This is a genomic window from Pseudovibrio sp. Tun.PSC04-5.I4 (genome assembly GCF_900104145.1).
Taxonomy (GTDB): domain Bacteria; phylum Pseudomonadota; class Alphaproteobacteria; order Rhizobiales; family Stappiaceae; genus Pseudovibrio.
Genome location: NZ_FNLB01000006.1, coordinates 2,294,910 through 2,487,500 on the forward strand (window position 1 = coordinate 2,294,910; position 192,591 = coordinate 2,487,500).

Sequence of the window (192,591 nt, forward strand, 5' to 3'; positions counted from 1 at the left end):
CAGCCCATCCTTCAATCTTTCGATTAGGGAGGAGTGATTGTAACCGTTCAATCCACTCAGCTTCATTGAAGTTTTTGAGAGACAAAACCAGATTCATATTTCACTCCACCGCTAATATATCAATACTTGAAAGTGCTTTTATTATGTGTCGATGAAATCAGCAAGCTGCTGACGTTTCCGGTCGACCACAAGGCGCGTTACATCCGGTCTGCTGTAATGTCCCGCTGGGTCGAAGTTTTGACGTTCACCGCGAACGATTGCATGATCCAACTCTGCTGTGATCAAAACTTCCCTACCTACCTGAGGCTCAACCACCCAGCTTCCGTCAGGCCCGGAAATACAAGAACCGCCGTCAGACAGGAACTCATCGCTATTTTCCAAGATCTCATCCAGTGCAAGAGTATCTGCTGGGAAATCCGTTTTCCGCATCAAACCCGAGACCGAGATCACATAGCTGCGGCTTTCTTTGGCAACAAACCGTGTTATATCTTCTGTGTTGTTAAGCCCGCCCGGCCAAACGGCGACGTGAAGGTCCTCACCCTGCGCATAAAGGGCTGCACGGGATAATGGCATCCAGTTTTCGTAGCAATTCAAGCCACCAACGGTGAAACGTTCGAGTGGATGCACCCGCAATCCGTTTCCATCACCTGGAGCCCAAGCCAGACGCTCTTCATAGGTTGGCTGAAGTTTGCGGTGAGCTGATCCGATTTCGCCATTCTGATCAATATATACCAGCGTACAATAGAGGCTATGGCCACTTCTGTTCGCAGCGCGTTCCATTACGCCGAGATAAACTGCAATTCCGTGTTTTTTTGCAGTGGCGCAGATGGAATCCAGATGCCCATCTTCAATCACAACACCCTGCTCAAGGTATTCGGCATAAATTGCTTTTTGCTTAGGATCGTTGAACCGCGCGCCATTTGTGCGTTCAATCCAGAATGGATATCCCGGAACAAGCGCCTCCCCAAATGTGACCAATTGGCATCCATTTTTGCCTGCCAGCTCGACCGCGTCATTCACTTTTTGCAGGGTTTCATCTCGCTTGAGCCAGACAGGAGCAATCTGAGCCAGAGCAACTTTGATTTTGTCGGATGCAGCAGTGGTTTGCGATGTATCTGATACTTCTAAAATTTCCATGGGGTCTTACTCACTTTGCAAAAATGTCAGAGTCACTGGCGAAGGCTTTGAATTCCAGAGCATTGCCCGAAGGGTCTTTAATAAAGAACGTTCCCTGCTCTCCAGGCTTGCCTTCAAATCTAATTTTGGGTTCTAGCAACCAGTCAATGCCTTCTGCGGCTTTCAGGCGATCAGCAAGTGCCTTCCATTCACCCATTTCCAGCACAACGCCGAAATGGGGAACCGGCACAGCATCCCCGTCCACATTGCCCGTGATCCCTAGGTTTATTTGTGATTTGGCGCGGAGGTGGGCGGACATCTGATGTCCATAAAGATCGAAATCTACCCACTTATCAGCAAGCTCTCGCCCTTGCTGACAGCCCAGAATATCCATGTAGAACACTTTGGTTTTTGCCAAATCATCAACTGGAAATGCCAGATGGAATGGACGTGTCATGTTTAGCCTCCCCTCGCATTATTCACATAACTCATGTTGGTATTGTTATAATTCCGCTAAAACCTCATAGATAGAACTATTCCAATCACATAGACATGAGTTAAACTCATCGTATGAGCCGAAACTCCCAGTCGACCACATCACAAATCCTTTCTGTACTTCCCGTTTTTGAGGCTGCTGCTCGCCACGGTAGTTTTACAAGGGCCGCTCGGGAGTTGGGTATTACCCAAGGCGCTGTTTCCCGCCGCATTCAAAAACTGGAGGAACGGCTGGGGCTGGTACTGTTTTCCAGACAAGGCAAGACAATCGTGCTTACTCAAGATGGGTTGATGTTGAGCCTACGTGCGAACAGTGCTTTGAAGCTTTTTGGAAGACCTAGACCACGATATGAACGGGACAGTTTCCGGACAATTGCGCATTGGAACACTTCCCTCTCTCGCCAACTTATGGCTGATGGAGCGCATCAAAAGCTTTGTGGTGGAGTATCCTGCCATCAACATAGATCTGGTGACTATACCCGCTGACTTTTCCGCCGGCCACAAAGACCCGGTCAACTGGGACCCCTCAAGTGTGGATGTTGCCCTCACCGTTGGTCGCGGCAGTTGGCCTGCGTTGGGATCCTATCCAGTATGTGCTGAGGAGATGGTGTTGGTATGCCACCCTAGTCTTGTTGAAGCTAAGACACCGGACACTCTTCAAGGCTTGCTTGAGTTACCTCGCCTGCTGCATTCCACCCGTTTGGACAGTTGGGAGCAGTGGACGGATGCGCATCACCTGCCGAGCTACCTAACAGGCAGTGCTTCCATGAGGTTTGAGCATTTTTTATGGTGCTGGAAGCAGCGCGGCAAGGTTTGGGCTTGGCACTCTTACCGTCCTTGCTGATCGAGAAGGATCTCGCGAGTGGGTCATTGATTGAACCCATCTCTGCGCGTCATCTGACTGGCAATACGTATTTTCTGGTTGGCAGCAGCGCTGCCTGGAAGCGTCCTGCGGTGGCCGCTTTTCGTGATCACTTGCTTGCGAAGGTGTAGATCAATCTATCTACGGTCATACTGGAACGGAGATGGCAATTCATCGTCAGCAAGCGCGTTTGGAGAGACCTGAGTGGCCTGGCGCATCGAGGCTCCTGATTGCTCCGTGCCTTGGCTACCCAACTGCATCTCGTCAATCTTGCGTGCCCTCCCGGAGATCTTGTCTCCCGATATCATGATTTGGTCGAGATCTTTATTGGTTTGCGAAAAATGACTTTGGAGTTTGCCTACCCGCTCGGTCAATCGACCGACATCCAGCAGCAGTTTACCGACTTCCGCTTGAATGACGTGTGCTTGTTCTCTCATACGTGCATCGCGCAGAACGGATTGGATGACCTGCACAGCCAGCACCAGCAGGGATGGAGACACCACCACAACACGCAGACGGTGGGCTTTCTGTGTCAGGTCTGGAAACCCTTCATGGATTTCGGCGAAAAGGCTTTCAGAGGGCACAAACATCAACGCTGTGTCCTGCGTTTCTCCCGGCAGCAGATACTTGCTCGATATATCCTCCAGATGTTTGGAGATATCTTTTCGGAACCGAACAGCAGCCAACTTCAGCTCTTCCTTGGTCCCAGCGTCTTTGATAGCGGCAAAGGCTTCCAGAGGAAATTTAGCATCCACCACCAACGGGGGAGCCCCGGATGGCATGTGGATCAAACAATCCGGGCGTGTCCGGTTGGACAATGTTGCCTGAAGAGAAAAACCCGTTGGAGGGAGTGCGTCCTCAATGATCATTTCCATCCGGCCCTGCCCAAAGGCTCCGCGCGTTTGTTTGTCGTTAAGGACCATTTGCAGGTCCGTTACCTGCCCTGCCAGCTCGCCCATGGTTTTGTTGGCTTTGTCCAGCAACACCATTCGCTCCTGCAATCCGGAAAGGCTGGCGTGTGTTTGGCGGTGCGTTTCCAGAACAGAGGCGCCAAGTGTTTTGCCAAGTCCGTCCAAACGGTCATTCACCACACGCATCAGGTCCGACTGCCGGGACCCGAAGATTTCTGCCATGGTTTGCATCCGCCCGGTCATCTCTCCCTGAGAGCGGACCAATTCTGCCAAGGCGGTTTCAGTGTGGTCTGCCCGCTTTTCATCCAGCAGAGATGCTCCCCGACTTTTGTTCAATCTGGCGCGCAAACTCATCACCCAGATCAGCAGAAGCAAGAAGAAAAAACCGGCCCCAGCGCTGACGGCTTGCAAAAAAGTGACGGTCCATGCGCCATAGGTGAATACTGTCTGTTCCATGAGACAAACATAGAACACTTTAAATTGTCGCGATACCTCTTAGCTTTCTTGGATGCACCGCAACCCACACCTTGAATTGATGGGGAGTACCCTTCAAATAGGCCCCAGCTAAAAGCCTAGGGTCAACGACTTGGCAAATTTCCCATAAGAGGATATGAAGCCTACTGAACGTTATCGGCCCACTTGTTTTGTGCAAGTGGCTTTGCAACAAAAACAAGCTCAGAAGTAATATGACGACTCGCGAGATCAAATTTATACCGGAACAGTGCCTTCGTGAGGTCTGCGCTCCGATTGAAGACATCAATGACGAAACCCTCAAGCTTGCTGACGACATGCTTCAAACCATGTACGATGCGCCGGGTATCGGACTTGCTGCAAGCCAGATTGGTGTTTTGAAGCGCATGTTCGTTCTCGACGTTGCCGAACGTGAAAGCGAAGAGGACGAATCCGTCGAGAGGGAACCAATGGTTTTCATCAATCCGAAAATCACATGGTCCTCTGAGGAAACAAGCGTTTATCAGGAAGGTTGCCTATCCATTCCCGGTGTTTACGAGGATGTTGAGCGCCCGAGTCAGGTTCGCGTCTCCTTCCTCGGCCGCGATGGAAAGCAGCAGGAAATTAAAGCTTCCGGTTTGCTCGCCACTTGTGTTCAGCATGAACTGGACCATCTGGATGGCATCCTGTTCATTGACTATCTTTCTCGCCTCAAGCGAGAGCGCATTGTCAAAAAGATGACAAAGCAGGCCAAGCAAGCCTGATTGTTCTATGCTTTGCGACGAGATTAAGCGGCCTTCTTTGGAGTGCCGCTTTTTTTGTTGTTTTTTCCTTGTCCCTTTCCGCAAGCTGACGCATTAAAGCAGGAACACAAGAATTACAGCAGGCAGGTCAGCTATGTCATTGCGCGTCATCTTTATGGGCACTCCAGATTTTTCCGTTCCAACTCTTATCGAGATTATCGGTCAAGGATGGGATGTAGTTGCCTGTTATTCCCAACCTCCACGGAAAGCAGGACGCGGGATGGAGTTGAAAAAAACTCCTGTTCACGAAGCTGCTGAAAGCCTCGGCATTCCAGTTTTCACCCCAACTTCTTTGAAGAGCGAGGAAGAACAAACGCGTTTTCGTTCCTTTGAGGCGGATGTGGCTGTTGTTGTTGCCTATGGTTTGTTGCTGCCAAAAGCAATTTTGGACGCTACAGAGAATGGGTGCCTCAATGGCCATGCCTCTCTGCTGCCTCGCTGGCGCGGTGCCGCCCCGATCAACCGGGCGATCATGGCTGGCGACAAAGCCTCTGGCATTCAGGTGATGCGGATGGAAGAAGGGCTGGATACGGGTCCTGTGTGCATGTCTGAGAGCGTTGCAATCACCAATGATATGACTGCCGGTGAACTTCATGACCGCCTTTCCAGTCTTGGTGGTGATCTGATGGTGCGTGCGCTTTCCGCTCTGTCTCGTGGCGGTCTTGGTTCTTTGCAACAGCCTGAAGAGGGTGTGACTTACGCGAAGAAGATCCAGAAAAGCGAAACCCGCATTGACTGGTCTCTCCCAGCTGAAGACGTTCACAACCACATTCGCGGTCTTTCTCCGTTTCCCGGTGCGTGGTGTGAGATGGAACTGGGGGGCAAGAAGCCTGAACGGGTGAAAGTTTTGCGCAGTGGCCTATGCGAAGCCTCTGGCAATGCAGGTGAAGTGCTTATCGCCGATGGAGACACTCTGATTATTGCGTGTGGTTCGGGCTCTATCAAGCTGGTACAGGTTCAACGGGCAGGCAAAAAAGCAATGTCTGCCGATGAGTTTTTGCGCGGTTCTAAGCTTAATCCGGGTGCAGCTATTTCCTGAGCTGGTCCGATGCGATAGGCTTTTCCTGATAAGAAAAAGCAGTAGACAGTCAGTATGGCGGAGGCAGTATGATCAAGTTCCACAAGATTGGAGTGCATCAAGTCGGCCTTCGCGATTCTTCTAAGGAAGACGAACCCGTCATTCTCTCGCTCCTGTCCAAGGTCTTTAAGCAAGGCAACGAAGCCCGCCTTGTTGAGAGGTTACGTGCTTGCGGATCACTCGTTCTTGAAAGAGTAGCGACTGACGATCAGGGCAAAGTACTTGGCCACCTTGCCCTTTCTCGTGTGACAGGCACTGGAATAGGTCATCGCCTCAAAATAAGTTGCCTTGCCCCGGTGTGTGTTGAGCCTGCCTTACAGAATACCGGTGTTGGGACAAGGCTTATTCAAGACGCATTGGATGACCTACAAGGATTGGGCGAAGATCTCGTTCTCGTCCTTGGCTCACCTGACTACTACGCGCGGTTCGGCTTTGATGGTGAGCTCGCGAAGAAGATTCAGGGGCCATATGCGGGACCGATCTTCATGGCTCTCCCGTTTACTCAGGCCGGGCGAGAAGACCTGCCGGTTGAAGTCACCTATGCAACTCCCTTTAAGGAATTTGAATAGGGCAGCTGTTTCGCCACTCCACAAAGCCTAGTCTTGCCCCTTTAAATCTGGTAGGACACCCTCGATTCCCTGCGCACCTTGCTGGCGAATTTCCTCATTTGACTCAAGCATTCTGCCCAGACCAGTCTGCTTCCTGAACCTTTGCAAAGAACCAGAATGCCGCGCTATAAGATTACAGTTGATTATGACGGACGCCCTTTTGTTGGTTGGCAGCGACAAGACAATGGTCCGACAGCTCAAGGTGTTATTGAGCGCGCTATCAAATCGTTTTGCGGAGAAACTGTCTCGATTGGCGGCGCGGGCCGAACAGATTCAGGCGTTCATGCCACGGGTCAGGTTGCTCATCTGGACCTTTCTAAAGATTGGCCTGTTGAGACGGTCAAGAACGCACTGAACTTTCATGCGCAGCCAGATCCAGTTGCTATCCTATCCTGCGAGAAAACCGGTTTGGGATTTGATGCGAGGTTTTCTGCTATTCGTCGGCATTACCGCTTTAAGATTGCAAACCGTCCGGAGCCGCTGACACATGATCGCGGCCTAGCTTGGTATGTGAAGCCGGAGCTGGATGCGGACGCCATGAATGAGGCCGCACAAGTTCTGCTAGGCCATCACGACTTTACCACCTTCCGCCATACAAAATGCCAAGCAAAGAGCCCTTGGAAAACGATGGAACGCATCTGCGTATATCGCCAAGGTTATCATGTGTTTTTGGAATGCAGCTCACGCTCGTTCCTGCACAATCAGGTTCGATCTATGGTTGGCAGCCTGCGGTTGGTTGGCGAAGGACGTTGGAGCAAAGAAGACCTGAAAGCTGCGCTTGAGGCGTGCGACAGACAAGCCTGTGGGCCTGTTGCGGTTCCCCAAGGGCTTTATCTCACACAAGTGGATTATCGCTCTCCTGAAGAGGATGAAGCCTCTTTCCTCGCTTATCAGGAAAGTGTGAGAGACACTCTGTCCGATGAAGCCCCGGCAGACGAAGAAGATTAAGAGATTCAAGCCGTTTACGATGTGTTTAAGAAAAAACCGGAGGCCGTCCACCTCCGGTTTTATTTGTGTTACGCGTCTTGATAGGTCACGACACGCTTATATAAGTGCCATGTGGTGTGCCCCAAAATGGGCAGCGTGACCAGTAACCCGACAAAAGCCGGGATCATCGAAACCATAAGAGTTGCCGTGATGAGCAGCCCCCATCCAATCATAATAACCGGGCTTCCTGTTACCACTTTCACACTGGTGATCATTGCTGTCACGAAGTCCAATTCGGTATCCAACAGCATTGGAAACGAGACGACACTGACCGCAAACAAGAGCATCGCAAAGATGGCACCAACTAAGTGCCCAGTTGCCAGAAACAACAATCCATCGGATGTCTCGAAAATGGTTTGCGCAAACTGAATGAAGGTTCCATAGCCTTTCATTCCCAGAAAGAGCGCGAGTAACAGGTGAACCTTAAACATCCAGAGAAACTGGATGAAGATCACCACAAATGCCATCCAGGCAATTTCGCCGCGCCGGAGCTCCCACATCAATCCGAACAAATCTCGCAGATATAGCGTTTGGCCGGCTTGTAAGCGTCTGGAGACTTCATAGAGCCCAAGAGCGGTAAACGGACCAAGCAGCAGAAAGCCGCAAGCCAACGGATAGCTGATGTAGCTCATGTCCACCCAGAACGAGAGGATTGTCACCAGAACTCCGCCAATCATAAAGAATGCCCCAAAACCCAAACCAATGAGTGGCGCATTCAAGAAATCCAAAGTTCCGAGTTTCAATGAACTTGTTATGTCGCCAATTGTTACTTGATGAACAATCGGTTTTACCAGTTTGTGCCCTGTGCTCTGCGCACTAACAGGCACAGTCAGATTGTCCTCTGACATTCCGTCCCTCCTCATTTTCCTCGGCGTTAAGTTTGCGTGTAAATGCAAGCCAGCGCTACTGAAATAGTGAGGAGGTCTACGAAAGGTGGAGTTAAAAGCGGGGTGCCTTTAGCCCGTAAACAGACGGCCAATCGACAAACTGATGAATATGGAGAGGATCAGATCCAAAACCACGAGGCCGATCGAGATTGAGAAGCTGCACTGACCTGCTATCCGCGCAATCCGAAAGCGATACCAGAGGACCCAACCCACAATAGGGAACGAGAGCATAATAAGTAGCGCAGATGGCATGATGCCAATCAGATACCCGAGATTCAGCACGGTTTGCGGAACAAGGATAACCAGCGTGCTCCAGTTTCTCGCAATGATATAAGGTGCATAGTTCTGCTTGAGGCCCAAGGAGCCGGCAAGAAGCCCGATAATGATTGGAAAGGCAATCCAATCAACGAGTAAAGTCACCACTTTCCCGACGTAGAGCAGGAAACCACCCTGCGCATATTCCGAGAGCTCTGTGCCTTGAGCAAGGTGATCTTCCAAAAATAAGTTCTGCTCAGTGAATATGCTGAGAAAATAAAACGGCAGCAGAAGGAAGATCACGCCAAAAGATCGCCAGAAGCCGTCAGCAGATAGATCATACTGACGCATCGCTTCTGTGCGACCCATCATAATTGACCAGGATGCCTCGCAGGACTGGCGAATTTCTTGAATGCCGGGAACCATTAAAACACCCTGTTCTTTAATCACTTAGGACTGAAAATAGTCCTGCAAGAAACACAGATAGATATCTGCCAGCTTCTCAATGTCTGCTACTGCAACATGCTCATCGACTTTGTGCATTGTTTGCCCAACGAGGCCGAATTCGACAACAGCGCAATAGTTCTTGATAAAGCGCGCGTCTGAGGTTCCGCCACCTGTTGAAAGCTCCGGCGTGCGACCTGTTACTGTCTTGATTGAATCAGAAAGCGTCTGAATGAGCGCTGCATCATGGGTGAGGAAGCTATCTGTGCTTTCACGGGCAAATTCAATGCTCCAGTCAAGACCTTCTGGTGCAGCAGCGGACAGAAGCCCTTCCATGTGCTGGCTCAGAGAGCTGACAGACCATTGATCATTAAAGCGAATATTGAACTTCGCTATAACATGCGCCGGGATAACGTTGGTTGCAGTGTTGCCGATGTCTACGGTTGTGATTTCCAGGTTTGATGGCTGAAAGCGTTCGTTGCCTTTGTCCAGCTCGACTTCAGCAACAGCGCTGAGGAGCTGGAGCATGCCGGGAACAGGGTTGTTCGCCAGATGCTGATAGGCAACGTGACCCTGTGTGCCATTAACGGTTACCGTGCCGGTGAGAGAGCCGCGACGACCCACTTTAATTGCATCACCCAGAGCGTCCGGATTGGTTGGTTCGCCAACAATACATGCATCGAAAATATGGCCTTGCTGTTTGGCCCATGCCAGCAATTTGACAGTCCCGTTGACGGCTGGGCCTTCTTCATCACCTGTGATCAGGAATGAGATTTTGCCTTTGATTCCATCGGGATGTGCTTTGACATACTCCAGAGCAGCAGCTGCAAACGCAGCGACGCCGCCCTTCATATCTGCGGTGCCACGGCCATGTAGCATACCATCAGAGATGGTTCCGGCGAACGGCCCGTGCGTCCAGGCGGCTGCATCGCCCACTGGTACAACATCGGTATGGCCTGCAAACACGAAATGCGGCTTACCGGAGCCGATTGTCGCGAAGAGGTTCTCAACGTCAGGAGTGTCTGCATCTGTGAAAGTCACACGTGAGACATCGAAGCCACCGTTTGCAAGCAGCATTTCAAGCGTTGACAAAGCACCGCCTTCAGCTGGAGTAACACTAGGGCAGCGGATGAGGTCGCGGCAAATCTGTACCGCAGGAGAAAGCGTTTCGGTCATGCTCTGAGATTTAGCTGTGCTTCGGCCTGCGGTCAATCGTGAGTTGACTGCATTTTATGGATTTCACAGCCCCATAACAACGCAAAAACTCAACATAGCGACTTATTTTTTGCGTGGTAATGGGCGGGTATTCGAATATGGACCGTATTTGTTAGGACCGGGCTGGCTCTTCAGGAAACCGGCTGCAAACACGATCAGAAAATTAACAAACGGTAAGAAGATCAGCAATGCAATAAAGCTGGTCAGACCACGATCCTGCAAGCGCTTCATCACCAGCATCAGTTCTGTGAATTTGGAGGCAAACACCATCGGTGCCAGAAGCGGATTTGCCGCGAACATGTCATTCACGAACATCTCAAGCGGAATATCCAGAGATCCGTTCGCGGTGTACACGTCAATCACCATATGGGAGGTGACATTGAACGCAATAAACAGGATGCACCACGTAAACCCGAAGGCCAGCCAGTACGGCGCACGTGAAATTCGGCCGAAGGGGCTGAAAAACAACCAGAGTAGACTTGGTTTCGGAACTTCTTGTTTTGGCATTACCTGATCACTTGCGAAATTGGAGTTCGCAAGGATGTACGCACATTACCAGCAGCTTTCAAGAGGGCTCTCTCAGGAAGACACAGGTGGCGGGAGTTTTCTTCGCCCGCAGCACCTGCTTGCAGCTTTTATATGACTTAGGAGCTTATAGTTTCTGTATCCAGATACCCGCTGAGCGCCTTGGTGCAATTGATACCCAGATCGCTGACCGCATAACCGCCCTCCATCACAAACAGAGTTGGACGTCCTAGTTTTGCGATACGAGCACCAATTTTGGTGAAGTCGTCAGTTTTGAGTTTAAACTGAGAGATCGGATCATTTTCATAAGGATCCATCCCCAGTGAGATCACAATGACGTCTGGAGCAAATTTCTCGATGGATTTGCAGGCGTCTTCCATTGCTTCCTCCCACTTGTCCCAAGGAGTGCCAAGTGGAAGCGGATAGTTGTGATTATAACCAGCGCCCTCTTTCAAGCCACGTTCATTGGCGTGCCCGAGATAGTACGGGAACTCTACCTTTGGATCGGCATGAATAGACAGGAACTGGACATCTGAGCGATCATAAAAGATCGCTTGCGTGCCGTTGCCGTGGTGATAGTCCACGTCAAAGATCGTTACCTTGCCAACGCCTTGGTCGCGCAGGTGTTGTGCTGCAATCGCTGCGTTGTTGAGGAAACAGTAGCCACCGTACAAACGGCGGTGTGAGTGATGCCCCGGAGGGCGGCACAATGCAAAGGCAGAGTTATCTCCCTCCAGAAGAAGATCAGCACCTGTCAGAGCCGTTTCTGCGCTTTTACGGGCAGCTTTCCAGGTGAACGGCCCCATTGGAGAGCCGGCGTCAAAGGAGTAGAACCCAAGCTTGCCATCAATGTGATCAGGAATGATGTCATGACGCAGACCATGCACTGGCCAGATAAATGGAAAGACTTCCTCTCCCGACCGCCCTTCTGCCAACCACAGTTGCCAAAACTCCTGAAGGAAGCTGACATACTCCGCATCGTGAACCTTGAGGATCGGATCCAGCGAATACGCTTTTGGTTCTAAAATCGCACCGTACTGAGCTCTTTTAACATGGTCGAGGACTATTTCTGCACGAGAGGGAATCTCGTTTGCCGGAACCAGTTTGCCATCCGAAATTTCTTTTGTCGGGGCATGCAAAAGTTGATCAGGTGAAAAAATGGTCTTCACTATTGTCGTCCTTTACAAAAGCAAGTGTACTTCACAGTGCATGGATCAAGCATTCCCAAAAAATGGATTCACTTTTCAGGAATGCGCCTTAGATGAAACGGTATTCTGTAATTTGTTCATAGTGCTCGCTCGGTTGAAGTGTGGAGCAAGCAAATTCTTCGTGGTTTGGGCTGTCTGGCCAGCATTGCGGCTCAAGACACAGGCCGCTTCTGGGGCCATAAGGCGTCCCATGCAGACCAGCTACTGCTGTATTCAGTGAACTAGCATCGTAAAACTGAATTCCCGGCTCTGTAGACCAGACTTCCATCTTCAGCTCCGTTTCCGGTTCAAATACAACCGCAGAAAGTTCAGGCTTGCGAAGGCGGAACTGGCGTAGACAGAAATTATTGTCAAACCGCGTGTCATGCTCATCAACAATGGGCCGCATTTCGCGGAAATCATAAGCCGTTCCGGCAACATCCACGATATCACCTGTCGGGATCAATTCTTCTGACACCGGTAAATATGACCGCGCTGGGATCATAATTTGATGATTGGTGATGTCTTTACTGTCGCCTAGATTGAAGTAGCTGTGATGACATGGATTGAAGAGGGTTGGCTTGTCTGTCTGTCCCGAGATTTCAATACGAAGCACGTCATCCTTGGTCAACGTGTAACGGAGCGAGACTTCAACAGTACCGGGATACCCTTCCTCGCCTTCTCTGGATACAAGGGAGAGCAAAACGCTGCTATCACTGGCTTCCTCAATGGTCCAGACTTTGCTGGCAAAGCCATTGAACCCGCCATGCAGGTGATGCTTGCCACCCTCGTTAACTGAGAGCTGAAACTCATCAGAGCCTATCGAGAAGCGCCCCTGTGCGATGCGGTTGGCACAACGACCTGCCGTCGCTCCCATGTGGGGCGAGTGGTGTTCATAATCGTATAAGTTGTCAAAGCCGAGAGTAAGATCACGATCGCCAAGTTTGAGCGTCCGAACTGCGGCTCCATAAGTGATAATACTAGCGCTTAAACTTCCGCCACGCAGTGTCACTTCCTTAACAACATCACGGTTACCCAACTCACCGAAATCACGAATAGCCACTGCATTTCCTTTCAAACACTGGCCCACCTCCCCTTAGGCTATTTCTTTGATACCAGCCTCCTATGAAACGGGGATTAGTACAAGCAAGACAAAAGGATACCGCCTTTTGAAGGGCAGTCAAAAATGGAATTTAAATCTGAGTTACCTTGGTGTAATCACGAGTTCTCTGTTTCCCAGAGTGATTTTACCAAGGCGATTCAACGCAGACATGCCCAACAACACCTGCGAGAGAGATTCATCCTTAAGAACAAGGCTCTTAACATTGCGTATATGAATTGGACCTAAGTACAAGTTGGGGATGAAAACAGACGCGCCGGATGTGATCCCGTTTGCTGTCCGCACCTCAACCGTAAAATCTTCGTTTTTTACACGCAGGCCAGCCTTGCGAGCAATGCTGTAAGGAACGGCGAGCAAACTGGCGCCAGTATCGACCAATGCCTGCGTTTTGTGACCGTTGATTTTTATCGTTGCCACAAAATGTCCATTGGGAGATTTCCGAATGCGTGTGATCCGTTTGGTGGCTTTTTTGGGAGAGGATGCTTGAGGTTGCGTCTCGTAGACTTCAACCACACCCAACAAACGCTCTTCGAGGATTTTGGGCACAATGAGAGCAGCAAAAATAACGACAACCAATACCCAAAGATAACGTTGCATTGGCACCCCCACTCACATTGGGCAGCCCAATATCTTAATTCGCGGCCCCGCAAGATATCGTTCAGCTTTTTGCCCGTCACATTTCATAGGTATACAATCGAGAATATGAAAAAGGCAAGGTTTCTAAGAGGAAATCGCTGATCACGTCAAACAGGCAGACATCAGGTGCAAGCCATGGCAGCAGCAAACTCTGCAAGTTTGGCTCGATTCAACCGGCCATCCACGCGAACACCACTACACACGTCCACACCGTACGGTCTAACGGTTTCAATCGCTTCAATGATATTCTTTGGGGTCAGGCCACCTGCAAGAAACACTGGGACATCCAGTTTTTCGACAATATGCCTGCTCAGATCCCAATTGTGGGTTCGCCCTGTTCCGCCCAGTTCATCGTGTGAGGGACGTCCGGAATCCAATAGGACTGCATCTGCTACGCGCCCATATTCCTGCGCAATTTCGAAGGAATACTCATCTTCTACATGAACGACCTGCACGATACGGGTGCTGGCTGGTAGATCGAGGCGGAGTTTTTGATATTCGGCGGGGTCAATGGGTTTGACGATCTGTACGGTGTTCGCCCCACACGTCAGCACATGCTCTACAATATCATTGGCAGTGGTGCGGGATGTTAAAAGCCATGTGGCGACGGCAGGAGGCACTTGCCGTGCGATATTGAGAATAAGGTCATCCTCTATCACCCCTGGTCCTGATGGCATGTGGGCAACAAGCCCAACAGCGTCGGCGCCGCAAGCAACGGCAGTTGCGGCCTCCCCCAATGTAGAAATACAACAAACTTTCAAACGAGTGCGTGCTTTGGTCGACATTCCATTATCCCCCTTGCGCAAACATCATCTGTCAAAAGCTGAGCACCTCATTTGGTTCGAGCTCCCAGCTTTCAGTCTTTAGTTGGTGCGTATTCTTCTTTGAGAAATTGTTCCCATCAGGCGGGAATACACATCAAAAAAAAGCGCAAGACATTTTGTCCGACGCTTTTAAACCAAGAAAGTTTATTTTGTACCGTACATCCGGTCACCGGCATCGCCGAGACCTGGGACGATGTAGCCTTTCTCGTTGAGCTTCTCATCGATGGAAGCTGTAAAGATCGGCACATCCGGGTGTTCTTCGTTGAAACGCTTTACGCCTTCAGGCGCAGCAAGCAAGCAAACAAACACCATGTTTTTCGCGCCGCGTTTTTTAAGACGGTCAACGGCGGAGATTGCAGAGTTTGCAGTTGCAAGCATTGGATCGACAACAATAACCAGACGTTCTTCCAAGTCCTGTGGAGCCTTGAAGTAGTATTCTACTGCTTCAAGCGTCTTAGGATCGCGGTAGAGACCGATATGGGCGACACGAGCGGACGGGACCAGCTCCAACATACCTTCCAGCAGACCGTTACCGGCGCGCAGGATGGATGCGAAGCAAAGCTTTTTACCCGCAAGAACTGGTGCTTCCATTTCAGAAACAGGTGTTTCGATGGTCTGGGTGGTCATGTTCAGGTCACGAGTGACTTCGTAGCAAAGCAACAAAGAGATCTCGCGAAGCAAGCGACGGAAGTCCTGCGTCGGAGTTGTTTTTCTCCGCATATGTGTCAGTTTGTGCTGCACGAGCGGGTGATTGATTACTGTTGCTCCGGACATCATGTTCCTCTTATTGAACCCAATCGGGTATTCATGTGTTGTCTGCCACCTGCCAGCATGTGCAGGGCAGAGCATATTTCAAGACAGGCACCTTTGAGTATCGCCGGTGCAATTCGCTAGATCTTATAGATCAAAAAACAGTTCCATCACTGATAATCATCAGAGGCGGAGATCCATCAGGGCGTTTTTCAAGGGCAATTTGTCGTCCTGCGGCCCAAGACCCGCCTTCCAGCACACAAGCCAGTGGCAATTGGTCGCTGGTGACCTCCAAGTCGGTTCGGATCCATTCTGCAAGCTTGTCGAGAAGAGCGATGGTCAACGCTCTCCATTCAACAATCAACTCGCTACTGACTTCGTGTCGGGTGTGGGCTTGTAGCGGATCCTTCAGGCGCAGGACGCCGGTATCTATAAACAAGCCCCCGTTGCGATTTCCAGCAAGTCCCGTCAGGCCATCAATATTTTCCAGTTCAATACCGGCCCATGAAAGCGGCTCAACCAGAGAATAGGCAATCCATTGGGGGAGCTTGTGGAACGGTACGAGATTATCGGTTTTGTCCTTTGTGATGACTTTGGAATGCCGCCACGTATCGCCCATTATGACACCGTCAATTTCCTCACGGTTTGGCCATATGGGACCAAGGCCATCCAGCACCACTTCCAGAATACGCTCTGCGGGGAGTGGAGCGTTCTGTCCTTCTTCATAAAGCACATCAAACAAGCCGCCCGGACGAGGCTCTTCTTTTTGGGAGAAGAGATCTGGCCTTAAGGTGGTCGCCTGACCCAAACTGTTCAAAAGGCCCAAGCGGCCTTTCAAACCAATGAGCTGGTTCTCGTCTGTGACTTGCAAACCTTCAATCAGCTCGTCTTCATCCAGACGGAACAATGTGATGGCATCTGCTCTGAGTGGATCGAGCGGGTCATCCGAGAAAAAACCTGCCGAAAACATCGAGAGCGTGCCAATGGCAAGGCCCTCGGAATACTTGTAGGTCTCGCCTGTGATTGCTTCACGATAACTCCACTGCTCCCCGGCAGCTGCATCCATCAGAGCAGATACAATTGCCAGATCACAAGCAGCCCGACCCATTCCCTGCACATCAGAGAAGCGGCGCGCGCCTGCCAGCATCGCCCAACGGTCTATGCCGCCGGTCTCGAAATGACGCCAGCGCGCGTGAAAGGGGATTTGTCTGTCAGGATAGGAATCATCGATCGCTGCCAAAGTTCTGCGAGCAGCTTCAGCAAGGTGAGACAGATCGATCGCAAAATGCTCCAACTCGCCTTGCAACCCCAGTTCCAAAAGCATGTGCGCCCGTTCCCGGACTGCTTTTGCATTGAGCAAGGACAAAGCTTGCGATGCCTGCATGTCGATCTCCGTTTTGTTTCAAAGCAGCCTACATCTGCATTGAGTAAACTGCTTCATCACTTTTTTAGTCGCGTATCCTTGTCAGAAAACCAAAACAGTATCCCAAGATTACGCTGTAAAGCCCGCACCCTTTTATTCGGGTACGGGCTATTTGCAATCTACACTCTCACGTTTTGAGCATAAGAAACCCGGCTATGCCAGTTTTCCCGCTTATGCACATGTTGCACAAGCAAAAACTCAAGCTTCTGCTGTTAACGTATCCAAACGCTTTAAAAGAATTGCACGTGTTTCCTCGTCAACAAACGCAGCTTCGAGAGCCGTTCTGGTGATCATCTTTTGTGTATCACGGGTCCAACCGAAGACGCGAGACGTTTCCACATACTCTTGACCCAGAGTCGTGTGGAAGAATGGCGGGTCATCTGAGTTCAACGTTATGCGTACGCCGGCTTGACGCAGCAAGTTCACCGGATGGAAGCGCAGGTTGGAATAAACGCCGAGCGCTATGTTGGAATGCGGGCAGACTTCCAGAGTGATCTCTTCATCCACCAGACGCTGAACCAGTGCATTATCTTCAACTGCTCGTACACCATGACCGATGCGTGTGATCTTGAGGTAATCCAACGCTTCAATCACGCTCTCAGGACCGCCGAACTCGCCAGCATGTGCTGTGAGGCCAAGACCTGCTTCACCTGCCATGGCGAATGCTTTTTCGAAGTCCTTCGCACTGCCGACGCGCTCATCCCCTGCCAGACCAAAACCGGTCACCAGTGGATGCGGATTGTCGAGGACAGCTTTGATCGCACCTTCAACAGAGGCCGCGCCTTCATGTCGGACACCAAGCGGAACCAACCGGCCTTCAATGCCAGTGTCAGCTTTTGCACGTTCCAGACCTGCGACCAGACCTTCGAGATAGCCTTTGTAGGTCAGGCCCGCTTTGACAGCATGATCTGGCGAGATGAAAATCTCAGCGTAGATCACACCTTCAGCGGCGAGCATTTTGTAATAGGTCTCTGCAAGCTCCGCATAGTCACCCGGACGACGGAACAAAGACGCTGCTACATCATACTGGCTGATGAACGTTGTGAAGTCGTGCCAACTGTAATTGCCGTTGGTATCAAATAGATCACCGAGATCCACATCATACCGCCGTGCAAGTTTTCGGACCAGATCCGGAGGAGCGGCACCTTCAATGTGACAGTGCAGCTCGGCGCGTGGCACCACATTCTGCTTTGGTTTCATGTTCAAAATCCGTGCATTGGCTTGTCTTTAGCCCGAACAATCCAGTTGTCATCTGACCATTTTGCTGTTCCATCCACCATGTGAACAGCATAGGCGTGGCGGGATTTGTCTGAGCGGTTTGGAGCTGATTTATGCGGCACCAGTCCATGAAGCACGACGAGCGTCCCTTTTGGAGCTTTGAGTGGAGCCGCATCATCGGCTGTTTTTTCGAGTGGGGATTCGTCCAAAGTGTCCATCACAAGACCTTCGCCATTGTAATGGAAGCGTTTGCGCAGGGCACCCTTGTGGCCACCGGGAACGCCATAAAGGCCACCGTTGGTTTCATCAGCGTCTTCCAATGCGAACCAGAAGCCTGTGCAGGACAGCGGCGCAGTGTGGAGGAACGTGGAATCCTGATGGTTATTCACTTCGCCGCCGATGTGAGGCGGTTTAAAAATGTACATGGACTGCGCAAGAAGTGGGTCTGTCAGTCCGATATCTTTTGCTACCCGTTCCATTTTGGCGGACCGAGAGAATTTCTTAAACACAGGATCAAGATCGTGCAGTGCATGACCGACTTTGTTCAGTGCCTGATGTTTTTCTTTTTTGAGAGCGCCGTCGCTGCCAAATGCCTCGGCTTCGAAGAAGAAGCGAATTTTGTCACCGCTTTCACGGAAGTACGCATCTTTGGCATGGGTTTGCGCGTTGGTTTCAAACACTGACGCAACAGAGGACGGGTCAAACTCATCAATCAGATCATGCATCTGAGCTCGCAGCTCGTCACATTCTTCCGGAGTTGCAAATCCTTCGAGGATAAGGAAACCGTCTTCTTCAAACGCCTGTTTCATCTCTGACGTCAAGCTGCCGTCTGGCTGCGCTGTAAACTTACGTGCCTGCATTTTGGTTTCCCCTTTTTTTGTATCACGATGGATGCCACTCCCAGCATCCTCCAAATTTGCAAGTCATTCGCAAACTACAGATATATCGCGCTACACTAAACCGGGCAAACAAAGCTTGCCCGGCTTATTTTCACAATATCCAATCAGATCTACAGAAAACTTGTTCCGTGCTCACCAACAGGAATTGAAAGATACTTTGCAATGGTTTCGCCCATATCAGCGAAGGTAGATCTTCTACCAAGGTCCGACCCTGGCTGACCTTTCACAAGAGCAATGACAGGAACATGCTCACGCGTGTGATCGGTGCCTTTCCAGGTAGGATCGCACCCATGGTCAGCTGTCAGAATGAGCAGATCGCCGTCATCCATCTTTTCGATCATTTCCGGCAGACGCTTGTCAAAATGCTCAAGCGCTGCGGCATAACCTGGAACGTCACGGCGGTGACCGAAGAGCATATCGAAATCAACGAAGTTGGAGAACACGAGGTCTCCGTCCTTCGCCATGTCCATTGCTTCCAGTGTCCGATCAAACAACTGATCGTTGCCAGCCCCTTTGAGAACCTTAGTCACACCTTGAGCAGCGTAGATATCGGAGATTTTGCCAACGCCGATAACCTGACGACCAGCTGCTTCCATGCGATCCAGAACAGTTGGAGCCGGAGGAAGAACAGAGTAATCGCGGCGGTTTGAAGTCCGTTCAAAACCTGCTTCCGTGGACCCAAGAAACGGGCGCGCAATCACACGACCGATGTTGTACTCATCAACCAGCGTGCGGCACTTCACACAGAGGTCGAGAAGACGCTCAAGGCCAAAGGTTTCTTCGTGGGCTGCAATCTGCAAAACACTGTCAGCGGAGGTGTAGACGATTGGCTTGCCAGTTTTGACATGCTCATCGCCGAACTCTTCAATAACAACAGTACCGGAGCCGTGTGTCAGGCACAAAACGCCCGGCAGTTCGCCAACTTCGATGATTTTTTCGATCAGTTCAGCGGGGAAGCTTGGGTTGGTGTTTGGGAAGTAGCCCCAATCAAAAATGACTGGAACGCCTGCAATTTCCCAATGGCCGGATGGGGTATCTTTGCCGTTGGAGACTTCCTGTGCATAGCCCCAGTTTGCTTCTGGAGTGCCGCTGAAATCCAAGCCTTTAACAAGCTTGCCAGTGGATGCACGAGCGGCAGCACCCAGCCCAAGACGATCCATGTTTGGCAAAGACAAAAGACCCTTACGCAGTCCTTCTTTGTCGCCTTTACCTTCAGCACATGCATCGGCAATATGACCGAGGGTGTCGGACCCGACATCGCCAAACTTTTCAGCATCACCGGCCTCGCCGATTCCAAAGCTGTCGAGTACACACAAAATTGCGCGTGGCATTCGCGTTTCCTTAGTTTCAATGGACAGCTCTCATTCTTATTATTCTCTGATTTTCAGAGGAAGAGATGCTGTCCTAGCTGTTATAATTGATGCACAAAATTATGGCGCAACACGGTCACGGACAGTGGCAAACTCTTTAACATCGCCAGCAGAACCGAAGGAGTAGGCATCCCGCAGAACTTTTTCTGCACGCTCTACCTGATCTTCTGTGTGAGCATGGATGACTGCGATTGGAGTTTCGCCATCTACAGCTGTACCAACACCGGCAATGTCAGTCAGGCCAACAGCTGGATCGATTTCATCCGTTGCTGCACGACGACCACCGCCAAGTTCAACCACAGCCAAACCAACGGCACGCGCATCAACACCAATGATCAGTGAGGATTCCGGCGCATAAACCGCGCGCTGGATTGGTGCTTTTGCGAGGTATGCTTCTGAGCGTTCCATAAAGTCGTTCGGGCCGCCAAGTTCGCCAACCATTTTGCCGAAGAGTTCAGCTGCTTTACCGGAGGTGAAAGCTTCTTCCATCTTCCGCTTACCGTCATCAACAGATGCAGCCAGACCAGATGTTGCAAGACCTTCAGCGCCGATTGCCACAGTCACATCCCAAAGGCGGCTGTCTATGTGCGTTCCTTTCAGGAAGTCTACAGCGTTTTGAACTTCGATAGCGTTACCAGCTGCAGAGGCCAGAGACTCGTTCATGTCTGTGATTAAAGCGGTGGTTTTGAGACCAGCGCCGTTTGCAACAAGAACGAGGCTTTCCGCCAGAGCTTTCGCGTCTTCATAGTTTGCCATGAATGCGCCGGTGCCCCACTTAACGTCGAGAACCAAAGTTTCAAGACCAGCCGCCAGCTTCTTGGACAGGATGGAAGCGGTGATGAGATCAATACTCTCAACAGTCGCGGTCACATCACGGATACCGTAAAAGCGTTTGTCCGCGGGAGCGAGATCACCGGTCTGACCGATAATTGCGCAGCCGATTTCTTTCACGACTTTGCGGAACAGTTCGTTGGATGGCTTTGCAGAATAACCCGGGATGGTTTCCAGCTTATCCAGCGTCCCACCGGTGTGACCAAGGCCACGCCCGGAGATCATTGGAACGGCTGCGCCATTGGCTGCAAGAGCTGGAGCCAGCATCAGGGAAACGTTGTCACCAACGCCGCCTGTCGAGTGCTTATCCACGATTGGTGCTTCAATATCAGACCAATCGAGAACGTCGCCGCTGTCACGCATACCAAGGGTCAATGCAACGCGCTCGTCAACACTGAGACCTTTGAAGAACACAGCCATTGCCAAGGCAGCAACCTGCCCTTCAGTTACGCTGTTGTCTGTGATGCCTCTCACAAAAAACTGAATTTCTTCAGCTGTCAGGACTTCACCTTCACGTTTCTTACGAACGATTTCTTGAGGAAGCATATCAGTAGGTCTCTTTTGTAGTGTTATCGCGATCTTCGATGCCAGCAAGCACTGCGTCCAGCAGGCCACTTGCACCAAAACGGAATGTGGAAGCAGATACCCAGTTGTGACCCATCAGCTCATCAGCCAGCTTCAGGTAGGCAGCAGCTTCATCCAGGGTACGTACGCCACCAGCTGGTTTAAAGCCCACAACGCGGTGATCTTCCTTAGCGGTTTCACGCAGCACGTTGAGCATGATTTCCGCAGCTTCGAGCGTTGCGTTGACTTTTACCTTGCCGGTAGAGGTCTTGATGAAATCTGCACCCTGTGCAATCGCGATTTCTGACGCCAGATGGATCAGACGTGGATCCTGAAGTTCACCCGTTTCAAGGATAACCTTGAGCTGTGCAGGCGCTTCAACGGCCCGACGAACTTGCTTGATCTGGTCTTCTGCAAAGCCACGACGGCCTTCTGCAAATGCACGGTATGGCATGACGAGATCGATTTCGTCCGCACCGTCTGCAATCGCCTGTTTGGTTTCTTCAAGAACGGCTGCAGTGTCTTCACCGCCAGCTGGGAAGTTCACAACAGTCGCAATCCGAACAGGTGAATTCTTCAGCAGCTCTGCAGCCTGCTTCACAAAGCGAGGCCAGATGCATACAGCAGCGGTGTGACCGTATGGAGTTGTAGAGCGCTCAATGAGCCCTGCTACATCTTCCCAAGTGCAGTCGTCGTTAAGGTTGGTTAGATCGATGAGACCTAGTGCACGTTTTGCTGTTTCTTTCAAAGACGCTTCGGTCATTTTGCCAGTTTCCTTCAAGCCATATTTTTGAGGAAGGCACGCAAAATCTTTTTGATCTTGGCCGCTCCGAGCGGGGCCATTTCCTTAGTTTCATCATGAGAGAGGCCGTGGGCTTGGAGGCCTGCTCCCATATTGGTGATGGTGGAGATTGCTGCAACGCGCATACCCAGGAAGCGGGCGAGAATAACTTCCGGCACCGTGGACATGCCAACTGCATCTGCGCCGAGTGTCTGAGCAAGGCGGATTTCTGCCGGAGTCTCGAAAGACGGACCGGAGAACCACATGTAGACACCCTCATCGAGATCTTCACCGACCTCGGTCGCTGCTTTATTGAGCTGCGCACGAAGATCTGCGTCGTATGCAGAGGAGAGATCAAGGAAGCGACTTTCGTCTTCTTCACCGATGAGCGGGTTCATGCCGGACCAGTTGATATGGTCGTTGATCAGCATTGGAGAACCGGGCTGAGTGCTTTCGCGTAGAGAACCCGCAGCGTTGGTTGCGATAATAATTTCACAGCCAAGCTCTTTAAGAGTTTCAAGCGGCGTGCGCATGATGGACGGGTTGCCGCTCTCGTAATAGTGCGCGCGGCCGGACAGAATGACGACCGGAACACCTTCCAAAGTGCCAACAACCAACTCACTTGCGTGTGCCGTTACAGAAGACACAGGAAAGCCTGTGAGGCGGCAATATGGAACGCGGACAGCACCCTCAACTTCGGTTGCCAGAGAACCAAGACCGGAGCCCAGGATCATGCCAACTTTGTATTCACCAGAGCGGGCAGCGCGTACAATTTCCGCTGATTCCTTACCAAATCCGGTCATAATCAATCCTCAATCTGTTCGTTCAATAAAAAGCCAGCAGGCAGCAGTTCTTCCATGGTGAAGGTTCTACGCAGACCTTCAAGGTTAGCCACATGGATTTTGATCTGCTTGTTGCTTGCAAATTCAGAAAGTTTTTGGCGGCAACCACCGCAAGGTGTGCACAGTGCAGCGTTGGCCACGACTACAACTTCATCGATTTTGGTGGAGCCACCGCGGATCATTGCCGCGATTGCTCCGCCTTCAGCGCAGGTGCCTTCCGGGTAAGCGCCGTTTTCGACGTTACACCCGGAGACAACCTTGCCATCGGAGGTGAGCAGAGCCGCACCCACCTGGAAGTTGGAGTATGGCGCATAGGCGGTTTTTTGTGCTGCCTTTGCTTCTTCGAAAAGCTTATCGAATGCGCTCATTATTATTGTCCTTATGACCGCTCTTTAACGTATGGAACACCAGATGCTCTTGGTGGAATTGCACGGCCGATAAAGCCTGCAAGAAGAACCACTGTCAGCACGTATGGCAGTGCCTGGAAGACCTGAACCGGCACTTCGCCAATACCAGGAATTTCCTGACCCTGAAGACGAATTGCCAATGCATCAAGGAAACCGAAGAGGAGGCAGGTGAACATGGCATTCACTGGTTTCCACTTGGCGAAGATAAGAGCTGCCAGCGCAATAAAGCCCTTGCCTGCACTCATGTCCTTAATAAAGCCAGCGCCCTGTGCAATAGACAGGTAAGACCCAGCGAAGCCGCAAAGAATGCCACAAATGATTGTCGCTCGGTAACGTAGCAATGTTACTGACAGACCTGCAGTATCTGCTGCTGACGGATTTTCACCAACGGCCCGAAGACGCAGACCAAAGCGCGTGCGGAACACAATCCACCATACCAACGGTACGGCAGCAAAGGATGCGTACACGAGAATATTGTGGCCAGAGATCAGGTCGTAATAGATCGGGCCAAATACAGGCACGTCCTTCAGAGCTTCTGCGAACGGAAGTTCGATATTGCCGAAGCGCATCGTTTTACTCAACGCAGGTGTACGACCACCCTGTGAGAACCATGCCTGACCAAGCAAGACGGTCAAACCAGCTGCAAGGAAGTTGATGGCAACACCGGAAACCACCTGGTTACCGCGCTGGGTGATGGATGCATACCCATGTACCAATGCCAGTAGAACGGAGACACCAATACCAGCCAGCAGGCCAATCCATGGGCTTTGGAAGACGTAAGCTGCAGCCGCTGCCGCGAAGGCCGCACCGAGGATTTTACCTTCCAGACCGATATCTACGATACCGGACCGTTCTGAAAACAAACCTGCAAGGCAAGCAAACAGGAGCGGAGTTGACAGGCGGAATGTACTGTCGAGAAGTAGAATAATTGTGTCTAACATGTCCGTCTCCTTATGCTTCGGCAGTGTCAGAAGAGAAGCGCTCAAAGAACGCAATTACTGCTGGGCGGAACATATGCTCAAGAGCACCTGCGAACAGAATAACAAGGGCCTGAATGACCACGATCATGTCGCGGGAGATGGTTGGGACTTCAAAGGCAAGCTCAGCGCCGCCCTGATACAACAAACCAAAGAGCAGGGACGCAAGGATAATTCCGATTGGGTGTCCACGGCCCATAAGCGCAACCGCGATACCTACGAAGCCAGCACCACCTGCAAAATCGAGAAGCAGACGGGTCTGTTCACCCATGACAACATTCATGCCCATCAAACCAGCAAGAGCGCCTGAAATCAGCATAGTGACAACGGTGATACGCACCGGGGAGATACCAGCGTAAGCCGCTGCATCCGGATTTGCGCCAAAGCTGCGGATTTCGTAGCCGAGTTTGGTGTGCCAGATCAGCAGCCAAACAACCACACACACAGCAAGTGCCAGGAAGAATGCCAGGTTCACAGGAGACTGACCAAAGTCGAAACTCGTGAAGACGTTTCTGAGCAATGGAAGTTGACCACCAACCTCGAAGTTACGAGTGGATGGAGACATAGTGCCCTGAGGGATCAGGATGTTTGAGAGCAAGTACACCATCAAAGCGGATGCGATGAAGTTGAACATGATCGTCGTAATAACGATGTGAGAGCCGCGTTTAGCTTGCAGATATGCCGGAATGAATGCCCAAGCTGCACCGAAGAGCGCGCCGCCAGCAATCGCGACAGGGAATGTCACCCACCATGGCACGTAGCGATCCAGCGCCAGACATGCAATTGCGATACCCAGACCGCCCACATAGGCCTGACCTTCACCACCAATGTTGAAGAGGCCTGCGTGAAATGCAACGGCCACAGCAAGACCGGTAAAGATAAAGTTAGTTGCGTAATAGAGAGTGTAACCGATGCCCTCTCCGTAACCCAGCGCGCCCCAAACAAGCCACTTAACAGCTACAACTGGGTCCTCGCCAATAATGATAACAACCAGACCAGAAACGATAAACGCCGCAATCAGGTTGAGGATCGGTAACAGACCATAGTCAGCCCAACGCGGAAGTTGCCCCTTGCTCATCCCTGTGTCCCCCTAAATTTTAGTGCAAAGCAAATATTATTATTAAACAGAGAGGTCATGCCCATTCTGTTGCCTCTTGATTGACACCAGCCATGAGCAGGCCAAGATCCTGTTCAGTTGCTTCTGGCCCGCGCTCACCAACCACGCTGCCATCAAACATGACAATGATGCGGTCAGCGAGTGAGCGAATTTCATCAAGTTCTACGGATACAAGGAGGACAGCTTTGCCCTGGGACCGCATATCCATAATCCGGTTGTGAATGTACTCAATCGCACCGATATCCACGCCACGCGTTGGTTGACCGATCAGGAGAACATCCGGATCACATTCAATTTCGCGGGCCAGAACGATTTTCTGCTGGTTGCCACCAGAGAATTTCGCTGCTGTCATTTCGGTGAGTGGTGGGCGAATGTCATACTTCTCGATGCGCTCGCTTGCTTCCTTACGGATTGCGTCTTTATCGAGGAACATGCCCTTTGAGTATTTTGGTTCGCGGTGGTACCCGAGAATAGAGTTTTCGGCCTCTGAAAACTTATTGACCAGCCCCATGCGGTGGCGATCTTCCGGTACATGGCTCATGCCATAAGTCCGCATCTGCGCAGCATCGTGAACCTCAGAGAGGTCTAGTTTGTGGCCAGCAAGCTCCATCTTCCCGCTTTCAGCGCGGGTGATACCGGAGAGTGCTGCCATAAGCTCTGACTGACCATTGCCGGATACACCCGCAATGCCGAGAACTTCCCCTGCCCGCACTTCAAAGGAAACGTCTTTCACGCGAAGAACATGGCGTTCATCCCGGACGTTCAAACCTACAACTTTGAGCAGAGGTTTGCCCATTTCCACATCTGGCTTGTTCACATCAAGCAGAACGCTGCGACCAACCATAAGCTCTGCGAGCTCTTCCATGGACGTTTCAGCGGTTTTGCGAGACGCAACCATCGCGCCACGGCGCATGACAGACACGGTGTCTGTTACGTCCATGATTTCGCGTAGTTTGTGGGTGATCAGCAGCACGGTTTTGCCTTGATCACGTAGTACACGAAGGATGCGGAAGAGGTGATCAGCTTCAGAAGGCGTCAAAACCCCTGTTGGCTCATCAAGGATGAGAATATCTGCGCCACGGTACAGAGCCTTCAGGATCTCTACGCGCTGCTGCAGGCCAACTGGCAATTCACCCACGACTGCGTCCGGGTCAATTGTCATGTCGTATTCGTCTGCCAAACGCTTAAGTTCGCGACGTGCGTTCGCAACACCGTCTTTCAACAGTGCGCCGCCTTCAGCACCTAGAATGACGTTTTCGAGAACTGTGAATGGATCGACGAGCATAAAATGCTGGTGCACCATGCCGATGCCCTGCGAAATCGCACTCTTGGAATCAGGAATAGTGGTTGCCTTACCATCGATCTTAATTGTTCCGCTATCGGCATGGTAAAAGCCGTAGAGGATCGACATCAAGGTGGACTTACCCGCCCCATTCTCACCAATGATCCCGTGAATGGATCCTTTTCCTACAACAAGGTCAATATCCTTGTTTGCATGAACAGGACCGAAACTTTTGTTTACACCAATTAACTCGATGGCAGGTACATTGCTATCAGCCACTGTCGCCCGGCCTTTCTGGTCTATAAAATCAACAACTTGCGCATCGATCATGCTCCTGCTTTCGAAGTACACCGTTTTCAAAAGCGTCGCTCCACCCCCAGGAGAAGCAGTGAGCAGACCCCGATGTAATACTTGAGCCTTCTTGCAGCCATTGCTCCCAAAGGCTGTTCGAACCAACTCAGATCACAGGGGCGCAAGTCCCTCACAAAATTCCTCAAAGTCCAAGACTTCAAAGAGATGACAATTCAGATGAATTGCCCTAACGAAAGTGCCCACACAAATCAGTGCGGGCACTCCCCATTAGATTAGAACGGGCAAGTAGAATCCACCATATAATCGTGAACTTCAATTTTGCCTGAAATGATGTCCATTTTAGCCTGCTCAACTGCCGCTTTCATTTCCTCAGAGATCAGCGGTTTGTTGTATTCGTCATATGCCCAGGAAACGCCATTCTGAGCCAAACCCAGCACTTCAACGCCAGAAGTCCATTTGCCTTCTTTTGCATCTGTCAGGGTTCTATCAACCGCGACGTCGACAGCCTTAATCATGGAGGTCAAAACGGAGCCTGGGTGCAGGTTGTTCTGGTTGGAATCGACACCAATGCTCAATTTGCCTTCATCTGCAGCTGCTTGCAGAACACCGGTGCCGGTCAGACCGGCAGCATGGAACACCACATCAACACCGCGAGCGAACTGGGAACGTGCAAGTTCACCGCCCTTAAGTGGGTCAGTCCATGCGGCGCCGGTTGTGCCGGTCATGTTTTCAATGATTGTAACATCTGGGTTCGCGTATTTTGCGCCCTGCTTGTAGCCACAAGAGAACTTGCGGATCAGCGGGATGTCCATACCACCAACGAAGCCAACAGTATCGGTCTCAGAAGACATTGCAGCGAGAATACCAACGAGGAAAGAACCTTCACCTTCTTTGAAGATGATTGAACGTACGTTTGGCAGATCTACAACGGAGTCTACGATAGCGAAGTGAGTGTCAGGGAATTCCTTAGCAACTTTTTCAAGAGCAGCAGCCTGTGCGAAACCGATCGTGATGATTGGGTCCAGACCACGGCGTGCAAAGTTACGCAGAGCCTGCTCGCGCTGAGATGGGTTTTGAATTTCGAAATCGCGAAATTTGATGCCGGTACGCTCTTCGAACTGCAAGGCGCCTTTATATGCCGCTTCGTTGAAAGAACGGTCGTTCCGGCCACCGAAGTCGTAAACTACAGCAGGTTTGAAAGTTTCAGCCAAAGCGCCAGTAGACATCACTGCTGCCAAAGCAACTGCACCGAGTATTGTTTTAGTTTTCACGGTTTCTTCCTTATTGTAGCCTTCCCGTAGAGTGGGAAGGGCTCTCCCTTCGAAAATGAGCGACACTCTTAAGAGTTTTTTTCGAGCTCATTTTCTTGTAGCAGGTCGGCCAATTCTCTGGCCAAAACCTCATCGATAATCAGATCCTTGATAACGCCGGTCGCAAGCGCCGCTAATGTGGCTGTGGCTTTTCTGTAGCCGCCAACAATCGCGATAACATGCGCGCCTCGAACATCATCAAAGTGCAATCCAACTGCTTTTTCGTTTAGAGAACAGTCAACTTCTTTCCCATCCATATCGACAAACCGGCCCATCACGTCAGAGCAAGCGCCGCTTTCCAGCAGTTCTTGGCGCTCTTTTGGTGTGACCAATTTGCGTTGAACCAAGTGGCCTTCTTTTTCTACAGACCCAATACCGATTATAAACAGCTCAGCCGCTTTCGCGCGGGCCAGTAATTCCTGCACAGCGCCCTGAGACACGAATGTATCGCGTTCTTCTTTGGTTTCAGCGATGTAAGGTACAGGAAGGTAGAAACCTTCGCCCCCTGTTTTAGCGCAGAGTTGCTGCACAACATCGTAGGGGTTTGCAGAGAGCCGGCGCGTTAAAGACCCGGATACAGACAGGAGTTCCAACTCTGGCAGGTTAACACGTGGCATTGATTCAATAGTGGACTGAAGAGTGCGCCCCATGCCAACGCCAATGCGCTTAGGAGGTTTTGTCGTAAAAATACTATGAAGATACTGGCCGGCAAAAGAAGAGACTGCGGTGAATGAATCGGTTTCATCTCCGCTGCCAAGATCTGGCGCGATGAAGCAATTATCGAGCTTCATACGCTCGCACAACATCTGCTCAAGCTCCATACATTCGGATGGGCGAGCTTCGATGTGAAATTTGATCAAGCCTTCTTTCTGAGCATGTGCTATGAGGCGATGAACTTTTGCAGGAGAAACCCCAAGGCGACCAGCAATCTCTCCTTGAGTGCTTCGGCCAATGAAAGACATCCAAGCGGCTCTAATGGCCAAAGATGTGGTCCATTCGTCTGCCTTCATGGTCTCGCCTCTTATATTCCGCTATGGTTTTCTGGAGGTTTTTTCCAGAGCCCATACCCCAAATTTCTTTCTGAAATGCCCAATCTCAAAGCGACTAAACACTCCCCCAATCTCAAATGGAATATTTCTTCAGCGACTGAGAAATATTTCATAAGCACATTTGCATTAGGAGAAACGGAAGGTCAAGGGAATAAATTTGATGATTTGCAGAATTTTTTAGTTGCCTACATAAGCCTCTGTTTTTGGCGAGCAAATAAACCCAACTAGTTCCAGTTCGGTTACTTGCGGAAACTACTTAGTCTACGACTCAGCTCCGAGATGCAAATTGCGAAGCTAAAATAAACAAATCGATCAAATCTATGTAATATTTGATCAACTCTCAATATTCTAAAATAAACAATATATTTTCAATGCATTAAATGATCAGGCAAGTGTCACGGTAAATTCTTCAAGTTGCATTTACTGATAAATCAAACAATTGATTTCACATAGATCAGCTTAATACGGCTCTATATATATCAATGCTATCAGATAGTCTTCCACATGCATAGATGGCTTGAGGAATACTATGGCTGTAACATAATTCCGTTAGCTGAGTGCCGTTTACAGCAAAAATAAAAAACTATGGTGGGGAGGTCGTGACCGGGACACCCTGAACCTTGCTATAAAGGAGGCTGAAAATGCAGCCCATGTGCACTAAAAACCTTCCCATGATTGCGGCGGCGGTTTTGCTAGGCGGTTCCTTGCTTTCCTCCCCTGCTCTGGCGAGATCCGACAATCGCGCATCTTTGAACTTCGACATGACGAATGAAGTAGACTTGGAACTTGTTCTTGCAGTCGATATTTCTCAAAGCATGGATCCCGAAGAACAAAGAGTTCAAAGGGAAGGGTATGTTGCGGCGCTCACATCTCAAGACGTTCTGGATGCTATCAGGTATGGGCCTATTGGTCGCATAGCTGTGGCTTATATGGAATGGGGCGGAAAAGACGAACACTTTGTTGTTGCAGACTGGACGATCATCTCAGACGAAAAATCTGCCGGTAAATTTGCAGGGAAAATTGCGGAGGCGCCCCTTCGCCGCGTACAACGCACGTCAATCTCCTCTGCTTTGACACAGGCTGTCAACCTTGTGATGGCCAATGAATTTAACGGTATGCGCCGTGTTATCGACATATCCGGCGATGGGCCGAACAATCAGGGCGACGCCGTGACCGAGGCAAGAGATGCGGCCATTGCACAGGGCGTCACTGTCAACGGCCTGCCCTTGATGTTGAAGGAAGAGACCATCTCGTGGCAATCTATGCTCCACCTCGATCACTACTACGAGGATTGTGTGATCGGCGGGCCGGGTGCTTTCTCAATTCCTGTGCGTTCAAAAAAAGGGTTCAGCGACGCCATTCGCATGAAGCTGGTTCTGGAAATCGCCGGATTGGTTGATGATCAACCGAAAATCATCCGTGCCAGCAGCCAGCGCGATACCGTCAAGTGTTCCCTTTTTGACTGATGGGACAGAAGGGCATCCAAAATCTGTGCATGACGTGCTGCCGTTTGTCGCCACTTAAATAATAGGCACAAACGGCGCAAGTTGATGCTTTCAAAGCCTGTCAAGACGCGCTAAAGGATAAGTAATCTCAAGATCCTAAGCGATGTATTGACGGAGCTACAATGATTGAGCGCAGAACTCTCGCCCTTATTGCCCACGACGCTAAAAAAGACGAAATGGTCGCGTTTGCCAAACAGCATGAAAGCAAATTTGGCGACTATAAGCTTTATGCGACGGGCACAACCGGTGCTCTCATTCAGGACGCCTGCCCCTCGCTTGATGTGCAGCGCATGAAAAGCGGTCCTCTGGGCGGGGATCAGCAGATCGGTGCGTTGATTGCTGAACGTGCGTTGAACGGTTTGTTCTTCTTTGTCGATCCGCTTTCCCCAATGCCGCATGATGTTGATGTGAAGGCCCTTATGCGCCTCGCGTTGGTCTATGACATTCCAATGGCTTTGAACCGCACAACCGCAGATATCGTTTTGCGTTCAGCACGCCTTGCAGGTTTGTCGACCTCTTCGCAAACTCCAGAAATTTCCACTCAATAATATAGTTCGTAAAGATCAATGCTGCACACCGCTCCGCTCACACGCACCCTGCCCTACCCTGTTCTTGTCGCTGACATCGGCGGTACAAATGCTCGCTTTGCGCTGATTGAAGGCCCAAACAGCGCGACGATCCTTTGCGGACAGGAAAGCACCAATGCCCACGCCACTATTCAGGATGCCATTCGCGCGGCAGTTCTGGATGCTGGCCATGCAGCTCCTCGTTCAGCCGTTTTGGCTGTTGCAGCTCCTGTTTCCGGCGACAAAATTGCATTGACCAATGCAAGTTGGGTGATTGAGCCGCCCGCATTGATTGCAGAGCTCGGCTTAGAGCAGGTCGTTATTCTGAATGACTTTGAAGCACAGGGTCTGGCGCTTCCATCTCTGACATCAATGGATCTTGATCAAATTGGTGGCGGAGAGGCAAAGTCCAATACCACCAAGTTTGTGGTTGGTCCGGGCACAGGACTTGGCGCTGGCGCTTTGATCCGGTCTTGCGGCAAGTGGATCCCTGTACCGGGTGAAGGTGGGCATGTTGAACTCGGTCCATTGAGCCCTGAGGAATACCGCATCTGGCCGTTTATAGAACGGATTGGTGGACGGATTGGTGCAGAGCAAATTTTATGTGGCGCTGGTCTGGTGAGGATGGCAAAAGCCGTTTTGCAGGCAGACCGCGTAGACCGAACCTTTGAGAAACCTTCGGATGTGCCTATGGCTGCTGAGGACGGAGATGAAGTCGCACAGAAAGTGATGCGCTTGTTCTGTTCCGCGCTGGGTCGTGTCGCGGGTGATTTTGCACTTACAAACCTTGCTGTTGGCGGTGTCTATCTTGCTGGCGGCATTGCTCCGAAGATCTCCCGTTGGTTGCACGAAGGCGAGTTTCGCGCTGCATTTGAGGCTAAAGCCCCGCATGAGACGATTATGCGCTCGATCCCGACATACATCATCACACACAGCAGCCCTGCCCTTGAGGGCCTTGCCGCTTACACGCGCGCACCTGAGGATTACCTTGTTGAGTTGACAGGCCGCAGCTGGCATCGAGAAAGTGTTAAAAGCTCTGCCTGATCGCGAGAGCCAAACAGATGCATTGCACTTGATCTGGGGACTGGGTACAAAGTTAGTCTTTTAAAGCAGCCTGTTTTGGCAACTTGTTATGCGGAGCCTATGACCTCTTCCCCGCTTCCTATTGATGCAATCCTGCCCGAGCTTCTTGAGGCTTTGGAACACTCCGTCAATGCAGTTCTGATCGCTGAACCGGGAGCTGGTAAGACAACGCGGGTTCCGCTTGCTTTGCTGGATGCACCATGGCGCGGCGATGGGAAGATCATCGTGCTGGAACCTCGCAGATTGGCGGCTCGTGCGGCAGCACGGAGGATGGCACAAACTCTGGGCGAATCCGTTGGCGAGACGGTTGGTTACCGCGTGCGTATGGACAGCAAAATTTCCAAAAAAACACGCATTGAAGTGATCACCGAGGGTGTATTCACCCGGATGATACTGGATGACCCAGAACTTTCTGGCATCAGTGCGGTTCTGTTTGACGAGTACCACGAGCGCTCCATGGATGGCGATCTTGGGTTGGCGCTGGCGCTGGATGTGCAAGAAGCTTTGCGTGATGATTTGCGCATTGTCCCAATGTCCGCAACGCTGGATGCAGCCGAGGTTTCTCAGTTACTCGGGGACGCCCCAATCCTGAAGAGCGAAGGTCGGCAATATCCAGTTGAGACACGTTATTTGGGACGTGATCCTCGTGGCCGACTGGAAGATCAGGTAGCACGGGCTATTCGCTCTGCGCTTGCTGAGGACACAGGTTCTGTTCTGGTGTTTTTGCCGGGGCAAGGCGAGATTAAACGCACTCAGTCCCTACTGGAAGGACGTGTGCCCGCAGATACGGATATTGCACCGCTGTATGGCGCGTTGGATAGCAGAGCGCAGGACCTTGCGGTTCGCCCTGCTATTCCCGGTCGTCGCAAAGTGGTGTTAACGACGGCAATTGCACAGACGTCGTTGACCATTGAAGGCGTGCGCATTGTTATCGACTCCGGCCTGTCCCGTGTCCCACGTTATGACCCGCAAACCGGACTGACACGACTTGAGACGGTGAAGGTTTCCCGAGCAACTGCCGAACAGCGTAGAGGCCGTGCTGGCCGTGTGGAACCGGGCACTTGCTACCGGCTTTGGGAAGAGGCGCAGACAAAGGCTCTGCCCGTTGCTGAAAAGCCTGAGATTTTGGAAAGTGACCTTTCCAGTTTGGTTCTGAATGTGGCCAACTGGGGTGTTACCGACCCCACTCACCTGAAGTTCATGACACCGCCGCCAACAGCTGCATGGTCCGAAGCACGAGACCTGCTGCAAGAGCTGGATGCTTTGGATGTTGACGGGGCGCTGACCAAAGCAGGACGTGACCTTGCCGAGTTGCCGTTGCATCCGCGTCTTGGGCATATGCTTGTGCAAGCTGCGCAAGAAGGCCAAGCAGAATTGGCGTCACTCATCGCTGTGATTATCGGAGAGCATGGGCTTGGAGGCCGTTCAACTGATTTACGCGATCGCTTGCGCCGGCTGATGCAGGACCAGACCCCGCGTGGGAAAGAAGCCCGGGTTCAGGCGAAACGATGGGTTAAACTGGCAGGCGGGCGCTCTTCCCAACGTGCTAACTTTGAAGATGCGGGCGATATCCTGAGCCTTGCTTATCCAGACAGAGTTGCACAACAGCGCGGCGCACGAGGCAGCTTCCGTCTTGCAAATGGTCGTGGGGCACAGATGGAAGAGACCGAAAGCCTATACGCTGAAAAATTCCTCAGCATCGCGGAAGTGACTGGCACAGCAGCCCGCGCTCGTATTTTGTTGGCAGCCCCGCTTTCTTTGCACGAACTTGAGACGCGGCATGGCACGCATATCGGCTCGAAAGAGCATGTGCAACTCACACCAGAAGGTGCGATTAAAGCGGTTCGCCAACGCGTATTTGGCAAGCTGGTTCTGGATGAGAAGAAGATCTCTAACCCAGATCCTGAAGCAATCACTGACGCGCTCATGGATTTGGTTTCTCGTAAAGGGTCTGCGCGTTTGCCGTGGAGTAAAGACCAGCTCCGGTATCGTGGCCGCGTCACTTATCTGTGCGAGACTATCGGCGAGAACTGGCCGGATCTCAGTGACAAAGCGCTTGATACCGACTTTTCGTGGCTGCGCCCATTCCTAGCTGGCAAAACAGCCGTCTCACAGATAGATGCGGGTACACTTGGTGATGCGCTCTCAACTCTTGTGCCATGGGAATTGAGCAGTGAGCTCGATAAGCTCACACCATCCCACTTTGTGGTTCCCACAGGGTCACGTATTGCGATTGAGTATGGTGGAGACCAAGGGCCTATGCTCTCGGTTCGTGTGCAGGAACTGTTCGGTTTGGCTGAGCACCCTAGTATCTGCGGCGGAAGGATTCAGTTGGTTTTGCAACTGCTTTCTCCTGCACAACGACCCATTCAGATCACAAAGGATTTACCGGGGTTCTGGAAAGGATCATGGGCAGACGTCAAGGCCGATATGAAAGGCCAGTATCCCAGACATCCATGGCCGGATAATCCGTTGGAGGCGCAAGCTACGCGGCGTGTGAAGCCACGGAAATAGGTTGCACGCATTTTCTCAGCGTCACGCATAAAAAAAGCCGAGGAGCTTAATTGCTCCCCGGCCTCTCAAAATTCAATTCCGAAAAGCTTATTCGCTTTCGTTCGCTGGGGTTGCCTGAAGCAAACCATAGCGCTCGACGCCAATTTTTTCCAAAAGTTCCAGTTGGGTTTCGAGGAAGTCAATGTGACCTTCTTCGTCTGCCATCAGATCTTCGAAAAGCTTCATGGTGACGTAATCACCTTCGTCGCGGCATACTTCACGCGCTTCTTTGTAGAGAGCACGCGCGGAGTATTCGCCAGCCAGATCACACTCAAGGCATTCCTTGAGGTCCTGCCCGATGCGAAGTGGATCCAGTGTCTGAAGGTTTGGGTGACCTTCCAGGAAAATGATACGCTCGATGAGTTTATCGGCGTGCTGCATTTCCTCAATGGATTCTTCACGTTCTTTTTTTGCAAGCTTGGTAAAGCCCCAATCTTCAAGAAGACGGAAGTGCAACCAATATTGGCTGACTGCAGTCAACTCGTGGCGTAGCGCCTTATTGAGATATTCCAGTACCTTTGGTTCGCCCTTCATGTCACCTACTCCTTGGCAATCAGTGGTCTAGAAGTTTTTAGAATAATTCCAAGTTACTGTCCAGAGTCATCTTTAACTTGTCCAGCCTCAGCATATACAACTTCGATGATGCTTTTAAAGCAACCACCACATTTTGGCCTATAGCCCAGATGACGAAAGACAGCCCCCGGAGTGGGAACCCCCCCTTCAGGATTGTCGCAAAGCTCACGGGCAGCTTGTTTTATTTGTTTGTCAGTGATGACGTTGCAATGGCAAATGATCATTGATGGCTGCTTTCAGGCTCCCAATTTGGCTTGCAAAGCTCTATATAATCTGTAGTTCTTTAAAACTAGAGCATAAAAGTAGAGTTTCATAAGTTCCTATCACGAGCAAAACCCCAATGAACACCAACCAAACGACGACGGATTATCGCAAAACAATCGTTTTGACAGGCGCGAGCCGTGGAATCGGACACGCGACTGTAAAAAAATTCTCGTCAGCAGGATATCGGGTCATTACCTGCTCCAGACAACCCTTCTCAGACAAATGTCCATGGCCGTCCGGCCCTGAAGACCACATTGAAGTGGATCTTGGAGATGAAGTGAATCTCGAAAAAGCCGTTCTTCAAATCAAAGAACGGCTCAAAGAAAACGGCTCCCAGTTACACGCGCTTGTCAACAACGCAGGCATCAGCCCCAAGAATGAGAATGGCCAACGCCCGGATTCTCTAAGCACGCCTATGCAAACATGGCGGGATGTGTTTCAGGTAAATTTCTTTGCACCAATTATGCTCGCTCGTGGATTGTTTGAAGAACTAAAAAGAGCGAGAGGCTCGGTGGTCAACGTGACTTCCATTGCCGGTGGCCGCGTTCACCCCTTTGCAGGCACAGCTTACGCAACCTCTAAAGCAGCTCTTGCCTCTCTGACACGAGAAATGGCGGCTGATTTTGGCCCGCATGGTGTGCGCGTGAACGCGATAGCACCGGGCGAGATTGATACGTCAATCCTGTCTCCGGGTACGGATAAGATCGTTGAGACCATTCCGATGCGCCGCCTTGGTACAACAACTGAGGTTGCCGACACCATCTACTTCCTGTGCTCTGCACCGTCCTCTTATGTGACTGGCGCAGAAATCCACATCAACGGTGGTCAACACGTTTAAGCAAACTGCTCAGGATAGATATGAAGGCGCGCAGGGTTCTGTGCGCTTTTTTATTGCACTTACAGTCCTTGAACAGATGAGAAACGGCAATATTGCCTAATATTTTTTGATTAGTAATATTTTAGAGAAACCCTGATTTAATAGTGTTGGTTTTATTTATTTAAGCATTGCACATGATCGGGGGATCCTATGCCAGCTATCAATCTTAAAAGAGCGCCTTTTGTTCTTTATGGCATGGTTTTTGTCATCGTTCTGCTGGGTATTTTCCAGCAAGTGTTTGTTGACACTGTTGGCATCGAAACGCCGTTGAAAGACCTACGCCACATCTCGTTGGATGACGAACTCAACCTCGGTGCATGGTTCTCTTCCATGGTGATGCTGTGCATTGCCGGCTTGGCAGCCCTCATCGGTATACTTGAGAGGCATTCCTCCAAGCCTCAGAACTGGCCTTACTGGATGGGGTTGGCCTTCGGGTTTTTGTACATGTCGGTTGATGAGAACATCGGCATCCACGAAGTGACAATTGACCCGCTGCGCACTGCGTTTGATCTGAGTGGGGCGCTTTACTTTGCCTGGGTTATTCCCGGCGCCGTGTTGGTTGCTACGCTAGGTCTTGTGTATCTGCGGTTTCTGGCGCGTGTTCCGCGGAAGTTTGCGATTCTGTTTGTTATCTCCGGCAGCATTTATCTGGGCGGGGCCATCGGGTTTGAAATGCTGGGGGCTGGGTTTGCAGGGAGCGAGGGCTATGACGCGCTCGGCTATAAAATCTTCTACATTCTGGAAGAAACGTTTGAGCTGGTTGGCCTAACAACCTTCCTCTCTGCTCTGCTCACCTACTTTGGTGAGATCCACAGCTATGCAGCGCTCACCTTCAAAAAAGAGATGCGGGCTGGCTATGTCAACTCTGAGAAGTGAGGAGAAGGGACACAGCCCCTTCCCTCTGATTTTTCATCTTACACAGATGCTGCAACTGCACGCTTTGCCATGACAGTCACCAGATTGGCGCGGTACGCCGCTGAGCCGTGAAGATCTGACAGCATGTTGTCTGCTGAGGGTGCAATGCCTGCCACCGCATCAGCTGCCCAATTGCCATCCAGCGCCTTTTCCATATCTGGCATACGGAAGACACCTTCCTGACCAGCACCGGAAACAGCGACACGAGCACCTGCGCTTGTTTTGGCAACAAACACACCAGCCATCGCATAGCGAGATGCCGGGTTCGGGAACTTGGCGTAGGCCGTGTTGGATGCCAGCGGAAACACAACCGCAGTCACGATTTCATCGTCATCCAGCGCTGTCTCAAACATGCCGGTGAAGAAATCTTCCGCAGAGAATTCGCGCTTGTTGGTTTCAACAGTTGCGCCGAGTGCCAGCAGAGCAGCCGGGTAGTCCGCTGCCGGGTCATTGTTGGCGATTGAACCACCAAGCGTACCCATATGGCGAACGTGCGGATCACCAATGGTGCTGGCAAGATCAGCCAGCCCCGGAAGAGCCGCTTTGATATCGCTATTACCAGCAACATCTGCATGACAGGTGGCAGCACCAATGCGGATGGACCCATCAGCCTGTTTAACGATGCCGCTCATTTCATCAATATGACGCAGGTCGATCAGGTCACTTGGCGAGGCAAGACGTTGCTTCATGGTTGGGATCAAAGTCTGACCACCAGAAAGCAGCTTGCCGTCCTCTGCGTTTTTGAGCATTGCCGCGGCATCTGACACTGTTGATGCGCGATGGTATTTTGTTTCGTACATTTATAGCCTCCCATCCCTCTTAAGGGCCTTTGGCAGAGTTACTATGAGCTTATTCAAAAATTTGAGCTTTCGGAAATGGAATAGCTTCCAGATCAGAAAAGAAAATTTTGCGGTTCTGCTCCCCGTCGATCAGCTGGCCAAGCCGAGCAGCCCTTTCATATAGGGCTGCCGCTTTGCTCTGGTCTCCGGCAAGTAACGTGGCGCGTGCCAACAATTCATGAGCATAGGCGTGGTCATATTCCGCCATGTCCTCCTTGTTGGTCTCGGTCAGCTCCATTGTCTTTTCGGCATATCGCATGGCTGCTTCGCCATTGCCTTGAAGAACATGGATGCGGCCGACGAGCCACAACCCGCGTTGATGATTTTTCTTGGTTCCGGCCTGAAGCCAGTGCCAAAGGCTGGCATGGGCAACATGGAGCAGTTCGTCATTGTCCTCGTGCGTGCGGTCCTGCTTTTCGAGCAGAGACCAGGCACGCTGATTGAGTTCAATGGCGATAGATCTGTGATCCAGTGCCTGTGTGTTGCCAGCCTCGTTCACTGTTCTACTCCGCTGCTTCTTTCATGCTTTTGTCCTGAATGAGCTGCCAGACGCGGTTTGGCGAGGCAGGCATGGACATATCGCGAATGCCAAGAGCATCCGTGACAGCATTGATGACAGCAGGTGGAGATCCGATTGCACCAGCCTCGCCACAACCTTTCATGCCCAGCGGATTACCGGGACATTCAGTGACTGAGGTTTCCAGCTTGAAGGATGGAACATCATCCGCACGCGGCATGGTGTAATCCATGTAGGACGCTGTGAGGAGCTGACCGTCCTCATCATACTGCGTGTTTTCCAACATGGCCTGACCGATGCCCTGCACAAGGCCGCCGTGAACCTGACCTTCCACGATCATCGGATTGATGATGGTGCCAAAGTCATCCGCTGCGACGAAGTTCACAATGGAAACAACGCCTGTGTCTGGATCCACTTCCACTTCGCAGATGTAACAGCCAGCTGGGAAGGTGAAGTTGGTTGGATCGTAGAACGCGCCTTCTTTCAAGCCAGGCTCCATACCTTCAGGTAGGTTGTGGCCAGTGTAGGCGGAGAGAGCAACTTCGGCGAAGGCGAGTTTTTTATCGGTCCCAGCGACTTTTAGCTCGCCATTCTCGATCTCGATATCACCTTCAGAGGCTTCCATAAGGTGGGCGGCGATCTTCTTCGCTTTGGCTTCAACTTTGTCGAGTGCCTTTGCGATTGCGGACATGCCAACAGCGCCAGAGCGGGAGCCATATGTGCCCATGCCCATCTGCACCTTGTCAGTATCACCATGCACGATGGAGATACTGTCGATTGGCAATCCAAGACGGTCGGACACCAGCTGCGCAAATGTCGTCTCATGGCCCTGACCATGGCTGTGAGATCCGGTTAGCACTTCAATGGTGCCAACTGCATTCACACGAACCTCAGCGGATTCCCAAAGACCAACGCCAGCTCCAAGAGAACCAACGGCTTTAGACGGTGCGATACCACATGCCTCAATATAGCAGGACATACCAATGCCGCGCAGCATACCTTTTGCCTCTGACTGAGCCCGACGCTTTGCAAAGCCATCGTAGTCAATGGCTTTCATCGCCAAGTCCAGCGATGCATCGAAATCGCCCGTATCATACGCCATGATCACAGGCGTCTGGTGTGGGAACTGACGGATGAAGTTTTTGCGGCGGAAATCTGCTGGTGACATACCAACTTCTTTCGCTGCCGTCTCCATCATGCGTTCCACAAGATAGCAGGCTTCCGGGCGTCCTGCACCACGGTACGCATCAACTGGTGTGGTGTTGGTGTAGACAGCCTTCACGTTCGCATGGATGCAAGGAATGTCGTACTGACCAGAGAGCAGCGTCGCGGACAGGTAAGTTGGCACCGAAGAGGAGAATAGGGACATATACGCCCCGAGGTTTGCCACTGTTTTCACGCGGAACCCGAGGATTTTGTTGTTCTCATCCAGTGCCAACTCGGCTTGTGAGTGGTGATCACGGCCATGCGCATCTGTCAGGAAGGCTTCAGTCCGATCAGACGTCCATTTGACCGGACGGCCGACACGTTTGGATGCCCACAGACAAGCAATCTCTTCAGGGTAGATGAAGATTTTGGAGCCAAAGCCGCCACCGACATCCGGTGCAATCACGCGCAGCTTGTTCTCAGGTGCTACATTGTAGAAGGCTGAGAGAACCAAGCGTGCAACATGCGGGTTCTGGGATGTGGTGTAGAGCGTATAATGCTCTTCCGATGGTTCAAAGTGCGCAAGCGCGGCACGGGGTTCCATTGGGTTTGGTACAAGTCGGTTGTTGTCGATATCCATCTTGGTGATGTGGGCAGCTTTTGCAAAGGCTGCATCAACAGCAGCTTCCTCGCCGATTTCCCAATCATAGATCAGGTTGCCAGCCGCTTCTGGATGGAGCTGCGGCGCTCCGTCTTTCAGTGCATCAAGGCTATCAACAACCGTTGGCAGCTCTTCATAGTCAACCACAACAGCTTCTGCTGCATCGCGTGCTTGCTGCTGGGTGTCAGCAACGACAACCGCGATGGCCTGACCAACGTACCGAACGATCTCTGATTCCAACGCACGGTACGCGCCCATGTTCATTGGGGAGCCGTCTTTGGAGTGGACCATCCAACCACAGATGATGTTGCCAATGCCGTCGGCGACTAACTGATGTCCGTTCAGAACGGCATCAACGCCCGGCATTTTCATCGCGTCATCCGTCTTGATGGACTTGATGCGTGCGTGGGCGTGCGTAGAGCGCACAAAGGCCGCGTATCCCATGCGAGGCATGGTTATATCGTCAGTGTAGCGGCCATTCCCTGTAATAAAGCGTTTGTCTTCTTTGCGCAGCACTCGTGCGCCGATTCCTTCTGCTGTCATTGCCATTCCCTCCCGGAAGGTTCACTTCAGCAACTGCTCTCCCTTTCCGGCTCTTTCTCTTAAATCTGCATTGCAGACCCGGGGCCGGTTTGAGTTTGATAATCAGTCGGTTCTTCGATTATTCAGCGGCTTCCAGAACTTCCGCCATTTCATCGGCAGCAGCTTTGATGGCTTTGACGATGTTATGGTAACCGGTGCAGCGACAGATGTTGCCTTCCAGCTCGTGGCGAATAGTTTTTTCATCCAGATCTGTGCCAAGGCGATCAATCATATCAATGGCTGACATGATCATGCCCGGAGTACAGAACCCGCATTGAAGACCGTGGTTTTCCTTGAATGCTTTCTGCATGATGTGCAGCTGACCATCTTGGGCAACACCTTCGATGGTCATGACAGCGGAGCCGGAAGCCTGCACAGCCAATGTGCTGCAAGACTTAATGGCTTTACCATCCATATGCACAAGACAGGCACCACACTGGGATGTGTCACATCCTATATGGGTTCCTGTCAGGCCTCTATTTTCGCGCAGAAATGTAGATAGCAGGGTGCGGTCTTCAACCTCACCAGAGATCTGCTTGCCATTCACCGTCATTGAGACAGTCGTCATGGTTTTCCTCCCTCAAAAAAGCCCGCCTTTTTGCGTCCGCGGACTATTAAGCCGATTGTTCTGTTCAGATCTCCCATCCAAGCAGAACAATCAGTTATAAATTTGGCACAAGGCCATACTATTCGGCGGGGCCTTTTGATCTAATGTGATCAACTCCCAAATGCAGGTGCTATTGGAAGTGGCCGCCAAATTCCGTTAAATCTTAAAACAACCAATAGAGCGCGATAAGCACGATCAGAGATAAACCACCCCAACCCATAGGGCCGCCTAAGAACCCTTTACCTGCCGCAACTTCAACCTTCTCTTCGGCGTCTTTTACCGCGTCGCCCAAGGCATGTTCAGCATCTACAATCGCTTCTGCTGAGCCTTCAATGGCGTGTTCATTGGCGATAGACTTCGCTTTCTCGATTAAGCCCGGATCAAGCTCAATGCTTTCCAGAGCTTCATCTGCGCCCGTTAATACGGGAGAACCGCCAAGCTCGGTGTTCAGGTTGGAGAAGAATTCACCAGCCAATTTTTTGGCCGTTGAATCAATCAATCGGTTTCCAAGTTGAGCGAGTTTGCCGCCGACCTTTGCATTAACCTGATAGTTCAGAAGAGTGCCATCCCCACTCTCTGACAGGGTCACATCTGCCGAGCCCTTCGCAAATCCTGCAACACCACCTTTGCCTTCTCCAGAAATCTTGTAGGAGTTTGGCGGGTTCAGGTCAGAGAGTGTTACCTCGCCTTTGAACTTGGCTTTCACCGGCCCGACCTTAGCAGTGACCGTCGCGGTCATTTCTGTGTCGGATATTTTTTCAAGACTATCGCAACCGGGAATACATTTTTTCAGCAGCTCCGGATCGTTGAGCGCTTCCCAAACTTTTTCCCGACTCGCCGATATCAGTTGTTCACCAGACATTTCCATGGATAGGCCCCCTCATCTTTTTCAGTGCTTCCTTTAGGTAGGCTCCACGCCTTTAGGTCACTTTTGCATTCCTCTGCATGTAGAGTGGACTTAAACTGATGGAAAAGACAAGTACCTCTCGCGTTAAAATTGTCCTGCATGCTCAAAACTTCTTTCCAAGAGGCAAACACGTTTTAAATGACTTTAACAAAGCCGCTTCTGCACCTCTTTAGAAACTCGCTTTGCGGTAAAGTGCTTGTTTTGTGCGGAAAGCGTTGACCCGGGCCGCCGCTCGCCTTAATGCCTTTCAGTTAAATAATTGAATTCAGCGTGAGGCATTGCCTCGTGTTTGCGCGCAGAAAATCAAAGGCAACACCCTTGAGCAAATCACCAAAAAGCGGAGCTCCACGAGCTCGCAATGCGCAGTCCAAAAATGGCGGAGCACGACAGGACGGTGGTCCAAAGCGTGGCTTTGCGCCTAAACGCGATAATCGTGACACTCGCGATAACCGCGGCGGCAAAAAAGACAGCGCTCCTACGTCCCGGTCTCAATCTCAAAGACGTGAGCAGCCCCGCTCCGCTCCGGCACCCGTTGTTGTAGAGCAGATCGTGCGGGAACATAAGCAAACGTCTGCCCGCTTTAAAACACCGGCCAGTGTTCTGCCTGTTATGGTGGAGATGGACGGCTGGGATGATTACGCCCTGCTGGACATGGGGCACGGCCAGAAGCTTGAGCGTTATGGCCGTTATAAACTGATCCGCCCTGAGGCGCAGGCCATGGGCGCTCCTCGCCTGCCGGAAAGCGAATGGAAGAGCGCAGACGCGATCTTCACTGGCGATATGGAAGAGGAAGGCCCGGGTCGCTGGAAGTTCGCCAAGCAGGTGGATGAAATCTGGCAGATGCAATACGGGCCTGCCACCTTCAACGGTCAGTTCATGTCCTTCCGCCATGTTGGCGTGTTCCCGGAACAGGCCGCCCACTGGGATTGGGTTGGTGAGCAGATTAAGAAAGCAAATCGCCCTCTCAAAGTGCTCAACCTGTTTGGTTACACTGGCATGGCCTCGCTGCTTCCTGCTGCCTTGGGCGCGCAGGTAACGCATGTGGATGCCTCCAAGAAGGCAATCGTTTGGGCACGAGAGAACCAAGAGCTTTCCAACCTGACCGACAAGCCAATTCGCTGGATCTGTGATGATGCGATGAAGTTTGTGGAACGGGAAGTGCGCCGTGGCTCCACGTATGACGGGATTATCCTGGATCCGCCGAAGTTTGGCCGCGGACCGAATGGTGAAGTTTGGGACTTTTTTGAAAGCGTGCCGCATATGCTGGCTTGCGTTCGTAAGTTGTTGTCTCCGAACGCGCAATTTGTGCTGATGTCCAGCTACGCTATCCGCGCCAGCTTCCTCTCCTCTCATGAATTGATGCGTGAATGCCTTGATGGCCTGCCGGGAACAATTGAATCTGGCGAGCTTGCTATTCGCGAACAAAACGGACCACGTTTGCTCTCAACCTCCCTCTTCAGCCGGTGGAGCGCACCTGATAACAACAAGGTAAAGGGAGCATAACTCCATGGAATTTAAACAAAACCAACGTCAGGGTGCGGTTAAGCAGATTACATCGCACACCAACCCGATTGTAAAAGAAATCAAAGGTCTGGTTGCACAGCGCAGACATCGCCGTGACAGCGGGTTGTTTGTTGCCGAAGGGCTCAAGCTGGCCACGGATGCGCTGGATGCAGGTTGGGGCGTGCGTTACCTTGCCCTTGGACCTGAGGCCCGCGAAAACGACATAGCGCTTACCGCTGCTGCAAAGGCTAAGGCTCGCGGCGCGATGATCCTTGAAGTCAGCACGCCTGTGCTTGGCGCTATTACCCGCCGTGATAACCCGCAGATGGTTGTTGGTGTCTACGAGCAGCAAACGCTTGCTCTTGCTGACATTAACCCGAAAGATTCCACGACATGGATCGTTCTGGACCGTGTGCGTGATCCGGGTAACTTGGGCACAATTATCCGTACCGGAGATGCTGTGGGGGCCTCTGGTGTCATCTTGATTGACGACACCACTGATCCGTTTGCGGTCGAGTGTGTACGGGCCACGATGGGCTCGTTGTTCCACATGCCGCTTGTCCGCTGTACGAGCGATGAATTTGTCGCCTTCCGCAAAAAATGGCCCGGCCCGGTGGTTGGAACACATTTGAGCGGGACAAAAGACTATCGTGACGTAAAATACAAAGAACCAGTGCTTTTGATGATGGGTAATGAGCAAGCGGGTTTGAGTGACAAACTTGCTGATATTTGTTCTGAACTGGTCAAAATTCCGCAGGCTGGGCAAGCAGATTCGATGAATCTGGCTGTTGCGACTGCCGTGATGCTTTTTGAAGTGCGCCGGAATTATTTGAAGCTGTAAACCGAAGCAAATTGCCTCTACTCTAGGGAACGCAAATTGCTTTATCATGTTGGGATCGCGCGTATTCCAATCCGAAAATCGCGGGCCACTTTTCGGGAATACGCATGTGTCGAGCGTATTCTGATCCGAAAACCGAAGGCCACTTTTCGGGAATACGCAATAGGGGGCTTGGAATGCGCTTGTTGATTTTGGGAGCTGGTTATTCAGCTCGCCATTTTGTGAAAATGTATGGAACTGAGTTTTCCTGGATTGGCGGGACGACCCGCACTGAAGAGAAAACGACCGAGCTGAAATCCTGTGGAATCCATCCCATTGTCTTTGATGGCACAACAGCAAGTGACGAGTTGCTGGAGGCGCTCTCTACCGCAACCCACATTCTTGTGTCAGCAGCCCCAACGGCTGACGGTGACCCTTTGCTAAATGCTGCGCGTGATGCTGTTGCAAAAGCAAAGCCGAAGGTGATTTGTTACTTGTCGACCATTGGGGTTTATGGCGACCACAAAGGGCGCTGGATCACAGAAAACGCTGATTGTAATCCAACATCCACCCGCTCCAAGCAACGTCTTGTAGCCGAAAAGGAGTGGCTGGCGTTTTCTAAAGAAACCGACATTCCGGTGAATATTTTGAGACTAGCTGGCATTTATGGCCATGGCCAGAATGCACTTTGTAATCTGGACAAGGGCACGGCCCGCCGGATCATCAAGGAAGGTCAGGTTTTCAACCGCATACATGTTACGGATATTGCTGGAGCTATTCAGCAGGTGTTTGAGGATAACGCATCCGGCATCTTTAACGTTTGCGATGATGCACCGTGCCCGCCTGAGGATGTTGTGGAACACGCTGCCCGGCTCATGGGTGTGGAACCGCCGCCCGCAATTGCCTTTGAGGACGCTGATTTATCGCCTATGGCAATCACGTTTTATGGTGAAGTTAAACGGACAAGTAATGCCAAGCTGAAGGGCTCGCTCGGCTATAAGTTCAAATTTCCAACCTACCGGGAAGCTCTGGATCATATGTGGAAGAACGGCTGGAGTTGATTCCAACCGCTCTCCGTCACCGTGCACCGGTTATAAAATAAATGTCTCGTGCTGAGGCAGGTCTCCTTCTATCTCATAGTAATCGCCCTTGCTGGCGCAGAAGATGTTGAAGGCCTGTTTCAGTCCTGTTGGTTCGCTCAAAAGGCCCGCGCTCAGATAGACCTCATGCGCAATATCCGGAATTTTATCGCCGTGGTAAAACAGGCTGCTGCCACAGTTCTTGCAAAACGCTCTGCGCGCATATTCAGAGGACCGGTAGTAGGAGATACTCTCCTCCCCCTTCTCGAACTGCAGAGCATCTAGTGGAACAGTAACGGCGTGGAACGGGCCACTGTTCCAACGGCGGCACATCGTGCAATGGCACAGGCCCACATCTTTGTGAGGGGCCTCCGCTTTAAAAGAAACCTCACCACACAGGCATTTCCCTGCGTACATTCGCATTTCAGACATTCCCATCTCCCCTAACTAGTCCGTTTGAGCAAACTGAGGGCGATCGCCCTCGATCTCGTAATAGTCGCCTTTATCTGCACAGAAGATATGCGGATCTGCCGTCAAACCAGTCGGTACTTCCAGTGTTCCGACTGCGATCGCAATACGGTGTTTAAACTCAGGAAGCCGATCAGCGTGCCAGAACAGATTGGACCCGCAATCCGGGCAAAAACCACGCCGCGCAAACTCCGAGGACTCAAAATATTTGACCTTATCTTCACCTGAAGTGAAATTCAGGTTTGCTAATGGCACGCTATACGCATCAAACGGACTGCTGCCCCACTGACGGCATTGCTTACAATGGCAGCTGCTCACAGGTTCGTTTGGTGCTTCACCTTCAAATGCAATATTGCCGCACAAACATCGGCCTTTAAACTGAATGTTTTTTGTCATTCTCTTCTCAATTCACGCTGGAAATTGGATTGCTGCAAACGAGACTCACTCATCGAATATAAAAAGAACATATAGAGAACATTTGTATTCAGCAAGCGTTCAGGTTAAATCTCTTATCTCAAATTTTATAGATTCTATTTTTGCTCAATTGAATCTGCAGCATACTGCGCAGATCAGGTGGGCACGTTATGGGGCACTGTTGGGAATGCGTGTATTTTTTATTCTGATAGCACTGAGCTTGGCACTAAGCGGATGTGCATCTCTCTCCGAAGATGATTGTAAGATTGGCGACTGGCAAGGCATTGGCGTTGTGGACGGCAAAGCGGGCAGAACCTCCGATAAACTGAACCAGCATACAAAGGCCTGCAGCAAATACAGCGTTTCTCCAGATGTGAATGCCTATCTAGCCGGGCGCAATATTGGCCTGCAAAGCTACTGCACTCCAATCTCAGGCTTTGAACAGGGCCGGGAAGGCAAGACCTATCAAGGAGTTTGCCCAATCGCTTCTGAAGAGAGCTTCAAAGTGGGCTACTCCCTTGGTAGTCAGCTCTACACCGCCAATGAAGCCGTGGAAGAAGCACAGAGTGAAATTCGCGAGATCCATTATCGGATCAGCAATCTTGAAGACATTGCAGGGAAAGATTGTAAATCTGGCAAGGACGGCAAGAGCTGCCGAAGAGCAGCAAAAGAAGCACGCGGTGACGTGTACCTTGCTCATGCTGGATTGCTTTTGGCGCAAACACGCCTCTTTACCGTGGAGCAACAGCACAATCGTGTTCGCAAAGATGTCACCGATCGTCTGCTTGACCTTGAACCGGGTTACAACCCCTCCTAGAATTTACGGGTAATTACAGATTCTTTTTGAAAAGGCGAGCTGATGAAAACGTGGCGCGTTTACCTCTCAGGCGAGATCCACAGCGACTGGAGAGAGAAAATTGAACATGGGGCAGCTGAGGCAGGCCTCCCGATTCATTTTGACAGCGCGGTAACTAATCACGAAGCCAGTGATGATTGCGGCGTGAAAATTCTGGGCGCTGAAGACAACGGTTTCTGGAAAGATCACAAAGGCGCAAAGGTCAATGCCATTCGCACGCGTACGCTGATTTCCGAGGCGGATGTTGTTGTGGTTCGCTTTGGCGATAAATACCGCCAATGGAACGCAGCTTTTGATGCCGGCTTCGCCTCAGCGCTTGGCAAGAGTATCATCGTGTTGCACGACCCAGCGCTCACTCATCCGCTGAAAGAAGTGGATGCTGCTGCACTTGCTGTAGCCGAAGAGCCTGATCAGGTTGTTGATCTGCTGCGCTACGTCATTCGCGGCGAGTTGTAAGCCCCTTCCAATTCAAGGGAAGACGCCAACTAAACACAGCCCTACACTTTTCCCAATTGCGGGTTCAAGTGTGGGGCTTTTTTGTCACCTGATTTGACCTGCCGATTTTGAAAAACAGGATCGATGCGTTGACTAGTGTTTCTGAACTTTTTGATTTTGACGAGTTTCCCGAAATTAACTTGCCGGATGACGGCCTTATTGTAATCACTCGCGTCCGAAATGAGATGTTGCGGCTACCTTATTTTCTTGAGCATCATCGCAGTATTGGCGCAAAACACTTTTTCATCATTGATAATGATTCAACAGACCAGAGTTCAGATTTTCTCATTGGCCAACCTGATGTGACTCACTTACCGACCAGCAAGCCTTATAAGAATTTTAAAAGCGAGTGGCTTTGGTCTGTTCTAAATCATTATTGCATGAATAGATGGGTTTTGCTTTTAGATGCAGACGAGCAATTTGTATATCCAGGCTGGCCGGATACTTCAATTGAGAGCCTTCTTAAATACTGGCAAGCGAAGGACGTCGAGGGCGTCTTAGCCCCGATGATAGATATGTATTCTTCGAAACCACTTAAGCATGTCAATTATCTTGAGAGCACCCCATTTTTGGACACCTGTCCGTACTTCGACACAACCAGTACTTGGGTATTATTCTATGATCCTAATGAATTTTCACCTAATTACGATCTGCGTGGCGGACCCCGTGGCCGACTGTTCGGAGTGCAGCCTAAAAAAAGTGTTGGGCCAGCTTTTCAAAGACCCTTAGAGGCTGTTCGGCATTATTGCTTAAAGCCATCCCGTGCCTGGGGGCCTCTGTCTTTTCAGAACAAAGCACAACGTAAACTGCATGGTTACCTGCCAAAAGAAGCACCATGTCTAAATAAGGTTCCATTGTTACGTTGGACGGGAAAACACACAGAAAAGCACGGTACTCATCGCGTAGACGCCAAAATAAAATTGGCTGACGATTGGTGTGCGCTACTTCATTTTAAGTTTTTCCAAGATTTCATAGGTCACGTGAAAGAAGAAATTATCCGAGGAGCTCGCCACAACAAAGGAATTGAGTACAAGAATTACTATAAAAATATTAGGCGAATACTCGATTGTTCAATGATATATAGTGGGTCTAGAAAATTTCAAGGCATATCCGATATTTATAATTCAGGACTAGTTCATTGTTCTGATGACTTACAATATTACATTGGCACTTCTTTTCAAACATCACAAAGGAAAGAGGAGCTAGCCTAACTCCTTGCAGAACTGAAACTTCAGAGGGGCAAAATGCAATTTTTCAGAGAAACCGAGCATAAATTGAAGATGCGGCACAATTTCAAGAAATTGCGCCGTATTAAGTTGGATGTCTCTCAACCGGCAATCGATCATCATGTAAAGGAATTGGTGGTGCGGGGATTGTACGAGGCTGAGGGATACCAACTACTCGCAGGTTTTTGAGCCCACACGACAAAGTTCTGGAACTAGGAGCCTGTATCGGCTTCATATCTTCATTTGCTGCAAAGACATGCAGTTCCAACAACGTTGTGTGCGTCGAAGCAAATCCCGAACTCATTCCGGTTATCAAAACCAATCATGCTTTAAACAATGTATCTCCCACAGTCGTAACCGGCGTTGCTTCTTTAGAAGATTATGACAAGTGTGATTTTTATATTGGAAAACGTGCTTATGGATATTCAACTTTACAGAGGAAGGGCAGCCGAAAAATCCAACAGCACTCTGCGGGTATTGAAGGCAGGGAGATCGACCTTCTTCCTCAGCTTAAACTGAGGGATATCAATCTCATTATCGAGGAATTTCATCCTTTTCTGAGTAGCTTTGATACAGTTACAGACTGCATCAAAACCATAATCGAAGAGGGGGTTTAGTCTTCGCGTTGATCAATGTCAGAATAGTTGTGTCGTCTTGCAACGGCAGGTCAGCCCCAAACCCGAAGAGCAAAATCAATTCAGTCACGCATTGAAGGCGATGAGTGTGTTGCCCCAGTGACGGCCTTTTACCCAGATTGGGGCTGAAACCAGTTTGACCATCACGATCTTGCCGCCGCCCATGTCGCGCCGATAGGTCTGCAAGCTGAAGGCCTTTGTGTTTTTGCTCGCCACTACGCCAACACGGTCATCAAACATTCTGCGGTTTCTGCAATTGGCTGCATTCCACACCGGGTCGTTGCCCTGCGGTTTGGAGTATTCTTTGCTGTGTGTAGGCAGGTACGCATTGATATCCAGAGCTGCGCAGAAGAGAATATGAGAGTCTTGTGATGTAACCGAGTGCTGAATGGATGGGAGGACCCGATCCGCCATGGATGTAAATGGAGCCACAAACTGCGGTGGGTTAGATCCCTCTACAGGCGTGTAGGTGAAGTCAAACAACTCATTGACGGAAATAAGCCTTGCATCCACTTCCGCTTCAAATGCATCCGATGTTCTTGAAGCAGTCTCTTTGACGACATCAATCATTTTCTGATTGATGTCGTCGCCATGATCTACAGCGACTTCTGCCAGCAGCGCATCAGTAGTTTGGGAGGTCCCCAACATCTGATCAGAGACCCGTCCAATGCTGTCGGCGTTCGCGGTGACAACACCCATCATCTCATCACCGTTGCGCAACAGTTTTGCGGTATCATCGTCATTACTCATGCAGGCTGATCGGATTGAATCAGTGTTGGTGGAAATATTGTCCACCATGGCCTCCAACTGATGGAAAAGGTCGTTTATAGATTGTGTGCCAGTTTCTGCTGTCGCCACGATATTCAACGCGCCCTTACCCAGATCCACCAGCGTGTCGGCCTCTTTGCCAAGCTGAAAAATGGTTTGGTCAATCTGCTCTGTCGCAACAGATGTTTGCGTTGCCAAAGCTTTTACTTCATTCGCAACAACCGCAAAGCCTTTGCCTGCATCCCCTGCTCGCGCCGCTTCAATTGTGGCGTTGAGTGCGAGCAAGTTTGTCTGGCGAGCGATCGCATCAATCGAGCTGGAGAACTGACGGACGTTGGCAAACGACGCCTGAAGCCCCTCCAACTGATTGTTTATGTTGCTGATGGTTGCTGACAGGCTGTTAATGCATGAAAGCGCACCGGTAACGGCTTCCTGAGACTTGGACATGGTATCGCGTGCGCCCGTGGTCTGTAGCGCCGTTTCTTCAACAGCTTCGCTCACCTCACGGTTACTTTCCACAACGCGCCCAGAGGCGTCCTGTAGGTTCTCCATGGCTGTTTTTAATACGCCCGCAGTGTTGTTTACGGATTCCAGCTCTCCCGCAGCTGTTGCCATACCCAACGCCAAGGCATCCAGTTCGCCAAACAAATGCGCACTGTCGACACCGCTGTTCGTCTTTGCTGCATCTACTTCCGAAACCTGGCTAACGACCTCTCCAGGGTCATTTGCCGCTTCTTTAGCAAGAACTTGTGCGTTACGTCGAAAAAAAACCATATCAAAAACCTCTCAATTGGGCAGAGATTTTCACATTTTTACTTACAGATTATTAACCTTGTCATTTATCTTTATTAGGTTTGCAACACACTGTATTATCAGGGATAAATGGGAAACACCCTGTGTTTAATTTTGTATTTTGAACCAATTATGTGTGATGCATATGATCTATCGTAAAATGAACCTCTCGGATCGGGAGGCTGTTATAGCCCTTTGGAAGGCAACTGGCGTTTACCGGAAATGGAATGATCCGGTGCGCGACATCCTTAAAGCCCTTGACGGAGAGCACTCTACAATTCTCCTCGGAGAACTTAATGGAGCAGTTGTTGCCAGCATTATGTGCGGGGAAGATGGGCACCGAGGCTGGCGAAAATTGGTTGCGAGACCGAGGAATATGGAAGATCAACTTGCTGGTTCGGGCGGATAACACCCAAGCATCTGCGTTCTATGAAAACATGGGATACGGCAATACCAAGTCCCTGTGCTTACAGAAGATTACTGAGCCGAGCTAGCTGCACTTAGCACCAGAACAGATTGCAATTAATCCGGCTCGACCATATTTTTTTCAAAGTCCGCTCAAATAAAAAAGCAGGCACCTCGCGGAACCTGCCTTTTCAAAAAGCATCTGCTTTCTACTCTAGCCCTTAAGCTACAGCAGCCTGCGCCTTTTCAACCAATGCTTTGAAAGCATCCGGCTGATTGATCGCGAGGTCAGAAAGAACCTTACGGTCGACTTCGATGCCAGCTTTAGTCAAGCCATCGATGAAGCGGCCATAAGTCATGCCCTGTTCACGGGTCGCAGCATTGATACGCTGGATCCAAAGTGAGCGGAAATTCCGTTTGCGAGCTTTACGGTCGCGATAAGCGTACTGTGCCGCTTTTTCGACTGCCTGCTTAGCAATGCGGATGGTGTTCTTACGACGGCCATAGTAACCTTTGGCTGCCTTAATAACTTTTTTGTGACGAGCGTGGGCGGTGACGCCTCTTTTTACACGTGACATGGTAGTCTCCTAGTGTCAGGTTTTAAGGCTTAGCCGTAAGGCAGATATTTTTTCACAATACGCGCATCAGCAGCACACAGTGTGGTTGTACCACGTGCGTTACGAATGAACTTGGTCGTGCGTTTAATCATGCCGTGGCGTTTGCCAGCCTGGCCACATTTAACTTTGCCAGTCGCGGTCAGTGAGAAGCGTTTTTTTGCTCCGGACTTCGTCTTCAACTTGGGCATTTTGCGTCCTTTCTAGTGATGATCAGAAAACTGACCAAAAATGTGCAATGGATGCATCAGAAGTCGCCACGGCATGCCCTATAATTCCTGTCTGATTCTTATGCGAGCACAAGACACAGGAAACCGCCGGGCGACTTTGAACGCGGCCTTATAAAACTGTCAGCGAATGATTGCAAGAGGATTCCCAGCTCTCACGGCAGCAATTTTACAAAGCCCGCTATGTAATCTGTCAGTTGATCACTTTTTGACTACTGCATGGCAGAGTTATACAGCCGCTGGCTTAAGAGTCTAGGGTCCAATACCCAGTTTTTCCGCGGTTTTTTGCCAATCCTCAAAGAGATGACAGCAAGCTTCCCGCTCCACCCCCTCTATGATTTTGCAGGGTGGTTTTAACTGGGTATGCACTGCTATATCACGCGCCCTCAGATCCATAGTCTGTGGCCAATAGGCATTTGCGTCTTCATTGGTGAATGCTCCAAAGACCAGAGTATCAAACCCAGCCCAAATCGTAGCGGCCATACACATGGCACAAGGTTCGCAGGTGCTGTAGAGGATGCCGCCGTCGAAGCTGCGGCATTTGTAGGCTTTACTGGCAAGCCTGATTGCGTTGACTTCCCCATGGCAAGTGGGATCGCACTCTTTGATGACGGTATCATAAGCCTGCGCCAACAGCTCCCCTTCTGCGGAATAGATCGAACAGCCGAAGGGTGATGGAAAAGGCGTGTTGAACGATGTCGCGGTGAACGCGATCAGGTTTTGCATACGCTGGTGATGGAGTTCGAGATCGATCGGCACCATCATTGGCTTTCCTACCCCACGGCGACGCTCATCTTGTTTGGTTGAGTTCAACCAATGCTGTGCCTAGAAACGAAAATACCCGACACTGTGTGCCGGGTAATCTCTAAATTCTATGGGTTGTTACCAGTTCGCTACACAGACAATCTCCGGAGCTAGTTGGCCACATCCTCTTAACGAGAAATAGGTGAGAGCACCATCATCATCTGCCGGCCTTCAAGCTTCGGATGGGATTCGACCTTAGCGAATTCGGCGGTCTCTGCCCTTACCTTATGAAGCAATTTCATGCCGAGATCCTGGTGGGCCATTTCACGACCACGGAAGCGAAGAGTAACCTTCACTTTATCACCATCATCAAAGAAGCGCTTCATGTTCCGCATCTTCACATCATAGTCATGAGTGTCGATGTTCGGGCGCATCTTGATTTCTTTAATCTCGACGACCTTCTGCTTCTTGCGTGCTTCAGCAGCTTTCTTCTGGGCCTGGTATTTGTAGCGACCATAGTCCAGAATCTTACAGACGGGTGGTTGACTGTTCGGAGCAATTTCGACCAGATCCAAACCTTGTTCCACCGCCATTGCGAGGGCATCTTCGATTGGGGTCGGACCGAGGTTTTCACCTTCGGTATCGATCAACTGCACTTCGCGAACGCGAATTTCTTTATTTGTGCGCGGCCCATCCTTAGTGGGGGGCGGTGCGCGAAACGGACGGCGAATGTGAGTATCTCCTCTTTAGACTGCCGAACTTGCGAAACTTAATTACAGTTCAATGACGGGTTCCAGCTGTTTCGTCAAGTCGAGAAACGTATCCTAGGAACATCATTTTGATTGCATCACTAGAATCTGGAAAAATGTCGCGTAAGTCAACATAAGTTTTTCGTGTTCTTTTACAACATATACACCCAATTAGCGGTTCTTGGGTAAGAATTCGCGGTAGACGCACAGTGTTGCATCACACATGGCCTGTTTGGTGAATGCCTGTTTAACATGGTGCTGTGCTATTTCTGCAAGTTTTGCCCGCTCTTCTGCACTCATATCCAATGCTTTGGACATTATTTCGCAAAGTTGCTCTGCATTTCCGCTTTCAAAATGCCAACCGGTCCGCTGTTCCTCGTTCACATGTGGCGGTACAAGAACAGTTTCCGGTACAGCACCAATGTTGGACACGATGATTGGAACGCCAGCAGCCTGCGCTTCAACAGCGGCACGACCAAAGGCTTCGGCTTCAATTGAAGCAACCACGGACAAGTTGGAAATAGCGAGGGCAGCGGGCACATCTGAGCAATGACCGACGATGCGAACCTGCTCTGCAAGGTCTGCCTCTGCGATTTGCAGTTCTAAAGATTGGCGGTAAGTTTCCCTGCCCTGATCATCACCCGCCAGCACAACAAGAACATCATCATACCCACCTTTGGCAATCAATTGACGGGTTGCTTCAATGAGCAGGCGCTGACCTTTCCAGGTTGTTAAACGAGCAAGATTCATCACAACACGGCGATTGTCTGAAACGCCCCATTTAGCTCTCAACTCTGAAGTGCGCTCTTCGCTGATGTTTTCACGTTTCAAAGCTTCCATGTCAGACCCGCGATAAATCACCGAGGTGCGCCCCTTTGTTTTTGGGTCGCGACGCTCAACAAGATCTGCAGTAAAGCGAGAGTTTGCGATAACACGGTCGCCGCGTGTCATGGAGGAATTGTAGAACGCTTTGAGTGCGTTCGTTTCCTTGTAAATGCCGTGATACGTGGTGATGTATGGAATTTTTAACCGATTTGCAGCCCATAGAGCAGACCAAGCAGGGGCTCTTGAGCGCGCATGTATGACCTCAACCTTATTTTCCCGGCAGATCTTTTCGATTGCATAGGAGTTACGCCACATCACCCATGGGTTTTTGGATTTCGCCTGTAGTAGAAAATGTTTTGTGCCAGTTGCCTCCAGCTCCTCCACCATACGTCCACCTTGAGAAACGACAAGGCTGGTCCACCCAGCATTTACAATTGCTTCAGCCACATCAATGGTTGTGCGTTCGGCTCCTCCAGTTTGAAGGTCGGGGACAATTTGTAAAATGACTGGCACTTTGGACATTTCTCTATGTTTTTTGGGGGGGCATGGAACTATGCTCTGCCCAAATTATGGGTGGGCGCAGCTTGTGGCGCAAGGTTTTGGGTTCAAACATTTGCTCGACCACCATAAGTCGAAAAGCGTTTGGAGGTTATGAATGAGTGCTGACTTACCCCAATTCATCAGCGTTGGCAAAGGTGAGAATGAGCGACAGATTGCAGTGCGTCACGATGAACGTAGCGCACCCGGCATTCTTTGGCTCTCAGGCTTTAAATCTGACATGTTGGGCATCAAAGCAGACGTGCTTGCCAAGTGGGCGGAAAAGCAGGGCCTGACCTGTACACGCATGGACTATTCCGGCCACGGTGAATCCGGCGGCGAGTTTGTCGATGGCACTATTTCTCAATGGCTGGAAGAAGCCGTTGCGGTTTTCAAGCAGTTTTGTAAAGGCCCGACGATAATTGTTGGCTCTTCCATGGGCGGTTGGATGGCACTGCTGCTGGCAAAAGCTTTGCACGGACTTTCTGAGAGGGGTGACGGAACACTCTCAGGCATAGTGCTGATTGCACCAGCCCCTGATTTCACTGAGGAACTGATGTGGAAGCATGAGTTCACCGATGAGATGAAAGCCGAGATCATGGAGAAAGGCCGCTTTGAGCGCCCTTCCGAGTATGATGACAGTCCTTACATCATCACGCGTGAGCTGATTGAGGATGGCCGGAACAACCTAATTCTTGACGAACCGATTATCACCAACTGCAAAACAATCATTCTGCAAGGCCAGAAGGATGATTCAGTGCCGTGGCAACATGCTCTGCGCATCGTTGAAGGCATTGCCTATGATGATGTGGTTTTGACGCTGGTTAAAGATGGCGACCATCGCCTGTCACGACCAGAAGATCTGGACAGAATGCTAAAGGCGGTCGCAGAACTCGCCCAGCGCTAGCAGCATCGAAATGCGATTAGGCTTCTGCTAGTCGGGAGCCTAAAGCGCAGCTCCACCGGCTTGCCCGCACAAGCTCTTGATTTCCTCCACAAACCATTGGTAGCGCGCAGGTAGAGATTTATATCTCTTCGTGGTGAGGTAAAGCTTGTCGCTGACGGGCTCTTTCAGCTCCACAAGTCTGATTTTTTCTTGGGCCTCAAAGCTCCGCACAGCCATATCTGGCAGAACTGTAAAGCCTAGGCCGTTCGCAACCGGTACTAAGATCTGGCTGAGTTGATTGATGTAGCCTGCTGTCCTTTTAGGTACCAAGGCTCCCGATAATTCAGGATAATTTGCCGTTAGCAATCGCTCTGCATAATGGTGCCCGTCTGGGTGATCGATAAAGCCCAGCGCATTAAGTTGGTCCAGCGTAGGCGTTGCATCCTCCAAGCTTGCAGGAACAACCAGACATAACAGCTCTGTCCCAATCCCCTCTTGTTCCAATGTACTCAGGCTCGTCTGCTGGGTGACAATGCCTAGATCCACCTCATTTTCCTGCAAGAGCTGAAGGATGCGATGGTTGGGAGCGACTTCAACATTGATGGTTATATGAGGGTGCTGATGCTGGCGAGCCAAGAGCTTGGGGTAAAGGTAAAGCGCCATTGAGCCTGAACAGGCTATGCGGATCGCGCCGGTGAACGGATCATCCTGCTGGATGGCATTGCGCAGTTCTACCTCCTGCTCCACAGCCGTATTCGCATAGGCGAGCAGCAAGTCCCCTTCCCGCGTCAGCTCAAAACCCTTGCCGATTTTGGTGATAAGCGGTGCCCCAACTTGTTGCTCCAGCTTTTTCAAGTGTTGGCTTACACCGGGCTGGGTCATGTTCAGCTGGTTGGCTGTTTGGGTAAAGTGGCCAGTTTCAGCAAGCTTGATGAAGGTTTGGAGCCAGAGAGAATTAAACATGCCGCATGATACATAATTTCAGATTATCATAAAACTAATATATGATAATTTTTCATTCTCTCACACTCTTGCTACATCCAATGCAACCGAGGCTCCTCCCAAGCCTCTTTTATCAAGCGCAGTGAGGTTCACTATGTCTGCTCCCTACCCAAGACGATTTTCTCATATCGGCCTTTCCATTCCTGACATCGACGCAGCGGTCAAATTCTATCGTGATGTTATGGGCTGGTACATCATTATGGAGCCCAGCGAGGTTGTTGAGGATGACAGCGCGATTGGTGAGATGTGCACGGACGTCTTCGGTGCAGGCTGGAAAAGCTTCAAAATTGCTCATCTTTCCACCAGTGATGGCATTGGTATTGAACTCTTTGAGTTTTCAAACAACGAAAACCCGGAGAACAACTTCGAATATTGGAAGACCGGCATTTTCCACTTCTGTGTTCAGGATCCTGACGTGGAAGGCCTTGCCGCAAAAATTGAAGAAGCTGGTGGCAGACGCCGCATGAAAGAACCGCGCTACTACTACCCTGGTGAGAAGCCATACCGCATGATCTACATGGAAGATCCATTCGGGAATATTCTGGAGATTTACAGCCATTCCTACGAACTTCAGTATTCCAGTGGTGCCTACAAGGATTCTTAGAGACCGGCCAAGATATGCATGAATAATTTTAATCGAGCACATCTCAATCTGTCGCCACTGTTTTATCGCAGATGTAAGGCGTTTACCGCCAAATGGACCTAATTTCTGACAGACAGTGAAGGCTAGCAGTCCATGTCAAAAGAGGTTCAGGTGGCAATCGCCTTTTTTTCCGCCGATGGGCATACAGAGGCGATGGCTAAAGCAGTTGCCAGAGGTGCACGTGAAAATGGTGCCACCGTTGTTTATGTCCCAGTCAGTGAATTTGAAGATATCGATTGGAGTACACTAGAAGCAGCCGATGCAATTGTATTTGGCAGCCCGACCTATATGGGTGGGGTTGCCGCTCCTTTTAAGGCCTTCATGGATGCCTCCTCCACCGTTTGGTACAAGCAAGGCTGGCTTAACAAAATTGCGGGTGGCTTTAGCGTTTCAGCGTCCATGAGCGGTGACCGGCACAACGTATTCCTGCAAATGTCAACTTTTGCAGCTCAGCACGGTATGATCTGGGTAAGCCTCGGCATGCCTCCCGGTAACAATTACAGTTATGGCAGTGACGAAGACCTCAATCGGCTGGGCACTTATTATGGAGCCGCAGGCCAAGCCAATATGGATGAAGGTCCAGAGGCAGCCCCGCCCCAATCTGACAGGGACACGGCTTTTGCTTATGGAGGACGGATTGCGAAGGCTGCACGTCGTTGGGTAGAAGGCGCAGAATAACAGCCTGACTAATGCCTGACTGGTCACAATTAGCCCAATTCCACCGACAATATGGTAGAATAAACATTGGGTGTTTGCCTTGGAGAAGTAAGTTGGCGTGGATTTGGCTTATAATAGCAGGGCTTTTTGAGATGGCTTTTGCGATCTGCCTGAAGCTGTCTGACAATTTTACCAAACCAGTCTATACAGTTCTGTTTGTCATCACCGCCTCGTTATCTTTCTACTGCCTTACCCGAGCTATGGTCTCCATACCCATTGGGACTGCCTATGCTGTTTGGACTGGTATTGGCGCGTCCGGTATCGCTCTTTTTGGAATCTTCTTTTTTGGTGAGCCAGTCACGTTTCTTCGGCTGTTTTTCATCGCGATGCTGGTTGGTGCCATAATTGGATTGAAGTTCGTTTCACCCAGCTAAATCTTAGGTTTAGCCATTTGTTCTGAAGTGTTTCGTCGTCTCTTTGATGGTGTTCCGCACCCATTTGACCATAGGGTCTCTATGGTAACGTTCATGCCAGTACAGGAAGAACTCCTGCCGGTGATCCTCCAGAAACTCCGGGACAGGACACGCGACAACATTGTGCCCTGTTAAAGTTCTCTCATCAAAAATGGAGGGAACCAAAAACATAAGGTCTGTTTGTCCGCAAAAGTTCATAGCTCCAAAAAAGCTACCGACTTTTACTGCAACATTTCGCTGATGCCCCAGCTTGGCCAGCTTTTCATCTATGATACTGTGGCCCGAGCCGGTGATCATGATTGTGATGTGGTCCTGCTCCACATAATCTTCCAGCGTGATCGCTTTGCCTGCTAGTGGATGAGCTTTATTGACGAGGCAACAGTACTTGAAGCGTCCCAGCGAAAAGCGGTGCAATTGACTGGTTGCCGATGTTGGACTGAGACCGGAGAAAGCAAAGTGCGCGTCCCCATTTTCCAGAGGACCGAAGGGAACCCGGATATCGCTTTTCAGCTCCAGTTTCATCTTAGGTGCTTGGTTTTTCAGTCTTCGCAGCAGCGGTGGACCGTAAAGGTTCACCTCCAGTTCCGGACCGAAAAAGCGGATGGTCTCCTGTGAATTGGCCGGATCAAACTGAGGCTTTGCAATAACTTCTTTCAGCGTAGCGAGCGCGGTTGGGAGCAGTGATTGTATCTCCAAAGCACGTTCGCTGAGCCCATATTCTCCTGCACTTCGCACCAACAATGGATCTTCCATCAAATCGCGCAGGCGTTGCAATGCACGGCTGACAGCTGAGCTGAAGCTGATGCGCTCATTTTCGGTTCTCCGACTTACTTGGGCAGCACCCTTGGCGTGATGGCACAAGCGAATGCGGATGAAGGTTCTGACGTCGCTCCGCCACAGGCTGACAGAGATACAGCGAAATTACTTGGTGGCAGAATTGCGGAAATTGCCAAGCTCATGACCCGAAAACTAGAGATGGCTTAACGCATAATTCACGGCGATTCCAAGTACTTGTGCTGCATAGAAAACACTTGCCATCTGTTCACCTCATTTTTGGGCAAACTCGATCAATATAAAGAAAAATAAATCACAAGATTACTGTATCGGGTTTGCCTATGAAAAAAAGAAAACGCATCATCCTCTCCATTGATGGTGGTGGAGCACGAGGACTTATTCCTGTTCGTTTGCTACGCGGCCTTGAAACCAAGCTTTTTGAGCGTGGAAAGTCTGCTCCACTTTGCCGTTACATTGACCTGATTTGCGGGACTTCGAGCGGTGGGTTTATTGCTGCGGGTCTTTCGGCTCCAAACCCTGACCGAGAAAAATACGGACAGCCGGCCATGACCTTGTTGGACCTGCAAGAGTTTTTTGAGGTGGATGCACGCGAACTTTACATGACGAACCGGCGCCATTGGATTCATCGCAAATTGTACCACGCGTTTGGCCAGTTCAACAAAGGCATTCAGGAACGCCCGCTTGAGCAAGTTTTTAAACAGCGCATTGGGTGGAGCGCGCTTTCCAGCAGCTTAACCAGCGTGGTTTTAACAGCCTATGATTTAAAAAACCGCCGTCTTGCAACAATGAGCAATAACTCTGCCGAGAGTGATGATTACTATTTCTGGCAGGCTGTTCGCGCCACGACCTCCTCACCCTCCTGGTTTGAGCCTGCCCGTGTTGAGAACCTAAGTACGGGTGAAGAAGAGATCATGATTGAAGCGGCTGGTTTTTTGAATGATCCAGTGCTCACCGCTTATGCCGAAGCACGGCGGCATGGTTGGAAACCACAGGACATCATTATCCTTTCTCTGGGCAGTGGTAACCCAGTGGAAGAGAAGCACAGCTTTAATGAGGCAGTTGGCTGGGGCACGCATGGGTGGCTTTCTCCAGAAACCGGTACGCCTTTGCTTTCCAGCTATATGCATGGACAAACGGCCTCCACCAGCAAGCAAGCTGATGTGTTGTTTGCAGATATGCCGGGTGTTGAATACATTCGCCTAGACGCAGACTTACCTCATTTTGGGAGCGACCTTTACAGTGTTCGCCCCGGAGAGGTTCTTCAGTTGAACCGGATTGCCGATGAGCTTTTAAAAACACATGGCGCACAGTTGGACAAGCTGGCTGACCTCATGGAAGAAAGACAGGACGGACCGGGCTTTTAGGCTTCACAATCTCCGCGCCTTTGCTACAACCGGAAGGTTATTTTGCAAAGGTGATTCACGTTAAAAAGTAAGCGTGAATGGGGGGGACTATGTTGGGATTGAAACGTCAGCTGATTGCGGCGGCCTATGCGGCCAGCCTTATGATGGTTTCGCTCCCGGCAGTTGCCCAAACGATCCCTATTCCGGGCACTAAGCCTTCTTTTTCAGAGGCAGACTACAGCAAAGCTCAATTGCGACAGCTTCAGTTTCCCGGTGCTGCCAAACAGCATTTTGGACACAAAAGGACGCCGGCCCGCTACCAACCGGCTGCCTTTGGCAGTTACGCAAAGGGCTGTGTTGCAGGCGCAGTCTCCATCCCCAAAGACGGTGAAAACTGGCAGGTGATGCGCCTGTCGCGCAACCGCAATTGGGGGCACCCTGTTCTGGTTGATTTCCTTCAGAGATTGGCCACAGATGCGCCCGCATTAGGTTGGAACGGATTGCTGGTTGGCGATATGTCTCAACCGCGTGGTGGCCCAATGCTGACGGGACATGCTTCTCACCAGATCGGGTTGGATGCAGATATCTGGTTGCGCCAAATGCCAGATTTTCGCTTTAGCGCTAAGCAACGCGAAAATGAAAGCGCTATCTCTATGCTCAACAGCAGTTTGAGCAAGCCGGGCGCAGACCGCCGCGTGAACCCCAAGCGTTGGACGGAAGCACATGCAAAACTTATTCGCCGTGCTGCACAAGATGATGGTGTGGCTCGCATATTCGTCAACCCAACCATTAAACGCGAACTGTGTAAATTTGAAAAAGGCGACCGTGCGTGGTTGCGCAAAATCCGGCCTTGGTGGGGACATCACTATCACTTCCACGTACGCATGGCCTGCCCCGCTGGTAGCTCGGAGTGTAAAAACCAAGCTACACCGGCAGCTGGGGATGGCTGCGGCAAAGAACTGACTTATTGGCTATCTGATGCGCCATGGGTCCCGAAAAAACCCAAGCCGGGCGAAAAGCCTAAACCACGCAAGCCGAAGCCTCAATTGACTGTGGCTGACCTGCCCAATGCCTGCACGACCGTATTGAAGGCAGAGTGATGAAAGTTAATAGCGGCGCTGTTGACCTGATCGTTCAGGGTGAGATCAGCGGAGACACCTTTCCGGCACTGGTTTTCTACCCCTCCTTGCATGAGGAAAACGAGGTTCGTAAAGGCCCTTATTCCATGCAGCTAGCATGGGAGGCACCCATCGCACCGGGGCATTTTCCGCTGGTGGTGATCTCGCATGGGACCGGAGGGACACATCTGGGTTATCGTGATTTGGCAAGGACCTTGGCTCGCGATGGGTATGTTGTTGTTATGCCAGAACACACCGGCAACAACAGAATCGACAATAGCCGTGAAGGAACTGACGAGAACCTACTGAAACGGCCACACCATATAACCGACGCGATTGATGCCGCTCTTTCTTCTGGTGCGCTGGGACACAGCATTGATGCAAGCCGGATAGCTGTTATTGGTCATAGCATGGGTGGCTACACGGCCTTGGCTGCCGCTGGTGGTAAACCGCGGAATGAGATGCGCGAGCCGATTTTGGTGAGAGCCGATGACCGTATACGCGCGCTCGTTTTGATGGCTCCAGCAACGCCATGGCTCCAAGGCAGCGGCACTTTGGATGAGATTACAGCAGCCTGCCTGATCTTTTCCGCCGAACATGACGTCTTCACCAACAGCTGGCACACGGACGTGGTCCTGAATGGCTACCCCGAACAATCGCCAATTCGGCATATCCCGATTGCGAATGCGGGGCACTTCTCGTTTATGAGTCCTTTTCCAGCCCCGATGAAGCAAATTCCAGGATTTTTGCCTGCTCAAGATCCTGAGGGCTTCGATAGAGAAGCTTTTCAACTCTTACTTGCAAAAGATATGATGGTGTTTTTTGAGCTGAATTTGTGAATTACTTACTTCACCAAATTCACGCATGCATGCAAGCTGTCTATTTGAAATAGATAAGTATCCACAACGTGTTGCAATTTTGGTACCGTATTGTATCGACTTCGCATACTTTACGCATATTTTGCATACCACATACAACGTTACGTTGAATTTCGACATCCAAGATAGTAGGTAATTTTCTCCGACAAACATTTTTGGTATAGACCTATGAAATATTATTCACTTATTGCTGCCAGCATCATTGCACTCAGTGCTTCCAATGCCTCGTCTGCTGATCTTTGGGAAAGCGCTTATATCGGCATTTCCGGCGGCGCATCTTTTGCAGCGGATTCAGACGTTACCAGCGGCACCTCATTGGGAAACGGAAACTCGGAATTTGACGCTGGCTTTAACGTTGAACTAAACGCAGGTTTACGCATCAACGAATATGTCAGGATTGAAGGTGAGCTAGGGTACCTTCAAAACAACTATAGCGAAATTGTAAATACGTCCATCGGAAAAGGCAAACAATCTGCTTTGTATGCCGTCACTTCAGTATACTTTGACTATCAGCTTACAGAAAACATTACACCATTCATAGGTATTGGTGGCGGTTTAGCTTCGTTCGAAATAGGAACCTTAACAGAAAAGGGCACTACAAGTTCAGGCAAACTTAAAGTTAAAGATTCTGTGACCCCCATCTTTAAGTTAAGTGTAGGTTCAGCTTATAAACTTTCTGACCGTGTAGATCTGACAGCAAGTTATGATTTTATGAAATCAGCCGACTATAAATTCAGCGGGCTTGGCGGTGAAGGGAAAACGGACTTTACGTCTCACCTTGCCCAGGTTGGTTTGCGTTATAATTTCTAAGTAGAAATGTCGCTGAGAGATTAGATAGTGAAGGGAGCTCAATGCTCCCTTTTTTATTTGTGGTCGTAGGCCGCAGGTGCCTCATCAGCATTCAAGAGAAGGCTCATCAACGTCAGATCTAACCAACGTCCGAACTTAAAGCCGACTTGTGGCAGTTCTCCGGTGACTTTGAAGCCGTATCGTTCATGAAGGCGGATTGAGCCTGTGTTCTCGCTGTCGATTGCACCGACAAGGACGTGATGCCGGTCCGCTTTGGCTAATTCAATCAGCTTTACCAGAAGAGCCGACCCTGCACCTTTGCCCTGCGCTTGCGGTGTGATGTAGACCGAATGCTCCATGGTTTTGTCATAGCCTGATTTGTCGCGGAATGGGCCGTAACTGCCATAGCCCAGCACTTCACCATTGACGTCTTCAGCTACAATGATCGGGAAACCACCCGCAATCCGTGCATCGAACCAGTTAGTCCGGTCTTCTAGCGTTTCCAGCGTATCCGTCCAGATTGCTGCCAGCGTTTTGACGGCATCGTTATGAATGTCCAGAAGAGCTGGAAGGTCGGTTTTGGTGGCGTCACGGATGATCATATAAGGCCCTGAAGTCGTTTGTGGTTATCACTCCTTTTAGGCCTCTCATATTTGGTAGAGCACAGCAACAAAAACAAACACTGCGAGGATTGAAGATATCGCAGTTAATCTCAGAGGAGCTTCAACAATCTCTCCTTGTGACCCGATGAAATAACAAAGGGCAAGCACAGGTGCTGAGAAAAATTTCACGTAAATTTAACTATGCTCAGTGAATATATAAACGAATACATACTAGGTAATTTTGAGGTTAACGATGCGTAATCATCAGCCATGACCCAAGTAATATGGGTATTGATCGTTTCTGCAACTTCTTCATTTTCACAGATCTAACTTCGCTCTTTGTGTCCGTCCATACCCCCCTTCAGGTGACGAGAAGAGCATGAGTTTATTGCAATTGGAACGACGCCATGTCCCGCATTTCCGGCCTGATCCTTTTCACCGCAGTTTCTCTTGTCGCTGGTAATTCATACGCGCAACAAATTGAAACAGATATGTATGTGACCCTCAAAGGGGCGACCGCTTTTACAATGCGAAGCACATACGATCCGATAGACAACAACCCACTCGACAAATACTCAACAGACTTTTCTGATGAATGGGCTGTTAGTGGGAGTATCGGAAGGCGATTGAACCAGTATGTGCGTGTTGAAGCTGAGCTGGGATATCTAACCAACACCATCGAAGATATTGACAGCAATGCATTTATTCTAACCGAAGGGGGCGGGACAAACCTTTCCTCGACCTACCTCATGGGCTCCGTATTTTTCGATCTACCACTGACGGAGCAACTCTCCGCGTTTGCCGGCGGCGGCATTGGCATTGCAAAACCGTCCATGGAAAAAACGGTCGTCAACGTTGCCACATCACCAGATACCCAAACCCGTAGTATGGAGACTGAGGATGAGTATGTGTTTGCCTTTAAGTTGTCCGGCGGCGTCTCCTACGAGATGTTGGAGAATGTGCATCTCATCGCAGATTACAGCTATTTCAGAACAAGCGGATTCGATGTGAAGCACATAACAAGGGTGAACTCTACTCCAGCTGCAGCTTCAAAAAACACGCTTAGCACTGAAATTGAGACACACATGATCGGCTTAGGCCTGCGCTACGATTTTTAATCAGATTCTCGATAAAACTACCGAGAGGTGGAAATGCATAAACATCTTCACCTCTCTTGCGCAATATCACTCGATTTATTAGTTACTTACATTTCATATAATACATTATATAGCAGTGATATTTACTTCAATATTTCACTTGTTCTGTGAATTACACCATTAATTATTTGGTAACACATAGATATTTGCGCGAATCTCCTTTCACGACTTCAGGAGATAGTGCGCAATGGGAAATTTTTCCTCAACTGTGATCATGTTAGTTTCTGCGTTATTGACGACAGGAGCACTCTCTACCCATCTACAGGCTGCTGACTTGGCTGAGGCGGCACAAGCGGCAGCAGCGGCGGCGGCTGAAAAGGCTGCGATGGGTATGTTTCCCCTCAAACCATATGCGGGCGCAAAGGGCTTTGTGTCTTATGCCCCGGACGGGGATTTTTATGCACCGAACGGTGGCAGGGCCAAATTCATCGAATACGACCTTGGCTGGAATGCTGCTGTGTTTGGAGGCGTGACTGCCGGTGATTTTGTGAAACTTCAGCTTGATACGGGGTACATCAGCAACGGCGTTGCCAACCTGTCTGGTGTTGAAGGTGGCAGTGGTACTGTTGCAGCAGCCTACGTGATGGCGGGTGTCGTGCTTTCGGCGCCCTTAACTCCGTTGACAAAAAAAGTTATTCCCTTTGCCGGGATTAGTGTCGGGGCTGCCTTTCCGGTTATCGGGACGATTACTGGAACAATTCCCAACGGGGATGCATTTTCCATTAAGGGGAGCCAATCGACCGTTGGTGCGCTTCTGGCCCGTGCAGGTGTTACCATCGTCATCACCCCAAAACTTGGTGCCTCACTTGAGTATGGGTTTTTCCAGACCGCAGATTTTTCACTGAATACAACAGACAATATCTCAAGCTCAGGAAATGCCTCGACTGATATATCGGCACATTTGTTTGGTCTCGGCTTCGAGTATCATTTTTGAGGGGTACTTCGGAAAATTGACGCTTTAACCAATGACTATTCACTTTATTGGCTGGAAAACACCTAAAAAGCGCGTGGGCGCCTATTATGTGCTTTGTCATAGAGCAAAGCAGTGGTAATTGAGCGCCCATGACGACCAAAACCTTGTCCAACATTCGCAATTTCTCGATTGTCGCGCACATCGACCACGGTAAATCAACCTTGGCCGATCGCCTCATCCAGGCTACCGGTACTCTCACTGATCGTGAGATGACGGAGCAGGTTCTCGATTCTATGGATATCGAGAAGGAGCGCGGCATCACCATTAAGGCTCAAACCGTCCGGCTGATTTATGATGGCGCAGACGGGGTGAAGTACACGCTGAACCTGATCGACACTCCAGGCCACGTAGATTTTGCCTATGAGGTCTCGCGCTCTCTTGCCGCTGTGGAAGGCTCCCTGCTGGTGGTTGATGCCTCCCAGGGCGTGGAAGCGCAGACGCTTGCGAACGTGTATCAGGCTATCGATAACAACCATGATATCGTGACCGTGTTGAACAAGGTTGATCTGCCTGCTGCTGAACCAGAGCGCATTAAAGAGCAGATCGAAGACGTCATTGGTCTTGATACGTCCAGCTCTGTGATGATCTCCGCCAAAACCGGCCTCGGTATTCCTGATGTTCTGGAGGCTATTGTTAAACAGCTTCCAGCACCAAAGGGTGACCCTGATGGCCCACTGAAGGCGATGTTGGTAGACAGTTGGTACGATACATACCTTGGTGTGATGGTTCTGGTTCGTATCATCGACGGTGAACTGAAGAGAGGCGACTCCATCAAAATGATGGGCACAGGCGCCGTGTATTCAATTGACCGCGTTGGTGTTATGACCCCTGCGTTTGTGATAACAGACCGTCTTGGACCGGGTGAGATTGGCGTTTTGACCGCTTCCATCAAAGAAGTGGCTGATACCCGCGTTGGTGACACTATCACCACGGACAAAAAAGGCTGCACCGAAGCGCTGCCGGGCTTTAAGCCTGCGCAACCTGTTGTGTTCTGCGGTCTTTTCCCGGTTGATGCCAACGACTTTGAAGACCTACGCGGCGCTATGGGCAAGCTGCGCCTCAATGATGCGTCTTTTTCGTATGAGATGGAAACATCGGCTGCGCTTGGCTTTGGTTTCCGCTGTGGCTTCCTTGGTCTGCTGCACCTTGAAATCGTTCAGGAGCGTTTGTCCCGCGAGTTCAACCTCGACCTCATCGCAACGGCACCCTCCGTTGTTTATGAGATGGAGATGAATGACGGCTCTCACTTTGAAATGCACAACCCAGCAGATATGCCTGATGTTGTGAAGATCAAAGAGATCCGCGAGCCATGGATCCGCGCCAACATCATGACACCAGATGAGTATCTGGGAGCTATTTTGAAGCTCTGTCAGGATCGTCGCGGCGTTCAGGTGGACCTTTCCTACGTTGGGTCCCGCGCTATGGTCACTTATGACTTGCCGCTCAACGAAGTGGTGTTTGATTTCTACGATCGCCTGAAGTCAATTTCCAAGGGTTATGCCTCCTTCGATTACGCCATCAGTGACTACCGTGCCGGTGATTTGGCGCGCATGTCCATTCTGGTGAATGACGAGCCAGTGGATGCGCTTTCTGTTCTGGTGCACCGGTCTCAGGCTGATCGCCGTGGCCGTGCCATGTGTGCGGTGCTCAAGGAGCTTATCCCTCGTCACATGTTCAAGATCCCAATTCAGGCTGCGCTTGGTGGCCGCGTGATTGCGCGTGAAACTCTTTCCGCTCTGCGTAAGGATGTGACCGCGAAATGTTACGGTGGTGATGCCTCTCGTAAACGCAAGCTGCTGGATAAGCAGAAGGCGGGTAAGAAGAAGATGCGCCAATTCGGGAAGGTTGAGATCCCTCAGGAAGCATTTATTCAAGCGCTTAAGATGGATGATTGAGCTACGGTCGGGCTTTAAAGTCCGGCTAGCAAACCTTACGCTAAGAAATTGAAGGCGGCCTTGGGTCGCCTTTTTCGTTGGAATACAAAAATAGAATCCAAGAAGGTAAGTGAACCATGTCACTTGAGAATGACCTGCGCAGCCGCGCTGAAGACAAATGTGAACTCTGTGGTGCAACCGAAAACCTAGGTGTTATTGCAGTTGGCCCAGATGGCGGCGAAAACGTCGACAAGTCCATCCTCGCCTGTTCTACCTGTTCCTCTCAGATTGAAGATGGCGCTGAGTTAAACCAGAACCATTGGCGTTGCCTGAATGACAGTGCATGGAGCACTGAGCCTGCTGTACAGGTAAGCGCATGGCGCTTGTTGAACCGCCTTAGCGGCGAAGCATGGGCACGCGACTTGCTGGATACTCTTTATCTTGATGAGGAAACACTGGCTTGGGCGCAGGCTGGTCTTGCAGCGGCAGATGACACCGACGTCATCATTCACAAAGACACTAACGGTACTGTGTTGAGTGGCGGCGATACAGTCACTCTCATCAAAGACCTCAAGGTCAAAGGCGCTGGCTTCACTGCCAAGCGCGGCACAGCAGTTCGCAACATCTCCTTGGTGGATGATAATGCTGAACATATTGAAGGCCGCGTGAACGATCAGCGGATTGTTATTCTGACTGAGTTCGTGAAAAAGTCTTAGAAACGACTAGCATAAGTAAAAATAATAGAGCGGCTCACAATGCCGCTTTATTTACACGGTGGAAACTGATTCTGCGCTGCCTTAAGCACTTCAACGCACCGACACCCCTTCCTTTTAGGTAGTAAAAAACACGTGTTACTACCGATTCCCTATGCTAGACACACTGATAATTTCAATTTTTAGTTGTAGGGAACAATAAGCGGTGCGAAATATTTTATTCTTTTTCACTCTACTAATTTTACTGTCAGGCTGTCAAAGCACTTGCGACGGCTCAAATGAGTGTTTTGACAAGCGTATTGCAACTTCCAAAAACACTATGGAAGTACGTTCCTATCAGGACGTGTTAGGCGGTACAACCGTCAAAGACTGGAGCCAGGGACATGGCACCCAGTTTGAATATTTGGGAAAAAATGGACGGGCTTACCTCGTCTATCCCGGAAATACTCATGTGCTTCCGGGCCACTGGGCAATTGTTCAAACTGGACGAGATGCGGAAGTCTGTTTCCGCTATCCAACCAACAGCTATAATCCAGTCACAAGTGAAAGTGGTGGACGTTGGAAATGCCGTAAAGCGCTTTCCTTTGTAAAACATCTTGAGGAAATAAGAAGTGGTGACCTTCTACGTCTAAAACGCACAAGTAAGCTTCCTAAAATTCTGCCGAAGAAAATTAATATTTCTATCAAAGCTGCCATGAAAGAAGTTGGCTACAAGGCAAAGCTCACACGAAATAAAGCATGCACGTGGAACCGCGAAAACTGCCGTCCATGAAGATTCTGATGGTGCTGTTTTGAGCATATACGATGCAGTTAACTCTGGTCTAAGACCTTAAAGTCGAAAACCAGAGTTAACTGCCAAGTGCGGCACTGCAATTTATCCTTACCTGTCCCAGCATAGCCACCGTATCCACAGCCGCTAAATTAGATCTCTTCATCCATTTGGTCTGGTAGCATATGCATGTGCAGATGGATTTGGTGTGGGGATACGCGCAGTAGGATCTGATTGTTTGACCATTGCCGCAAAGCTGCGCCTGCTTTTGATGTTTCTATCCTGTAGTGACGGCCGCCTCTTCTTGCGTACCAGTCGATGCGATCTGTGCCCAGCCATCTCCGCGTTTTGATGGGGTGTAGCATTGTCAAGGTTCCGGGATAATCTGCGAGCAAGAGACTGACCGCGCCGGCAACTCTCGTTTCCTTCATGATTTCATGGGTCTCGCAAATCTGTTGCTTTTTGACAGTGGCAACCCGCCGGCCCACATGGGCATATTCATTGAAGTACGCGAGCCTTTCATCCTGCGGAAGATAATCGTAAACAACGATGCCGTTTTCATCCAGGAATGAAAAATAGAAGGAGCTGTTTGTGTATTGGAGCGTAACTCGCTGTAGTTGCTTTCCTATCCACCGCTGGACTGTGTTCCCGCTGGCAGTCAAATATTCAGTGCTGCCTTTTTTTTGCAGAACAAGTCCCAAACCAATCAGATAATCATTGTCTAGAAACCGAGAGGCAATGCCGCCGCCCAACAACATGCCTGACGAGACGTGTTGACCTGAAAATCCATCCGCACCAGTTGTGATATCCATGCCTGCCCCTCGTAAACACAAGAATTTCATGTTTCAAACGTGGAACAATTCCTAGGCAAAAGCAGTCCTTCAAATGCCTCAGATGGATAGTCTCAGGTTACTTATTAGGGAGTGAATCTCAGGGGGAGAGCGACTTGCATCACTCCAGTTTATTTTAGTTCCTCGTCTTTCAGACTCACAAAGATCAGAGCAAGGAAAGCGATGATACTGATGTTGTAGGAGGTTTCTACCGCGCTGTTTCCCAGTGGAGATTGCCAGGCCAGAAACCATTCCCCTCCGAATACAACAAACCCTAGGAACCACAGCAGAATGGCCGTGCAATAGCCCAGAGACACCATGATCTTGGATCGGCTAAAGACTTTCGCTGACTTCCCAATATTTGCAAGCATCCGAAGACTGCCAATGATGAGCAGGAAGGCGATGAAGCCTTCTATAGCCAGTATAATGGACAGAAAGACCTGAGCACTCTCTAGCGGAAAGATTGCACGCGCTTGGGGGCTGGTTGGAAAGACATCCACCATTGAGATGACCGATTCCACATAGGCCAGGTTCGCCGGGGCGTCTTGAAAATTGTTGAGACTGGCCATTGCAGCAAAAGCGCCAAAAGCCAGAGAGATCAGAATTTTAATCAGTCGTAGAACCATGGATCTGTCCGTTGTTTTCCAACAGTAGATCAGATCCACTCTAACGGCTGGTTATGCTGTCTATTTGGCTCTTGCACTTTGCATTGGCTGTTTGTTAAGCAAGCTACAGAGCTAAGAGATATCCAAAATTTCAGGCCAGAGGGCAGCATTTTGCTTGCTGAAAGCTTTGAGGTGACCAACTTCTTTAAGCTCAAAATCTTTTGGATCGAGCACCTGCCGTGTGGACCGGGCCTCTTTGTAAAGCACCTCAAGGCGATCAACAGAAGCCTTTGGGGCGGTATCATCATCGGTAAACCCAATAATTTTCATAGGGCCTGTGAATGGCTTGGGATTCATCTGAGGGAGCACACTGCCGATATCGCTGGTGTAGAAGGTTGGTGAGGTGCACCATTTGCGCCATTGCCAATAGACGCCCGCTGGCATGTCCGCACCGAGACCTAAGGCTTTACCCGGTAGGTATCCTTTTATGCGGGTGAAAATTGGACCCAGTAAATACCAGAAGAGAATGACCGTGAGAAAGTATGGCATGTGATGATCGCGCCAGTAGACCTGTCCGCACGCGACTGTCGTGATTTGATCAACCTTATGCAGGTTTTTATGAAACGGGAACATGAACCCACCAAGGGAATGGCCTATGACATGAGTTTTAGGCGTATCTGCCAGCTCCAGAAGCGCCTCTAGTGCAGCTTGCTGGTCATGCACGCCCCAATCAACCATGGTTGCCGCAGACTGGCTTGGGTGGATTTTTTTGGAGGCTCCAAAGTCACGGTAATCGTAAGTCAAGCACAGGTGTCCCTGCTCCGCCACCCAGCGGGCGAACTTGCCGTAAAACGCCTGAGGCACGCCGGTTGCACCATGAATAATGACAGAGGATTTCGGTGGGTCTTTCGGCCAAAAAGCCTTCCCGACCAAAGTTGCGCCCTTGCTCGGAATTGTGAGCAATTCCACTCGCTGCTCGTTCATACCCATCGTTTCTTCCACTGCTGTCATTACCATTCGGATGCCATCCTCCAGATGACCGTATAGGATCAGATATTGACGTATAGGTAAAGGCGTCTGACAAAATAAAACCCTCTCTTTCGAGAAGGTCTCATCAAATCCTTATGGATTTTGTCGCGCTCCCAGCAAGTTGCCTCGCCAAGACCTACAGCAAGCTGCTGAATAAGGCCGTCCTACTTTCCTTATCCTGCTCCTACTTCTGCATTGCTGCTATTCGTCTTCCTCCGTCCCGAAGAAGCGCTGCAGGCAACACAATTGGCAAGCTCTTATCCTACCTCGTCCCCACGAGCAGAATACTCTGCATCTGTACCAGCAAGGATCGAATCGACCGAACTTGTCTTTGAAGCAAATTCAGAAACAACAACCGTTCCAAGGATAACCAAGAATACGCAAATGAATAAAGCCAAACCGAAAGTCATAGTCCCTCCACTCCAATGACACCTGAAGCGTAGAATCCGGCTTGATTTATGTCAATACAACTTTCGAATTTGACTAATGTAAAAAATACTAAGGGTCCGTTCTCGGTTTCTTGACTATTTCATTTTGCGGCGCACAAATCATCCAATCTCATACATAAATGACCGTGTATTTTTGCTGCAACGCAAGAAATCGCTCTCCAACCTAAAGACCGAAGGTCGAGATTCCTCTTCTGATGGATTCATCCCCATTTTATTATGTAAGACAGACGCAATCAAAATGTATGGACAGATATTGCACTCAGGTAGGCAATGCAAAATGCGCGTGAATACCACGCTGGAGATCAGTTTTTTTCTGCCCGACCTAGGTGTGAATGATGCAAACAGCGCTTTCTTGCGAACGCTGGTGCGTTGCAGATACTGGCATTAAGCGGGTGGAGCATTCTGGGGGATGGCGGGAACAGAGCTCCTGCTTCAAGCAGCTGAGGCATAAACAGTCGCTTACACTGCTCAAACGTTCTGCTGCAGATCTAGCCCCTTGCCGTTATCAAGGCGGATAGTTCATACGCGAAAGGGTGCCTTCCCCTCCCCGGAAAAGGCACCCTTTTCTAATGGCTCTTTGTTGGACGGTCTAACAAAGAGCCACTTATAAAAAATTTGCCGCAACGGGGGTTTGTTGCGGCAAATTTTCTGATCACTAATTGCTTTAACTCAGGCTATTACAAATATCGTCAAGCTTTACCTGCAATAGAGAGCTGGCATTTTATTGACCAAAGATAGGCAAGTTACCAGTCAGTTCAAACGCTGTGATAATGAAGACAATAATACCAAAGCCGAAGACCATTGCCTGGCGGGCGTTACCACCAGCAACCTGGAAGATGTTAGGATTCCGTTCACGACAGATACGAACCATGATGATTGGAGTCAGCAGGCTGAAGATCACCAGCACAACACCAGCATAACCGATTGCTGCGATGAACCCATGTGGGTACAGGATAGCAAGGATGATGGTTGGTACGAATGCGATAGCTACAGTTTGTACTTTACCAACAATGGTAGAAGTGTCGAACTTGAACAGATCAGAGATGTAATCATACAGGCTCAGAGACACACCCAGGAAGGATGTTGCAACAGCCATGTTGCCAAAGATCTGTAGGATTACAGAAATATTGGAACTGATACCGGACTCGCTAAGAGCACCGATGATGCTACCGATGTTACCGCCTTCTGCGATAAGCGCCGGGAATTGATCACGGGAGATATTTCCGAATACCGCGAACATCCACAGGAAGTAGAAGCCACCAGCAAGGAAGATTGCGATCAACAGCGCTTTGCTTGCGCGCTTTGCGTCCAGACCCAAGTAGTTGGTAACGGTTGGAACTGTAATCTGAAGACCAAAACTCGCCACCAAGAAGGAGATGGTGTAGAACGCATAAGGTGTGCGCTCGCCGAGTGAGATATCAGGGAACAAATTCCCGGTAGAAGAGTTACCAATCAGCGAACTCAGGCTAATCATGAATGTAATGATCATGCCGCCGATAAGAACGGTGTTCACACGGTCAACAGCTCTGGTACCCATCATTACGATAGATAAAAGCACGACCGCGAAGATCAAACTCGCCACTCCAGATGACATTTGAACGTCACCGAAGATTGAAAGCGAGTAGGTAATAATAGAACTACCGCCAGAGATGTATGCATAGGTGAGCACGTAGCAAAGGAACGCAACGGACAAACCATTGATCAGTCGACCAAAGTTGCCAATTGTACCTTTAGCAAGGCTGTCGTAGTTAGATCCTTCAGGGAAGTGAAGTGTCACCTCCATAATGTACATAGACGCACTGTGCATTATGTAGCCGACAACGACCATAAGGAGCAGACAAACGGTGAACCACACGCCACTGTTTGCCACTGGCAGTGAGAACATGCCCGCGCCAACTGCAGTGCCCGCTGCAATCACACTTGCCCCAAGGATCGTACCTTGGCTTTTTTTGGAATCCTTATTCTCGGATTTTCCAGGAGATTGTGCTTGTTCTGTTGCGATGGTCATCATGAGCCTCCCAACTCTGGTTATTTTAAATACCGTGACCAAAAGGGAATATATTTATCGTTGGATTTATATGTAATTGGCAACGAAAATATTACTTAGTACTTGCGGATACCCACCATTTTTTGATGAAATCAAGTACTTCAGAGTAAAAGAGGGCGCTGTGGCCCTCCTTCGCCATTAGATATTCTACTTATCTAACTTAGTTGGTAGCTTAAACTTCTGCAAAACGACCAGTGAAGAAGCGAAGTACCTTAGGTTCGAATACGAATTCAAGACCCTTGATGTTTTCGCGGTTCTTGAACAGTTCGATGATTGCGTCTGCTACGTAGTCCATGTGAGCGTATGTGTACACACGACGTGGGATAGTCAGGCGAACTGTTTCAAGCTTAGGTACGTGGTTTTTACCAGTCTTCACGTCACGGCCAGCGGAAACAATGCCACGTTCCATGGTGCGAACACCGGAGGTACGGTAGATTGCTGCTGCAAGTGCCTGTGCAGGAAGGTTCTGCTGATCAATGTGCGGCAAGAATGCACGAGCATCCAAGAAGATTGCATGACCACCGTATGGTTTAACCATTGGTACGCCAGCTGCTTCCAAACGTTCACCGAGGTAACGGATCTGGTTTACACGGTGTGAGATGTAATCGTATTCAACGGATTCAGTGATGCCGATAGCCATCGCTTCCATGTCACGACCAGCAAGACCACCGTAAGAAGGCATACCTTCGAACTGAACAACCATGCCTTTAGCTTCTGCGAACAACTCGTCGTCGTTCATGCAGAGGAAACCGCCGTTGTTTGTCAGGCAATCTTTTTTGCCGGACATAGTACAACCGTCGCCGTAGGAGAACATTTCAAGGAGGATTTCCTTGATTGACTTGTCTTCGAAGCCAGCTTCACGATCTTTGATGAAGAATGCATTTTCAACACAACGTGTTGCATCGTACATCACGTCAATGCCGTGCTTGTGGCAAAGTTCGCTTACAGCTTTGATGTTAGCCATGGAAACAGGCTGGCCACCAGCAAGGTTCACGGTTACAGCAAGACAGATGTAAGGGATCTTGTCGCCACCAACTTCGTCGATGAGCTTCTGCAATTTAGCCATGTCAACGTTACCTTTGAAAGGTACGTCAGCAAGGTCAGGCATGTGAGCTTCATCACAGATAACGTCAACGAATGTTGCGCCATTACGTTCCTGGTGGAAACGTGTTGTGGTGAAGTACATGTTACCAGGTACGAAATCGCCTGGTTTGATTGTCAGTGTGGACAGGATGTTTTCTGCGCCACGGCCCTGGTGAGTAGGGATCAGGTGTTTGAAGCCAAAGTGCTCACGAACAACTTCTTCAAGGTGGTAGAAGTTTTCGGAACCAGCATAAGCTTCGTCACCGATCATCATGCCAGCCCACTGCTTATCGGACATTGCTGATGTACCGGAATCGGTCAGCAAGTCGATGTAGCAGTCTTTAGACTTCAGCAGGAATGTGTTGTAGCCAGCTTCTTTAACAGCAGCTTCACGTGTAGCTTCTGGAATGAAGTACATTGGTTCAACAGATTTGATCTTGAACGGTTCAGGCATAAACTTAGTCATAAGAACGTCCTCTTGCTTGCATATTCGTTGTTGTGGTGGATGCATTTGGTGCATCCCAAATTCAGTAATGATGAGCGCGCATTTCGAAAGAAAAGTATTCATATTTCTTTCTGGTGGATATTTGGTCTCATCAACTTCACATATTATTGATACTCAAATATTTCATCGGTGCAATAAGTAACAATAACCATATGTGAATAAATCATCGTTTTTATATACAAATCACAAGCACATATACCTTTATGAAATACACATAGTACTGCTATCTACATGTGCATTACTCGAGCAAGCAAAGATATAATCTTTACTTACCCTTGGTGGTGCTGTGATCTGTATATGCCCCACAGCCAAGTAACAGACACAGCTCCGCCATCTATTTGCCCATGACAACTGTCGTGCCATGCAAACAAAAAAGAAGACAAACGCCTTACGACTGAAGCAATTCCGGCATAACTGCAGCGCAAACCGGAGATGTCGAGTGTATTGCCAATATCAATGCGCAGTTCTGCTGCAGCACATGACGTACTTTACCAGAATTCACGCTGAATATTTACTAGGTTGGGGGACTTTGCATGTGCTGGCCAGCTTCGGCGCTCCGCATCTGTGGCGGACTGTAAGAGGCTGAAAGCAGGATCACATGCGTCCACACGACAGGAGCGACTCCATCGCATGACGAGGAGTGGCTATACCAGGTGCAGATTGTTAGCCATGGAAACATCTTCGATGTGCCAAGGTAATTTATAGCTCTTCAATTTATTCAAATACACCTGAAAATAGCGCATTTTCAAACTCCCTGTGCAATTTCAGAGACCGAATTAATTGCACACAACGGAGTTTGTGGTTTTTGGCCGAAAAGTCAAAATGAAAAACTACTTAGGTGCACAGTCACAATGCCCTGTTGCATGCCGCCGCGCGATGTGCCGTACGGTCTTCTTCCGCAGAGGCACCAAGGGCTTCCACTGTTACCGGTGGTGTTTGCCCCGCTTTATCTGATTTTATTCCCCTGGGTATTGAGCGAAATATTCCACAATATTCTTATATATTAGTTGGTCCTGCCATTATTATAATATGAATTGGCATGAAACACTCTCGCGTGCAGGCAGTTTGGCGGGGTGAGACTTAGGCTCCGAATCGTCAAATATCACTGGCCTTCGATATGCTTTGCGGACCAATGGAGCTTGTATATAGGCCTGCCAGAACATACTGCATGCCGATGCCATGGTGCGTGGCGTGTAACTATTCCCCAATAACTGGGTCCAGTTTCCCGGGAGCTATATTGCGGGCTTAAGGCAACGGGTTCGTGAGGGGGAGCGCTTTGAACACCCCTCCTTTTGTCGTCATCCCGGTCACCGAGCCGGCGGACTCATGATCGAAAGGCCGTTCAGGGCTCTGATCTGGAACCCGACACCCTCCGCCTCACACCCATTCAGGCACAAGAATGACACACAGGGACCCAGCGAGGGGATGTTGATTGCGGTGAGTGTTTGTTGGGTAAGTTTTTCAGCTCGGGGGGATAAAGTGGCTAGGGTTTGAGCCTGGGGCTCTGGGTCCCGGGTCTTCGCCCGGGATGACACCGAGGGGGAGGCAACATCTGAGCTCCTCCGTGCTCATCGTGGGCTTAAGTGTGCAACGATCTGCGCTTTGTTAACGGCTCAGCTTCGTCGCAAAGCCGTATGGTGGGTTGGTATTGATTTCTCGGCAGCTAGTTTTATTAGGTATCGGACTTTTGGGCTGCTCAAATTGATTTTCTCGATGGTTCGGCATTGTGGGATTTGGGGCAGCTGCAGGTCTTCATAGGAACGCAGGAAAATGCAAAACCGTGCAAAGCAACGCAAACGCTCTTGAGCGGAGTTGTGCCCGTGTCCTTCTCGATATTCTGACGCTGTCTTCCACATGACGGTTGCAGGTGCGACTTGGTGCCCTGCCCTTTGCCAGAGGTGTGGCTCTGTTCTACCCTTTTGAAACTTCTAGTTAGTTTTAAAAGTTCGAGTCCCCAATAGTACTGATAAGCGCGCAATCTTTGGTTTACATGGCCGGCTTATACACCCCGTGCGGATAGGAGGACGAGGTTCTATTCCCATGGGTTCTTGGAGTTTGCTTCGTTGGTTTACATAGCAACGCAAAAGGGCCGCGACGGGGCATAAGATGGAGGCGTGTGCACGTTATACTCCGTCTGTTGCTCGGTATGCTGGTTCCCGGCTGCACTTCTGGTGGCAATGAGAACTTGCATCCTTTGATCCGTTAGGGCTGGGAACGGCTGGACGACAAAGGAAGGTCTGCGCGTTGTGTCGGCTGACCTACGCTTCACGGACTTCGCCGCCAGCGGCAATAAGATGTTGAAATACAATGCGTATGCGTTTGATCACGCGTGGGGGACCGCAATCCCGTTGTGGACATGTGGATCCATGGGCAGGATGTGACCACCAAGGAAGTGCCCTTGTTATTTGACGGTGGAGGGCAGCTGACAACCTCTTCCATGAATGAGGTTGAGGACGAGATCTGCACCAGACTTATCACCACCAACACCTAGGATAAGGGGCATTTTCTTGGCCACCTGTTTGCGTTGCTATGTAACGGGCGGTTTTGCCATTGGTTTGGCGGTTTATCCCCGCGTTGGCGTTGGGTTCTGCCCAGTTTCCTGAGGTTGCGATTACCGGGTTGGCCGTTGGGCGCAGCGGTTGTGTTCTTGGTTGGTGGCAGGTGAGGTTATGAACGTATGTTCATTTCCTAACTTGTCAGATTATTTTGACGGGTGCATTGTTATGAACATAAGCTCATATAAAGAGGTATTTGTTATGCCACGTCCTAGAAAACTTCGCATGATACAAGGCTCGACCAGCGGAGTTCGATTTTTCAAACCGCAAGGGGTTCCTTTGCGCAAGCTGAAAGCCGCTGTACTGACCGAAGATGGCATGGAAGCGTTGCGACTGGCCGATGCAGAAGGCCTGGAACATGCTGCTGCAGCTGACTTAATGGGAATATCCCGGCCTACGTTCTCTCGGCTCGTCGCGCATGCTCGTACGACTGTAGCGACTGCGCTTTGCGAGGGGATGGCGCTCAAAATTGAGGGCGGTGCTGTTGAGATGGCGGCTGCCTGTGCGCCTGAGGCCGAGCTAAGCGGCGAGGATTGCCAACGGATGCGGCGACGGCGCGGGTTTTGCGGGCGAGCCGGTGTCATCTCAGAGGATGTTGTAGTGCCGCCAGCGGAGTCTCGCGTGGATGAGGCGGGTTGAGGTCATTTAATTTAACTTATCTGATGCGGTGTGCGAGTTTATACCCTACCCGCACCGAAGTTCTCCGCCTTTCCGGCTTACTTCACACAGCGGAGACTTTAAGCATCGATAAAGAAAAACGCGGTTCCCAAGTCATTTTGGAAACCGCGTTTTTTGATGTTCAGGATGAAAGTGTTATCCCCGCAGGGTACCACCTGTAGCCTTTTGAACGGACGCAACAATCTTGTTTGAGACCGCCTCGATATCCTCATCGGTGAGGGTCTTTTTGGTTGGCTGCAGCGTCACATCAATCGCGAGGGAGCGCTGACCTTCCGGAACGCCCTGCCCTTCGTAGATATCGAAGAGATTCACGTTTGTGATCAAAGTCTTATCGGCGCCCTTCGCAGCGCGAAGCAGCTTATCAGCCGGGATAGAAGCATCAACAAGGAACGCAAAATCGCGTTTCACCGACATAAGATCCGCAGCATTCAAAGCACCTTTGGATTTAGTGGCCTTCTTTTTCGGAGTCGGCACCGCATCGATGAACACTTCGAACGCGACAAGCGGCCCTTCAATATCCAATGATTCCAAGGTCTTAGGATGGATTTCACCGAAGTAAGCCAGAGTGTTTTTCGGCCCCATCTTCAGCGCACCAGAGCGGCCTGGATGGTAGTAGGATGGCGCATCAGCGAAGACCATCAGCTTATCAACCGCAGCACCTATTGAGGACAGCACTGCACCAGCATCGGCTTTCGCGTCGAAAACGTCAACGTTTTCAGCGGACCCAGACCAATGACGGCCTGAGCCGGTTGGTTTTGCTGTGCCGCGACGAATGCCTGCGACGACCATCTTCTGGCCGTTTTCGCTATCGTTTTCAAATACTTGGCCGACTTCGAACAGTGCGACATCTGCGTAACCACGGTCTGCGTTGCGCTGGGATGCGGAGAGCAAGCCGGGCAGCAGGGATGGGCGCATGTCAGACATGTCTGATGAGATCGGATTTGCCAATGACAGCAATGGGTTACCACCGCCGAACAGTTCAGCCTGTGCTTTGGGGATGAAGGACCAGAGCACAGCTTCATCCATGCCGCGTGTTGCTAGTGCGCGGCGGGAATAAGAGCGGCGGGTTTGGCTAACAGTTAGCACCTTTTGGGAGATTGGCTCCATGCGAGGCAGGGTAGCAGTTGGCACTTTGTCGATGCCAACAATACGCATAACCTCTTCCACCAAATCAGCTTTTCCGTGTACGTCCGGACGCCAGCTAGGAGGAGAAACCTTCACCACACCGCTGTTTCCAGCAACCCAGAAACCAAGGAGGGTGAGGATAGCTTTGATCTCACCGCGGGAGACTTCCAAACCGGAAAGGCGCTTCACTTCACTGAATGGGAACTCAATTATGCGCTCTTCCTGCGGGACTTCTCCTAGTACATTGAGGTCAGACGCTTCACCGCCACCACACAGGTCCATAACCAATTTTGTAGCAACTTCAAGGCCTTCCACCATGTAGGCAGGGTCTACACCGCGCTCAAACCGGTAGCGAGCATCGGTAGATATTCCCAGTTTGCGGCCTGTGCGGGCAATGCGGTTTGGACACCACAGCGCGCTTTCGATCACAACATTGGTTGTGTTTTCGTCACAACCTGTTGATTCTCCACCCATAATTCCGCCGAGGGATTCCAGACCGTTGTCGTCTGCAATCACAACTACGTTTTCATCCACGGCATAAGTTTTGCCGTCGAGGCCAACAAGTTCTTCACCAGCTTTACCGTGACGAATGGTGAGATTGCCCGAAACCTTATCTGCATCAAAGACATGCAGTGGACGGCTCTGGTCCATCGTCATGTAATTGGTGATGTCCACGAGGGCATTAATCGGGCGCAGACCGATAGCAATCAGGCGCTTTTGCATCCATTTAGGCGACGGGCCGTTTTTGATGCCGCGGACCACACGGTAGCCAAATGCAGGGCAATGTTCCGGGCTATCCCCTAGATCCATAAGGACTTTTGGGTCATTTGCGTCGCTATGTGCGTTGATTTGCGTTTTTTGCGGGGTTTTTAGCGTTCCTAAGCCAGACGCTGCCAAATCACGCGCAATACCATAAACACCAGCGCAATCCGGGCGATTTGGTGTCAGGCCAATCTCGATAACCGGGTCATTCATACCCGCGTAATCCACATAGCGCATGCCAACCGGAGCATCTTCCGGCAGGTCGATAACGCCGTCGTGCTCGTCAGACAGTTCCAGCTCGCGCTCGGAGGCCATCATGCCGAAGCTTTCCACATCGCGGATTTTGCCAACAGCGAGTGTCACGTCCAGACCGGGGACATAATCGCCCGGCTTGGCGAATACGCCGACCAGACCGGTGCGGGCATTTGGTGCACCGCACACAACCTGCATCGGTTCGCCTTCGCCGGTGTCAACTTTCAACACGCGGAGGCGATCGGCATTGGGATGCTGAACAGCTTCCAGCACGCGGGCGATTTTGAATGTGCCAAGACGGTCAGCCGGATTGGTGACCTCTTCCACTTCCAGCCCGATCAGCGTCAGGCGCTCAACAATTGCATCAAGGCTTGCATCGGTCTCAAGATGGTCCTTGAGCCAGGAAAGAGTGAATTTCATGTGTCTGCTCTTTTGTTAGGACCAAGATTACTTGGAAAGGCCTGCCATTAAGGATGGAACGTCCAGTGGGCGGAAGCCGTAATGCTTCAGCCAGCGCACATCTGCATCAAAGAAGGCGCGCAGGTCGTTCATGCCGTACTTAAGCATTGCGAGGCGGTCGATGCCGATGCCCCACGCAAAGCCCTGATACACATCCGGGTCCAGACCACAGTTGCGCAGAACATTTGAATGAACCATGCCGCAACCGAGAATTTCCATCCAGTCGTCGCCGGTGCCGATTTTCACCTCGGAACCGGAGCGATCACACTTCACGTCCACTTCCATGGAAGGTTCGGTGAACGGGAAGAAGCTTGGGCGGAAGCGCAGCTCCACATTGTCCACTTCAAAGAAAGCTTTGAGGAACTCTTCCAGTGTGCCCTTCAGGTGGCCGATATGCGTGGTCTTGTCGATCACGAGGCCTTCCATCTGGTGGAACATTGGTGTGTGGGTCTGATCGCTATCACAGCGGTATGTGCGGCCCGGAATGATAATGCGCAGCGGTGGTTCCTGATTGCGCATGGTGCGGATCTGAACCGGAGAGGTGTGCGTGCGCAGCAACATACGTTCGCCGTCTTCTCTTTCATTAAAGAAGAAGGTGTCATGCATTTCGCGGGCCGGGTGGCCTTCCGGAAAGTTGAGAGCGGTGAAGTTCAGCTCATCAGTCTCGATATCCGGGCCTTCAGCAACGGAGAAGCCCATGTCCGCAAAGATCGCGGTCAGCTCTTCAGTTACCTGAGTGATTGGGTGGATACGGCCTTCTTCTGCCGGGGTGTTGCGCAGCGGCTGGCTCACATCAACGGTTTCAGAGGCGAGACGGGCGTTAAGAGCATCGATCTTGAGCAGCTCTTTGCGGGCAGCTATTGCTTCGCCAAGGCGGTTTTTCAAGCCGTTGAGTGCAGGACCCATTTCCTTGCGCTCTTCCGAGCTCATTTTACCAAGCGTTTTCATTTTTTCAGAAACGCTACCCTTTTTGCCAAGGGCGGCAACACGCACGTCTTCCAGTGCGGCTTCAGAGTCAGCACCGGCAATCGCGGTGTTAATCTCGGCTTCGAGTGTTTCGAGGTCGGACATAATCCCTCAAGGGTTTGCATGTGCCAACAGCCGAACGCAACGTGAGTCACGGCTGGGCAGATAAAATTCGTGGAGGTCTTTTAACGAATGCAGCCAGCGCAATAAAGGGCTAGACGTGATTTCTGAGCGATTGTTTTCCAACTATTGCGATGAAAACACTCAGAATGCCCTATTTTAGCTATTCGCTGGTGATCACTGAGGAAAATTTGCAGCTCATGCTACGCAGTTCCCCGTTGCTTAAACGCGTTAAGCCAAGCCCATAAATCGCCCACACGCCGGACCATCATGGGTGCGAGCGGTGAATGGTGCTGCAATGTATGTGCCGAGCGGCATGGGGAATCCTTTGAGGATTGGTTGTGGTGTGGGGATGGTATCAGAGAGGGAGTGGCGGGGGAAGGAGATATCAATTACGCTGGCGCGGCTTCAAGTTTTTGTTCAGCAGCCTTTGGTGCAATTTCTTCTATCAATAAACGACTAATGTACATATTGCATAAAGCGGTTCTTATTGGATTCAGAACTTCTGTTGCATTGTCATCTTCCATTCGGCTCCAATCAAACAACTCAGAAGTCTCGAAATGGGCTTGTGCGATATATTTAATTTCGTTGATGTATGAGAGGCCTCGAAGCCCTCGACCTGATTGTTCAGAGCCCCCGTAAGTCGTGCGTGAGTTATTTGGAGCTTTACAAATATAGCAGAAATCTCTTTCAACTTATCACTATTTGACGAGAGTGCGGCATGTAACATTTGAATTTCGCGAATGGGAAGATCTGCCTTAAAATCAATTTCCAAAACTATCTCATGAATTGAGATCGAGGTTGGGATTGATGGATCATTGTAATTTTTCCGCATCTTCATCAATAAATGCTCATAAAATTGCGCTGCTTTGGTTAGGTAAGAACATAATCCAGATAAAGCAAAAGACATCATTGCTCTGTCCGCTTGAGCTATAGATTTCTGCTTATCAAGCTCAATTTCCTCTTGTTTTTCAGCAATATCCTGTACTGATTGTCGTTGTAATCTCATCTCACTAAGTGTGGCGGCACCCAATTCAGCAGAACGCTTAGCTGCATCAGCAGACCTGTAAGCTGCGTAGGCGGCTGCAACAGTTCCAAAGGCAGCAACGAATTCAATCCAAGAGAAGTCTTTAAATGTCGCCTCAATCTGAATGATATCGTTTAACAAAAGGCCGTTGAGCTGAAGAAAGCTAATTCCGAAAATAAATGCTAGCCAGAATAAAAACCCAGCTGCGACAAGGAACAGAAACCAGCCGACGTATCTCATCAATAAACACCTAGAAAAAACTGAAACACCTAATGTAATCTGCCAGTTAGCATAACCGCATTAGTACCGCTGTGAAAGAACCAAAGATAGAACTGCGAGATGGCCCCCGGATCACATTTCGTTTATCCGGGATGATAGCGAAGCATAAAAGTCAGACGCGCGGAACCCTCAAGTGTCTTCCCGGCCTCCGAGCCGGGATCCAGTGCCCCGTCATTCTAATGAATGTTGATGTGCCCGTGAAAGTTGACGGTCTTGCCTTGCCGGTTCTCGTGCGCTTGTCAGTGCTAAACCGAGAGGTCTGTGTTTGGTGTTCCGCTGGTTCTGGGTCCCGGGCCTTCGCGTTGCTCCGCCCGGGATGACACCGGGGCGTGTTGCGTGGCCAAACCTCACCCACAGGTGTGTCGTCCTCCAGATAGCATCTCATCAACCAACACGCAGCTCGGTGAAACTCAAAGGTGCATCACACCCACCGGGTGTCATCCCGGCCCCTGAGCCGAGACCCAGAGAGAGCCTCCTCCTACTCCAATGATCGGTGTTGTGCATCGTGAAGCAGTGCGCCCTGCCATGCCGGGTGGCTGACACTTGTCAGCGCTAAACCGAGAGGTTTGTGTTTGGTATTCCGCTGGTTCTGGGTCCCGGGTCTTCGCGTTGCTCCGCCCGGGATGACACTGGGCGTGTTGCGAGGCCAAACCTCACCCACGGGTGTCTCATCCCCCAGATACCATCTCATCGGCCAAGCCTCTGTTCCGCAAAAATCAGAGATGCGCCTCTCTCCCCCTCGGCTGTCATCCCGACCTCCTAGCCGGGACCCAGAGAGCGCCTCCACCGACTCCAGTGTTCGCTTTTGTGCGCCGTGAAACACTCCGCCCTGCCATGTCGAGTGGCTGGCACTTGTCAGCGCTAAACTGAGAGGTTTGTGTTTGGTATTCCGCTGGTTCTGGGTCCCGGGTCTTCGCGTTGCTCCGCCCGGGATGACACCAGGGCGTGTTGCGAGGCCAAACCTCACCCTCGGGTGTTCACCCCCTAGATACCATCTCATCCGCCAAGACCCCGCTCGGCGAAACTCAGAGGTGCGCCTCTTTCCCCTCTGGTGTCATCCCGGCCCCCGAGCCGGGACCCAGAAAGAGCCTCCTCCTACTCCAATGATCGGTGTGTCAATGCTGAGTCAAATTTCCCCACATGTGCTGGACGGAAAGTCCTCAGTTTGAGTATTTGGTGACCAGCCTTTTCTGTGGGTCTAACTCTCCTTTTTGGGTGGCCTGCCGCGTCGTTTTGGTGGTGGAGGTGGAGCTATTGAAGCGTTAGCCCGTACGTGCTCTGGCATGAGGTCCGCATGGCTGCGCAACCGATAACTAGCACCTTCGATCTGGATGACGACGGCATGATGCAAAAGCCGATCGAGAAGGGCTGTGGCAATAACGCGATCACCAAAGATCTCCCCCCATTCCGCAAAGCCACGGTTTGAGGTGAGGATCATGGATCCCTTTTCATATTTGGCATTGACGAGCTGGAAGAACAAGTTTGCTCCCCCATTGGTAATTGGCAGATAACCGATTTCATCGACGATTAGCAGTGAAGTTCGTGCAAAGAAGCGTAGTTTCTCAGTCAACCGCCCTTCTTTTTCAGCTTTTGCCAAGGCTTCGATGAGGTGAGCTAAAGCAATGCGATACACCCGTTTACCCGCTTTAACGGCTGCAACCCCAAGAGCAGTTGCCAGATGGCTCTTTCCTGTACCAGGTGGACCGAGAAAGTGTACCACTTCATTGCGAGTGATGAACTCCAGTTCGGCTAGAGCCATGATGCGATCCCTGTCCAGCGAGGGCTGGAAGGTAAAGTCGAAGCTTTCCAGTGTTTTTATCGGAGTAAGCCGCGCTGTCGTCAGGGCGACGCCGATACGGCGGCCCTCGCGTGTTGAATATTCTTCATTGAGCAGAGAATCCAGGGCCTCCAGTGCCGTGAGTTCCCCTTGTTCCAATTGGCTCAGCGTGTGGTCGAGCACCTCTAAAGCCCGCGGCATTTTTAAGCCTACCAGTGAAGACTGAATGCGTTTACTGAGCGAACTCATGGCTTACCTCCAGTACTGGCAAGTCGTTGACCTACCGCTTCATAGAACTCCAGTGGGCGTTGGTTTACACCGCTGTGTTTGGTTGGCTCCGCAGCCAGACGACGGCGCTGTGTTGCCCGTGGAGGAGCCTTGCGATGGCATGGATCAACCCGGCGCTGGTTCTTTCCCTCCATGACCGGATGGGTGGCGATGAGCTGACCGTTTTCATAGATGCGCACCTCTTGCGGGTGATGCTGGACTTCGACCATCCGTTTCTTAACGGTGTCCGGCACTGAATAAAGATTACCTCCAACGGAGACCATGCCATCACGCGTGACCCGCCGCTCCACCAGTAAAACAGCATCATAAGGGTGCGCTGGCAAAGGGATCAGAGCGGGCTGTTCCTCTCCAAAGACCTCGCCCACCACACGGTTGGTGGTGGCATGAACACGGGCATTGGCAATTTCCTTGCACCAGCGTGTGAACTGGGCATTAAGATCGTCCAGATCGCGGACCGTACGACCAAGGAAGAAATCCTGCCGGATGTAACGAAATGGCCGCTCCACCTTGCCCTTGGTTTTGGCCCGGTAGGGCTGGCAGGCATCCGGCTGAGCGCCATAATGGTCCAGAAGAGCGACAAGAGCAGGATTAAAAAGAACAGTGCCATCTGGCTCCTCTCCCAGAACGGCTGTCTTCATGCGATCATACAGGACTTCCAGTGTCGCTCCGCCGAAGACCTCAAAGGCCGCGATATGACAACGCAGGACTGTCTCTAGTTTTTGATTGGCACAATAGCGCCCCCACAAAAACCGTGAATTACTCAGCACCATTGAAAACAAAAAGACTTTTCGCACCACATCTGGTTCACTGGTGAACGCCACCTGAAACTCAGCAAAATCTACCTGTGCCTGCTGGCCTGGTGCTGTCTCAAAGCGCCGTTCAAATGCATGCGGAGGAGCTGGACGGATCAGGCGAAGATATTCCGTTACAGTGGAGTAACCGCCCTTAAACCCCAGTGTCTTCAGCTCACGAAGCAAGCGCCGGGCAGATAGACCGGGAAACCGCTCCAGTCGCTCAAGTAAATAGCCTTTGTATTCCTCCAGTACACGCCCGTCACGCTGGCGGGGGCCGTAGACAGGAGCTTCAAGGCCTTGGTGTAAGTATTTGCTGACCGTCTTTCTATCCAGCCCGGCTTTGCGCGCTATGGCACTTACAGACAGTCCCTGCTGCTTCAAATTATGGATCATTACGATCTTCCCTAGATTGACCACTCCTCCACACCCCTTCTTTCCAACAGGAACGTAGAGGAGAGTTTGGCCAACTTTTGTTTGAAGGGGCATGCCCCTTCAAACAAAAGTCAAAGCTGAAAAAGTGGGGAATTTTCAACCAGCGCTTTTGGAGAGAATACATCCAGCACTGACACGGTGTTGTACGCCGTGAAGCAGTCCGCCCTGCCATACCGGGTGGCTGGCACTTGTCAGCGCTAAACCGAGAGGTCTGTGTTCGGTGATGCCTTAAGCGTTGCGCTTCGATCTCGGGTCTCCAGTATAGCATCAAGTGCGGGATGACGTTCGTGGCCAGCTTCCCTTCCCCTACACAAACAACATCAGTAGCATCAACCCGACTATGGCTATTGCCGCCGCATAATATGGGCGTGGGGAGGCGTTGGCGTAGTTGGTGTAGTAGTCTTCCAGTTGGTTTGGGGTTGGGTCGGCAGGTGGACTTGGTTTGTGGTTTGGTAAAATCAGCATGGCGACTTCTTTTCATATGGGAGAACTACACGGATCGGTTTGCGTGCTCTTCTCCAAAAACCGGGTTCCACTTTTCGGGAGCACGCTCTATCTTTGATTGCAAAGTGCTCGGGTAATAGCGCCCAAAATTCAAAAGCGGTTTTCAAAAATGAAGGTCAAACTACACGATAATCTCAACGCCTTTTTGGTGTTAGCCGCGTGTGGCACGTTGAGTGAGGCGGCGCAGCGGTTGGCGTGCAGCCCTGCCACTCTCAGCCGACGTATGCAGCAGCTGGAAGAGGATGTTGGGCTCAAACTGTTTGACCGTGTGCAGGCGGGATACACTTTAACCGATGACGGGCAGCAGGTTCTGGAGCAGTTGGAGCCGTTTCAATGTGCTTATGCGGGGTTTGAGCAGTGGCTGAGTGCGAAATCGCGCCGGCCTCAGGTTCGGGTTTCTGCTGGCAGTTGGACCATGAAGTTTTTAAGCCGCCATATGAATGAGTTACGCCAACCTGGGGATGGGTTTGATGTTGTTTTCATCACCAGTGAAGACCGATTAAACATCAAGAAACGCGAGATTGATATTGGCCTGCGTAGCTCTGCCCCCGCCGAGATTGGACTTGCCAGCAAGCGCCTGCCTTCAGTAACATTTGCGCCTTACACCGCCGTAAATTTGCCCGAGGGTACTGATGCCCGCTGGATCGGGATTGCGCCTGAGTTTGCTACCACCAGCTCCTCTCGCTGGATATTGGAGAACCACGGCGCAGAGATTTCAACCTTTGTAAGCTCACAGGCCGCCCTGTTTGATTTGATGTGCGCCGGGGCTAGCGTTTCCGTGCTGCCTTGTTTTCTGGGAGATTTTTCCGGAGAGTTGCGGCGGCATGGACCGGTTATCGAAGAACTTACCAAGCATCAATGGGTAACCATGCACGATGACCGCCGGCATTTACCTGAGGTGCGGATGATGACGGACCGGATTGTGAACGTGATGGAGACGTATCGCCAACCTTCTCGTCGTGACCAGCCTGCAGGTGTCGTGGCAAAGGGGTAACAATCTCTGCAAAAAGCCAGGATTGTGGCCCTGCCATTATTGCGGGCATTAATCATTTGAGCGACCCGTCCTGCATTCATATGTGAGGCGTCGAAACCTCTTACAAACAGTGGTACCGCTCCCGTCCTCGATCGGTTCTTTGCGCCCTTATTCTAAGTGCGTGAACGTTTTGCTATGAGCGGGAGGGCGGTGAATACAACACCTCGTTCGGGAGGGTATGCACCCGCCTGTCTATTTGCAGGTTTAGAACCTCCCGCGCAGTTTGCGCCACAAACACTCTTCAGAATGAAATAGACGAGGCAACTGTTGCTGTCTCTGGTTTGGAAACCCTCCTTCACTCCATACGTTTGCTGCTTGGAGAAAGACTGGACCAGTGCTGCGAACAAGATGTTTTGTTCAATTTGCACAACGCTTTGGCAAACGGCCTAGAGGCGCTGAAACGGACCTGCGGGATCTTATAGCGGGTCGTTCGCCCGCAGTTGATACTGATGACCGGCATAAATATTGGCTCAAACTTCCCGTTATTTGGAGGTGGTCAGATAACTTTTCCTCAACAGAGAGTGGCTAGGTTCTGCCTTCGTGTCACCATTATCAACGGAGGCGCATGCCGTGGCTACCCTGATCAAGTTCGTAGGAACCAAAGAATTATTCTCCAGCGAAAAAAAGATTATGACCGCGCTTGGGAAGCAAAAAATGGACGACAAAGTAATTGACGATTTTGTCAAGGAAGTTAAGAAGAAGAAAAGAAAAATCAGCGACGCCTTTATTAAGGTATTACTGGAGGATCCTAAGCTGCAAGCTGTTGATGAAAAATATGGTATTAACAGCAAGGAATACAAAGAGGCATCCGGTAAGATTGGCAAGACCATCCCCGTGGAGTTGATAGTAAGCAGCGGCAAGCCATTTTTGATGGTTGGTAAAACGGTTTGCGTTCCGTAATGTAGCGCTGGTGTTCGCCTAACATAATTGCGATTTAGAAAAGACGCCCAACACAGCGTTGCCCAGTGGCAAAGCGTTGATCATCTGGGCGTTTTTTGGGAATAAATGGCGGAGAGACAGAGATTCCTTCAAAAATCACACTCCTATCTTCAATGTCGATATAGCAATTTAATAACAATATCTTAGCTGATTATGCCTCTGTCTCAGAACTCATACTACTCACAAATGTTATGTAGTTTGTTATGTAATTTCTGCACCAGTAATTGCAGATGTACTAAGATACACGACAATATTCAAAACCCATAATACTGAGTATGCGATAATTCGCAAATTGCCCAATCATACCTCGCTTGCTCTCCCAACATGGAGACATTACCTAACAGTCGTCTATCGTCTGTATTCAGTTGTATGACTACAGACATTAAACAATAGTCTTTCATTGTCAGACACTAGGAGTTTCACTGGAATAGCTCATATCCTAGGAATTTTACAACGAAAAAGCGGGGCAGGAAAATCTACGCTTGCCGTGTCTGTCGCCAGCTCTCTGGCCCTGGAGGATGCAAGTGTCATCCTTGTGGACACAGACAAACAAGAGACTGCAACAAAATGGGCAAAGCAAGAAATTGAAGGGCGTGGCCACATCGATCACGTCTCAGAGTTATCTGATGTTGAGATCATAGAGCTACTGCGCTAGCTTCGAAACCAATATGATTACGTGATCGTGGGCACAGCAGGCTTTGATAGCCGCATATCGGACTTCATCACAATTGAGAGTGATCTTGCCCTGATACCTTGCAAGGCCACTGTTGCAGACGCACAAGGCGCTATCTCAACAAACAAGTACGTATCCGCAACCGCAAACAGTATCCGAAGAGATATTCCGTCTCTTGGAGTGCTAGTTGATTTTGACAAAGGGACCACTGCAACAGCCTCAGTCAACGAGTTGCTTGCTGAGTATGGAAAGCTGGAGTTCGTTGACTCTATCCTGTGGCATGCCACCAGCTTTAAGGATGCCTTGAACACTGGAGCATCCCCTCAAGGGCGTGCAAAGAAACTGCTCCCAGCACAATTCAAGATCAAGAGCGCCGCATAGGTTTATAAGATGGCTGAATACAAAAAACCTCAATGATTCCGTTGGAGGATGAAAAACGCGCGGCAATCTCTCACTGGGTGGTAGGGAAGGCAAGCGAGCACCAAGCCCAGGTGGAAGCAATGCGGAAAGCGGATCGAAGCCGCATAGGGCTTTCTCTGGTACCGCAACTTATTGTCGACATGTTCAAAACCCATGCTGCTGAATTGAACATGGATCAGAAGGAATACTTCTACCACCTGTTACGTGAAGACGACTTGAAGATTTCCACCTACAAAGAACTTGACGCTCGCAATCGATGATTGCGAGCGTCATTTATTTTCAAAACGGGTGGCCGTATTAGTTTGAAATGATCAGCTCAGAAACACGCCTGCCCGTTCCTTTTGCTATGGAATAGTTCAGGCTGACCATATCCTGCCAGAAACCCTCAAAAGTTTTTCGTGTCTCATCTGTGTCATTGAGCGAGAGGATAAACCGACCTGCGATCTTGGAAAGCCGTTCTGCCATCTCTGCAAAATCTGAGCGTTCAAATACTCCCTTACCATAATCCTTTTCCCCGCCCCAGTAAGGCGGGTCCAGATAGAACAGGGTTGTGCTTGCATCATAGCGCTCAAGACAAGCTCGCCAGTCGAGGTTTTCAATCGTCACAGCAGACAGTCTGTCAGATACCAGCTCGATATTGCTGGGCACACGCTTAATATTGAAGCGGGACGGACGCTCTACCGCAGTCCCGAAAGACTGTCCTGTAGCCTTCCCCCCCGAAGGCGAGGCGTAGCAGATAGTAAAACTGAACCGCCCTTTGAATATCCGTCAGGTGGTCGAGATCTGCATTGTGTAATGCTTCAAACTCCTCACGAGAGGCAAACATATATTCCAGGCTGCGCAAAACTCAGGCTCGTGGGATCGTAAAACACGAAAGAAAGTGACCAGTTCACTGTTGATGTCATTTATGACTTCGCATTTAGCCACAAAACTCAGGTGAGAAACTTGATTGATCTGGCTAACTATACGTCCAGCAAGTTGACTTTTGCCACCAAGATACGGCGCCACCGGTTCAGCTTTAACCGGAGCGACTTTTCCAAACAGGTTCATGTTGAAATTTACTCTCAGACTATGGCAAGATTTCCCAACCATACAATTTAAAATGCATGGTCATGGTGGGAATGAGCCTTCGAGCCTGTTTTGCGCTCTCACGGACTGATTTGATAAAGGCCTTGGAATGACGTACCGACACACGTCCTTCTTCCCACCACGGGTCTGGCAAGTATCGAGATTAGAGTGATGTATTGAAATTGTATTTTGTGAGGTGGATTCAACTGATCGCAGCAAAACACTCGGCAAACTTCTCAGCTGGGGTTTGATATTGCAAGATCTTGCGTGGTCGCTCGTTGAGTTGTCTTGCGATTGCATCAAGTTCTGCCTGAGAATGCACGGACAAATATAAACAGAGCTGCTTTCTGCACCATGATCATCAACCCAGCGGCACCAACTACAATCATACCTGCTTCATTAATGTTGACCAACTGCCCAAAGAGACCAACATCACCCGTCTGGAGCTTCAGTTTGATCTCAGGTACTTCGCCCTGACCATCTGGCTGACGTACAACATTTGAACCACCTGCATAAAGATTGCCTTCACTGTCCTGAGGCGCACCAACAACAACCATGCCAGACCTGTTCAAAGCAACACTGGAACTATACCCATCCGCGGCCGAATCGAGGTGTCCTTCATCAACCACCTGTTTGGATTTCATCTCTGAACTGCGCCCTAAGGAAGGCTTTTTGCGTCGTCATTCAAAGGTTTCAGTACAACCCTCTGAAGATCTCAGAAAGATAAAAATAGAAGATTTACAACGCTTTGGAGCCCAAAGTGACGGTTTCTGCTACCTGTTGGAATCTAGGTCAGCCGATTGAAAAGCAAAAGTTCGAAAGGTCTTTGACACTACACACCGCAATCTATATACATTTTTATATGATCGCGTTTTATTTGTTTGCGAAAAACTGTTTTACTATCGATATTCACATGATCCGTTTTATTCGACTGTTCTTCTTTGCCAGCTTCTTCGCAATGCCTCATTGGAGTTTTGCGCAGCAGTCTTCAGAGACACCGTTAAAAATTGGGGAGAGCGGCAGGGAGTATCTGCAGGCAATCAGGTTCAGCGGCATAGACTCGGATGTTGCTTATTTTGATCCATCCGGCCCACCGCCTCCGATGGAGACCGGACAGGAACCAAAGGCACCGCCCGAACAGTCTTATCGGAAAGCGGAATGGTCACTGGGCAGTGTTAATATTATAACCTTTTTGATTTTTACCTCAGTACTGCTGGCAATTGCCTATGTGTTTGCTCGTTACGGCGGCAGCATTTCGGTCTCGCTGAGCCGGGGTGCGGGCAACGCTGCGCGAGGTTGCGACAGATCTGCCCGCGGCAGCGGAACTTTGCCCCATTCAATACCGAGCAGCTTGGTCAGTATTCTGCGCCTTCAAGACCGGCGCGAAGCCCTGATTCAGCTGGCTCAGGCGGCTTTGGCGACGGCGATTTCAGCAGATGGCGTGCTGCTGCAACGCAGCTGGACATCGCGCGAAGCCCTGCGGCACCTGCCAAGGGATCAAAACCACATGAGCTCCCTGCGCAGCCTTGTTCACGCCAGCGAACGGGTGCATTTCGGCGGCCGGGACGTGAGTGAAGAGGAATTCCAGTCGCATGTCGATAACATACGGCCGCTGTTTCACTCTGAGGCCTGCGCATGAGATTTTTTGAACCTGGCACGCACCAGAACAAGCTGCGGTCCGAAACGCTGGCAATTGTTGTCTTTGGGGCGCTACTCCTTTTTGTTGTGTTTTATGCCCTCTCGCTACGTCAGCAGGCTCTGAGAGCCTCTCCTTCCGGGTTCGACGGGTTGCAGGCCTGGCTCACATCCGAAGGTGTCAGCACGCAGAGCTTCCTCGGCGGCTGGCAGGTTGATCAGAACTCTGTCGGACTGCTGGTGATGCCGCTATACGACACTGTGCTGGACAACGACCGTAGCCACCCACGGACCAAGGCCGAACTGTTGTTTCAGCAGGATGAGTACGATCTGAATTTGGCTGTGGTCCAGGAAAAAATTCTCCGGGTTCCAACGCTTGTCATCCTGCCGAAATGGCGTAGCGGGATGCGCCTGGCCAGGGTAGCCCATCCAGTCCTGCTGAACGAGCGTTCTGCGGTGGAAGAGCTCCTCCGGAACGTGACCGGACAGAGTGCCGCGAAAATCGTTGCTACCGGCGCGGCCTTTAGCGAATTCAGCTATACCGCAGGTAACGGTCAAGGACTTTCCGCACAGCTTTATGCTGCGCAGATGTTCACAAGCCCCGACTGCTCGCCGATTATAGGATCATCCGAAGCAATGGTGCTGGCTGATTGTTCTGTGTCCCGCGGCAAGAGTAAGGCGAAGGGCAAACGGCTACTGGTTCTGTCGGATCCTGATCTGCTGAACAATCACGGACTGCGCATGGCAGATAACTCCGTGATTATACGCAATTTCCTGCGGGAGCATACCAGGGAGCGCAATGTGATGATCGACTACAGCCGCGATATGTGGTTGACCGATCCGAAACGTGGCATACACCGCGAGCGAAGTTGGGCCGATCTCAAACGTTTTTTCGATCCGCCGTTTCTGACGCTCTGGCTGGGCGGATTTCTAACACTAATTCTGTTCGTTTGGCGTTCCTGGTTGCGCTATGGCCCGGTGCATGACGTGTCTGTGACCGGTACCAACGGCAAGGCACTGGCCCTGCAGGCACGGGCTAGGCTGATGCGGCTTTGCGATCAGGACGGGGCCTTGATCGGCGACTATGCCCATGCCCGGCTAGTGGCCACGGCGGCGGCGCTCTTCGGTCCTGCCTTTTCTCGGCACTACGCCGAGCCTACCGCCTTTTTGGGATATGTCGCGCGCCGCCATCCCGAGCGCGCCGCCGCTCTGGAGAGCGTCCTGACAGCAATTCAAAGTCTTCCGCCGCGGATATCCCCGGCGGAGGCGATCTGCCATGTTGATAAACTTGAAGCGCTATTGGAACAGATAATCCATGACACTTGAAATTCTGCAACGCCGATCCGATGCTCTGCGGTCCGAGATCGGCAAGACCGTTCTGGGGCAAGAAGAGGTAGTCGATATGCTCCTGATCGCGCTGTTCGCGCGCGGCCATGTGCTGCTGGAGGGCCCGCCGGGTACTGCCAAGACTTTGCTTGCCCGCAGTTTTGCTGCCGCTATGGATCTGGAATTCGGGCGTATTCAGTTCACGCCCGACCTGATGCCGAGCGACGTTCTGGGCACCTCTATTTTTAATTTCCAGTCCAATGAGTTTGTTCTGACACCGGGCCCGGTCTTTACTCAGGTTCTGCTAGCGGATGAAATCAATCGAGCCCCTCCCAAGACCCAGGCAGCCCTGCTACAGGCGATGAACGAACGCACCGTCAGCATTGATGGGACCGACCATTCGCTGGGGCGCGAATTCATCGTTGTTGGTACTCAGAATCCAATTGAGCAGCAAGGCACCTATCCTCTGCCCGAGGCGCAGTTGGACCGCTTCCTGTTCAAGTTGGTGATCGATTTCCCGCCCGAAATCGTTGAAATGGCCATTCTGCGCCAGCACGCCGGAGCCCCGATCGAATCCGGGATGGAGATCAGGGGCCTAGCCAAAACCCTCGATGCTAAGGCCCTAGCCGACAGCCGGGCGTTGATTGACGGGATCATTCTGGACCACGACATCCTAGCCTATATCTTGCGCCTGGTCCGTGCCACGCGGGAAAGTTCCGAGATTGCCTTTGGTGCGTCGACCCGGGCCGCCGATGCGCTTGCGGCGGCGACCCGGTCGCTGGCGGGGCTGAGCGGGCGTGATTTTGCCATTCCCGACGACGTTAAGCGGCTGCTTGTCCCGGCGCTGCGCCACCGCGTCGTGCTAGGCCCGGCGGCTGAGATCGAAGGCCGCAGTTCAGCTATGGTGCTCGAAAATATTCTCAACCAGATCGAGGCCCCCCGCTGATCCGTCCCTCGCCCCGGCTTCTGTTTGCCACCTGTATTGCACTTGTAGTGTCGATGCTGAGTATTGTCTTTGCCGATGGCCAGCGCGGAATCGCGCTCGCGCCCTGGGGGCTGCTTTCAATTCTTGCGGCAGCTGATTTACTGCTGTCTTTCAGGCGTAGGAAACAACTCAGCTATAGTATGGCCACGGAGATTTTCATTGGTGAAAGCCAGACCCTAAAGCTGCAGATCCCCCGGATGCCTGCCGGCCTGCGAGCAAAGTTGAACTGGCCCAAGGGCCTGAGCGGTGCTGCTGAGATCAGCTTTACGATGCAAGCGGACGACGCTGGTGTCGCAGAGACTGCGTGCCGCGGCGTGCGGCGCGGTGTCTGGGCCTTTGAGCACATCTGGCTGTGTTGGACATCGCAGTTGAAACTGTTTGAATTTGTGCCGCGGCTTGAATTTGATCTGGAGATTCGGGTAGTCCCCAACATCCGCCTGGTGCAATCGGGCGAGATCGCTACAACGGTGCAATCGGCCCTTTACGGAGTCAAGGAAAACCGGGCAATCGGTGAGGGGGCGGAATTCCATCAGCTGCGGGATTTCGTTCAGGGCATGGATGTCAAATCCATCGACTGGAAACGGTCGGCCAAACGCCGGTCACTGGTAGCCCGTGAACTGCGCGCTGAGCGCAACCATCACGTGATCCTAGCGCTGGATACCGGCTACCTGATGCGCCAGGAAATTGACGGTTTACCCAAGATCGACCATGCGATGACCTCGGCGCTGGCAGTGGCCTGGGCGGCGGCTATCGGAGGCGACCAAGTGGGTTACTATGCCTATGACCTCCGCCCGCGTTCCTTTGTGGCACCAACACAGGGGCGTCAGGCATTTTCCCGGCTGCGTAGCTGGAGCGGCGAACAGACCTATTCCGGGCATGAAACCAATCATACACTTGCCCTGACTGAACTAAATGCCCGCACCCCAAAGCGCAGCCTGATCATCGTATTCACAGACTTCATCGACACCACTTCAGCTGAACTGCTGGTGGAAAACCTGGCCATTCTTGCCAAGCGACATCTGCTGTTATTTGTCGCCATCCGCGATCCTGAGGCCGGAACCCTGGTAGAGACTGCCCCCCCGGACCTTGATGGAGTTGCGCTGCTGGTAGCGGCGAACCAGGTGATCAACGAGCGCCGACTGGTGCTAGAACGGCTGGCTCGCCTAGGTATCACGGTACTGGATGCCACGCCGGAAACCGTCACCGGTCGGTTGATCTCGACCTATCTTGAAATCAAAGCACGGGAGATGATCTGATGTCCAAAGCCGATCTCATCCGTTCGACCCGGTTCAGGAAAGAACGCGAAGCCGACTGGCAGCGACTCGAAACGCTGGTAGCCCGGGCAGAGCGCGACGGGCTGCAGCGGATGGATTTTACCGAGGTACGCGATCTTGCCGCGCTCTACCGGCAGGCCACAACCTCACTGGCAATCGCACGGGAAATCTCACTAGATCAGGCGCTGCTGAACTACCTCGAAGCCCTGACCGCCCGGGCCTACCTGTCGGTCTACGCACCGCAGGAACGACTGGGAGGGCTGTTCCGCAAGTTTTTCGTCCAAAGTGCGCCGCAGGCGATGCGCCGGTCGTGGCTGTTCATCACCATCGGATTTTTGTGTATGGGGCTGGGGGTGCTTGTCGGCTATCAGCTCTATCTGGAAAATCCGGCCTGGTACCATGTGTTCATGCCGCCGGAGCTTGCTGGCGGCCGCGGCCCGTCCTCGACCACCGAGGAACTGCGCCGGGTGATCTATGACGAGAACCCGTCAGCCTCCGGTCTGGGTGCCTTTGCAACAAACCTGTTCTCGCACAATACCCGTATCGCCATTTTTGTCTTCGGGCTTGGGGTGTTCCTCTGCGCCCCGGCAATCCTTCTGACGTTCTACAACGGTCTGATGCTGGGCGCCTTCTATGCCCTGCATGCCGAGCGCGGTTTGGGCACTGATCTGGGCGGCTGGCTTTCCATCCACGGGGTTACCGAAATTTCCGCGATCTGCATTGCTTGCGGTGGCGGACTACAATTGGGCGCGGCTGTGCTGTTTCCCGGCAATAGGACCCGTAGCCAAGCGCTGTACCTCGCAGGGCGGGACGCGGCGAAACTGGCTCTAGTGGCTGCGGTCATGCTGATCGCAGCCGCTCTTTTGGAAGGGATCGGCCGGCAACTCGTTCAGGAAGCTGCCACACGCTATGCGTTAGGCTGGGGAATAGGCCTGTGCTGGCTCACCTGGTTCGGCCTGGGCGGAAAGGTGCGTCCATGAAGCTACTATGGCGGAAGAACGCCAAGCCCAAACCGCCGACAGGAGAGTTGGTGCCGCCTGAGGGCGTTCCCCTGAAGCTGGAAGTGGCAGGGCTGGGAGTGCGGCTGGCCGCACAGATCACGGATGTTATCCTAACCCTGATTGCCGCAATTTGCCTATTGATCCTTGTTGCATCCCTGGGGTTCAGTGCCCCAGAAACGCTCATAGCCATCGGGAGCCTGATGTTCTTCATCATCCGAGTTCCCTATTACGTTATGTCCGAGCTTGCTTGGAACGGCCAGACCCTAGGCAAGCGCCTCATGAAAATCAAGGTTGTGTCGCACGATGGAACATCGCTTAGCACCCATTCACTGGTGCTGCGCAACCTTATGAAGGAAGCTGAGATTTTCCTGCCCGCAACCTTGCTGTTGTCACTTGATGCGGCCTCCCCGTTGGCTTCGGGGTTGGCCCTTGGCTGGATCGCTGCCGGGCTGATGGTGCCGCTCTGCAACCGGTACCGACAAAGGTTGGGTGACCTGATAGCAGGCACACACGTCATCCACCTACCAGTGCCCGTGTTGCTGATGGACCTAGCCGAACAACCCGCAGTGCAGACCGCTAAGAAAGAAGGGGTTGTCTTTCTTACGCATCAGCTTGAACACTACGGCGCTTTTGAGCTGCAGACCTTGGAAACCCTCCTACGCGCGCAGGAGGTAGTGGCGGGACCGGGGGGCAACAGCAGACAGGGCGCCACCATTGAAGCCGTGGTCGAGAAGATCCGGCAAAAAATCGGCTATGCCAATAAGGTGCCCGCAGCAAAGAGGCTGGAGTTTCTGAGGGCATTCTACAATGCGCAACGCGCGCACTTGGAACAGCGCCAGCTGTTTGGAGAGCGGCGCAACGACAAACATTACGCAGCAGCAGACATTTCACCCTGAGGCTACAACACTGCAAATGCCTTTATTTTCCGCATAACGGGCTTGCCGATTGGTTCTTCCGGTTTCAATAATTGCATTACTAAACCTAGGCGCGTACTTGTCGGAGAGGAGAGCTCGTAACGGCAGGTAATGAAGCAAAACTGAAGGATATAACCATGACCAGTTCAGCAGATATCAGCGAGCGTATGGCACTTGGGGTCGGCGCCATCATCGGCGAGAGTTTCTCAATTTTCATTAAACACCTTATTCCGATCGCCTTATTGGCCCTGGTGCCCAGCCTACTGAACCTGCTCGTCAGCGGTGCGCTGATCGGAGTAGATGTGGTGTTGGGTACTGCCGTGCCTGATTTAAGTACGTCATTCGGTATTGGGGCTTTTGGAATGACGTTCGTACTACAAATTTCTTTTTACAGCTTGACGACCGCTTTGCTTGTCCAGCTAGCTTATGACGCAAAGCTCGGACGGAGGATCCAGCTTGGCCGCTATGTCGCGCCGGCTATCCGGGCCGCAGTTCCGATTACCATTCTTTCCCTGATTGCTGGTGTGTTGGCGGGCGTTGCGAGCATCGCGTTATTTATTCCCGGCCTTTGGGTGTATGCCGTGTTTTCTATGATCGCCCCGGCAGTTGTGATCGAACGCGTCGGTTTCGGCGGCCTTGGGAGAAGCGCAGATCTGACCAAAGAGTACCGCTGGCCGATCCTCGGCCTGCTGATTCTGATCGGTATTTTTATCGGTATTTTCCAATTTGTTGCGGGCTTTGCTGCCGACCTTACTGTTGGCTCGGGACAGTTCGTGGCAACGCTTGCTTATCTCATCCCTTCGACTTTGGGCGCCGGCCTGACTGGCGTTTCCGTTGCATTGATCTATGCAAGGCTTCGTGAGATCAAAGAAGGCGTGACTGTAGATCAGATCGCGCTGGTTTTCGATTAACGCACAGACCAGACGGGCTGTGCAGTGAAACTGCGGGCGCATACCAACAGCACCTAAAAAGCGAAGGCGGGTAAAACCGCCCTCGCTTTCCCTTGCAAAAGGGTCTGAGGAAAATAGAGTGTAGCTCACAGAGCTCTGAGCACGATTTTACGCAACTCCGGACCCCGCGACCGTTGTAGTCAATTACCGCGGGCAGATCCGTTCGACTTGTCTATGCGATCTAGCGAAGGTGGAGCATCACGAGGCAGGAATCAAAGCCGCTCAAGATGCAGAGATTGTCCAAGCAACACAGTGTGCCAGTGAACTGGAAGTCGTTATTTCGCGTGCGCTATGGAATACTTTTCGTACTATTATGAGGAACAGTACGGTCAGATACCTCGGTATCGAAATAAAAGATGCATTCTCATTCTTAGAGAAGTTCGAGAATTAGTATTCATGAAGTTAGAAGGGGGCAGCTCCATCCCTTTCAAAATTGTGACCAAAACAGACATTCGGCCTAACTTAGGGCAGCTCTTAGCCAGAGCGAGGTTTCTACTTCAGGCTGTGCTCACTCAACTCGCTGTTGAGGGTGACATTACCCCTTCGCAGGTACTGTGACCCATTGACAGCTGTGCGCAGAAAGTGTGCTTTGCAAGGTCGCGCGAACGGCCTGGTGCAGTCATTGGATAGGATGGGTCGTCAGTCATTGCAGATTGTTGTACGCACTTGAGAGCGTAACCAGCGATGACGCGGGGAAGCGTCTGCTCTTATGTGCCATATCTGTGATATCGTATCACTTGGGATTGCAAAAGGTGGTGGACAGAATGCCAAGTCTGAAAATGTCGTAGTTTTGAGGCCAAGCGGCATCATCGCAACCAACTTACTTCCACGCAGAATCGTCGCCACAGACGCAAAACTTGGAACACTGACAGCTATACGGCGCTGGCGCCCCAATTCGGCGAGAACGCTATCAACACGTGTTTTACCAAATCTACCAGGCATCATCACAACGTGTTGCGCCACGCAATACAGATCCAATGTGTTTGGGCTGCGACCGTGGTTTGGGTCATAATAACAAACGTCTATATCATCGCTTATTATGAGTTGTTGTTTTATGTCCATTTGGTCAGAGGTCAGTTCCGGAGCCAGTACCAAATCGACACTGCCCGACCGTAACAAATCAGCCCATTCATCCTGAGCAAGTGCGCGTATGATCTGAATTTGGGCATTTGGGGCGCTTTCACGCAGACGCGCAATGAGTGGCTTCACAATAACTTCGATTTCATAGTCGTTCGCGGCAATTACAAAAGCGCGTGTTTCTATGCTGGGATCATATACATCGGATTGCGAAAATTTTGCCAAGTCCAGTAAGATCCGGCGCGCATCCTCGACCAAAAGATCAGCCTTTTCCGTCGGGGTTATACCACGTCCCATCGGCACGAACAGGGCGTCTCCGGTGATGTCTCGCAACCGGTTTAAACCGTGACTGACAGTGGATTGTGTCACGTTTAATGATCGTGCTGATGCGGTCACCGAACCTGTTTCGTAGACAGCGACAAACATGGCCAACAAACGACCATCCACGGTATATTGATTAATTCTGTTCATAGATCACATGAATACCATTGCTGTATTCATAATCAATACCCTGATTTAGATATGTCCCCAAGCAACAACTGGAGACATCAAAATGTCAATTAAGACCAAATTCCTCGCGACGACAACAAGCTTGGCGCTTTTGTTTTCGGTCCCTGCATTTGCAGATCAGCGCAACATTGATGTAGACACACAAGCGTCAATCAAGCTGGCTGAAAGCTTTTATCAAGACGTTCTGGTTTATCGGAATCTTGATAATTTCAGCAAATATGTTGGTGACGTTTACACTCAACATGCTACGGCCTATGGCGACGGCCCTGAACAAATGCTGGCGGCTGTTACCCATGAATTGAACGCCGACCCAGGGGTGCAAGTTGACCTTTATCGTACGATTGCCGAGGGCCCTTATGTGGCGATCCAGTCTGTTTGGACAGCAAGCAGCGGTGAAGAACATGTATATGTAGATATCTGGCGTCGCGAAAATGGCGTTTTGATGGAACACTGGGATCACTTCCAACAGGTTCCAGAAGAATCGGCCAATAAAAACACAATGTATCAAGGCCCAGGTACTGACATCTATACCGCAAACCAAGATGTAGAACGTAACCGCGAACGTGCCATTGCTGTCCTGAATTCATTTGAAAATCCAGCAGATACATCCGCGGTAACGGATTATGTTTCTGCCGAAGAATACATCCAGCACAATCCCAATGTGCCTGATGGCCGTGACGCACTTATTGGTTATTTGGATAGCATCGCTCAAAGCAACACACGTCTTGAAGTTGAGATCGCGAAAACCATCGCAATGGGCGATATGGTGTTGGTTCATTCCAAGCAAACGAACCTCGATACAGAAGATGATCTGGGCTTTGGTTACATGGATATCTTCCGTTTCAATGACGAAGGTCAAATCGTGGAACATTGGGATATCGAAGAAGCGCAAACTGGCGAATCTGCGAATGACAATGATGTGTTCGGCTATTCTGACAACTAATCTGATACGTTAAAAAAAGAAAACTATGACCGGTAAAATGACACGTCGCGACTTTGTAACCAATGCAGCCGCAGTTACAATCAGCAGCACAGCGCTGTTTGCAGATTTGGCACAGGCTGATAACGTCACCGGTCATGGCGCATTCATTTGGGAGGGAGAGACGCGCATGACCTGCGCCGTTGCACCAATATCGTCTCTGGGCCGTTCAAGTGATCACAGAGCCTCATAGGGGCGACTGCAAAAACCTCCGTCATAACTGCCTCAATCTTTGATAGAAACACTCGAAGGACTGCTGTTCGCCCAGTTTACAGACATCGTGCTTAGAGCCCAAAGTTACAGTCAATATTTATGCCTTTGACCTTGCTCAGAGATAGACAGTCATATACCAAAAACTGCAGCGGGAGTGGGAGGAGAACGAAATGAAATTCATGAGCGCCAGCTACCGCAAAGAGATGCAGAGGCAACTCCGTTTAGTAGTCAAAAGTACAGACTGGCGTCAATCGAAAGGTGTTGTCTTTAGGCAGAGCGACGATTGGTTCATTGCCGGCCATTGGCGGAATGTGAGCGCAAATGCTTCTGATGGCCTCCGAATTGAAATTCTGGCTAAGCCTATGGCCATTGACCCAATGTTATGGGAAGTGATGGGGCTGGAAGAAAACAACACAAAGCCATTAAGTTTCCGGTACTGGGGGCTTTCATCTGCGGAATTCCAGTCTTGAGTTCTGAAGTAATTGAGGAAATCGAACCGGAACTAGCAATGCCAGAAATGCTCGTATCTCTGGAGAATATGCTACCAAGAGTATTTTTGCAGGTAGCCAATACGAAGTTCTCCGATATAGCAAAAAATACGGCCGGCATACACGACAACTGGCGGATGGGTGAGACCATTATACACGCGCTCAGGCTCGAAGAAGAGCCCGATCTTGCATTACAATATGCGAGTTCTCGCCGTGGAGGATTTTCGATTTCCCGCACCTCACAGGATGTGGAAAAAGCTGGAAAAACTCATAACGAAATGGCGGCGCCATTAATCGAAAAAGAAGAAAACTTCTCGCCCAAGCGAAACTTCTTGCAACGTTTGCTTAGCAGATGAACCATTTAAAACCAGACGGACGCAAAATCCGCACCAACCGATAAACCCTTGCAAGGTGTGTCTGACGTCGTCTTAGGACGCCAGCTTGATCTACTCTTTTCGGAAATCCATTCCTCTGCTGCTAAAGACAACAGCGGGGCTTTCGTAACTCTTGAGGTGCTTTCAATCACGGGGTTTCTACAATGTCCCCCTCGTTTCGTTTAGCAATGGCCTGATTTGCTCTTATGGTTGCCTTCTGCAGCACCTTAGCGGCGATTGTGATAGACGGGGAGCTTGGCTTAACTCGTAGCTCAACACCTTCCCAAGTCAGGACCTCCAAAGCCTCATTCATGAAAAATGGCAGCACCTTACCGCGAGCATGGTTATGTCGGATAAGTTCGTCCTGCGAGCCAGTGCTCTCTGCATTTTCTTCAAAGGAAAGCACAGGTGCTTCAGGCAACACGTCATCTGGATCATAAAAACCAGTTGCTCTGGTCTCGTCGTCTTCATCAAGGAGATGGGCGTAGTAAACTTTTTCAATCAGATTGAGTTGTTCATTGTTCAACTCGCCCAACATTGGACCATTGGCCTTCAGAATGGACTGCCGATGGGCTTCGAATTTCTGATCAACTTCGACGGCTGCAACACGAACACGCCGCTTAGCTTCCTGAAAATCAGAAGTCCTCAATGAGAAAGTTTCTTCGGTCTTGGGATAGGTATCTTGGATATCAACAGGCACTGCGGCACGGTGATAATAAGTTGCACCACGTCGATACAAACGGGGGTGCCTAGCCATCTTTTCCATAGCTCCACTGTAACACTGAACTGGAGCACTTGGATATAAAAGCTATTACATAGCAATAACTTACTGATTTCAAAGGGAAAGAAAAAGTAATGGCGGAGAGACAGAGATTCATCGAGCTGATTCTCTACAGGCGTTCTTATTACAATATCAGCATTATTATCAAAGTGTTACATAAGAAATTGTCTTCACTGTTTGATAGCGAAATTATCAATTGTTATGTAGTTTGTTATGTAGAAACTATATTGCATTGAGATCGACCCACGAGCCGATTTACAGTGTCACGCGAGAACTAAGTTGAATACTAAAAAATATGACATCATGACCTAATCAGGTCATTTGCGGTGGGGTCACGATCTGACGTTTGCGATCACGCTTCTATTTTTAAGTGTGTTTGATGGTGCTCATTGAAACGTATCCAGACAAAATTGCTATGGGCCGTCAAGAAATCACAGACCGTTCATGAGAGCGACTGTAAAAGCATCTGCACAAACTGGTTCAACTTTCGGTGGAACTGGCTCAACGTACGTTATGGTATACTCAGCTCCCTCAGAAACCCGAATGTTTTTCTAAGAAATGCTGCGCAGAATTCCTGCAATTTTGGTCATGGAAACTGTTCAGCATATTTCGGGTTTTGGAGAGAGGTGAGTATAGCCAAAGTGATGGAAAAAATTTCTAACTTTTAAGGCCTGATCCAAAGTTTGCGACAGAACCCCACCTCAGCAGTAAATGTATTTATTACTACTTTCTAATATTCTAATATGAGGCGCAATCAAAACATAAATTGTACATATTTGTATCAGCGGTGGATTTTCCCAAAACTTGTGACAAGCAAGTGAGTTTGTGCGGGCAATCCGCAACGCGGATTACCAAAGAACAGCAGCTTCAGCTTGAAGGCGATCACCACGGGAATGGTGATTTGTAGTCTTCATAGCTGTTATTATTTCGTTCCCATTGATACAAAGCCGAATTGTACTGCGACGTAGAGTCCAGCTCAGCCTTGGGGTTGTTTTTTTGCTCTTCAAACAGCTCTTCATAGGCTTGGGTAAGGAGTGTGACGACTGGGTCATCAGAGCTGAACCCAGACACTTTTCCGCCGCTAAGCCGCTTATAGTTGGCCTGCGCTTCTGCTTTATGTTGCGCCCACTCAAAAGATTTTTTCTCTTCTGAAGAGGTTTTCTCATCCAGAAACCGCAAAAGAGTCATGTAGTTTTCTGCCGTTGGCACAGTGTCTGGATCGTCGCCTTTCAAAACAAAAACAAGTTGCTCGTCCATAACGAGTTTGGCGGCTTTGATTTCTTCTTTAGAGAAGTAGCCGGTTTTATTGCTGGAAATAGCGGAGAGGGTCTCGCGGTCGAAATCTAAATCATCAAAAATATCGCGCCGGAAGCCTTCAATGTCATCATGATATTTGCTGGAGTTGCTATCAAGGTTACCATACTGGCCTGTCAGTTTGGCACGGGCATCAATTGCGATATCTGAAATCGGCTTTAAACGGGAGGTTTCAGAGTTTTGTGAGGAAGTGCTACCCGGATTTGTGAGAGTATGTGTTGATCGCACCCCAGAGGAAAACCCTGCGTTACCAACATATTTTGCGATGCTATAATTGGATAAACTGTATCCAGTTCCATTTCCCGTATGAATGCTCATGAAACATTTTCCTCTTAAATAAAGTATTGCTCCAACACTTACTCTTCCTAACCTTCGCAAAGCTGGATTACCTATAAGAGCCCGATTTAAAAGTAGTTGAATAATATCAATAAGTTGTGATTCAACCATCTTACCGAACGAGATGGAGGATCGCATGCCTTGGACTGACACCGCCCGCAAGCAGTATATTCGAGATCATATACGTTACTCAAGCGATCTGACCGATCCGGAATGGTCAATCATAAAGGCTTTCATCCTTCCGGCGCGATCGGGTGGCAGGCCACGAACAACTTGCATACGGGCGGTGAAGAATGCGATCATGTACATCGCTGGCAGTGGGTGCCAGTGGCGTATGTTACCTAAGGACTTCCCACCCGTTTCGACGGTGCGCGGGTTCTTCAATAAGTGGCGCAATTGTGGACTTTGGCAGACAATTAACGGCCTTGATGGGTTGGATGCCCCACCCCGACGGCATCACAATGTGCCATTATAGTTAGACTTGGTCTTACTATAATCAGCTCCCTCAGAAACCCGAATGTTTTTCTAAGTAATGCTGCGCAGGATTCCTGCAATTTTGGTCATCGAACCTGTTCAGCATTTTTTGGGTTTTGGAGGGACAGGAGTATACAAACCTTCTATATTAAGGCGGATGCTTTAGATGCTGGCAAAATCAAGACACTCACATGCCCCTCAACTGCTCAAAGTGTACCGCAATCTCCCTTTGGGCTTGCGATAGTTCTTGCTGCGTAAGGCGCTTTGCAGCCCTATCTCTATTCTGTTTTGCGCCCACAATTCCATTTACTTCTGCGATAAAAAACCAAATGTATGCGCTTTTGTGGTCCTGCGACTCGCCTCGTCCTTCTGCGTACATGACCCCGAGATTATATTGCGCCTTGGAATGGCCCTGCTCAGCTGCAAGACGGTACCATTTTACTGCCTGAGCATCGTTCTGCGGCTCGCCTATTCCGGTTTCGCACAGAACCCCGAGATTATATTGGGCGTAGGCATAGCCCTGTTCAGCGGCAAGACGGTACCATTCTACAGCTTTAACATCGTCCTGCGTAACGCCATTTCCGAAGTAGTACATATTCCCGAGTTTATTTTGGGCGGTGGCCTTAGCCTCCTCAGCGGCAAGACGGAACCATTTTTCAGCTTGAACATCATCCTGCGGCACGCCTTTACCGGTGCCGTACATGAATCCGAGAATAATTTGCGCGTCGGTATAGCCCTGCTCAGCGGCAAGACGGAACCATTTTTCAGCTTTAACATCATCCTGCGGCACGCCTTTACCGGTGCCGTACATGATCCCGAGATTATATTGCGCCTTGGAATGGCCTTGCTCAGCTGCAAGACGGTACCATTTTACAGCTTGATCATAGTCCTTCGGCACGCCTTCTCCGATTTCGTACAGGACCCCGAGATTATGTTGCGCGTAGGCCTTGCCCTGCTCAGCACCCTTGGTGATGGCATGGAGATCGTACCCGTACGCGAGAGAGAGAAGTATGAATGGCACTAAAGTGACCAAAGCCCCTAGAACTACTTTAAGAAAGCGTAACTGCATGTTTTCTACTCCGAAACAGCAACACCCAAACAATACCACCCGAAACAATAACAATGACAAAAATCTATAATTCAAAAATTAGACACTCTCGGACTGGCGTTGAGCCGGGGCTCTGGATCGCCAACAAAAAGACGGCTATCGCCAGCGGATATGCCGAAACCGAAGAGGCTGCGAAACAAATGGCAGAGCGTAACGAAATGCGGGGCACAAGCCCCGCGTATATCATTTTGAAATGATGAGTTCTAACACATGCTTACCTGCCTCCTTGGCGATGGAATAGTTCAAGCTAACGTCGTCTTGCCGGAAGCCATCAAACGTCTTTCGAACCTCCTCCCTGTCATTCATCGAGAGGATAAAGCGACCTTTGATCTTTGATAAAAGATCAGCCATCTCCTCAAAGTGTGAGCGTTCAAAGATGCCTTTGCCATAATCTTTTTCCCCGCCCCAGTACGGCGGATCTAAATAGAACAAGGTCTGGGTAGCGTCATAGCGTTCAAGGCAGGCACGCCAGTCAAGGTTTTCAATCGTCACAGCGGACAGTCTGCCAGATACCAGCTCAATATTACTCAGCGCCCGGTTTGCATTGAATCTTGAGGGACGCTCCAAAGCGACCCCAAATGCCTGACATACGGACTTACCTCCAAACGCCAACCTTTGCAGATAATAGAACCGCACAGCTCTTTGAATGTCGGTCAGGTGATCAAGGCTGGCATCGCGAAGCGCCTCAAACTCTTGACGTGATGAAAACATGTACTCCAGGCTACGTAAGAACTCTGGCTTGTGCGAACGCAGTACCCGAAAGAAGGTGACAAGTTCACTGTTGATGTCGTTAATCACCTCACATTTGGGGATTGATGTGCGGCGGAAGAACACCCCACCCATGCCGCAGAACACATCAACAAAGCTCAGGTGCGGGACTTGATTGATCTGACCGATGATACGGGACGCAAGCTGACTTTTGCCGCCAAGATAGGGTGCCACCGGTTCAGATTTGACCGGAGCGACTTCTCCAAATAAATTCATCTTGAAGTTTACTCTCAAGCTATGGCAGTATTTCCCAGCCGTACAATTTACAATGTATGGCAATGGTGGGAACGAGCCTATCAGCCTCTTAACGAGCTCTCACGGACTGGTTTTCCAATGACCGTGGATGGACGTGATAGCACACGTCGATCTTCCCACCACCTATTAAGCAGGAAGCAAGATCGCTTTGTCTGTTGTGGGGCAGTTTAATCTGTGCCGGGATGACTGCGCTCGTAAAGGCGCAGTTGCTTCTGGGGCATTCGGGTGTCCAGCACGCATTCCAAGTTACGGAATACGCAGTTCACCAGAACCCTTTCTTCGACAGATAAACGATCAGCACGGGCCATCCGACCATAGCCATTCCTGCAAATGCGAATGACACGGTTATAGATTTCCCGTCGATGCGACAATTATCAAATATATAATCCGCAATCGTCAGTCCGATTAGAACATAGAGTGCGGCAAATAATCCAAGTATACCCCATAGGATGATAGCCATTATTCATCTCCTGTTAGTTTGGGGTTTTATGACTGCTCAAAAAATGAGCGCAACTATTACTACTATAACTGCGGCAGCGACAAATCCAAGACCACGGTTGGCCCAAACCTCAACATCAAATTTGGTCATCTGTTTTCATCTCCTCCTTGCTTCATAGATGCCTATTGTTTGTAAGCCTCAGTGAGGCGATCCAGCTTTCTGTCGATCTTCTCCAGCTGGAGATAGATCCCATCAATGCGTGTTTCCGCACGGGTCACACGCTCGGTCATGGCTCGGTTTGAGATCACTGTGCGCTCAAGGCTGATAACGCGCTCGTTGATGCTTGCAGCCCACCAGACAAAGCCGACAACCTGCACCAGTAGGGTCAGGACCAGAACGACTGGAACACGCTTGTCCAGTTGCCAGCGGGACGCCAACTGCTCCTGTAAGCTCATCGCCAGCAGCCTCGCCGTTTTCCATTGCGATCATTGCCGGCCACCCGTTCCGCCCCAGCGCGGTCAACTCTGGTCAGCACCACAAACCCAGGCGGGCTTAGATTGTTTTCAGTGAAGCCCGCGCAGTTGCTCGCACTCACCGTCTGGCACGCTGCGATCCCCAAGGTACTCACGACACAGATTGTAATCGTCAAGATCCTGTAGATGGCCATCATCCCGCTTCCTTTCCTGTTCCACTTTCACTGTCTGTTTGAGAGTTGCCTGCTCGGCGTCATCAAATGCGCCTTGGCGTATCTGATGGTAGACAATTACAGCAAGCGCTATGAGGAGCAGAGCGGCCGCAATCGCCCGCCCTGCTCTGGTTCCTATCAGGAATGACAGAGCAGCTGTCACGCTATGCCACTCGCGCTTTCTGGATCATCAGATACCCACCGATGCAAACGGCAGCTATCAGCGCAAAAGCAAAGCCCCATTGCAAAGGTCCAGAGCCGGCCAGGATGCCGGAAAAACCAGAAGCCGCGATGCTGGCTTTTGTAATCCCCTCAGGGGTAAGGAACGCACTCAACGCACTGGTGTCTTCCCCACGCGCTTTGGCTCCAACATCTTCTATGACTGCATCCTTTGCAGTCATAGTTGGCGGCTTTAGTTCAGGGGATTTATGTAGCGCAAGTTCAAGGGATCGCTGTTTTACGGTCTTCACACGCTTGGACCAACCGTTTTTATTGTACGACCAGTTCCGCAATTTCTTCATGAACTTCAAACGCTCTTCGCTCAGTGCCCCAATCAACAAGATATCCGACCGAGTGTGAATAGCAGCAAGCGTCTCAAACCCTAAGACCCCATCAACTCCAACACCTAGAATGGTTTGCAGCGTCTTCACCGCACGGCTAGGACCAGAGTTCACGGTAAAATCAAACATCGCGTAATCAAGACCAAGAGGGAGCTTATCGCCCTTTACAGCATCCCAGTATTGAGCACGATAGATCTCAATGGCCTCGGATTCATTCATCTGCTTGACTTCTTGAACACTCACAGGCTGACCGCGCCACGCGCTCAAAGTCCCCTGCGTGATACCGTAGTTGGTTGGCCCTCCCGGATCAGCTTTACGGCTGCGATTAGAAAAACCGCCTTCAATGCTGAGCAGTTCAGACAGGACAAGTTCGAAGGTATGTTTCATCAAGGATACTCCCATTAAAAAACCCACCTGAAGAGGCGGGAGGTGTGACAACGATCTGATGCATCAAGTTTTCTGTAGGAGAGAGTTAAGCTTTGAGAAGCCCGAGCAAGCAGCATCGCTCCCCTTCTACCAGACACCAATCACAACAACATCGTGTGCTGTATTTGCCTTTTCAAAATAAGGATGGGAGGGCCGCAACCATTTGGAGAACCCGGTTTTGAAGCCATCTTTTGTTTTTGAATATGTCACTGGAATGCGCCCACCTGCTCCCGCAGTTGTCAGCACCACAAATTTACCCGCTTTGCTGGAAGGAAGAGGCTGGATGAAGGTATATTGATAAGTGCCAGTTCCCGCCCCTTTACAGGTCAAGTTGCTCCCCCAAAGTACTGTGCCGCTTGCATCAACGTTAGCAGCCGCAATGATCCTTGGGTTCACAGCCAGCGTATTCAACTTTGCTGAATTCAGCTTTGCATCTGTGACGGACCGTGCTGCCAGCTTTGGCTCTGTGACGGCATTGGAGTAGATTTCATCAGGACCAACTGAACGCCTTTGGGCGAGTCTTTCAAGCCCCAGATTAGCGCGCGCCGCAGACTTGCTCGGCAGATCACTGAGGTTGTTCGCCTTAGAAAGGAAGTCATTTGTGTCAGGCGTGGCAAGCTTCCAGCCATCAGATGTGAACATCTTCAGCTTCTTGTCCGGTACATTGAAATACAGCGCGCCATCAATCAGATCATCGCCCTTGTTGTCGCTCACCGGATCTTCATCAAACGGCCCCAGATAGAGCTTGTTGAAGCGTTCAAAAGCCAGCTCGGAAGCCTCAAGCACAGCCTCTTCCAGATTGTCCAGCGCAGCCTCCGCCGCCGCCTTAGCTGCTTGCGCCTCGTTCTTTGCATCAATCGCCGCAGCCTTTGCCGTCAGCACAACCGCCGCTACATTTGCTTCATTGAGAAGAACATATCCTTCCTGCCCTTCAATCACTGCAAGCATTGCCGGGAAGCCAGTTTGTAAATCATCAGGATCCAGTTCCGCGCCAAGTCCATTGCGAACTGGCAAAGTCACACCGCCAACCGTTATAGTTACTGCACCAGTGTTATTTGCAACTGGAACAAAGACAACAAACTCCAACGCAGACACGCTCACACCCAAGCGCAACCCAGCGGTGATCGCATTGGCTGTTCCTCCAACATCAATCAGCCGCGTGATGCTATCGGCAAGGTCCCGCACATAGTGCCAGGCACCATCCTTCCACTGGTAGTATCCGCTCAACGCTTGATCGGGATCTGCCCCAACAATGGCGGGAGTGTAATTCTCCCGATTAGTGATCGTATAAAGCTCAGCCCTGGTCTTCACCAGAACAGCACCAAGCGCCTTGCCAATTTCCAATTGTCCAAGATAGGCGATGATCTCAGCTTTAACGGGATTGTGCGCAGGTGTGCTGTTCAGGCCGTATGTTTCATTGTCACGCCAGACCATTTCCTTGGTAAGGAAGTTCATGGATCTACTCCTGATTTGGGGAAGGTTAAACAGTCGCTGTTGCGACCTCAGGATCAGACCAGTCACTGTTCTGTCCCAAGATCGAGCGGGCTCTCATGCGGAAGCGGTATTCAATATTCTGCGTCAAAGCTTCTGTTTTAATGTTGGAGGCGTCAGAATTGGCCTGCGCATATTTAGCTGTTCCACCGCTGGTCTTGATGTATTCAAGCTCATAAAAGAGTGCATCTGAAAGCCGTGTGAAGGAGGCAATTGCAACAATGCTGCCGCCCTGCTGCTGCATTTCAATAGCGAACTCATCCACACCGGGAATTGCTTGCGAGCCAATTTTCACAGGAGGCGCACCCTTTTCGCCTTCCTCCTCAGGTTCAAAATCGTAAAGACTTCTGGGAACCACGATGCCCTCAAAGTGGTGAGTAAAGGTCTCCAGATTAAAGGTCGGCGTTCCGATCAGTTCCAGATATGCCTCCACCAAATGCGGCGGATCGGTGATTTTAACAAAGCGGCGAAACGGTAATTGCTCGCTGGCAAAGTAATCGCAGACCACTCTCACCCGTGGGGCTTTGGCGCGAATGTAGGCAATCTTTTGCATCCGCCGCATATGATTGTGGCGCTGCACGGCGCTGTTATCTACGGTGATGGATCTTGGATCTGAATCTTCAACATAAGGCTCTCCATAAATCACAGCGGTATCTTCGCTGTAATCCAGTTCTGGATTGGTCCAAAGACCGCGCACAGTCTCAATGTTGGAGGCCGGACTGCGATTGGCGAGGAAGTCCATGCTCTGGATGCTTTTGGTTTTGAGATGAATATCCGGCTCGGCCCACGTTCCTGCGTGAACGGCTATTTTTCCATCGGCATCAGTGTAAAGAACCATCTCCCCCGCTTCATCCAGTATTCTGCCGATGTGGGTTGGATCATTATTCTCCCGGCCATGCAGACCGCCATGATAGGCAGGCTCAAAGTCACCGCTGAAGTTCTCAATCTGCCGGTCACACACATCAGCCCCTTGCGCCCAGCTGGTCAGGTTGATCTGATCAAGGGACAACGCGCCGCCATAGGGAGCCAGTAGTAAATCCAGGCGGATAAGGCACAGGTTTTCGGAGTATTTGTAGCTTTCATCTCTGGGGTCAAAAACATGTTTTCCGCGAACCTGTGAGGAGATTGAGGGGAACCCGTAGGGGTAGACCGTTGTATGGTCCTGAGCGCGGACGCTTTTGCAAATGAACAGAACACTGGCGATGCTGTCGCCGCGATGATCCTCACTCCAAATCTGGCTGAACTTATCCACCAGCTGCTCATAAGGCAGGCCAACCAACGCCCCGACACGCTCTAAAATCCGAACTTTGGACTTTCCATTAAGCCGGTAATATTTGTGCGCATCCTCATCTTCACTCAAGGATTTGGTGACATTCCCATTGTCATCAACCTCAACGGCTGCATCACTTAAATAGTGCTTTTCAAAACTATCAATTTTATGGGAGGCATGGGCAATGAGCATATAGGCCGTGCCGTCGCGCTCTTCCAAAAACATAATGTCGCCAGCCTTGCGCACTGTGCCATACACATAAGAACGTGATGGAACACCTTGCTTCTGGTTGACTTTGCCATCGGCTACACTGGGGATTGGAGCCGCATTGTCTTTTGTCAGCTGGCTTCCCAAAAGAGCATTCCCAGCCAGACTAATCCCAGCGGACAGGCCCACGCCAATAGCCCCCACAGCAATGGCGGAGACCGCCGCGCCTGCTAAAATAGCCTGCGTTGCTACTGACGCCCCCAAAATAGCAGCTCCATTTGACAATAAAAAAGCAATACCAAGTGCAATCGTTTCTGGCATCACACCCTCCACATCTTCAGGACCGGCGCATGAAGGGCTTCAAAGCCTATGCCCCAGTGAATTTGCCAGTGCTGACCGTCCCAGATCGCGCCCCATTGGCGCAGCACATCATGACCACTTCCAACCACACCAACGCAGCCAGGCGTGCGCTTTGAACTCTGCTTCAGTCCGGCCCGGCGCGCACAGCCATCAACCAGGCCAAGCGCCCCGCCGGATGACTTGAGAAGGTCTTCCATTTCATCTCTTAAGGAATAGGTGCCACGTAAGCTGGCCGCCCCGTCGCTATACCCGTTGGCACACGCCCAATCAGCCAGCACAAGGCAGCAGTCCGATGTTCCGAACGCAAAAGGCAGCTGGCGACGATCCAGCAACCAGCGCTGCAGATGGATCAAAGACGCGGCCATGTGATGGACTTGCTCGCCATTAAAACAAGACGCTCGCAACAAAGATCCTGCGGCAGATCAGGATTGGTTTTAAGCGAATAGGCCCGCTGATCTGCGTCAGAGAGGACCGAGTTCCGGCGCGATTTGCGGGCATGGAATGCGTTGGCCACACTGAGCGTAACCGTATGTTTTATGTACGGCTGCTCTTGATCATCAATTGCCTTGCGGGAGAATTTAATATCAATGATCTCGCCAGTGAACTTCACAACGGGACCTGAGGCAAGGGCTTCAAAATGTTCATTACAACTTTGCAGCAGGACCTGGACACGCGAGCCAATGATGTCGCTCTCCTGCGTTTCCTCATAAGCCAGATCGGCGATGTCCTGCGGTATGCCGGAAAGGCTCATTTCCAGAACAGAGGCTTCACCAGAAAAGGCATACTGGATGTTGGTAAACGCATCTTCCGGCAACTGGCCGCCGGCACGCCAAAGATGATTGTCGCGGTCCATATGGGCACCCGAGCCAAACCAGAACCGCGCAGTCGTACCCGGAAAGTCCATTTTAACAAGCACCATAACTTTTCGAGTGCTCATGAGGCGGCCTCCTCATCCCAGTAATCAATCGCCTCCACAAAGCTCAGCGACTTGTTTGTCACCGGCGATAAACCAAACTCCATGTCCATCTGGTTGTCGCTGGCAAGGTGCATAAGGCAGGTTGGCTCACTCACATTGAGCAGCGCACCTGCCGGAATTTTAGCCCGCACCGCCGGGAAGATTGGAAGTTGGATCACATCACCGTTTTTCTCAATGACAGGCCCGCTTTCATAAAGCGCATGGAAATAACTAAACCGGATTCCAGACAGGCTCAAACCCTCCTGCAAGCCGCGCAGTTTAACAACCGTTGAGCCAATCTGAGCTTGTTCTTCCATTTGCAACAAGGCCGGCTCATTGCGATAGGAAGCGCCGTCAGAAAACGTTGAGCCATCGCTATGGGCGACAAAGGAACGCTGTGCTTTGGCAAGCTTTTGCAGCCGCGATCCGACATGATAGGCTGGCACAATCACAAGCCCGGAGCGTCCTTGCAACGCAACCCGGATCGCATTCCATGCTTCCTGATGGAGCAGGTCCCGGCTCATTACTAAAATGTTTGAAAGGCTCGCCTGCCAGAACCCCAGATCGGTTTGCGTGGTGAGTTCAAACCCGGAAAGCGTTCTCCCGCCCCTGCGCGTAAATGGTCTTGAGTGGAAGGCGGGAATGTCTTGTGTTTGGAACAAATTGTGCGGCCAGTGTATGAGTGAACTCATCGGTGGTCCCCACCCCTGTTTTGAGTGAAGGAATTAACATCGCCAATCGTTTGCTGGCGAGCTTGCTTTAAGGTTTCCTTTACTATCTGAGGCCCGAACACTTTTAAAAGTTTCAAAGTAACGCTCGCTGAACGCTTATCAACGTGCGCATCAAGCTCAGAATTAAACATCAGCGAGATCTCAACTTTATCTGGGCTGCTCTGGTTGGAACCTGAGGGAACTGGCGGGAGGGATGGCAAGGACGGACCTGACAAGGACGGTGTTTGCCCGCCAACAAAGCCGCCTGCACTATATCCCGTGGCGCGCTTGTGCAGGGCTTCTAAGTTGCGCGGACCAAGCCTTCTGGTCGCCTCACTGGAAAATACATATTCGTTCCCGTGAACAATTCCTTTGGGTTCATACTTGCCGCCCGGCCCGGTATAACCGCCGCCATCAAACCCCATGAGCGAACCAAGCCCGCTAAGTACTCCGCTCGCACCAAACAAACCAGAAAGCGGTCCCTGCCCTAGGAAGGCTGCCTGCAAAACGGCATCTGCCATCGACTGAATAAACCGGTCAAGCGCATCACTGCCAGTGTCAATTGCTGCCGTAATGGAGGAAAACTGATCAGCCATCATCTGGTTGCCAAAGGCAGAGAGTTGGTTGAGTTGTTCCTGTGATTTTGATTGGCTATCGAGCTTTTTGACAAGCTCCCCGATTTCCTGTTTTTGTTTGTCAGTAGCGCTAGAGCCAGCAGCTCTGAGTTCATTCATTATCCGCTGCTGCAAGTTGGTCTTACCGATCAGCTCACTTTCAAAGGTCAACGCGGAAACAATCCGTTCAATCGCTTCTGCTTCTTTGATCGCCGCTTTTGCAGCTTTACCGCGAAACGCATCCACCTGCGGCTTTACGACGGCTGCAGCAGCGGGCGTGTCAGGTGTTAAGGCCTGATTACTGCTGTTGTCGCGAGTGCGTTTATTCAAGATTTCCTGAACAAGCTGGAACTTGGTTTCCAAAGCGCTGATTTGCTCCAACAGCGCCTGTTCGTTCATGCTGTCAGTCTTCAGGAATACTTGTGTCAGCGATCCTGAATTTAATCGCTCTTGTGTAACAGCCAGGCGTTTATTCAAATCCTCTCGCGTGGCCTCAATTTTAGCCAGAGCCTTCTCAAGGTAACCAGTTGAGAACCCCACAGGGTTAAAAGCCCCATCCTTACCCGTTAGCAGATCAAGATCAGGCTCAACGAGCTGATCAAACAGCCCATTCAAGCCCTCCTTTGCAAACCCGTCCTTGAATACTTCTTTGAGTTCACGGGCTTTTTTAACGACCGCAGCCATGTTCTCACTGAAGTTAACCAGATATGGACCCACATCAATCAAGGCAGCTTTAAGTTGCTTGTCCAGAGCATCTGAGGCATTCCCCAAACGGTTCTGCATTTGCTCTGCCTGATCAAGAACCTTATTCTCAATGATGTTACCAAGAGCTTCAGCCTTTCTTCCGGCCTTGTCCATGGCACCAGACCCAAGCTCAAGAACACGGACCAGGTCCGTTCCCCGCTGACCAAATGCAGCCTTGACCAAAACGGCTTTTTCCTCTGCGCTCTTAGCGCGCGATACCGCATCAGCGTAAAGCCTCAAACGCTCCTCACCACTGGACGCATTCTGGATCGCTTTCAGCAAACCTATATCGGCCTTTTCCAAAGCCGAATACAGCTCGCCAGTCTCATACTTTGCTTCCCCAACTCCTATCGTGAACTTGCGCAAAGCACTATCAAGAGTAGAGGTTTCAATGGACGCCTCTCCTGCCATAAAGGCCAGCGTTTGATAAAACTCCCCATTCAATCCGTTTTGTCTTGCTGTCTTTGCAACCTTGTCAAAATCTTCAAGGCCTTGCCTGGCAAGGGTCAAAGCACCAGCCAGAGACAACGCCCCGGCAGCAGCCCCGATAAAGGACAAGGAGCCAATCGATTTAACGAGCCTTCCAGCCTGTCGGCTGGTATTTCCCATCTGTCTATTAAAACCACGAACGGACTTTTCGTTACGAGAAAAGCTGCCTTTGGTTTGCTTCTCCAAACGGGCGAGCTTCTTTTCCATGTCCGATGTTCGGGCATCAAATAGGGTGATTACTTTCTGGGTTTCATTTGGCACGATGCAGGTCCATCAATTGTTTCAGCTCATCGCGATCTGAGGAGGTGATAGCGTCGCCACTTTCAGGTTTGCGATTAATCGCATGCCAGCCTTCTATGGCTTCATAGAACTCTATGAGACTGGCCTTCCAGAAGTCACAGGGCCGCCACCCCAGTAGTGGCAACCATTGAAGCCATTGCCGAAATGGAAAGAACTCTAAGGGCTCTCCACTTCGGCTTCGTCCTTTCCCCCTGGTAGGTCCGGGAATAAGGCTGCAGTGATTGCCTGCTGGATTTTTACAAGGCTCAAAGCCCCCACTTGAGAGGCCCATGCACCTTCCCCGTCGCCCTCAATCGTGAGTGCGAATAGACATTCTTTCAATGTTGAGATTGACAACATGTTCATGTCGTTCATCATTTGCCCAAAAGTGCGATCCGCGCGCGCTTGCTCAACCTGCTCCAGACAATCTATTTGGGCACAAATGATGAGGTGATGGCCGTTAATCTCAAGCGCGACTTCACCACGGGCTTTGTTTAGCTTTCGCATGGGCTACTCCGCAGTAAAGGTGATCTTGCCCGTGAACTTGACCGAGATACTGAATTCCGCACCACCTTCGGTTTCGCCTGAGAACTCCATGCTTTCGATGAGGATCACACCCGCATATTCCCCGATGCCGGGAACAACAACTTTAGCGTTGATCTGTGTTTGCTCCAGACAAGCAGCGTTCAGCTGTTTGCTGGTTGCACTATCATCGCTGATACCTGATCCGGAAAATGACACCGATTGAATGCCGTACACCATGGAGGAATAAACAATCCCCTCAGGCACATCACGATCTGGCACGGTTACATCCGCTAAGGAGTTGTTGATGGACAGGTTTCTGGTTTTAATTCCAGCCAGATTTGAGAACCCCTCAGGATCTGCACCATCGGCGAGTTTTAAAAGAAGTAACCGACCTTTTCCGTCTGCCATGTCTATGCCTTTCTACAATGGAATTTCACCGTTATGACTCCATGCCGCGTGTTCCCGTCAGGGTCACTCATGACGCGTGTGCTCTCAATAAACGAGAAGCAGGAACTCAGCCCTTCAACCGCGAAGTCGGCATCGTGTAAGTTCCCATAGATTTTTGCGATTATTTCTTTGGTCTCAGACTGACCGTGAGCACGAGACCAGATGTGAACATCAACATACTCATATGATCCATGAGCACCTGTGACGTCATTGGGTATCGTCTGCCATTCACCGATCACTATGAACGGGTACTGATCATCCTTAACGTCAGAGCTGGGGTGGTCGATGACTGACTTTGCAGCCGATCCTGCATCTATCAGCGCGTTAAAAAGCCTGCGCTGTAGATCGACTGCGTAACCAGTCATTTGAGGGCATCCTTGATAGCCTTGTTCAAGGCTCTGTTCATACGCCCGACATGACGTTTGCGGATAAGCCTGTAGGCAGGAAAGAAGAACGGTTGAGCGGAATGGTTCTTTGTTCCGAACTCAATCCAATGCCAGGTAAACCAAGCTGTAACCACCCAGCCTGACTGGCTCTTGAAGGTTTCTTTCTCCCCGAAAGTTTCATCAGAACCGGCTTTTCTGGCTTTCAGTGAGCGGGACAATTGCCCGCTTCTTTGGGGAGCTGCGGAACTGGCCATGCTAGCCAGCTCTGTAGAAGATTTTTTCTGAACCTTCTCAATATGCTGGTCAACGTTTGGGGCGATTTTTCGAAGCCGGGCCATAACCACTTTAATATTAGAGGAGGTTTTCACACCGTCCGCCATCACACAGCCACCCCTCGTTCAAGCAGAAATTCAAGGCGGCGCTTGCGCCGTTCCGGGTCATGGATTGAACGGATGTTGAACGTCTCACCCTCAATCACAGCCATATCAGCCTCGTTAAGACCAGCAGCAGCGCGCGAGTATCGGAGGGAAAGAATGCCAGTTGCAGATGCCGCAATCCGTCCCGCAGACACAACCTCTTTGCCTTTGAACATTTGCAGCTCACCTATGGTCTTGAAGAGAACCTCCCAAGTGCAACTGCTTCCTCCGGCCCCATCAGGGACACAGACTTGGCGCTGAAACGTGATCCTGTCTCTTAGATTTCCCGCTCGCATGTGAAGTGCCCTTTTTGACCTTCACCTACCAGACAAAGCGCCGGTAGGGTTCAAGCATAAACTTGGAGGAATGAGGAACTGAAATCGCGATGCTGCCGATCACCACATCCTCGCGAGCGTTGTACATATGACCGACCATCATTTTAATCGCGGCCCCGATTGCCGCCGGAACATCTTCCGGCTGTTCGCCAAAGCCGGTGACATACGCGATCTTAACCGGGTGCTTTTTAGCCGCGTTCAAGCGTGGCAAGGCAAAGCTCTTTGCCAGATACAGATCGGATCCCTCAACGCTGCCGGCCAGCTCAAGCACGGATGGGTCCACCTGCTCTAAACCACCATCCTCACTCTCATAGGAAATCTGCGCACGGGAGATATCTGGGAACCAAAGCCTGAAGGGCTCGATGCATGGCCAGCCACAAAAGCTTTGCTCCCATGTCTGGTTGATGAGGCAGCGCTTGAGCTCGCCTCGATACCCGTCAAGACGGGAGACGGCAGCGCTCAGATAGGATTTAATAAGATCGTCATTATCATCGAAGTCAACGGCCAGATGAGCTTTGATATCAGCAACACTGACAGGCAGTGTGGCAGGTGCTGTTTTCAATGTTGGAATTGAAGTGCTGTCCATATCGGATACTCAATCAAGGTTGGAGTTTAGTCCTCATCCTGTGATGAGGTTATCCTGATCTCCTTAACCGGCTTCTCCCTCACCCTTTTCAAGATCAGCTCCCTCCAAAGCAGGTCCGGAAAGATCCAGATACTCAAGCCTGGCTGCTCTGACCTGCTTTGCGGTCAGCCGCGTTAAGGGCGCATGATCGCCTTCCATCAGCGGTTTGATCACCTTCTTCACCTGAGTGTCTTTTTCATCAAGCTTGTAAACACAGCCGAACCGCAACATTCCAAGAGTTGTGTGCCGTGAAGACCTCACTTTGATGTACATCTGAATTCTCCTGAAAAAGGCACTGCAATCATCTGATTGCAGTGCAATTGTGTGACCTCGGTTTTTTAGACTTGGGCGAACGCAAAGTCGCCGGTGACTATGGCCGCAGCCCGTTTGAGGGCAAGAGCTGCCCGCTTGCGGACTTTCATGGTCAGCATGTCTTCAATGAAGTTGCTGCCATGCTCTGAAGAAATCAGAACTTCAGCATCCTGACGATCATAATAGGTTGCCGCCATAGCAAGATCGCCTGCCAGCCACTCTCCTGCAGACATGGTATTGGATTCCACTACATCCTTACCCCAGAGCATCGGCGTGGTTTGGGCCACAGGATTGCCGAAGATGTAACGGCTTTGCGCATCTTTCAGAAGGTCGATCCCTGCCCAGTCTGTAGGGTTCATAACGAACGACGTGGCGATATAATCTGCCAAAGCAATTTGAAGAATAGCAAGACGCAAGCGATCAATACGCGTGGCATTCGGCAAACCGTCTGGTGCTGCAAAATCGGTCGCTTCTGTCAGCAGACCCTTAAAGTTCTCACCTGCCCCATCCCCTGCAAGGATTTGCTTTTCTTCTTCCAGATCCAGCCCATAACGCAACTCTGTGTCGATTTCTGTTTGCAGGTAATCGGCATCTGCCAGAGCTTCCTCTGTGATGTTGGTGTGGTGGGCAATCTTCTTGACGTCAGTCTTTGCCTTCTCCCAGCCGTAGCTGGATACGGGCATGGCCGCACCTTCAGCCACCATTGCCGCATTATTATCGCGCAGCACATGCTTGCGATAACTCACCTGATCAGAACTGGTCCGCCCTGCTGTAAGCAGATCACGAATGAGCAAACGCCGACGCGGCATGCGAACCGGATCGCGCTCTTCTTCATGATAGATCAGACCACCAGCCGATCCTGCTGCCGTTGTGATCGCATTGGAAACATCAATCAGCAGACTGCCCTTTGCGCCGTTGCTGGCAAAAGCCTTGATTTTATCTTCCTGAGCCACAAACGCCTGCCCCAGTGTCATAACCGGAGTTGATCCCGAACCTCCTCCTTCAGCAACTTGCTGGGAGATTTCCAGTGTCTGGCTTTTAATCCCTTCCAGCGAGTTTTTCAGCTCTTCAACTGTCTTGTTCAAAGCTGTCTGTTCGGTGAGAAGTTTATCGGCTGTCGCTTTGGATTCCGCAGAGACCTCGCCAGACTGTTTGGCCTGCTTCAGCGCATCTTCTGCCGTGGATTTAATGCTGCTTGTAACGTCATCCAGCTTCTGATTGACCTTTTTCAGCATCTGCTCTGTATTTAAATCATTACGTACGGATCCAACAACAGCATCTGGACGCGCAAGGGTAAGGGCCGCCAGGCAAATGGCGGGCATCAAATACTTCTTCTTCATCAAACTTCTCCGATTAGATGGAATTAATCTTGTCGAGGAGGTTTTTCACTCCCTCGTGCACGGCAGCGCCAGACATGCCGGATGGAGCAGCGCGGGACGTGCTCCCTTTCAAAGCCGCACACAATGAGCGACGTTTTGATTTGGATAGTCCTGCTTGAGCCAAAATAATATCAAGCTCCTTTTGAGCTGCTTTGGGAGACGGTTGCCCCATCTGCTGTTCAGGTGCACTTGCCAACTCATCCGATGCCAGAAGGCTGTCAGCAAACCCTTGCTCAATGGCCTTGTCCCCATTGATCCATGTTTCTTTGTCGAGCTGGGAATGCAGGTCCGTTTCTGCAATCCCGGTTCTGGCGTGATAGATACTCACGGCTGCCTGATCGAAAGGTTCCAGCCAATCAGCAACTTCTCGAAAAACGTGACGGTCACCTCCAGCCATTACCCCTGTGTTATGGATCATGAAGAATGCGGCCCGCCCGATCTGGACCTCATCACCAGCCATGGCAATGATGGATGCAGCTGATGCTGCCAGCCCTAAAACCTTGACCGTTACCTTGGCCTTGTGCTCGCGCAGCAGGTTATAGATCGCCAGCCCCTCAAAAAAATCCCCACCCGGAGAGTTGATGTTGACCACAACATCCTCATCCCCGATTGATCGAAGTTCTGCCGTAATCCGCTTTGCTGTAACCCCTTCAAAAAACCAGTTCTCGCCAATTGGATCTAGGATTGAGATGGTGTTTTCTTCGCCAGATTGGCTTGACGCCATCAAGTCAGCATTCCAGCGCTGTAATGCGCCGTCCATGATCTTGCTTTGAAGACCTTGCCGGCTCGACAGGGGTACGTTTGGCAAATTACGAATGCTCATTTGTCTTCCTTTCCAAGCGTATCAACCAGCCCCATTGAGGTTTGAACCACCAGCTCATCGTTGTTGCCGCCGCGCCGTGGCAGATTGAGCTTGTCGCGGCCCTCATCGCCAGACATAAATCCGCCCATGCGCATCTTGAGAAGGAAGTCACCTTTGGCCTTGCTGTCCATTTGCAGCATGGCTTCGCGCATATACTCAAAATACCAGTGCCCGCGCTTTTCAATCGGAATAAGATCCTTGCGGATACGCGCCTCGATTTTCACTAAAAGCGGATTGATGCCAGTGGTCAGCCACGACAACATAATGGCTTCAACGCCGCTGCCCCACATGGTCTGGCCTTCAGCTGAATGGCCGATCACAATGGGAGGAACGCCGAACCACCTGCACACATCTTCAACATTGAACCGGCGCGTCTCTAAAAGTTGCGCATCCTCAGGGTTTATTTGCAGCTGCTGGAATTTTAACCCTGCTTCCAGCGTGAGGGTTTTGCCGGCGCGCCGGGAGCCAGTAAATCTGTCGATCAGGGTTTGAAGCTGGCCGCGTTGTTCTGGGTTAAGCACTATGTCAGAGGAGAAAATACCAGCTGCCAGCATGGAGTTTGAAAAGACACTTCCAGCGGTCTCATCGGCAGCAAGGGCTGCGCCAATAGAGTTGGCGCCATATTTAATGGCTGACATGCCAAGTCCATCACCCCCACCAAATCCGCGCAGATGAAACACCTTGTTGTCGGGTAACTCGCTTGACTTGCCCCGGTCATAAACCCGGTAGCGCAAGCTCCCCTCATTTGTGCGCACCGGATGCACATTGAGCAAAGGACGAAGACCCACCAGCCGGTTGCCGATGTAAAGCCGTTCGGCATACCCATTGCCCTTCAGCACCATCTGCGCTGTCATAGCCTCCCAGAACTCAACCGCCGTTTGCTCCCTGTTCGGGCTGGTCGTCAGGATCTGCGTCAGTTCATTTTCCACCCGCGTGCGGCTGTTGTCTTTGCCCTTTTCAAACAGATTAAGAGGCAGTGTTGAAATCACCTGAGCCGTTTTCTTCACGCAGTCCCAGACCGCAGAAACCTCCAGTGAAGACGCTGCATTCACCCTCTTGCCTGACGGCGTGGACTTGCCGCCCGATGCCCATGGCTCGGAGCCATTCAAAGACATCCAGCCACTCTCGCCAGCGCGCAGTTCGTTCTTGATGCCGCGAACCGCCGCCTTAAGAAATCTGATCATATTGCCATCACCGGATTGTTGAGGAAGTCATCAATGTTTCCGCAGGAAACAGGATGGCGGCTCATCAAATCAAACGCATTAAACGCGGCACAAAGAGGATCAATCTTCATGATGCCGGACACCTGCTTGGTGACATAATCGGCATTGCCGCGTCGCTCGGTTTTGGCATTGGAAACACACCACGCCATCATCCGGGACCCGCCATGAACCAGCGAGTGATCGGCAAGCTTGCGTGCCATGCCCTTGGTCACGCCGGAAAGCTTATAGCCTTGCGGAACACCCACCATCTGAGCATCACTTAGCCCGCGCAATCTCAACTCATCAAGGATCGCGGCAACACCAACCGGATCAAGGCCAATGGCATTTTCACTCGGGAACAATCCCGCCTGATGCACCTGCTCGATGATATCGGAAACGATGTCGATATCGCCCTGGCCTTCTTCGCAGATGAACAGATCACCATCCTTTTGAAAGTCGCGAAGGACCTCTGATATCTGCTTGCGCCGTTCTAAAGCGATTGCATGACAGCACGCACATGCCCAAAGCAGCCAGCGGTTGGTTCCCCTCTCACGGCCAATCAGGCAAAACCCCAGAAGGTCATCAAGCCCGCCGCCATCAATGCCGGCAACAACCACCTCACAGCGCTCAAGCAACACGTCCAGATCCGAGATTTCATGAAGACCCGCGCCTTCCCAGTGATCAACACCGGCCCAACGGTCCCGGCGTAGGTTCATTCCGATCGGCACATTCAGGTGCTTGGCTAGAAAACTCTGCTGATCATCTTCGCCCGATCCATCCATGGCTTCGCGCAGCTTGGAAATCAGCCAATTCTTGCGCACAGATTTGCCCAGATTGGGATTGGTGATGTAGAAATTCTCGGACTTTAAATAGTCGCGCTCTTTGATCATCTTTTTGGGGAACTCATAAAGCACCCCTAACCGCTCTGGATCGTCAATCTTGCCGTCGCGCACGTCGCGGTAATAGTTCAGTTTGGTCTTCCAGACCCCGGAGGGCGGCTCATCGGAATGCGTGGTCAAGTACACCACAAACCCTTCCGGCCTTGAGACCAGCCCGCCAATTGCTTCTTGCAACATGGCCGAAGCCTTGGGCTTTTTGCCAAACAACCACAGCTCATCGACCAGGACAAAACCTGCCTTTTTCCCCGAGATTGAATCGCTGTCAGCGGCCACGACCTTGAGCTGAGCCCCGGTGGTCTCGTGTTGAATGGTCCGCTTGTGCTCATGCACCTTGAGGATGGTCTTCAGTTCCTCATCATAGTTGATCATGGCCGCAGCTGGATTAAAGCAGTTGTTGGCCACCTCCATGGTAGGCGCAAGCAACAGAAGTTCATTCGAATGCCGCCAGTTGCGAATGAGCGCTGTCACCATGATCCCGGCGGCAATGGTGGACTTGGCATTTTTCTTGGCGATCAGTAGTAAAAACTCACTGATCAGCCGCTGTCCCGTGGAGGCATCATAGGCCCCGAAAATAGCGCCCACAAAATCGAACACCCACTGATCACAGCACTCACCAAATGTCGGCATGCCAGGTACATCAACAATGTGCAGCGATTTAAAAACACCAAGCGCAGCTTCTGCCTCGGAGGGATATAGCGGGGCAAACGGAACCAGAGATTCACCTGCAACAATGCGCCGCTCCCAATCGGGGCAAGCAGTTGTCCAATAACCCGGTTTCAAAATGAACCTATCCTTAGTTGAGTAAGTCAGGAGAAGACGGCGGGGCAAACTTGCCGGCGTAATCCCCGGCCTGCTGCTTGCGGTTAGCTTTTTTGCCTGCACTTGGGAGCGAGGCCGCTGCTACACTTTGGCCGCGGTGCGCTATTGTGGCCGCCTGTGTCAGTTGATCTGCTCGCTCAAGCCTGACAAAATATTCCTTGATGGCTGCAACTTTGCCAGCCTCGACCTGCTCCATCAATTTGTCCAGACACTTGGCTTCGACCCGAACCCGTGCCTCATCCTTGGCTTTTAGCTCGCGTAAATAATACTTGCGCAGCGTGGTCTTTGTGATGCCTAAAGCTGAAGAAACTTCATCTTCTGTTTTGCCGAACGCAAGTAACTGTATGATTAATCTACGTTTTTCGTCAGTTGCCCTGTGAGGTGGACGCCCACGTTTACCAAAACCCTCAGGTATTGGATCGCCAAGCAGGTCAAAATCAAGGTTTCCCAAAAAAAATCTCTCCGTAAATATGCATCCGGTTAAAGTCTTGAGCCTTCCGGACTTTTAACCCACCCCCACCCTCTTACAGATCAGGGGTAGCTGCGGTTACGGCGCGCCTTGGCCGTTTTCCGGTTGTGACATCCAATGCACAGGCACTGGATGTTCGCCGGATCCAGATCAGACCCGCCATCACGGCGTTCAACCATGTGATCAGCGATCAACTTGTCTTGCCGCCTGGAGAAGTCTGCCCCGCACGCCTCACACCGGTAGCCACGAAGTTGCTTCATATCGCGGGCCAGCGCACGCCATGCCTTTGTCAGGTAAAACGGATCAACAGTCTTGGTGGGGCTTTGGAGCGTAGGCTGAGCCCGGCCAAGACGGGAGGACACCATCTTCAGTGCCATGAGGATTATTCCTTGCGGGCAATACGAAAGAGGCACGCTGCATGAGCGACCCTTGACCTGTGAGTGATTTCGAAATTTCGCACTAAAAGCCTTCGCGCCAACTCCGCTTTTAAGCGTCTTATGTTGACTGGGCCTCGTGTCCAGGTCGCTCTGTTTGGAGTGGCGTCTTTGCTTGCCCAGGCCCCGGAGATTCACGATGGTCGTCCTACCGCGGATAATGGTTAACTAAGTTCCACTTTGTCAACTGGCACAATTACCTTTGTGATACGACCAAATGCTTTCAGCTCCACTTTCAGCGTTTGCCCTCCCGCTCTGAGTTCACTCACCACACCCTTGAGTGTTGCTCCAACTCCAGCCACAAGCAGGATATCACTACCCACGCTAAAGACCTGACCGTTCACGACCTTTTTTCCAACATATGCCTCACAGGCTGTTTCCAGAATACGAAGCATTTCAGTGAGAGGTACACGGTGGGGTGCCTGCTCGTGGGAGCTTGCTAAAATCTTATCCACACCGTCGCAGGACCGCACCTGATCGCAGCTCACCCATGCATCACAGTCTAAACCAACAAACAGATAACGGGGAAACATTGGTCCACTGGCATCAATAACTTTGCTCGATCTGCTCACTTTTCGTAGTACAGGTATCTTCGGCAGGTAGGCAATAGCACCCGTGGCAGTGATACCTGCCTGTGCTCGATCCTCACAGTTAGGATTGGTTCGCACCACAATCCATTCAAGTGATGACTTCGTCATCAAGGCTCGTAGCAGCATGTAGACTTGCTCAAGAGCCTTATTCCCCGCATTGGGCGCAGTCATCTTCATTCAGCCGCCTCCTGAGCCGTAGCTCTCTCACCCGTAAACCGAGCATATGCATCCTCGAAGCTCGCCAGCGCCGCCCTTACAGCTTCAAGCATTGATGGGAATTCCTCAGCAAGCAGCTTGGGCATGTACACCCAATCCGGTAGATCCCGATCAGGAGCAAACCATGGCCAGCCACGCTCGCCGTGGAGCTGCTTCCAAGCTTGCCAGATATCGTTACCAACCCTGATTTGCAAAAATTCACTAGCAAGCGGAACCAGCTTCCCTTTTACGGTCAGTCCACCACCTCGGCGGAAGGCATGGTTGTGCATATCCACCACCCGAGGCCACCCATATATTGCCAGCCGCCGGAGCTTTTCAGCCTCAGCTTGTTCACCACCACCATTGAGAATTCCCTCGATAGTCGCGGGTGGTTTTGGCATCGAATTGGGAGGCTTCAGCAGATCAGCGAACCGGTAAACGCCCCAAACCTTGCCGTAAGCCTTCGCAACCTCAACAGAGCCGCCGTTACATTTGGCTGTTTCCGGTAGCTGCTCCCACCGCTTTTCCTTCAGATATTTTGAGAACGCACAAATCTTGGTTCTTCCAAGCCCCTTGCAATGGTTCACATAAGCGCTAATCAAACTACTCGCTTGTTCGCGTTCAGCCTCATTCAAAGCAAACCACGCCTTCTCAACCTCTGGCCAACTATCACCAACAACCGTGGGCCAACCATGAAGAGCCTTCTTGAAACGCTTTTGCCACGCCTCCCCAGAAAGCTTTCCGATTGGAGTGGAATTTTTCTTTTCCAAATTTCCACTCGCGCACGCTCTCTCATTTACTGGTTCTCTTACTGGTTCCCTTACAAGGTTTGTGTCGCAATTTGAGACACGGGATTGGCCATTTTTGAGACACGGGATTGGCTGTTTTTGAGACACGGGTTTTTCAGGGGTTGGCTCAATTTGAGACACGGGTTTTTCGGGGGTTTTTGCCGCCTCTTTCTCCACTGAAAGCGCCTTCGACATAGGCACAAACCCCTCCTCAAATGCGAGGGAGTACCGTGTCGATGTTTGCTGCCTCGACTCCTCATCCCATCGCTTCTCTCGCTGCAACAAATCGCGCTCTTCAAGCTCATTCAAATGGCGGTTCAAACTAGCGCGTGAGATCTCACAATCGAGTGCCAACGTCTTCTGTTTGGGGAAGCATCCAAAGTCTGGATTGAAGCGGTCACAGAGGTGCCAGAGTACAATTTTCACCGCTGGAGGAAGCCCCTTTTGTTTGATTGCCCAATTGGTCGCTTCGTGGCTCATCCCCAGCCCTCCACTTCCATCTCGGGAAACTTGGGCATGTATTCGTTCCGCTTCAGTTTCTCTCCTAAGGGGCCATACTTGCGAACCCCCAGCCAGCCACCTCGCTCTGCATGTCTAAGGTGCTTGATCACTATCGGCACGCTCAGATTGGTATGGCGCGCTAGATCCCGAACCGAAGGCGAGCAAACCTCGCCAACGTCCTCTGCAAACAGGCTGAGCGCGTGCAACACCAGATTAGTGCTGGAGGGCAGATGACAACGCGAAAACTCACGCCGCCACTCTGTGAGAGTTTGGAAATCACGCATTACAAACCTCCAGTGTTTTAGGGAGAGAAAACAAGGGGCCAGGTTGCTCCGCAAGAACTTGAGGAGCGCTGGCCAACTTTAGGTCACTTAGTTTGGAAAACCGTTTTTTGGAGTTGGGAGGAACCCAGACAAGCTTCGTGTGACTTGACGCCTGATCGGTACGCCAGATAATCCAGCAATAAGCCGTCGCCGTTCCACCCTTTGGGTCATAGTGCCCTTTGTGGATGGCTACTCTTTCAGCAAAAACGGTCACAGTATCAGGTGGTTGTTCCATAAATAGCGTTGCAACACGGTCAATGGTTTCCAACCACCGCAGAGGCACCAACACGGCAACACCGCGTTTGGGTTTATGGGCTAGAGCACGTTCAACAAACTGCTGAGCCAATAAACCAAAAGGCGGGTTGGTGATGATCCAATCAAAGGCCCCAAGTGGGTATTGCCATTCAGGGAGAACTGTCAGGAAGTCCCATGCCTCCCCATGAGCATCCCCAAAACCACGGTTGAAGAGATCAGAGGCCCAAACATGGTCGAAATAGTCTCTAAGCGGAAGAGCCATGTGCCCGCCGCCGCAGGCAGGTTCCCACGCACTAAGCGGTTCCCAACCGTCCTCACCGACACTTTTCAATCCCAGTATCAGTTCACAAAGAACCCGTGTTGCCCATGGCGGAGTGGGGAAGTAATCGCCCGTGCCACTTGGTTCGGTGCGGGAGGCCATGACTGAGCGAGCGTTTTTAGGAGAGGTCATGCAACATCCCTCCCAACCAATTCCGCTGATCGACGTTTAGCTGATTGCGTGTTGCAATCGGCAACGCAAAAAGATGCAGAGAGCCTTGCCGGATGCGCCAACATAGCAAAGCTCTCTGCGCACACTGGCAACCCGAGGAAAGGAACAGCCAGCATGAGTGAAATGGAAACCGAGGAAAGACCAACTGCACAAAAAGCTAAAGAGCTTATAGACTTATTTGCAGAAGCAGATGAGAGCACAAAACATCTCATTCCTAAGATAGTTAGTCTTAGTGAGGAGATCGATGCGATTGAGGTCGTCACTAAGAAAGCAAACGATGCGGTTACAGCATTCAACCAACTAGTTCGCCTCAGCGACAACGAGGTGGCGAACTTTATGATATCTATAAATAATAGAAAAAATCTCCCAAATTTTCTCATCAAAACCAAAGATGAAGAAGAGACATACCGCTGCATAAAAGAAGTTTGCGACATGTCCTTCATAGCCCATGTCACCCTGCTTTCACTTAGAGTTAACATCGGTTCTAGTTTATTAGAATATCTAAAACACCTGCCCAAGCTCGCCGACTCAAAATACGGGAAACCGGACATCAGCATGACCATAAAGGTGGCGGAATAATCTGTACCGGAGGCACCAGCGCTCGGCATAGCTAGCAGTCGCCAGCGAGATGCCAGAAGGAAGAGCTGTGCAACGGATAGGTGTTCACTTGACATCCCCTAGCCCTCACCTGCCCCGTCCGAGATGGACGCTTTATAGGCTGAGAGGTACTTGGCGTATTCGCGTTGAGCGACTTCGAACATGCCGACTATGCGGTTGTGTTCGGCTGGGGTAATTTCCCAATCGGCGGCGGCTTCTGTAGCGGCTTTTATCGCATCGCATGCCGCCCTCACCATATCTAAGGCACATGCTGCTGGGACCTTGCTGGTTGGTGCATCCAGTTTGGTGGCGATGTAGCCAAGGGCACGCAGATGTTCCAATGTGAACACTGGGTCGCTGCCTATAGAGACCAACTCCTCCTCAAGCTTTACCAAGCTCATCAAAGTGATGTTGCCTGCCTCATTCACATCCGGCCATTTTTTGACGGTTGTCAGGCCCAGATCCAAATAAGCAGCGGTACATTCCTGCCCACCAAAGCCTTTGATGAGCTCTCTAGTTTGGCGACAAACCCAGACCTTACGTCCGTAGTCGGTTCTGGAATTACTCATGTGGACCCAATCCCCTCTTGCAGCCCAAAGACCCTTCAACCAGCAAACGATAAGATCATAGCCATGATCAGATTTTCCATCTGCAGGGCGAGGCTGCACGTTAATTGTGTTTGCGGTGGTTTAGAGACATAAAAAGAACTCAGAGCAGCAGACCGAATACCGCCAATCAGTTGGCACTCTTAGAATCCGCAGTGAGCACCAATCGCTAATGGCCTTGCATCACGCATTTTGCCGGCGTTTTACGTGCATTGACGAAGTTAACCAGTCCCCGGAGTGTAGAAAGGCGAATATCGCAACCATCTGAGAGGTTCTTATGAAGCTTGGAATACCCAACAGACTCCTGCCCCAACGCGGTGCGGGAAAGCCCGAGTTCGAAGCACGCTTCCTCAAAATATTCCAGAACCTGCGAGGGGCTTGGAATAGACATTTCAGTCTCGAGTTTTGTGTGTTCTTCGTTCGCCATGGTACCTCGCAAGTCAGATTGCGAGATTACGATAAGGAGTATACTCCACCTTTGTCAACGCATTATAATCCCGTAGACACTTATAAGCTAATGGATTAATTTCCACTCATGCAGAATTGGCGAGAAAACCTTAACAATACCATGAAGGAGCGCGGCACAAACGCGCGCCGAGTTTCGCTATCCATCGGCAAGAGCGAAGATTACGTCACTAAACTTCTAAAGCTAAACACCCCTTCAATTGAGGCGTTTTCGGACTTAGCGGAGCACTTGGGCGTCAGTATTGTTTCGCTCTATTACGGCCCCACAAGCGACGAGCTAACAACGCAGCTGATTGATGAATTTTCTAAGCTTAACGAAGAAGAAAAAAAATATGCCCTGAAAATACTCAAAGGCTTTTCGAAGACTTAGGGCGCTCAATACCTTTTCTAGAAATCAACTTAATCACCTCCAAAAAAGCCTGCTTTTCACCTCTCGTCAGCCCTTGCAGCAGCCTTGCGAATTCCAGATCATCACACCTACACATAGCGACACCCCATAAATTTGCCCTTGCGTAAATTCACATGACTTGAATTCCAAATCAAATTGACCACCTTCCCAATTTGAACACCAAGACAACCACACTGTGCTGATAACCCTGAGAAAACCGACAATACAGCAGAAAAAATAAAGGTAAAACCTCCCCAAAATGAAGAAACGCACTTAAAGTTTTGCCATTTTTGTTATTGCCATCCCCATTTTTTCCACAAGCTGGTTGACACATGCATCTAAGTCACAATCAGCGCTTGCATCACCCCCTCCTCCCAGCACCAGCTCCGTGAGCTCATAGACATACCCGCGAGGCGTCAATCCCCTTTCGAGCAAACCTGCCGCCACAAATTTATCTAGACTTCGCTGCACAGTAGAAGTGGATATGGAAGTAAGCCCACTCACAGAAGCAACCGTAGGCAGATTATAAGAGCGTAATTCAGCAGCCACCGCAAGCAGAACAACCACCTCACCATAATTGCTTGCGCCGCTTAGTTTTCGAACCTCAAGCATACCTTCAAGTAGAGCATCAGCAACAAGCGAAACCTTCGCCCGACGCTCCCGGCAACAACATTCCATCGCGCCCATTTAGCATATCAAGTTCGCAGGCTGCATATAAATATCGCTCACAACAGTACTTCCCACCCCCCCTTAATATCCATATGTCATATTTTAAAATATGGATGATACTCCAGATTAAAATTGACATATGGATAATACTCCATATTGTAAAAGGTATGTTCCAATTGGAGTTTTCTCGATGCCTAGCGCCCATATCATCTCATTTCCCACACCTCATAAGCTTTGCCCTCTTCGCGTTCTAAAATCTACAACGGTGATTGGTGAAGAAGCACTGATTATCAGCGCCGAAGCACATTCAGATATCTGCTTTGCCCGCGATGACTTGCGCGAAATGATCAAGCTCTCACCCGACAAATCCGCACCGATTGCAAACCGCATCTATGCACTGCGCAAGACCTTCGATGAGGCCCAAGCAGGCCTCACAAAGCTGCTGCAGCAAATGGATCGCGCCTGACCTCTCATCAAGCCTGATAAGCGCGAAGTGCTCTCACTTTCCCCCCTCAAGTATGAGGAACAGACCCATGAATAGCATTGATAATGACGCATTTAGTGATCGCTGCAACGTGCCTCTGTTCCTTTTTTGCGAGGCCATGAAGCTGGCAATTATTGCCATCACCGGCATCGCTCTGCTTAACTTGGTGCCTGCACTGAATGAAACTTCGATCAAGGCTAAAGCCCAGAGTATCCCGACAGATTTCATCACCACCCAGATCACCTCTTTCGAAGCCAATGGTTCCCATAGGTAAGGACGCCGGACGGAGCAATCCAGTTAACCCACCATGGTTCCAACCCTGAGCAAAGGAACGTGCATAAAATGGATATCGCTCCACGCCGCAAAAAAGCAGCAGCAAAGGCGTTTCCAGTCTCCTACCTTCTCCCTCGACCTGATGTGAAAAAGGAGGTGACACTGGAACGCCTCCTCAACGCGCAAAAGATCATGGCCACCATAATTGCAGCCGGGAACACGAAGTACCTGCCGATCTTCCAGCGGCTCACGAGAGAGATAGAAGAATTCAAGCAACGGGAAGATGATCTGACCCTGGCACGAAAAATCGCGATGGAGGGCTAGATGGTTGAGTGCAAAAGCGTTAGCTTAACCCGAGTGAGTTGTCGGCCTTCAGCTCCAATTGGTCATTGCTGTCTTGAATATTAACTCTGTGACCATAGCCGCCGTTCGCCTCAGTGCAGAGGCCTCACCGGTTTTACGTTCTTGCTATTTCTGATTGGGTGCGCCTCTAAAAGGCCTGAGGTGTGGATGGCAACCCACTTAAGCGCGGTCCATGTACCCAGTGCGGGACTTTGCTGACCTTCGCTGCGGCGCAGAAAACCAGGTCAACCTCAAGTTATTGCTGACTTGGTGGGCCAAGAGTTGCCATTCACGTAATTCTATCAAGAGTTGAGCCAATTCACCCAGAAGCGTCTGCAGTCGCTCTCATGAGGGGCCTGTAATTACTCAACTGGCCCAATATTGCCGGTTGTTAAATTTTGAATATTACACTGCAATTTCTCAAATCAGCCATCCATGCTGCATACCGTTTGTTTCAATAGCCGCAACGCTGTAGGACCAGATATTTCCATTTAAAAACACTTGGCACCCGAGTCGTCATTATGCAAAAACAAATTTGGAAAACCTCTTGGTTACTGCGCTCACTCCAATGAGTTTAAGCGCTGGAGGGCTGCTTCTAATACCTTCGCATCAAAGAGCTCTGGGTGATCCAGCACAATCTGCTCAAAGCTCAGATGTGCAATGCCATATTTAATAGTTTCTTCAAATCCGGTCGAAGCATTTGTCTTCAGAACAAGACGTGCGATGTTTTCTGTGGCACTTCGTCGTTCGAGCATTGGCCACGTTCGAGACTTTGCCGTTCCGCTTATGGCTTCAAGCGCTCTGACCGCTTCAGTGAATTTCGGCAACAAAGGGTCATTGGGATCGGTGGGTGTGATGTACGAGGGCACGTCTGAGTGTTCAACCATTTTTGCCACACAGGCATTGACCACAGCTTGTAAACCTTGCTTCTCGGCGCGGGCTTTTACTGTACTTAATTCTTCGATAGTGTGGCAACGGGCAACAATGGTAGCAGGGTCAATCATTTTTGCGGCTGTCATTTAGATTGCTTTCCAATGGCATGTTTTGGTTGATTAAGGCGCTGGATTCAACGCAATCTGAAAATTCCTCAGCTGGGGTTGAGACAATGGCATAACCCATAATGCTCACATAACGAATGCTACGCTTGACCGAGAGCGGGTGATTGCAACATACAATTTTGCTCGTGTTTCATCCGCTAAAGCTTGAGTATTATCTACTAGCCAAGCTTTCATTCCTTTGGTGGGGTAGATCAGCACGTGATCAAAAGTAAGCCCTTTGGATTCTCCAAAATTGTACACCGCAGTTGCAGATGATACTTCCTTTGTGCGATCCCAACGCAATTGGATTGCCTTGCGCTCCTTCAAGTAAGGTTCAATGTCTATAGGTGCAATGAAATAAATGCCGCGATGGCTTTTGTCTTTTTGCGAGTCACATTTTTTGCATTTGCATGGTTCAGACGCTAGCAAGAAAGGGTATAGCAACGATGCAAAATCGCAAATTTCTTTGCAGTTTCGATGTGAATCTCTGAGGGTTACCGTATCAAACTTAAAAGGTTGCTTTTTATACTGCTTTTTCTCCAAAAAACCTCTGATATTCCCATTCCTAAAATCTTTATTCGCCTTTGGATGGTTCGTGAGGTATGTCACTTGGCGCGGATCACCCGCCAACAGGAAGTTTTCAATTGTCTTAGAAAAAGCTCTCAATAGCGTCAAATCGTGTCCGGCCAAATCCTGTACTTCATCTATGAATATATACTTATAAATCAACGATAGCCGTTTGCTGATCTCGCCTTTAGATTTTGCTTCAGCGGTAGCGACAAACTTTGCGAGCTTATCTGAATAAATATCTCTTTCACTGTTCAAGTAGTGCTGCTTTGAATGTGTTTCAGCTCCGAAATAAATAGGCCTGGGTGGGTCAAAACTCTCATCGCGATACCTTAAGCCTGAGGGCTCATTGGTAAGCTCCATTCCATGAATATCCCCATCAAGTATTAAACTTTGAAACGGGCGAACGCCGTGTTCAATTAAGAAAGAGAACCAAGTTTGTGTTTTGATGTTTGAGGGCATAGAACCGCCATTCATTTCGGCGATCTTTTTTCGAATCTCTTGCTCATTCGCTGTTGTATAGGTTGTAATGAGTACCCAGTCTTCGCGAACTTTCAAAGCTTCTCTGACAAGATACGTGGTTTTTCCTGAACCTGCAGCGGCTATCAAGTACCTATTGTTAGCCATCGTTTTTCACTGCCTGCATAATGTATTCTGGAAACTTCAGATTTTCTTTGGTTTCAAATAACTTGAGTGAACAGACAGTCTTATTCCGGTGCATATATTTAAACATTTCATCATCAGCGGCATGCTTGGTACCAAATATTTTATTAAAGAGTACCAATCCATTTTTTTTTAGTAGCTTTGGCTCAAGAGTATTGTAATTAAACTCATTATCCGGTCCGATTTCGAGTTCATCATCATAGCAGATGTTGATGCAATCTTTCTTCTTGTCACCAAGATAGTCTGCATACTTCTTCTCTAACGCTTCAATTTTGCCGTCACTATCGGTCACGACGTGCACTCTTTTCTGAAGCGGAGCAGCAATTTCCAAAAACCTATTGAATGCCAATGAACGAACTGAAATCACTTCAACGCCATCTTCTATTGGTAACCGTCCACCATGCAAGTCTGTGTAGGCGCGTTGCACCATCAACTCGTCACAATCCCCCTCAACCAGAATTGCTCGATTGCAAAGCAATAGCCGTAGAACGTCATATCCTGGAAGCTTTTTGAAGTATTTCGAAGTAGTAGCTTTGAGTTCATTCAAACGCATAGTCTTATCGCTGTTCAAAAGAATTAGACTGTTCAAGCCAAGTTTGTTAGCCACATAACTGCTGTGAGTGCTGACAATAAGTTGACGACCTTCTGAGTTGCTCTCGATCCTCGAGATTAGCTGACTCATTTTAGTATGCGAGAGATGTGTCTCAGGTTCTTCTAACAGCACTACAGAAGCATCTTTGGCCCGCTTGTGTCCCATCGCCAACGCAGTCTTAATTATGCTCTGCTCACCCTTACCTATTAGATGAAACGGAACTTCATCGAGATATGTTCCGAGGCTGTTCTCCCAAGCAGATTGCGTACCAAGATCGACCGAAACCTCAATGTTCTTGTCTTTTAGATAAGGATCTTTTTGAAGCTTATCGTTAATGCCCTGAACCGCTTTGTTGTCCATAAAATGTTGCTTCATCTCACGATGTGCCTGAGATAGTTTAACCCTTTCTTCGTCTTCTAAGCCATTGCGGACTATACGAGATATATAAAGATCAGAGCCACTTGAAGTGCGGTATGTGGAATTATCTATGAGAGCCGATTTGATTGGAATGCTCAATGCAGTAATTTCTTTTCGGGCGAAGGACTTTCTTACTACTCGGTAGAATTCAATGGGCAAGGACTTCAAATTTGTTTTGTCGAGAGCATTGTACTCGCCGTCATACGCATCATTGTACTCAATTTTGTAGAGTATTCCTGGGCACGTCACACCAGAACTGTTGCCATTACCCACCAGCAGGCCAGCTTCAGGAGATACGTCATAATCCAAATACAACTCAATCAGGATGGTAGGTGGGAGCTGAGGTTTCGGTGTTATCAAACTCGCTAAATATGCGTCTATTACCCTGTTGTTAAAGAGATAAGGCGACAATTCATTGCGCAGGTATTTGCCATGAAATAGTCCTGTGAGCGCCAAATGAATTGCTTCAATGATTGTTGTTTTTCCAGCCTCATTATCACCAACAATAATGTTGAGATCTTTATTCAGTTCGAGCTGAAATGAACCTTCGAAACACTTGAAGTTACGTGTCTCTATTTTTTTAATATACATTTTCAAACTGCTTTGGTTTAAATGAAGAGGTACGGCTGCAATCACCAAACAACCAGTAGGTTGGGACTTCGAATCGCCTACAATTTATTAGTTTAATTGTCTCTTTGGAGAATGAGATGAAATTTTTACCAACAGCATTTGCAAACGTGGAATTTGCTTGGAAGCTTTTGGCTTATGGTGAGGCGGGTGAAATAGACCTAAAGAAGCTTGACTGCGACATCATATTTAATGATGACAACGGACGCCCATTTTTTGTCCCACCAGTTCAGATCTTTAACGACCCGAACGATCTCATACATGCGCTTCACAATAATCTCACAATAGCTTTTGGCGCTGCAGCTATTACATTGCATCGCTCCGTCGAGGAAGCCGGACACAGTATACCAAAGAAAGCTTTTGCATCGGAAAACGAACAATGCATTGCACTAATCTATCAGGTAAGGAATGCATTTGCTCACGATATAGCGGAACCTAAATGGGAAATGCGGAATCCCGTTTTCATTAGGGAATACACCATTGAGCGTAAGACTTTTGACCTGAGAGAGCTGCATGGAAGGCGTTTCAGTTATGAAGATTTCGGCCCTGAATCTCTATTTTTTTTAAAGACTTATGCTGAGCGGAATTTACTATAGAAAACTCTCAATCTAAATAAAGCCTATCTCGCAGTTTCTCTGATCTTACAAACTAGTGATCATCATGAAAACACCAGTTCTTTATGTCATCGGTAACGGATTTGATCTGCACCACTGGAAGAAAATGGGGGCATATCCTGACACCAGCTTTTCTTGTTTTGGGTCCTTTTTAAAAGAAAATAGAACAGAAATCTTCGATTTATTGGTACAGGTTTTCAATTTTCAGGTTGATCCTCTTGCTTCTAGTGAACCTGGTGGGATCAGTTGCTGGGGAGAGTTTGAGAGTACACTAGGCAACTTTGAAGCAGAGCAAGTGTGGGAGAGTGTCAGAGACTATTTAGATGACTCCGACCCACATCGTTCTGGAGAGGCTAGTTGGGAGGCTGAGCGAATAATAGATGTACTAACTAAAGATATGCGCCACGCATTTAAGGACTTTGTAAATGGAGGTTCAGAAGAAGGCGCAATTCAATACCCTAACGACATTGATGGTGCACGGCTCAGAATTATTGGAGATGCTTCATTTTTGAGCTTCAACTATACAGATACGCTTGAGCGATACTATGGTATACACCCCTCTCAGATCTGTTACATACATGGCAAAGCATATGCCGGTGAGGACTTATTGCTTGGGCATGGTGTTGGTTCAGAGGATCTAGGGAGTGCGGAAGAGATTGAAAGTACAGAGCCACCAACAGGTCTCACACCAGAGCAACAAGAAATGTGGTATGAAGAGAAGAGTGATCAATATAGCTTTTCGTACGAACTAGCCGAGGTGGCAATAAACAGTTACTGGGCAAACTCATTTAAGAATGCAAAGCAAAATATTTCTGATAACGAGCAATTCTTTAAGTCTCAAAAAAACGTATGGCATATAATTGTATTGGGGCACTCCCTCTCAGAAGTTGATCTGGATTATTTCGTTACAATCGCACAGCATGTGGTGCCAAATGCTATTTGGTATGTCTCGTATTACGATGAACATGTGAAGCACAGATTCAAAACGACGCTATCAAATCTCGGTATCTCTGCAGACAGGCTCCAGCTCTTTAAGATGGAAGAGTTGAGGCAGGCAAACTCAGTTTCAATCTAAAACAGTTCATCAGATGAGATCGCTCTGAAGTTGTAGTCTAACTTTGTCTACGGCTGCTTTGGGGAAGATCGAATGTCAGGTATTGGTCACAAGCGAATTGCTGCACCCGCGAAGACCGATGATGTCGCGTATGACTGCCATGGGCTCATGAACCCGTGACACACCACGCTACAAAAGCGCATAGGTCCAACCGAAAAGTACTAAGGAATGCACCTGCACTAGCTTCCAAAAGAATTGTCTCAACCCATGATGGAACCACCTGAGTGGCTGCTTGTGGCCCACAGTTGCCTGTTCGCACTGGCCGTGTATCAGTGCCAGATAAATCGCAAAATGCTCCGCAAGTTGAAACTGCCGCTTGAACACTCATACCCCATAAACTATACTCTGATATTCATATATTAAGTACTGGCCGAGTGACGCAACCGCCAGATGCACGAAAGAGGCGCTATCCATGGATGTTGGGGCAAATGATATTTACCTGGAACGCCAACCAGAAAGACTGGTTCTGGAGGGGTATCGCCGTTGGTCATCCGGTTTTGAGACAGATTCCATCACGCCCTGGGAGATGGCTTGGGAACTCTACAGCGAAGTGCTCGGTCTTCAAAATGCCGGAGTGGCGCTAGCCAGCCTATCTCAATACGTGCGCACACTGAAGCGCTGCGCAGCCTGTCCGCTTCGTTCTTACCCTTACGATTCTCAGCATCTTTGTGTCGAAGAATGTTTGACCATGGGTCTTATCGCGGGCTTGCAGCACGATGTCGATACAGTGGACCTCTGCCTGCAGCACATCACCTGCCCACAAAGATGCGAAGAAGTTGAACAAGCTGCCGCAAATTTCGCTGAAACGCTCAAGTCCCTCGGCCAAGTCATGCTGCCCATCCCATCCCACGTTCTGACAGACATTCTGAAAAAGAGTTCAGGCGGAAGGGTGCATTAGCATCGAAATAAGTAGCGCTTGTCTGCTTGAGATGGGCGTTAATAGCTCCGAACAACAAACTTGTAATCATGACCGGCAAGAATAGGTTCTGTTCTCCCGCTTCACGTCGCGCTTAAGTGAACGCGTAGACGCACGTATGACTGCACACGAAAGCACTCAGAAAATCTTCCTATGCCAATAGCAACAACCCTTGATGGAGCCATTAGAAGGGCCGCAGTTGGCCCGTAGTGACAATTGTGTTGTTATGCAGCGAAGGTTTGCTTTTCCCGTAACAAATATTTACGCCCTCAGCCTAGTTAAAGGCAAATCGCATAATCGCCTCACGTTTCAGTTCCAGGCTACCGCCCTCACCGTATTTCGGTCTGTTGTAAGCATGTCCCATCAATTCAACACGAAGCCGGTGATCGACACCAGCTTCCAACATACTCTCCTCAAATGAATGTCGCAGTGAATAGGGTGTATGGCGATCTGTCTCTTTCAGCTTTCGCTCAACCATCACCTTGTTGACCAAAGCGCTCCAACGATCCGCTTTGAGGTAGTACGCCTGAACCCCTCCCATTGCGACAAGTCGCTTTGCTGCGTCCAGTGAGACACCTAGCAGCGGGACATCGCGTGCAGACCATTTGGTCTTCAGTTTACGTTTAACTGGTCCATCCCGGTATTCCTCAACACAGATATGAGGCACCTCATGGTCCAGAACAAAGTGCTCCAGCTTCGCACCAAGTAGTTCTGATGGCCGAAGGCCTGTGTTGATGAGGATCTTAAACACCAGCACAGCCTCCTCATTGGTCGCGCCGAAGGCATCTGGAGCCAGCAGGGCTGTCTTGATCCAGTCACGCGAGAATGATGGCCTGTGCTCCTGCAACTCGTTTTCCGCAAGCCTAAGCTGAAGAAACGGGTTGGCGAGCTGCTCTTGCCTGAGATCCCGCCAGGTCGAAAAGATTTTGGAGAGGTGAGTAAAGTCCTTATTTGCCGTGCTCGGCTTCTTGTCCTCATCGACGACACGATCCATCCACCACTCACGAAGCTTCAAACCATCGTCACGGGTTAGTTCATGAACATCTTTATCGCCCACGACTGCGATCAAATTATTAACGGCTTTAAGTCTTGGGTTCTTCCATTTGCGAATTTGATCGTCACTCTTCCCGATCAGCAGATCTGGAGTTAGATCCAGGTAATCCTCATAGAGCCTTGATATTTTCAGAGCAGGTTTTGGAGCGCCGCCAAGCAGGCCATCAGCAACAACGGACCCTGTTTTAGATCTCTCACTATCCGGAATCACTTCAATCCGGTTCAGCAAGCCACCAAGAGGTTCGGCTACGACCTTCTCCAAAGACAGATAGGAATAACCCTGTGCTTCAGCAAAATTAACTGCAGCATCATAATGGGTCTTCGCTCCCTCATGATCTTCGGCAAGCAAAGCTTCCCAGTACGCAATAAGCCTCTCCTCAACGATGAGAGATTTCTTTTGCGCCACCTCAGGGCATTTGGTTTTAAGGGAAAGCTGGATACGTGAACGCGGGTCAACACAAGCGTACCGTCCAGGAATACGCTTCACAAAGTAGTAGACACCACGACTAATTGTATGCGCCATTCTACGTCCAATCCTACACCTGTGTTATGTAGTTTGTTATGTAGAATGTTATGTAGAGAAGGGCGCCGGTGTCAAACCGAAAATCCAGACAAGTTCTAGGCTACTGTTTTCTTTGGTGAAATGTTACTTTTTGGGACAAAATGAATGGCGGAGAGACAGGGATTCGAACCCTGGAGACAGTTACCCGCCTACACACTTTCCAGGCGTGCGCCTTCGACCACTCGGCCACCTCTCCGCGTCCGCAACACCGAGGCTAGCCCGGCGGCGTGAGAGGGGTATAGGCAAAACTCTGTGGGGCCGCAAGTGCTCTTTTCACTTTTTTTGTCACTTTCCCCAATCTGTCGAACTAAAATGAAAACAAAGGGGTTTTCAGTGGCTGTTCAAGGGACTTATCACTCTTAATTACGCAGTTTTGACTGGATGTTAAGAGCGTGGTTTATGCTTGTTCTGATAGGTTACACCATAGATTGCATCAGATAGTGTAAGCGAACTCACACTTATCAATGTTTGATGCTGGTTGTGCTCACAGAAAAAGGAAGCAGACACGTGGTTGGATTTTTGCTGCGTTTTATTGGTGTATGGTTTGTAGCCGTGGCTCTGGTCTCATTTGTGGTGGATGCCACAAAGAGTATTGCCATCTCCAGTTGGACATCCACGCCTCTGGGTTTGATCTGGTTTGACCTATCACCCGAAACGCTCAACGCGTCACAAGCTGTTATACAGCGCTACGTCAGCCCTATCCTATGGGATCCGGTTATTCAGAACATCCTGCTGATGCCAGCTTGGATGATATTCGGACCGCTCGGCCTCATTATGTTATGGTACGGAGACAAGCGCCGTCGCATCAGCTCTACTTTGCTGTGATGCAGAGACTACAGGTAAGTGAATATGTCTTTTCTCAAAATGCTCTCAAACAAGTTTAAAATGCCGGAAGCCGGAGATACGCTTCCTGGCCGGGATACGCCAGTTATGACACCAGGTAAGCACGTGGTTAATGGCCGCAATCTGGATGGACCTTACCCAGAAGGCATGAAGGTACTTTATGTGGGCATGGGGTGCTACTGGGGCGCAGAGCGGGCCTTTTGGGAATTGCCAGGTGTTTATGTCACCGCAGTTGGTTTTTCCGGTGGCTTGACGAAGAACCCCACCTACCACGAGACCTGCACTGGTCAGACCGGTCACACAGAAGTGGTGAAAGTGGTTTACAATCCAGCTGAGGTTTCTCTGGTTGAACTGCTCAAGACTTTTTGGGAACGCCACGACCCAACACAGGGCATGCGACAAGGCAATGACGTAGGGACCCAGTATAGATCCGCGATTTATTTGACCGACACAGAAGATATTAAGACGGCTAAGGAAACTGCAAATACATACCAGCAGGCCCTCAAGAAATTTGGGAATACTACCGCGATCACCACTGAGATCGAGGAAATTGAAGAGTTTTACTATGCTGAGGAATACCACCAGCAATATTTAGCACGGAATCCAGAGGGATACTGCGGCCTTAGAGGCACAGGTGCGACTTGCCCGCTGCCTGTTTCACCCTCATCCCTTCAGCAATAGGTGATCAAAAGTAATTTATAAATAATTGCAACCTGTAAATAATCGGGGGCATTGCTTATGATTTTATTTCATTTGCAGGTTGCACCCCTTCGAATTACTTATTATTTTCAATTTTATTAAACTTGCATTTGTTAGACTGCAGTTTTAGGATTAGCACTATTGACGCTAAGTCAAAATCGTCACGCCAGTATTTTTGAGATATAATTTATGATGACAACAGATCATATTACAGACCAACTTTCCGCAGTAAGCACAGCACTAGAAGATGCAAGTGTAGATGCTTACGGGGACCTTTCCACCAGTGCTGTGGCAGCTCTGTTGATTATGAGGCGGTCTCCGGCAATTTCTATCGGAACAGTTGCTAAAGAAGTTCGTTTAAGTCATTCCGCTACCGTTCGCCTCATTGACCGTCTTGAAAAAGACTGGTTAGTACGTCGTCTGCGCCGCAGAGGCCGTGAGGTCTTGGTAGAACTAACCGTTCGCGGTAAGCGAAAAGCTGTGGAAGTGGCAGAAGCCCGCCGGAAAGCAGCACAAGCGCTTATAAATGACGTGGATCCGTCCCAATTGGACGACCTCTCTTCCATTCTCAAGTTAATTTTGAGCGACATCGAAAGCACAGCCTGTACACGGTTCTGCTACGATGATCCGATGGAACAAGAAGCAGTAGCAGAGAATGAGCCCGCATAAGGCTTAAATTAGGTATCCTTCCTATATCTCTAATGATTTCAGATCATATGCTACGCAAGAGCACCGGGGTTCACGCTTCGGTGTTATTTGCGTTTTAACGGCTCCTCTGCCGCGAAGTTAAGCTTCTCTTAAGTATAAACCCAATACAAATTACAACCATGATTTGAATAGTGAGCCATACACAGTACGATTTCGAGAGCGGCGTTCGATTGGACGCTTGTAGCGTATTTCAGCTCTCTCGTGTGTGTAACTCCTTTCATATTTAAAGCAGATTGCGAATGACCTGAACTGGTCGATCTGCTTTAGGTGGTTGAATTTATACGTGTTTTTAGGATAATGCATCATTCTCAGAAACACGTTTTAGGTAATTGGGTAGATGTATTTGGGTGTTGCAAAACACCGATACGGTTAAGGGAAGACCTGAAATGAGTGCTGCAGTCGCATTTGAAGAAGAGGTAAGCCAATCTGACACTGGTACAGCCAGTTGGCCCATTACCCTAGGTTGGGTTCTGGCTCTGTTGAGTTTTGGTATGAGTTGGGCTGGTGATACCGGCACCATGAGCATTCTTAGTGGATCTGCTTTCATACTGGCAGCAATTCCAACTGCTATGTGGTTAGGGGATAAAGGTTCCAGTGCGTCCGACCTGACCTCAGGCCTCTGCCTTGCTGTTCTTGCTGGCGTTGCTTCTGCAGCCGCAGCGCTTGGGGGATATGCAGAAGGCTGGCAGGTTGATTTCAACATTCTGTTCTTCGCGCCCTTGATTGTGCTTGGTTCCTCTAAAAACGGTGGGGCTCTTGGTGGTTTCCTCGTGGTTTCAGCGCTTTACCTCCTTAGTAGCCTATTCATTCTTCCAGATTTCTTGGTAAGTGCGCAGAGCACTATGGCCGGTAATCTGATCATTCTGGTACTCCTGATTGGCGTAACAATCGCATTCTTCAGTGCGCAGGGTGATGCTGACAGTTCTGATAGTGACTCGACTGATGCACTGGCAGCAGCTACTGCAGCCGCCGCAACAGAATTGGCAGACACCGAGCAGAGAATCGCGAAGCAAGTTGAGCGAATTTCATTTTTTGAAAAGCACATATCTGAGCTTCGTGACGTGGTTGATGGTCAACTGAAAAGCCTTTCTCAGAACACCCACGACATTGTTACTGCTTCTAAGGGGTTGGAAAACGCGACTCAGAAGTGCTCAGGCCATACAACGGCTGTCATTGGCTCTTCTGATTCTGCCTCAGGTAATGTGCAGACAGTTTCCGCCGCTTCAGAAGAATTATCTTCTTCTATCGGCGAAATAGCCCGTCAGATTGCGCAGGCCAACACAATGGTTGAAGCTGCGACCCGCGGTGCACAAGAAACCAACACCACCATTGGCAGCCTTGCAGAAGCAGCAAACCGCATTGGTGAAGTTGTGACGCTTATTAAGGCGATTGCCGAGCAAACCAACTTGCTCGCACTGAACGCAACCATTGAAGCTGCCCGTGCAGGTGAAGCTGGTAAAGGCTTTGCTGTTGTGGCCGCGGAAGTGAAAGAGCTTGCGAACCAGACTTCTAAAGCTACCGAAGAGATTGCCTCTCAGGTTTCCGCAATTCAGGGCAGAACCCGCGAAGCAGTGGACGCGATTGGCTCAATCTCTCAAACCATGGACGAAGTGAACATCCATACCGGTGCAATCGCGGAGGCCATTACCCAGCAGGGCGATGCGACCAACGAGATTTCTGCGAATATTGCAGCCGCGGCTGATGGCACAATGGCTGTTACAGAGAGTATCAACAGCCTGAGCGAAGCTATGAATGAGGCAACCGGCTCCGTATTTGATGTGAGCGAGAAAGCCACCAAAGTGGATGGTGATCTGAATGAAGTTCACAGCGCACTGGAGCGCTTCTTCCACAAAGTTGCATGAGTTAGACGCTGAGATTTGAACTTGCGGGTCGCCATTGGCGGCCCGTTTTGCGTTTTGGAGATTATATGCTGAAGGCCGCCATCGACAGCTCGATTGTGTTCTGTAGCTATTTGTGGCTCTTGCGGCCCATAATCTACGTAAAATTGCCCAGCGATCAGAGTGGGAAACTATTTTATGATTGCCTTGTCGAAATCTGCTGGTATTCAACTCCTATAAAAAAGATAATCGACTAAGAATGGGAAAGCATGGCGCACTTTGAGTGTGGAACAGTTCTACTTGTAGACAGGCTTAGCCATGAGCCTGCACGCCTCTTTCAAAATCCGAAGCGTTTGTTGATCTGCCGTGATCTTTCCGAAGTGCCCGATTTCCTCCAATTGCTCGAAAAAGAGCGGGCAGCTGGCCATCATCTTGCTGGCTACTTCTCCTATGAATTTGGCTTTGCGTTTGAAGAGAAACTGAAAGCCCGGTTTGTTGGTGCAGGTAATGCGCCGCTCGCTTGGTTTGGGGTCTATGACGCCCCAGCTCTTCTTTCTCGCTGTGAAGAAGATGAATGGTTGCAGCAGGCCGCCGCCAGTGAAGCAGCGCCGTCAATCCAGATCAACCAGTTTGATATGAGCAAAGCTGACTATGAGGAAGCCTTTGCGACGACGCAGCAGCATCTGGCGCAGGGCGATATTTACCAGATTAATCTGACCATGCGCGCGAAGCTTGAACAAGCGGGTAGCATTGCTGGATTGTTTGATCATCTGCTGTTTCAGCAACCTGTTGGTTATGCAGCCCTGATGCATCTTGGTGATCAGAAAGTTCTGTCTATCTCTCCAGAGCTGTTTTTGGAGCGCAAGGGCAAGCAGCTGACCACACGCCCCATGAAGGGCACCGCACAGCGTGGGCGCACAACAGCGGAAGACGCGCGCATTCAGCAGTGGTTGCAAAGCGATGAGAAGTCTCGCGCAGAAAACACGATGATCCTTGATCTGATGCGTAATGACCTGTCACGCATCACCAAGGCAGGCAGTGTTGGCGTTCCCTCTCATTGTGAGGTTGAGCAGTACCGTAGCCTGTTTCAGATGACCTCTACCACCACTGGTGAGCTGGTGGAGGATGCTGAACTTCCAGAGATTATCGCGGAGCTGTTCCCTTGTGGGTCTATTACCGGCGCGCCGAAATTGTGGGCGATGGAGATCATTGACGATCTGGAGAAGAGCCCACGCGGGATTTACACCGGATCCATTGGCTTCATTGAACCTTCTGGAGATTTCACCTTCAACGTTGCTATTCGTACGCTGGTGATTGAAGCGGATGGCTCTGCTGAGATGGGAACTGGCTCCGGTGTGGTGTTTGATTCAGGGGCTTCCCCTGAATATGACGAGTGCCTGCTGAAGCTGAAGTTCCTCAATGGATCTGAACAGCCGTTCACTCTGTTTGAGACGATGGGCTGGACGCCGGAAGACGGATACACGCTTCTGGAGCGTCATTTGCAACGTCTTGCCGACAGCGCCGCCTATTTCGGGTTCCGGTGGGATCTGGAGCAGGCCTCGGCTGTCCTTTCTCACCATGCAGCAGGTTTTGACGGCCCTAAACGCGTTCGGCTGGATCTGCATGAAAATGGTAAGTTGGCTGTCGCCGCTCAGGATATGCCCCCAGCAACCGGGAAGCATTGGCGGATTTGCGTTGCCGATGAGCCTGTTCACTCGCAAGATCGGTTCCTGTTTCACAAAACCAGTCGGCGTTCGTTTTATGACCAAACCCGCGCTAAATATGCAGCTGTGCACGGGTGTTCTGAGGTGATTTTTCTCAATGAAGCGGGCTACCTGACAGAGGGTAGCTTTACCACTTTGTTCCTTCGCAAGGGCGATAAGCTGCTGACGCCTGCCCTCACGCATGGATTGCTTCCGGGCGTGTTCCGTGCCGGACTTTTAGAGCACGGTTATGCCGAGGAAGCTGATCTGACATTGCAGAATTTGCAGGAAGCGGATGCCATTTATGTTGGCAATTCCCTTCGCGGATTGATGCAAGCGACGTTGGTTTCTCAGAGTTTTGAGAGGCTTTAAAGCCATCATTCGTCGGTTATGAATTCTCGATTGGCGTTTATCTTCAAACCACTCAACGCATCTGGCCTATGGGATAGCGGAATCTGGCCCTAATGCCGTTGCCCGGCTCAGGCTAGGCTCCTTCATAGCTAATTTGCAGGCTACAACATGAGCCTGTGACGTGATGGGGAGGATTTGTGCGATGAAGATGACCACCGAAGAGGCCTTTGTAAAAGTCTTGCAAATGCATGGCATTGATAACGCCTTTGGCATTATCGGCTCGGCGATGATGCCGGTTTCTGATCTCTTTCCCGCTGCTGGCCTAAAGTTTTGGGATTGTGCCCACGAATGTAATGCGGGCATGAGTGCGGATGGGTATTCCCGCTCTACCGGCAAAATGAGTATGGCGATTGCTCAAAACGGGCCGGGCATTACCAATTTTGTGACCCCGATTAAAACGGCCTATTGGAACCATACGCCTTTGCTGCTTGTCACCCCGCAAGCCGCCAACAAAACCATCGGTCAGGGCGGTTTTCAGGAAATCGAGCAGATGGCTCTGTTTCAGGACATGGTTTGCTATCAGGAAGAAGTCCGCGACCCTTCCCGTATCGCTGAGGTTCTCAACCGTGTGATTGAGAAGGCATGGCGCGGCTGTGCTCCTGCACAGATCAACATCCCCCGAGATTACTGGACGCAGGTTATTGATATCGAGCTGCCTCAGATTGTGCGCATGGAAAAGCCACGCGGTGGTCAGCGCGCCATCAAGCAAGCCGCTAAGCTGCTCTCTGATGCAAAGTTCCCGGTTATTTTGAATGGTGCAGGTGTGGTGCTGAGTGGTGGTATTCAGGCCTCAGTAGATCTCGCGGAAAAGCTGGCTGCGCCGGTATGTTGCGGTTATCAGCATAATGATGCGTTCCCCGGCAACCACCCTCTTTCTGTTGGTCCGCTGGGATACAACGGCTCCAAAGCTGCGATGGAACTGATCTCCAAAGCCGATGTGGTGCTGGCCCTTGGAACACGTCTCAATCCGTTTTCGACGCTGCCGTGTTACGACATGGATTACTGGCCTAAGACTGCCAAGGTCATTCAGGTAGACATCAACTCGGACCGTATTGGCCTGACCAAGAAGGTTAGCGTTGGCATCCAAGGGGATGCACGCGCTGTTGCGGAGCAAATTCTTGAAGAGCTTGCCCCACATGCCGGTGATGAGGGTCGTGATGACCGGGCAGCGCTGGTTCACCAGACCAAGTCAGCCTGGTTGCAGCAGCTTTCCTCCATGAATCATGAGGATGATGATCCGGGGACGACATGGAACGAGCGTGCACGCGAGCGTGAGCCGGAGCGGATGTCGCCTCGTATGGCGTGGCGGGCTATTCAAGCTGCACTGCCGAAAGATGCGATCATCTCCTCCGACATTGGCAACAATTGTGCAATCGGCAATGCTTACCCAAGTTTTGATGAGGGGCGGAAGTATCTGGCTCCGGGTCTGTTTGGCCCGTGTGGTTACGGTCTACCAGCTATTTTGGGCGCAAAGATTGGTTGCCCGGATACGCCTGTGGTTGGCTTTGCAGGTGACGGCGCTTTCGGTATTTCCATGAACGAGATGACCGCGTGTGGCAGGGATGACTGGCCACCTATCACCATGGTCATTTTCCGCAATTACCAATGGGGTGCGGAGAAGCGCAACACGACATTGTGGTACTCCGATAACTTCGTTGGCACAGAGCTAAACCTGGACGTGCAGTACGCCAAAATCGCAGAGGCCTGCGGGCTAAAGGGTGTTCAGGTGTTCGGCATGGATGAGCTGACAAAGACCTTGAATGACGCCATTGAAGGCCAGATGGAACGGAATGAAACCACATTTATTGAGGTCATTTTAAATCAGGAACTTGGTGAACCGTTCCGCCGTGATGCCATGAAAGCGCCTGTTCAGGTGGCAGGCATTCATGCGGAGGATATGCGCGAACAAGAACTCGCGTAGGTCAGCCGCAACAAAAGCCCTTCTCTCAAGCCTCCTCAGAGAGAAGGGCACCCCTCCCCTTGCCCAAGTAGCCTCTCAACTACTTGGGTTTTGTTTTGGCTGGTTTTCGAGGGTCACTCAGGCATCATTGAGCTCTTTCAGGCCTTTCATGCGCAGTCCTTTGGGGTCGTACATGGGTTTGAATGAAGCTTCCGCTTTGTGCAGAGTGCCTTCCACCTCGATTTGATAGGCTGAGCCAAGAAGATCCGAGATAGACTGACCTTTGCACGGCACATACCCTAACCCGATAGCAGCGCCCAGCGTATGGCCGTAATTGCCTGATGTCAGGTAACCGACGATCTTTCCATCGCGCAGGATCGGCTCGTTGTGGTGGAGAAGTGGCTCCGGGTCGTCCAGCTTAAACTGCAACATGCGTACTGAGAGGCCTTCCTCCTTCTTCCGCAGGACAGCATCTTTGCCCATGAAAGTTGGCTTGTTCCTGTTCACGGCAAAGCCTAGGCCTGCCTCCAACACATGGTCTTCCTCTGTAATATCGTGCCCGAAATGCCGGAAAGCTTTTTCAATGCGGCAGGAATCCATTGCATGAAGGCCGCAGAGCTTGAGGTCTACCTCTGCTCCTGCCTCAATCAAGGTCTCATAGGCATGTGCTGCCATATCGGTGGAGACATAAAGCTCCCAGCCGAGTTCTCCCACATAGGAGACGCGGTGCGCACGGGCTAAGCCCATGCCAAGCTCAATCTCCTGCATGGTGCCGAAAGGGTGGTTCTCATTAGACCAGTCGTGGCTGGACACTTTGCTCAGTAGCTCCCGCGAGTTTGGCCCCATGACAACAAGCGTGGCTTCGCCTGCTGTTACATCGGTGATCACCACATTGGCCGTGCCTTTGTGCCTGTTCAGCCAGCTGAGTTCTCTCACCACCGTGGCTGCGGGCGTGACCAGTAGATAAGCGAGTTCTGAGAGGCGGGTGATGGTTATGTCGGCTTCTATGCCACCGCGTTCATTGAGGAACTGGGTGTAGACGATCTTGCCGACAGGAACTGACAGATCTGCCCCGCAGAGATGGTTGAGAAGGGTTTCTGCGTCCCGTCCTTCCACTCGTATTTTGCCAAAGGAGGACATGTCGTAGAGGCCAACGTTGTTTCTAATGGCCAGATGTTCGCGTTTGGAATTCTCAAACCAGTTCTGACGTTTCCAGGAATAGTTGTAGGTCGGCTCTTGCCCCTTATCTGCAAACCAGTTGGCGCGCTCCCAACCTGCGGTTTCAGCAAAGGCGGCCCCTGCCTGCTTCAGATGTTCATGGAGAGGGGAGCGCCGTACACCGCGTGCTGTTGCTTTTTGGCGGAAGGGGAAATGATCTGCATAGAGCAGGCCCAGCGTCTCCTTGGAGCGTTCGTACAGGAACGTCTTGTTACCCATAAACGGTTGCATACGGCGGATATCAACATCGGAAAGGTCAAACGGGGGATGCCCTTGGTCCATCCAATGAGCCAGTGCCATGCCCGCCCCGCCAGCCGATTGAATGCCGATGGAGTTGAAGCCTGCACAGACAAAGAAGTTTTTCAGTTCCGGCGCTTCGCCCAGATGGTAGGCATCATCCGGCGTAAAGCTTTCCGGGCCATTGAAGAAACTATGAATGCCGGTTACTGCCAGATCAGGGAAGCGGTTGATTGCCTTCTCTAAAATAGGTTCGAAGTGGTCGATATCCTCCGGCAGTTGATCGAAGCAGAAATCCTCCGAGATGCCGTTCATACCCCATGGCTTAGCGATTGGTTCAAATGCACCAAGCAAGATTTTGCCTGCATCCTCTTTGTAGTAGGCGCATTCATCCGGCACACGAAGGGTTGGCAGTTGCGGCAGACCAGCTATGTTTTCCGTGACCATGTAGAAATGCTCGCAGGCATGGAGCGGAACATTGACGCCCGCCATACGCCCGAGTTGATGCGCCCACATGCCAGCGCAGTTGACGACATAGTCCGCTGCTATATGGCCTTGCTCTTCACTGCCATCGCGTTGCCATGAAACACCGGAAACAGCAGTGTTTCGCTTTTCGATCCCAGTGACCTTTACACCCTCAAAAACTTGAGCTCCGCGTTGGCGAGCCCCTTTGGCGAGTGCGAGTGCTATGTTGCCGGGGTCTCCCTGCCCATCCTTGGGCAAGTAGAGCGCGGCGGTTACATCCTGCGCGTTCACATAGGGGTAACGATCCAGCAGCTCCGAGGTGGAAATCTCCTCAACCTCGACTCCGAAGGCTTTTGCCATGGATGCAGAGCGGAGCAGTTCGCTACGGCGTTCTTGCGTCAATGCGACCGTGACGGAGCCGTTTCTGCGGAAGCCTGTTGCGATCTCGGTTTCGGCTTCCAGCTCGCCGTAAAGCTCCTGAGAGTATTTCGCCAGTCGGGTCATGTTTTTAGAGGCACGGAGCTGTGCAATGAGGCCTGCCGCATGCCATGTGGTGCCGCAGGTGAGTTGCTTGCGCTCCAGCAGAACAATATCCTGCCAGCCCAGCTTTGCCAGATGATAGGCAACAGAACACCCTGCAATGCCACCACCGATAATGACGACACGGGCTTTTTGCGGAATAGGTTTCGCCATTGACTGCTCTCCCCTTCAACCAATACTGAAAACAAAAGAAGAGCACATATGTGCCCTTCTCGAAATTAGTCTTTGTGTTTTGGTTTAAAGCAGCCAGTCATTTATCTGGATTGGCCGAACTGCATTAAACCTTTAGTTGCTCGCGTATTCTCATCCAAAAACCGGCATCCACTTTTCCGGAACACGCTTTAATCTGCGGTGAGTGTTTTGCGCATGGCATCCACAATCTCGTCAACATGACTGCGTTCTGCAATGTAGGCTGGTGCGAGGATTGCCGAGTCCCCTGTCCACTTGGCGTGGCAGCCATTCCAGAACAACCGCTTTTGCATCTCGTTGCCTCGGATGCCAGGCTTGCCTTGCTGCGGATGAACTTCCACCCCAGCCATTAAGCCGTAACCTCGGATGTCTTTCACGATCGGGATATCTTGCAGAGACCAGATAGCCTCAAGGAAGTAGTCACTCATCTGTGCAGCTCTCTCAAAGAGCGCTTCGTCCTCGTAAATTTTGAGCGTTGCCAAACCAGCTGCGCAAGCCGCTGGATGGGCGGAGTATGTGTACCCATGGAAGAATTCAATGGCATTTTCCGGCGCGGCTTCGGTGATGACCTCATAAACCTGATCAGAGGCAGCAACCGCGCCCATTGGGATCGCACCATTGGTGAGTGCTTTTGCCAGAGTAATGATGTCAGGCATTACGTTGAACGCATCCACGGCAAACGGCTTGCCCAAGCGCCCGAAGCCCGTGATCACCTCATCAAACACAAGCAGGATGCCGTGTTGATCACAGATCTGGCGAACACGCTCTAGGTAACCCTTTGGCGGGACAAGCGTGCCAGTGGAGCCAGCAACCGGCTCAAGGAAGACCGCTGCGATGGTTGAACCGCCGTAGGTTTCGCAAAACCGCTGGAGATCATTGGCAAGCTCAGCGCCGGTTTCTGGTTGGCCTTTGATGAAGGCATTCTCTTCGTTCCATGTATGGCGCATCATAACGATATTCGGCATGACAACCGGGAAGGTTTCGCGGTTTTTGACCATGCCAGCCAATGAGACACCGCCCATATTTACGCCGTGGTAGGCCCGCTCACGGGACACAAAGCGGGTGCGTTGTGCCTCTCCATTGGCGCGGTGGTAGGCCATAACCATTTTGAGCGCAGTATCAATGGCCTCTGAGCCGGAATTCACGAAGAACACATGGTTGAACGGTTCCGGCAGAATCTGCGTGAGTTTTGCTGCAAACTCGAAAGATGTTGGCTGTCCCATCTGAAACGGCGATGTGTATCCGTTTTGCATCATTTGTGCATGAACAGCATCCGCGATTGATTTGCGCCCATGCCCAGCGGGGACGTTAAACAGGCCAGAGGACCCGTCAATCAACTGATCACCGTTCTGGTTCCACAGGTACATGCCTTCAGAGCGCGTGATGAGGCGGGGGGCACTCTTGAACTCTTTGTTGGCCGTGAACGGCATCCAGTGTTGTTCAAGAGAATTGGTTTTGGCTTGTTCAATTGGCTCTGCAAGGACACTCATCTCGATCTTTCTCCTGGAACACTGAGATTTTCACTATCAGCTCACCTAAAGGTACTGTTGATCAGATCATGTCTGCGAAATATTATTGCAGATAGGTCCAGTTGTTCTTGACCATAGGGCCAGATGAACTCATCCTACTACTTCTTTCTGGAATGGGAATCGGGGCCAGAAGTGCGTTATAGTCTGTTTTCAGTCGACCGAGATGACAGTACAACTCTACAAAGCCAGATCAGAGAAATGCTTGTTTCTGCAATTCTTTCTGGCCAACTTGCAGAAAATACACCTGTTCCCTCCACGCGTGCCTTGGCTAAACGACTGAGCGTTTCTCGTAATACGGTGATGCTGGCCTATCAGGCATTGGCAGCAGATGGATATCTGATCACCCGCGAGCGCTCCGGCTTTTATGTATCGCCTGAAGTTGTCGAGAATCTGGGGCAGTTGCCGGAGCCCGTGAAGCCACGAGAGCAAGTGCCGGGAGATCGGGTGGACTGGGATGCGAAGTTACGACTAACTCCTTCTACGCAATTCAACATTTTAAAAACCGAGAACTGGCACAGCTATCCCTACCCTTTCATCTACGGGCAGGTTGATCCTACGCTTTTCCCTATAAGTGCATGGCGTGATTGTGTGCGTCAGACAATGAGCATTAAATGGTTGGATGCGTGGACAGATGACCGGTTTACCACTGATGACCCCATGTTGATTGAGCAGATACAGCGGCGGATATTGACGCGGCGCGGGGTGAATGCAGAACCGGAAGAAATCCTCATCACCATGGGCGCGCAGAATGCTCTGTTTCTCATTGCGCATTTGTTTGTAAAGCAGGACACGCCTGTTGCTGTTGAAGACCCCGGTTATCCTGATGTGCGCAACATTATGCAGTTGCGCAGCACGGATATCAGGGCTGTTCCTATTGATGAGGAAGGCATATGCGTTGATAAGTTGAGCGATGCAAAATTGGTCTATGTCACGCCAAGCCACCAGTTCCCCACCAATACCACTATGACGCTGAAACGACGCAGAGAAGTGCTGGAATGGGCCGCTGAGTCGGATGCTTTGATCATTGAGGATGATTACGAGTACGAGACGAACTACCGGGGGCAACCAACTGCCGCATTGCGCTCTATCGATACATCCGGGCGTGTGTTGTATGTGGGTAGCCTCTCTAAATCGATTATGCCGGGTTTGCGGGTCGGGTTTATTGTTGCGCCCAAGCAGGTGATCAAAGAGATCCGCGCCATGCGGCGGTTGATGCTGCGCCACCCACCGGGCAATAATCAGCGCAGCGTTGCTTTGTTTTTGGCGCAAGGGTCACAGGATGCGTTGATCAGCAAGTTGCACCATGCGTACTCAAGCCGCTGGAACGCGCTCAGTGAAGCAGTCAACACGCATTTTCCCGGTTGGGCGCAGGTCTCCGCCTTTGGAGGGTCATCATTCTGGGTGAGCGGGCCAAAGGAGCTGGACGCCACTGTTTTGGCTCAGGAAGCCTTGAAACGTGGGGTGCTGATAGAACCGGGCAACGTGTTCTTTGCCGATCCAAACCGAGGGCGTAACTATTTCCGTTTGGGGTTTTCGTCAATACACGCTGAAAAGATTGCAAAGGGCATAGAAATACTTGCCGATACATCAGATAAACTATTAGTTTCCTCAGGTGCACAGCATATTAGAAACTTCGCACCTGCCTGATATCTGGGTTAATCGATCAACTATACCTTTTCCCGCCCTTCATTGCTGGGCCAAGAATTGATCTCCAGCTTGGGAATGCGGCATTAATATTGGGTTGTCGGTAACTTAAACCTATTTGTAGAACAAATAATACTATCTGGCTCTATTGGGTGCCGCAATCTGGCACTACCGGGTCCACTTGTTTCGGTGTGTCCTCATTACTGATAATTTTTTGAACGACAAGTGCCCACTTAATAAGGCGCGTAAAAAAACAAAAGGGAATTGCACTTCAGCATTGGAGGGGAATAATCATGGCATTTAGAAAGCTCGCAGGAAAACTAGCTCTTGCAGCAGGCTTGATCACAAGCCTTGGAATGAGCTCAGCTCACGCGCTTGATAAAATCACCGTCGCTTACTTTCTGGAATGGCCGACAGCCAACCAAGCAGCCCAAATGGACAAGACCTACGATGAGGCTCTTGGATTAGAGGTTGAGTGGCGTGCGTTTGGCAATGGAAACGAGATGGTTCAGGCCATGGTTTCCGGTGATGTACAAATCGCCTACAGCAATGGATTTGTCCCGTTTGTTGTTGGTGTTTCCTCCGGCGCACCAATCAAACTGGTTGGTGTAGCAGTCACGTACGCTGAGAATGACCTTTGCATTGTGCGCAATGATGCCGGCATTACCCAAGCCAACGCTAAGGAGCTGGAAGGCAAAAAAGTTGCGACCCCAATCGGGAACGTGACCCACTATAAGCTCATCCGTACTCTGCAACATCTTGGTGTTGATATTAACAAGGTCAAGCTTGTTCAGATGAACCCGGCTGATGCCGCTGTTGCCGTTGTCCGCGGTGATGTGGTGATGGGCTGTGCCTTTGGTGGCGCACTTGGCCGTATGAAGACTGTTGGCAAACCACTGATGACAGGTGCAGAGCAAGAAGCCGTTGGCATCAACACCTTTGATGTTGTGAACGTGACCGACAGCTTTGCTGCTGACCATCCTGATCTGATCCGGAAATTCTTGGAGGTCACCAATCAGGCAAACACAGCCTACATCGCAGACCCTGAAGCGGTTTACGGCAAGATTGCTAAGGCAGCTGGTATGGATCTGGAACCTGCCAAGGAAATGATCGGCAACTTCGGCTTCCCAAGCAATGAAGAGCAAATGAGCGAAAGCTGGCTTGGTGGCGGTATTCAGGCAGCTGCGAAGGGTGTGGCAGAGGTCATGGTTTCCGCTGGCGGACTAGATGAAGCGCTGGACGATTACTCCCCGTTTATAGACGCCAGCTATCTCAAGTAACAAAGCATGAAAGTGGCGGGCTGTGTCCCGCCATTCTTCCAAAAACAAGACCGGGCGAACCAGGCATTTTCCGTGCAATGGGGAGAAGCGCTTTGAGTGGAATAGTTGCCGACAAGATATCTATGGTCTTCACCCTTCCCAATGGTGATCAGGTCCATGCTCTCAACAACGTCAATCTTGACGTCAAAGATGGAGAAATCATCTCCGTATTGGGACCATCTGGGTGCGGAAAAACGACACTGCTCAACATTCTAGCTGGTTTCCTACGCCCAACGGCGGGCAAGGTCATACGGGAAAATACCGAGATCAAAGGACCGGGATCAGACCGGGGCATGGTCTTTCAGCAAGGCGCGTTGTTTGAATGGATGACCGTTGAAAAAAATATTGCCTTCGGCCCTAAAATGGCGGGCAAACCTAAAGCAGAAACTCAACGTAAAGTTGATGATCTTTTAAAGATCGTCGGTCTACAGGATTTTGGCAAAAAGCCTGTTTATCAACTTTCTGGCGGTATGCAGCAGCGTGTCGCGCTGGCTCGCTGCCTTGCCAATGACCCCGAAGTTATTCTGATGGATGAGCCACTTGGCGCGCTTGATGCGTTGACCCGCGAGAAAATGCAGGGCCTCGTTCTTAAGCTTTGGAAAGAGACTGGTAAGACCATTATTCTAATTACCCATTCTGTCGAGGAAGCCCTTTTTCTTGGTGAGCGGTTGATTGTGATGGCACCGCGCCCCGGCAGAATTTTGCGGGAATACACGTTACCGTTTGCGGATCGCGGATTGGTGGAAAGCCCTCGGAAAATCAAAGCATCACCTGAATTTGTTCAGACACGTGAAGAGGTTCTCTCTCTCATCTGGGAGATGGAAGAGGAGATTATGGGCAATGACAAAACGCTGGAACCAGCATAGGAGGCTGACATGAGCAAACAACACGCGCCCCCCTCTGGCCTGTCCGTTTGGCTTGGCTTGAAAGACAATGTTTTCACACAGCAAAAGACCGTTCGGTTTGGAGATTCCAGCGCGGTCAATTCCGGTCGTTTCTATTCAATCCTAACAGTTATCGTCCTGCTTGCCCTTTGGGGCGGCGCCAGCGCCCTTGGTATGTTGGAAAGCTTCTACTGGCCCTCTATCCAAGCAACATTTGCCCGTATCACTAAGCTCCTGTCTGAAGGTTTCCGAAATGTCGCCTTCATGGATCATGTCGGTATCTCTGTTTTCCGTGTGTTGGCTGGTGTCGTCCTTGGAGCAAGTGTTGGCATTCCGCTCGGGTTGGCGATGGGCTTGTCTTCAATCGCCCGCGGATTTTTTGATCCAGTCGTCGAGTTCATGCGCCCTATCCCGCCACTTGCGTTGATTCCATTGGTCATCCTGTGGTTTGGCATTGATGAGACTGCCAAGATCTTCCTACTTTTCCTTGCCTCGCTCTTCATCATGACATTGGCCGCACGCTCTGGCGTGAACAGTGTGAAGATCTCCAAGGTGCATGCGGCGTACTCTTTGGGTGCGTCACGATTGCAGATCCTGTTTCATGTGATCCTGCCCAATGCCCTGCCGGAAATATTTACAGGCCTTCGCACATCCATGGGCGTGTGCTGGGGAACTGTTGTGGCCGCCGAACTTGTGGCGGCTGATAGAGGCATCGGCTCCATGATCATGATTGCAAAGAACTTTTTGCAGACAGATACAGTGGTCATCGGCATCTTTGTAATCGGGCTCATAGGGTACACCATTGAACTCGGCATGCGGTTCCTTGAGCGGATTTTGATCCCATGGCAGGGCAAAGGTTAACAGCTGTGGGATGAAATTAACTCAAGCCCAGTCGTCTGCACTTTGCCAAAGAGAACCGTACCAGACGTTTTTACGTGTGAATTTCTTTAGTTTGGAGGCTGGAATTAAACACAACAGAGGACGAGTACGAAATATTTATCAAATAAATTTGGGGGAATTTGCGAATGAATATTTGGAAAAGAACACACAAACTGATCAGGGTTTGTTTTTATCTAGTGGGCCTGACAATTGTTGCGCAGATGCCCGCAGGCGCCACCACCGTCGGCTTTGACCGGTGTGAAGCAGTGGTGACCTGGATGAAAGGAGCTTGGCAGTCCAATGCATTTTATGCCCAGAACGGCGTAGATGGCTCTGACGCATCCATTCGCAAATACCTGTCTGAGGTCGAAGGCTGGTGCCCTATTCAGAGCAAGAAATACCTCTTCGTTCTGGCAGGTCAGAGCAACATGTTTGGCGGCAGTGGCGAATATGTGGGCGCCGAGGATTGGCGTAACAATGTCAAGTCGAACTGGACTGTTGGCGGTGTGACGCCAAATCAGAAAGCAATTGAAACCAGTTTCGACTTGGAAATTTGGAAACAACCAAGAAACGTCGTCAACCGGATCTATTACTGGCACGAAGATCCGAACGGCCAGGGCAGTTTCAAAAAGGTGAGCTTCCACGACCCACTCACCAGCAGCAAGATGCAAATGATGGTCCCTGTCAATTATAACCTGCACGGCCCCACGCTCGGAATCTATTTCGCCGCACAATTTCTGATCACCCACAATGATCCCAAAGCCGAGGTGTATCTCGTCGGAAAAGGCTTCCCCGCAACTGGCTTCAACCAGGTCACTAAAGGGCAAACCTGGTCCTCAGAACGTGCTGCACCTCATAAGCTGCAGGATTACCTGGTTAATCACTCAAAGAAAGCGATTGATGCTCTTCCTGGCGGCGTCGTTGCGGGATTGCTTTGGCTCCAGGGCGAAAATGATTACGCAATGGATGGCGTGGACCAGAAAAGCCCAGGTGCTATTGACGTGATTGCTGTGCAATACGCACAGAACTTACATGAAATGGTTCTTCGCTTCCGGACTGAGGTACCCTACGCCCATGGGGCTCGGTTCCTTGTTGCTACGCTCATACCGCAACATTATGCGGATCCAGATGGAGCGGTTCCATCCTTTACAAATGCACCCGATAAGGCACACAGGACGCTTATACCCAACTATGACCCGAAAAAGACTACCGGTGTGTACCACTCCTTTCTCATCGATACTTTTTACATGAAAAATAAGCCGGAATTTCAGCGAACCCTGGAAAGGCCTAGTGTGATAAAAACGCACTATTCGGCATTTGCGCTGCGCAAGATTGGCAAGTGCTTTGCCCAAGTCGCCTTAGGCAAAGACTGTACCAAAATCATGAGCGATGCAGTGTTACCATAGTGTGGGAACGAGGCATTCACGGTAAAGAGGGGAGAGCTTCCGGGCTCTCCCCTCTTCTATTGCATCCAGTGAATATCCGTGCATGAGCACTATGCACAATTACCGGTTGATTTTGTGCGATAAAATGCCCATTTTTAGGAGTGAGAAGAGTTCTCTTCATCGAGACCTCCGATCGACCTCTTACCGCTTCAAAAGATAAAATCAGCCGCCAGTCGAGCACCTTTTGACTATTTAGTCTGGAAGTTCTCCTCTGCGTGCTCTGCTAAAAAGCTAGTCATGCCCTCTTATGATGTAGGTCTCAGCCTTTTGCGGCAGCTGATTTTTGAGGGGATTTGAATGAAGACTGTCGTTATTGCAGGTGCAACTGGCTATCTGGGTTCCTACCTTGTCGCTCACTACAAGCAATTAGGGTGGGCTGTTCGTGCTTTGGTGCGTAATGAAGCTTCAGCGCGCACAAAAGGACTGGATGCCACCGAGTTTTTTGAGGGTGAAGCGACCAAACCAAACAGCATGATTGGTTTGATGGAAGATGCTGATTTGGTTGTTTCTGCGCTTGGCATTACGCGTCAAAAAGATGGTCTCACGTATCGCGACGTAGATTACAAAGCGAACAAGAACCTACTCGATTTAGCCGTTGAAAACAGTGTTCCGCAGTTCGCTTATATTCATGTTCTGAACGCCACCAAATTGCGAAATGTTCAGCTCGTCCGAGCCAAACAACATTTTGTGGAGACGCTTCAGGCAGCGCCGATCAAAAGCACTGTGATTTCTCCAAGTGGATATTTTTCAGATCTGGAGGAGTTTTTGGATATGGCGAAATCTGGTCGCGTGTATGTTTTTGGTTCTGGCGAATACCGTATCAACCCCATTCATGGCGCTGATCTGGCAGCAGCTTGCTATGAAATTATCGATGCTGGTCAGGCCTTTGCTGAAGTCGGCGGCCCCGTTAAATATACCCATAATGAGCTGGCGGAAATTGCATTCAAGAGTCTGAACAAGAAAGCCAAGGTGACGCATCTTCCGAACTGGATCAGCGTCGCTGCGCAACGTGCGTTTGAGACTTTCACTTCTGTGAAGACATACGGGCCCATCCAATTTTTCCTCTGCGTGATGCGTATGGACATGATTGGCAAGAGTTATGGAAAAATGCGGTTGGAAGACCATTTTGCGCATGTTTTGGAAAAAGAAACGCAAAATAACGCTTAGGAACGCAAATCAACGCGTCGCTCTGTTAGCTGAAAATTGGCTCTGCTGAGCTGCGTGTAGCCATGCGATAACGACTGCCCGGATGAACGAGGCGTACATAGGTGACGCCTTTGCCAATAATCCACGTCCGACGTTCTATGGTGAACACGGGTTCATTGCCTGCAAGTTGCAGGAGCCTTTGCTCTTCAGCCGTGGGCGTATCTGCACGGAATACATGCTCGATATTGGGATGAGGTACGCGTTGTAGCAGCCATTCGTTTGGGCCGATATCTGCAAAGCTTTCGTCCAGAGCCTCGGGCAGCGTGATCAGGTTAACCCAGCGCACATCCAACTGTTGCGGAATACCATCACCGTAGTGCAAGCTCTTCAGAAACAACGCTTTTTCGTTTTCTTTCAACCCGAGTTGCGCGCGTATATCTTCCGGCGGCAATGCTTCAATACGCTCTAATAGAAGGTATTTGTAGGTCTGCCCCTTGTTTTCAATCTCCTGCCGAATAACAGGGATCGTGAGGGTTGCCGGATGGGATTTTGGCTGAATAACGCGTGTTCCAGCCTTGCGGCGACGCTCAACCAACCCTGCATCAGCCAGCTCGCGCATGGCACGGTTTACGGTTGTACGGGTACAGCCAAAATCTTCGGAGAGCGCTTGTTCACTGGGAAGTAAATCACCGGGTTGCCATTGATGGCTGGTGATCCGTTCCTGCAAAATGCCTCGGATTTCCTTGTAGGATCTCAAGCGCTCGTCCTGCCTTTATACATCGTTAGAAGTGCGGTGGTGTTAGGCTGCTTCCAGCAAAACTGCAAGCTGTTCCCGGTATTTAGCGGTAATTTCCTGCCTGTGAATATGCTGCCCGTTTTGCACCATATGGCGCCCTGCAGACCAGACATCCGTTACAACGCGGTCATCACCCGCAAAGATCCAGTAGTCCAGATATTGATTGGGCTTCAAGCCTGTGAACTCCACGCGAGAACTATCAATGGCAACAATATCGGCAAGATAACCCTTTGCAAGAACTCCCGTATTCCGGCCAAGTGCCTGAGCTCCGCCTTTTGCCGCAGCTTGGAATAATGCTGTGCCGACAGACCCCTCGCCCAACAACATTACATTGCGCGATTGATCTCTAAGGCGTTGGCTATATTCCAGAATCCTCAGTTCTTCTGCGAGCGAAATGCGCAGATTGCTGTCTGACCCTATGCCGTAAACACCACCGGCTTCTATGAAGGTTGGGCCGTTGAAAATACCATCACCAAGGTTTGCTTCCGTAATGGGGCATAGACCCGCGACTGCACCTGCCTTTGCCATTGCGATCGTTTCGGCTTGTGTCATGTGCGTCGCATGCACAAAGCACCAGTTATCGCGCACATCCACATTGTCGAGCAACCATTCGATAGGTCGTGCACCTAACCATTCCTGAACAGCTTCAACTTCCTTCATCTGCTCGGAGATATGGATGTGAACTGGCTTCCCTGCAAACGTCTCTGCGATTAGGCGCAGTTGCTCTGGATTAGTTGCTCTGAGCGAGTGCGGAGCTATGCCGACCTGACAATCTGAAGGTAATGAGTTTGTGAGAGATTTATCTGCTGCTTCAATAAGTTGCAGGTGTCGATCCAGATCATTTCCGAACCGTAACTGCCCTCCGCTGAGCGCTTGTTCTCCGGCCCCGCCATACGAATACAGCACCGGTAAATGGGTGAGGCCAATGCCCGTTTGGCTGGCTGCTGCGAAGATGCGATTGCTCATTTCCGCGAGGTTCGCGTAAGGCGTTCCATCGGGTTGATGGTGGAGGTAATGGAACTCGCCTACGCTTGCATAGCCAGCTTCCAACATCTCCATGTAGACAAGCGCTGCGATCGCCTCAACCTGCTCTGGCCCCAACTTGCCAAGGAAGCGATACATGAGTTCGCGCCATGTCCAGAAGCTGCCTTTTCCCTTTTGGCGCACCTCGGTCATGCCTGCCATTGCCCGCTGAAAGGCATGAGAGTGCAGGTTTGCAGGAGCTGGACAGATGAGTTTGTCCTTACCAGAAATTTCACCAGCACGAGGCTCAACACCCGTCTCTATAGATGTGATTATGCCCGTTTCATTCACATGCAGTCGCACGTTTTTTGTGAGACCGTTGGGAAGTAAAGCCTGCCCTGCAAAGATAGATTTCATTGTCTGCTCAATAGGTTTGGCGTGAAAGTTTGATCAATCCTGATCAGTCGAACCCATATTAAGCATATACATAAAGCAATTTCACACAACCATACCAATTGTCTAGGATATCCCGATACTGGACGGAAACTGGCGGAATTTAGCGAAAATATTTGGATCTAGGGCACATATGCTCACGCAATGCTCACATTTCACAATTTTTATGTATAGACATTATATGATTTCCATGTAGATTTTTACTGAAGTGATTTCACGTGGAATCTTGGGAGGATCCATGACAAGCGGGGCAACCGTACTCACCAACCTCAATGCTGCAACGTTGTCTGCGGATGCAGATGGTTATGGCCTTATCCCCGATGCTGCTCTCGTTTTGGATGCAGGTAAAATCTGCTGGATTGGCGCCCGAAAGGACCTGCCGTCCGATTGGGAAACCGCCCCCCAAGTGGATTTGGAAGGCCGCCTCGCGACTCCATCTCTCATCGATTGCCACACGCACATTGTTTATGGCGGCTCCCGCGCTCGTGAGTTTGAGATGCGCCTTAATGGTGCAACCTACGAAGAGATCGCCCGCGCCGGTGGCGGCATTCGCTCCACTGTGGCCGCAACCCGGGCGGCAAGTGAAGACAAGCTGCTGGCTGATGCCTTGCCGCGCGTGGATGCGTTGCTGGGTGAAGGTGTCACGCTTTTAGAAATTAAATCTGGCTATGGGCTTGATCTAAATACCGAATTAAAAATGCTGCGTGTTGCGCGGAAAATCGGTGAGCTGCGGCCAGTTCAGGTTCTCACCACTTTCCTTGGCGCTCATGCGTTACCGCCGGAATATGAAGGCCGGAGCGACGAGTACATCACATTCGTCTGCGATGACGTGCTCCCAGCCGTTCAGGCGGAAAATCTGGCTGATGCCGTTGATGCGTTTTGTGAAGGCATCGCCTTCTCACCTGAGCAAGTCTCCCGCGTGTTTGACCGCGCGCAAGAGCTTGGTTTGCCAGTCAAAATTCACTCAGAGCAATTGTCCAATCTAGGCGGCACAGCTATGGCTGCCAACCATAAGGCGCTGTCTGCCGATCATCTTGAATATCTGGATGACGCTGGCGTTCAGGCCATGAAGGACGCGGGAACTGTGGCGGTTCTTTTGCCGGGAGCCTTCTACTTCCTTCGTGAGACCAAGTATCCGCCGCTTCAACCGTTGCGTGATGCTGGTGTTCCAATCGCTTTGGCGACAGATGCCAATCCTGGGTCTTCGCCTCTCACCTCGCTGCTGCTTTGCATGAACATGGCCTGCACCTTGTTTCGCATGACACCGCAGGAAGCGCTGGCAGGCATCACCCGCAACGCAGCAAAGGCGCTTGGTCAACACGCCAATAGCGGCACGCTGGAAGTTGGAAAAAAAGCCAATATCGCTATCTGGGATGTGCAAGAGCCAGCTGAACTGGCCTATCGCATTGGATTTAACCCTTTGAACCGCCTGTATTTCCTCGGCGAAGACATCACAAAAACATAAACAGTTTAAGCACTGAGGCACCTCATGAGCACGACCCCACATACATCACCTAAACAAACGCTGATTCTGAAGCCAGGTGAGATTAGCTTGTCGCAGCTTCGTCAGATTTTTCGTGAAGACGCGAACGCGGAGTTAGACCGGTCCTTCAAACCCGGTGTGGATCGCGCCGCCGCTATTGTACACGCCGCGGCACAAGGTGAAGCAGCGGTTTATGGTGTGAACACTGGCTTCGGGAAACTGGCGTCTGTCAAGATTCCGCCTGAGGACACAGCAACCCTACAGCGCAATCTCATTCTCTCTCACTGTTGTGGTGTTGGCGACGTTCTGCCGCAAAACATTGTGCGCCTTGTCATCGTGCTCAAATTGGCCTCCATGGGCCGTGGCGCCTCTGGCTCACGCTGGCAACTGATTGAATGCCTTGAGCAAATGCTTGCACAAAATGTTGTGCCTGTTGTTCCCGGTCAGGGCAGCGTTGGCGCGTCTGGTGATCTTGCTCCGCTTTCCCATGTTGCTGCGGTGATGATTGGTGAAGGGGAGGCATTTTTTGGTGGCGTTCGTATTTCCGGCAAGGAAGCGATGCAACTGGCGGGCATCCAGACCATTGAACTTGCTGCAAAAGAAGGCCTTGCGCTGATCAACGGGACGCAGGTTTCAACGGCTCTTGCACTGGCTGGCCTGTTCCAGGCGCATCGTTTGGCACAGACAGCGCTCATCACCGGCGCGATGTCTGTTGATGCTTTAATGGGCTCCGGTGCTCCGTTCCGTCCTGAAATTCATGATCTTCGCGGGCACAAAGGGCAGATTTCAGCCGCTGCAACTATCCGCGAGTTGATGGTCGGCTCTGCCATTCGCGAGAGCCATCGGGACAATGATGAGCGGGTACAGGATCCCTACTGCATGCGCTGTCAGCCGCAAGTTATGGGTGCTTGTCTTGATTTACTGGCCCAAGTTGGGCGCACGCTCGAGATCGAAGCCAATGCAGTCACGGATAACCCATTAGTGTTTGCAGATGGGTCTATCGTTTCCGGCGGCAATTTCCATGCAGAGCCTGTTGCCTTCGCGGCGGACCAGACGGCACTAGCTATTGCAGAAGTTGGCGCAATTACACAGCGACGCATTGCAACGCTGGTTGACCCAGCCGTGAACTATGGCTTGCCAGCGTTCCTGACCCCGAAGCCGGGTGTCAATTCCGGCTTTATGATTGCGGATGTGACATCTGCCGCGCTCTACAGCGAGAACAAGCATAAAGCGACTCCGTGTTCCGTAGATTCCACCCCGACCAGTGCCAATCAGGAAGACCATGTTTCTATGGCAACCCATGCGGCTCGTCGTTTGATTGAGATGAATGCTAATCTTTCCAAGATTATCGGCATTGAATTGTTGATGGCCTCTCAGGGAATTGAGTTCCGCATTCCGATGAAAACCAGTCCGGTTTTACAAGGGGTTCTTGCAGCTGTCCGCGCTGAAGTTGAAGTGCTTGAAGACGACCGCTACATGGCTCCTGATTTGGAGAAAGCTGCGGATCTTGTTGCGTCTGGCAGCATTTTTGAGGTTGCGGATTCAGTTCATTTTTTCCAACTTGAGGAGGCTTGATTGACCTATTCCTTCTCCCCGTTGATCAAACGTGGTGACAGCCCAATTGTCCTTGCTCAACCGCATGGAGGGACCGATGTTCCGCTCACAGTTTGGGGAAAATTTAATGATGTAGGTCAATCACTTGCCGACACGGACTGGCACATCAACCGCCTTTATGATGGACTGCTGGAAACCGCCAGTGTAATCCAAACTCCAATGCATCGGTACGTCATTGATGCAAACCGCGATCCTGCCGGTGTCTCGCTCTATCCGGGCCAGAACACGACAACTCTGTGCCCGCTGACGGACTTTGATGGCCGTCCGATTTATCGTGATGGTCAGGAGCCGTCAGAGGATGAAGTCGAGGCACGACGTGCTGAGTTTCATGCACCCTATCATGAGGCAATTGCTGAAGAGCTGGAGCGTGTTCGCCAGAAGTTTGGTGTAGCTGTGCTTTATGATTGCCACTCAATCCGATCTAATATTCCGTTTTTGTTTGAAGGTGCGCTGCCTGTCTTCAACATTGGCACCAATGGAGGCCTGACCTGCGCACTACAGATTGAAGCCATCACGGTTGACAGCTGCCGCCAAGACGAGAGTGTGGAGACCGTTGTGAATGCTCGCTTTAAAGGGGGGTGGACCACACGCCGCTACGGGCAGCCGGAGAGCGGTATCCACGCCATTCAAATGGAAACAGCGCAGCGGGCTTACATGTTTGAGCAGAGCCCTTGGACTTATGCTCCTGAGCGGGCAAATAAAACGCGCGCTGTTCTCAAAACCATTCTTTCCAAGCTAGAAGCGCAGGCCCTTTCCGGGGAATTTGCAAGCGCCACAACTCGTCGCTAACGGAGCAGATAATGACCGATACGCTCAACACAGATCCGCGTAAAAACACACGCGATATCTATCCACCAACCGGACCTGAGCTGACTGCGAAAAGCTGGCTGACTGAAGCGCCGCTTCGTATGCTCATGAACAACCTGCACCCTGATGTGGCAGAAAACCCTCATGAGCTGGTGGTTTATGGTGGTATTGGCCGTGCTGCCCGGACTTGGAAAGACTTCGACACCATTGTCGAAACTCTGAAAAACCTGAATGCTGACGAGACCTTGCTGGTTCAATCTGGCAAGCCCGTTGGTGTGTTCCGCACGCATGAAAATGCGCCGCGTGTGTTGATCGCCAACTCCAACCTTGTGCCTCATTGGGCAAACTGGGATCACTTCAACGAGCTGGATAAAAAGGGTCTTGCCATGTACGGCCAGATGACTGCTGGCTCATGGATTTATATCGGCTCACAAGGCATTATTCAGGGCACTTACGAGACCTTTATTGAGGCAGGGCGTCAGCATTACGACGGCAGTCTCAAAGGCAAATGGATTTTGACCGGTGGCCTCGGTGGCATGGGCGGTGCTCAACCCCTTGCTGCTGTTATGGCTGGGGCGTGTTGTCTCGCGGTTGAGTGTAACGAAGACAGCATTGATTTCCGCCTGCGCACCAAATACGTCGATGAAAAAGCCAAGACGCTGGACGAAGCGCTGGAAATGATTGAGCGCTGGACGACTGCTGGCGAAGCAAAATCCGTTGGTCTGCTTGGCAATGCTGCCGATATTTTTGCTGAATTGGTAGAGCGCGGCGTACGCCCGGATATCGTGACGGACCAAACATCGGCCCATGACCCGATCAACGGTTACCTCCCACAGGGCTGGACCATGGCTCAGTGGAAGGAAAAACGCGAGAGCGACCCAAAAGCCGTGGAGAAAGCTGCACGGGCTTCCATGAAGGTGCACGTGAAAGCCATGCTGGACTTCCATGAACGCGGTATTCCAACTGTCGATTACGGCAACAACATACGTCAGGTGGCCTTTGACGAGGGTCTGGAGAACGCGTTTGATTTCCCGGGCTTTGTTCCTGCATACATTCGTCCGCTGTTCTGTAGGGGCGTTGGACCGTTCCGTTGGGCTGCTCTTTCCGGTGATCCAGAGGATATTTACAAGACCGACCAGAAGGTGAAGGAGCTCATTCCTGATGACCCGCACCTGCACAACTGGCTGGATATGGCGCGGGATCGGATTGCATTCCAAGGCCTGCCTGCTCGTATTTGTTGGGTTGGCTTGGGTCAGCGCGATCGCCTTGGTCTCGCATTTAACGAGATGGTTCGTAATGGCGAGCTTAAGGCACCGGTTGTTATTGGCCGTGATCATCTGGATTCCGGTTCAGTTGCCTCGCCAAACCGCGAAACCGAATCCATGAAAGATGGATCTGATGCTGTTTCCGATTGGCCGCTTCTCAACGCATTGCTGAACACAGCTTCCGGCGCCACATGGGTGTCTTTGCACCATGGCGGCGGCGTTGGCATGGGGTTCTCACAGCATTCTGGCATGGTAATTTGCTGTGATGGAACACCAGAAGCTGACGAGCGTATTGGCCGGGTTCTTTGGAATGACCCCGCAACAGGTGTGATGCGCCATGCGGACGCAGGCTACGAATTGGCAATTGAATGCGCCAAGGAGAATGGTTTGAACTTACCATCTCTTGGCGACTAAGCTCAGGGTAAGGAACTGGCTCCGGGCAAACGACTGGGTACAGCCACTTAGTGGGCTTACCAGGTTTTTGAGGGTGAAACGGATGAGGGACCGCTTCTTGTGGCCCCTTATCAGCTTAGTTTTTGAGGGGAAAAATTATGAAGAGACGTGATTTTTTAAAAAGGCGCAGGTGTTGCTGCAACGGGCGTTGCTGCTGCTTCCGCTTTGGCTGCTCCTGCTATTGCATCTGACACAATCAAATGGAAGATGGTCACCTCGTGGCCTAAAAACCTTCCCGGTCCAGGTGTTGCGGCGCAGATGCTTGCAGACCGGATCACCATGCTTTCCGGTGGCCGTATTGAAGTGAAGCTTTATGCTGCTGGTGAACTTGTCCCGGGTCGCGGCGTGTTTGATGCTGTTTCCGAAGGGACTGCAGAGCTTTACCACTCTATGCCGGCCTACTGGGGTTCCAAATCCAAGGGCTTCCTGCTGTTCGGTTCTCAGCCATTTGGTTTGACTGCTGACGAACAATACGGCTGGATGGCGCATGGCGGCGGTCAGGATCTTTACAATGAGATGTATGCACGCTTCAACCTGAAGCCGTTCCTTTGTGGCAACTCTGGCCCACAGGCCGCTGGTTGGTTCCGGACTGAAATCAACTCCGCTGAAGACCTGAAAGGTCTGCGTTTCCGCACCACGGGTCTTGCTTCTGAAATGTGTACCAAGATGGGCATGGCAGTTCAGGCGATGGGTGGCCGTGACATGTTCCAGGCGCTGCAAACTGGCACTCTGGACGCAGGCGAGTTCATTGGTCCATGGATCGACTCAGCCCTCGGCTTCTATCAGGTTGCCAAGAACTACTACTTCCCAGGTGTTGGCGAGCCCTCTTCTGCTGAAGAATGTGCCATACATTCTGATGCGTACGAAGCGCTTCCAGATGATCTGAAGCAGGTTGTCGCGTTTGCGTGTTCCTCGCTCTACAACGATGTGTGGACTGAATACACAACCAATCATGCGAAAGCACTGAAGAAGCTGGTTGCTAAAAAAGGCGTTATCGTCCGCACTATGCCAGAGGACGTCATTCTGGCGATGGGCAATGCGGCGGGTGAAGTGATTGGCGAACTCCGCCAGAACGATGATGAGCTTGTGAAGCGCATTACTGAAAGCTTCCTCACCTACCGTACATCAATGAAGGAATACAAACATCTGGCAGACAATGGCCAGATGAACATGCGCCTTCTGGACTTCAACTACGGCTAGATCGCGCTTACGCCTCAGTGACACACGTTGCTGAGGACTGCGACTTACATCGATCTATGGATGACACTCCGATGAGCGCCGTCCATTCTCCATGCTTTTTGCACACGAATAAGAACGCGCTCTGGCCTGATCGGATTTCACCGATGACCTCTGTTATTTCGAAACTGGATGCCATCAACCGCATGGTTGGGCACACCATTCGCTGGTTTGCTCTCATCATGCTGCTGCTGCAGTTTGCCATTGTGCTGCTGCGCTATCTGTTTGGCATCAGCTACATCTTCCTCGGAGAAAGTGTTTTGTATATGCATGCCGCAATTTTCATGCTGGGTGCTGGATACACGTTGCTGGCTGATAAGCATGTGCGCGTCGATATCTTTTATGGTCAGGCGACTCCGCAAACAAAGGCTGTGATCAACATCATCGGGGCGGTTCTTTTCCTGCTGCCTACAGTTGGCCTGCTGCTGTGGGTCAGTTGGCCATTTGTATCCAACAGTTGGAAGATTTTTGAGGGACCAATTTCAGTTGGTGGCATTCCTGCAAGTTACCTTCTGAAAAGCCTCATTCCTGCTTTCTGCCTTCTACTCATAACCCAAGGTATTTCTGGAATATTGCGCGACTTCTTGTTTTTGAGTGGCGTCTCAGTTGAGGAGCCTAAACTGTGATCGAGTTTCTCGACATCTTCATGTTTGCAGGATTGTGTTTTGCCATGCTGCTTGGCTATCCCATTATTTGTGTTCATGGGTTTGGTTCTGGAACGCAGCCGGATTGCGGAAGACCTGCTGGAAGAGATGGCCAAGCTGTTTGGTTCACTACGCGGCGGTTTGGGTATCTCCGTGGTGCTCGTGGGCGGGCTATTAGCAGCCTCTACAGGAACTGTTGGCGCGACGGTTGTGACAATGGCACTGATTGCTTTGCCAACTATGCTGCGTAATGGGTACGATCCGAAGCTGGCTGCTGGAACGGTTTGCACAGCCGGTACATTGGGTCAGATCATTCCACCTTCAACGCTGCTGATCATCCTGTCTGAGGTGATGTCCAACGCCTACCAGCAAGCTCAGTTTGAGGAAGGCAAGTTCACCGTTGAGACCATTAGCGTAGGGCAGATATTTTCTGCAGCTTTGTTTCCTGGCCTGATGCTGGTTGGCGTTTATGTGGTCTACATTCTGGTACGCGCGTATTTCCAGCCAAGCATCGCACCTGCAATGGATCAAGAGCTGCTCGGGAAACCATCAGTGTCCCGGATTGCCTCCGTTTTGGTCCCGCCCGTTGCGTTGATCGTTGCAGTGCTGGGGTCCATTCTCGGTGGTATTGCTACGCCGACAGAGGCAGCTGCTGTTGGCGCTGTTGGTGCGTTGTTGCTGGCGGGATTCCGACTTGGCAATGGACGGTCGAACTTGCTTCTGGCCGCAAGTGTTGCGGCGCTGTTGCTGGTCATCTTCCTTGCTGGTTCCACCACCATTCGTTTGCAAAAGAGTGATCTGAGCGCAACGGACTGGATGCTTGCAGCCATCGCTGTGGCTCTGCTCGCGGTGGGTGTGAGTGGTTTGGCTCAGAGCATACTGCGGATGTGGCGTTCTCAGCTGCTGGCGCCTGTGATGACCAATACGCTGTCTATCTCAGCTATGATCTTTGCGACCATAATTGGTGCAAGCGTCTTCTCGCTGATCTTCCGCGGTTTGGGTGGGGACACGCGCATCGAGGAGCTGATTTCTGCTATGCCGGGCGGGGAGATGGGCGCACTGCTATTTGTGATGGCACTCATATTTGCACTCGGCTTCTTTATGGATTTCGTCGAGATTTCCGTGATCCTGCTGCCGATTGTCGGACCAACCTTGTTGATGATGGGCTTTGATCCCATCTGGCTGGCTGTGATGATCGCGATCAATCTGCAAACCAGTTTCCTGACACCTCCGTTTGGATTCTCCCTGTTCTATCTGCGTGGGGCTGCTCCGCCGGAGATTACAACAGGCATGATCTACAAGGGCGTGTTTCCATACATTCTGCTGCAGATTGTTGGTATGGGGTTGATCTGGTTCTTCCCGCGGATTGCGACTTGGTTGCCGTCGATACTTTACTGATCACAGTACGAAATTGATACCTAAAGGCTGGAACTCGTTTCCAGCCTTTTTCTACATGCGTTTTTCCATAAAACTTTCAGGTGGGATCCATGTTTCCGGCATGTGTTTGTTGGCCCAACGACACATCTCCTGAAGCACCGGCAAGATCTCCTGCCCTCGCTCCGACAGCAGATATTGGTAACGCTTGGGGTTTGACTGGTAGAGCTCCTTTGCCACCAAACCGGCAGCTTCCAACTGATTAAGTCGCACTGTTAAAACGCTTGTCGTTATTTTCTCAGGTGATTTCAAAAACTCTGAGAAGATTTTTTTTCCGTTGAACATGTCCCGCAAGATCAGGAGGCTCCAGCGGTCTCCGACAATGTCCAGCGTATTGGCAATGGGACAGCCGGATCGAATTTCAGTTGACATACTGCCGTTCTCTCCTATTGTAAGTAGTGACTTGCAATTTACAAGTTACTCAATCATGTATCAACTCTGACTTTGGATAGTATCATGGAAAGCGCATTTACAGGGTCCTGCCTATGCGGGAATGTACAACTGAAATCAGCAGTAAAGCCGCAAATTACTGCGCATTGCCATTGTGAGGACTGCCGAAAATCATCCGGGACAGGACATTGCACCCATGCTGCTGTGCCTAAAGAGGCCGTCGAGGTAACTGGCAAACTCAGTTTCTTCGACAAACCAGCCGATAGTGGAAACGTTGTGACACGTGGGTTCTGCCCAACGTGCGGCAGTGCTGTCTACTCGCTCAATTCTGCCATGACTGATCTGATTTTCATTCGTGCATCAGCTGTTGACCAGCCAGAAGTTATTGACCCACAAGTCGTAGTCTATTCCAGCAGAGCTCCGTCTTGGGACAAAATTGACGAAACATTGCCAGCTTTTCCGGAGATGCCTCCACAGGGCTCACGTGAGATAATTGAAGAAGGTGTCAACACCTAGCCCCCTCGCCTGTAGGACAAGAGAGTGGATACCCCCAACGTACTGCTGTCTGTTCATCCTAGCACAAAAGGAAACGGGAAACACAGAGAAAGGGAGGTGTCTCTACATTGCCAGGGAGATAAAGATACCTGCAATTGCCGCACTCATGAGATTTGAGCAAGTTGCAGCAACAAGTGTGCGAGGGCCGTATTTTGCGATGAAGTTCATGCGGGATGGAGCAAGAACGCCGAGGCCACCGATGAGGATACCCATGCTTGAGATATTCGCGAAGCCACACAGAGCGAAGGAAATGATCGCTTTGGATTTTTCTTGAATAACAGGCAGACCCATCTCAATTGCGGTTGAATCTACGAGGTAGTTCTTCAGATCAAGGTAAGCAACGAACTCGTTGACAACCAGTTTCTTACCGATCAAAGAGCCTGCAACATCGATATCAGCCAATGGAACACCGAGCAGATACGCAATTGGTGAGAAAACCCAGCCGAGGATCAGCTCAAGAGACAGATCCAACCCAGCAAAGCCACCGAGACCGCCCAGCATCAGGTTCACTAGAGTGATCAAGCCGATCATTGCAACGAGGTTTGCACCTATTGCACCAGCCAGCTGAAGACCGTTCATAGCGCCCTGACCAGCAGCGGCTAGCACGTTTTCTGGCTTTTCATCGCTAAAGCTGATGTTCTTTTCAACGGTGTAGGTAATGTCTTTGGTTTCTGGAATGATCAGCTTTGCAAAGAGCAAGCCGCCGGGAGCAGCCATGAAGGATGCAGCCAAGAGATACTCAATCTGTACACCCATCAGAGCGTAACCACCTAGAACAGTACCCGCTACGGACGCCATCCCCCCACACATAACAGCGAAGAATTCACTGTCAGACATGCGGGACATGTACGGCTTAACAACCAGCGGCGCTTCTGTTTGACCAACGAAGACGTTGGAAACGGCAGACATCGACTCTGCCTGTGAGATACCAAGCAATTTTGCCAAGCCTCCACCAATGTAGCGGATGACGAGCTGCATGATGCCCAGATGGTAAAGCACTGCAATCAGAGCTGAGAAAAAGATAACCAGACACAAAACATTGAAGGCAAAGACAAAGCCGACCGTATCGCTCAGTGCACCGTTTGTCAGGTTGCCAAACAGGAAGTTGATGCCGGAACGACCACTGTCGATGACAGCGGAAACGCCGTGTGACATTGCTTCCAGAATAGTGCGACCTACTGGAACATAAAGGACGAACGCACCGATACCGATCTGGAGTGCAAGTGCGCCGCCAACTGTCCGAAGTTTGATCGCTTTGCGATTGGTTGAAAGCGCATAACCAACCGCGATGAGGGCTATAATACCGAGAAAACCTGTTGCGAACATGTGAGCTCCTCCCAGAGGCTCTTTGGGGTTTTTTATTGTTATTAATTGGGGAGAATTAGAAGTGCTTTTTGACGAAAGCTTCGATCAGGCCGACGAAGTCCCCTTCAGCAAGCTTTGCGCAGGCCAGTGTTTGCTCATGCGAGAGTTCAGTCTCTCCGAGACCTTCTGCCATGTTGGTGATTGCACAAACTGCGAGAACAGGAAGACCGCAGTGAGCCGCTGAGAGAACTTCAGGGACGACAGACATACCGACAACATCGCCGCCGATAACCTGCATCATCCGGATTTCTGCAGCTGTCTCAAAGTTTGGACCGGTGTAACCAACAAACACACCTTCGTTGAGGTGGATGTTGTTTTCTTTAGCAACCGCCAAAGCTTCTTTGCGAAGTTCTTTATCGTATGCATTTGCGACAGAGAAGAACCGTGGGCCGTATTCTTCATCATTAACGCCTACCAGTGGAGATTCTGGCATGGTGTTGATGTGGTCATTGAAAACAACCAAGGAACCAACATCAATCCGATCTGGTCTCAGAGAACCAGCCGCGTTGGTCACAAACAGCATTTCACAGCCCAGCAGTTTAAAAGTGCGGACCGGAGTGGTCATAACTTTCATGCCGTGGCCTTCGTAAAAGTGGCCGCGACCTTTCATGCAAACAACGTCAACGCCATGCATTTTGCCCAGAACCAACTCACCTGAATGGCCGTGAACTGTGCTGATTGGAAAACCTTCTAATTCTTCATAGGGAATGGAAATTTTATCTTCCATCTGATCGGCGAGTACGCCCAAGCCAGACCCAAGAATGAATGCAGCGCGTGGCTGGAATCCCGGTTTGCGATCTAAGATCGTTTTCATTGCCAGTTTCGGAGCGTCCAGAACCATGATTTACCTCACCTTTTAATCAATTCCCTATGGTGAGGCCAACCTAGTCGCCTGCAAGGCATTTATTAAGTTTTTTAAATATATCAATCGTTTCGATACTCGAAACAAACTAGAAAAAATTACGTAGAAAACCACCTTCAGGTAGGGGGTATTTCGTAGCAAATAGATGTTGCAGGCTTTAAAGATTAGAAATAGTAGGGAGCTGGTGGTTACAACCATGCAGTCAAAAAGAAAAACAAAATAAATTCATGCACGATCTAATCACATCAGGACGCATTACTTTCCGTATGCTGCGCTATTTTCATCAGGTCGCAGTAAGCGGGCATTTCGGTCGTGCTGCTGAAGAACTGAATATCTCCAAGTCCCCAATGTCTATTCAGATCAAGGAATTGGAGGTTGCTCTCGGCTTGTCTTTATTTGAGAGAGATTCCCGGAATGTGTCTTTGACAGCCGCAGGACGCTTGCTTCAGCGTGAATGTGAGCAGATTTTCAGTGCTCTAGACCATGCAATTACGAAGACGCAAAAACTGGGTCGCGCGGTTAATTCTACACTGAATATCGGGATCGTGAGCAGCGCGTTCCTAGACGGCTTTGCAAACCTACTCTCAGACTTTAGAGGGAAGCACCCTGACTGTACGCTGAACTTTACCGAGCTTGCACCAACTCAACAAAAAAATGCGCTTGATGCTGGCAGAATTGATCTGGGTATTTGCCGCCATGGGGACACCCTCAATTCTCCGAGCATGAACTCTATCATCCTCGTGAAAGAGAACCTCACACTTGCCGTGCCGAGCACGCATCCCCTCAAGGATAGACGTGTTGTTTCTCTTGCTGAGTTGAAAGAGGAAGACATGGCCGTGCTTGATCGGACTATGTCTCAGGCTACGCCATTGCTGATCGCCAAATGCAGAGAGCACGGCTTTTACCCTAAGACTGCGTTTGAGGTGATTGAACCAAGCACGTTACTGGCTCTTGTGGCATCGGGTCAGGCAGTTGCATTGATAAGCGATTGTTTCCGCAGTCAAACTTCGAAGAACGTTCGATTTATTCGGTTGAAGGAGGAAATTCCTTCTGACCTCTGCGCCATCTACAAAAAGCAGAATGATTCAAAGGTTGTGAGGAAGTTCCTTCACTTCATTGAGTTCGACTACAAACCGCATTTTGGCGAAACTTAAGCCCTCTCAGTTTTTTGGGTTACAACTGCTGAGGTTTCCATGCGGTTGCCAGTGTCTGTGTTGAACAGATGAACACCTGCTAGCGTGAGCTCCACATAGACTGCGTCATCTGTTTTATGGTTGATCTCCGGGTCTTCCCTAACAACGATATGCTCACCGGTATCCAGTTCAACATGCACAAAGGTTGTGTCACCGAGATATTCCTCGAGAAGAACCTTGCCGGGCAAGAAGCCCTCGGCTTTTTGCTCATGCAGTTTGCAGTGTGATGGACGAATGCCCAAGGTAACGTTGGCAGGCATCACAGAGGCTTTGCTGGTTATTGGAAGCCATGAACCATCGTGCAATTGACAGCCCTTTGCCTCAAATTTTTGAAGCTTCAGAAAGTTCATATTTGGAGAGCCGATAAAGCTGGCCACAAACAGATTGGCTGGCCGCTCGTAAAGATCCCTTGGCGTGCCGATCTGCTGAACTTCACCGCCATTCATCACCACAATACGGTCTGCCAGCGTCATGGCTTCTACCTGATCATGGGTAACGTAAACCATGGTCGCTGAGAGGCGTTGATGCAGGCGTGCGATTTCCAACCGCACCTGACCGCGCAAAGCTGCATCCAGGTTTGAAAGAGGTTCATCAAACAGAAAGATCTTCGGGTCACGTACAATCGCGCGGCCAATAGCAACACGCTGGCGCTGACCTCCGGATAGCTGCGAGGGTTTGCGATCCATGAGCGGTTCCAGCTCAAGGGCACGCGCGCTTTCGGCCACACGCTTTTTAATCTCAGTCTTGGAATACCCGGCTTGCTTAAGAACCAGCTCCATATTCCCGCGCACATTCAAATGCGGGTAAAGCGCATAGGTTTGGAACACCATGGCGATTTCGCGTTTGGAGGGCGATAGATGCGCGATGGATTTTCCGTCAATGGCGATGTCGCCCGCGCTCTCATCCTCCAATCCTGCCATAATGCGCAAGAGTGTGGATTTTCCGCAGCCTGACGGGCCAAGCAAAACGAGGAACTCACCGGACTTGATATCCAGATCAATCCCATCCAGAACGTTCTCGGCACCAAAGGACTTGTAGAGAGATGTGATTGTTAAATTGGCCATATTACAAGTCCAGTTTCTGAGCATTACCAGTGCGAACTGCCTGATCTGCTGCCAACACAACAGCCAGAGAATTCACCGCTGCGTTCATGTGGTCTTCCAGATCGAGGTCATCCTGAATTGCCTTCAACACGAAAGCTTGCTCGCGATCACACAATGCCTGATGACCCGGCTCACCTTCCATGCTGAGCATCTCATCCTTGCGGGTGAAGGTGCCGTTAGCATCTGTTTCGCCATAGTGAACGCGGATTGTCGACGTTTTGGTATGCATGTCGATATCGTCGGAGCGAGCTTCGTCTTCCATAACAATGGAAACACTGCCGTTTTTGGAGATCACGTCTTTGACGAAGAAGGCCGTTTCCGACATCATCGGACCCCAACCTGCCTCATACCAACCTACAGATCCATCTTCGAACAACACCTGTAAATGGCCATAGTTGTACATGTCATCGGGCAGTTCATCACTCAAACGAACACCCATGCCACGGACTTCGATCGGCTTGGCATCGGTTATCTGGCACATGACATCAATGTAGTGCACGCCACAGTCCACGATAGGTGATGTTGTCTGCATCAACTGCTTATGGGTCTTCCATGTTGCACCGCTGGATTGCTGGTTCAAATTCATACGGAAGACATATGGACCACCTAGATTTCTCGATTGCGCGATCAGCGTTGTCCAAGACGGATGATGGCGCAGGATGTACCCAACCACCAGTTTACGTCCCAGTTTACGTGCTGTCTCCACCACGCGCTGCGCATCTTCCAGAGTAGTTGCAAGCGGCTTTTCAACAAACACGTCCGCGCCTGCTTCCATCGCCATGACGGCGTAATCTGCATGGCTGTCAGAATAGGTACAGATGGACACAAGATCAGGCTTTGTTTCCGCCAAAGCTTCTGCAAAGTCATGTTGAATTGAGTGGTGCTTCAGCTCAGTTGGCAGTTCAACAACTGATCGGTTGACCAGCGCCACGATTTCGAAACCCGGATTGGCTTCATATGCCAAAGCGTGGGAACGGCCCATGTTGCCAAGACCGGCAGTGAGTACGCGAATTGGTTTGTCACTCATTTGACTGCCCCAGATGTTAGCCCGCTAATGAGTTGGCGTGAGAAGACCGTGTACAAAACGAGGACTGGAATAACAGCCAATGCCATCGCCGCGAGAATTGCGTTCCAGTTGTTTGTGAACTGCCCAACAAACACCTGTGCCCCAAGTGTGAGTGTTTTGGTGCTTTCTGATGGTGCCAAAATGAGCGGGAACCAGAGATCATTCCAGATCGGAATCATAGAGAACACAGCGACAGTTGCAAGCGCGGGTCGCACCAAAGGCAAGACGAGACGGAGGAAGATCGAGTATTCCGAAAGGCCATCAATTCGCCCTGCGGACTTTAAGTCAGAAGACACAGACGCCATGAATTCGGAGAGAATGAAGATTGCCAGTGGCAAGCCTTGCGCGGTGTACACTAGGATCAACGCCCAGTGGGTATTCACCAGATTGGCGGCGACCATCAGCGTTAGAATGCCGACGGTGCCAAGCCGGATCGGGATCATAATACCCAGAGCCATGTAAAGGCCCATGAAACGGTTGCCGCGAAACTTGTACTCACTCAACGCGAAGGCAGCCATTGCCCCAAACAAAAGAATAAAGAACAAGCTGGTTCCGGTCACGAATAAGGAATTCCAGAAATACAGCGGGAAATTGCCCTGCTGCAGAACAGTAGAGTACCCTACCAGATCCAACGTTTCTGAAGTTGGAAGTTCCAAAGGCGCCCGGAAAATTGCCTTCTTAGCTTTGAAGGAATTGATGACAACGAGAATAACAGGAAAGAGCGCAATCACTGAAAAGGTTAGCAGGATTGCATGAGCGCCCAGTTCCGCCACTCGGTTTCGTCTTGCACGAGAAATAGCCATTTTTGCCTCACATCTCGTAGCGCGTCAGCTTGCGCTGAACAAAGAACAGATAGAAGGCAACGCCAATCAGAATGATGAAGAACATCACCGTAGCAATTGCGGCCCCCATATTCGGGTCTCCCGGCTGAAGTTGCTGCCCGTAGAACGTTCGGTAGAGGATCGTTCCGAGTAGATCCGTCGAGAAATTTGGCCCCGCAAGCGGACCTTGCGTCGTGTAAATCAAGTCAAACGCATTGAAATTACCAACAAACGTGATGATCGAAATGATGCCGATGGTTGGCAAGATCAAAACCAGTTTGATCTTAAAGAATTGAGAAATTCCCGTCACGCCATCGCACTCAGCAGCTTCAATCACTTCCTCCGGAATGGAGAGGAGCGCCGCATAAATAAGCATCATCGGGATACCGACAAATTGCCAGACAGAGATGAGAGAGAGCGTTGTCAGAGCGGTTTCTTCCTTGCCCAGAAATGGCATGAACCAACTGCCAAGACCAACAGACTTGAGCATGCCTTTGGAAACACCCCAAAGTGGCGATAACATCAATTTCCAAACGAAACCAACCACCACGAATGAAAGCAGCGTAGGCATAAATATGGCTGTGCGATAAAGCTTTTTACCAGGTAAATGCACCATAGAGAGCAAGGCTGCGATCAAGATGCCCAGAGGATTCTGCACGAGCATATTGATGAAGAAGAAATAGAAGTTATTCCAAAGCGCATTGAAGAACGGCTTGACCCAGAACTGATCAAAAAATAACCGAGTGTAATTCTCCAATCCCACAAAGGAGATCACTTGCGTTGTTGTGTCTCTTTGGAAAAACGAGAACCGCAGAGTTTCCGCCAGGGGCAGGATCATAATCATCGTATAGACGAGGACCGCCGGTGCCAAAAAGACGAGGATATGCCAGCGAAAGGGCCTTTTTTTCGGCGCGCTTTCCAGAAGGTCTTGTTCCACTTTCACCATCTCTCATTGGAAAAGGCAGATGCGCGAGCGAGCCGCACACCTGCGTAATATTAAAGGCTAGGAGAGGTGCCTTAGTCTTTCTGCGGATCGTACCAAGCGCTCAGGCCAACCTGAAGCTGGTTAACAGCTTCCTGAGGTGTCTGAGAACCGTTGATTACGTTTGCAGAAACGCCCCACATCTCGTTCCAAAGATTTGGCGTGCCGCGAGACACGATCTGAGCAGCAGAACGATTGGTGGACTGACAATCTTTACGCCATGAGATGAACTCATCCGCGAGCGGGTCCTTCAAAGAGATCTCATGTTTGGATAGTGAGAAGAAGCCAGGAACCGCGTTGGAGTACAGTTCTGCAAATTCTTTTGTTCCCATCCACTCCAAGAACTTCTTAGCAGCTTCTGAATTTGGAGACGCAGCATTCAGACCAATACCAATGTCAGTGTGGTCAGAGATATAACAGGAGTCGCCAGCCTTAGGCAGAGGTGGACGGAAAGCGCCCATTTTGAACTCTGCATCACGGTTGAAGCCAGCAATTTCCCATGAACCAGCCGGGTAAATTGCTGCACGACCTAACGTAAACAGGGTTTGGCTGTCCGGGTAGGACTGAGCTTCAAAGCCATCCCCCAGATAAGGGCCCCATTTTGCAAGTACTTCAAATGGCTTGACCCAACCTTCATCAGTCAACTTGCCAGAACCATCAACGATTGATTTGCGGCCTTCTTCACCCTTCCAATACATTGGACCAATGTTTTGATAACCCATCGCAGCGGCTTCCCACTGGTCCAGACTACCCATTGCCATTGGGGTGTAGTTGCCGTCCTGCTTAATCTTCTCAAGAACAGCCATAAACTCTTCCTGAGTATTTGGTGGTTCTATGCCGATTTCAGCAAAAGCATCTTTGTTGTAAATGAAGCCGTGGATTACAGCCGCCATAGGTACACAGAACGTTGCGCTGCCGTCGTCTGTGCTCCATGCGCCCTTCGCAGAATCCGGGAAATTATCGAGCGTGGTCATGCCCTGCAAATTGGCCAGGTAGCCTTTGTTGTAAAGATCCAATGAACCATCAAACGGACGACAGGTGATCAAATCGCCAGCAGTTCCACCGTCCAGCTTAGCGTTCAACGCTGCGTTGTACTGAGTTGGCGCTGTTGGCGAAAACTTGATTTTGACCTCTGGATTGGCGGCCATAAATGCTGGTAGGATTGTGTCCTGCCAGATGCTTAGGTCGTCATTACGCCAGCTTTCAATTGTCAGCTCCGACGCAGCAAACGCGAATGATGCAGAGCCTAAAAGTAAAGACGCAGCAATTCCTGATGACAAATAATGTTTCATAAAGTCCTCCCATAATTAATAAACGAATATCGCTTCTTAAATTAACGATATCGCAATTCCCTCGTCCTCCCCAGGTCAAGAGAATATTCCGCATTCTGGTTCCAAATGCCAACACTGACATCCGCCGCGTTAGCTTCCCCAGCATAAGCTCGGTGGAACAGTCGCCCTCACTCCTACTAGAGCTTGGTTAGGCAATTCAGTTGATCGCCAGATTAAGTCTGTAACCCCAGTATCTTCAGAGATTCTCCCAAATCTCCAAGGTTCTCAGCAAGCACTGTTGATGCTCTCTGTTTATCTGCTCCCAAAACCAAAAGAACAGCAAGCTTTATGTGCTTGTTACTTTCTTCCAGAGCTTGAATAGCTTGTTCTTGAGCGCATCCCGTAAGAGAGATAACCATATCTCTGGCGCGGTCCTCAAGCTTTTCGTTGGTCAATTGCATATCGACCATATATCCACGAAACACCTTTTTCAGGCGCACCATAAGCGCTGTCGAAAAGAGATTAAGCGCTGCCTTCTGACTGGTGCCAGCGGAAAGGCGCGTGGACCCAGCAAGAACTTCAGCACCTGTATTCAACAAAATACCGTGTTCAGCATCTTTCAGCAGCGGACTTTCGGGATTGTTTGCAAGTGAGATTGTAACGGCCCCTGCAGCTCTGGCAGCTTGCACTGCAGCGCGGGTGTATGGCGTTGTTCCACTGGCTGCTAAGCCAATCACAACGTCTTTTACGCCAATGTGATTTTCGAGAATAAAGGATTGCCCACCAGGAGCACTATCTTCAGCACCCTCCTGCGGACGCAACAGACCGGCCTCGCCACCGGCAAGACCGTATATAAGCCGTTCTTCTGGCCAACCAAATGTGGGAATAAGCTCAATACCGTCAAGTACTCCCAGACGACCTGATGTACCAGCACCGATGTAGACCAGACGACCTTCCCCATCTTTCAAGCGCTCTGCAGCAGCCTTAACAGCATCTTCAATTGGGCCAAGCACGGCCCACACTGCATTAAGAGATTGCATTTGCCCGCCTAAAAGAGCCTTTAAAACGTCCCCAATCTCCCAAGTCTCTAAGCCTTCAAAACGAGAAGACCGTTGTTCGGTCTCCCGCCAATCCTTTGGCTTTGAATGTTCAAAATTTTGCTTTGGATTGGACATATTGGACACGTGACTCTCCCTGATACCAATAGCATACCAAAAACTTAAAATATCGCAATGATATATTAGAGATAAGCTGTGTAATGAATTATATTCAGATTTATGACGGGTTTAGATTAGATTCTTACATCTGATAGGTATTGATTTGGCTTTCTATATCCATCAGAGGCAGGAAATTACAAGCCCTCACAAAGCTATTCGCGGATAAGTATGCAGCAGAAAACATCCGCATGAACAACGTACTTCCCGGCTTCATCGACAGCTTGCCAGAGAAGGAAGAGTTCCGCTCCCGCATTCCAATGGAACGCTATGGCAAGACCGAGGAAATCTCGGCAACCATCAGTTTCCTCGCCTCAGAAAGAGCAAGCTACATAACAGGCTAAAACCTCCGCGCAGACGGCGGCATCACACGCTCCGTGTAAGACACAACGGAGGGAACCTGCTCAGATTTACCAGGTTGTGTCGCAAAGTTTAGTCGGTTTCCAACTCTGATTGTTGCGTTTGCAACCGAATACGCTCTGAATTCATGGTTTGAGGTTTGCTGAGTTGACCAGTTTTAAAGGCACCCATTACTCTAAAGACGTGATTTTGCATGCGGTGTTCTTCTCGGATCGTTATTCCGTCTCTTACCGTGATCTTGAGAAGATCATGCTGGAACGCCGCGTTGAAGTTCTAAACACTGGAAATTTCTTCTTGAGTTTTAAAAGTGCGCATCCAGATAATATCGGCTTATTGCGCAGTTTTTTCAATCGTACATATTGGTTTCACGAGTCTTTCTTGTTCTGGCTGGTATTAACTCGCTGATTTGGATGCTGGGAAAAACTAAGATTAGCTTGACTACAACCAATCGGATCTGTCTAGTTCATTATTACATTGTAATATATTTCCAAAGTATTTTAGTCTTTCAGTGACCCTAGTTACGGCAGTTTTATTCTTTCAATTCTGAGGATAATTCCTACTGAAATTCCCGTTCTATTGAGAATATTTAAGTTGGTTGAATAAATGAATACGCGCACTGTAGGCCAAAACGGGGCGAAGTCTCTGAAAGAGTGGGGCGCGATTGGGCGAAGCCGTTTTGCTCTTGCTGGAAGTTCTGCACTTTCTCTGGTCTTGATGACAACCTCTGCACAAGCCACAGATATTGTTATTGTAGATGGGCAGACCGTGGGCCAACAAGTCCTTGGTGATGGAGACAGGCTAGTCGTCAACTCCGGCGGAACGGTCACTGAGGCTTCAGACGGCGTTCGTGCGGGTTTGAGTGACAGAATTACCATCGTCAATGGCGGGAAAATTACGTCAACTGGGGAAGATGGGATTGATGTTGGTACAGCAACGCTAACTCTTGAAAATACCGGTGCGATATTAGGCAAAACCTACGGAATTAAAGCCGACGAGCTCGCCAACCTGACGAATAGTGGCACAATAACTGGCACCGACCACAGCGGCATTAATGCCAACATAATCACCAACCTGACCAATAGTGGAACAATATCCGGTCGGCTTGATGGGATTAAAGCAACGACGATCACCAAGCTAACGAATACCGGAACTATAAAAGCCAATTCCGACAACGCCATTGATGCCACCACGATTACTAATTTGAACAATAGCGGAACAATATCCTCCGACTATGATGCAGTTACAGCCACTACGATCACTAACCTGACCAATACTGGAACTATAACAGCCACGGTAGGCGCTGGGGTTTGGGCCATCACCATCACCAATCTGTCCAATAGCGGCACCATAAGCGGAAAAGATAGGGCCATTTCAGCAGCAACCATCACCAGCCTGACCAATAGCGGGACCATAAGCGGTGCAGCCGGCATAAGGGCTAAATTTGGGTTAGAATACCTGAAAAACCTTGCTGGCGGCGTTATTGAGTCAACCCAAACTAGTGCTGGTACTGCTGGAGTAAGAATGGGTTTTGGCAAGATCGACAATGCTGGCATCATTTCTGGTTTTGTTGGCATCCAAGCTAAAACTGCCGGCGATACAACGATTACCAATTCAGGCTTGATCGCATCTAATCAAGGTGCAACAGGTGTGGCCATTGAGTTGGCAGGAACTGGAGTTGATACAATCAACCTCAATGCAGGTTCGGTGCTCACTGGCACATTGAACTGGGTAGATGGGTCAGATGATACACTCAATATGGGTGCGGGTCTCAATGCCATTGTTTATTTAAGCGGCAATGAGCCTATCACCACCAACTTCGCCTCTCCCTTAAATGCATCCACGAGCACCTATCGCGCGCAGGCTGATTTCTCATCTGCTGCTGCAATGGGCACTATGCTGGATGATGTTGCCGGTGGTATCGGCGGTGTTGTTCGTACACGAATGGACGCAGCACGTCTTCTAATTGAACAAAGGGCCGCAGGCTCCTCAGTGAAGAAAACAGTTTGGGCAAGTGGTTGAGGTGTCTACTCATCGATTGACGGCACATCGCCAACTTTAGACACCACCCATGGGTCTATTGGTAGCTTGTTTGGTGTAGACTGGAGTAACCCGGATGGATCGCTCTATGGCTTCTATGGTGGCGCAGGCATTGGGCAGGTAAAGGTTGCGGTTGATAACGGACACAAAACCAGCACCAAGAACTTTTATGTTGGCGCTTATAGTCTTCGGGATATGCATACTGGTACCTATGGATTTAACGTAACTGGTGGCCTCATCAACTTAGATAGCCAACGATCTGTTGCTGATAGTAGTGTTGCCTCTGGTCTCTCTACTGCACAAGCAGATTACAAAGGCTGGTTTATCGCGCCAACGCTGAGCTATTCAAAAGACCACAAGTTGGGCGAGAACACACTTATCTCAAAATTATCCATTGGTTATCAGGGTTTGTATACAGAAGGCTATTCTGAGACTGGCTCAAATGCCAATGTCAGCGTGAATGCTCGTAATATCCATCAAGTCACGGCTCGAGGGGAATTGGCTCTGCAAAAAGAGAAAGTTTTCTCCTCTGGCACTGTCCTAAATTTCGCACCATTTATGGGTGCTGAGGGGCGGATTGGTGTTGGTGCCGACAATATTACAGCTTCACTTTTGGGCAATACAGCTACCTTTAACCCTGGCGACGACAAGTCTGTTGGACGTGGGTTTGCTGGTGCAAAATTCACCGCTGCGATGAGCAACACGAAATCCCTCTTTGGCAAGGTCGAAGGCTCATGGGATACCAACAACACAAAATCCATCAGCGCAAATCTTGGCTTTTCGATTGTATTTTAGTGCATACGAGAGGAATGGTACCCTTACTGCTGAGTATCGTGCCTCGCGCAGTCATCACCACGTAAAATCCTCGTGTTGTCGTCTCCTGCATAATAATCACCGGCGATACTAGTGATAGCCAATTTGGGAAACCATGACTGACTGAGTTTTCCAGACCAGACGTGTGTCCAGAACAATTCTCAATCTCTTGAATAAATTGAAAAGAATGCAGATAAAATGGCCGTTGAGGATACTCAGCAAAGGTTGTGTCGCAAACTTTTTGTTTGGGCGCAATACACCTATGGCGTAGATATAATTATCCTACGAGCGCCATGAACTGTGGCCGTATGCAGGAACGCCCTACTGCCCCAGTTGATTTTTTCTAATGATGTGGGCAGTACAACTCCATCAAGCGTGGCCTTGGCAACGTGGAAGGCCTTAAACACCATCATAGGTCTGGTTAACCGGCTGATGAACCGATGGTTCTGCTCAATGATATTGTGGAGGTATTTGACCTGAAGGATGTTGATGAACGTCCACCAGTAGCCTGTGAGGAGCAAATAAAAGTTGATATTTGTCAGCCCCTCCCGGTTGGCTCCGCTTTTGTCCATGACAACGTTCTCCGGCAGGATGTTGCTGCCAAATGGCGTTCGCGAAGAAGGTCGTTGCCGCCGTTTCATCGCGTCTCTTTGAGAGCATAAATTCAACCGTTTTGCCTTGTTTAACAATGGCGCGACACAGGTACACCCATTCACCCTTTACCTTGATATACGTATTGTCCAGTCGCCACGAGGTGCCCACTTTACGCTTCTGTTTTCTAGCCTCTTCAGCAATCAGCGGTGAAAACTAGGTTGAGGGTTGCGTGATCAACTTCAACACCACGTTCCTGCATGATCTCTCCAAGATCACGGCAAGAGACGGAATAGCGAAACTAGAAGAGCACCGCATGCAAAATCACGTCTTTAGGGTAATGGGCGCCTTTAAAACTGATCAACTCATCAAACCTTAAACCGTAAATTCAGAGCGTACCGATTGCAAACGAAACGATCAGAGTTGGAAGCCGACAAAACTTTGCGACACAACCTATTAGTAGGAGGCTCTCAATAATTTTCTGGAATTCATTTTCCCCGACTGCTTCCAGCGCTAACTGCGCCTCCAAAATCTGGACACAAAAAAACCGCTAAGCCATTGGCCTAGCGGTTTGAATTTTGGTTGCGGGGGCAAGATTTGAACTTGCGACCTTCAGGTTATGAGCCTGACGAGCTACCGGGCTGCTCCACCCCGCGGTAAACTTAGTATTGGGCACTATGTTGCCCTTATGTATTCTGGTTATTTTGAAGATATTTTGTATGTTTATCATGCCCGGCAGCGCCCTACTCTCCCGCGTCTTGAGACGAAGTACCATTGGCGCAGGGGCGTTTCACTTCCGAGTTCGGGATGGGATCGGGTGGGGGCGCCCCGCCATAGCCACCGGGCAGGATAAACATACATAATTGCGATCAGCTTGTCTGAGAGTGCTTTGCACCTCAGGCGGATCTTGGTTTACGATCCACGGCTTGAGGTTTCAAGCATCTTTCAGATTGATGATTAGCGTCATCTATCTGATCTTGTATATTGAACTGGTCTATTTTGTTAGCCAAGTGACTGGCTTAGTATTTGTCATTTTCATCCATAGGCTTATCTGCTTTTTTGAGCAGGCCTATGTGACAAACTTAGAAGTTTGTCATTTGTGATTATAGCTTAATGGGAGTGATCAAGCCAATCGAGCTATTAGTAAGGCTCAGCTTCGCATATTACTATGCTTCCACATGCCTCCTATCAACGTGGTGGTCTTCCACGGCTCTCAAGGGAATACTAGTTTCAAGGTGGGTTTCCCGCTTAGATGCCTTCAGCGGTTATCCCTTCCGTACATAGCTACCCTGCAATGCGGCTGGCGCCACAACAGGTCCACCAGAGGTACGTCCATCCCGGTCCTCTCGTACTAGGGACAGATCCTCTCAATATTCCTACACCCACGGCAGATAGGGACCGAACTGTCTCGCGACGTTCTGAACCCAGCTCACGTACCACTTTAATTGGCGAACAGCCAAACCCTTGGGACCTGCTCCAGCCCCAGGATGTGATGAGCCGACATCGAGGTGCCAAACAATGCCGTCGATATGGACTCTTGGGCATCATCAGCCTGTTATCCCCGGCGTACCTTTTATCCGTTGAGCGATGGCCCTTCCACGAGGGACCACCGGATCACTATGACCGACTTTCGTCTCTGCTCGACTTGTCAGTCTCGCAGTCAGGCAGGCTTATGCCATTGCACTCAACGAGCGATTTCCGACCGCTCTGAGCCTACCTTCGCGCGCCTCCGTTACCATTTGGGAGGCGACCGCCCCAGTCAAACTACCCGCCACACACGGTCCCGGGTATTGTAGTACCGCGGTTAGATATCCATGAGGACAAGGGTGGTATTTCAAGGATGACTCCACCAAAGCTGGCGCCTTGGTTTCAACGTCTACCACCTATCCTACACATGTCATCACGAATATCAGTGTGAAGCTGTAGTAAAGGTGCACGGGGTCTTTCCGTCTAACCGCAGGAACCCCGCATCTTCACGGGGAATTCAATTTCACTGAGTCTGTGCTGGAGACAGCGGGGAAGTCGTTACGCCATTCGTGCAGGTCGGAACTTACCCGACAAGGAATTTCGCTACCTTAGGACCGTTATAGTTACGGCCGCCGTTTACTGGGGCTTCAATTCGCTGCTTGCACAACTCCTCTTAACCTTCCAGCACCGGGCAGGCGTCAGACCCTATACGTCGCCTTGCGGCTTCGCAGAGCCCTGTGTTTTTGATAAACAGTCGCAACCCCCAATTCTGTGCCCCCAATACAAAGTTGCCTTCGCATTGGGCTCCCTTCTCGCGAACTTACGGGAGCAATTTGCCGAGTTCCTTCAGCACAGTTCTCTCAAGCGCCTTGGTATACTCTACCTGTCCACCTGTGTCGGTTTAGGGTACGGTCTTATCGTGGGAGCTATTTCCTGGAACACCTTCACCGCATCTCCAATCCAATAAGGAGATACGATACACGGCATCCGTCACTACCCACAGGCCGGGGAATATTAACCCCGTTCCCATCGACTACGCCTTTCGGCCTCGCCTTAGGGGCCGGCTAACCCTGCGCCGATTAGCGTTGCGCAGGAACCCTTGGACTTTCGGCGAGAGGGTCTCTCACCCTCTTTATCGTTACTCATGTCAGCATTCGCACTTCTGATACCTCCAGCAGCCCTCACGGGTCCACCTTCATCGGCCTACAGAACGCTCCGCTACCGCTTAGATAAACTAAGCCCGCAGTTTCGGTGTATGGCTTGAGCCCCGGTACATTTTCGGCGCGGAGACCCTTATTTAGACCAGTGAGCTGTTACGCTTTCTTTAAATGATGGCTGCTTCTAAGCCAACATCCTGGTTGTTTTGGGATCTCTACATCCTTTCCCACTTAGCCATAACTTAGGGACCTTAACTGGCGGTCAGGGTTGTTTCCCTCTCCACAATGGACGTTAGCACCCACTGTGTGTCTGCCGAGTAGTACTTCCTGGTATTCGGAGTTTGGTTAGGATCAGTAAGGCGGTGAGCCCCCATAGCCCATCCAGTGCTCTACCCCCAGGAGTATTCACTCGACGCTCTACCTAAATAGATTTCGCGGAGAACCAGCTATTTCCGAGTTTGATTGGCCTTTCACCCCTAACCACAAGTCATCCCCGAATTTTTCAACATTCGTGGGTTCGGTCCTCCAGTGCATGTTACTGCACCTTCAACCTGCTCATGGCTAGATCACTCGGTTTCGGGTCTAATTCAAAGAACTAAAGCGCCCTATTAAGACTCGCTTTCGCTGCGCCTACACCTACCGGCTTAAGCTTGCTCATTAAATTAAGTCGCTGACCCATTATACAAAAGGTACGTTGTCACCCAGAACAAATCTTG

At 50.5% G+C, this 192,591-nt stretch carries 191 protein-coding genes, 2 tRNA genes, 2 rRNA genes and 7 pseudogenes (2 of these 202 running past the window's edge); 87 read left to right on the forward strand and 115 right to left on the reverse strand.

Annotated features, from left to right (window positions below; genetic code table 11):
* The 3 genes in view from BLS62_RS15785 to BLS62_RS15795 are tightly spaced (at most 44 nt apart) and all read right to left on the reverse strand, a layout consistent with a single transcriptional unit that may run on beyond the window.
* On the reverse strand, nt 1–97 hold the 5' portion of the coding sequence (locus tag BLS62_RS15785) for a 2-hydroxyacid dehydrogenase (protein ID WP_093182563.1). 848 nt of this gene lie to the left of the window's left edge; only the first 97 of its 945 coding nucleotides appear in the window; it begins with the start codon at nt 95–97; its stop codon lies off the left edge, out of view.
* Between the two features lie 44 nt (nt 98–141).
* On the reverse strand, nt 142–1,137 hold the full coding sequence (locus tag BLS62_RS15790) for a carbon-nitrogen hydrolase family protein (protein WP_093182565.1): 996 nt from the start codon (nt 1,135–1,137) through the stop codon (nt 142–144).
* 10 nt (nt 1,138–1,147) lie between these two features.
* Nucleotides 1,148–1,573, reverse strand: a complete 426-nt coding sequence (locus BLS62_RS15795; RefSeq protein WP_093182567.1) for a VOC family protein — start codon at nt 1,571–1,573, stop codon at nt 1,148–1,150.
* A gap of 113 nt (nt 1,574–1,686) precedes the next feature.
* Here BLS62_RS15795 and BLS62_RS32605 point away from each other — a divergent pair.
* From BLS62_RS32605 to BLS62_RS32615, 3 genes and pseudogenes are all read left to right on the forward strand, one after another.
* Nucleotides 1,687–1,887 (forward strand): annotated as a pseudogene (locus tag BLS62_RS32605) (LysR family transcriptional regulator); the annotation flags it as partial.
* A gap of 73 nt (nt 1,888–1,960) precedes the next feature.
* A complete protein-coding gene (locus BLS62_RS32610; RefSeq protein ID WP_208990890.1) occupies nt 1,961–2,455 on the forward strand; it encodes a LysR substrate-binding domain-containing protein in 495 nt (164 codons plus the stop codon).
* Nucleotides 2,398–2,604 carry a LysR substrate-binding domain-containing protein gene (locus tag BLS62_RS32615; RefSeq protein WP_280141846.1) on the forward strand — a complete coding sequence of 69 codons (207 nt, stop codon included), beginning with the start codon at nt 2,398–2,400 and terminating at the stop codon, nt 2,602–2,604. Before BLS62_RS32610 ends, BLS62_RS32615 begins: the two co-directional genes overlap by 58 nt.
* A gap of 6 nt (nt 2,605–2,610) precedes the next feature.
* On the opposite strand, the gene rmuC is transcribed toward BLS62_RS32615, so the two are convergent.
* Entirely contained in the window at nt 2,611–3,840 is a 1,230-nt protein-coding gene (rmuC, locus tag BLS62_RS15805) for a DNA recombination protein RmuC (protein WP_208990892.1), read from the reverse strand.
* 230 nt (nt 3,841–4,070) lie between these two features.
* On the opposite strand from rmuC, the gene def reads away from it, so the two are divergent.
* The 4 genes from def to truA all read left to right on the forward strand — a co-directional run bounded on the left by def (nt 4,071) and on the right by truA (nt 7,271).
* Nucleotides 4,071–4,598 (forward strand): peptide deformylase, encoded by a 528-nt coding sequence (gene def / locus BLS62_RS15810; protein WP_093182571.1) that lies wholly within the window; start codon nt 4,071–4,073, stop codon nt 4,596–4,598.
* Between the two features lie 139 nt (nt 4,599–4,737).
* Nucleotides 4,738–5,676 carry a methionyl-tRNA formyltransferase gene (gene fmt / locus BLS62_RS15815; RefSeq protein ID WP_208991179.1) on the forward strand — a complete coding sequence of 313 codons (939 nt, stop codon included), beginning with the start codon at nt 4,738–4,740 and terminating at the stop codon, nt 5,674–5,676.
* A gap of 68 nt (nt 5,677–5,744) precedes the next feature.
* Complete coding sequence (locus BLS62_RS15820) at nt 5,745–6,284, forward strand: GNAT family N-acetyltransferase (protein WP_093182575.1); 540 nt, start codon at nt 5,745–5,747, stop codon at nt 6,282–6,284.
* Between the two features lie 156 nt (nt 6,285–6,440).
* The gene (truA, locus tag BLS62_RS15825) at nt 6,441–7,271 is read left to right on the forward strand and encodes a tRNA pseudouridine(38-40) synthase TruA (RefSeq protein WP_093182577.1); all 831 of its coding nucleotides are present in this window, start codon (nt 6,441–6,443) and stop codon (nt 7,269–7,271) included.
* Between the two features lie 68 nt (nt 7,272–7,339).
* Here the strand turns inward: truA and BLS62_RS15830 are convergent, their stop codons facing one another.
* The 22 genes from BLS62_RS15830 to BLS62_RS15935 all read right to left on the reverse strand — a co-directional run bounded on the left by BLS62_RS15830 (nt 7,340) and on the right by BLS62_RS15935 (nt 29,496).
* On the reverse strand, nt 7,340–8,158 hold the full coding sequence (locus BLS62_RS15830) for a DUF2189 domain-containing protein (protein WP_093182579.1): 819 nt from the start codon (nt 8,156–8,158) through the stop codon (nt 7,340–7,342).
* A gap of 108 nt (nt 8,159–8,266) precedes the next feature.
* Entirely contained in the window at nt 8,267–8,902 is a 636-nt protein-coding gene (locus BLS62_RS15835; protein WP_208990893.1) for a hypothetical protein, read from the reverse strand.
* On the reverse strand, nt 8,903–10,072 hold the full coding sequence (gene dapE / locus BLS62_RS15840) for a succinyl-diaminopimelate desuccinylase (protein WP_093182580.1): 1,170 nt from the start codon (nt 10,070–10,072) through the stop codon (nt 8,903–8,905).
* 102 nt (nt 10,073–10,174) lie between these two features.
* Nucleotides 10,175–10,618 carry a DUF805 domain-containing protein gene (locus BLS62_RS15845; RefSeq protein WP_093182582.1) on the reverse strand — a complete coding sequence of 148 codons (444 nt, stop codon included), beginning with the start codon at nt 10,616–10,618 and terminating at the stop codon, nt 10,175–10,177.
* Between the two features lie 137 nt (nt 10,619–10,755).
* Entirely contained in the window at nt 10,756–11,805 is a 1,050-nt protein-coding gene (locus BLS62_RS15850) for a histone deacetylase family protein (protein WP_093182584.1), read from the reverse strand.
* Between the two features lie 88 nt (nt 11,806–11,893).
* Nucleotides 11,894–12,886 carry an aldose epimerase family protein gene (locus BLS62_RS15855; RefSeq protein ID WP_208990894.1) on the reverse strand — a complete coding sequence of 331 codons (993 nt, stop codon included), beginning with the start codon at nt 12,884–12,886 and terminating at the stop codon, nt 11,894–11,896.
* 141 nt (nt 12,887–13,027) lie between these two features.
* Entirely contained in the window at nt 13,028–13,540 is a 513-nt protein-coding gene (locus BLS62_RS15860) for a retropepsin-like aspartic protease family protein (protein WP_208990895.1), read from the reverse strand.
* 161 nt (nt 13,541–13,701) lie between these two features.
* Nucleotides 13,702–14,364 carry a phosphoribosylanthranilate isomerase gene (locus BLS62_RS15865; RefSeq protein WP_093182588.1) on the reverse strand — a complete coding sequence of 221 codons (663 nt, stop codon included), beginning with the start codon at nt 14,362–14,364 and terminating at the stop codon, nt 13,702–13,704.
* 183 nt (nt 14,365–14,547) lie between these two features.
* A complete protein-coding gene (gene upp / locus BLS62_RS15870; protein WP_093182590.1) occupies nt 14,548–15,177 on the reverse strand; it encodes a uracil phosphoribosyltransferase in 630 nt (209 codons plus the stop codon).
* A gap of 130 nt (nt 15,178–15,307) precedes the next feature.
* A complete protein-coding gene (locus BLS62_RS15875; RefSeq protein WP_093182592.1) occupies nt 15,308–16,537 on the reverse strand; it encodes a DUF1688 family protein in 1,230 nt (409 codons plus the stop codon).
* A gap of 237 nt (nt 16,538–16,774) precedes the next feature.
* Nucleotides 16,775–17,776 (reverse strand): adenosine deaminase, encoded by a 1,002-nt coding sequence (locus BLS62_RS15880; RefSeq protein WP_093182594.1) that lies wholly within the window; start codon nt 17,774–17,776, stop codon nt 16,775–16,777.
* Between the two features lie 2 nt (nt 17,777–17,778).
* Nucleotides 17,779–18,654, reverse strand: coding sequence for a phytanoyl-CoA dioxygenase family protein (locus BLS62_RS15885; protein WP_093189025.1), 876 nt, complete (start codon nt 18,652–18,654; stop codon nt 17,779–17,781).
* Between the two features lie 149 nt (nt 18,655–18,803).
* On the reverse strand, nt 18,804–20,024 hold the full coding sequence (locus tag BLS62_RS15890; protein WP_093182596.1) for a phosphopentomutase: 1,221 nt from the start codon (nt 20,022–20,024) through the stop codon (nt 18,804–18,806).
* A gap of 99 nt (nt 20,025–20,123) precedes the next feature.
* Nucleotides 20,124–21,440 (reverse strand): thymidine phosphorylase, encoded by a 1,317-nt coding sequence (gene deoA / locus BLS62_RS15895; RefSeq protein ID WP_093182598.1) that lies wholly within the window; start codon nt 21,438–21,440, stop codon nt 20,124–20,126.
* 1 nt (nt 21,441) lies between these two features.
* Complete coding sequence (deoC, locus tag BLS62_RS15900) at nt 21,442–22,221, reverse strand: deoxyribose-phosphate aldolase (RefSeq protein ID WP_093189028.1); 780 nt, start codon at nt 22,219–22,221, stop codon at nt 21,442–21,444.
* Nucleotides 22,222–22,235: 14 nt separating this feature from the next.
* On the reverse strand, nt 22,236–23,042 hold the full coding sequence (locus tag BLS62_RS15905; protein ID WP_093182600.1) for a purine-nucleoside phosphorylase: 807 nt from the start codon (nt 23,040–23,042) through the stop codon (nt 22,236–22,238).
* Between the two features lie 2 nt (nt 23,043–23,044).
* On the reverse strand, nt 23,045–23,449 hold the full coding sequence (gene cdd / locus BLS62_RS15910) for a cytidine deaminase (RefSeq protein ID WP_093182602.1): 405 nt from the start codon (nt 23,447–23,449) through the stop codon (nt 23,045–23,047).
* Nucleotides 23,450–23,460: 11 nt separating this feature from the next.
* A complete protein-coding gene (locus BLS62_RS15915; RefSeq protein WP_093182604.1) occupies nt 23,461–24,429 on the reverse strand; it encodes an ABC transporter permease in 969 nt (322 codons plus the stop codon).
* Between the two features lie 10 nt (nt 24,430–24,439).
* A complete protein-coding gene (locus tag BLS62_RS15920) occupies nt 24,440–25,543 on the reverse strand; it encodes an ABC transporter permease (RefSeq protein WP_093182606.1) in 1,104 nt (367 codons plus the stop codon).
* A 55-nt stretch (nt 25,544–25,598) separates the two neighbouring features.
* On the reverse strand, nt 25,599–27,194 hold the full coding sequence (locus tag BLS62_RS15925) for an ABC transporter ATP-binding protein (protein ID WP_208990896.1): 1,596 nt from the start codon (nt 27,192–27,194) through the stop codon (nt 25,599–25,601).
* A 254-nt stretch (nt 27,195–27,448) separates the two neighbouring features.
* Nucleotides 27,449–28,447: a BMP family lipoprotein gene (locus BLS62_RS15930; protein WP_093189034.1), complete on the reverse strand. Its 999-nt coding sequence runs from the start codon at nt 28,445–28,447 to the stop codon at nt 27,449–27,451.
* 68 nt (nt 28,448–28,515) lie between these two features.
* Nucleotides 28,516–29,496 (reverse strand): sugar-binding transcriptional regulator, encoded by a 981-nt coding sequence (locus tag BLS62_RS15935; protein ID WP_200798527.1) that lies wholly within the window; start codon nt 29,494–29,496, stop codon nt 28,516–28,518.
* Between the two features lie 680 nt (nt 29,497–30,176).
* Here BLS62_RS15935 and BLS62_RS15940 point away from each other — a divergent pair.
* The 4 genes from BLS62_RS15940 (at nt 30,177) to hrpB (ending at nt 35,203) form a co-directional block, all read left to right on the forward strand.
* Nucleotides 30,177–31,001 carry a DUF1194 domain-containing protein gene (locus BLS62_RS15940; protein WP_208990897.1) on the forward strand — a complete coding sequence of 275 codons (825 nt, stop codon included), beginning with the start codon at nt 30,177–30,179 and terminating at the stop codon, nt 30,999–31,001.
* Between the two features lie 161 nt (nt 31,002–31,162).
* Complete coding sequence (locus tag BLS62_RS15945; protein WP_093182610.1) at nt 31,163–31,588, forward strand: methylglyoxal synthase; 426 nt, start codon at nt 31,163–31,165, stop codon at nt 31,586–31,588.
* Between the two features lie 18 nt (nt 31,589–31,606).
* The gene (gene glk, locus BLS62_RS15950; RefSeq protein WP_093182612.1) at nt 31,607–32,650 is read left to right on the forward strand and encodes a glucokinase; all 1,044 of its coding nucleotides are present in this window, start codon (nt 31,607–31,609) and stop codon (nt 32,648–32,650) included.
* A 99-nt stretch (nt 32,651–32,749) separates the two neighbouring features.
* Nucleotides 32,750–35,203 (forward strand): ATP-dependent helicase HrpB, encoded by a 2,454-nt coding sequence (gene hrpB, locus BLS62_RS15955; protein WP_093182614.1) that lies wholly within the window; start codon nt 32,750–32,752, stop codon nt 35,201–35,203.
* A gap of 87 nt (nt 35,204–35,290) precedes the next feature.
* Here hrpB and bfr read toward each other — a convergent pair whose 3' ends face one another.
* Complete coding sequence (bfr, locus tag BLS62_RS15960; RefSeq protein WP_093182616.1) at nt 35,291–35,776, reverse strand: bacterioferritin; 486 nt, start codon at nt 35,774–35,776, stop codon at nt 35,291–35,293.
* 379 nt (nt 35,777–36,155) lie between these two features.
* Here bfr and BLS62_RS15970 point away from each other — a divergent pair, with 379 nt between their 5' ends.
* Complete coding sequence (locus BLS62_RS15970) at nt 36,156–36,917, forward strand: SDR family NAD(P)-dependent oxidoreductase (protein ID WP_093182620.1); 762 nt, start codon at nt 36,156–36,158, stop codon at nt 36,915–36,917.
* Nucleotides 36,918–37,106: 189 nt separating this feature from the next.
* Entirely contained in the window at nt 37,107–37,832 is a 726-nt protein-coding gene (locus BLS62_RS15975; protein WP_093182622.1) for a hypothetical protein, read from the forward strand.
* Nucleotides 37,833–37,870: 38 nt separating this feature from the next.
* On the opposite strand, the gene BLS62_RS15980 is transcribed toward BLS62_RS15975, so the two are convergent.
* The 5 genes from BLS62_RS15980 to BLS62_RS16000 form a co-directional block, all read right to left on the reverse strand.
* Nucleotides 37,871–38,671 carry an FAD binding domain-containing protein gene (locus BLS62_RS15980; protein WP_093182624.1) on the reverse strand — a complete coding sequence of 267 codons (801 nt, stop codon included), beginning with the start codon at nt 38,669–38,671 and terminating at the stop codon, nt 37,871–37,873.
* Nucleotides 38,672–38,720: 49 nt separating this feature from the next.
* Complete coding sequence (locus BLS62_RS15985; protein ID WP_093182626.1) at nt 38,721–39,209, reverse strand: hypothetical protein; 489 nt, start codon at nt 39,207–39,209, stop codon at nt 38,721–38,723.
* Nucleotides 39,210–39,213: 4 nt separating this feature from the next.
* Complete coding sequence (locus BLS62_RS15990) at nt 39,214–41,577, reverse strand: xanthine dehydrogenase family protein molybdopterin-binding subunit (protein ID WP_093182628.1); 2,364 nt, start codon at nt 41,575–41,577, stop codon at nt 39,214–39,216.
* 118 nt (nt 41,578–41,695) lie between these two features.
* On the reverse strand, nt 41,696–42,184 hold the full coding sequence (locus BLS62_RS15995; protein ID WP_093182630.1) for a (2Fe-2S)-binding protein: 489 nt from the start codon (nt 42,182–42,184) through the stop codon (nt 41,696–41,698).
* A gap of 202 nt (nt 42,185–42,386) precedes the next feature.
* Nucleotides 42,387–43,091, reverse strand: a complete 705-nt coding sequence (locus BLS62_RS16000) for an SRPBCC family protein (protein WP_093182632.1) — start codon at nt 43,089–43,091, stop codon at nt 42,387–42,389.
* 585 nt (nt 43,092–43,676) lie between these two features.
* On the opposite strand from BLS62_RS16000, the gene BLS62_RS16005 reads away from it, so the two are divergent.
* From BLS62_RS16005 to BLS62_RS16015, 3 genes are all read left to right on the forward strand, one after another.
* Nucleotides 43,677–44,633: a class I SAM-dependent methyltransferase gene (locus BLS62_RS16005; RefSeq protein ID WP_244283643.1), complete on the forward strand. Its 957-nt coding sequence runs from the start codon at nt 43,677–43,679 to the stop codon at nt 44,631–44,633.
* A 4-nt stretch (nt 44,634–44,637) separates the two neighbouring features.
* The gene (locus BLS62_RS16010; protein WP_093182636.1) at nt 44,638–45,474 is read left to right on the forward strand and encodes a TrmH family RNA methyltransferase; all 837 of its coding nucleotides are present in this window, start codon (nt 44,638–44,640) and stop codon (nt 45,472–45,474) included.
* A gap of 173 nt (nt 45,475–45,647) precedes the next feature.
* Nucleotides 45,648–46,511 carry an NAD-dependent epimerase/dehydratase family protein gene (locus BLS62_RS16015; RefSeq protein ID WP_093182638.1) on the forward strand — a complete coding sequence of 288 codons (864 nt, stop codon included), beginning with the start codon at nt 45,648–45,650 and terminating at the stop codon, nt 46,509–46,511.
* Between the two features lie 30 nt (nt 46,512–46,541).
* On the opposite strand, the gene BLS62_RS16020 is transcribed toward BLS62_RS16015, so the two are convergent.
* A complete protein-coding gene (locus BLS62_RS16020; RefSeq protein WP_093182641.1) occupies nt 46,542–46,961 on the reverse strand; it encodes a GFA family protein in 420 nt (139 codons plus the stop codon).
* Between the two features lie 15 nt (nt 46,962–46,976).
* The gene (locus BLS62_RS16025) at nt 46,977–47,393 is read right to left on the reverse strand and encodes a GFA family protein (protein ID WP_093182643.1); all 417 of its coding nucleotides are present in this window, start codon (nt 47,391–47,393) and stop codon (nt 46,977–46,979) included.
* 205 nt (nt 47,394–47,598) lie between these two features.
* On the opposite strand from BLS62_RS16025, the gene BLS62_RS16030 reads away from it, so the two are divergent.
* The 4 genes from BLS62_RS16030 (at nt 47,599) to BLS62_RS16045 (ending at nt 50,605) form a co-directional block, all read left to right on the forward strand.
* On the forward strand, nt 47,599–48,228 hold the full coding sequence (locus tag BLS62_RS16030) for a DUF2799 domain-containing protein (RefSeq protein WP_093189039.1): 630 nt from the start codon (nt 47,599–47,601) through the stop codon (nt 48,226–48,228).
* Nucleotides 48,229–48,270: 42 nt separating this feature from the next.
* On the forward strand, nt 48,271–48,723 hold the full coding sequence (locus tag BLS62_RS16035; RefSeq protein WP_093182646.1) for a YtoQ family protein: 453 nt from the start codon (nt 48,271–48,273) through the stop codon (nt 48,721–48,723).
* A gap of 128 nt (nt 48,724–48,851) precedes the next feature.
* Nucleotides 48,852–49,973: a glycosyltransferase family 2 protein gene (locus tag BLS62_RS16040; RefSeq protein ID WP_208990898.1), complete on the forward strand. Its 1,122-nt coding sequence runs from the start codon at nt 48,852–48,854 to the stop codon at nt 49,971–49,973.
* A gap of 200 nt (nt 49,974–50,173) precedes the next feature.
* Nucleotides 50,174–50,605: a class I SAM-dependent methyltransferase gene (locus BLS62_RS16045; RefSeq protein ID WP_093182650.1), complete on the forward strand. Its 432-nt coding sequence runs from the start codon at nt 50,174–50,176 to the stop codon at nt 50,603–50,605.
* Nucleotides 50,606–50,689: 84 nt separating this feature from the next.
* Here BLS62_RS16045 and BLS62_RS16050 read toward each other — a convergent pair whose 3' ends face one another.
* The gene (locus BLS62_RS16050; RefSeq protein ID WP_093182653.1) at nt 50,690–52,165 is read right to left on the reverse strand and encodes a methyl-accepting chemotaxis protein; all 1,476 of its coding nucleotides are present in this window, start codon (nt 52,163–52,165) and stop codon (nt 50,690–50,692) included.
* A 163-nt stretch (nt 52,166–52,328) separates the two neighbouring features.
* On the opposite strand from BLS62_RS16050, the gene BLS62_RS16055 reads away from it, so the two are divergent.
* Entirely contained in the window at nt 52,329–52,592 is a 264-nt protein-coding gene (locus BLS62_RS16055) for a GNAT family N-acetyltransferase (RefSeq protein ID WP_348271865.1), read from the forward strand.
* A gap of 217 nt (nt 52,593–52,809) precedes the next feature.
* Here the strand turns inward: BLS62_RS16055 and rplT are convergent, their stop codons facing one another.
* The 5 genes from rplT to BLS62_RS16080 all read right to left on the reverse strand — a co-directional run bounded on the left by rplT (nt 52,810) and on the right by BLS62_RS16080 (nt 56,269).
* Nucleotides 52,810–53,166 carry a 50S ribosomal protein L20 gene (gene rplT / locus BLS62_RS16060; protein WP_093182656.1) on the reverse strand — a complete coding sequence of 119 codons (357 nt, stop codon included), beginning with the start codon at nt 53,164–53,166 and terminating at the stop codon, nt 52,810–52,812.
* Nucleotides 53,167–53,195: 29 nt separating this feature from the next.
* Nucleotides 53,196–53,393: a 50S ribosomal protein L35 gene (gene rpmI, locus BLS62_RS16065; RefSeq protein ID WP_093182659.1), complete on the reverse strand. Its 198-nt coding sequence runs from the start codon at nt 53,391–53,393 to the stop codon at nt 53,196–53,198.
* A 288-nt stretch (nt 53,394–53,681) separates the two neighbouring features.
* Nucleotides 53,682–54,194 (reverse strand): nucleoside deaminase, encoded by a 513-nt coding sequence (locus BLS62_RS16070; protein WP_208990899.1) that lies wholly within the window; start codon nt 54,192–54,194, stop codon nt 53,682–53,684.
* Between the two features lie 167 nt (nt 54,195–54,361).
* Nucleotides 54,362–54,904 (reverse strand): translation initiation factor IF-3, encoded by a 543-nt coding sequence (gene infC, locus BLS62_RS16075; RefSeq protein ID WP_093182661.1) that lies wholly within the window; start codon nt 54,902–54,904, stop codon nt 54,362–54,364.
* Between the two features lie 189 nt (nt 54,905–55,093).
* On the reverse strand, nt 55,094–56,269 hold the full coding sequence (locus BLS62_RS16080) for a glycosyltransferase family 4 protein (RefSeq protein ID WP_093182662.1): 1,176 nt from the start codon (nt 56,267–56,269) through the stop codon (nt 55,094–55,096).
* Between the two features lie 133 nt (nt 56,270–56,402).
* Here BLS62_RS16080 and BLS62_RS16085 point away from each other — a divergent pair, with 133 nt between their 5' ends.
* A complete protein-coding gene (locus tag BLS62_RS16085) occupies nt 56,403–57,191 on the forward strand; it encodes an alpha/beta hydrolase (RefSeq protein ID WP_093182664.1) in 789 nt (262 codons plus the stop codon).
* A 39-nt stretch (nt 57,192–57,230) separates the two neighbouring features.
* Here BLS62_RS16085 and BLS62_RS16090 read toward each other — a convergent pair whose 3' ends face one another.
* Entirely contained in the window at nt 57,231–58,133 is a 903-nt protein-coding gene (locus BLS62_RS16090) for a LysR family transcriptional regulator (RefSeq protein ID WP_093182667.1), read from the reverse strand.
* A 133-nt stretch (nt 58,134–58,266) separates the two neighbouring features.
* Here BLS62_RS16090 and BLS62_RS16095 point away from each other — a divergent pair, with 133 nt between their 5' ends.
* The 3 genes from BLS62_RS16095 (at nt 58,267) to BLS62_RS16105 (ending at nt 59,906) form a co-directional block, all read left to right on the forward strand.
* Entirely contained in the window at nt 58,267–58,776 is a 510-nt protein-coding gene (locus BLS62_RS16095; protein ID WP_093182669.1) for a lactoylglutathione lyase family protein, read from the forward strand.
* A 132-nt stretch (nt 58,777–58,908) separates the two neighbouring features.
* Nucleotides 58,909–59,493, forward strand: a complete 585-nt coding sequence (locus tag BLS62_RS16100; protein ID WP_093182672.1) for a flavodoxin family protein — start codon at nt 58,909–58,911, stop codon at nt 59,491–59,493.
* 92 nt (nt 59,494–59,585) lie between these two features.
* Nucleotides 59,586–59,906 carry a DMT family transporter gene (locus BLS62_RS16105; protein WP_093182674.1) on the forward strand — a complete coding sequence of 107 codons (321 nt, stop codon included), beginning with the start codon at nt 59,586–59,588 and terminating at the stop codon, nt 59,904–59,906.
* Between the two features lie 9 nt (nt 59,907–59,915).
* Here the strand turns inward: BLS62_RS16105 and BLS62_RS16110 are convergent, their stop codons facing one another.
* Nucleotides 59,916–60,698, reverse strand: a complete 783-nt coding sequence (locus tag BLS62_RS16110) for a LysR substrate-binding domain-containing protein (RefSeq protein WP_093189045.1) — start codon at nt 60,696–60,698, stop codon at nt 59,916–59,918.
* Nucleotides 60,699–60,794: 96 nt separating this feature from the next.
* On the opposite strand from BLS62_RS16110, the gene BLS62_RS32235 reads away from it, so the two are divergent.
* The 5 genes from BLS62_RS32235 (at nt 60,795) to BLS62_RS16135 (ending at nt 64,889) form a co-directional block, all read left to right on the forward strand.
* Complete coding sequence (locus BLS62_RS32235) at nt 60,795–60,929, forward strand: hypothetical protein (RefSeq protein ID WP_348271866.1); 135 nt, start codon at nt 60,795–60,797, stop codon at nt 60,927–60,929.
* Nucleotides 60,930–61,060: 131 nt separating this feature from the next.
* Complete coding sequence (locus BLS62_RS16120) at nt 61,061–62,104, forward strand: patatin-like phospholipase family protein (RefSeq protein WP_093182676.1); 1,044 nt, start codon at nt 61,061–61,063, stop codon at nt 62,102–62,104.
* A gap of 89 nt (nt 62,105–62,193) precedes the next feature.
* Nucleotides 62,194–63,183 (forward strand): penicillin-insensitive murein endopeptidase, encoded by a 990-nt coding sequence (mepA, locus tag BLS62_RS16125; protein ID WP_093182678.1) that lies wholly within the window; start codon nt 62,194–62,196, stop codon nt 63,181–63,183.
* A complete protein-coding gene (locus tag BLS62_RS16130; protein WP_093182680.1) occupies nt 63,183–64,040 on the forward strand; it encodes an alpha/beta hydrolase family protein in 858 nt (285 codons plus the stop codon). The genes mepA and BLS62_RS16130 overlap by 1 nt, the downstream gene beginning before the upstream one ends.
* A gap of 207 nt (nt 64,041–64,247) precedes the next feature.
* On the forward strand, nt 64,248–64,889 hold the full coding sequence (locus tag BLS62_RS16135; RefSeq protein WP_093182682.1) for an outer membrane protein: 642 nt from the start codon (nt 64,248–64,250) through the stop codon (nt 64,887–64,889).
* A 53-nt stretch (nt 64,890–64,942) separates the two neighbouring features.
* Here BLS62_RS16135 and BLS62_RS16140 read toward each other — a convergent pair whose 3' ends face one another.
* Nucleotides 64,943–65,470, reverse strand: coding sequence for a GNAT family N-acetyltransferase (locus tag BLS62_RS16140; protein WP_093182684.1), 528 nt, complete (start codon nt 65,468–65,470; stop codon nt 64,943–64,945).
* 407 nt (nt 65,471–65,877) lie between these two features.
* On the opposite strand from BLS62_RS16140, the gene BLS62_RS16145 reads away from it, so the two are divergent.
* From BLS62_RS16145 to BLS62_RS16165, 5 genes are all read left to right on the forward strand, one after another.
* Nucleotides 65,878–66,588 carry an outer membrane protein gene (locus BLS62_RS16145; RefSeq protein ID WP_093182686.1) on the forward strand — a complete coding sequence of 237 codons (711 nt, stop codon included), beginning with the start codon at nt 65,878–65,880 and terminating at the stop codon, nt 66,586–66,588.
* Nucleotides 66,589–66,814: 226 nt separating this feature from the next.
* Complete coding sequence (locus BLS62_RS16150; RefSeq protein WP_093182688.1) at nt 66,815–67,561, forward strand: outer membrane beta-barrel protein; 747 nt, start codon at nt 66,815–66,817, stop codon at nt 67,559–67,561.
* Between the two features lie 128 nt (nt 67,562–67,689).
* The gene (lepA, locus tag BLS62_RS16155; RefSeq protein ID WP_093182690.1) at nt 67,690–69,495 is read left to right on the forward strand and encodes a translation elongation factor 4; all 1,806 of its coding nucleotides are present in this window, start codon (nt 67,690–67,692) and stop codon (nt 69,493–69,495) included.
* A gap of 116 nt (nt 69,496–69,611) precedes the next feature.
* Nucleotides 69,612–70,190 (forward strand): PhnA domain-containing protein, encoded by a 579-nt coding sequence (locus BLS62_RS16160; protein ID WP_093182693.1) that lies wholly within the window; start codon nt 69,612–69,614, stop codon nt 70,188–70,190.
* 202 nt (nt 70,191–70,392) lie between these two features.
* On the forward strand, nt 70,393–70,959 hold the full coding sequence (locus tag BLS62_RS16165; RefSeq protein WP_143521573.1) for a hypothetical protein: 567 nt from the start codon (nt 70,393–70,395) through the stop codon (nt 70,957–70,959).
* A gap of 149 nt (nt 70,960–71,108) precedes the next feature.
* On the opposite strand, the gene BLS62_RS16170 is transcribed toward BLS62_RS16165, so the two are convergent.
* From BLS62_RS16170 to BLS62_RS16195, 5 genes are all read right to left on the reverse strand, one after another.
* Complete coding sequence (locus BLS62_RS16170) at nt 71,109–71,768, reverse strand: hypothetical protein (protein ID WP_093182697.1); 660 nt, start codon at nt 71,766–71,768, stop codon at nt 71,109–71,111.
* Between the two features lie 149 nt (nt 71,769–71,917).
* The gene (locus BLS62_RS16175; protein ID WP_093182699.1) at nt 71,918–72,412 is read right to left on the reverse strand and encodes a DUF2165 domain-containing protein; all 495 of its coding nucleotides are present in this window, start codon (nt 72,410–72,412) and stop codon (nt 71,918–71,920) included.
* A gap of 111 nt (nt 72,413–72,523) precedes the next feature.
* Nucleotides 72,524–73,408, reverse strand: coding sequence for an alpha/beta hydrolase family protein (locus BLS62_RS16180; protein WP_093182701.1), 885 nt, complete (start codon nt 73,406–73,408; stop codon nt 72,524–72,526).
* Nucleotides 73,409–74,590: 1,182 nt separating this feature from the next.
* Nucleotides 74,591–75,877: an amino acid permease gene (locus BLS62_RS16190; RefSeq protein WP_093182706.1), complete on the reverse strand. Its 1,287-nt coding sequence runs from the start codon at nt 75,875–75,877 to the stop codon at nt 74,591–74,593.
* Nucleotides 75,878–76,088: 211 nt separating this feature from the next.
* Nucleotides 76,089–77,465, reverse strand: a complete 1,377-nt coding sequence (locus BLS62_RS16195; RefSeq protein WP_093182708.1) for a tyrosine phenol-lyase — start codon at nt 77,463–77,465, stop codon at nt 76,089–76,091.
* A 2,368-nt stretch (nt 77,466–79,833) separates the two neighbouring features.
* Between BLS62_RS16195 and BLS62_RS31735 the strand changes: the two genes are divergently transcribed.
* Together BLS62_RS31735 and BLS62_RS16205 are read left to right on the forward strand one after the other, a co-directional pair.
* The gene (locus BLS62_RS31735) at nt 79,834–79,995 is read left to right on the forward strand and encodes a hypothetical protein (RefSeq protein WP_208990901.1); all 162 of its coding nucleotides are present in this window, start codon (nt 79,834–79,836) and stop codon (nt 79,993–79,995) included.
* A gap of 265 nt (nt 79,996–80,260) precedes the next feature.
* The gene (locus tag BLS62_RS16205) at nt 80,261–80,698 is read left to right on the forward strand and encodes a DUF134 domain-containing protein (protein WP_093182710.1); all 438 of its coding nucleotides are present in this window, start codon (nt 80,261–80,263) and stop codon (nt 80,696–80,698) included.
* Nucleotides 80,699–80,872: 174 nt separating this feature from the next.
* Here BLS62_RS16205 and pheT read toward each other — a convergent pair whose 3' ends face one another.
* From pheT to BLS62_RS31380, 6 genes are all read right to left on the reverse strand, one after another.
* Complete coding sequence (pheT, locus tag BLS62_RS16210) at nt 80,873–83,296, reverse strand: phenylalanine--tRNA ligase subunit beta (protein WP_093182712.1); 2,424 nt, start codon at nt 83,294–83,296, stop codon at nt 80,873–80,875.
* 27 nt (nt 83,297–83,323) lie between these two features.
* Entirely contained in the window at nt 83,324–84,406 is a 1,083-nt protein-coding gene (gene pheS / locus BLS62_RS16215; RefSeq protein ID WP_093182714.1) for a phenylalanine--tRNA ligase subunit alpha, read from the reverse strand.
* A gap of 511 nt (nt 84,407–84,917) precedes the next feature.
* Nucleotides 84,918–85,688, reverse strand: coding sequence for a hypothetical protein (locus tag BLS62_RS16220; protein WP_093182716.1), 771 nt, complete (start codon nt 85,686–85,688; stop codon nt 84,918–84,920).
* A gap of 1,237 nt (nt 85,689–86,925) precedes the next feature.
* Complete coding sequence (gene istB, locus BLS62_RS16230; RefSeq protein WP_093175407.1) at nt 86,926–87,753, reverse strand: IS21-like element helper ATPase IstB; 828 nt, start codon at nt 87,751–87,753, stop codon at nt 86,926–86,928.
* Complete coding sequence (istA, locus tag BLS62_RS16235) at nt 87,750–89,003, reverse strand: IS21 family transposase (RefSeq protein WP_093189048.1); 1,254 nt, start codon at nt 89,001–89,003, stop codon at nt 87,750–87,752. The genes istB and istA overlap by 4 nt, the downstream gene beginning before the upstream one ends.
* A 321-nt stretch (nt 89,004–89,324) precedes the next feature.
* The gene (locus tag BLS62_RS31380; protein WP_200798528.1) at nt 89,325–89,483 is read right to left on the reverse strand and encodes a hypothetical protein; all 159 of its coding nucleotides are present in this window, start codon (nt 89,481–89,483) and stop codon (nt 89,325–89,327) included.
* A 148-nt stretch (nt 89,484–89,631) separates the two neighbouring features.
* Between BLS62_RS31380 and BLS62_RS16240 the strand changes: the two genes are divergently transcribed.
* The 5 genes from BLS62_RS16240 (at nt 89,632) to BLS62_RS16265 (ending at nt 92,847) form a co-directional block, all read left to right on the forward strand.
* Nucleotides 89,632–90,516: a LysR family transcriptional regulator gene (locus BLS62_RS16240; protein WP_093182721.1), complete on the forward strand. Its 885-nt coding sequence runs from the start codon at nt 89,632–89,634 to the stop codon at nt 90,514–90,516.
* Nucleotides 90,517–91,125: 609 nt separating this feature from the next.
* Entirely contained in the window at nt 91,126–91,455 is a 330-nt protein-coding gene (locus BLS62_RS16250) for a hypothetical protein (RefSeq protein WP_093182726.1), read from the forward strand.
* Nucleotides 91,456–91,894: 439 nt separating this feature from the next.
* Complete coding sequence (locus BLS62_RS16255) at nt 91,895–92,149, forward strand: AAA family ATPase (protein WP_093182728.1); 255 nt, start codon at nt 91,895–91,897, stop codon at nt 92,147–92,149.
* Between the two features lie 21 nt (nt 92,150–92,170).
* Nucleotides 92,171–92,548 carry a ParA family protein gene (locus tag BLS62_RS16260; protein WP_093182731.1) on the forward strand — a complete coding sequence of 126 codons (378 nt, stop codon included), beginning with the start codon at nt 92,171–92,173 and terminating at the stop codon, nt 92,546–92,548.
* A 119-nt stretch (nt 92,549–92,667) separates the two neighbouring features.
* Entirely contained in the window at nt 92,668–92,847 is a 180-nt protein-coding gene (locus tag BLS62_RS16265; protein ID WP_143521574.1) for a hypothetical protein, read from the forward strand.
* A gap of 37 nt (nt 92,848–92,884) precedes the next feature.
* Here the strand turns inward: BLS62_RS16265 and BLS62_RS31385 are convergent, their stop codons facing one another.
* From BLS62_RS31385 to BLS62_RS16275, 3 genes and pseudogenes are all read right to left on the reverse strand, one after another.
* Complete coding sequence (locus tag BLS62_RS31385) at nt 92,885–93,235, reverse strand: DNA adenine methylase (RefSeq protein ID WP_200798529.1); 351 nt, start codon at nt 93,233–93,235, stop codon at nt 92,885–92,887.
* Between the two features lie 622 nt (nt 93,236–93,857).
* A pseudogene (locus tag BLS62_RS32245) lies at nt 93,858–93,983 on the reverse strand (IS30 family transposase); the annotation flags it as partial.
* Nucleotides 93,955–94,299, reverse strand: a complete 345-nt coding sequence (locus BLS62_RS16275) for a hypothetical protein (protein ID WP_093182736.1) — start codon at nt 94,297–94,299, stop codon at nt 93,955–93,957. The pseudogene BLS62_RS32245 and the gene BLS62_RS16275, both read right to left, overlap by 29 nt.
* Before the next feature lie 116 nt (nt 94,300–94,415).
* On the opposite strand from BLS62_RS16275, the gene BLS62_RS16280 reads away from it, so the two are divergent.
* The 7 genes from BLS62_RS16280 (at nt 94,416) to BLS62_RS16310 (ending at nt 101,701) form a co-directional block, all read left to right on the forward strand.
* Nucleotides 94,416–95,294, forward strand: a complete 879-nt coding sequence (locus BLS62_RS16280) for a DUF4129 domain-containing protein (protein WP_208990902.1) — start codon at nt 94,416–94,418, stop codon at nt 95,292–95,294.
* On the forward strand, nt 95,291–96,616 hold the full coding sequence (locus BLS62_RS16285; protein ID WP_093182738.1) for a hypothetical protein: 1,326 nt from the start codon (nt 95,291–95,293) through the stop codon (nt 96,614–96,616). The genes BLS62_RS16280 and BLS62_RS16285 overlap by 4 nt, the downstream gene beginning before the upstream one ends.
* Nucleotides 96,606–97,562 (forward strand): AAA family ATPase, encoded by a 957-nt coding sequence (locus tag BLS62_RS16290; protein WP_093182740.1) that lies wholly within the window; start codon nt 96,606–96,608, stop codon nt 97,560–97,562. Before BLS62_RS16285 ends, BLS62_RS16290 begins: the two co-directional genes overlap by 11 nt.
* A gap of 53 nt (nt 97,563–97,615) precedes the next feature.
* Nucleotides 97,616–98,857, forward strand: coding sequence for a DUF58 domain-containing protein (locus tag BLS62_RS16295; RefSeq protein WP_093182742.1), 1,242 nt, complete (start codon nt 97,616–97,618; stop codon nt 98,855–98,857).
* Nucleotides 98,857–99,855: a stage II sporulation protein M gene (locus BLS62_RS16300; RefSeq protein ID WP_093182744.1), complete on the forward strand. Its 999-nt coding sequence runs from the start codon at nt 98,857–98,859 to the stop codon at nt 99,853–99,855. Before BLS62_RS16295 ends, BLS62_RS16300 begins: the two co-directional genes overlap by 1 nt.
* On the forward strand, nt 99,852–100,772 hold the full coding sequence (locus BLS62_RS16305; RefSeq protein ID WP_093182746.1) for an RDD family protein: 921 nt from the start codon (nt 99,852–99,854) through the stop codon (nt 100,770–100,772). Before BLS62_RS16300 ends, BLS62_RS16305 begins: the two co-directional genes overlap by 4 nt.
* 155 nt (nt 100,773–100,927) lie before the next feature.
* The gene (locus tag BLS62_RS16310) at nt 100,928–101,701 is read left to right on the forward strand and encodes a hypothetical protein (RefSeq protein ID WP_093182748.1); all 774 of its coding nucleotides are present in this window, start codon (nt 100,928–100,930) and stop codon (nt 101,699–101,701) included.
* Nucleotides 101,702–102,379: 678 nt separating this feature from the next.
* Here BLS62_RS16310 and BLS62_RS16320 read toward each other — a convergent pair.
* Nucleotides 102,380–103,288 carry a LysR family transcriptional regulator gene (locus tag BLS62_RS16320; protein ID WP_093182753.1) on the reverse strand — a complete coding sequence of 303 codons (909 nt, stop codon included), beginning with the start codon at nt 103,286–103,288 and terminating at the stop codon, nt 102,380–102,382.
* Between the two features lie 82 nt (nt 103,289–103,370).
* On the opposite strand from BLS62_RS16320, the gene BLS62_RS16325 reads away from it, so the two are divergent.
* From BLS62_RS16325 to BLS62_RS16340, 4 genes are all read left to right on the forward strand, one after another.
* Nucleotides 103,371–104,270, forward strand: coding sequence for a nuclear transport factor 2 family protein (locus BLS62_RS16325; RefSeq protein ID WP_093182755.1), 900 nt, complete (start codon nt 103,371–103,373; stop codon nt 104,268–104,270).
* A 25-nt stretch (nt 104,271–104,295) separates the two neighbouring features.
* Nucleotides 104,296–104,499, forward strand: a complete 204-nt coding sequence (locus tag BLS62_RS16330; protein WP_093182758.1) for a hypothetical protein — start codon at nt 104,296–104,298, stop codon at nt 104,497–104,499.
* A gap of 190 nt (nt 104,500–104,689) precedes the next feature.
* Complete coding sequence (locus BLS62_RS16335) at nt 104,690–104,989, forward strand: hypothetical protein (protein ID WP_093182760.1); 300 nt, start codon at nt 104,690–104,692, stop codon at nt 104,987–104,989.
* Nucleotides 104,986–105,363 (forward strand): hypothetical protein, encoded by a 378-nt coding sequence (locus tag BLS62_RS16340; protein WP_093182762.1) that lies wholly within the window; start codon nt 104,986–104,988, stop codon nt 105,361–105,363. Before BLS62_RS16335 ends, BLS62_RS16340 begins: the two co-directional genes overlap by 4 nt.
* Nucleotides 105,364–105,529: 166 nt before the next feature.
* Here BLS62_RS16340 and BLS62_RS16345 read toward each other — a convergent pair whose 3' ends face one another.
* Both BLS62_RS16345 and BLS62_RS16350 read right to left on the reverse strand, forming a co-directional pair.
* Entirely contained in the window at nt 105,530–106,138 is a 609-nt protein-coding gene (locus BLS62_RS16345) for a DUF6538 domain-containing protein (RefSeq protein ID WP_143521575.1), read from the reverse strand.
* Between the two features lie 906 nt (nt 106,139–107,044).
* Nucleotides 107,045–107,950: a hypothetical protein gene (locus BLS62_RS16350; RefSeq protein WP_208990903.1), complete on the reverse strand. Its 906-nt coding sequence runs from the start codon at nt 107,948–107,950 to the stop codon at nt 107,045–107,047.
* On the opposite strand from BLS62_RS16350, the pseudogene BLS62_RS16355 reads away from it, so the two are divergent.
* Nucleotides 107,949–108,233: pseudogene (locus BLS62_RS16355) on the forward strand (transposase); the annotation flags it as partial. The gene BLS62_RS16350 and the pseudogene BLS62_RS16355 overlap by 2 nt on opposite strands.
* A 240-nt stretch (nt 108,234–108,473) precedes the next feature.
* Here BLS62_RS16355 and BLS62_RS16360 read toward each other — a convergent pair.
* The 30 genes from BLS62_RS16360 to BLS62_RS16505 form a co-directional block, all read right to left on the reverse strand.
* Nucleotides 108,474–109,355, reverse strand: coding sequence for an SEL1-like repeat protein (locus tag BLS62_RS16360; RefSeq protein WP_093182770.1), 882 nt, complete (start codon nt 109,353–109,355; stop codon nt 108,474–108,476).
* A 222-nt stretch (nt 109,356–109,577) separates the two neighbouring features.
* Nucleotides 109,578–110,378 carry a DNA adenine methylase gene (locus BLS62_RS16370; RefSeq protein ID WP_093182774.1) on the reverse strand — a complete coding sequence of 267 codons (801 nt, stop codon included), beginning with the start codon at nt 110,376–110,378 and terminating at the stop codon, nt 109,578–109,580.
* Between the two features lie 301 nt (nt 110,379–110,679).
* Nucleotides 110,680–110,877, reverse strand: coding sequence for a hypothetical protein (locus tag BLS62_RS16375; protein WP_093182776.1), 198 nt, complete (start codon nt 110,875–110,877; stop codon nt 110,680–110,682).
* Between the two features lie 161 nt (nt 110,878–111,038).
* Nucleotides 111,039–111,311, reverse strand: a complete 273-nt coding sequence (locus BLS62_RS16380) for a hypothetical protein (RefSeq protein WP_093182778.1) — start codon at nt 111,309–111,311, stop codon at nt 111,039–111,041.
* Between the two features lie 108 nt (nt 111,312–111,419).
* Complete coding sequence (locus BLS62_RS16385; RefSeq protein ID WP_093182780.1) at nt 111,420–111,704, reverse strand: hypothetical protein; 285 nt, start codon at nt 111,702–111,704, stop codon at nt 111,420–111,422.
* Nucleotide 111,705: 1 nt separating this feature from the next.
* The gene (locus tag BLS62_RS16390) at nt 111,706–112,488 is read right to left on the reverse strand and encodes a glycoside hydrolase family 108 protein (protein WP_208990904.1); all 783 of its coding nucleotides are present in this window, start codon (nt 112,486–112,488) and stop codon (nt 111,706–111,708) included.
* A 126-nt stretch (nt 112,489–112,614) separates the two neighbouring features.
* On the reverse strand, nt 112,615–113,982 hold the full coding sequence (locus BLS62_RS16395; protein WP_093182784.1) for a hypothetical protein: 1,368 nt from the start codon (nt 113,980–113,982) through the stop codon (nt 112,615–112,617).
* 25 nt (nt 113,983–114,007) lie between these two features.
* Nucleotides 114,008–115,816 (reverse strand): hypothetical protein, encoded by a 1,809-nt coding sequence (locus tag BLS62_RS16400; RefSeq protein WP_093182786.1) that lies wholly within the window; start codon nt 115,814–115,816, stop codon nt 114,008–114,010.
* A complete protein-coding gene (locus tag BLS62_RS16405; protein ID WP_093182788.1) occupies nt 115,816–116,220 on the reverse strand; it encodes a DUF6950 family protein in 405 nt (134 codons plus the stop codon). Before BLS62_RS16405 ends, BLS62_RS16400 begins: the two co-directional genes overlap by 1 nt.
* Nucleotides 116,205–116,792 carry a hypothetical protein gene (locus tag BLS62_RS16410; RefSeq protein ID WP_093182791.1) on the reverse strand — a complete coding sequence of 196 codons (588 nt, stop codon included), beginning with the start codon at nt 116,790–116,792 and terminating at the stop codon, nt 116,205–116,207. The genes BLS62_RS16405 and BLS62_RS16410 overlap by 16 nt, the downstream gene beginning before the upstream one ends.
* Nucleotides 116,789–117,502, reverse strand: coding sequence for a hypothetical protein (locus BLS62_RS16415; protein ID WP_093182794.1), 714 nt, complete (start codon nt 117,500–117,502; stop codon nt 116,789–116,791). The genes BLS62_RS16410 and BLS62_RS16415 overlap by 4 nt, the downstream gene beginning before the upstream one ends.
* A complete protein-coding gene (locus tag BLS62_RS16420; protein WP_143521576.1) occupies nt 117,499–119,628 on the reverse strand; it encodes a phage tail tape measure protein in 2,130 nt (709 codons plus the stop codon). The genes BLS62_RS16415 and BLS62_RS16420 overlap by 4 nt, the downstream gene beginning before the upstream one ends.
* Complete coding sequence (locus tag BLS62_RS30815; protein ID WP_143521577.1) at nt 119,618–119,791, reverse strand: phage tail assembly chaperone; 174 nt, start codon at nt 119,789–119,791, stop codon at nt 119,618–119,620. The genes BLS62_RS16420 and BLS62_RS30815 overlap by 11 nt, the downstream gene beginning before the upstream one ends.
* 32 nt (nt 119,792–119,823) lie before the next feature.
* Nucleotides 119,824–120,153, reverse strand: coding sequence for a hypothetical protein (locus BLS62_RS16425; protein WP_093182804.1), 330 nt, complete (start codon nt 120,151–120,153; stop codon nt 119,824–119,826).
* Between the two features lie 3 nt (nt 120,154–120,156).
* Complete coding sequence (locus BLS62_RS16430; RefSeq protein ID WP_093182808.1) at nt 120,157–120,579, reverse strand: phage tail tube protein; 423 nt, start codon at nt 120,577–120,579, stop codon at nt 120,157–120,159.
* A 2-nt stretch (nt 120,580–120,581) separates the two neighbouring features.
* Nucleotides 120,582–120,983: a DUF3168 domain-containing protein gene (locus BLS62_RS16435; RefSeq protein WP_093182811.1), complete on the reverse strand. Its 402-nt coding sequence runs from the start codon at nt 120,981–120,983 to the stop codon at nt 120,582–120,584.
* Nucleotides 120,980–121,384, reverse strand: coding sequence for an HK97-gp10 family putative phage morphogenesis protein (locus tag BLS62_RS16440; protein ID WP_093182813.1), 405 nt, complete (start codon nt 121,382–121,384; stop codon nt 120,980–120,982). Before BLS62_RS16440 ends, BLS62_RS16435 begins: the two co-directional genes overlap by 4 nt.
* Nucleotides 121,384–121,716, reverse strand: a complete 333-nt coding sequence (locus BLS62_RS16445; RefSeq protein ID WP_093182817.1) for a phage head closure protein — start codon at nt 121,714–121,716, stop codon at nt 121,384–121,386. Before BLS62_RS16445 ends, BLS62_RS16440 begins: the two co-directional genes overlap by 1 nt.
* Nucleotides 121,717–121,741: 25 nt before the next feature.
* Nucleotides 121,742–122,341, reverse strand: a complete 600-nt coding sequence (locus BLS62_RS16450; protein ID WP_093182821.1) for a head-tail connector protein — start codon at nt 122,339–122,341, stop codon at nt 121,742–121,744.
* Between the two features lie 63 nt (nt 122,342–122,404).
* On the reverse strand, nt 122,405–122,653 hold the full coding sequence (locus BLS62_RS16455) for a hypothetical protein (protein ID WP_093182823.1): 249 nt from the start codon (nt 122,651–122,653) through the stop codon (nt 122,405–122,407).
* 65 nt (nt 122,654–122,718) lie between these two features.
* On the reverse strand, nt 122,719–124,032 hold the full coding sequence (locus BLS62_RS16460; RefSeq protein WP_093182825.1) for a phage major capsid protein: 1,314 nt from the start codon (nt 124,030–124,032) through the stop codon (nt 122,719–122,721).
* Nucleotides 124,033–124,045: 13 nt separating this feature from the next.
* A complete protein-coding gene (locus BLS62_RS16465; protein ID WP_093182827.1) occupies nt 124,046–124,894 on the reverse strand; it encodes a head maturation protease, ClpP-related in 849 nt (282 codons plus the stop codon).
* Nucleotides 124,891–126,117, reverse strand: a complete 1,227-nt coding sequence (locus tag BLS62_RS16470) for a phage portal protein (protein ID WP_093182830.1) — start codon at nt 126,115–126,117, stop codon at nt 124,891–124,893. Before BLS62_RS16470 ends, BLS62_RS16465 begins: the two co-directional genes overlap by 4 nt.
* Nucleotides 126,114–127,814 carry a terminase large subunit gene (locus BLS62_RS16475; protein ID WP_093182832.1) on the reverse strand — a complete coding sequence of 567 codons (1,701 nt, stop codon included), beginning with the start codon at nt 127,812–127,814 and terminating at the stop codon, nt 126,114–126,116. Before BLS62_RS16475 ends, BLS62_RS16470 begins: the two co-directional genes overlap by 4 nt.
* A gap of 13 nt (nt 127,815–127,827) precedes the next feature.
* Nucleotides 127,828–128,304, reverse strand: coding sequence for a helix-turn-helix domain-containing protein (locus BLS62_RS16480; RefSeq protein WP_093182834.1), 477 nt, complete (start codon nt 128,302–128,304; stop codon nt 127,828–127,830).
* 80 nt (nt 128,305–128,384) lie between these two features.
* Nucleotides 128,385–128,699: an HNH endonuclease gene (locus tag BLS62_RS16485; RefSeq protein WP_093182837.1), complete on the reverse strand. Its 315-nt coding sequence runs from the start codon at nt 128,697–128,699 to the stop codon at nt 128,385–128,387.
* Between the two features lie 221 nt (nt 128,700–128,920).
* On the reverse strand, nt 128,921–129,523 hold the full coding sequence (locus BLS62_RS16490) for a transcription termination/antitermination NusG family protein (protein WP_093182839.1): 603 nt from the start codon (nt 129,521–129,523) through the stop codon (nt 128,921–128,923).
* Nucleotides 129,520–130,809 carry a helix-turn-helix domain-containing protein gene (locus BLS62_RS16495; protein ID WP_093182841.1) on the reverse strand — a complete coding sequence of 430 codons (1,290 nt, stop codon included), beginning with the start codon at nt 130,807–130,809 and terminating at the stop codon, nt 129,520–129,522. The genes BLS62_RS16490 and BLS62_RS16495 overlap by 4 nt, the downstream gene beginning before the upstream one ends.
* Nucleotides 130,806–131,114, reverse strand: coding sequence for a helix-turn-helix domain-containing protein (locus tag BLS62_RS16500; RefSeq protein WP_093182844.1), 309 nt, complete (start codon nt 131,112–131,114; stop codon nt 130,806–130,808). Before BLS62_RS16500 ends, BLS62_RS16495 begins: the two co-directional genes overlap by 4 nt.
* Entirely contained in the window at nt 131,107–131,859 is a 753-nt protein-coding gene (locus BLS62_RS16505) for a class I SAM-dependent methyltransferase (RefSeq protein ID WP_093182847.1), read from the reverse strand. The genes BLS62_RS16500 and BLS62_RS16505 overlap by 8 nt, the downstream gene beginning before the upstream one ends.
* 153 nt (nt 131,860–132,012) lie before the next feature.
* On the opposite strand from BLS62_RS16505, the gene BLS62_RS16510 reads away from it, so the two are divergent.
* Nucleotides 132,013–132,477: a hypothetical protein gene (locus tag BLS62_RS16510; protein WP_093182849.1), complete on the forward strand. Its 465-nt coding sequence runs from the start codon at nt 132,013–132,015 to the stop codon at nt 132,475–132,477.
* A gap of 98 nt (nt 132,478–132,575) precedes the next feature.
* Here BLS62_RS16510 and BLS62_RS16515 read toward each other — a convergent pair whose 3' ends face one another.
* Both BLS62_RS16515 and BLS62_RS16520 read right to left on the reverse strand, forming a co-directional pair.
* A complete protein-coding gene (locus tag BLS62_RS16515) occupies nt 132,576–133,064 on the reverse strand; it encodes a hypothetical protein (protein WP_143521578.1) in 489 nt (162 codons plus the stop codon).
* A 205-nt stretch (nt 133,065–133,269) separates the two neighbouring features.
* Entirely contained in the window at nt 133,270–133,527 is a 258-nt protein-coding gene (locus BLS62_RS16520) for a hypothetical protein (protein WP_093182854.1), read from the reverse strand.
* Nucleotides 133,528–133,635: 108 nt separating this feature from the next.
* Here BLS62_RS16520 and BLS62_RS16525 point away from each other — a divergent pair, with 108 nt between their 5' ends.
* The gene (locus tag BLS62_RS16525; RefSeq protein ID WP_159436549.1) at nt 133,636–133,935 is read left to right on the forward strand and encodes a hypothetical protein; all 300 of its coding nucleotides are present in this window, start codon (nt 133,636–133,638) and stop codon (nt 133,933–133,935) included.
* Between the two features lie 291 nt (nt 133,936–134,226).
* On the opposite strand, the gene BLS62_RS16530 is transcribed toward BLS62_RS16525, so the two are convergent.
* Nucleotides 134,227–134,640, reverse strand: a complete 414-nt coding sequence (locus BLS62_RS16530) for a hypothetical protein (RefSeq protein WP_093182860.1) — start codon at nt 134,638–134,640, stop codon at nt 134,227–134,229.
* A gap of 172 nt (nt 134,641–134,812) precedes the next feature.
* Between BLS62_RS16530 and BLS62_RS16535 the strand changes: the two genes are divergently transcribed.
* The 3 genes from BLS62_RS16535 to BLS62_RS16545 all read left to right on the forward strand — a co-directional run bounded on the left by BLS62_RS16535 (nt 134,813) and on the right by BLS62_RS16545 (nt 135,703).
* Entirely contained in the window at nt 134,813–135,088 is a 276-nt protein-coding gene (locus BLS62_RS16535) for a hypothetical protein (RefSeq protein WP_093182863.1), read from the forward strand.
* Nucleotides 135,089–135,155: 67 nt separating this feature from the next.
* Nucleotides 135,156–135,380: a hypothetical protein gene (locus BLS62_RS16540; RefSeq protein WP_093182866.1), complete on the forward strand. Its 225-nt coding sequence runs from the start codon at nt 135,156–135,158 to the stop codon at nt 135,378–135,380.
* A gap of 68 nt (nt 135,381–135,448) precedes the next feature.
* Entirely contained in the window at nt 135,449–135,703 is a 255-nt protein-coding gene (locus BLS62_RS16545; protein ID WP_093182868.1) for a hypothetical protein, read from the forward strand.
* A 578-nt stretch (nt 135,704–136,281) separates the two neighbouring features.
* Here the strand turns inward: BLS62_RS16545 and BLS62_RS16550 are convergent.
* The 3 genes from BLS62_RS16550 to BLS62_RS16560 all read right to left on the reverse strand — a co-directional run bounded on the left by BLS62_RS16550 (nt 136,282) and on the right by BLS62_RS16560 (nt 139,588).
* Nucleotides 136,282–136,740, reverse strand: a complete 459-nt coding sequence (locus BLS62_RS16550; RefSeq protein ID WP_143521579.1) for a hypothetical protein — start codon at nt 136,738–136,740, stop codon at nt 136,282–136,284.
* A 105-nt stretch (nt 136,741–136,845) separates the two neighbouring features.
* The gene (locus tag BLS62_RS16555; RefSeq protein ID WP_093182874.1) at nt 136,846–137,952 is read right to left on the reverse strand and encodes a UvrD-helicase domain-containing protein; all 1,107 of its coding nucleotides are present in this window, start codon (nt 137,950–137,952) and stop codon (nt 136,846–136,848) included.
* The gene (locus tag BLS62_RS16560; protein ID WP_093182877.1) at nt 137,945–139,588 is read right to left on the reverse strand and encodes an ATP-dependent nuclease; all 1,644 of its coding nucleotides are present in this window, start codon (nt 139,586–139,588) and stop codon (nt 137,945–137,947) included. Before BLS62_RS16560 ends, BLS62_RS16555 begins: the two co-directional genes overlap by 8 nt.
* A 116-nt stretch (nt 139,589–139,704) precedes the next feature.
* On the opposite strand from BLS62_RS16560, the gene BLS62_RS16565 reads away from it, so the two are divergent.
* From BLS62_RS16565 to BLS62_RS16580, 3 genes are all read left to right on the forward strand, one after another.
* Nucleotides 139,705–140,220, forward strand: a complete 516-nt coding sequence (locus tag BLS62_RS16565; protein WP_093182880.1) for a hypothetical protein — start codon at nt 139,705–139,707, stop codon at nt 140,218–140,220.
* A 64-nt stretch (nt 140,221–140,284) separates the two neighbouring features.
* Nucleotides 140,285–141,313 (forward strand): bacteriophage abortive infection AbiH family protein, encoded by a 1,029-nt coding sequence (locus BLS62_RS16570; protein WP_093182883.1) that lies wholly within the window; start codon nt 140,285–140,287, stop codon nt 141,311–141,313.
* A gap of 451 nt (nt 141,314–141,764) precedes the next feature.
* The gene (locus BLS62_RS16580) at nt 141,765–142,250 is read left to right on the forward strand and encodes a hypothetical protein (protein ID WP_093182889.1); all 486 of its coding nucleotides are present in this window, start codon (nt 141,765–141,767) and stop codon (nt 142,248–142,250) included.
* Nucleotides 142,251–142,542: 292 nt separating this feature from the next.
* On the opposite strand, the gene BLS62_RS16585 is transcribed toward BLS62_RS16580, so the two are convergent.
* Both BLS62_RS16585 and BLS62_RS16590 read right to left on the reverse strand, forming a co-directional pair.
* On the reverse strand, nt 142,543–143,844 hold the full coding sequence (locus BLS62_RS16585; protein ID WP_093182892.1) for a tyrosine-type recombinase/integrase: 1,302 nt from the start codon (nt 143,842–143,844) through the stop codon (nt 142,543–142,545).
* Between the two features lie 145 nt (nt 143,845–143,989).
* Nucleotides 143,990–144,079 (reverse strand) — tRNA-Ser (locus tag BLS62_RS16590).
* A 311-nt stretch (nt 144,080–144,390) separates the two neighbouring features.
* On the opposite strand from BLS62_RS16590, the gene BLS62_RS16595 reads away from it, so the two are divergent.
* From BLS62_RS16595 to xsc, 6 genes are all read left to right on the forward strand, one after another.
* The gene (locus BLS62_RS16595; protein WP_208990905.1) at nt 144,391–144,708 is read left to right on the forward strand and encodes a hypothetical protein; all 318 of its coding nucleotides are present in this window, start codon (nt 144,391–144,393) and stop codon (nt 144,706–144,708) included.
* A gap of 24 nt (nt 144,709–144,732) precedes the next feature.
* The gene (msrA, locus tag BLS62_RS16600) at nt 144,733–145,407 is read left to right on the forward strand and encodes a peptide-methionine (S)-S-oxide reductase MsrA (protein ID WP_208990906.1); all 675 of its coding nucleotides are present in this window, start codon (nt 144,733–144,735) and stop codon (nt 145,405–145,407) included.
* Nucleotides 145,408–145,614: 207 nt separating this feature from the next.
* Nucleotides 145,615–146,094, forward strand: coding sequence for a MarR family winged helix-turn-helix transcriptional regulator (locus tag BLS62_RS16605; protein WP_093182895.1), 480 nt, complete (start codon nt 145,615–145,617; stop codon nt 146,092–146,094).
* A gap of 425 nt (nt 146,095–146,519) precedes the next feature.
* Nucleotides 146,520–147,995, forward strand: a complete 1,476-nt coding sequence (locus BLS62_RS16610; protein WP_093182898.1) for a methyl-accepting chemotaxis protein — start codon at nt 146,520–146,522, stop codon at nt 147,993–147,995.
* Nucleotides 147,996–148,240: 245 nt separating this feature from the next.
* Nucleotides 148,241–150,046, forward strand: a complete 1,806-nt coding sequence (gene pabB / locus BLS62_RS16615) for an aminodeoxychorismate synthase component I (RefSeq protein ID WP_093182901.1) — start codon at nt 148,241–148,243, stop codon at nt 150,044–150,046.
* A gap of 181 nt (nt 150,047–150,227) precedes the next feature.
* Nucleotides 150,228–152,006 (forward strand): sulfoacetaldehyde acetyltransferase, encoded by a 1,779-nt coding sequence (gene xsc, locus BLS62_RS16620; RefSeq protein WP_093182903.1) that lies wholly within the window; start codon nt 150,228–150,230, stop codon nt 152,004–152,006.
* 117 nt (nt 152,007–152,123) lie between these two features.
* Here the strand turns inward: xsc and BLS62_RS16625 are convergent, their stop codons facing one another.
* Complete coding sequence (locus BLS62_RS16625; RefSeq protein WP_093182906.1) at nt 152,124–154,598, reverse strand: GcvT family protein; 2,475 nt, start codon at nt 154,596–154,598, stop codon at nt 152,124–152,126.
* Between the two features lie 188 nt (nt 154,599–154,786).
* Nucleotides 154,787–156,124, reverse strand: a complete 1,338-nt coding sequence (locus tag BLS62_RS16630; RefSeq protein ID WP_093182909.1) for an omega-aminotransferase AptA — start codon at nt 156,122–156,124, stop codon at nt 154,787–154,789.
* A 123-nt stretch (nt 156,125–156,247) separates the two neighbouring features.
* Between BLS62_RS16630 and BLS62_RS16635 the strand changes: the two genes are divergently transcribed.
* From BLS62_RS16635 to BLS62_RS16660, 6 genes are all read left to right on the forward strand, one after another.
* Complete coding sequence (locus tag BLS62_RS16635) at nt 156,248–157,810, forward strand: MocR-like pyridoxine biosynthesis transcription factor PdxR (protein ID WP_208990907.1); 1,563 nt, start codon at nt 156,248–156,250, stop codon at nt 157,808–157,810.
* A 290-nt stretch (nt 157,811–158,100) separates the two neighbouring features.
* Nucleotides 158,101–159,087, forward strand: a complete 987-nt coding sequence (locus BLS62_RS16640; RefSeq protein ID WP_093182912.1) for a taurine ABC transporter substrate-binding protein — start codon at nt 158,101–158,103, stop codon at nt 159,085–159,087.
* A 122-nt stretch (nt 159,088–159,209) separates the two neighbouring features.
* On the forward strand, nt 159,210–159,992 hold the full coding sequence (locus BLS62_RS16645; protein ID WP_093182915.1) for an ABC transporter ATP-binding protein: 783 nt from the start codon (nt 159,210–159,212) through the stop codon (nt 159,990–159,992).
* Between the two features lie 9 nt (nt 159,993–160,001).
* Nucleotides 160,002–160,871, forward strand: a complete 870-nt coding sequence (locus BLS62_RS16650; RefSeq protein ID WP_093182918.1) for an ABC transporter permease — start codon at nt 160,002–160,004, stop codon at nt 160,869–160,871.
* A gap of 164 nt (nt 160,872–161,035) precedes the next feature.
* Nucleotides 161,036–162,295, forward strand: a complete 1,260-nt coding sequence (locus BLS62_RS16655) for a sialate O-acetylesterase (protein WP_093182924.1) — start codon at nt 161,036–161,038, stop codon at nt 162,293–162,295.
* A 336-nt stretch (nt 162,296–162,631) separates the two neighbouring features.
* Nucleotides 162,632–163,501, forward strand: coding sequence for an SDR family oxidoreductase (locus tag BLS62_RS16660; RefSeq protein ID WP_093182926.1), 870 nt, complete (start codon nt 162,632–162,634; stop codon nt 163,499–163,501).
* Nucleotides 163,502–163,526: 25 nt separating this feature from the next.
* Here the strand turns inward: BLS62_RS16660 and BLS62_RS16665 are convergent, their stop codons facing one another.
* Complete coding sequence (locus BLS62_RS16665) at nt 163,527–164,237, reverse strand: UTRA domain-containing protein (protein ID WP_093182929.1); 711 nt, start codon at nt 164,235–164,237, stop codon at nt 163,527–163,529.
* Between the two features lie 42 nt (nt 164,238–164,279).
* The gene (locus tag BLS62_RS16670) at nt 164,280–165,656 is read right to left on the reverse strand and encodes a formimidoylglutamate deiminase (RefSeq protein WP_093182932.1); all 1,377 of its coding nucleotides are present in this window, start codon (nt 165,654–165,656) and stop codon (nt 164,280–164,282) included.
* A gap of 274 nt (nt 165,657–165,930) precedes the next feature.
* On the opposite strand from BLS62_RS16670, the gene hutI reads away from it, so the two are divergent.
* From hutI to BLS62_RS16705, 7 genes and pseudogenes are all read left to right on the forward strand, one after another.
* On the forward strand, nt 165,931–167,157 hold the full coding sequence (gene hutI, locus BLS62_RS16675; RefSeq protein WP_093182936.1) for an imidazolonepropionase: 1,227 nt from the start codon (nt 165,931–165,933) through the stop codon (nt 167,155–167,157).
* 24 nt (nt 167,158–167,181) lie between these two features.
* On the forward strand, nt 167,182–168,750 hold the full coding sequence (gene hutH / locus BLS62_RS16680; protein ID WP_093182940.1) for a histidine ammonia-lyase: 1,569 nt from the start codon (nt 167,182–167,184) through the stop codon (nt 168,748–168,750).
* Entirely contained in the window at nt 168,751–169,578 is an 828-nt protein-coding gene (hutG, locus tag BLS62_RS16685; RefSeq protein ID WP_093182943.1) for an N-formylglutamate deformylase, read from the forward strand.
* 11 nt (nt 169,579–169,589) lie between these two features.
* Nucleotides 169,590–171,275: a urocanate hydratase gene (gene hutU / locus BLS62_RS16690; protein WP_093182946.1), complete on the forward strand. Its 1,686-nt coding sequence runs from the start codon at nt 169,590–169,592 to the stop codon at nt 171,273–171,275.
* A gap of 137 nt (nt 171,276–171,412) precedes the next feature.
* Nucleotides 171,413–172,514, forward strand: a pseudogene (locus BLS62_RS16695) (TRAP transporter substrate-binding protein).
* 143 nt (nt 172,515–172,657) lie between these two features.
* Nucleotides 172,658–173,176 (forward strand): TRAP transporter small permease subunit, encoded by a 519-nt coding sequence (locus tag BLS62_RS16700; protein ID WP_093189062.1) that lies wholly within the window; start codon nt 172,658–172,660, stop codon nt 173,174–173,176.
* A gap of 51 nt (nt 173,177–173,227) precedes the next feature.
* Nucleotides 173,228–174,592 carry a TRAP transporter large permease gene (locus tag BLS62_RS16705; RefSeq protein WP_348271867.1) on the forward strand — a complete coding sequence of 455 codons (1,365 nt, stop codon included), beginning with the start codon at nt 173,228–173,230 and terminating at the stop codon, nt 174,590–174,592.
* 51 nt (nt 174,593–174,643) lie between these two features.
* On the opposite strand, the gene BLS62_RS16710 is transcribed toward BLS62_RS16705, so the two are convergent.
* Nucleotides 174,644–175,000: a winged helix-turn-helix transcriptional regulator gene (locus BLS62_RS16710; protein ID WP_093182949.1), complete on the reverse strand. Its 357-nt coding sequence runs from the start codon at nt 174,998–175,000 to the stop codon at nt 174,644–174,646.
* A gap of 84 nt (nt 175,001–175,084) precedes the next feature.
* Between BLS62_RS16710 and BLS62_RS16715 the strand changes: the two genes are divergently transcribed.
* A complete protein-coding gene (locus BLS62_RS16715) occupies nt 175,085–175,534 on the forward strand; it encodes a GFA family protein (protein ID WP_093182952.1) in 450 nt (149 codons plus the stop codon).
* A gap of 102 nt (nt 175,535–175,636) precedes the next feature.
* Here the strand turns inward: BLS62_RS16715 and BLS62_RS16720 are convergent, their stop codons facing one another.
* Together BLS62_RS16720 and xapA are read right to left on the reverse strand one after the other, a co-directional pair.
* Nucleotides 175,637–176,899, reverse strand: a complete 1,263-nt coding sequence (locus BLS62_RS16720) for a NupC/NupG family nucleoside CNT transporter (RefSeq protein WP_093182955.1) — start codon at nt 176,897–176,899, stop codon at nt 175,637–175,639.
* Nucleotides 176,900–176,954: 55 nt separating this feature from the next.
* Complete coding sequence (xapA, locus tag BLS62_RS16725; protein WP_093182958.1) at nt 176,955–177,779, reverse strand: xanthosine phosphorylase; 825 nt, start codon at nt 177,777–177,779, stop codon at nt 176,955–176,957.
* A gap of 248 nt (nt 177,780–178,027) precedes the next feature.
* Here xapA and BLS62_RS16730 point away from each other — a divergent pair, with 248 nt between their 5' ends.
* Complete coding sequence (locus tag BLS62_RS16730; protein ID WP_093182960.1) at nt 178,028–178,954, forward strand: LysR substrate-binding domain-containing protein; 927 nt, start codon at nt 178,028–178,030, stop codon at nt 178,952–178,954.
* Here the strand turns inward: BLS62_RS16730 and ugpC are convergent.
* From ugpC to BLS62_RS16760, 6 genes are all read right to left on the reverse strand, one after another.
* Nucleotides 178,951–180,057 (reverse strand): ABC transporter ATP-binding protein, encoded by a 1,107-nt coding sequence (gene ugpC / locus BLS62_RS16735; RefSeq protein ID WP_093182963.1) that lies wholly within the window; start codon nt 180,055–180,057, stop codon nt 178,951–178,953. The two genes, BLS62_RS16730 and ugpC, sit on opposite strands and share 4 nt — an antisense overlap.
* Before the next feature lies 1 nt (nt 180,058).
* A complete protein-coding gene (locus BLS62_RS16740; RefSeq protein WP_093182966.1) occupies nt 180,059–181,123 on the reverse strand; it encodes a Gfo/Idh/MocA family protein in 1,065 nt (354 codons plus the stop codon).
* Nucleotides 181,120–181,965 (reverse strand): carbohydrate ABC transporter permease, encoded by an 846-nt coding sequence (locus BLS62_RS16745; protein ID WP_093182969.1) that lies wholly within the window; start codon nt 181,963–181,965, stop codon nt 181,120–181,122. Before BLS62_RS16745 ends, BLS62_RS16740 begins: the two co-directional genes overlap by 4 nt.
* Before the next feature lie 7 nt (nt 181,966–181,972).
* Nucleotides 181,973–182,929 (reverse strand): carbohydrate ABC transporter permease, encoded by a 957-nt coding sequence (locus BLS62_RS16750; RefSeq protein WP_093182971.1) that lies wholly within the window; start codon nt 182,927–182,929, stop codon nt 181,973–181,975.
* Between the two features lie 71 nt (nt 182,930–183,000).
* On the reverse strand, nt 183,001–184,257 hold the full coding sequence (locus BLS62_RS16755; RefSeq protein ID WP_093182974.1) for an ABC transporter substrate-binding protein: 1,257 nt from the start codon (nt 184,255–184,257) through the stop codon (nt 183,001–183,003).
* Between the two features lie 212 nt (nt 184,258–184,469).
* Entirely contained in the window at nt 184,470–185,411 is a 942-nt protein-coding gene (locus BLS62_RS16760) for an N-acetylmuramic acid 6-phosphate etherase (RefSeq protein WP_093182977.1), read from the reverse strand.
* A gap of 176 nt (nt 185,412–185,587) precedes the next feature.
* Between BLS62_RS16760 and BLS62_RS16765 the strand changes: the two are divergent.
* The 4 genes and pseudogenes from BLS62_RS16765 to BLS62_RS16780 all read left to right on the forward strand — a co-directional run.
* A pseudogene (locus tag BLS62_RS16765) lies at nt 185,588–185,794 on the forward strand (SDR family oxidoreductase); the annotation flags it as partial.
* Nucleotides 185,795–185,957: 163 nt separating this feature from the next.
* Nucleotides 185,958–186,083 (forward strand): annotated as a pseudogene (locus tag BLS62_RS16770) (IS6 family transposase); the annotation flags it as partial.
* A 330-nt stretch (nt 186,084–186,413) separates the two neighbouring features.
* The gene (locus BLS62_RS16775; RefSeq protein WP_093182983.1) at nt 186,414–187,829 is read left to right on the forward strand and encodes a beta strand repeat-containing protein; all 1,416 of its coding nucleotides are present in this window, start codon (nt 186,414–186,416) and stop codon (nt 187,827–187,829) included.
* 15 nt (nt 187,830–187,844) lie between these two features.
* Nucleotides 187,845–188,642, forward strand: coding sequence for an autotransporter outer membrane beta-barrel domain-containing protein (locus tag BLS62_RS16780; RefSeq protein WP_159436580.1), 798 nt, complete (start codon nt 187,845–187,847; stop codon nt 188,640–188,642).
* A 339-nt stretch (nt 188,643–188,981) separates the two neighbouring features.
* Here BLS62_RS16780 and BLS62_RS16785 read toward each other — a convergent pair.
* From BLS62_RS16785 to BLS62_RS16800, 4 genes and pseudogenes are all read right to left on the reverse strand, one after another.
* Nucleotides 188,982–189,615, reverse strand: a pseudogene (locus BLS62_RS16785) (IS6 family transposase).
* Between the two features lie 215 nt (nt 189,616–189,830).
* Nucleotides 189,831–189,907 (reverse strand) — tRNA-Met (locus BLS62_RS16790).
* 74 nt (nt 189,908–189,981) lie between these two features.
* Nucleotides 189,982–190,096, reverse strand: a 5S ribosomal RNA gene (rrf, locus tag BLS62_RS16795).
* Nucleotides 190,097–190,370: 274 nt separating this feature from the next.
* A 23S ribosomal RNA gene (locus BLS62_RS16800) occupies nt 190,371–192,591 on the reverse strand; it runs 509 nt beyond the window's last position.

Bases quoted from the DNA above. Each gene is read 5' to 3' on its own strand.
- BLS62_RS16560 (WP_093182877.1), bottom strand. From the start codon at position 139,588: ATGTATATTAAAAAAATAGAGACACGTAACTTCAAGTGTTTCGAAGGT.
- BLS62_RS16760 (WP_093182977.1), bottom strand. From the start codon at position 185,411: ATGTCCAATCCAAAGCAAAATTTTGAACATTCAAAGCCAAAGGATTGG.
- BLS62_RS16550 (WP_143521579.1), bottom strand. From the start codon at position 136,740: ATGACAGCCGCAAAAATGATTGACCCTGCTACCATTGTTGCCCGTTGC.
- BLS62_RS16100 (WP_093182672.1), top strand. From the start codon at position 58,909: ATGTCAAAAGAGGTTCAGGTGGCAATCGCCTTTTTTTCCGCCGATGGG.
- BLS62_RS16465 (WP_093182827.1), bottom strand. From the start codon at position 124,894: ATGAGCATTCGTAATTTGCCAAACGTACCCCTGTCGAGCCGGCAAGGT.
- BLS62_RS16570 (WP_093182883.1), top strand. From the start codon at position 140,285: ATGAAAACACCAGTTCTTTATGTCATCGGTAACGGATTTGATCTGCAC.
- BLS62_RS16660 (WP_093182926.1), top strand. From the start codon at position 162,632: ATGAAGACTGTCGTTATTGCAGGTGCAACTGGCTATCTGGGTTCCTAC.
- BLS62_RS16295 (WP_093182742.1), top strand. From the start codon at position 97,616: ATGCTGAGTATTGTCTTTGCCGATGGCCAGCGCGGAATCGCGCTCGCG.
- pabB (WP_093182901.1), top strand. From the start codon at position 148,241: ATGGCGCACTTTGAGTGTGGAACAGTTCTACTTGTAGACAGGCTTAGC.
- BLS62_RS15970 (WP_093182620.1), top strand. From the start codon at position 36,156: ATGAACACCAACCAAACGACGACGGATTATCGCAAAACAATCGTTTTG.
- BLS62_RS16535 (WP_093182863.1), top strand. From the start codon at position 134,813: ATGCCTAGCGCCCATATCATCTCATTTCCCACACCTCATAAGCTTTGC.
- BLS62_RS16655 (WP_093182924.1), top strand. From the start codon at position 161,036: ATGAATATTTGGAAAAGAACACACAAACTGATCAGGGTTTGTTTTTAT.
- BLS62_RS16085 (WP_093182664.1), top strand. From the start codon at position 56,403: ATGAGTGCTGACTTACCCCAATTCATCAGCGTTGGCAAAGGTGAGAAT.
- BLS62_RS16195 (WP_093182708.1), bottom strand. From the start codon at position 77,465: ATGACTAAGTTTATGCCTGAACCGTTCAAGATCAAATCTGTTGAACCA.
- BLS62_RS16455 (WP_093182823.1), bottom strand. From the start codon at position 122,653: ATGTACATCAAAGTGAGGTCTTCACGGCACACAACTCTTGGAATGTTG.
- BLS62_RS15820 (WP_093182575.1), top strand. From the start codon at position 5,745: ATGATCAAGTTCCACAAGATTGGAGTGCATCAAGTCGGCCTTCGCGAT.
- rplT (WP_093182656.1), bottom strand. From the start codon at position 53,166: ATGTCACGTGTAAAAAGAGGCGTCACCGCCCACGCTCGTCACAAAAAA.
- BLS62_RS16715 (WP_093182952.1), top strand. From the start codon at position 175,085: ATGGAAAGCGCATTTACAGGGTCCTGCCTATGCGGGAATGTACAACTG.
- BLS62_RS15945 (WP_093182610.1), top strand. From the start codon at position 31,163: ATGATTGAGCGCAGAACTCTCGCCCTTATTGCCCACGACGCTAAAAAA.
- BLS62_RS15940 (WP_208990897.1), top strand. From the start codon at position 30,177: ATGCAGCCCATGTGCACTAAAAACCTTCCCATGATTGCGGCGGCGGTT.
- BLS62_RS16775 (WP_093182983.1), top strand. From the start codon at position 186,414: ATGAATACGCGCACTGTAGGCCAAAACGGGGCGAAGTCTCTGAAAGAG.
- BLS62_RS15975 (WP_093182622.1), top strand. From the start codon at position 37,107: ATGCCAGCTATCAATCTTAAAAGAGCGCCTTTTGTTCTTTATGGCATG.
- BLS62_RS16720 (WP_093182955.1), bottom strand. From the start codon at position 176,899: ATGTTCGCAACAGGTTTTCTCGGTATTATAGCCCTCATCGCGGTTGGT.
- BLS62_RS16640 (WP_093182912.1), top strand. From the start codon at position 158,101: ATGGCATTTAGAAAGCTCGCAGGAAAACTAGCTCTTGCAGCAGGCTTG.
- BLS62_RS16585 (WP_093182892.1), bottom strand. From the start codon at position 143,844: ATGGCGCATACAATTAGTCGTGGTGTCTACTACTTTGTGAAGCGTATT.
- BLS62_RS16175 (WP_093182699.1), bottom strand. From the start codon at position 72,412: ATGGTTCTACGACTGATTAAAATTCTGATCTCTCTGGCTTTTGGCGCT.
- dapE (WP_093182580.1), bottom strand. From the start codon at position 10,072: ATGACCGAAACGCTTTCTCCTGCGGTACAGATTTGCCGCGACCTCATC.
- BLS62_RS16580 (WP_093182889.1), top strand. From the start codon at position 141,765: ATGGATGTTGGGGCAAATGATATTTACCTGGAACGCCAACCAGAAAGA.
- BLS62_RS15920 (WP_093182606.1), bottom strand. From the start codon at position 25,543: ATGAGCAAGGGGCAACTTCCGCGTTGGGCTGACTATGGTCTGTTACCG.
- truA (WP_093182577.1), top strand. From the start codon at position 6,441: ATGCCGCGCTATAAGATTACAGTTGATTATGACGGACGCCCTTTTGTT.
- BLS62_RS15935 (WP_200798527.1), bottom strand. From the start codon at position 29,496: ATGAAGGCAGACGAATGGACCACATCTTTGGCCATTAGAGCCGCTTGG.
- BLS62_RS16750 (WP_093182971.1), bottom strand. From the start codon at position 182,929: ATGGTGAAAGTGGAACAAGACCTTCTGGAAAGCGCGCCGAAAAAAAGG.
- BLS62_RS16020 (WP_093182641.1), bottom strand. From the start codon at position 46,961: ATGTCTGAAATGCGAATGTACGCAGGGAAATGCCTGTGTGGTGAGGTT.
- BLS62_RS15890 (WP_093182596.1), bottom strand. From the start codon at position 20,024: ATGCCACGCGCAATTTTGTGTGTACTCGACAGCTTTGGAATCGGCGAG.
- lepA (WP_093182690.1), top strand. From the start codon at position 67,690: ATGACGACCAAAACCTTGTCCAACATTCGCAATTTCTCGATTGTCGCG.
- BLS62_RS16145 (WP_093182686.1), top strand. From the start codon at position 65,878: ATGTCCCGCATTTCCGGCCTGATCCTTTTCACCGCAGTTTCTCTTGTC.
- BLS62_RS15830 (WP_093182579.1), bottom strand. From the start codon at position 8,158: ATGTCAGAGGACAATCTGACTGTGCCTGTTAGTGCGCAGAGCACAGGG.
- BLS62_RS16460 (WP_093182825.1), bottom strand. From the start codon at position 124,032: ATGAAGAAGAAGTATTTGATGCCCGCCATTTGCCTGGCGGCCCTTACC.
- bfr (WP_093182616.1), bottom strand. From the start codon at position 35,776: ATGAAGGGCGAACCAAAGGTACTGGAATATCTCAATAAGGCGCTACGC.
- BLS62_RS15980 (WP_093182624.1), bottom strand. From the start codon at position 38,671: ATGTACGAAACAAAATACCATCGCGCATCAACAGTGTCAGATGCCGCG.
- def (WP_093182571.1), top strand. From the start codon at position 4,071: ATGACGACTCGCGAGATCAAATTTATACCGGAACAGTGCCTTCGTGAG.
- BLS62_RS15905 (WP_093182600.1), bottom strand. From the start codon at position 23,042: ATGACCGGATTTGGTAAGGAATCAGCGGAAATTGTACGCGCTGCCCGC.
- BLS62_RS16500 (WP_093182844.1), bottom strand. From the start codon at position 131,114: ATGCGTGATTTCCAAACTCTCACAGAGTGGCGGCGTGAGTTTTCGCGT.
- rpmI (WP_093182659.1), bottom strand. From the start codon at position 53,393: ATGCCCAAGTTGAAGACGAAGTCCGGAGCAAAAAAACGCTTCTCACTG.
- BLS62_RS16405 (WP_093182788.1), bottom strand. From the start codon at position 116,220: ATGGCCGCGTCTTTGATCCATCTGCAGCGCTGGTTGCTGGATCGTCGC.
- BLS62_RS16515 (WP_143521578.1), bottom strand. From the start codon at position 133,064: ATGAGTAATTCCAGAACCGACTACGGACGTAAGGTCTGGGTTTGTCGC.
- BLS62_RS15915 (WP_093182604.1), bottom strand. From the start codon at position 24,429: ATGTTAGACACAATTATTCTACTTCTCGACAGTACATTCCGCCTGTCA.
- BLS62_RS16400 (WP_093182786.1), bottom strand. From the start codon at position 115,816: ATGCCAGAAACGATTGCACTTGGTATTGCTTTTTTATTGTCAAATGGA.
- BLS62_RS16345 (WP_143521575.1), bottom strand. From the start codon at position 106,138: ATGGCTAGGCACCCCCGTTTGTATCGACGTGGTGCAACTTATTATCAC.
- BLS62_RS15875 (WP_093182592.1), bottom strand. From the start codon at position 16,537: ATGCAGGCATCGCAAGCTTTGTCCTTGCTCAATGCAAAAGCAGTCCGG.
- BLS62_RS16670 (WP_093182932.1), bottom strand. From the start codon at position 165,656: ATGAAATCTATCTTTGCAGGGCAGGCTTTACTTCCCAACGGTCTCACA.
- BLS62_RS16080 (WP_093182662.1), bottom strand. From the start codon at position 56,269: ATGTCCAAAGTGCCAGTCATTTTACAAATTGTCCCCGACCTTCAAACT.
- BLS62_RS16635 (WP_208990907.1), top strand. From the start codon at position 156,248: ATGAACTCATCCTACTACTTCTTTCTGGAATGGGAATCGGGGCCAGAA.
- BLS62_RS16540 (WP_093182866.1), top strand. From the start codon at position 135,156: ATGAATAGCATTGATAATGACGCATTTAGTGATCGCTGCAACGTGCCT.
- rmuC (WP_208990892.1), bottom strand. From the start codon at position 3,840: ATGGAACAGACAGTATTCACCTATGGCGCATGGACCGTCACTTTTTTG.
- pheT (WP_093182712.1), bottom strand. From the start codon at position 83,296: ATGAAATTCACTCTTTCCTGGCTCAAGGACCATCTTGAGACCGATGCA.
- BLS62_RS16205 (WP_093182710.1), top strand. From the start codon at position 80,261: ATGCCACGTCCTAGAAAACTTCGCATGATACAAGGCTCGACCAGCGGA.
- BLS62_RS16425 (WP_093182804.1), bottom strand. From the start codon at position 120,153: ATGCGAAAGCTAAACAAAGCCCGTGGTGAAGTCGCGCTTGAGATTAAC.
- BLS62_RS15990 (WP_093182628.1), bottom strand. From the start codon at position 41,577: ATGACAGCAGAAGGAATCGGCGCACGAGTGCTGCGCAAAGAAGACAAA.
- BLS62_RS16375 (WP_093182776.1), bottom strand. From the start codon at position 110,877: ATGGCTATCATCCTATGGGGTATACTTGGATTATTTGCCGCACTCTAT.
- BLS62_RS16625 (WP_093182906.1), bottom strand. From the start codon at position 154,598: ATGGCGAAACCTATTCCGCAAAAAGCCCGTGTCGTCATTATCGGTGGT.
- BLS62_RS16110 (WP_093189045.1), bottom strand. From the start codon at position 60,698: ATGGAAGATCCATTGTTGGTGCGAAGTGCAGGAGAATATGGGCTCAGC.
- BLS62_RS16140 (WP_093182684.1), bottom strand. From the start codon at position 65,470: ATGATCATCCGTGACGCCACCAAAACCGACCTTCCAGCTCTTCTGGAC.
- BLS62_RS16300 (WP_093182744.1), top strand. From the start codon at position 98,857: ATGTCCAAAGCCGATCTCATCCGTTCGACCCGGTTCAGGAAAGAACGC.
- xapA (WP_093182958.1), bottom strand. From the start codon at position 177,779: ATGGTTCTGGACGCTCCGAAACTGGCAATGAAAACGATCTTAGATCGC.
- BLS62_RS15845 (WP_093182582.1), bottom strand. From the start codon at position 10,618: ATGCCAAAACAAGAAGTTCCGAAACCAAGTCTACTCTGGTTGTTTTTC.
- BLS62_RS16505 (WP_093182847.1), bottom strand. From the start codon at position 131,859: ATGACCTCTCCTAAAAACGCTCGCTCAGTCATGGCCTCCCGCACCGAA.
- BLS62_RS15865 (WP_093182588.1), bottom strand. From the start codon at position 14,364: ATGTCGACCAAAGCACGCACTCGTTTGAAAGTTTGTTGTATTTCTACA.
- BLS62_RS16745 (WP_093182969.1), bottom strand. From the start codon at position 181,965: ATGGCTATTTCTCGTGCAAGACGAAACCGAGTGGCGGAACTGGGCGCT.
- BLS62_RS16010 (WP_093182636.1), top strand. From the start codon at position 44,638: ATGGAATTTAAACAAAACCAACGTCAGGGTGCGGTTAAGCAGATTACA.
- deoA (WP_093182598.1), bottom strand. From the start codon at position 21,440: ATGCTTCCTCAAGAAATCGTTCGTAAGAAACGTGAAGGTGAAGTCCTG.
- BLS62_RS16335 (WP_093182760.1), top strand. From the start codon at position 104,690: ATGAAATTCATGAGCGCCAGCTACCGCAAAGAGATGCAGAGGCAACTC.
- BLS62_RS15925 (WP_208990896.1), bottom strand. From the start codon at position 27,194: ATGATCGATGCGCAAGTTGTTGATTTTATAGACCAGAAAGGCCGGGCG.
- BLS62_RS32615 (WP_280141846.1), top strand. From the start codon at position 2,398: ATGGTGCTGGAAGCAGCGCGGCAAGGTTTGGGCTTGGCACTCTTACCG.
- pheS (WP_093182714.1), bottom strand. From the start codon at position 84,406: ATGTCCGACCTCGAAACACTCGAAGCCGAGATTAACACCGCGATTGCC.
- BLS62_RS16470 (WP_093182830.1), bottom strand. From the start codon at position 126,117: ATGATCAGATTTCTTAAGGCGGCGGTTCGCGGCATCAAGAACGAACTG.
- BLS62_RS16485 (WP_093182837.1), bottom strand. From the start codon at position 128,699: ATGGCACTGAAGATGGTGTCCTCCCGTCTTGGCCGGGCTCAGCCTACG.
- BLS62_RS16755 (WP_093182974.1), bottom strand. From the start codon at position 184,257: ATGAAACATTATTTGTCATCAGGAATTGCTGCGTCTTTACTTTTAGGC.
- hutI (WP_093182936.1), top strand. From the start codon at position 165,931: ATGACAAGCGGGGCAACCGTACTCACCAACCTCAATGCTGCAACGTTG.
- BLS62_RS16390 (WP_208990904.1), bottom strand. From the start codon at position 112,488: ATGAAACATACCTTCGAACTTGTCCTGTCTGAACTGCTCAGCATTGAA.
- BLS62_RS16135 (WP_093182682.1), top strand. From the start codon at position 64,248: ATGAAATATTATTCACTTATTGCTGCCAGCATCATTGCACTCAGTGCT.
- glk (WP_093182612.1), top strand. From the start codon at position 31,607: ATGCTGCACACCGCTCCGCTCACACGCACCCTGCCCTACCCTGTTCTT.
- BLS62_RS15885 (WP_093189025.1), bottom strand. From the start codon at position 18,654: ATGCAGGCACGTAAGTTTACAGCGCAGCCAGACGGCAGCTTGACGTCA.
- BLS62_RS16120 (WP_093182676.1), top strand. From the start codon at position 61,061: ATGAAAAAAAGAAAACGCATCATCCTCTCCATTGATGGTGGTGGAGCA.
- ugpC (WP_093182963.1), bottom strand. From the start codon at position 180,057: ATGGCCAATTTAACAATCACATCTCTCTACAAGTCCTTTGGTGCCGAG.
- BLS62_RS16320 (WP_093182753.1), bottom strand. From the start codon at position 103,288: ATGAACAGAATTAATCAATATACCGTGGATGGTCGTTTGTTGGCCATG.
- BLS62_RS16490 (WP_093182839.1), bottom strand. From the start codon at position 129,523: ATGAAGATGACTGCGCCCAATGCGGGGAATAAGGCTCTTGAGCAAGTC.
- BLS62_RS16360 (WP_093182770.1), bottom strand. From the start codon at position 109,355: ATGCAGTTACGCTTTCTTAAAGTAGTTCTAGGGGCTTTGGTCACTTTA.
- BLS62_RS16645 (WP_093182915.1), top strand. From the start codon at position 159,210: ATGGTCTTCACCCTTCCCAATGGTGATCAGGTCCATGCTCTCAACAAC.
- BLS62_RS16150 (WP_093182688.1), top strand. From the start codon at position 66,815: ATGGGAAATTTTTCCTCAACTGTGATCATGTTAGTTTCTGCGTTATTG.
- BLS62_RS16170 (WP_093182697.1), bottom strand. From the start codon at position 71,768: ATGGATATCACAACTGGTGCGGATGGATTTTCAGGTCAACACGTCTCG.
- BLS62_RS16305 (WP_093182746.1), top strand. From the start codon at position 99,852: ATGAAGCTACTATGGCGGAAGAACGCCAAGCCCAAACCGCCGACAGGA.
- BLS62_RS16050 (WP_093182653.1), bottom strand. From the start codon at position 52,165: ATGGTTTTTTTTCGACGTAACGCACAAGTTCTTGCTAAAGAAGCGGCA.
- BLS62_RS16030 (WP_093189039.1), top strand. From the start codon at position 47,599: ATGCGTGTATTTTTTATTCTGATAGCACTGAGCTTGGCACTAAGCGGA.
- BLS62_RS16000 (WP_093182632.1), bottom strand. From the start codon at position 43,091: ATGGAAATGTCTGGTGAACAACTGATATCGGCGAGTCGGGAAAAAGTT.
- BLS62_RS16495 (WP_093182841.1), bottom strand. From the start codon at position 130,809: ATGAGCCACGAAGCGACCAATTGGGCAATCAAACAAAAGGGGCTTCCT.
- BLS62_RS16530 (WP_093182860.1), bottom strand. From the start codon at position 134,640: ATGGGCGCGATGGAATGTTGTTGCCGGGAGCGTCGGGCGAAGGTTTCG.
- BLS62_RS16555 (WP_093182874.1), bottom strand. From the start codon at position 137,952: ATGGCTAACAATAGGTACTTGATAGCCGCTGCAGGTTCAGGAAAAACC.
- BLS62_RS16435 (WP_093182811.1), bottom strand. From the start codon at position 120,983: ATGACTGGTTACGCAGTCGATCTACAGCGCAGGCTTTTTAACGCGCTG.
- xsc (WP_093182903.1), top strand. From the start codon at position 150,228: ATGAAGATGACCACCGAAGAGGCCTTTGTAAAAGTCTTGCAAATGCAT.
- BLS62_RS16220 (WP_093182716.1), bottom strand. From the start codon at position 85,688: ATGAGATACGTCGGCTGGTTTCTGTTCCTTGTCGCAGCTGGGTTTTTA.
- BLS62_RS16630 (WP_093182909.1), bottom strand. From the start codon at position 156,124: ATGAGTGTCCTTGCAGAGCCAATTGAACAAGCCAAAACCAATTCTCTT.
- BLS62_RS15795 (WP_093182567.1), bottom strand. From the start codon at position 1,573: ATGACACGTCCATTCCATCTGGCATTTCCAGTTGATGATTTGGCAAAA.
- BLS62_RS31380 (WP_200798528.1), bottom strand. From the start codon at position 89,483: ATGCTGATTTTACCAAACCACAAACCAAGTCCACCTGCCGACCCAACC.
- BLS62_RS16430 (WP_093182808.1), bottom strand. From the start codon at position 120,579: ATGGCAGACGGAAAAGGTCGGTTACTTCTTTTAAAACTCGCCGATGGT.
- BLS62_RS16160 (WP_093182693.1), top strand. From the start codon at position 69,612: ATGTCACTTGAGAATGACCTGCGCAGCCGCGCTGAAGACAAATGTGAA.
- BLS62_RS16520 (WP_093182854.1), bottom strand. From the start codon at position 133,527: ATGGCGAACGAAGAACACACAAAACTCGAGACTGAAATGTCTATTCCA.
- BLS62_RS15860 (WP_208990895.1), bottom strand. From the start codon at position 13,540: ATGCAACGTTATCTTTGGGTATTGGTTGTCGTTATTTTTGCTGCTCTC.
- BLS62_RS16450 (WP_093182821.1), bottom strand. From the start codon at position 122,341: ATGGACAGCACTTCAATTCCAACATTGAAAACAGCACCTGCCACACTG.
- cdd (WP_093182602.1), bottom strand. From the start codon at position 23,449: ATGAGCGCATTCGATAAGCTTTTCGAAGAAGCAAAGGCAGCACAAAAA.
- BLS62_RS16565 (WP_093182880.1), top strand. From the start codon at position 139,705: ATGAAATTTTTACCAACAGCATTTGCAAACGTGGAATTTGCTTGGAAG.
- istB (WP_093175407.1), bottom strand. From the start codon at position 87,753: ATGAGTTCGCTCAGTAAACGCATTCAGTCTTCACTGGTAGGCTTAAAA.
- BLS62_RS16035 (WP_093182646.1), top strand. From the start codon at position 48,271: ATGAAAACGTGGCGCGTTTACCTCTCAGGCGAGATCCACAGCGACTGG.
- mepA (WP_093182678.1), top strand. From the start codon at position 62,194: ATGTTGGGATTGAAACGTCAGCTGATTGCGGCGGCCTATGCGGCCAGC.
- BLS62_RS16310 (WP_093182748.1), top strand. From the start codon at position 100,928: ATGACCAGTTCAGCAGATATCAGCGAGCGTATGGCACTTGGGGTCGGC.
- BLS62_RS16285 (WP_093182738.1), top strand. From the start codon at position 95,291: ATGAGATTTTTTGAACCTGGCACGCACCAGAACAAGCTGCGGTCCGAA.
- BLS62_RS15995 (WP_093182630.1), bottom strand. From the start codon at position 42,184: ATGACGACTGTCTCAATGACGGTGAATGGCAAGCAGATCTCTGGTGAG.
- BLS62_RS16265 (WP_143521574.1), top strand. From the start codon at position 92,668: ATGCGGAAAGCGGATCGAAGCCGCATAGGGCTTTCTCTGGTACCGCAA.
- msrA (WP_208990906.1), top strand. From the start codon at position 144,733: ATGTCTTTTCTCAAAATGCTCTCAAACAAGTTTAAAATGCCGGAAGCC.
- BLS62_RS16710 (WP_093182949.1), bottom strand. From the start codon at position 175,000: ATGTCAACTGAAATTCGATCCGGCTGTCCCATTGCCAATACGCTGGAC.
- BLS62_RS16370 (WP_093182774.1), bottom strand. From the start codon at position 110,378: ATGAATTTATTTGGAGAAGTCGCTCCGGTCAAATCTGAACCGGTGGCA.
- BLS62_RS16415 (WP_093182794.1), bottom strand. From the start codon at position 117,502: ATGAGTTCACTCATACACTGGCCGCACAATTTGTTCCAAACACAAGAC.
- BLS62_RS15880 (WP_093182594.1), bottom strand. From the start codon at position 17,776: ATGAAACCAAAGCAGAATGTGGTGCCACGCGCCGAGCTGCACTGTCAC.
- BLS62_RS16380 (WP_093182778.1), bottom strand. From the start codon at position 111,311: ATGAGCTTACAGGAGCAGTTGGCGTCCCGCTGGCAACTGGACAAGCGT.
- BLS62_RS16180 (WP_093182701.1), bottom strand. From the start codon at position 73,408: ATGGTAATGACAGCAGTGGAAGAAACGATGGGTATGAACGAGCAGCGA.
- BLS62_RS16325 (WP_093182755.1), top strand. From the start codon at position 103,371: ATGTCAATTAAGACCAAATTCCTCGCGACGACAACAAGCTTGGCGCTT.
- BLS62_RS16700 (WP_093189062.1), top strand. From the start codon at position 172,658: ATGACCTCTGTTATTTCGAAACTGGATGCCATCAACCGCATGGTTGGG.
- BLS62_RS16445 (WP_093182817.1), bottom strand. From the start codon at position 121,716: ATGCGAGCGGGAAATCTAAGAGACAGGATCACGTTTCAGCGCCAAGTC.
- BLS62_RS16095 (WP_093182669.1), top strand. From the start codon at position 58,267: ATGTCTGCTCCCTACCCAAGACGATTTTCTCATATCGGCCTTTCCATT.
- BLS62_RS16605 (WP_093182895.1), top strand. From the start codon at position 145,615: ATGATGACAACAGATCATATTACAGACCAACTTTCCGCAGTAAGCACA.
- BLS62_RS16395 (WP_093182784.1), bottom strand. From the start codon at position 113,982: ATGAACTTCCTTACCAAGGAAATGGTCTGGCGTGACAATGAAACATAC.
- BLS62_RS16730 (WP_093182960.1), top strand. From the start codon at position 178,028: ATGCACGATCTAATCACATCAGGACGCATTACTTTCCGTATGCTGCGC.
- BLS62_RS16510 (WP_093182849.1), top strand. From the start codon at position 132,013: ATGAGTGAAATGGAAACCGAGGAAAGACCAACTGCACAAAAAGCTAAA.
- BLS62_RS16070 (WP_208990899.1), bottom strand. From the start codon at position 54,194: ATGATGGTGCCGATCGATCTCGAACTCCATCACCAGCGTATGCAAAAC.
- BLS62_RS16330 (WP_093182758.1), top strand. From the start codon at position 104,296: ATGACCGGTAAAATGACACGTCGCGACTTTGTAACCAATGCAGCCGCA.
- BLS62_RS16130 (WP_093182680.1), top strand. From the start codon at position 63,183: ATGAAAGTTAATAGCGGCGCTGTTGACCTGATCGTTCAGGGTGAGATC.
- BLS62_RS16440 (WP_093182813.1), bottom strand. From the start codon at position 121,384: ATGGCGGACGGTGTGAAAACCTCCTCTAATATTAAAGTGGTTATGGCC.
- BLS62_RS16545 (WP_093182868.1), top strand. From the start codon at position 135,449: ATGGATATCGCTCCACGCCGCAAAAAAGCAGCAGCAAAGGCGTTTCCA.
- BLS62_RS32610 (WP_208990890.1), top strand. From the start codon at position 1,961: ATGAACGGGACAGTTTCCGGACAATTGCGCATTGGAACACTTCCCTCT.
- BLS62_RS16610 (WP_093182898.1), top strand. From the start codon at position 146,520: ATGAGTGCTGCAGTCGCATTTGAAGAAGAGGTAAGCCAATCTGACACT.
- upp (WP_093182590.1), bottom strand. From the start codon at position 15,177: ATGTCCGGAGCAACAGTAATCAATCACCCGCTCGTGCAGCACAAACTG.
- BLS62_RS16275 (WP_093182736.1), bottom strand. From the start codon at position 94,299: ATGAAATCCAAACAGGTGGTTGATGAAGGACACCTCGATTCGGCCGCG.
- BLS62_RS16350 (WP_208990903.1), bottom strand. From the start codon at position 107,950: ATGCGATCCTCCATCTCGTTCGGTAAGATGGTTGAATCACAACTTATT.
- hrpB (WP_093182614.1), top strand. From the start codon at position 32,750: ATGACCTCTTCCCCGCTTCCTATTGATGCAATCCTGCCCGAGCTTCTT.
- BLS62_RS16740 (WP_093182966.1), bottom strand. From the start codon at position 181,123: ATGAGTGACAAACCAATTCGCGTACTCACTGCCGGTCTTGGCAACATG.
- hutU (WP_093182946.1), top strand. From the start codon at position 169,590: ATGACCGATACGCTCAACACAGATCCGCGTAAAAACACACGCGATATC.
- BLS62_RS16090 (WP_093182667.1), bottom strand. From the start codon at position 58,133: ATGTTTAATTCTCTCTGGCTCCAAACCTTCATCAAGCTTGCTGAAACT.
- BLS62_RS16290 (WP_093182740.1), top strand. From the start codon at position 96,606: ATGACACTTGAAATTCTGCAACGCCGATCCGATGCTCTGCGGTCCGAG.
- BLS62_RS15790 (WP_093182565.1), bottom strand. From the start codon at position 1,137: ATGGAAATTTTAGAAGTATCAGATACATCGCAAACCACTGCTGCATCC.
- BLS62_RS16025 (WP_093182643.1), bottom strand. From the start codon at position 47,393: ATGACAAAAAACATTCAGTTTAAAGGCCGATGTTTGTGCGGCAATATT.
- BLS62_RS16410 (WP_093182791.1), bottom strand. From the start codon at position 116,792: ATGAGCACTCGAAAAGTTATGGTGCTTGTTAAAATGGACTTTCCGGGT.
- deoC (WP_093189028.1), bottom strand. From the start codon at position 22,221: ATGACCGAAGCGTCTTTGAAAGAAACAGCAAAACGTGCACTAGGTCTC.
- BLS62_RS16240 (WP_093182721.1), top strand. From the start codon at position 89,632: ATGAAGGTCAAACTACACGATAATCTCAACGCCTTTTTGGTGTTAGCC.
- BLS62_RS16015 (WP_093182638.1), top strand. From the start codon at position 45,648: ATGCGCTTGTTGATTTTGGGAGCTGGTTATTCAGCTCGCCATTTTGTG.
- BLS62_RS16525 (WP_159436549.1), top strand. From the start codon at position 133,636: ATGCAGAATTGGCGAGAAAACCTTAACAATACCATGAAGGAGCGCGGC.
- BLS62_RS16190 (WP_093182706.1), bottom strand. From the start codon at position 75,877: ATGACCATCGCAACAGAACAAGCACAATCTCCTGGAAAATCCGAGAAT.
- BLS62_RS16055 (WP_348271865.1), top strand. From the start codon at position 52,329: ATGATCTATCGTAAAATGAACCTCTCGGATCGGGAGGCTGTTATAGCC.
- hutH (WP_093182940.1), top strand. From the start codon at position 167,182: ATGAGCACGACCCCACATACATCACCTAAACAAACGCTGATTCTGAAG.
- BLS62_RS16650 (WP_093182918.1), top strand. From the start codon at position 160,002: ATGAGCAAACAACACGCGCCCCCCTCTGGCCTGTCCGTTTGGCTTGGC.